The 219,072-nt window shown below is 63.6% G+C and carries 225 protein-coding genes, 6 tRNA genes, 1 pseudogene and 1 CRISPR repeat array (2 of these 233 cut by a window edge); of the genes and pseudogenes, 123 read left to right on the top strand and 109 right to left on the bottom strand.

Annotation, left to right across the window (positions count from 1 at the left end; translation table 11 throughout):
* Positions 1-896, top strand: the 3' portion of a protein-coding gene (gene argR / locus ACI766_RS21760; RefSeq protein WP_003085944.1) for a transcriptional regulator ArgR. 94 nt of this gene lie to the left of the window's left edge; 896 of the gene's 990 nt are visible here — the last part of the coding sequence; its start codon lies beyond the left edge, outside the window; its stop codon occupies positions 894-896.
* Positions 897-916: 20 nt separating this feature from the next.
* On the opposite strand, the gene ACI766_RS21755 is transcribed toward argR, so the two are convergent.
* Positions 917-1,240 (bottom strand): hypothetical protein, encoded by a 324-nt coding sequence (locus ACI766_RS21755; protein WP_003134266.1) that lies wholly within the window; start codon positions 1,238-1,240, stop codon positions 917-919.
* A gap of 166 nt (positions 1,241-1,406) precedes the next feature.
* Here ACI766_RS21755 and aruC point away from each other — a divergent pair, with 166 nt between their 5' ends.
* The 14 genes from aruC (at position 1,407) to ACI766_RS21685 (ending at position 15,229) form a co-directional block, all read left to right on the top strand.
* Positions 1,407-2,627: a bifunctional succinylornithine transaminase/acetylornithine aminotransferase gene (aruC, locus tag ACI766_RS21750; RefSeq protein ID WP_003112608.1), complete on the top strand. Its 1,221-nt coding sequence runs from the start codon at positions 1,407-1,409 to the stop codon at positions 2,625-2,627.
* A gap of 198 nt (positions 2,628-2,825) precedes the next feature.
* Positions 2,826-3,842 carry an arginine/ornithine succinyltransferase subunit alpha gene (aruF, locus tag ACI766_RS21745; protein WP_003085950.1) on the top strand — a complete coding sequence of 339 codons (1,017 nt, stop codon included), beginning with the start codon at positions 2,826-2,828 and terminating at the stop codon, positions 3,840-3,842.
* A gap of 11 nt (positions 3,843-3,853) precedes the next feature.
* Positions 3,854-4,876 carry an arginine N-succinyltransferase gene (gene astA, locus ACI766_RS21740; protein ID WP_003112607.1) on the top strand — a complete coding sequence of 341 codons (1,023 nt, stop codon included), beginning with the start codon at positions 3,854-3,856 and terminating at the stop codon, positions 4,874-4,876.
* 42 nt (positions 4,877-4,918) lie between these two features.
* Positions 4,919-6,385 carry a succinylglutamate-semialdehyde dehydrogenase gene (gene astD / locus ACI766_RS21735; protein ID WP_025982318.1) on the top strand — a complete coding sequence of 489 codons (1,467 nt, stop codon included), beginning with the start codon at positions 4,919-4,921 and terminating at the stop codon, positions 6,383-6,385.
* The gene (astB, locus tag ACI766_RS21730) at positions 6,382-7,728 is read left to right on the top strand and encodes an N-succinylarginine dihydrolase (protein WP_003085956.1); all 1,347 of its coding nucleotides are present in this window, start codon (positions 6,382-6,384) and stop codon (positions 7,726-7,728) included. Before astD ends, astB begins: the two co-directional genes overlap by 4 nt.
* 13 nt (positions 7,729-7,741) lie before the next feature.
* Entirely contained in the window at positions 7,742-8,032 is a 291-nt protein-coding gene (locus ACI766_RS21725) for a hypothetical protein (RefSeq protein WP_003085959.1), read from the top strand.
* Between the two features lie 13 nt (positions 8,033-8,045).
* Positions 8,046-9,044 (top strand): succinylglutamate desuccinylase, encoded by a 999-nt coding sequence (gene astE / locus ACI766_RS21720; RefSeq protein WP_003134260.1) that lies wholly within the window; start codon positions 8,046-8,048, stop codon positions 9,042-9,044.
* Between the two features lie 144 nt (positions 9,045-9,188).
* The gene (gene ltaE / locus ACI766_RS21715) at positions 9,189-10,193 is read left to right on the top strand and encodes a low-specificity L-threonine aldolase (RefSeq protein WP_003112603.1); all 1,005 of its coding nucleotides are present in this window, start codon (positions 9,189-9,191) and stop codon (positions 10,191-10,193) included.
* A 121-nt stretch (positions 10,194-10,314) separates the two neighbouring features.
* Complete coding sequence (gene alaS / locus ACI766_RS21710; protein ID WP_003112602.1) at positions 10,315-12,939, top strand: alanine--tRNA ligase; 2,625 nt, start codon at positions 10,315-10,317, stop codon at positions 12,937-12,939.
* 147 nt (positions 12,940-13,086) lie between these two features.
* On the top strand, positions 13,087-14,325 hold the full coding sequence (locus ACI766_RS21705) for an aspartate kinase (RefSeq protein WP_003085971.1): 1,239 nt from the start codon (positions 13,087-13,089) through the stop codon (positions 14,323-14,325).
* Between the two features lie 184 nt (positions 14,326-14,509).
* The gene (csrA, locus tag ACI766_RS21700; protein ID WP_003085981.1) at positions 14,510-14,695 is read left to right on the top strand and encodes a carbon storage regulator CsrA; all 186 of its coding nucleotides are present in this window, start codon (positions 14,510-14,512) and stop codon (positions 14,693-14,695) included.
* Positions 14,696-14,756: 61 nt separating this feature from the next.
* Positions 14,757-14,847, top strand: a tRNA-Ser gene (locus tag ACI766_RS21695).
* Between the two features lie 117 nt (positions 14,848-14,964).
* Positions 14,965-15,041 (top strand) — tRNA-Arg (locus ACI766_RS21690).
* Between the two features lie 111 nt (positions 15,042-15,152).
* Positions 15,153-15,229, top strand: a tRNA-Arg gene (locus ACI766_RS21685).
* A gap of 97 nt (positions 15,230-15,326) precedes the next feature.
* Here ACI766_RS21685 and alpR read toward each other — a convergent pair.
* On the bottom strand, positions 15,327-16,040 hold the full coding sequence (alpR, locus tag ACI766_RS21680) for a transcriptional regulator AlpR (protein ID WP_003085982.1): 714 nt from the start codon (positions 16,038-16,040) through the stop codon (positions 15,327-15,329).
* Positions 16,041-16,210: 170 nt separating this feature from the next.
* Between alpR and ACI766_RS21675 the strand changes: the two genes are divergently transcribed.
* The 5 genes from ACI766_RS21675 (at position 16,211) to ACI766_RS21655 (ending at position 18,648) form a co-directional block, all read left to right on the top strand.
* Positions 16,211-16,741, top strand: a complete 531-nt coding sequence (locus ACI766_RS21675) for a hypothetical protein (protein ID WP_003085984.1) — start codon at positions 16,211-16,213, stop codon at positions 16,739-16,741.
* 164 nt (positions 16,742-16,905) lie between these two features.
* On the top strand, positions 16,906-17,280 hold the full coding sequence (locus ACI766_RS21670; RefSeq protein WP_003104765.1) for a phage holin family protein: 375 nt from the start codon (positions 16,906-16,908) through the stop codon (positions 17,278-17,280).
* Positions 17,273-17,548 (top strand): phage holin family protein, encoded by a 276-nt coding sequence (locus ACI766_RS21665; protein ID WP_003085989.1) that lies wholly within the window; start codon positions 17,273-17,275, stop codon positions 17,546-17,548. The genes ACI766_RS21670 and ACI766_RS21665 overlap by 8 nt, the downstream gene beginning before the upstream one ends.
* 91 nt (positions 17,549-17,639) lie before the next feature.
* Positions 17,640-18,143, top strand: a complete 504-nt coding sequence (locus tag ACI766_RS21660) for an LIC_12616 family protein (protein WP_003117116.1) — start codon at positions 17,640-17,642, stop codon at positions 18,141-18,143.
* A gap of 52 nt (positions 18,144-18,195) precedes the next feature.
* Positions 18,196-18,648, top strand: coding sequence for a hypothetical protein (locus ACI766_RS21655; RefSeq protein ID WP_004348313.1), 453 nt, complete (start codon positions 18,196-18,198; stop codon positions 18,646-18,648).
* 45 nt (positions 18,649-18,693) lie between these two features.
* On the opposite strand, the gene ACI766_RS21650 is transcribed toward ACI766_RS21655, so the two are convergent.
* Positions 18,694-19,209: a DUF4124 domain-containing protein gene (locus ACI766_RS21650; RefSeq protein ID WP_003117115.1), complete on the bottom strand. Its 516-nt coding sequence runs from the start codon at positions 19,207-19,209 to the stop codon at positions 18,694-18,696.
* A gap of 326 nt (positions 19,210-19,535) precedes the next feature.
* On the opposite strand from ACI766_RS21650, the gene mgtE reads away from it, so the two are divergent.
* Positions 19,536-20,984, top strand: coding sequence for a magnesium transporter (gene mgtE / locus ACI766_RS21645; protein ID WP_003085996.1), 1,449 nt, complete (start codon positions 19,536-19,538; stop codon positions 20,982-20,984).
* Positions 20,985-21,033: 49 nt separating this feature from the next.
* Here the strand turns inward: mgtE and ACI766_RS21640 are convergent, their stop codons facing one another.
* The 3 genes from ACI766_RS21640 to rimO are packed head-to-tail and all read right to left on the bottom strand — an operon-like array spanning position 21,034 to position 23,263.
* Positions 21,034-21,426, bottom strand: coding sequence for a hypothetical protein (locus ACI766_RS21640; RefSeq protein WP_003085997.1), 393 nt, complete (start codon positions 21,424-21,426; stop codon positions 21,034-21,036).
* Entirely contained in the window at positions 21,419-21,880 is a 462-nt protein-coding gene (locus tag ACI766_RS21635; protein WP_003104756.1) for a DUF1456 family protein, read from the bottom strand. The genes ACI766_RS21640 and ACI766_RS21635 overlap by 8 nt, the downstream gene beginning before the upstream one ends.
* Before the next feature lie 60 nt (positions 21,881-21,940).
* Positions 21,941-23,263: a 30S ribosomal protein S12 methylthiotransferase RimO gene (rimO, locus tag ACI766_RS21630; protein WP_003086001.1), complete on the bottom strand. Its 1,323-nt coding sequence runs from the start codon at positions 23,261-23,263 to the stop codon at positions 21,941-21,943.
* A gap of 246 nt (positions 23,264-23,509) precedes the next feature.
* Here rimO and ACI766_RS21625 point away from each other — a divergent pair, with 246 nt between their 5' ends.
* Positions 23,510-25,414 carry a potassium transporter Kup gene (locus tag ACI766_RS21625; RefSeq protein ID WP_003104754.1) on the top strand — a complete coding sequence of 635 codons (1,905 nt, stop codon included), beginning with the start codon at positions 23,510-23,512 and terminating at the stop codon, positions 25,412-25,414.
* A 54-nt stretch (positions 25,415-25,468) separates the two neighbouring features.
* Here the strand turns inward: ACI766_RS21625 and ACI766_RS21620 are convergent, their stop codons facing one another.
* From ACI766_RS21620 to mprF, 3 genes are all read right to left on the bottom strand, one after another.
* On the bottom strand, positions 25,469-26,017 hold the full coding sequence (locus ACI766_RS21620) for a cytochrome b (protein WP_003112597.1): 549 nt from the start codon (positions 26,015-26,017) through the stop codon (positions 25,469-25,471).
* Between the two features lie 160 nt (positions 26,018-26,177).
* Positions 26,178-27,461, bottom strand: a complete 1,284-nt coding sequence (locus ACI766_RS21615) for a virulence factor family protein (protein ID WP_003112596.1) — start codon at positions 27,459-27,461, stop codon at positions 26,178-26,180.
* 1 nt (position 27,462) lies between these two features.
* Complete coding sequence (gene mprF / locus ACI766_RS21610) at positions 27,463-30,108, bottom strand: bifunctional lysylphosphatidylglycerol flippase/synthetase MprF (protein WP_003123231.1); 2,646 nt, start codon at positions 30,106-30,108, stop codon at positions 27,463-27,465.
* A 248-nt stretch (positions 30,109-30,356) separates the two neighbouring features.
* On the opposite strand from mprF, the gene ACI766_RS21605 reads away from it, so the two are divergent.
* Positions 30,357-30,716: a hypothetical protein gene (locus ACI766_RS21605; RefSeq protein ID WP_003104747.1), complete on the top strand. Its 360-nt coding sequence runs from the start codon at positions 30,357-30,359 to the stop codon at positions 30,714-30,716.
* A 14-nt stretch (positions 30,717-30,730) separates the two neighbouring features.
* On the opposite strand, the gene ACI766_RS21600 is transcribed toward ACI766_RS21605, so the two are convergent.
* The gene (locus ACI766_RS21600; protein ID WP_003086015.1) at positions 30,731-31,045 is read right to left on the bottom strand and encodes a hypothetical protein; all 315 of its coding nucleotides are present in this window, start codon (positions 31,043-31,045) and stop codon (positions 30,731-30,733) included.
* Between the two features lie 178 nt (positions 31,046-31,223).
* Positions 31,224-31,300 (bottom strand) — tRNA-Met (locus ACI766_RS21595).
* Between the two features lie 146 nt (positions 31,301-31,446).
* Between ACI766_RS21595 and dinB the strand changes: the two genes are divergently transcribed.
* Positions 31,447-32,496, top strand: a complete 1,050-nt coding sequence (gene dinB, locus ACI766_RS21590; protein WP_003086018.1) for a DNA polymerase IV — start codon at positions 31,447-31,449, stop codon at positions 32,494-32,496.
* Positions 32,497-32,502: 6 nt separating this feature from the next.
* Here dinB and ACI766_RS21585 read toward each other — a convergent pair whose 3' ends face one another.
* The 5 genes from ACI766_RS21585 to gacS all read right to left on the bottom strand — a co-directional run bounded on the left by ACI766_RS21585 (position 32,503) and on the right by gacS (position 39,249).
* Positions 32,503-34,431 carry a sulfatase-like hydrolase/transferase gene (locus ACI766_RS21585; RefSeq protein ID WP_003112594.1) on the bottom strand — a complete coding sequence of 643 codons (1,929 nt, stop codon included), beginning with the start codon at positions 34,429-34,431 and terminating at the stop codon, positions 32,503-32,505.
* A 112-nt stretch (positions 34,432-34,543) separates the two neighbouring features.
* On the bottom strand, positions 34,544-34,951 hold the full coding sequence (locus ACI766_RS21580) for an META domain-containing protein (protein WP_003086021.1): 408 nt from the start codon (positions 34,949-34,951) through the stop codon (positions 34,544-34,546).
* Positions 34,952-35,018: 67 nt separating this feature from the next.
* Complete coding sequence (locus tag ACI766_RS21575) at positions 35,019-35,444, bottom strand: hypothetical protein (RefSeq protein WP_003086023.1); 426 nt, start codon at positions 35,442-35,444, stop codon at positions 35,019-35,021.
* 35 nt (positions 35,445-35,479) lie between these two features.
* Positions 35,480-36,469, bottom strand: a complete 990-nt coding sequence (locus ACI766_RS21570) for a 2-hydroxyacid dehydrogenase (protein ID WP_003086027.1) — start codon at positions 36,467-36,469, stop codon at positions 35,480-35,482.
* A 2-nt stretch (positions 36,470-36,471) separates the two neighbouring features.
* Complete coding sequence (gene gacS / locus ACI766_RS21565; protein WP_003102426.1) at positions 36,472-39,249, bottom strand: two-component system sensor histidine kinase GacS; 2,778 nt, start codon at positions 39,247-39,249, stop codon at positions 36,472-36,474.
* Between the two features lie 185 nt (positions 39,250-39,434).
* On the opposite strand from gacS, the gene pirR reads away from it, so the two are divergent.
* The 7 genes from pirR to mazG all read left to right on the top strand — a co-directional run bounded on the left by pirR (position 39,435) and on the right by mazG (position 49,728).
* On the top strand, positions 39,435-40,154 hold the full coding sequence (gene pirR / locus ACI766_RS21560; protein WP_087823812.1) for a response regulator transcription factor PirR: 720 nt from the start codon (positions 39,435-39,437) through the stop codon (positions 40,152-40,154).
* Complete coding sequence (gene pirS, locus ACI766_RS21555; RefSeq protein WP_010895528.1) at positions 40,154-41,491, top strand: sensor histidine kinase PirS; 1,338 nt, start codon at positions 40,154-40,156, stop codon at positions 41,489-41,491. Before pirR ends, pirS begins: the two co-directional genes overlap by 1 nt.
* A gap of 235 nt (positions 41,492-41,726) precedes the next feature.
* Positions 41,727-43,955, top strand: coding sequence for a TonB-dependent siderophore receptor PirA (gene pirA / locus ACI766_RS21550; RefSeq protein ID WP_412828465.1), 2,229 nt, complete (start codon positions 41,727-41,729; stop codon positions 43,953-43,955).
* 249 nt (positions 43,956-44,204) lie between these two features.
* Positions 44,205-45,104, top strand: coding sequence for a cysteine synthase B (gene cysM / locus ACI766_RS21545; RefSeq protein WP_003102419.1), 900 nt, complete (start codon positions 44,205-44,207; stop codon positions 45,102-45,104).
* An 8-nt stretch (positions 45,105-45,112) separates the two neighbouring features.
* Positions 45,113-46,465, top strand: a complete 1,353-nt coding sequence (gene rlmD / locus ACI766_RS21540; protein ID WP_003102417.1) for a 23S rRNA (uracil(1939)-C(5))-methyltransferase RlmD — start codon at positions 45,113-45,115, stop codon at positions 46,463-46,465.
* An 84-nt stretch (positions 46,466-46,549) separates the two neighbouring features.
* Positions 46,550-48,793, top strand: coding sequence for a GTP diphosphokinase (gene relA / locus ACI766_RS21535; protein WP_003086042.1), 2,244 nt, complete (start codon positions 46,550-46,552; stop codon positions 48,791-48,793).
* Positions 48,794-48,897: 104 nt separating this feature from the next.
* Entirely contained in the window at positions 48,898-49,728 is an 831-nt protein-coding gene (gene mazG, locus ACI766_RS21530; RefSeq protein WP_003086045.1) for a nucleoside triphosphate pyrophosphohydrolase, read from the top strand.
* 42 nt (positions 49,729-49,770) lie between these two features.
* Here the strand turns inward: mazG and lpxO2 are convergent, their stop codons facing one another.
* Positions 49,771-50,709 carry a lipid A hydroxylase LpxO2 gene (gene lpxO2, locus ACI766_RS21525; protein WP_003086047.1) on the bottom strand — a complete coding sequence of 313 codons (939 nt, stop codon included), beginning with the start codon at positions 50,707-50,709 and terminating at the stop codon, positions 49,771-49,773.
* A 232-nt stretch (positions 50,710-50,941) separates the two neighbouring features.
* On the opposite strand from lpxO2, the gene ACI766_RS21520 reads away from it, so the two are divergent.
* Together ACI766_RS21520 and ACI766_RS21515 are read left to right on the top strand one after the other, a co-directional pair.
* Entirely contained in the window at positions 50,942-51,481 is a 540-nt protein-coding gene (locus ACI766_RS21520) for a DUF2058 domain-containing protein (RefSeq protein WP_003086049.1), read from the top strand.
* A 187-nt stretch (positions 51,482-51,668) separates the two neighbouring features.
* On the top strand, positions 51,669-52,997 hold the full coding sequence (locus ACI766_RS21515; protein ID WP_003112588.1) for an LPS O-antigen chain length determinant protein WzzB: 1,329 nt from the start codon (positions 51,669-51,671) through the stop codon (positions 52,995-52,997).
* Between the two features lie 40 nt (positions 52,998-53,037).
* On the opposite strand, the gene ACI766_RS21510 is transcribed toward ACI766_RS21515, so the two are convergent.
* The 4 genes from ACI766_RS21510 to ACI766_RS21495 all read right to left on the bottom strand — a co-directional run bounded on the left by ACI766_RS21510 (position 53,038) and on the right by ACI766_RS21495 (position 54,153).
* Positions 53,038-53,229, bottom strand: coding sequence for a hypothetical protein (locus tag ACI766_RS21510; RefSeq protein ID WP_003112587.1), 192 nt, complete (start codon positions 53,227-53,229; stop codon positions 53,038-53,040).
* 92 nt (positions 53,230-53,321) lie between these two features.
* Complete coding sequence (locus ACI766_RS21505; RefSeq protein ID WP_003112586.1) at positions 53,322-53,648, bottom strand: Rho-binding antiterminator; 327 nt, start codon at positions 53,646-53,648, stop codon at positions 53,322-53,324.
* Between the two features lie 5 nt (positions 53,649-53,653).
* Positions 53,654-53,908, bottom strand: coding sequence for a DUF2024 family protein (locus ACI766_RS21500; protein WP_003086057.1), 255 nt, complete (start codon positions 53,906-53,908; stop codon positions 53,654-53,656).
* 11 nt (positions 53,909-53,919) lie between these two features.
* Complete coding sequence (locus ACI766_RS21495) at positions 53,920-54,153, bottom strand: glutaredoxin family protein (protein WP_003086058.1); 234 nt, start codon at positions 54,151-54,153, stop codon at positions 53,920-53,922.
* A gap of 115 nt (positions 54,154-54,268) precedes the next feature.
* Here ACI766_RS21495 and ACI766_RS21490 point away from each other — a divergent pair, with 115 nt between their 5' ends.
* Positions 54,269-54,829: a MarR family winged helix-turn-helix transcriptional regulator gene (locus ACI766_RS21490; protein WP_003112585.1), complete on the top strand. Its 561-nt coding sequence runs from the start codon at positions 54,269-54,271 to the stop codon at positions 54,827-54,829.
* Positions 54,830-54,882: 53 nt separating this feature from the next.
* Here ACI766_RS21490 and ACI766_RS21485 read toward each other — a convergent pair whose 3' ends face one another.
* From ACI766_RS21485 to purM, 3 genes are read right to left on the bottom strand one after another with little or no spacing between them, the layout of a single operon-like run.
* The gene (locus ACI766_RS21485) at positions 54,883-55,599 is read right to left on the bottom strand and encodes a DUF3108 domain-containing protein (protein ID WP_003086061.1); all 717 of its coding nucleotides are present in this window, start codon (positions 55,597-55,599) and stop codon (positions 54,883-54,885) included.
* Positions 55,592-56,260 (bottom strand): phosphoribosylglycinamide formyltransferase, encoded by a 669-nt coding sequence (gene purN, locus ACI766_RS21480; protein ID WP_003112584.1) that lies wholly within the window; start codon positions 56,258-56,260, stop codon positions 55,592-55,594. Before purN ends, ACI766_RS21485 begins: the two co-directional genes overlap by 8 nt.
* Complete coding sequence (gene purM, locus ACI766_RS21475; protein ID WP_003112583.1) at positions 56,260-57,321, bottom strand: phosphoribosylformylglycinamidine cyclo-ligase; 1,062 nt, start codon at positions 57,319-57,321, stop codon at positions 56,260-56,262. The genes purN and purM overlap by 1 nt, the downstream gene beginning before the upstream one ends.
* A gap of 213 nt (positions 57,322-57,534) precedes the next feature.
* On the opposite strand from purM, the gene ACI766_RS21470 reads away from it, so the two are divergent.
* Positions 57,535-58,572 carry a DUF2066 domain-containing protein gene (locus ACI766_RS21470; protein WP_003112582.1) on the top strand — a complete coding sequence of 346 codons (1,038 nt, stop codon included), beginning with the start codon at positions 57,535-57,537 and terminating at the stop codon, positions 58,570-58,572.
* 201 nt (positions 58,573-58,773) lie between these two features.
* Complete coding sequence (hda, locus tag ACI766_RS21465; RefSeq protein WP_003102398.1) at positions 58,774-59,478, top strand: DnaA regulatory inactivator Hda; 705 nt, start codon at positions 58,774-58,776, stop codon at positions 59,476-59,478.
* A gap of 176 nt (positions 59,479-59,654) precedes the next feature.
* On the opposite strand, the gene ACI766_RS21460 is transcribed toward hda, so the two are convergent.
* Genes ACI766_RS21460 through arsC form a run of 3 tightly spaced genes read right to left on the bottom strand, consistent with a single transcriptional unit; the run spans position 59,655 to position 61,022 of the window.
* On the bottom strand, positions 59,655-60,074 hold the full coding sequence (locus ACI766_RS21460; protein WP_003086072.1) for a DUF2069 domain-containing protein: 420 nt from the start codon (positions 60,072-60,074) through the stop codon (positions 59,655-59,657).
* A gap of 1 nt (position 60,075) precedes the next feature.
* On the bottom strand, positions 60,076-60,672 hold the full coding sequence (gene wrbA, locus ACI766_RS21455; protein WP_003115189.1) for an NAD(P)H:quinone oxidoreductase: 597 nt from the start codon (positions 60,670-60,672) through the stop codon (positions 60,076-60,078).
* Positions 60,669-61,022 carry an arsenate reductase (glutaredoxin) gene (arsC, locus tag ACI766_RS21450; RefSeq protein WP_003112580.1) on the bottom strand — a complete coding sequence of 118 codons (354 nt, stop codon included), beginning with the start codon at positions 61,020-61,022 and terminating at the stop codon, positions 60,669-60,671. The genes wrbA and arsC overlap by 4 nt, the downstream gene beginning before the upstream one ends.
* 124 nt (positions 61,023-61,146) lie before the next feature.
* Between arsC and ACI766_RS21445 the strand changes: the two genes are divergently transcribed.
* Together ACI766_RS21445 and ACI766_RS21440 are read left to right on the top strand one after the other, a co-directional pair.
* Positions 61,147-62,382: a YihY family inner membrane protein gene (locus tag ACI766_RS21445; protein ID WP_003112579.1), complete on the top strand. Its 1,236-nt coding sequence runs from the start codon at positions 61,147-61,149 to the stop codon at positions 62,380-62,382.
* 158 nt (positions 62,383-62,540) lie between these two features.
* On the top strand, positions 62,541-62,726 hold the full coding sequence (locus ACI766_RS21440) for a hypothetical protein (RefSeq protein WP_003112577.1): 186 nt from the start codon (positions 62,541-62,543) through the stop codon (positions 62,724-62,726).
* 10 nt (positions 62,727-62,736) lie between these two features.
* Here ACI766_RS21440 and ACI766_RS21435 read toward each other — a convergent pair whose 3' ends face one another.
* Positions 62,737-63,120 (bottom strand): hypothetical protein, encoded by a 384-nt coding sequence (locus tag ACI766_RS21435; protein WP_003109947.1) that lies wholly within the window; start codon positions 63,118-63,120, stop codon positions 62,737-62,739.
* A gap of 344 nt (positions 63,121-63,464) precedes the next feature.
* On the opposite strand from ACI766_RS21435, the gene ACI766_RS21430 reads away from it, so the two are divergent.
* Both ACI766_RS21430 and ACI766_RS21425 read left to right on the top strand, forming a co-directional pair.
* Positions 63,465-63,929 carry a TlpA disulfide reductase family protein gene (locus ACI766_RS21430; RefSeq protein ID WP_003102387.1) on the top strand — a complete coding sequence of 155 codons (465 nt, stop codon included), beginning with the start codon at positions 63,465-63,467 and terminating at the stop codon, positions 63,927-63,929.
* Positions 63,929-64,204, top strand: coding sequence for an acylphosphatase (locus ACI766_RS21425; RefSeq protein WP_003102385.1), 276 nt, complete (start codon positions 63,929-63,931; stop codon positions 64,202-64,204). The genes ACI766_RS21430 and ACI766_RS21425 overlap by 1 nt, the downstream gene beginning before the upstream one ends.
* 16 nt (positions 64,205-64,220) lie before the next feature.
* Here the strand turns inward: ACI766_RS21425 and ACI766_RS21420 are convergent, their stop codons facing one another.
* Both ACI766_RS21420 and ACI766_RS21415 read right to left on the bottom strand, forming a co-directional pair.
* Positions 64,221-65,177 carry a hypothetical protein gene (locus ACI766_RS21420; RefSeq protein WP_003102379.1) on the bottom strand — a complete coding sequence of 319 codons (957 nt, stop codon included), beginning with the start codon at positions 65,175-65,177 and terminating at the stop codon, positions 64,221-64,223.
* Positions 65,178-65,185: 8 nt separating this feature from the next.
* Positions 65,186-66,901 carry a proline--tRNA ligase gene (locus ACI766_RS21415; protein WP_003102377.1) on the bottom strand — a complete coding sequence of 572 codons (1,716 nt, stop codon included), beginning with the start codon at positions 66,899-66,901 and terminating at the stop codon, positions 65,186-65,188.
* 107 nt (positions 66,902-67,008) lie between these two features.
* Here ACI766_RS21415 and ACI766_RS21410 point away from each other — a divergent pair, with 107 nt between their 5' ends.
* Entirely contained in the window at positions 67,009-67,416 is a 408-nt protein-coding gene (locus ACI766_RS21410) for a PaaI family thioesterase (RefSeq protein ID WP_003086091.1), read from the top strand.
* 63 nt (positions 67,417-67,479) lie between these two features.
* On the opposite strand, the gene oprD is transcribed toward ACI766_RS21410, so the two are convergent.
* Positions 67,480-68,811: an outer membrane porin OprD gene (gene oprD, locus ACI766_RS21405; RefSeq protein ID WP_003112576.1), complete on the bottom strand. Its 1,332-nt coding sequence runs from the start codon at positions 68,809-68,811 to the stop codon at positions 67,480-67,482.
* Positions 68,812-69,529: 718 nt separating this feature from the next.
* Here oprD and ACI766_RS21400 point away from each other — a divergent pair.
* Together ACI766_RS21400 and ACI766_RS21395 are read left to right on the top strand one after the other, a co-directional pair.
* On the top strand, positions 69,530-69,958 hold the full coding sequence (locus ACI766_RS21400) for an HIT family protein (RefSeq protein WP_003107742.1): 429 nt from the start codon (positions 69,530-69,532) through the stop codon (positions 69,956-69,958).
* Positions 69,959-70,168 carry a SlyX family protein gene (locus tag ACI766_RS21395; protein ID WP_003086099.1) on the top strand — a complete coding sequence of 70 codons (210 nt, stop codon included), beginning with the start codon at positions 69,959-69,961 and terminating at the stop codon, positions 70,166-70,168.
* Between the two features lie 48 nt (positions 70,169-70,216).
* Here the strand turns inward: ACI766_RS21395 and ACI766_RS21390 are convergent, their stop codons facing one another.
* A complete protein-coding gene (locus ACI766_RS21390) occupies positions 70,217-70,831 on the bottom strand; it encodes a cold-shock protein (protein ID WP_003106665.1) in 615 nt (204 codons plus the stop codon).
* Positions 70,832-71,045: 214 nt separating this feature from the next.
* Complete coding sequence (locus ACI766_RS21385; protein WP_003086103.1) at positions 71,046-71,516, bottom strand: Dps family protein; 471 nt, start codon at positions 71,514-71,516, stop codon at positions 71,046-71,048.
* Positions 71,517-71,955: 439 nt separating this feature from the next.
* On the opposite strand from ACI766_RS21385, the gene aspS reads away from it, so the two are divergent.
* The 15 genes from aspS (at position 71,956) to ACI766_RS21310 (ending at position 83,929) form a co-directional block, all read left to right on the top strand.
* On the top strand, positions 71,956-73,731 hold the full coding sequence (gene aspS, locus ACI766_RS21380; protein WP_003123218.1) for an aspartate--tRNA ligase: 1,776 nt from the start codon (positions 71,956-71,958) through the stop codon (positions 73,729-73,731).
* Positions 73,732-73,797: 66 nt separating this feature from the next.
* A complete protein-coding gene (locus ACI766_RS21375) occupies positions 73,798-74,544 on the top strand; it encodes a YebC/PmpR family DNA-binding transcriptional regulator (protein WP_003086107.1) in 747 nt (248 codons plus the stop codon).
* A gap of 84 nt (positions 74,545-74,628) precedes the next feature.
* Entirely contained in the window at positions 74,629-75,153 is a 525-nt protein-coding gene (gene ruvC, locus ACI766_RS21370; RefSeq protein ID WP_003112575.1) for a crossover junction endodeoxyribonuclease RuvC, read from the top strand.
* Between the two features lie 16 nt (positions 75,154-75,169).
* Complete coding sequence (gene ruvA, locus ACI766_RS21365) at positions 75,170-75,775, top strand: Holliday junction branch migration protein RuvA (RefSeq protein WP_003086122.1); 606 nt, start codon at positions 75,170-75,172, stop codon at positions 75,773-75,775.
* Positions 75,776-75,785: 10 nt separating this feature from the next.
* Positions 75,786-76,844 (top strand): Holliday junction branch migration DNA helicase RuvB, encoded by a 1,059-nt coding sequence (gene ruvB, locus ACI766_RS21360; RefSeq protein WP_003086123.1) that lies wholly within the window; start codon positions 75,786-75,788, stop codon positions 76,842-76,844.
* Between the two features lie 52 nt (positions 76,845-76,896).
* On the top strand, positions 76,897-77,343 hold the full coding sequence (ybgC, locus tag ACI766_RS21355) for a tol-pal system-associated acyl-CoA thioesterase (RefSeq protein ID WP_003086124.1): 447 nt from the start codon (positions 76,897-76,899) through the stop codon (positions 77,341-77,343).
* Position 77,344: 1 nt separating this feature from the next.
* Positions 77,345-78,040, top strand: coding sequence for a protein TolQ (gene tolQ / locus ACI766_RS21350; protein WP_003086125.1), 696 nt, complete (start codon positions 77,345-77,347; stop codon positions 78,038-78,040).
* A 22-nt stretch (positions 78,041-78,062) separates the two neighbouring features.
* Positions 78,063-78,503 carry a protein TolR gene (tolR, locus tag ACI766_RS21345; RefSeq protein WP_003086126.1) on the top strand — a complete coding sequence of 147 codons (441 nt, stop codon included), beginning with the start codon at positions 78,063-78,065 and terminating at the stop codon, positions 78,501-78,503.
* A 2-nt stretch (positions 78,504-78,505) separates the two neighbouring features.
* Complete coding sequence (tolA, locus tag ACI766_RS21340; protein WP_023105492.1) at positions 78,506-79,549, top strand: cell envelope integrity protein TolA; 1,044 nt, start codon at positions 78,506-78,508, stop codon at positions 79,547-79,549.
* Positions 79,546-80,844 (top strand): Tol-Pal system beta propeller repeat protein TolB, encoded by a 1,299-nt coding sequence (gene tolB / locus ACI766_RS21335; RefSeq protein ID WP_003086128.1) that lies wholly within the window; start codon positions 79,546-79,548, stop codon positions 80,842-80,844. Before tolA ends, tolB begins: the two co-directional genes overlap by 4 nt.
* A 52-nt stretch (positions 80,845-80,896) precedes the next feature.
* Entirely contained in the window at positions 80,897-81,403 is a 507-nt protein-coding gene (gene pal, locus ACI766_RS21330; RefSeq protein WP_003111417.1) for a peptidoglycan-associated lipoprotein Pal, read from the top strand.
* A 9-nt stretch (positions 81,404-81,412) separates the two neighbouring features.
* Entirely contained in the window at positions 81,413-82,237 is an 825-nt protein-coding gene (gene ybgF / locus ACI766_RS21325) for a tol-pal system protein YbgF (RefSeq protein ID WP_003120698.1), read from the top strand.
* Positions 82,238-82,456: 219 nt separating this feature from the next.
* Positions 82,457-83,104: a 7-carboxy-7-deazaguanine synthase QueE gene (queE, locus tag ACI766_RS21320; protein WP_003112571.1), complete on the top strand. Its 648-nt coding sequence runs from the start codon at positions 82,457-82,459 to the stop codon at positions 83,102-83,104.
* Between the two features lie 15 nt (positions 83,105-83,119).
* On the top strand, positions 83,120-83,794 hold the full coding sequence (gene queC, locus ACI766_RS21315; protein WP_003111415.1) for a 7-cyano-7-deazaguanine synthase QueC: 675 nt from the start codon (positions 83,120-83,122) through the stop codon (positions 83,792-83,794).
* A gap of 59 nt (positions 83,795-83,853) precedes the next feature.
* Positions 83,854-83,929 (top strand) — tRNA-Lys (locus tag ACI766_RS21310).
* Between the two features lie 370 nt (positions 83,930-84,299).
* Here ACI766_RS21310 and xerC read toward each other — a convergent pair.
* Entirely contained in the window at positions 84,300-85,580 is a 1,281-nt protein-coding gene (xerC, locus tag ACI766_RS21305) for a tyrosine recombinase XerC (protein ID WP_034070292.1), read from the bottom strand.
* Entirely contained in the window at positions 85,577-87,496 is a 1,920-nt protein-coding gene (mobH, locus tag ACI766_RS21300; RefSeq protein WP_034070291.1) for a MobH family relaxase, read from the bottom strand. The genes xerC and mobH overlap by 4 nt, the downstream gene beginning before the upstream one ends.
* On the opposite strand from mobH, the gene ACI766_RS21295 reads away from it, so the two are divergent.
* Positions 87,495-87,647 carry a hypothetical protein gene (locus ACI766_RS21295; protein WP_153274499.1) on the top strand — a complete coding sequence of 51 codons (153 nt, stop codon included), beginning with the start codon at positions 87,495-87,497 and terminating at the stop codon, positions 87,645-87,647. The two genes, mobH and ACI766_RS21295, sit on opposite strands and share 2 nt — an antisense overlap.
* A gap of 60 nt (positions 87,648-87,707) precedes the next feature.
* On the opposite strand, the gene ACI766_RS21290 is transcribed toward ACI766_RS21295, so the two are convergent.
* Positions 87,708-88,064 (bottom strand): hypothetical protein, encoded by a 357-nt coding sequence (locus tag ACI766_RS21290; RefSeq protein ID WP_015060180.1) that lies wholly within the window; start codon positions 88,062-88,064, stop codon positions 87,708-87,710.
* Between the two features lie 387 nt (positions 88,065-88,451).
* Between ACI766_RS21290 and ACI766_RS21285 the strand changes: the two genes are divergently transcribed.
* Positions 88,452-89,645, top strand: a complete 1,194-nt coding sequence (locus ACI766_RS21285; protein WP_412828464.1) for a fatty acid desaturase — start codon at positions 88,452-88,454, stop codon at positions 89,643-89,645.
* A gap of 155 nt (positions 89,646-89,800) precedes the next feature.
* Here the strand turns inward: ACI766_RS21285 and ACI766_RS21280 are convergent, their stop codons facing one another.
* The 6 genes from ACI766_RS21280 to ACI766_RS21255 all read right to left on the bottom strand — a co-directional run bounded on the left by ACI766_RS21280 (position 89,801) and on the right by ACI766_RS21255 (position 94,394).
* Positions 89,801-91,819, bottom strand: coding sequence for a class I SAM-dependent methyltransferase (locus ACI766_RS21280; RefSeq protein ID WP_003125107.1), 2,019 nt, complete (start codon positions 91,817-91,819; stop codon positions 89,801-89,803).
* Positions 91,820-91,927: 108 nt separating this feature from the next.
* Positions 91,928-92,422, bottom strand: a complete 495-nt coding sequence (locus tag ACI766_RS21275; protein WP_034070290.1) for a hypothetical protein — start codon at positions 92,420-92,422, stop codon at positions 91,928-91,930.
* A gap of 103 nt (positions 92,423-92,525) precedes the next feature.
* The gene (locus tag ACI766_RS21270) at positions 92,526-92,888 is read right to left on the bottom strand and encodes a hypothetical protein (protein ID WP_017002336.1); all 363 of its coding nucleotides are present in this window, start codon (positions 92,886-92,888) and stop codon (positions 92,526-92,528) included.
* Between the two features lie 70 nt (positions 92,889-92,958).
* Positions 92,959-93,678: a Crp/Fnr family transcriptional regulator gene (locus ACI766_RS21265; RefSeq protein WP_009875850.1), complete on the bottom strand. Its 720-nt coding sequence runs from the start codon at positions 93,676-93,678 to the stop codon at positions 92,959-92,961.
* A gap of 214 nt (positions 93,679-93,892) precedes the next feature.
* Positions 93,893-94,117, bottom strand: a complete 225-nt coding sequence (locus tag ACI766_RS21260) for a DUF1652 domain-containing protein (protein ID WP_003456722.1) — start codon at positions 94,115-94,117, stop codon at positions 93,893-93,895.
* Between the two features lie 13 nt (positions 94,118-94,130).
* Positions 94,131-94,394 (bottom strand): hypothetical protein, encoded by a 264-nt coding sequence (locus tag ACI766_RS21255; RefSeq protein WP_003125104.1) that lies wholly within the window; start codon positions 94,392-94,394, stop codon positions 94,131-94,133.
* A 564-nt stretch (positions 94,395-94,958) separates the two neighbouring features.
* On the opposite strand from ACI766_RS21255, the gene ACI766_RS21250 reads away from it, so the two are divergent.
* On the top strand, positions 94,959-103,472 hold the full coding sequence (locus ACI766_RS21250) for a GH36-type glycosyl hydrolase domain-containing protein (protein WP_034070288.1): 8,514 nt from the start codon (positions 94,959-94,961) through the stop codon (positions 103,470-103,472).
* A 65-nt stretch (positions 103,473-103,537) separates the two neighbouring features.
* Here ACI766_RS21250 and ACI766_RS21245 read toward each other — a convergent pair.
* A protein-coding gene (locus tag ACI766_RS21245) for an IS3-like element IS222 family transposase (protein ID WP_086937300.1) occupies positions 103,538-104,700 on the bottom strand; the annotation gives its coding sequence in 2 pieces (ribosomal slippage) (positions 103,538-104,445 and positions 104,445-104,700; 1,164 coding nt in all).
* A 371-nt stretch (positions 104,701-105,071) separates the two neighbouring features.
* Complete coding sequence (locus ACI766_RS21240; protein ID WP_150020360.1) at positions 105,072-105,965, bottom strand: MerR family transcriptional regulator; 894 nt, start codon at positions 105,963-105,965, stop codon at positions 105,072-105,074.
* A 127-nt stretch (positions 105,966-106,092) separates the two neighbouring features.
* On the opposite strand from ACI766_RS21240, the gene ACI766_RS21235 reads away from it, so the two are divergent.
* The 7 genes from ACI766_RS21235 (at position 106,093) to ACI766_RS21205 (ending at position 111,628) form a co-directional block, all read left to right on the top strand.
* Positions 106,093-106,563, top strand: a complete 471-nt coding sequence (locus tag ACI766_RS21235; protein ID WP_033972303.1) for a PAS domain-containing protein — start codon at positions 106,093-106,095, stop codon at positions 106,561-106,563.
* Between the two features lie 96 nt (positions 106,564-106,659).
* Positions 106,660-107,082 (top strand): nuclear transport factor 2 family protein, encoded by a 423-nt coding sequence (locus tag ACI766_RS21230; protein WP_033972300.1) that lies wholly within the window; start codon positions 106,660-106,662, stop codon positions 107,080-107,082.
* Complete coding sequence (locus ACI766_RS21225; protein ID WP_003123384.1) at positions 107,079-107,834, top strand: SDR family NAD(P)-dependent oxidoreductase; 756 nt, start codon at positions 107,079-107,081, stop codon at positions 107,832-107,834. The genes ACI766_RS21230 and ACI766_RS21225 overlap by 4 nt, the downstream gene beginning before the upstream one ends.
* Before the next feature lie 3 nt (positions 107,835-107,837).
* Positions 107,838-109,085, top strand: coding sequence for an NAD(P)/FAD-dependent oxidoreductase (locus tag ACI766_RS21220; RefSeq protein ID WP_033972298.1), 1,248 nt, complete (start codon positions 107,838-107,840; stop codon positions 109,083-109,085).
* The gene (locus tag ACI766_RS21215) at positions 109,082-109,897 is read left to right on the top strand and encodes a DUF1365 domain-containing protein (RefSeq protein ID WP_015503642.1); all 816 of its coding nucleotides are present in this window, start codon (positions 109,082-109,084) and stop codon (positions 109,895-109,897) included. Before ACI766_RS21220 ends, ACI766_RS21215 begins: the two co-directional genes overlap by 4 nt.
* A complete protein-coding gene (locus ACI766_RS21210) occupies positions 109,869-111,137 on the top strand; it encodes an SAM-dependent methyltransferase (RefSeq protein ID WP_015503641.1) in 1,269 nt (422 codons plus the stop codon). The genes ACI766_RS21215 and ACI766_RS21210 overlap by 29 nt, the downstream gene beginning before the upstream one ends.
* Positions 111,137-111,628, top strand: a complete 492-nt coding sequence (locus ACI766_RS21205) for a DUF2878 domain-containing protein (RefSeq protein ID WP_023111836.1) — start codon at positions 111,137-111,139, stop codon at positions 111,626-111,628. Before ACI766_RS21210 ends, ACI766_RS21205 begins: the two co-directional genes overlap by 1 nt.
* Here the strand turns inward: ACI766_RS21205 and ACI766_RS21200 are convergent.
* The 5 genes from ACI766_RS21200 to ACI766_RS21180 are packed head-to-tail and all read right to left on the bottom strand — an operon-like array spanning position 111,593 to position 114,642.
* The gene (locus tag ACI766_RS21200; RefSeq protein ID WP_015503639.1) at positions 111,593-111,748 is read right to left on the bottom strand and encodes a DUF2256 domain-containing protein; all 156 of its coding nucleotides are present in this window, start codon (positions 111,746-111,748) and stop codon (positions 111,593-111,595) included. The two genes, ACI766_RS21205 and ACI766_RS21200, sit on opposite strands and share 36 nt — an antisense overlap.
* Positions 111,745-113,286 (bottom strand): cryptochrome/photolyase family protein, encoded by a 1,542-nt coding sequence (locus ACI766_RS21195; RefSeq protein ID WP_042931136.1) that lies wholly within the window; start codon positions 113,284-113,286, stop codon positions 111,745-111,747. Before ACI766_RS21195 ends, ACI766_RS21200 begins: the two co-directional genes overlap by 4 nt.
* The gene (locus ACI766_RS21190; protein WP_033972295.1) at positions 113,283-113,588 is read right to left on the bottom strand and encodes a DUF6482 family protein; all 306 of its coding nucleotides are present in this window, start codon (positions 113,586-113,588) and stop codon (positions 113,283-113,285) included. Before ACI766_RS21190 ends, ACI766_RS21195 begins: the two co-directional genes overlap by 4 nt.
* Complete coding sequence (locus ACI766_RS21185) at positions 113,585-114,139, bottom strand: DUF3833 domain-containing protein (RefSeq protein WP_015503637.1); 555 nt, start codon at positions 114,137-114,139, stop codon at positions 113,585-113,587. The genes ACI766_RS21190 and ACI766_RS21185 overlap by 4 nt, the downstream gene beginning before the upstream one ends.
* Positions 114,136-114,642 carry a chalcone isomerase family protein gene (locus tag ACI766_RS21180; RefSeq protein WP_003123377.1) on the bottom strand — a complete coding sequence of 169 codons (507 nt, stop codon included), beginning with the start codon at positions 114,640-114,642 and terminating at the stop codon, positions 114,136-114,138. Before ACI766_RS21180 ends, ACI766_RS21185 begins: the two co-directional genes overlap by 4 nt.
* A 713-nt stretch (positions 114,643-115,355) precedes the next feature.
* Between ACI766_RS21180 and ACI766_RS21175 the strand changes: the two genes are divergently transcribed.
* Positions 115,356-116,501: an EstA family serine hydrolase gene (locus ACI766_RS21175; RefSeq protein ID WP_033972292.1), complete on the top strand. Its 1,146-nt coding sequence runs from the start codon at positions 115,356-115,358 to the stop codon at positions 116,499-116,501.
* Positions 116,502-116,917: 416 nt separating this feature from the next.
* On the opposite strand, the gene ACI766_RS21170 is transcribed toward ACI766_RS21175, so the two are convergent.
* Entirely contained in the window at positions 116,918-117,268 is a 351-nt protein-coding gene (locus tag ACI766_RS21170; RefSeq protein ID WP_003123375.1) for a type II toxin-antitoxin system RelE/ParE family toxin, read from the bottom strand.
* A 3-nt stretch (positions 117,269-117,271) separates the two neighbouring features.
* A complete protein-coding gene (locus tag ACI766_RS21165; RefSeq protein WP_003123374.1) occupies positions 117,272-117,544 on the bottom strand; it encodes a type II toxin-antitoxin system ParD family antitoxin in 273 nt (90 codons plus the stop codon).
* Between the two features lie 119 nt (positions 117,545-117,663).
* Between ACI766_RS21165 and ACI766_RS21160 the strand changes: the two genes are divergently transcribed.
* Positions 117,664-118,008 carry a hypothetical protein gene (locus ACI766_RS21160; protein ID WP_071536613.1) on the top strand — a complete coding sequence of 115 codons (345 nt, stop codon included), beginning with the start codon at positions 117,664-117,666 and terminating at the stop codon, positions 118,006-118,008.
* A gap of 24 nt (positions 118,009-118,032) precedes the next feature.
* Here the strand turns inward: ACI766_RS21160 and ACI766_RS21155 are convergent, their stop codons facing one another.
* The 8 genes from ACI766_RS21155 to ACI766_RS21120 form a co-directional block, all read right to left on the bottom strand.
* Positions 118,033-119,544 (bottom strand): conjugal transfer protein TraG N-terminal domain-containing protein, encoded by a 1,512-nt coding sequence (locus ACI766_RS21155; RefSeq protein WP_042931133.1) that lies wholly within the window; start codon positions 119,542-119,544, stop codon positions 118,033-118,035.
* A complete protein-coding gene (locus ACI766_RS21150; RefSeq protein ID WP_033867242.1) occupies positions 119,541-119,888 on the bottom strand; it encodes a hypothetical protein in 348 nt (115 codons plus the stop codon). The genes ACI766_RS21155 and ACI766_RS21150 overlap by 4 nt, the downstream gene beginning before the upstream one ends.
* A complete protein-coding gene (locus ACI766_RS21145) occupies positions 119,888-121,270 on the bottom strand; it encodes an integrating conjugative element protein (RefSeq protein WP_223720518.1) in 1,383 nt (460 codons plus the stop codon). The genes ACI766_RS21150 and ACI766_RS21145 overlap by 1 nt, the downstream gene beginning before the upstream one ends.
* 17 nt (positions 121,271-121,287) lie before the next feature.
* Positions 121,288-122,226: a TIGR03756 family integrating conjugative element protein gene (locus ACI766_RS21140; RefSeq protein WP_062877675.1), complete on the bottom strand. Its 939-nt coding sequence runs from the start codon at positions 122,224-122,226 to the stop codon at positions 121,288-121,290.
* Positions 122,226-122,657, bottom strand: a complete 432-nt coding sequence (locus ACI766_RS21135) for a TIGR03757 family integrating conjugative element protein (RefSeq protein ID WP_079279831.1) — start codon at positions 122,655-122,657, stop codon at positions 122,226-122,228. The genes ACI766_RS21140 and ACI766_RS21135 overlap by 1 nt, the downstream gene beginning before the upstream one ends.
* Positions 122,658-122,794: 137 nt before the next feature.
* Positions 122,795-123,661 carry a methyltransferase domain-containing protein gene (locus tag ACI766_RS21130; protein WP_062877674.1) on the bottom strand — a complete coding sequence of 289 codons (867 nt, stop codon included), beginning with the start codon at positions 123,659-123,661 and terminating at the stop codon, positions 122,795-122,797.
* Positions 123,651-124,073, bottom strand: a complete 423-nt coding sequence (locus tag ACI766_RS21125) for a DUF1641 domain-containing protein (RefSeq protein WP_062877673.1) — start codon at positions 124,071-124,073, stop codon at positions 123,651-123,653. The genes ACI766_RS21130 and ACI766_RS21125 overlap by 11 nt, the downstream gene beginning before the upstream one ends.
* 22 nt (positions 124,074-124,095) lie before the next feature.
* Positions 124,096-125,283 carry an NAD(P)/FAD-dependent oxidoreductase gene (locus ACI766_RS21120; protein WP_062877672.1) on the bottom strand — a complete coding sequence of 396 codons (1,188 nt, stop codon included), beginning with the start codon at positions 125,281-125,283 and terminating at the stop codon, positions 124,096-124,098.
* Between the two features lie 558 nt (positions 125,284-125,841).
* Here ACI766_RS21120 and ACI766_RS21115 point away from each other — a divergent pair.
* Entirely contained in the window at positions 125,842-126,060 is a 219-nt protein-coding gene (locus tag ACI766_RS21115) for a hypothetical protein (protein WP_003158150.1), read from the top strand.
* Here ACI766_RS21115 and ACI766_RS21110 read toward each other — a convergent pair.
* From ACI766_RS21110 to ACI766_RS21010, 21 genes and pseudogenes are all read right to left on the bottom strand, one after another.
* Positions 126,057-126,713, bottom strand: coding sequence for a DsbA family protein (locus tag ACI766_RS21110; protein WP_033972279.1), 657 nt, complete (start codon positions 126,711-126,713; stop codon positions 126,057-126,059). The two genes, ACI766_RS21115 and ACI766_RS21110, sit on opposite strands and share 4 nt — an antisense overlap.
* Positions 126,710-126,994: a hypothetical protein gene (locus tag ACI766_RS21105; protein ID WP_003086159.1), complete on the bottom strand. Its 285-nt coding sequence runs from the start codon at positions 126,992-126,994 to the stop codon at positions 126,710-126,712. Before ACI766_RS21105 ends, ACI766_RS21110 begins: the two co-directional genes overlap by 4 nt.
* Positions 126,991-129,939 (bottom strand): conjugative transfer ATPase, encoded by a 2,949-nt coding sequence (locus ACI766_RS21100; RefSeq protein WP_062877671.1) that lies wholly within the window; start codon positions 129,937-129,939, stop codon positions 126,991-126,993. The genes ACI766_RS21105 and ACI766_RS21100 overlap by 4 nt, the downstream gene beginning before the upstream one ends.
* Positions 129,939-130,382: a TIGR03751 family conjugal transfer lipoprotein gene (locus tag ACI766_RS21095; protein ID WP_057382490.1), complete on the bottom strand. Its 444-nt coding sequence runs from the start codon at positions 130,380-130,382 to the stop codon at positions 129,939-129,941. The genes ACI766_RS21100 and ACI766_RS21095 overlap by 1 nt, the downstream gene beginning before the upstream one ends.
* A complete protein-coding gene (locus tag ACI766_RS21090) occupies positions 130,360-131,865 on the bottom strand; it encodes a TIGR03752 family integrating conjugative element protein (RefSeq protein WP_062877670.1) in 1,506 nt (501 codons plus the stop codon). Before ACI766_RS21090 ends, ACI766_RS21095 begins: the two co-directional genes overlap by 23 nt.
* Positions 131,849-132,733, bottom strand: coding sequence for a TIGR03749 family integrating conjugative element protein (locus ACI766_RS21085; protein ID WP_062877851.1), 885 nt, complete (start codon positions 132,731-132,733; stop codon positions 131,849-131,851). Before ACI766_RS21085 ends, ACI766_RS21090 begins: the two co-directional genes overlap by 17 nt.
* Positions 132,730-133,389, bottom strand: coding sequence for a PFL_4703 family integrating conjugative element protein (locus ACI766_RS21080; protein ID WP_062877669.1), 660 nt, complete (start codon positions 133,387-133,389; stop codon positions 132,730-132,732). Before ACI766_RS21080 ends, ACI766_RS21085 begins: the two co-directional genes overlap by 4 nt.
* Complete coding sequence (locus ACI766_RS21075) at positions 133,386-133,772, bottom strand: TIGR03750 family conjugal transfer protein (protein ID WP_017001410.1); 387 nt, start codon at positions 133,770-133,772, stop codon at positions 133,386-133,388. Before ACI766_RS21075 ends, ACI766_RS21080 begins: the two co-directional genes overlap by 4 nt.
* A gap of 10 nt (positions 133,773-133,782) precedes the next feature.
* Positions 133,783-134,139: a TIGR03745 family integrating conjugative element membrane protein gene (locus ACI766_RS21070; protein WP_062877668.1), complete on the bottom strand. Its 357-nt coding sequence runs from the start codon at positions 134,137-134,139 to the stop codon at positions 133,783-133,785.
* A 17-nt stretch (positions 134,140-134,156) separates the two neighbouring features.
* Positions 134,157-134,396 carry a TIGR03758 family integrating conjugative element protein gene (locus ACI766_RS21065; RefSeq protein WP_003125330.1) on the bottom strand — a complete coding sequence of 80 codons (240 nt, stop codon included), beginning with the start codon at positions 134,394-134,396 and terminating at the stop codon, positions 134,157-134,159.
* Positions 134,393-134,731 carry an RAQPRD family integrative conjugative element protein gene (locus ACI766_RS21060; protein ID WP_016561610.1) on the bottom strand — a complete coding sequence of 113 codons (339 nt, stop codon included), beginning with the start codon at positions 134,729-134,731 and terminating at the stop codon, positions 134,393-134,395. Before ACI766_RS21060 ends, ACI766_RS21065 begins: the two co-directional genes overlap by 4 nt.
* Positions 134,732-134,824: 93 nt before the next feature.
* The gene (locus ACI766_RS21055) at positions 134,825-135,130 is read right to left on the bottom strand and encodes a hypothetical protein (RefSeq protein WP_033972273.1); all 306 of its coding nucleotides are present in this window, start codon (positions 135,128-135,130) and stop codon (positions 134,825-134,827) included.
* A gap of 513 nt (positions 135,131-135,643) precedes the next feature.
* Positions 135,644-136,324: a hypothetical protein gene (locus ACI766_RS21050; RefSeq protein ID WP_153995448.1), complete on the bottom strand. Its 681-nt coding sequence runs from the start codon at positions 136,322-136,324 to the stop codon at positions 135,644-135,646.
* 349 nt (positions 136,325-136,673) lie between these two features.
* A pseudogene (locus tag ACI766_RS21045) lies at positions 136,674-136,949 on the bottom strand (DNA helicase); the annotation flags it as partial.
* Between the two features lie 10 nt (positions 136,950-136,959).
* Complete coding sequence (locus tag ACI766_RS21040) at positions 136,960-137,706, bottom strand: TIGR03747 family integrating conjugative element membrane protein (protein WP_062877667.1); 747 nt, start codon at positions 137,704-137,706, stop codon at positions 136,960-136,962.
* The gene (traD, locus tag ACI766_RS21035; protein WP_062877666.1) at positions 137,706-139,937 is read right to left on the bottom strand and encodes a type IV conjugative transfer system coupling protein TraD; all 2,232 of its coding nucleotides are present in this window, start codon (positions 139,935-139,937) and stop codon (positions 137,706-137,708) included. Before traD ends, ACI766_RS21040 begins: the two co-directional genes overlap by 1 nt.
* Positions 139,938-139,940: 3 nt before the next feature.
* Positions 139,941-140,210: a hypothetical protein gene (locus ACI766_RS21030; protein WP_062877665.1), complete on the bottom strand. Its 270-nt coding sequence runs from the start codon at positions 140,208-140,210 to the stop codon at positions 139,941-139,943.
* 8 nt (positions 140,211-140,218) lie between these two features.
* Positions 140,219-140,719 (bottom strand): integrating conjugative element protein, encoded by a 501-nt coding sequence (locus ACI766_RS21025; RefSeq protein ID WP_031628582.1) that lies wholly within the window; start codon positions 140,717-140,719, stop codon positions 140,219-140,221.
* Positions 140,716-141,297 (bottom strand): hypothetical protein, encoded by a 582-nt coding sequence (locus tag ACI766_RS21020; RefSeq protein ID WP_023104732.1) that lies wholly within the window; start codon positions 141,295-141,297, stop codon positions 140,716-140,718. The genes ACI766_RS21025 and ACI766_RS21020 overlap by 4 nt, the downstream gene beginning before the upstream one ends.
* Positions 141,282-142,037 carry a TIGR03759 family integrating conjugative element protein gene (locus tag ACI766_RS21015; RefSeq protein WP_062877664.1) on the bottom strand — a complete coding sequence of 252 codons (756 nt, stop codon included), beginning with the start codon at positions 142,035-142,037 and terminating at the stop codon, positions 141,282-141,284. The genes ACI766_RS21020 and ACI766_RS21015 overlap by 16 nt, the downstream gene beginning before the upstream one ends.
* Before the next feature lie 10 nt (positions 142,038-142,047).
* Positions 142,048-142,752: a methyl-accepting chemotaxis protein gene (locus ACI766_RS21010; protein ID WP_079767447.1), complete on the bottom strand. Its 705-nt coding sequence runs from the start codon at positions 142,750-142,752 to the stop codon at positions 142,048-142,050.
* Between the two features lie 238 nt (positions 142,753-142,990).
* On the opposite strand from ACI766_RS21010, the gene ACI766_RS21005 reads away from it, so the two are divergent.
* From ACI766_RS21005 to cas2, 7 genes are read left to right on the top strand one after another with little or no spacing between them, the layout of a single operon-like run.
* Entirely contained in the window at positions 142,991-145,225 is a 2,235-nt protein-coding gene (locus ACI766_RS21005) for a CRISPR-associated endonuclease Cas3'' (protein ID WP_176462708.1), read from the top strand.
* A 49-nt stretch (positions 145,226-145,274) separates the two neighbouring features.
* Positions 145,275-145,949: a type I-C CRISPR-associated protein Cas5c gene (gene cas5c / locus ACI766_RS21000; protein ID WP_031631556.1), complete on the top strand. Its 675-nt coding sequence runs from the start codon at positions 145,275-145,277 to the stop codon at positions 145,947-145,949.
* Positions 145,946-147,739, top strand: a complete 1,794-nt coding sequence (gene cas8c, locus ACI766_RS20995) for a type I-C CRISPR-associated protein Cas8c/Csd1 (RefSeq protein ID WP_062877662.1) — start codon at positions 145,946-145,948, stop codon at positions 147,737-147,739. Before cas5c ends, cas8c begins: the two co-directional genes overlap by 4 nt.
* Positions 147,736-148,605: a type I-C CRISPR-associated protein Cas7/Csd2 gene (cas7c, locus tag ACI766_RS20990; protein ID WP_031631550.1), complete on the top strand. Its 870-nt coding sequence runs from the start codon at positions 147,736-147,738 to the stop codon at positions 148,603-148,605. Before cas8c ends, cas7c begins: the two co-directional genes overlap by 4 nt.
* Positions 148,606-148,623: 18 nt before the next feature.
* Positions 148,624-149,256: a CRISPR-associated protein Cas4 gene (gene cas4 / locus ACI766_RS20985; protein WP_031631548.1), complete on the top strand. Its 633-nt coding sequence runs from the start codon at positions 148,624-148,626 to the stop codon at positions 149,254-149,256.
* Positions 149,257-149,259: 3 nt separating this feature from the next.
* Positions 149,260-150,300 carry a type I-C CRISPR-associated endonuclease Cas1c gene (cas1c, locus tag ACI766_RS20980; RefSeq protein WP_031631546.1) on the top strand — a complete coding sequence of 347 codons (1,041 nt, stop codon included), beginning with the start codon at positions 149,260-149,262 and terminating at the stop codon, positions 150,298-150,300.
* Between the two features lie 9 nt (positions 150,301-150,309).
* Positions 150,310-150,600, top strand: coding sequence for a CRISPR-associated endonuclease Cas2 (gene cas2 / locus ACI766_RS20975; RefSeq protein WP_031631544.1), 291 nt, complete (start codon positions 150,310-150,312; stop codon positions 150,598-150,600).
* A 181-nt stretch (positions 150,601-150,781) separates the two neighbouring features.
* A CRISPR array of direct repeats spans positions 150,782-152,331; the repeat unit is 32 nt; unit sequence GTCGCGCCCCGCACGGGCGCGTGGATTGAAAC.
* A 55-nt stretch (positions 152,332-152,386) separates the two neighbouring features.
* Here cas2 and ACI766_RS20970 read toward each other — a convergent pair.
* The 11 genes from ACI766_RS20970 to ACI766_RS20920 form a co-directional block, all read right to left on the bottom strand.
* Complete coding sequence (locus ACI766_RS20970) at positions 152,387-152,533, bottom strand: hypothetical protein (protein ID WP_023103409.1); 147 nt, start codon at positions 152,531-152,533, stop codon at positions 152,387-152,389.
* A 91-nt stretch (positions 152,534-152,624) separates the two neighbouring features.
* Positions 152,625-152,879, bottom strand: coding sequence for a hypothetical protein (locus tag ACI766_RS20965; protein ID WP_003117062.1), 255 nt, complete (start codon positions 152,877-152,879; stop codon positions 152,625-152,627).
* 67 nt (positions 152,880-152,946) lie between these two features.
* Positions 152,947-153,309 carry a hypothetical protein gene (locus ACI766_RS20960; protein ID WP_319061043.1) on the bottom strand — a complete coding sequence of 121 codons (363 nt, stop codon included), beginning with the start codon at positions 153,307-153,309 and terminating at the stop codon, positions 152,947-152,949.
* Between the two features lie 224 nt (positions 153,310-153,533).
* Complete coding sequence (locus ACI766_RS20955) at positions 153,534-154,199, bottom strand: DUF3275 family protein (RefSeq protein ID WP_062877660.1); 666 nt, start codon at positions 154,197-154,199, stop codon at positions 153,534-153,536.
* 56 nt (positions 154,200-154,255) lie between these two features.
* A complete protein-coding gene (locus tag ACI766_RS20950; protein WP_004347949.1) occupies positions 154,256-154,606 on the bottom strand; it encodes a hypothetical protein in 351 nt (116 codons plus the stop codon).
* A 235-nt stretch (positions 154,607-154,841) separates the two neighbouring features.
* Positions 154,842-155,549 (bottom strand): hypothetical protein, encoded by a 708-nt coding sequence (locus ACI766_RS20945; protein WP_034021239.1) that lies wholly within the window; start codon positions 155,547-155,549, stop codon positions 154,842-154,844.
* Between the two features lie 119 nt (positions 155,550-155,668).
* A complete protein-coding gene (locus tag ACI766_RS20940) occupies positions 155,669-155,866 on the bottom strand; it encodes a hypothetical protein (RefSeq protein ID WP_003149542.1) in 198 nt (65 codons plus the stop codon).
* A 73-nt stretch (positions 155,867-155,939) separates the two neighbouring features.
* Complete coding sequence (locus tag ACI766_RS20935; protein WP_023875943.1) at positions 155,940-156,098, bottom strand: hypothetical protein; 159 nt, start codon at positions 156,096-156,098, stop codon at positions 155,940-155,942.
* A 137-nt stretch (positions 156,099-156,235) separates the two neighbouring features.
* Positions 156,236-156,724 (bottom strand): STY4534 family ICE replication protein, encoded by a 489-nt coding sequence (locus ACI766_RS20930; protein WP_023875942.1) that lies wholly within the window; start codon positions 156,722-156,724, stop codon positions 156,236-156,238.
* A 325-nt stretch (positions 156,725-157,049) separates the two neighbouring features.
* Positions 157,050-157,184 (bottom strand): hypothetical protein, encoded by a 135-nt coding sequence (locus tag ACI766_RS20925; RefSeq protein ID WP_003099783.1) that lies wholly within the window; start codon positions 157,182-157,184, stop codon positions 157,050-157,052.
* Position 157,185: 1 nt separating this feature from the next.
* Positions 157,186-157,362, bottom strand: coding sequence for a hypothetical protein (locus ACI766_RS20920; protein WP_003149538.1), 177 nt, complete (start codon positions 157,360-157,362; stop codon positions 157,186-157,188).
* Between the two features lie 249 nt (positions 157,363-157,611).
* Between ACI766_RS20920 and ACI766_RS20915 the strand changes: the two genes are divergently transcribed.
* A protein-coding gene (locus tag ACI766_RS20915) for an IS3-like element IS222 family transposase (protein WP_086937300.1) occupies positions 157,612-158,774 on the top strand; the annotation gives its coding sequence in 2 pieces (ribosomal slippage) (positions 157,612-157,867 and positions 157,867-158,774; 1,164 coding nt in all).
* 409 nt (positions 158,775-159,183) lie between these two features.
* Entirely contained in the window at positions 159,184-159,588 is a 405-nt protein-coding gene (locus tag ACI766_RS20910) for an acyl-CoA thioesterase (protein WP_003112559.1), read from the top strand.
* Between the two features lie 120 nt (positions 159,589-159,708).
* Here the strand turns inward: ACI766_RS20910 and ACI766_RS20905 are convergent, their stop codons facing one another.
* Both ACI766_RS20905 and ACI766_RS20900 read right to left on the bottom strand, forming a co-directional pair.
* Positions 159,709-160,269 (bottom strand): hypothetical protein, encoded by a 561-nt coding sequence (locus tag ACI766_RS20905; protein WP_003120655.1) that lies wholly within the window; start codon positions 160,267-160,269, stop codon positions 159,709-159,711.
* Positions 160,270-160,653: 384 nt separating this feature from the next.
* Complete coding sequence (locus ACI766_RS20900) at positions 160,654-161,292, bottom strand: NUDIX hydrolase (protein ID WP_003120654.1); 639 nt, start codon at positions 161,290-161,292, stop codon at positions 160,654-160,656.
* Between the two features lie 584 nt (positions 161,293-161,876).
* Between ACI766_RS20900 and ACI766_RS20895 the strand changes: the two genes are divergently transcribed.
* The 4 genes from ACI766_RS20895 to ACI766_RS20880 all read left to right on the top strand — a co-directional run bounded on the left by ACI766_RS20895 (position 161,877) and on the right by ACI766_RS20880 (position 166,700).
* Positions 161,877-162,254, top strand: coding sequence for an Hpt domain-containing protein (locus ACI766_RS20895; protein WP_003117019.1), 378 nt, complete (start codon positions 161,877-161,879; stop codon positions 162,252-162,254).
* 443 nt (positions 162,255-162,697) lie between these two features.
* Positions 162,698-163,309 carry a fimbrial protein gene (locus ACI766_RS20890; RefSeq protein WP_004348355.1) on the top strand — a complete coding sequence of 204 codons (612 nt, stop codon included), beginning with the start codon at positions 162,698-162,700 and terminating at the stop codon, positions 163,307-163,309.
* A gap of 57 nt (positions 163,310-163,366) precedes the next feature.
* Positions 163,367-164,080: a molecular chaperone gene (locus tag ACI766_RS20885; protein ID WP_003123215.1), complete on the top strand. Its 714-nt coding sequence runs from the start codon at positions 163,367-163,369 to the stop codon at positions 164,078-164,080.
* Between the two features lie 100 nt (positions 164,081-164,180).
* On the top strand, positions 164,181-166,700 hold the full coding sequence (locus ACI766_RS20880) for a fimbria/pilus outer membrane usher protein (protein WP_003123214.1): 2,520 nt from the start codon (positions 164,181-164,183) through the stop codon (positions 166,698-166,700).
* Positions 166,701-166,779: 79 nt separating this feature from the next.
* Here ACI766_RS20880 and ACI766_RS20875 read toward each other — a convergent pair whose 3' ends face one another.
* On the bottom strand, positions 166,780-167,301 hold the full coding sequence (locus tag ACI766_RS20875) for a methylated-DNA--[protein]-cysteine S-methyltransferase (protein WP_003086236.1): 522 nt from the start codon (positions 167,299-167,301) through the stop codon (positions 166,780-166,782).
* 557 nt (positions 167,302-167,858) lie between these two features.
* On the opposite strand from ACI766_RS20875, the gene pqsA reads away from it, so the two are divergent.
* The 7 genes from pqsA to phnB all read left to right on the top strand — a co-directional run bounded on the left by pqsA (position 167,859) and on the right by phnB (position 175,541).
* Positions 167,859-169,412, top strand: a complete 1,554-nt coding sequence (pqsA, locus tag ACI766_RS20870) for an anthranilate--CoA ligase (protein WP_003112552.1) — start codon at positions 167,859-167,861, stop codon at positions 169,410-169,412.
* Positions 169,406-170,257, top strand: coding sequence for a 2-heptyl-4(1H)-quinolone synthase subunit PqsB (gene pqsB / locus ACI766_RS20865; protein WP_023087690.1), 852 nt, complete (start codon positions 169,406-169,408; stop codon positions 170,255-170,257). The genes pqsA and pqsB overlap by 7 nt, the downstream gene beginning before the upstream one ends.
* Positions 170,250-171,296: a 2-heptyl-4(1H)-quinolone synthase subunit PqsC gene (gene pqsC / locus ACI766_RS20860; protein ID WP_003108612.1), complete on the top strand. Its 1,047-nt coding sequence runs from the start codon at positions 170,250-170,252 to the stop codon at positions 171,294-171,296. Before pqsB ends, pqsC begins: the two co-directional genes overlap by 8 nt.
* 42 nt (positions 171,297-171,338) lie before the next feature.
* Positions 171,339-172,352 carry an anthraniloyl-CoA anthraniloyltransferase gene (gene pqsD / locus ACI766_RS20855; protein ID WP_003117014.1) on the top strand — a complete coding sequence of 338 codons (1,014 nt, stop codon included), beginning with the start codon at positions 171,339-171,341 and terminating at the stop codon, positions 172,350-172,352.
* Positions 172,346-173,251: a 2-aminobenzoylacetyl-CoA thioesterase PqsE gene (gene pqsE, locus ACI766_RS20850; RefSeq protein ID WP_003086247.1), complete on the top strand. Its 906-nt coding sequence runs from the start codon at positions 172,346-172,348 to the stop codon at positions 173,249-173,251. The genes pqsD and pqsE overlap by 7 nt, the downstream gene beginning before the upstream one ends.
* Before the next feature lie 117 nt (positions 173,252-173,368).
* On the top strand, positions 173,369-174,961 hold the full coding sequence (locus tag ACI766_RS20845; RefSeq protein WP_003123211.1) for an anthranilate synthase component 1: 1,593 nt from the start codon (positions 173,369-173,371) through the stop codon (positions 174,959-174,961).
* Positions 174,939-175,541 (top strand): anthranilate synthase component II, encoded by a 603-nt coding sequence (phnB, locus tag ACI766_RS20840; protein WP_023086516.1) that lies wholly within the window; start codon positions 174,939-174,941, stop codon positions 175,539-175,541. Before ACI766_RS20845 ends, phnB begins: the two co-directional genes overlap by 23 nt.
* Here the strand turns inward: phnB and mvfR are convergent.
* A complete protein-coding gene (gene mvfR / locus ACI766_RS20835; RefSeq protein ID WP_003108614.1) occupies positions 175,494-176,492 on the bottom strand; it encodes a multiple virulence factor transcriptional regulator MvfR in 999 nt (332 codons plus the stop codon). The two genes, phnB and mvfR, sit on opposite strands and share 48 nt — an antisense overlap.
* Before the next feature lie 747 nt (positions 176,493-177,239).
* Between mvfR and nadA the strand changes: the two genes are divergently transcribed.
* Positions 177,240-178,298, top strand: a complete 1,059-nt coding sequence (gene nadA / locus ACI766_RS20830) for a quinolinate synthase NadA (protein ID WP_003112547.1) — start codon at positions 177,240-177,242, stop codon at positions 178,296-178,298.
* Positions 178,299-178,406: 108 nt separating this feature from the next.
* Here nadA and ACI766_RS20825 read toward each other — a convergent pair whose 3' ends face one another.
* Entirely contained in the window at positions 178,407-179,840 is a 1,434-nt protein-coding gene (locus ACI766_RS20825; protein ID WP_003112546.1) for a tetratricopeptide repeat protein, read from the bottom strand.
* 162 nt (positions 179,841-180,002) lie between these two features.
* Here ACI766_RS20825 and ACI766_RS20820 point away from each other — a divergent pair, with 162 nt between their 5' ends.
* Together ACI766_RS20820 and ACI766_RS20815 are read left to right on the top strand one after the other, a co-directional pair.
* The gene (locus ACI766_RS20820) at positions 180,003-180,254 is read left to right on the top strand and encodes a sulfurtransferase TusA family protein (protein ID WP_003086258.1); all 252 of its coding nucleotides are present in this window, start codon (positions 180,003-180,005) and stop codon (positions 180,252-180,254) included.
* 33 nt (positions 180,255-180,287) lie between these two features.
* Entirely contained in the window at positions 180,288-181,361 is a 1,074-nt protein-coding gene (locus ACI766_RS20815) for an AI-2E family transporter (protein ID WP_003108615.1), read from the top strand.
* Positions 181,362-181,421: 60 nt separating this feature from the next.
* Here ACI766_RS20815 and ACI766_RS20810 read toward each other — a convergent pair whose 3' ends face one another.
* Together ACI766_RS20810 and ACI766_RS20805 are read right to left on the bottom strand one after the other, a co-directional pair.
* Positions 181,422-181,895 (bottom strand): peroxiredoxin, encoded by a 474-nt coding sequence (locus ACI766_RS20810; RefSeq protein ID WP_003086262.1) that lies wholly within the window; start codon positions 181,893-181,895, stop codon positions 181,422-181,424.
* 11 nt (positions 181,896-181,906) lie between these two features.
* Positions 181,907-182,464, bottom strand: coding sequence for a glycine cleavage system protein R (locus tag ACI766_RS20805; protein WP_003086267.1), 558 nt, complete (start codon positions 182,462-182,464; stop codon positions 181,907-181,909).
* A 183-nt stretch (positions 182,465-182,647) separates the two neighbouring features.
* Between ACI766_RS20805 and dapA the strand changes: the two genes are divergently transcribed.
* From dapA to wapB, 6 genes are all read left to right on the top strand, one after another.
* On the top strand, positions 182,648-183,526 hold the full coding sequence (dapA, locus tag ACI766_RS20800; protein ID WP_003086270.1) for a 4-hydroxy-tetrahydrodipicolinate synthase: 879 nt from the start codon (positions 182,648-182,650) through the stop codon (positions 183,524-183,526).
* Between the two features lie 17 nt (positions 183,527-183,543).
* Positions 183,544-184,734 (top strand): outer membrane protein assembly factor BamC, encoded by a 1,191-nt coding sequence (bamC, locus tag ACI766_RS20795; RefSeq protein WP_003086271.1) that lies wholly within the window; start codon positions 183,544-183,546, stop codon positions 184,732-184,734.
* Positions 184,673-185,431, top strand: a complete 759-nt coding sequence (locus tag ACI766_RS20790; RefSeq protein ID WP_003120645.1) for an MBL fold metallo-hydrolase — start codon at positions 184,673-184,675, stop codon at positions 185,429-185,431. The genes bamC and ACI766_RS20790 overlap by 62 nt, the downstream gene beginning before the upstream one ends.
* Positions 185,432-185,459: 28 nt before the next feature.
* Positions 185,460-186,170 carry a phosphoribosylaminoimidazolesuccinocarboxamide synthase gene (gene purC / locus ACI766_RS20785; RefSeq protein ID WP_003108622.1) on the top strand — a complete coding sequence of 237 codons (711 nt, stop codon included), beginning with the start codon at positions 185,460-185,462 and terminating at the stop codon, positions 186,168-186,170.
* A gap of 93 nt (positions 186,171-186,263) precedes the next feature.
* Positions 186,264-186,353, top strand: a tRNA-Ser gene (locus ACI766_RS20780).
* 350 nt (positions 186,354-186,703) lie between these two features.
* Positions 186,704-187,696 carry a 1,2-glucosyltransferase WapB gene (gene wapB, locus ACI766_RS20775; RefSeq protein ID WP_073647917.1) on the top strand — a complete coding sequence of 331 codons (993 nt, stop codon included), beginning with the start codon at positions 186,704-186,706 and terminating at the stop codon, positions 187,694-187,696.
* A gap of 39 nt (positions 187,697-187,735) precedes the next feature.
* Here wapB and ACI766_RS20770 read toward each other — a convergent pair whose 3' ends face one another.
* Complete coding sequence (locus ACI766_RS20770) at positions 187,736-188,536, bottom strand: IclR family transcriptional regulator (RefSeq protein WP_003120643.1); 801 nt, start codon at positions 188,534-188,536, stop codon at positions 187,736-187,738.
* A 157-nt stretch (positions 188,537-188,693) separates the two neighbouring features.
* On the opposite strand from ACI766_RS20770, the gene ACI766_RS20765 reads away from it, so the two are divergent.
* The 13 genes from ACI766_RS20765 to ACI766_RS20705 all read left to right on the top strand — a co-directional run bounded on the left by ACI766_RS20765 (position 188,694) and on the right by ACI766_RS20705 (position 201,979).
* On the top strand, positions 188,694-189,080 hold the full coding sequence (locus ACI766_RS20765; RefSeq protein WP_003086280.1) for a Zn-ribbon domain-containing OB-fold protein: 387 nt from the start codon (positions 188,694-188,696) through the stop codon (positions 189,078-189,080).
* Positions 189,077-190,228, top strand: coding sequence for a thiolase (locus tag ACI766_RS20760; RefSeq protein ID WP_003448986.1), 1,152 nt, complete (start codon positions 189,077-189,079; stop codon positions 190,226-190,228). Before ACI766_RS20765 ends, ACI766_RS20760 begins: the two co-directional genes overlap by 4 nt.
* 109 nt (positions 190,229-190,337) lie before the next feature.
* Positions 190,338-192,485 carry an acetate--CoA ligase family protein gene (locus ACI766_RS20755; protein WP_023087689.1) on the top strand — a complete coding sequence of 716 codons (2,148 nt, stop codon included), beginning with the start codon at positions 190,338-190,340 and terminating at the stop codon, positions 192,483-192,485.
* Entirely contained in the window at positions 192,469-193,335 is an 867-nt protein-coding gene (locus ACI766_RS20750) for a MaoC/PaaZ C-terminal domain-containing protein (RefSeq protein WP_023084536.1), read from the top strand. The genes ACI766_RS20755 and ACI766_RS20750 overlap by 17 nt, the downstream gene beginning before the upstream one ends.
* Before the next feature lie 81 nt (positions 193,336-193,416).
* Positions 193,417-194,772 carry an MFS transporter gene (locus tag ACI766_RS20745; protein ID WP_003158190.1) on the top strand — a complete coding sequence of 452 codons (1,356 nt, stop codon included), beginning with the start codon at positions 193,417-193,419 and terminating at the stop codon, positions 194,770-194,772.
* Positions 194,773-194,795: 23 nt separating this feature from the next.
* Entirely contained in the window at positions 194,796-195,203 is a 408-nt protein-coding gene (locus tag ACI766_RS20740) for a PaaI family thioesterase (RefSeq protein WP_003158192.1), read from the top strand.
* Between the two features lie 140 nt (positions 195,204-195,343).
* Positions 195,344-196,408, top strand: a complete 1,065-nt coding sequence (locus tag ACI766_RS20735; protein WP_003158193.1) for an acyl-CoA dehydrogenase family protein — start codon at positions 195,344-195,346, stop codon at positions 196,406-196,408.
* On the top strand, positions 196,408-197,169 hold the full coding sequence (locus ACI766_RS20730) for an enoyl-CoA hydratase/isomerase family protein (RefSeq protein ID WP_003086299.1): 762 nt from the start codon (positions 196,408-196,410) through the stop codon (positions 197,167-197,169). The genes ACI766_RS20735 and ACI766_RS20730 overlap by 1 nt, the downstream gene beginning before the upstream one ends.
* 1 nt (position 197,170) lies before the next feature.
* Positions 197,171-198,316: an acyl-CoA dehydrogenase family protein gene (locus tag ACI766_RS20725; RefSeq protein WP_003158194.1), complete on the top strand. Its 1,146-nt coding sequence runs from the start codon at positions 197,171-197,173 to the stop codon at positions 198,314-198,316.
* A 40-nt stretch (positions 198,317-198,356) separates the two neighbouring features.
* Positions 198,357-199,274, top strand: a complete 918-nt coding sequence (locus ACI766_RS20720; RefSeq protein ID WP_003123194.1) for an SDR family NAD(P)-dependent oxidoreductase — start codon at positions 198,357-198,359, stop codon at positions 199,272-199,274.
* 15 nt (positions 199,275-199,289) lie between these two features.
* Complete coding sequence (locus ACI766_RS20715) at positions 199,290-200,276, top strand: NADH:ubiquinone reductase (RefSeq protein WP_023087686.1); 987 nt, start codon at positions 199,290-199,292, stop codon at positions 200,274-200,276.
* 78 nt (positions 200,277-200,354) lie between these two features.
* The gene (locus tag ACI766_RS20710; protein WP_003120635.1) at positions 200,355-201,605 is read left to right on the top strand and encodes an OprD family porin; all 1,251 of its coding nucleotides are present in this window, start codon (positions 200,355-200,357) and stop codon (positions 201,603-201,605) included.
* A gap of 98 nt (positions 201,606-201,703) precedes the next feature.
* Positions 201,704-201,979 carry a zinc ribbon domain-containing protein gene (locus ACI766_RS20705; protein WP_010792073.1) on the top strand — a complete coding sequence of 92 codons (276 nt, stop codon included), beginning with the start codon at positions 201,704-201,706 and terminating at the stop codon, positions 201,977-201,979.
* Positions 201,980-201,981: 2 nt separating this feature from the next.
* On the opposite strand, the gene ACI766_RS20700 is transcribed toward ACI766_RS20705, so the two are convergent.
* Entirely contained in the window at positions 201,982-202,458 is a 477-nt protein-coding gene (locus ACI766_RS20700) for a hypothetical protein (RefSeq protein ID WP_003112531.1), read from the bottom strand.
* A 174-nt stretch (positions 202,459-202,632) separates the two neighbouring features.
* Between ACI766_RS20700 and ACI766_RS20695 the strand changes: the two genes are divergently transcribed.
* The 5 genes from ACI766_RS20695 (at position 202,633) to rmuC (ending at position 208,928) form a co-directional block, all read left to right on the top strand.
* The gene (locus tag ACI766_RS20695; protein ID WP_003086325.1) at positions 202,633-204,126 is read left to right on the top strand and encodes an aldehyde dehydrogenase family protein; all 1,494 of its coding nucleotides are present in this window, start codon (positions 202,633-202,635) and stop codon (positions 204,124-204,126) included.
* Between the two features lie 55 nt (positions 204,127-204,181).
* A complete protein-coding gene (locus tag ACI766_RS20690; protein ID WP_003163134.1) occupies positions 204,182-205,468 on the top strand; it encodes an NAD(P)/FAD-dependent oxidoreductase in 1,287 nt (428 codons plus the stop codon).
* 72 nt (positions 205,469-205,540) lie between these two features.
* Positions 205,541-205,909 (top strand): antitoxin Xre/MbcA/ParS toxin-binding domain-containing protein, encoded by a 369-nt coding sequence (locus ACI766_RS20685; protein WP_003086329.1) that lies wholly within the window; start codon positions 205,541-205,543, stop codon positions 205,907-205,909.
* A 134-nt stretch (positions 205,910-206,043) separates the two neighbouring features.
* Positions 206,044-206,799 carry an RES family NAD+ phosphorylase gene (locus ACI766_RS20680; RefSeq protein ID WP_003112528.1) on the top strand — a complete coding sequence of 252 codons (756 nt, stop codon included), beginning with the start codon at positions 206,044-206,046 and terminating at the stop codon, positions 206,797-206,799.
* A 767-nt stretch (positions 206,800-207,566) separates the two neighbouring features.
* A complete protein-coding gene (gene rmuC, locus ACI766_RS20675) occupies positions 207,567-208,928 on the top strand; it encodes a DNA recombination protein RmuC (RefSeq protein ID WP_073647918.1) in 1,362 nt (453 codons plus the stop codon).
* A 154-nt stretch (positions 208,929-209,082) separates the two neighbouring features.
* On the opposite strand, the gene quiP is transcribed toward rmuC, so the two are convergent.
* The 4 genes from quiP to ACI766_RS20655 all read right to left on the bottom strand — a co-directional run bounded on the left by quiP (position 209,083) and on the right by ACI766_RS20655 (position 213,259).
* Positions 209,083-211,626, bottom strand: a complete 2,544-nt coding sequence (gene quiP, locus ACI766_RS20670; RefSeq protein WP_003112526.1) for an acyl-homoserine-lactone acylase QuiP — start codon at positions 211,624-211,626, stop codon at positions 209,083-209,085.
* Positions 211,627-211,748: 122 nt separating this feature from the next.
* A complete protein-coding gene (locus ACI766_RS20665) occupies positions 211,749-212,390 on the bottom strand; it encodes a glutathione binding-like protein (protein WP_003112525.1) in 642 nt (213 codons plus the stop codon).
* Between the two features lie 166 nt (positions 212,391-212,556).
* A complete protein-coding gene (locus tag ACI766_RS20660) occupies positions 212,557-212,757 on the bottom strand; it encodes an SEC-C metal-binding domain-containing protein (protein ID WP_003081984.1) in 201 nt (66 codons plus the stop codon).
* A gap of 7 nt (positions 212,758-212,764) precedes the next feature.
* Entirely contained in the window at positions 212,765-213,259 is a 495-nt protein-coding gene (locus ACI766_RS20655) for an LEA type 2 family protein (protein WP_023086511.1), read from the bottom strand.
* A gap of 314 nt (positions 213,260-213,573) precedes the next feature.
* Here ACI766_RS20655 and ACI766_RS20650 point away from each other — a divergent pair, with 314 nt between their 5' ends.
* Positions 213,574-214,134 (top strand): hypothetical protein, encoded by a 561-nt coding sequence (locus ACI766_RS20650; protein WP_003081987.1) that lies wholly within the window; start codon positions 213,574-213,576, stop codon positions 214,132-214,134.
* Positions 214,135-214,253: 119 nt separating this feature from the next.
* On the opposite strand, the gene ACI766_RS20645 is transcribed toward ACI766_RS20650, so the two are convergent.
* The 4 genes from ACI766_RS20645 to ACI766_RS20630 all read right to left on the bottom strand — a co-directional run bounded on the left by ACI766_RS20645 (position 214,254) and on the right by ACI766_RS20630 (position 216,247).
* A complete protein-coding gene (locus tag ACI766_RS20645) occupies positions 214,254-214,874 on the bottom strand; it encodes a trimeric intracellular cation channel family protein (protein WP_003081997.1) in 621 nt (206 codons plus the stop codon).
* Positions 214,875-214,956: 82 nt separating this feature from the next.
* Positions 214,957-215,274, bottom strand: a complete 318-nt coding sequence (locus tag ACI766_RS20640; protein WP_003082000.1) for a hypothetical protein — start codon at positions 215,272-215,274, stop codon at positions 214,957-214,959.
* On the bottom strand, positions 215,274-215,747 hold the full coding sequence (locus tag ACI766_RS20635; RefSeq protein ID WP_003082003.1) for a YchJ family protein: 474 nt from the start codon (positions 215,745-215,747) through the stop codon (positions 215,274-215,276). The genes ACI766_RS20640 and ACI766_RS20635 overlap by 1 nt, the downstream gene beginning before the upstream one ends.
* A gap of 2 nt (positions 215,748-215,749) precedes the next feature.
* A complete protein-coding gene (locus tag ACI766_RS20630; RefSeq protein ID WP_003086343.1) occupies positions 215,750-216,247 on the bottom strand; it encodes a DUF6231 family protein in 498 nt (165 codons plus the stop codon).
* A gap of 130 nt (positions 216,248-216,377) precedes the next feature.
* Between ACI766_RS20630 and ACI766_RS20625 the strand changes: the two genes are divergently transcribed.
* From ACI766_RS20625 to ACI766_RS20615, 3 genes are all read left to right on the top strand, one after another.
* Positions 216,378-217,010, top strand: a complete 633-nt coding sequence (locus tag ACI766_RS20625; RefSeq protein ID WP_003082015.1) for an OmpA family protein — start codon at positions 216,378-216,380, stop codon at positions 217,008-217,010.
* Between the two features lie 115 nt (positions 217,011-217,125).
* Positions 217,126-217,425 (top strand): DUF1145 domain-containing protein, encoded by a 300-nt coding sequence (locus ACI766_RS20620; RefSeq protein ID WP_003082018.1) that lies wholly within the window; start codon positions 217,126-217,128, stop codon positions 217,423-217,425.
* Positions 217,418-218,227 (top strand): hypothetical protein, encoded by an 810-nt coding sequence (locus tag ACI766_RS20615; RefSeq protein ID WP_003112523.1) that lies wholly within the window; start codon positions 217,418-217,420, stop codon positions 218,225-218,227. The genes ACI766_RS20620 and ACI766_RS20615 overlap by 8 nt, the downstream gene beginning before the upstream one ends.
* Before the next feature lie 38 nt (positions 218,228-218,265).
* On the opposite strand, the gene ACI766_RS20610 is transcribed toward ACI766_RS20615, so the two are convergent.
* On the bottom strand, positions 218,266-218,730 hold the full coding sequence (locus tag ACI766_RS20610) for a CopD family protein (RefSeq protein WP_003082024.1): 465 nt from the start codon (positions 218,728-218,730) through the stop codon (positions 218,266-218,268).
* A gap of 129 nt (positions 218,731-218,859) precedes the next feature.
* Here ACI766_RS20610 and dinG point away from each other — a divergent pair, with 129 nt between their 5' ends.
* A protein-coding gene (gene dinG / locus ACI766_RS20605; RefSeq protein ID WP_023087684.1) for an ATP-dependent DNA helicase DinG crosses the window boundary here: on the top strand, positions 218,860-219,072 show its start. 1,932 nt of this gene lie beyond the right edge of the window; only the first 213 of its 2,145 coding nucleotides appear in the window; its start codon is at positions 218,860-218,862; the stop codon falls past the right edge of the window.

The raw sequence follows: 219,072 nt of genomic DNA, 5'->3' as shown, positions 1-219,072 counted from the left end.
GGCGGTTGCACCCCGAGGCGCTCTACGAGCCGCTGTTCCTGCTCGCCGAAGCGCCGGCCGAAGAGGAGGGCTGGCGCCTGCCGGGAACGGCCTGGAACGGCAGGCTGGAGCAATGCTCGCGGCTGTTCCTGGTCGCCGACGAGGCGCCGGCGGCGGTGTCGCCAGCGCTGGGCCTGGCGCTCAAGCAACTGGCGCGTTCGGGAGCGGCGATCGGCGCGCTGTCCGCCGGCATTTACCCGCTGGCCCAGCTCGGCCTGCTCGACGGCTATCGCGCCGCGGTGCACTGGCGTTGGCACGATGACTTCACCGAGCGCTTCCCCAAGGTCATCGCCACCAATCACCTGTTCGAGTGGGATCGCGACCGCATGACCGCCTGCGGCGGCATGGCGGTACTCGACCTGCTGCTGGCGCTGCTGTCCCGCGACCATGGCGCTGAACTGGCCGGCGCGGTCTCGGAAGAGCTGGTGGTGGAGCGCATTCGCGAAGGCAACGAGCGCCAGCGCATCCCGCTGAAGAATCGCCTCGGCTCCAGCCATCCGAAGCTGACCCAGGCGGTACTGCTGATGGAAGCCAATATCGAGGAGCCACTGACCACCGACGAAATCGCCCAGCATGTGTGTGTTTCGCGGCGCCAGTTGGAACGGATCTTCAAGCAATACCTGAACCGCGTACCCAGCCAGTACTACTTGGAGCTGCGCCTGAACCGCGCGCGGCAGATGCTGATGCAGACCAGCAAGTCGATCATCCAGATCGGCCTGTCCTGCGGTTTCTCTTCCGGGCCGCATTTCTCCAGCGCCTACCGCAACTTCTTCGGCGTCACTCCGCGCGAGGACCGCAACCAGCGGCGCGGCGGCAGCGCCTTCGAGACGACCTTCACTCCCGTCGAACGCGGCTGATCGCCAACGGCGCGGCGGTTTCAGCCGGGCTTTGCGACGCCCCGGGAGGCGGATCGCCTCGGGAAGTCGCCGAGTTCGCGACGGGCCGTCGGAATGATCGCCTCCAGCAGTTCCAGCGGAACGTCGCTGGCGAACAGGTTGACCACGAAACGCCGGCCGGCGTCGTCGCGAAATACCTCGAACAGCGGCTGTTCGCCGCGCCAGCACTCCAGGCCGAGGCCGTCGCGCGGATTGACGTCGGAGGCGAAGACGAGACGGTAGTCGATTCCCTCGATGGGCATGGCTTGTTTCCCTGCTGTTCCCGCCCGCGGGGCGGCGTAGAAGAAGTATGCACCCGAGTGCATCGCGCGTTTACACTGCGCCTTCCCGATGCTTTCTGTCGCATTTCCGAAAGCCGCGGAAATTCCCGGGTTGGCGCTATAACAAGTTGTCGCATGGCGGCAATGCCGGCCCGGTCCCAATCCCTACAATCCTTTCATCGATAGCCGCCTTCAGGCAGGAGAAACACCGATGTCCGCTCCCCATGCGCAGGTAGAACGTGCCGATTTCGACCGGTATATGGTCCCCAACTACGCCCCCGCCGCCTTCATTCCGGTGCGAGGCGAGGGATCGCGCGTCTGGGACCAGAGCGGCCGCGAACTGATCGATTTCGCCGGCGGCATCGCCGTGACCTCCCTGGGCCACGCGCATCCGGCGCTGGTCAAGGCGCTCACCGAGCAGGCCCAGCGCATCTGGCACGTTTCCAACGTCTTCACTAACGAGCCGGCCCTGCGCCTGGCGCGCAAGCTGGTGGACGCCACCTTCGCCGAGCGGGTGTTCCTCGCCAATTCCGGCGCCGAAGCCAACGAGGCGGCCTTCAAGCTGGCTCGCCGCTACGCCAACGATGTCTACGGCCCGCAGAAGTACGAGATCATCGCCGCCAGCAACAGCTTCCACGGGCGCACCCTGTTCACCGTCAACGTCGGCGGCCAGCCGAAGTATTCCGATGGCTTCGGGCCCAAGTTCGAGGGTATCACCCACGTTCCCTACAACGACCTGGAAGCGCTGAAGGCGGCGATCTCCGACAAGACCTGCGCCGTGGTGCTGGAACCGATCCAGGGCGAGGGCGGCGTGCTGCCGGCGCAGCAGGCCTACCTGGAAGGGGCGCGCAAGCTGTGCGACGAGCACAACGCGCTGCTGGTCTTCGACGAGGTCCAGAGCGGCATGGGCCGGGTCGGCGAGCTGTTCGCCTACATGCACTACGGCGTGGTCCCGGACATCCTCTCCAGCGCCAAGAGCCTGGGCGGCGGCTTCCCTATCGGTGCGATGCTGACCACCGGCGAGATCGCCAAGCACCTGTCGGTCGGCACCCACGGCACCACCTACGGCGGCAACCCGCTGGCGTCGGCGGTGGCCGAGGCGGCGCTGGACGTGATCAATACCCCGGAAGTGCTGGATGGCGTGAAGGCCAAGCATGAGCGCTTCAAGTCCCGCCTGCAGAAGATCGGCCAGGAGTACGGCATCTTCGACGAGATCCGCGGCATGGGCCTGCTGATCGGTGCGGCGCTGACCGACGAGTGGAAGGGCAAGGCCAGGGATGTGCTCAACGCCGCCGAGAAAGAGGCGGTCATGGTGCTTCAGGCCAGCCCGGACGTGGTGCGCTTCGCGCCGAGCCTGGTGATCGACGACGCCGAGATCGACGAAGGCCTGGAGCGCTTCGAGCGCGCCGTGGCCAAGCTGGTCCGCGGCTGAGCGAACCCACGGGGCCCCGGCGCAGGCCGGGGCACCCGATGCGACATCCCGGAGCGGCCCGCGCCGGAGCCGGGAACCGTGCCGCCGTGCGTGGCGCGGGATCTTCCCTGCTGGACGTTCGAAACCGTGGCACAGGAAGGTGCCGCGGTCCCGCGCATGGATGCGGCAATCATCGTTGTCTGAGAAAGGAGTGACGCCATGTTGGTGATGCGCCCCGCCCAAGCGGCCGACCTGCCACAGGTGCAGCGTCTGGCGGCGGACAGCCCGGTAGGCGTCACGTCCTTGCCGGATGACGCCGAACGCCTGCGCGACAAGATCCTCGCTTCCGAGGCCTCGTTCGCCGCGGAGGTGAGCTACAACGGCGAGGAAAGCTATTTCTTCGTCCTCGAGGACAGCGCCAGCGGCGAGCTGGTCGGCTGCTCGGCGATCGTCGCCTCGGCCGGGTTCTCGGAACCGTTCTACAGCTTCCGCAACGAAACCTTCGTGCACGCCTCGCGCTCGCTGTCGATCCACAACAAGATCCATGTCCTCTCGCTGTGCCACGACCTTACCGGCAACAGCCTGCTGACCAGTTTCTACGTACAGCGCGACCTGGTGCAGAGCGTCTACGCCGAACTCAACTCGCGCGGTCGCCTGCTGTTCATGGCCAGCCATCCGGAGCGCTTCGCCGACGCGGTGGTGGTGGAGATCGTCGGCTACAGCGACGAGCAGGGCGAATCGCCGTTCTGGAACGCGGTCGGGCGCAACTTCTTCGACCTGAACTACATCGAGGCGGAAAAGCTCTCCGGGCTGAAGAGCCGCACCTTCCTCGCCGAACTGATGCCGCACTATCCGATCTATGTGCCACTGTTGCCGGATGCCGCCCAGGAGTCCATGGGCCAGGTCCACCCGCGAGCGCAGATCACCTTCGATATCCTGATGCGCGAAGGCTTCGAGACCGACAACTACATCGACATCTTCGATGGCGGCCCGACCCTGCACGCGCGTACCTCGGGGATTCGCTCGATCGCCCAGAGCCGGGTGGTTCCGGTGAAGATCGGCGAGGCGCCGAAGAGCGGGCGTCCATACCTGGTCACCAACGGCCAGTTGCAGGACTTCCGCGCGGTCGTGCTGGACCTGGACTGGGCGCCCGGCAAGCCGGTGGCCCTGAGTGTTGAAGCCGCCGAGGCCCTGGGCGTCGGCGAAGGCGCCAGCGTGCGCCTGGTAGCGGTCTGAAGGAGCCAGTCATGATCGTACGTCCTGTTACCAGCGCCGACCTGCCGGCCCTGATCGAGCTGGCGCGCAGCACCGGCACCGGCCTGACCACCCTGCCGGCCAACGAGCAGCGCCTGCAGCATCGCGTCAGCTGGGCCGAGAAGGCCTTCCGCGGCGAGGCCGAACGCGGCGACGCCGACTACCTGTTCGTCCTCGAGGACGACGCCGGCAAGGTCGTCGGCATCTCCGCCATCGCCGGAGCGGTGGGGCTTCGCGAACCCTGGTACAACTACCGGGTCGGCCTCACCGTGAGCGCCTCGCAGGAACTCAACATCCATCGCGAGATCCCCACGCTGTTCCTGGCCAACGACCTGACCGGCAATTCCGAGCTGTGCTCGCTGTTCCTCCACGCCGACCACCGCAGCGGCCTCAACGGCAAGCTGCTGTCGCGCGCGCGCTTCCTGTTCATCGCCGAATTCCGCCACCTGTTCGGCGACAAGCTGATCGCCGAGATGCGCGGCATGTCCGACGAGGAGGGGCGTTCGCCATTCTGGGAAAGCCTCGGCCGGCACTTCTTCAAGATGGAATTCTCCCAGGCCGACTACCTCACCGGGGTCGGCAACAAGGCCTTCATCGCCGAGCTGATGCCGAAGTTCCCGCTCTATACCTGCTTCCTCTCCGAGGAGGCGCGCGGGGTGATCGGCCGCGTCCATCCGAACACCGAGCCGGCGCTGGCCATGCTCAAGGCCGAGGGCTTCAGCTACCAGGGCTACGTCGACATCTTCGACGCCGGCCCGGCGATCGAGGCCGAGACCGACAAGATCCGCGCCATCGCCGAGAGCCAGAACCTGGTGCTGGCGGTGGGCACTCCCGGCGACGACGCCGAGCCCTACCTGATCCACAACCGCAAGCGCGAAGACTGTCGCATCACCGCCGCGCCGGCGCGGGCCGCCGCCGGCACCCTGGTGGTCGATCCGCTGACTGCCAAGCGCCTGCGCCTGTCGGCCGGCGCCTCGGTACGCGCGGTGCCGCTGTCGGCGCAGAAGCGCGGTTGAAAGCCTGATGGAGGCGTCCCGGCGAGGGCGCCCGAGGAGTCGATGATGAGTACCCATTACATTGCCGGCCAGTGGCTGGCGGGCCAGGGCGAGACCCTGGAGTCCCTCGACCCGGTTGGCCAGGGCGTGGTCTGGTCCGGGCGCGGCGCTGACGCCACCCAGGTCGACGCTGCCGTGCGCGCCGCCCGCGAGGCCTTCCCGGCCTGGGCGCGGCGCCCGCTGGAGCAGCGCATCGAGTTGCTCGAGCGCTTCGCTGCGACCCTCAAGTCCCGCGCCGACGAGCTGGCCCGAGTGATCGGCGAGGAAACCGGCAAGCCGCTGTGGGAGTCGGCCACCGAAGTGACCAGCATGGTCAGCAAGGTGGCGATCTCGGTGCAGGCGTTCCGCGAGCGTACCGGCGAGAAATCCGGTCCGCTGGCCGACGCTACCGCCGTGCTACGGCACAAGCCGCATGGCGTGGTGGCGGTATTCGGTCCCTACAATTTCCCCGGCCACCTGCCCAACGGGCATATCGTCCCGGCGCTGCTGGCCGGTAACTGCGTGGTGTTCAAGCCCAGCGAGCTGACCCCGAAGGTCGCCGAGCTGACGCTCAAGGCCTGGATCCAGGCCGGCCTGCCGGCCGGCGTGCTCAACCTGGTCCAGGGCGGTCGCGAAACCGGCGTCGCGCTGGCCGCCCACCGTGGGCTCGACGGTCTGTTCTTCACCGGGTCCAGTCGCACCGGCAACCTGCTGCACAGCCAGTTTGGCGGCCAGCCGCAGAAAATCCTGGCGCTGGAGATGGGCGGCAACAACCCGCTGGTGGTGGAGGAGGTCGCCGACCTCGACGCCGCCGTCTACACCATCATCCAGTCCGCCTTCATCTCCGCAGGCCAGCGTTGCACCTGCGCCCGCCGCCTGCTGGTGCCGCAGGGCGCCTGGGGCGACGCACTGCTGGCGCGCCTGGTGGCGGTCAGCGCTACCCTGCGGGTCGGTCGCTTCGACGAACAGCCGGCGCCGTTCATGGGCGCGGTGATTTCGCTGAGCGCCGCCGAGCACCTGCTCAAGGCCCAGGAGCATTTGATCGGCAAGGGCGCACAGCCGCTGCTGGCGATGACCCAGCCGATCGACGGCGCCGCCCTGCTGACCCCGGGCATCCTCGACGTCAGCGCGGTGGCCGAGCGACCGGACGAAGAGTTCTTCGGGCCGCTGTTGCAAGTGATCCGCTACTCCGATTTCGCTGCGGCGATCCGTGAAGCCAACGCCACCCAGTACGGCCTGGCCGCCGGGTTGCTGTCGGATTCCCGCGAGCGTTTCGAGCAGTTCCTCGTGGAAAGCCGCGCCGGCATCGTCAACTGGAACAAGCAGCTCACCGGCGCCGCCAGCAGCGCGCCGTTCGGCGGTATCGGCGCGTCCGGCAACCACCGGCCGAGCGCCTACTACGCCGCCGATTACTGCGCCTATCCGGTCGCCTCGCTGGAAAGCCCCAGCGTGTCCCTTCCTGCCACCCTGACTCCCGGGATCAGCCTATGAATGCCCATGAAGTGAATTTCGACGGCCTGGTCGGCCCGACCCACAACTACGGCGGCCTGTCCTACGGCAATGTCGCTTCGCAAAGCAACAGCCAGGCGGTGTCCAACCCGAAGGAAGCGGCGAAGCAGGGCCTGGCGAAGATGAAGGCGCTGATGGAGATGGGTTTCAAGCAGGGGGTACTCGCTCCGCAAGCCCGCCCGGATACCGCTGCGCTGCGTAGCCTGGGCTTCTCCGGCAGCGACGAGGAGGTGATCCGCCGTGCGGCGAAGGAAGCGATGCCTCTCCTCGCCGCCTGCAGCTCGGCGTCGAGCATGTGGACCGCCAATGCCGCCACGGTCAGCCCGAGTGCCGACACCGCCGACGGCCGCGTGCATTTCACCGCGGCCAACCTGAACTGCAAGTTCCACCGATCCATCGAGCATCCCACCACCAGCCGCGTGCTGGCGGCGATGTTCAACGACGAGCGGCATTTCGCCCATCACGCGGCGCTGCCGGCAGTGAGCCAGTTCGGCGACGAAGGCGCGGCCAACCACACGCGCTTCTGCAAGGACTATGGCGATGCCGGCGTGGAGTTCTTCGTCTTCGGTCGCAGCGCCTTCGACAGTCGCTTCCCGGCGCCGCAACGCTATCCGGCGCGCCAGACCCTGGAAGCCTGCCAGGCCGTCGCGCGTCTGCACGGGCTGAGCGAGGCCGGAGTGGTCTACGCTCAACAGAACCCGGCGGTGATCGACCAGGGCGTGTTCCACAACGATGTGATCTCGGTGGGCAATGGCGAGGTGCTGTTCCATCACGAGGACGCCTTCCTCGATACCGAGAAGGTCCTTGCCGAACTGCACGACAAGCTGGGCCGCCGCGGCGGCCGCTTCCGCGCCATCTGCGTGCCGCGCGACCAGGTCGCGGTGGAGGACGCGGTGAAGTCCTACCTGTTCAACAGCCAACTGCTGTCGAAGGCCGACGGTTCGATGCTGCTGGTGGTACCGGAGGAGTGCCGGAACAACCCGCGGGTCTGGAACTACCTGGACCAGCTCACCGGCGACGACGGTCCGATCCGCGAAGTGAAGGTCTTCGACCTCAAGCAGAGCATGCAGAACGGCGGCGGTCCGGCTTGCCTGCGCTTGCGCGTGGCGCTGCAGGAACGGGAGCTGGCGGCGGTGAATCCGGGGGTGATCATGAGCGCCGGCCTGTACGACACGCTGGTAGCCTGGGTCGACCGGCACTACCGCGACCGCCTGAGCGAGACCGACCTGGCCGACCCCCAACTGCTGCTGGAGTGCCGGACGGCATTGGATGAACTGACGCAGATCCTTAAACTGGGCTCGGTTTATTCCTTCCAACTCGATTGAGAGCCTCGCCACCATGTCCGATAGCCTGCAACTGATCCTCGAAGATACCGACGGCACCCAGCTGGAAACTTCCTGCACCCGTTTCGCCGTGGTCTGGCAGGGCAAGGAAGTGTGGGTCCAGCAAGCCGGCAACGGCCAGTTGCTGATCGGCGTCGACGTCGAAGACGGCGATACCGAATACACCAACCTGCTGCTGCGGCCGATGGCGACCAACCTGGTCAGCCTGCAACTGGAGATGGAGCCGATCGAAGAGGGCGACGACCACGAGCACGGCCCCGACTGCGGCTGCGACCACACCCACTGACTGAGGACATCCCATGCTCGCCCTCGGCAAACTGCTCGACTTGACCCTGGCCGGCCGCGAGCCGACCGAGAAGATCCAGCTCACCGCCGACGGCACCCGCCTGCACTGGCTGGCCGAGGGCGCGCTGGAAGTCACGCCGATCGGCGCCCGCGATAACGGCGTCGACCTGTTGCTCTCGGCCGGTATCCACGGCAACGAGACCGCGCCCATCGAACTGCTCGAACGGCTGATCCGCAAGGTCGCCGCTGGCACCCTCAAGCCTGCCGCCAGGGTCCTCTTCCTGTTCGGCAACCCCGAAGCCATCCGCCGCGGCGAGCGCTACGTCGAACAGGACATGAACCGCCTGTTCAACGGTCGCCACGAGGAGGGCAGCGGCAACGAGGCCTTCCGTGCCGCCGAGCTGGAGCGCCTGGCCCAGGTGTTCTTCAGCAAGACCGAGCGAGTCCACCTGCACTACGACCTGCATACCGCGATCCGCGGCTCGAAGATCGAGCAGTTCGCCCTCTACCCCTGGGCCGAAGGCCGCGAGCATTCCCGCAGCGAACTGGCCCGCCTGCGCGACGCCGGCATCGAGGCGGTGCTGTTGCAGAACAAGCCGGGCATCACCTTCAGCGCCTACACCTACGGCCAGCTCGGCGCGGAGGCCTTTACCCTGGAACTGGGCAAGGCACGTCCGTTCGGAGAGAACCAGGAGGTCAACCTGGAGCGCCTGGAGCGGAGCCTGGAGCTGCTGATCGACGGCAGCGAGGAACAGCCGGACGGCTCCCGGCTCGACGGCCTCAAGCTGTTCAGCGTGTCGCGCGAGGTGATCAAGCACAGCGACCACTTCCGCCTGCACCTCGACGACGACGTGGCCAACTTCACCGAACTCTCGCCGGGCTACCTGCTGGCCGAGGATATCGGCGGTACGCGCTGGGTGGTGGACGAGGTCGGCGCGCGCATCATCTTCCCCAATCCACGGGTGAAGAACGGCCTGCGTGCCGGAATCCTGGTGGTGCCGGCCAAGCTCTGAGGCGTATCGGCCTTCCCTCTCGATCATGACGGAGCGCTTCGGCGCTCCGTTTCCGTTGCGGCCGGGAAGATTTCCCGACTTCCCTTGTGGCTGTCGGTAGAGCGCCGTAGGATCGGGCTTTTCCGCCGAACCGAGGAGCCCTCCGTGCCTGTCATCGACCTGCGCAGCGACACCGTCACCCAGCCCACCGCCGGCATGCGCGAAGCCATGGCCGCGGCCGAACTGGGCGACGACGTCTATGGCGAGGACCCCACGGTCAACCGCCTGGAGGCCGAACTGGCGGCGCGCCTGGGCTTCGCCGCGGCGCTCTTCGTACCGACCGGGACCATGAGCAACCTGCTCGGATTGATGGCCCACTGCGAGCGCGGCGACGAATACATCGTCGGCCAGCAGGCGCATACCTACAAATACGAGGGCGGCGGTGCCGCGGTGCTGGGCTCGATCCAGCCGCAGCCGATCGACGGCGAGGCCGACGGATCGCTCCACCTGGACAAGGTCGCGGCGGCGATCAAGGCCGACGATTTCCACTTCGCCAGGACCCGCCTGCTGGCCCTGGAAAACACCATGCAGGGCAAGGTGCTGCCGCTCGACTACCTGGCCGCGGCGCGCGCCTTCACTCGCGCGCGTGGCCTGGCCCTGCACCTGGATGGCGCGCGCCTGTACAACGCGGCGGTGAAGCTGGGCGTAGACGCCAGCGAGATCACCCGACACTTCGACTCGGTGTCGGTGTGCCTGTCCAAGGGCCTCGGTGCGCCGGTGGGCTCGGTGCTTTGCGGCAGCGTAGAACTGATCGGCAAGGCCCGCCGCTGGCGCAAGATGGTCGGCGGCGGGATGCGCCAGGCCGGCCTGTTGGCGGCTGCCGGACTGTACGCCCTCGACCACCAGGTGGCACGCCTGGCCGACGACCACGCCAACGCCGCGCGCCTGGGCGACGGGCTGCGCGAACTGGGCTATGCGGTGGAGCCGGTGCAGACCAACATGGTCTATGTCGATGTCGGCGAGCGGGCGGTCGCGCTGCGCGACTTCCTCGCCGAGCGCGGGGTGCGGATCAGCGCGGCGGCGCGTTTGCGCCTGGTCACCCACCTGGACGTTTCCGCCGAGTCCATAGGACAAGTACTGGATGCCTTCGCGGCCTTTCGTCGCTCATAAGCGAAAAGGTCGGCAATAGGCAATAACTATCGCGCAAATACACTACAACCTTGCCCAAGGGCCGATATAATGCGGCCCTTTGCCGGCGATTCGTGGCCGCCAATTTTCCGTGGAAGAACCTATGAAAAGCGCTGAAATCCGTGAAGCCTTCCTCCGCTTCTTCGAAGAGAAGGGACACACCCGTGTCGCTTCCAGTTCGCTGATCCCGGCGAACGATCCGACCCTGCTGTTCACCAACGCGGGCATGAACCAGTTCAAGGACTGCTTCCTCGGCCTGGAAAAGCGCGCCTACACCCGTGCGACCACCAGCCAGAAATGCGTGCGCGCCGGCGGCAAGCACAACGACCTGGAAAACGTCGGCTACACCGCGCGGCACCACACCTTCTTCGAAATGCTGGGTAACTTCAGCTTCGGCGACTATTTCAAGCGCGACGCCATCCATTACGCCTGGGAGTTCCTCACCGGCGAGAAATGGCTGAACCTGCCCAAGGAAAAGCTCTGGGTCACCGTCTACGCCACCGACGACGAGGCCTACGACATCTGGACCAAGGAAGTCGGCGTGCCCGCCGAGCGTATGGTGCGGATCGGCGACAACAAGGGCGCGCCCTATGCGTCCGACAACTTCTGGGCGATGGGCGATACCGGACCCTGCGGTCCCTGCACCGAGATCTTCTTCGACCATGGGCCGGAGATCTGGGGCGGCCCGCCCGGTTCGCCGGAAGAGGACGGCGACCGCTACATCGAGATCTGGAACAACGTGTTCATGCAGTTCAACCGCACCGCGGACGGCGTCATGCACCCGCTGCCGGCGCCGAGCGTGGACACCGGCATGGGCCTGGAGCGCGTCAGCGCGGTACTCCAGCACGTGCACTCGAACTATGAGATCGACCTGTTCCAGAACCTGCTGAAAGCCTCCGCCGAGGCCATCGGCTGCGCCAACGACGACGCGCCGTCGCTGAAGGTGGTAGCCGACCACATCCGTTCCTGCAGCTTCCTGATCGCCGACGGCGTACTGCCGTCCAACGAGGGTCGCGGCTACGTCTTGCGGCGGATCATCCGCCGCGCCTGCCGCCACGGCAACAAGCTGGGCGCCAGGGGCACCTTCTTCCACAAGATCGTCGCAGCGCTGGTCGCCGAGATGGGCGATGCCTTCCCCGAGCTGAAGCAACAGCAGGCACACATCGAGCGCGTGCTGAAGACCGAGGAAGAACAGTTCGCCAAGACCCTGGAGCAAGGCCTGAAGATCCTCGAACAGGACCTCGCCGAACTGCAGGGCAGCGTGATTCCCGGCAACGTGGTGTTCAAGCTGTACGACACCTATGGCTTCCCGGTCGACCTGACCAATGACATCGCCCGCGAGCGCGAGCTGACCATCGACGAGGACGGCTTCGAGCGCGAGATGGAGGCCCAGCGCGAGCGCGCCCGCGCTTCCAGCGCCTTCGGCATGGACTACAACAGCCTGGTCAAGGTCGACGGCGAGACCCGCTTCCTCGGCTATCAGGGCGTCTCCGGCGCCGGGCAGATCGTCGCGCTGTTCAGGGACGGCCAGGCCGTCGAGCGCCTGGAGGAGGGCGAGGAGGGCGTCGTGGTCCTCGACCAGACGCCGTTCTACGCCGAGTCCGGCGGCCAGGTCGGCGACAGTGGCTACCTCGAGGCGGCTGGCGTGCGCTTCGACGTGCGCGATACCACCAAGGCTGGCGGCGCGCACCTGCACCATGGCGTGGTCGCCCGGGGCAACCTGAGCGTCGGCGGCGCGGTCAAGGCCGAGGTCGACGCCTCGGTACGCCAGGCCACCGCGCTCAACCACTCCGCGACCCACCTGCTGCATGCCGCGCTGCGCCAGGTACTGGGCGACCACGTACAACAGAAGGGCTCGCTGGTGGACAGCCAGCGCCTGCGTTTCGACTTCAGCCACTTCGAGGCGATCAAGGCGGAACAACTGAAGGCCCTGGAGGATATCGTCAACGCCGAAATCCGTCGCAACACCGAGGTCGAGACCGAGGAAACCGATATCGACACCGCCAAGGCCAAGGGCGCCATGGCGCTGTTCGGCGAGAAGTACGGCGACCAGGTGCGCGTACTGAGCATGGGCGGCGATTTCTCCGTCGAGCTGTGCGGTGGCACCCACGTATCCCGCACCGGCGACATCGGCCTGTTCAAGATCACCAGCGAGGGTGGCGTGGCTGCTGGCGTACGCCGTATCGAGGCGGTCACCGGCGCGGCGGCGCTGGCCTACCTGAACGGTGCCGAGGAGCAGCTCAAGGAAGCCGCCAGCCTGGTCAAGGGCAGCCGCGACAACCTGCTGGACAAGCTCGGCGCCCTGCTGGAGCGCAACCGCTCGCTGGAGAAGGAGCTGGAACAGCTCAAGGCCAAGGCTGCCAGCGCGGCCGGCGACGACCTTTCGGCGGCGGCGGTGGAAATCAAGGGCGCGAAGGTACTCGCCGCGCGCCTCGATGGTCTGGACGGCAAGGCGCTGCTGGCGCTGGTCGACCAGTTGAAGAACAAGCTCGGCCGCGCAGTGATCCTGCTCGGCGGCGAGCTGGACGGGAAGGTCGTACTGGTCGCAGGCGTGACCCAGGACCTGACCGGCCAACTGAAGGCCGGCGAGCTTATGAAGCAAGCCGCGGCGGCAGTTGGTGGCAAAGGTGGCGGACGCCCGGATATGGCCCAGGGCGGCGGCACCGATGCAGCGAAATTGGACGAGGCCCTGGCCCTGGCCCAGCGCTTCGTCGAGCAAGGGCTCTGATGCCATGCCGGCCCCGCGCCAGAGCGACGCGGGGCCGGGCGGCCAGCGCCCCTTGATGCCCGGCCGGCGGTGCGCCCCGCCAGTCCGGGTAGCGAAAGAATGTGGCAGGTTCAAAAGGGCGCCCTTCACGGAATCAGGCGGTTTGAAATGGCTTTGATCGTACAGAAGTTTGGAGGGACCTCCGTCGGCACCGTCGAGCGTATCGAGCAGGTGGCCGAGAAGGTGAAGAAATTCCGCGAAGCGGGCGATGACGTCGTCGTGGTGGTATCCGCCATGAGCGGGGAGACCAACCGTCTGATCGGCCTGGCCAACCAGATCATGGAGCAGCCGGTTCCGCGCGAACTGGACGTCATGGTCTCGACCGGAGAGCAGGTGACCATCGCCCTGCTCAGCATGGCCCTGATCAAGCGCGGCGTGCCGGCGGTCTCCTATACCGGCAACCAGGTGCGTATCCTCACCGACAGCGCGCACACCAAGGCGCGCATCCTGCACATCGACGACACCCACATCCGCGCCGACCTCAAGGCCGGCAGGGTAGTGGTGGTCGCCGGTTTCCAGGGCGTCGACGGCAACGGCAACATCACCACGCTGGGCCGCGGCGGTTCCGATACCACCGGGGTGGCCCTGGCGGCGGCGTTGAAGGCCGACGAATGCCAGATCTACACCGACGTCGACGGCGTCTACACCACCGATCCGCGCGTAGTGCCGCAGGCCCGTCGGCTGGACAAGATCACCTTCGAGGAAATGCTGGAAATGGCCAGCCTCGGTTCCAAGGTGCTGCAGATCCGGGCGGTCGAGTTCGCCGGCAAGTACAACGTTCCGCTGCGCGTGCTGCACAGCTTCCAGGAGGGTCCGGGCACCCTCATTACTATCGATGATGAAGAGGAATCCATGGAACAGCCGATCATCTCCGGCATCGCCTTCAACCGCGACGAAGCCAAGCTGACCATCCGTGGCGTACCCGATACCCCCGGCGTGGCCTTCAAGATCCTCGGGCCGATCAGTGCCGCCAATGTGGAAGTCGACATGATCGTGCAGAACGTGGCGCACGATAACACCACCGACTTCACCTTCACGGTGCATCGCAACGATTACCTGAACGCCCTGGAAATCCTCAAGCAGACCGCCGCCAACATCGGCGCGCGCGAAGCCATCGGCGACACCAACATCGCCAAGGTTTCCATCGTCGGCGTCGGCATGCGTTCGCACGCCGGCGTGGCCAGCCGCATGTTCGAAGCGCTGGCCAAGGAAAGCATCAACATCCAGATGATCTCCACCTCGGAAATCAAGGTTTCCGTGGTGATCGAAGAGAAGTACCTGGAACTGGCGGTACGTGCTCTGCACACGGCGTTCGAGCTCGACGCGCCGGCGCGACAGGGTGAGTGACGCTGACAGGCGAAAGGCGCGGCAACCCCGCGCCTTTTGTCGTTTTTGACCGTTTGGCAGGAACTTTCATTCCGGCGGGACTGGTCAATACTGGGTGAAGGATCGCGCTCTTGATTTCTGCGGATCCGCCGCCATTTCTTTTTTGCAGACTGTTGTCCTGAAATATTCGCGTGAGGAGAAAGGAATGCTGATTCTGACTCGTCGGGTCGGAGAGACCCTGATGGTAGGTGACGACGTCACCGTGACGGTACTGGGTGTCAAAGGGAACCAGGTGCGCATCGGCGTCAACGCGCCGAAGGAAGTCGCCGTACACCGGGAGGAAATTTACCAGCGCATCCAGAAAGAGAAAGATCAAGAGCCAAACCATTAATTTTTATCTAATTTTCCCTTTGCAAACGGGGTAAAGATGGGTATCATGCGCCCCGTGTTGCGGAGAGGTGGCCGAGTGGCCGAAGGCGCTCCCCTGCTAAGGGAGTACACCTCAAAAGGGTGTCGGGGGTTCGAATCCCCCCCTCTCCGCCATTCAAGTGTTAGAGGTTGATTCAGGCGGCGAAAGCCATCTTGGTAACTAAGTTACTGATTTGATTGAAAAAATCGCTTGACGGATAAAATCCACAATCTATAATGCGCCCCCACGACGCACTCATAGCTCAGCTGGATAGAGTACTCGGCTACGAACCGAGCGGTCGGAGGTTCGAATCCTCCTGAGTGCGCCATATTTCGAAGGGTTCCTCTCGTCAGGGGCTCGGCGAGCGAAGGATCGACAGTTGCGGTCTTTCACGGTAAAACAAGCGTTACCGGCAGGTGGCCGGAAAAAGCACCGACACGCACTCATAGCTCAGCTGGATAGAGTACTCGGCTACGAACCGAGCGGTCGGAGGTTCGAATCCTCCTGAGTGCGCCATACCGAAAGGGCCTGCAGCAATGCAGGCCCTTTTTCTTTGCCCGGGATTTTTCTTCCGCCGGAACGCGGCCCCGTCGTCAGGCGGGGCGGGAAGGGGTCAGACCAGCACCGAGTACCAGAACACCCGGCCGATCACGTTGATGTGCTCGGCGGCTTCCTGGGGCTCGTAGCGCTCGTCCGGATGCTCGTCACTGTTGAAGCTGCGAATGCGCAGGCCGCCGCCTGGAAGGCGGTAAAGCAGTTTCACGCGCAGTTGGCCGTCGTGGTCGAAGGCGTACATGTCGCCGTCCTTGATCGTCCGCGCGCTAGTGTCCACGCCTACCGTGCTGCCGTCCGGCAGCACCGGCTCCATGCTGTTGCCGCTGACCGTGACGCAGGCTGCACTGGCCGGATCGATGTTCTTCTTGCGCAGGGTGTACTTGCCGAAGCGCAGCTTGCGCCCGCCGGTCTGCAGGATCACCGTGCTGCCCTTGCCGCCGGACAGCTCGATCTCCTTGTAGAAGGGCAGTTCGATCTCGTCGGCATCCAGGGGCGTTTCGTCGTCCCATGACTCTACTGCGCCAAGCCAACTGGCATTGGGGCCTGCATTCGCCTGGCCGCGCTCGGCGAGCATCTCGCCACGACCTTCCGCCAGCCACAGGGGGTTGACGCCGCAGGCGCCGGCGATCTGCGCGACGAAGCTGGTGGCGCGGGACTTGCCGCGCTCCAGATCGGAAATGGAGGTCTGGGTCATGCCTACCGCCTGGGCAAGCTGGACCTGGCTGAGATGGGCGTGCTTGCGCGCCGCCTTGATGCGATCTTTGAGTTCCATAGGTGGAAAGACTAAGGGTGTGCCTGTGGCATTGCAAGCGTCCGTATATGGGTATTACCATAATTTCAGCGCTTTCCTACTCGCGTCGGGTAGGACGGCGGCCCAACACAGCCACTGCGGGTGGCTAATGCGAGCGGCCAGCCAGGTGGGCCGGCCAAGGAGGGAATACCATGTTTCAAAGTACCGAGCAGGCGCTGGCCGTGGCCTACTGGATGTTCGAGCACCAGCCGGGACCGAAGTCGTCGACGGCGATGGTGATCGATGGCCTGCGCGAGCGCTTCGATCGCAGCTTCATCGAACACCTGCCCAGCGGTTTGAGTCCGCACGAATGGCAGGCCCAGGCGGTGATGACCGTGCGTTTCGCCCAGCGCCAGCTGGCTGCGCACCCACTGGAGCTGGCGGTGGTGCGGGCCGAGTTCGCCCGCGGGCGGGATTTCGTCCTTGGCCTGGCGGCTTTGCGCGACTGGCTGAAGCCCGGGGCCGACCCGATCGAGCAGCGGGCAACCCTGGCCTTGCTGATGCGCATGTTCCGTCGTCCGCCGTCGAGCATCCGCGAGATCGAGCGACTCAGCGGGCTGTCGAAGAGCACCCTGCATCGCTGGGACAAGGAATGGCGCGAGCGGGTCGTCGCTTTGCTGCGCCAGGCCTTGCAGCGGCTGGAGGAGCCGATGGCGGAGGTGGGGATCGTGGGCGAGCGCTAAAAAAATTTCTGTATGAAAACGGGTTTTCCCATATTGACGCTATGGGACGATAAAGGTATAAATTCTCCACGATTGAAATTCCTCTGGCCGAAGCCCGCCGATGCGGGCTTCGGCCGTTCCGGGCCCGCCTTTTCGGCGGGCCTTTGCATTTCCGGGAGTCATCCATGTCCGAGCCAAGCTCTGCGGCCTCCGCCGCCAGCGCAATGGCTGGCGTCGGCCTGGCCATGTACCTGCCGGGTATCGATGGCAACGCCTTGCTGGGAGGCTTCGGCGGCGCCATCTTCTTTGTCGTGTTCGCCCGTGACTACAACGCCCTGACCCGCCTCGGCTACCTGCTGGTGTCCTGGGTCGGCGGCTATTACGCCGGAATCGAGGCGCTCGGCCGCGGGTTGACCCAGACCAGCGGCATGGCCGCCTTCGTCGCCGCGACCCTCTGCGTGACCGGCGGCATCGGCATGCTCGAGTGGATGCGTGGCGGCGAACTGCCCAGCTGGATGCGCGGGCTGTTGCGCCGCCGGGGAGGCAAGTCCGATGGTTGATCCGCTGTCCACCCTGACCGTGCTGGTCTGCTCGGCGATCTGCATGCGCCTGATCACCTATCGCCGCGCCGGCGCGCGTTTCCGCCCCGGCGTTTCCCTGTGCGCCTACCTGCTGGCGTTGTGCACCGGCTGCCAGGCGCTGGGAATAGTGGCCGGGTTGTATCGTGCCGAGCACCTCTCGCCGTGGATGCTCGGGGTACTGCTGGTGCTGCTGGTCCTGCTGTTGCAGGCGCGCGGCAACCTGGCGCGGGTCCTGCGCCTGCATTGAACGAACGTACTTCGCTCCGGCCTGGCCGGCGGTTGTATCCGCCGCGTCGGTGCCTGTCCGTCATCCATCCATCCTGAAAAAGGAGTTCGCCATGTCCAGTGCAACCGTGCGCCTGGATCACGCCGCCCTGCGCGAAACGTTGCGGCAGTTGTTCGGCCTGCCCGCCGGCAGCGTCATCGATGCCGATCAACTGCTGGCCCCGCCGGCCATCCCCTTCATGACCTTGCGCCTGGAGTCCTCGAGCCTGCTTGGCAAGGTGCGGCGGGAGTTTTCCGCCAGTGGCGAGCAGGAGTCCCTGCTGGCCAGTTGCGAGAGCATCTTTCGCCTGACCTGGCATGGTCCTGAGGCGCACCAGTACCTGCAGGATGCCCGCTGCCTGCTGCAGTCAGGCAATGCCGGCGAGCGCCTGCGCGTGCTGAAGGCCAGCCTGCTGCGCCTGACACCCATCGAAAACCTGTCCGTCGTGCAGGATGGCCAGGCGCTGGGGCAGGCTCGTTTCGACCTTGTTCTCGCTCACGAACACGTGCTGCTCGTCGACCTCGAGCGCACCGCTCCCGGGCAGGCCTCCGGGGGGACGGGTGGAACGGCTTCCTAGAGGTCGTTGCGATGCATCGTAGCGATGCCATCCATACATAGAGGAGAGATCCATGGTCATGTTGATCAATCGTCACGTCGGCATCGTTCGCCTGGATGCGGTGATTTCCGAAAACCTCGCGCAGGCTGCCGTCAGCGCGCGCGGCGACCAGCTCATCACCATCGTCGGCAGCATTGTCGACCATGCGCCCGCTGGCGAGCCGTTGCCCTCCTTGCTGCCGATGGAGGGAGGCAGCCGCGCGTTGAACGAGTGCCGTGTGCGCAAGGGCATCGCTGCCTTGACTTCACTGCAAGGCGCTTCCGAAACGGTGGACGTGCAAACGGGATTCCACCTGTATCGCGGTCTGTTCATCACGCGCGTTGTTGCCCGGCGAACCGCAGAAAGAGGATTGAGCCTGACCATAACCGCCAGCCAGAGGCGTGCGCGGCGGGCAGGCGGTAGGTTGCTGAAGACTGTCGTCCGTCTTTTCCATGCAGGCAGGGCGACACCCTGCCCGGCACGCTAAGGGCGATGCCGGTCCTGCTTTCATCGGTATGAGGACGGCCCGGCCTTAGCTCCCGGGATCGACTCGCTCCACCCGGTACCTTCCCTTTCCCTTCACACATCCCTCCTGATCGAAGCTCACGCTTCTCGCTCCCCGTCGCTTGTCGGCCTTGTACTGATAACGCACCTCCGCATTGTTCCCGCTGACCCGGTCCGGCTTTCCCAGCGCCCGCTCCACATCGGAGCGGGTCATTCCCGCCATGATCCGCTGCTCCACGATCGCCTTGCGGCGTTCCTTCTCGTCCAGGCGTCTGCCGCAGCGATCTTCTCTTTCTCCGATCACCGCGAGCGGCACGCTTTTCCGGCCGATGGACGCCTTTTTCGTCTTCGTCTCGGCCATCGGCGTGACGCTCCTGCCTCCCGGCGGCGGGTTGTCCGCCACGACGGTCTCGCCGGCCTGCCCGGCGGGGCAACCGAGTTGGGTGAAGCTGACATGGCCGCTGGCGTCTTCGCAGCGGAATACCGCAGCGGCCTCGCAGGTGGACGCCAGCGAGAGGAGGAGAAGGAGGGACAGGGAACGCATGGGCGGCACTCCGGGTCGGATAAGGGTGAGTGCAGGCTAACGCGTTGCCTTTTTCCGCGGGGCCGAGTGTCCTGAGTGAAATTTCCGGCGTCGCAGTCAGGCGTCGAGTGACGATGAACTTTGTGCCGCAAGCGCTTGTTCTTGCCGCCATTTTGTAACGCGCAAAACGCAAGCGGAGTGTTATCATTATCCGTATCTGCCCCGAGAGGGCCCTTGGAACACCCCCATGGACTTACCCAGTAGAAACTCGAACAGTTTCCCGTTTGACCAATCACGTTTCTGATTGACCCCTTTGGCGTGCTCCGCTACTGGGGGTGGAGCGCGCTATGACCGAAGTAGAAGCCAAGAAGCCGCAGGAAAGCCTGCAGGACCGCCTAGCGCAGGTGGTCGAACTGCTGCATCGCCACAAGGTGGTGGAAGACCTGACCCATCGTCAGGAAGGCCAGCACCATGACCGGGTGGAAAACCTCGTCCACCGGCAGAATCTCGTAGAACTCCAGCGCAAGCTGGAGGAACTGCACCCCGCCGACATCGCCCACATCCTCGAATCGCTGCCGCTGGACGACCGCCTGACGGTCTGGCAACTGGTCAAGTCCGAGGACGACGGCGACATCCTCCTCGAAGTCTCCGACGCGGTCCGGGAAACCCTGATCGCGGACATGGACGACCACGAGATCATCGCCGCGACCAAGGACCTGGACGCCGACGAACTCGCCGACCTGGCACCGGAACTGCCGCGCGACGTGGTCCATGAACTGATGGAAAGCCTCGACGCGCAGCAGCGCGAGCGAGTGCGTTCGGCGCTGTCCTACGAGGAGGACCAGGTCGGCGCGCTGATGGACTTCGAGATGGTCACCATCCGCGAGGACGTCAGCCTGGAAGTGGTGCTGCGCTACCTGCGCCGCCTGAAGGAACTGCCCGGGCATACCGACAAACTGTTCGTGGTCGACTACGACGGCGTGCTCAAGGGCGTGCTGCCGATCAAGCGCCTGCTGGTCAACGATCCGGACAAGCAAGTGCTGGAAGTCATGGCCACCGACCCGGTGACCTTCCACCCGGACGAGGACGGCTACGACGCCGCCCAGGCATTCGAGCGTTACGACCTGATTTCCGCGCCGGTGGTGGACAAGGGCGGCAAGCTGATCGGTCGTCTGACCATCGACGAGATGGTCGACCTGATCCGTGAGGAAAGCGAAAGCGAAGTCCTCAACATGGCCGGTCTGCGTGAAGAAGAAGACATCTTCGCCTCGGTCTGGAAGTCGGTGCGCAACCGCTGGGCCTGGCTGGCCACCAACCTGATCACCGCCTTCGTCGCCTCGCGGGTGATCGGTCTGTTCGAAGGCTCCATCGAGAAACTGGTGGCGCTGGCCGCGCTGATGCCGATCGTTGCCGGCATCGGTGGCAATTCCGGCAACCAGACCATCACCATGATCGTCCGCGCCATCGCGCTCGACCAGGTACAGCCGACCAGCAACAGTCGCAACCGCCTGCTGCGCAAGGAGCTTGGCGTCGCGCTGGTCAACGGCCTGGCGTGGGGCGGAGTGATCGGCGTGGTGGCCTTCTATCTTTACGGCAACTGGGAACTGGGCGTGGTGATGACCGCCGCGATGACCCTGAACCTGCTGCTGGCGGCGATGATGGGAGTGCTGATCCCGATGACCCTGCATCGTTTCGGACGCGATCCGGCGATGGGCTCCAGCGTGATGATCACTGCGATGACCGACAGCGGCGGTTTCTTCATCTTCCTCGGCCTGGCGACGATCTTCCTGATGTAGCCGGAGCGCCACGCGAGAAGCCGCCCACGGGCGGCTTTTTTCATGGCGGTCAGATCAGCGGGGAAACCTTCGGTGGCGACCAGGACAGCACGCTCAGGCAGCGATCGCCGCCATTGACGAAATACTCGTCGACGGCCTTGGTCTCGCGGGCGACGAAGCCCTCGCGACGGCATTCCTGGTCCAGCCAGCCGCCTTGCTCGACCCGGTACAGCCAACCCTCGGATGCCGCACAGGCTGGCCAGAATTCCAGCAGGTCGGCAGCGTCGAGCTGGCGCAGGCCTTCGACTTCGACGAACTCGACGCGCCAGGTGCGCTGGTTGGCGAGGTCGCGGACGAGGATGGTCAGGCCGGCGCGATCCTGGCGGCACTCCAGGAACCAGGGGTCGACGCAGGGCGGCGCCTGGAGCAGAACCGCCAGCAGCGGCTCCGCGCGTTCAGCCACGGACGCGCAGGGTCAGGCCCTTGAGGAAGTTGCGCAGCAACTGGTCGCCGCAGGTCCGGTAGTTGCTGTGGCCGGGCTTGCGAAACAGGGCGCTCAGCTCGGGTTTGGAGACCGGGAAGTCGACGCTGTCGAGGATGGCATGGAGGTCTTCCTCCTTGAGTTCGAAGGCGACCCGCAGCTTCTTCAGGATCATGTTGTTGCTCAACGGCAGCTCCAGCGGCGGTAGCGGACGCGACTCGTCGCGACCGCGGCGCTGGATGATCAGTCCGTCCAGGCAGCGCGCCAGGTAGCGGTCGGGGCAGGCCTGGAAGCCGTCTTCGTCTTCCTTCTTCAGGTAAGCCTCGAGCAGGTCCGCTTCGACTTGCTCGCCGAACGGGGCGGCCAGTTCGGCCAGATGTGCATCGGGAAGATCCAGCAGGTAGCGCAGGCTGCGTAGTACGTCGTTGTTGAGCATCGTGCTCTCCGGAACGGTTGGCGATGAAAAGCCCCGCGGGGCGGGGCTCTTCAGGGAGGCTCAGACCAGCTCGGCCCAGAGGTCGTACTCGTCGGCATCGGTGATGCGCACGCGGACCTTGTCGCCCGGCTTCAGCTCGTCGCTGTCGACGAACACGTTGCCGTCGATTTCCGGAGCGTCGGCCCAGGAGCGGCCGACCGCGCCCTGTTCGTCGACTTCGTCGATCAGCACTTCGATTTCCTTGCCCACCTTGAGCTGCAGGCGAGCGGCGGAAATCGCCTGCTGGTGGGCCATGAAGCGTTCCCAGCGGTCCTGCTTGACCTCGTCCGGCACCGGCTCCAGGCCCAGCTCGTTGGCCGGAGCGCCTTCGACGGGGGAGTACTGGAAGCAGCCGACGCGGTCGAGCTGGGCTTCCGTCAGCCAGTCGAGCAGGTACTGGAAGTCTTCTTCGGTTTCGCCCGGGAAGCCGACGATGAAGGTCGAGCGGATGGTCAGTTCCGGGCAGATCTCGCGCCACTGCTTGATCCGGGCCAGGGTCTTGTCCTCGAAGGCCGGGCGCTTCATGGCCTTGAGCACCTTCGGGCTGGCGTGCTGGAAGGGGATGTCGAGGTACGGCAGGAGCTTGCCGGCGGCCATCAGCGGGATCACGTCGTCGACGTTGGGGTACGGGTAGACGTAGTGCAGGCGAACCCACACGCCCATGCTGCTCAGCGCCTCGCAGAGTTCCTTCATGCGGGTCTTGACCGGCTGGCCGTTCCAGAAGTCGGTCTTGTACTTCAGGTCCACGCCGTAGGCGCTGGTGTCCTGGGAAATCACCAGGAGTTCCTTGACCCCGGCCTTGACCAGGCGCTCGGCCTCGCTCAGCACGTCGCCGACCGGCCGGCTGACCAGCTTGCCGCGCATGGACGGGATGATGCAGAAGCTGCAACTGTGGTTGCAGCCTTCGGAAATCTTCAGGTAGGCGTAGTGGCGCGGGGTCAGCTTGACGCCTTGCGGCGGGACCAGGTCGACCAGCGGGTTGTGTTCGGTCTTCGGCGGCACCACTTCGTGCACCGCGGTAACCACCTGCTCGTACTGTTGCGGGCCGGTGACCGCCAGCACGCTTGGATGCACGTCGCGGATCGCGTGCTCTTCCACGCCCATGCAGCCGGTGACGATGACCTTGCCGTTCTCGGCGATGGCTTCGCCGATCACTTCCAGGGACTCGGCCTTGGCGCTGTCGATGAAACCGCAGGTGTTGACCACCACGACGTCGGCGTCTTCGTAGGTCGGAACGACCTCATAGCCTTCCATGCGCAGCTGGGTGAGGATGCGCTCGGAGTCGACCAGCGCCTTGGGGCATCCAAGACTGACGAAGCCGACTTTGGGAGTGGGGGTGGACATGGCTAACCTCGGTAGGCGGGCGCGCTTGCTGGCGCCTCTGATCAAAAAGTGCGCAATTCTAGCGGCAGCGCCGCGGCTTTTCCAGTCTCCCGTGCAGCTCTTTTCCGGCCCTGGAAAAACTCACCGCGGGCGCTCGGCAATCGGCTCCCCGGCCTTCTATAGTCATAGCAGTCCGTGGCCTCGGCGCTTGCATCGCGGACGGCATGGGCGCAGCATTTGCCGAATTTTTCCGGGGGAAAGCGTTTCATGAGTGATGCAGCGACGCGTGCCGAGGAGACGTCGGAGGGGCATTCCAGCTCTGCCATCGGCCTGATGGTCGGGGCGGTTGGAGTCTGCTATGGGGATATCGGCACCAGTCCCTTGTATACCCTGAAAGAGGTCTTCATCGGCGGCTACGGGGTGCAGGCCAACCACGATGGCGTCCTTGGCGTGCTGTCGCTGATCTTCTGGTCGCTGGTCTGGGTCGTTTCCATCAAGTACGTGATCTTCGTCCTGCGTGCCGACAACCAGGGCGAGGGCGGGGTGATGGCGCTGTCGGCCCTGGCGCGCCGGGCGGCGGCGCCGTTCGGCAGGCTGCAGACTTTCGTGGTGGTTGCCGGCCTGATCGGCGCGGCGCTGTTCTACGGCGACAGCATGATCACCCCGGCGATCTCGGTACTGTCGGCGGTAGAAGGGCTGGAGATCGCCTTCGACGGCCTGGAGCACTGGACGGTACCGCTGGCGCTTATCGTGCTGATCGGCCTGTTCCTGATCCAGAAGCACGGCACCGCGCGGATCGGCATCCTGTTCGGCCCGGTCATGGTGCTCTGGTTCGGCGCCCTGGCGGCGCTGGGCGTCTACGGGGTGATCCAGCAGCCGGAAGTGCTGCAGGCGATGAACCCTGTATGGGCCGTGCGTTTCTTCAGCTCGCATCCCGGCATCGGTGTCGCCATCCTCGGCGCCACCGTACTGGCGCTGACCGGCGCCGAGGCGCTGTACGCCGACATGGGCCACTTCGGTCGCAAGCCGATCGCCCGTGCCTGGTTCCTGCTGGTGCTGCCGGCGCTGGTGCTGAACTACTTCGGCCAGGGCGCGACCATCCTTTCCAACGCCGAGGCGGCGCGCAACCCCTTCTACCTGCTGGCGCCGGGCTGGGCGCTGCTGCCGATGGTGGCGCTGTCCACCCTGGCCACGGTGATCGCCTCCCAGGCGGTGATCTCCGGCGCCTTCTCCCTGACCCGCCAGGCGATCCAGCTCGGCTACGTGCCGCGGATGACCATCCAGCACACTTCCAGCCACGAGCAGGGGCAGATCTACATCGGCGGGGTGAATTGGGCGCTGATGGTCGGCGTGGTCCTGCTGGTGCTCGGCTTCGAGTCCTCGGCGTCGCTGGCGGCTGCCTACGGCGTGGCGGTGACCGGAACCATGCTGATCACCACCCTGCTGATGGGCGTGGTGATCTGGCGCCTGTGGAAATGGCCGCTGTGGCTGGGCGTCCCGTTCTTCTGCGTGATGCTCGCGGTAGACAGCCTGTTCTTCGCCGCCAACCTGCCCAAGGTGATCCAGGGCGGCGCCTTCCCGGTCATCGCGGGTATCGTCATCTTCATCCTGATGTCCACCTGGAAGCGTGGCCGCCAACTGCTGGTGGAGCGTCTCGACGAGGGCTCGCTGCCGCTCTCGGTGTTCATTTCCAGCATGCGCGTGCAGCCGCCGCACCGGGTCCAGGGGACCGCGGTGTTCCTTACCGCGCGTACCGACGCGGTGCCTCACGCGCTGCTGCACAACCTGTTGCACAACCAGGTGCTGCACGAGCAGGTGGTGCTGCTCACCGTGGTCAACGAAGACAGCCCACGGGTTTCGCCGGATCGCCGTTTCGAGGTCGAGGCCTATGGCGACGGATTCTTTCGGGTGATCCTGCACTTCGGCTTCATGGAAGAGCCAGACATCCCGGCTGCCTTGCGCCTGTGCCATCTCAACGAACTGGACTTCAGCCCGATGCGCACCACCTACTTCCTCAGCCGGGAGACGGTGATTCCATCCAAGCGCATCGGCATGGCGCGCTGGCGCGAGGGGTTGTTCGCCTTCCTGCTGAAGAACGCCAACGGCAACCTGCGCTATTTCAACCTGCCGCTCAACCGGGTGATCGAGTTGGGAACCCAGGTCGAGATCTGATCCGCTCCGCTGCAAAAAAGCGCGCCCGATTGGGCGCGTTTTTTTGCGCGTTTCTCAGCGCCGTTGCGGCAGCATCCGTACCAGGGTGTTGTCGCGGCTGACGAAGTGATGGAAGAGCGCCGCGGCGGCGTGCAGGCCGATCAGGAAATAACCGGCGTTGCCGATGGTTTCGTGCCATTCCTTGATTTGCCCGGCGAGGTCGGGGTTCTTGTCGACCAGCGGCGGTAGCTCCAGGCCGAAGAACGGTATCGGCTTGCCGGCGGCGCTGAGGATCAGCCAGCCGGCGAAGGGCAGGCCGATCATCATCAGGTAGAGGGCGTAGTGCATCAGCCTGGCCAGCGTCGCCTGCCAGGCGGGGATGGCGGGCTCTATGCGCGGGGTAGGGGTGGCCAGGCGCACCAGCAGGCGCAACCAGACCAGCAGGAAAACGCTCAGGCCAAGCATGAAGTGCCATTGCTTGAGCAGTTCGCGGGTTTCGCTGCCCTTGGGGAAATTGCCCTTCAGTTCGATACAGGCGTAGACCCCGGCGATCAGCAGCAGGGTCAGCCAGTGCAGGGCAATGGTCAGGCTCCCATAACGGGATTCGGTGTTTTTCCAGCTCATCACGGTTCCTTCTCTTCGGCTCTCGGGAGCCCGCTCTGAGGCGGGTCGGCCGGTATTCTCGGCGGCTCCGCTGAAGCCAGCCTGAATGCCCCCGGCAGGCTCAGTCTAGCTGGCGCCGACCGGGGACAAGAAGGGCGGAGCGGGGAGAGCTTGATCGCGATCAGGCGTCGGGAGCGTTCTCGCGGTCGCGGATGGCCTGGAGCATCTTCTTCGCCAGGGACAGGTAGTCCTCGTCGAAGTGGTGGCCGCCCGGCAGTTCGAGCTTCTCGCCGACGGCCTGGGATTGGGTACAGCCGCTTTCGTCCTTTTCTTCGGCGCCATAGATGCAGAACACCTTGGCTGCCGGCAATCTGGCCATTTCCGGGCCGGTGGCGGCTTCCTCGCCGGCCTTGCCCAGCCAGCCTTCCACTTCGATCTCGAAGCTGCCGGTCCGCGCCAGCGCCAGCAGCAGCATGGCTTTCACTTGCTGCTGGTCCTTTCCGGGCAGGCGGTTGTAGATCGCCGGCAGGATGTCGGCGCCGAACGAGTAGCCGGCCAGGACGAAACGTTTCGCGCCCCACTTCTCGCGGTAGTGTTGCATCAGCTTGGAGAGGTCGGCGGCGCTCTGTTCCGGGCTCTTGTGTTGCCAGTAGTAGCGCAGGGTGTCGATGCCGACCACCGGGTAGCCCATGCTGGCCATATGCTCGGCAGAGTCCTTGTCCAGGTCGCGCCAGCCGCCGTCGCCGGAATAGAACAGGGTGACGATGTCCGAGGGTTGCGCCGCGGGGACCTCGAGTACCGGCAGGGCCTCGGCGTTGCCTTGCAGTTGCAGGCGCAACTGATGGGCGAGCACGTCGGACAGCGGGGTGTCGTAGTCGCTGATGCTGGTTTCCGCGCTCGACTGCTTGCGGACGAAGACTGCGGTGTCGTCGTCCGGGTTGTCGTTCCAGGCCAGCAGCCACTGGCCGTGCGACGCCTGGTGCGGCAGCGGGGCGTCGCAGTCGCGCTCGGCCAGGGCAATGTCGAAGCCGACCGAGAGCGCCTTGGCCTTGTCGTCGTCCTGGCTGGCGAGCCAGCGCCAGGCGGTGGTCGAGCCCGGGCCGATGCCGGCGACCAGGTTCGGCTTGCCGCCGAGGCGGGCAATGACCGCTTCGAGCCGGGACTGCTGCGCCCTGCAATCGCCGTTTTCCGGAGGGAAGTACTGGATCACCCGGGCGGCGCTGTCGTGAGCCAGGTTCAGCATCTGGGCGTCGTTCAATTGCTGTTCGGGGGCGGCGATCACCACCACCCGCGAGCGCGGCTTCTCGCCGGGTTCGGCAAGGGTGGCGTGGCCGCCGTCGTCGAGGTCCAGGGCTTCCAGTTTCGCCTGGGCCGCCGGTCGGCTCCAGAGCAGCAGGGCGGCACCGACGATCAGCACCAGGGCGGCGACCAGAAAACGGCGCCAGTGACGTTTCACGACAGACATATCAGCGTTTCACCAATCCAGTCAGGCCGCCGGCGATCAGCGCGGCGGTATCGGCCAGGGCCACCAGCGGGTCGAGCCCGGCTGGCACGGCCAGGTAGCGGGGTTCCCAGTCGGGCTGGAACTTGTCCTTGAAGCGTCGCAGCCCCTGGAAATTGTAGAACTGTTCGCCCCGCCGGAAGACCAGCGCGCCCAGGCGCTGGGTCAACGGTGCGCCGCGCCTTGGCTGGAGCCCGGCCAGCGGCACCATGCCGAGGCTGAAGCGCGCGTGGCCCTGGGCCTTGTAGTGGAGGATGAGGCCGAGCATGAGGAACTCCATGGTCAGCTTCGGCGCGTCCGGGTGCACGCGCATCAGGTCGAGGCTCGCCAGTTCGCGGCTGTCGGTCTCCAGCAGGTTGGCGAAGGCCACCGGCTTGCCTTGGTGGCGGACCATGGCGATGCGGAAGAAGTTCAGGTACGTCGGGGTGAAGCGGCCCAAGGAGAAGCCTTTCTCGCGCACCTGCTTGCCGCCCAGCCAGGCGTCCGATATCGCCTTCAGCTCGTCCAGCGGAGCCTGGCCCGGTTCATGGAACTCCAGGGCCAGGCCGTCGCGCTGGCCGCGGTTCCAGGTGTAGCGCAGGTCTTTCATTTCCTTGCCCTTGTTCTCCAGGTCGAAGCGCAGCAGGTCGACTCGCGCTTCTTCGCCGAGCTTGAGGGCGGTCAGGCCAATGTCCATGTAGAACGGCAGGTTCTCGGCACGCACCTGGTAGAACACCGGGCGGGCATGGTGCAGGTCGCAGAGGTCGCGGAACTGCCAGATCAGTTCGGCGCGCTGCATGGCCGGGCCGATCGGGTCGTACAGGGCGATCATGCTGCGACCGCGGCGGGCGTACATGAGGAAAGCGTCGTCGCTCTCATGGAAGAGCAGGGCCTTGTCGCCGGTCAGGGCCAGGCCGCCATCCGGCTGGTCCGAGTGGCGGATGATCCGCGCCGCGCGCTGCAGCTCTTCCGCGTTCGGCTCGCGGATCGCCGGCGGTGCCGCGCGCAGCAGCCAGCCAAGGGCCAGGGCCAGGAGCAGCAGGCAACTGCCGAGGGCGGCGCGCAGGGCGCGCGGGGCGTCGGCGTCCAGGGCGAACTGCCACCAGAGCTGGTTGCTGTAATGCACGTCCTGGTTGGCGAACAGCAGCAGCCAGACCGAGGCGCCGACCACGCAGATGCTGGCGCCTACGTAAAGCGGCGAGAAGGGTACTTCCATCAGCCGGCTGGGACGGTAGAAGGAGCGGCGGAACATGGCGAGCAGCGCGGCGGTCAGGCTCAGCAGGCTGGCTTCCTCCCAGTCGAAGCCTTTCAGCAGCGAAAGCAGGGCGCCCACCAGCAACAGCACCAGGGTCAGGGCCCAGGCGGCCGACAGCCGTCGGCGCAAACCCTGCGCGAGCAGGAGGCAGAGCACGCCGATCAGGCTGGCGACCAGGTGCGAGGCATCGATCAGGCGATGTGGAATGAGGAAACCGAGGTGTTCCAGGCGGGTGTCGATCGCCGGTGTGGCGCCGGAAAACAGCAGCACGACACCGGAGAGGAAGACCAGGATCGCCAGGATCGGTGCGGCGAAACCCGAGGCGACGCGGATCGCCTGGCGCGTCACCCACAACCGGCGCGCTTCGAGGAACAGCAACAAAAGGCAGGCCAGCAGCAGTGGCAGTACCACATAAATCAAGCGGTACAAGAGCAGGGCCGCGGCCAGCGGCGCGGCGCCCAGTTGGCCGGCGAACGCGGCCAGCAGCACCGCCTCGAACACCCCGACTCCGCCCGGTACGTGGCTGAGCACGCCGGCGGCCAGGGCGAGCAGGTAGACCAGCAGGAACGCCGCGAAGGGTGGGGTTTCCGGCAGCAACAGATAAAGGACGGTAGCGGCGGCGGCGACGTCGAGGGCGGTGATCAGCAGTTGCAGCAGCGATAGGCGCAGGCCTGGCAGGCGCAGGCTGCGGCGGCCGAGGCGGACCAGCAGGCTGTCGGGGGACGGCCGTTCTCCCGGCAGACGGTGCCGGGCCAGGAACGCCACCAGGCCGACAGCCAGCGACAGGACGGCGATCGCGATGACGGCGACCAGGGCGCGGGGCAGGTGCAGCGCCGACGCCGCATCGTCGAGGTCGCAGAGTGCGGCGAGTGCCGCCAGCACCGGCAGTGCGCAGCCCAGGGAAAGGCTGGCAAATAGCGTCATCCGGGCTATTTCGGCAGCGCCGATGCCATGCCGGGAATACAGTCGGTAGCGTACGGAGCCGCCGGAAAGCAGCGACAGGCCTACCGCATTGCCGATGGCGAAGGCGCTGAAGCCGCCGGTGGCCAGGCTGCGCATGGGCAGCGTGACGCCAGCGAAGCGGCTGGCCGACCACTCGTAGCCGAGCAGGATGACGAAGCCGAGGGCGGTCGCGCTCAGGGCGCCGAGCAGCGCCGGCCTGGGCACGTCGGCGATGGCATCGTGGAGGGCGCCGGGATCGATCTCCCGTAGCAGGTGGTAGCAGGCCACCAGCGCCAGGCCGAACAGCAGCAAGGTGAAGACCAGGCCGATGGGCTGGCGGTAGGCGGTAATCCGATCGATCAGCCGGATGCGTTGTGGGGACGCGGGAGAGCTGGGTGGAGCGGGATGTTCTGGAACGGGAGCGTCGGTGCGCATCAGCCACCTCATGGGAATTTGCGCGACAGAGTATGGCCTCTCGGGCGAGTTCCCAAGTGGTCGCAGCAGATTTTTTCTGTGCGGGGCGGCGTCCTGTCACAGGGAGAAGACCGCCGGGTTTTGCAGGAGTTGCGTCGGCGAAGTGGCCGAAGGCCATTTGCTGGTATTCGTTCAGCGATGGTTCAGCTTGCCGTGGGCATAGTGGCGGCTTGCACTGTCCGACCATTTCCGAGGGGGGAAGGGTGACGATGATCCAGGCGGGCATTCATGTCGGCGCCGGAGTCGTGCTGGGCGTGGCCGCTGGATGGTGGCTGGGGGATTGGGAACAGTCGTTGCAGGTCAAGGACTCGGTGGCGCGGGTCGATTGCCTGTTGTACGGCGCCCTGCTGGTGGTGTTGCTCCGCCACGACGGTTGGTTGCGCCGCCTGGGCCTGCTGGGCCTGGGGCTGTTCTGCGGTTCCCTGCTGGTCTATTCGGTGAATCCGGCAAGCCTGTTCGCTGCGAAAGAGTCCTGGAGCCTTGCGCGGATCTCCATGCGGGCCTTCGGTCCGCTGGTGATGCTGGTCGTGGGGATGGCCTGCGCGCGCCTGGCACACGAGTTGCGCTGACGCAGGCATTGCGCTCACGCCGGAGTCAGGTGACGCGATTCCTCGCGGTATTCCTTCAACCAGCGCAGCACTTCCACGGCCTCCCAGCGAGAGGGGTCGTACAACGCATAGATCTCGCCCTGGTAGCCGACCACATCGAGCGGCCGGTGGAAGCCGGCGCGCTGGAACAGCGCCTCGATCTCGGCGAAGCAGGTGTTGAAGTGCACGCGGGTGAACGGCGTCTTGCCGTCGGTGACCAGGCCGTCCATCTGCAGTTCGTCCACTGCCTGGCGGATGTCGTCGAGTTCCATCCGGTTCACGCTGCGCTTCAATTGTTCGACGTTCAGCATCTGTCTGTCCTTTCCGTATCCGTTACCGAGCATTCATCGAAGGCTGAGCTGGCTGTACGAATATACAGTTAAATGTGCGATGATGCGAGCGAACGGAGGGCGAGGCGATGCAGTGGAACAGGAGGGGCGGAATGCAAAAAGCCCCGGCGCTATCGCTAGTGCCGGGGCTTTTCGAATGTGGTTGCGGGAGCTGGATTTGAACCAACGACCTTCGGGTTATGAGCCCGACGAGCTACCAGACTGCTCCATCCCGCGTCTGTGTGGGCGCATTCTACGGACTCTCGTCGGGCTGTCAATCGATTTTTCGAAAAAAGTGTTTTTTCTTCAAATGCTTAGCGCTTGCCCAATGTTAGAATTCAGCGCTCCGGGGCAGGCCCGGCGGGGCTTGTAGCGAGATTCCGGTGCGGAAAATCATCCATATAGACTGCGACTGTTTCTATGCCGCCCTCGAGATGCGCGACGACCCCAGCCTGCGCGGCAAGGCGCTGGCGGTTGGCGGTTCGCCGGACAAGCGCGGAGTGGTCGCCACTTGCAGCTACGAGGCGCGAGCCTATGGCGTGCGCTCGGCGATGGCCATGCGCACGGCGCTCAAGCTGTGTCCCGATCTGCTGGTGGTGCGCCCGCGTTTCGATGTCTACCGGGCGGTGTCGAAGCAGATCCATGCGATCTTCCGCGATTATACCGATCTGATCGAGCCGCTTTCGCTGGACGAGGCCTACCTGGACGTCAGCGCTTCGCCGCATTTCGCCGGTAGCGCCACGCGGATTGCCCAGGACATCCGCCGCCGGGTGGCCGAGGAGCTGCACATCACCGTTTCGGCGGGCGTCGCGCCGAACAAGTTCCTGGCCAAGATCGCCAGCGACTGGCGCAAGCCGGACGGGCTGTTCGTGATTACCCCGGAGCAGGTCGACGGGTTCGTCGCCGAGTTGCCGGTGGCCAAGTTGCATGGCGTCGGCAAGGTCACGGCGGAGCGCCTGGCGCGGATGGGCATCCGCACCTGCGCCGACCTGCGCCAGGGCAGCAAGCTGAGCCTGGTGCGCGAGTTCGGCAGCTTCGGCGAACGCCTGTGGGGACTGGCCCATGGTATCGACGAGCGACCGGTGGAAGTCGACAGCCGGCGCCAGTCGGTGAGCGTCGAATGTACCTTCGATCGCGACCTGCCGGACCTGGCGGCTTGCCTGGAGGAACTGCCGACCCTGCTCGAGGAGCTGGACGGACGCCTGCAACGCCTGGATGGCAGTTATCGGCCGGACAAGCCGTTCGTTAAACTGAAGTTTCACGATTTCACCCAGACCACGGTGGAACAGTCCGGCGCCGGGCGCGACCTGGAGAGCTACCGGCAATTGCTCGGCCAGGCCTTTGCCCGTGGCAATCGTCCGGTGCGCCTGATCGGCGTCGGCGTGCGCCTGCTCGACCTGCAGGGCGCCCACGAACAACTCAGGTTGTTCTGATGCTCCTCATGGCGTCAACGAAGTCGCGAGGTTCCGCGGCGACGGCTCTTCCCCTACCGGCAAGGCGCTGAAGCGGCCGAGATCCTGCAGCAGTTCCAGGCGTGCTGCACGGAGTGGGCCGCGTATGGCTTCCTGTTGTTCCACGTCGAGCGGGCGGTCGTCGCCATCGCTCACCGGACCGTGGTGACGGTCCGCGCCACGCAGTGGGAAGCTCACCTTGAAGCCTTCGCCCAGGTAGGCGATGCGCGTGGTATCGGCGCTCACCGCATAGTCGCGATGGTAGTCCGCTGCGAGCAGGTCCTGTCCCAGCGAGTAGTCGCGGGGCGGATTGCGTACGCCCAGCAGCGGCAGGAGCGTTGCGGGCAGGTCGATGTGGCTGGTGATGCCGCGGACGGCACGGGGCGCCTGTCCGGGAATGCTCAGCACGGCGACGGTGCCGGTCTGGTAGCGATTGAACTCGGTATTGTGGCCCCAGCGCGAGCGTTCCATGAACTCTTCCCCATGGTCGCCGAGCACCACTACCGCGGTGTTTTCCAGCAGGTGCTGGTTTTCCAGGTGCTGCAGCAGGCGGCCGATCTGTGTATCGACTTCGCGCACGGCATTCAGGTAGCGGTTCTTGATCAGCGGCATCTGCGCCTGGAAATCGGTGGTCAGGTAGTTGAAGTTGACCAGATAGGGGCGGATTTTCGCGGTCTCGTCGCGGAAGCTGTAGTTGGCGTGGCTCGACTCGAGGAACAGGCAGGCGAAGAACGGCCGGTCGGGTAGTCGGCGATCGACGAAGCGCAGCAGGTCGTCGGTGTTCCGGGCGTCGCGCTGCCAGGCAGGCTCCGGGCTATCCAGCACGTGCAGGTCTTGGGGGCGCAGGTTGACGAACACGCTGCGGTCGAAGGGCGGATAGCTGAAACGTTGCGCGGCATTGATCCGGAACTGGTAGTTCTGCTGCCTGAGTACCTCCATGAGCACCGGCGGCTGGCCGGCCTTCAGCACGGCGTCCCAGTAGCCGCCGTGCAGCCCGTAGAACATGCCGAAGACGCCCATCTGGGTCAGGTTGCCGCTGCTGTAGTGGTTGTCCAGGCGGATCGCCCGGTTGGAGAAGTCCCACAGCCTGGGCATGTAGCGCGGATCGAGCATGTCCCCGCGGAGCGACTCGGCGACGATCCAGACGATGTTCAATGGGTGCGCCGGGGCGCTGATCTCCAGCGGCCGGAGAGGATAGTGCAGGTCGCTCTGCTGCTGGAGCAGCTCGCGCTGGGTGGGCGTCGGCTGGATGCCCAGGCTTCGCGCCAGGCTGCGGACGGTCAATGGCAGGTAAAGCGGATAGCGTTCGCTGGCCAGCAGGATCGGCCGGTAGTCGCGCAGGGAGCTGAACGCATAGACCAGGCGTTCGCCCAGGGCCAGGCAGAGGAAGGCCGCCAACAGGTAGCGCCAGGCGCGCCGAGGGAGCGCGGGAAGGCGTTCGCGGCTGACCTGGCAGGCGCTGTACAGCAGCACCTGCAGGCAGAGCAGGGCCAGGGCCGCCAGGCTTGCGCTGAGCAGGGTGCCGTCGCCGCTGCCGAGGCTGGAGAGGCCGCCGGGCGAGACCAGCAGGCCGATGCTGAAACCGTTGAGGTGGAATCCGTACAGGTCGTAGAGGGTGCGGTCGGCGTAGAGCAGTATCTGTACCGCCGCGCTGCCGACGATGGCCAGCACGCCTGCCAGCCACGGACTGAGGCGCACGGGAAGGCGATCATGGAAATGCAGGAGCAGTCGGCAGGCGAGGTACACCGGGACTATATAAAGGAAGGCGTAGCTCAGGCTGGCAGCGACGCTCCAGAGCGGCAGCCAGGCGTCGTCGAAGACGATCCCGTCCTGCAGGCGCAGCACCTGCCAGAGCACCACCAGCCACGACAACAGAAAGAAGCGGTTGAGTGTCTCGGTGCTGGGTGGGGCGAACATCAAGCGTCTCCGGGCGAGGATGCGGAAGCCTAGGGACGTGGTGGTCAAGCGGGAATGAAATGGATGTCAAAAAAATGTAAACGGGCGGCGCCGGGTAGCGCCGCTTCAGGCTTCAGTCGTGCTCGGGGACCAGGCGCAGCGGCTTGCCTTCGGCCGGCCACAGGCGCAGCTCGTCGGACGGCGAAATGTCCCAGTGCTGGACGCTCTGCAGCAGGGCCAGGAAGCGCCGTTCCTGCTCCATGATCTCCGCCGCGCACAGGCGGCGGGTGCTGCCGATGGCGCCGAACTGAAGGAGGTCGTCCTGCAGGGTGTAGCTGGCGAACCAGTGGTTGCAGCCGCCGTTGCCGAAGGCACGGCCCTGGCCGTCGAAGGTCAGGCTGATGTGGCTGTAGTCCATCGTCGGTTGTGCCCCGACCCAGTCGACCTGGTAGGCCTGCTCGGTTTCCAGGGTGGTCTCCTGGCTGGCGCAACCGCCCAGTACCAGGGCGGTGGAGGCGAAGAGGGCGAGAGAGGGTTTCATGGCGTTTCCTTTGCGCATTTCGTACGGGCGATAGTTCACAGACCGTCGGTCGGACGGAGCGTTCGCCCTACTGGCATTTCGGGCACAGGTGCTTGCCTTCGCGGCTGCTCCAGCCCAGTTCGTGAATGCGCTCTTCGGCGGCCGGCGCCAGGGCCTTGCGACCGAGACTGGCGTCCACGGCGAACTCGAAGTCGAGACGAGCCTGGCACTGGTCGCAGTCGACCTGCCAGGTATGGATCGCCAGTTCGCGGAATGCCGGGCCGCGGGCGACAGCCAGCCACTGGCCGGGCGGGTTGATCAGGTGGCGGACCTTTTCCACGGTCAGGCGCATGCTCAGGGTCTTGCTGCCCTTGAGGCTGACCAGCAGCACGTCGTCGGCCTTGATCGAGCCGCCGGTGCCGGTGACCTGGTAGCGCCCCGGGGAGAGCGCGCGGCATTCGTTGAGGGTGTATTGCGGGTTGAGCAGGGTGTAACGGAAATCGTGTTCAGCCATGGAGCCTCCAATCAGCCGCGCATGCTAACACGCCATCAGGCCCGGACCCGATTGCGTGGCGTCCCGTCCTGCCAGGCGGCGATGTTGTCCAGGGTGGTGTCGGCGATCGCCGCCAGCGCCTCGCGGGTAAGGAAGGCCTGGTGGGCAGTCACCACCACGTTGGGGAAGCTCAGCAGGCGTGCCAGCACGTCATCCTGCAGGGGCTGGTCGGAGCGATCCTCGAAGAAGATATCCGCTTCCTCTTCATAGACGTCCAGGCCGAGGTAGCCCAGTTGTCCGCTCTTCAGCGCCTCGATCAGCGCCGCTGCGTTCACCAGGGCGCCACGGCCGGTATTGATCAGCATCGCGCCGGGTTTCATCGTCGCCAAGCGCTGCGCGTCGATGAGGTGGCGGGTGTCGGCGGTCAGCGGGCAATGCAGGCTGACGATGTCGGACTCGGCGAGCAGGGCGTCGAGCGCCAGGTAGCGGCCGCCGAGCGCTTGGATGCGCGGATTGGGATAGGGATCGTAGGCCAGCAGCTCGCAGCCGAAGCCGGCCATGATGCGGGCGAAGGTCTCGCCGATCTGTCCGGTGCCGATCACTCCGACGCGTTTGCCGTGGAGGTCGAAGCCGGTCAGCCCATGCAGCGAGAAATCGCCCTCGCGGGTCCGGTTGTAGGCGCGGTGCAGGCGCCGGTTGAGCGTCAGGATCAGGCCGACCGCGTGCTCGGCGACAGCGTGCGGCGAATAGGCCGGGACGTGCACCACCGGCAGGCCGAGCGCTTCGGCGGCGGCCAGGTCGACGTGGTTGTAGCCGGCCGAGCGCAGGGCGACCAGGCGCGTGCCGCCGGCGGCCAGGCGTTCCAGTACCGGCCGCGAGAGGTCGTCGTTGACGAAGGCGCAGACTACTTCGAAGCCCTGGGCGAGGACCGCCGTGTCCGCCTGCAGGTGGGCCTGCTGGAAGTGCAGTTCGAAGCCGTGCCGGTGGTTGCTGGCCTGGAAGCTCTCGCTGTCGTAGGCCTGGGTGCTGAAGAACAGGATGCGCATGGTCAGAGTTCGCTGGAGTCGAGGCTGGTGGAGGACAGGTGGGTGGTGGCCGAGGCAGTGTCGGCCAGGGCCTCGATGGCCTTGTCCAGCTCGTCCAGGGCCGCGGCCGCCGCCGGATCGTTCTGCTTGAGCAGGGTTTCGCTGGTCTGGCAGGCCGCGCGCAACTGCGGCACGCCACAGTAGCGGGTGGCGCCATGCAGCCGGTGGACCCTCTCGAGCAAAGCGGTGCGGTCGTCGTTGTCGCGGGCCTGGCGAATCGCCTGGCGGTCCGCCGCCAGCGAGGCCAGCAGCATCGCCAGCATGTCGGCGGCGAGGTCGGCCTTGCCGGCGGCCAGGCGCAGCCCTTCCTCGGGATCGAGCACGCTCAACTGGCCGAGCTGCGGCGCACGGCTCATGCTGGCCAGCGACTGGCCCAGGCTCAGTCCGGTCCACTTCAGCACTACCTGGGCCAATTGCTGCTCGTCGATCGGCTTGGTCAGGTAGTCGTCCATGCCGGCCTGCAGCAATGCGCGCTTCTCGTTGGAAAGCGCATGTGCGGTGAGCGCGATCACCGGCACCGGGCTGACTTCCCGCTCGGCCTCCCAGCGGCGGATCGCCTCGGTGGCCTGGCGGCCGTCCATGCCGGGCATCTGCACGTCCATGAAGACCAGGTCGAAGCGCTCGCGCTGCACCACCTCGAGGGCCGCGTAGCCGCTGTCCACCGCGGTGACCTGGGCGCCGAGGTCGCTGAGCAGGGTCTGCACCAGCAGCAGGTTGGCCGGGTTGTCGTCGACGCAGAGCAGCCGTGGCGGCCGTCCGGAAACCATGGCGTGGGGCTTGTCGCTGCGCGTCGGGCGGACTTGAAGCAACTCCTGCAGCTTGCGTTGCAGCTTGCGGGTGCAGGCGGGCTTGGCCTCGACCTGTTCGTCGGGCAGGGTCGCGTGGTATTGCGCCTGCTCGGTGGTCGGGCAGAGCACCAGGGTCTTGCAGCCGAGCCGTTCGAATTCCCAGAACGACTGGCTCAGCTCTTCCGGCGGATGGATCGCGGCCGAGACGCCGAGCACCGCCAGGCTGATCGGCAACTGGCCGGGCGGCGGGTTGCGCAGGCTTTCCTGGAGGCTGTCGAGGTCGGCGAATTCGCTCACTTCCAGGCCGAAGTCGGTGAGCTGGTGGTGCAGCGAGCGGCGCGTCAGTTCCTGCGGTTCGAGCAGCGCCACGCGTTGGCCCGCGGCCCAGGAGGCGCCCGGCTCCTCGTTGTCGTCGCGACTTTTCGGCAGACTCAGGCTGATCCAGAACTCGGCGCCTTCCCCAGGCGTACTGTCGACGCCGATCTCGCCGCCCATCTGCTCAATCAGGCGCTTGGAGATCACCAGGCCCAGGCCGGTGCCACCGGCTTGCCGCGACAGTGAGTTGTCGGCCTGGCTGAAGGCCTTGAACAAGGCTTGCTGGTCTTCCTCGGAGAGGCCGATACCGGTGTCCTGGACGCTGATCCGCAGCTGCGCGCGGTCGTCGCTTTCGTCCTCGAGCATGGCGCGTACGGCGACGGTGCCGCCCTGGGTGAACTTGATGGCGTTGCCGACCAGGTTGGTGAGGATCTGCTTCAGCCGCTGCGGGTCGCCCTGCAATTGGATCGGGGTATCCCGGTAGACCAGGCTGACCAGTTCCAGTTGCTTCTCGTGGGCGGCCGGAGCCAGCATGGTCAGGGCGTCCTGGATCAGGTCGCGGAGATTGAAAGGGAGGTTTTCCAGAACCAGCTTGCCGGCCTCGATCTTCGAGAAATCGAGGATCTCGTTGATGATCCCCAGCAGGCTTTCCGCCGATTTCTGGATGGTCGTGAGGTAGTCCTGCTGGCGCGGGCTGAGCTCGCTCTTCTGCAGCAGGTTGGTGAAACCGAGGATGCCGTTGAGCGGGGTGCGGATCTCGTGGCTCATGTTGGCGAGGAACTCGGACTTGATCCTGCTCGCCTCCAGGGCCTCCTTGCGCGCCAGGTCCAGCTCGATGTTCTGGATCTCGATGGTTTCCAGGTTCTGCCGTACGTCCTCGGTGGCCTGGTCGATGTTGTGCTGCATTTCCTCCTGGGCGCTCTGCAGCGTTTCCGCCATGCGGTTGATGCCAGAGGCCAGTTCGTCCAGCTCGTTGCTGCCCATCGGTGGCAGGCGGGTTTCCATGCGGCCTTCCTTGAGCTGGGCGACGCCCTGGCTGATCAGTTCCAGCGGCGCGTTGATCGCGCGGCTCATGCGCAGGGCGAGGAGGGCGGTGACGCCGAGGCCGGCGGCGATCAGCAAGAGGCTGGTGAACAGGCTGCGATATCCGCGCAGCAGAGTCCCGTGGTGCGACAGTTCCAGTTCGACCCAGCCGAGTACGCGCTCGTCGTCAGGCTCGGTGGCGCCGGACAGGCTGTGGTGGCGGCCAAGAACCGGTAGCAGGAAGTGCGTGGTGTCCAGTTCGGTGGACATGCTCAGATGGCTGGCGTCGCCGGCCGGGGCGACGGTGAGCATGCTTGGCCCGGCATGGGCGAGGCGTTCCTGGCGGGCGTCGAGGAAGGTCACCGCGCGCACGTCCGGTTGGTCCAGCGCCTCGTTGGCGATGCGGTTGAGCACGGCGGTATCCTTTCGCGCCAGCGCGGTGGCGGCCAGCGGCGCCAGTTGTTCGGCGATCAGTTGCCCGCGCTCGATCAACTGGGCGCGCATGTCGGACAGCTGGACCCAGGTGAAGTAACCGCCAAGCACCATCGCCAGCAGGCTGGTGGGGAGCAGGGTGAGCAGCAGTACGCGCCCCTTGATGCCGAGATCCTTGAACACACGTCTCTCCGTCGAGCCAGATCGGGATGGCCGACGCTCCCCGGCCATACGTTTACCCCGCGCAGTTTAGCGGGTCGCGGAAGGGGAATCTGCACCGATGTGCGCAGCCCGGCGGATTCGGCTTGCGACGAAGCGGAAAGATCGTGAATACTGGCACGATTGCTAATCAATCTTATTTGGCTGCCATGTTCCCATCCCTGACGCCCGACCCCCGACTGCTGGCCATCGAGGACGATCCGACACTGGGCGCACATCTGTTCCAGCACCTCAATGGCAGCGGTTTCGAGGTGACCTGGTGCCGAGACGGGGAAGAGGGGTTGGCGGCTGCGCGCAGCGGCGGCTATGACCTGATCCTGATGGACATCATGCTGCCCGGGCGCGATGGCCTCGAGATTCTTCGCCAACTCCGCCAGGAGCAGGCGCTGCCGGTGATCCTGATGTCAGCCCTGGGCGCCGAGCAGGACCGCATCGCCGGGTTCAGCCTGGGCGCCGACGATTATCTGCCGAAGCCTTTCAGCCTGGCCGAGCTGCGGGTACGCATCGATGCCATCCTGCGTCGGATCGCCCTGGAGCGGGGGGGCGCGCCGGGCCGCTGCGCCGAACCGCTGGCGCGGCCCTCGCTGCAATTCTCTGCCGATGTCTGCGATGTCAGCCTTGGCGAGCGGTTCGCCGGCCTGACGCCGACCGAATACCGCCTGCTGGAAACCTTCCTCGCCGCGGAAGGCGAGACCCTGACCAAGGCCTTCCTTTACCAGCATGTCCTGCACCGCGGTCATACCCAGCATGATCGCAGCCTGGACATGCACGTCAGTCACCTGCGGCGCAAGCTGCAACGCCTCGGTTACGCCGGTCACCAGTTGCATACCGTCTGGGGCAAGGGTTACGTCCTGACACCGGCGCCATGATGCCCAACCGTCATTCGCTGTTCTGGCGCCTGGCCCTGGTGCTGGTGGCGTTCTTCCTGCTATCGGTATGGCTGTCCTGGACCTGGGGACGCAGTGCCGAACTGAAGGGTTACTACCTGTCCGCCGAAGCCCGCTCCGCCTTGGCGGATTATGCGCGGCGAGCCGAACGTGCCTGGCTCGACGATGGCCGCGAGGGCATCGACCGTTGGCTGGCCGAGCCGCGCCAGCGGGCGCTGGACTGGGTGGTCGTGCTCGACGGACGGCTGCAATCGCTGGGCAGTCGTCCGCTCACCACGGAGGAAGCCGAGCGCCTGACTTTCCTGCGGGGCGTCGACTGGCCGATGAGCTCCCGCTCGTTGTCGCGGCCGTTCATCAGCCTGCGCTTCCCCGAACATCCGGAGCAAGGCCGGGTGGTCCTGCGTCTTCCCGCCGAGTTCGTCCCTCCCGGCTTGTCGCCGGCCAAGCGCCTGGTCACCCATGGCCTGGTGCCGGCCGGGCTGGCCCTGCTGCTGGGAGTGTTGCTGTATCGGCGCTGGATAGTGCCGCTGGGACGCCTGCGAGCGCAGGCCAATGCCCTGCGCGGCAACGACCTGACGGCGCGTACGCAGGCAGAGATCAGCCGGCGCAGCGACGAGTTGGGCGATCTGGGGCGGGCGTTCGACCATATGGCCGAGCGACTCGACGAGCACATGGTGTTGCAGCGCCAACTGCTCCGCGATCTCTCCCACGAGCTGCGCACGCCGCTGGCGCGCCTGCAGGTGGCGGCAGAGGGCACGCTGTCCGCGCAGCTCCTGCGCGAGCGCCTGGAGCAGGAGGTACAGGGCATGCAGCAACTGGTGGACAACACCCTGGAGCTGGCCTGGATGGACACCGAACGCCCGGTATTGGCGCTGGAGGACATTTCCATCCCGGCGTTATGGGACCTGCTGGTGGAGAACGCACGCTTCGAAAGCGGCTGGGCCGCCGAGCGGTTCCGCAGCGCTCTGCCCGAGGATTGTGTCGTGCGTGGCAACCTCAATGCACTTGCCCAGGCCCTGGAGAACCTGCTGCGCAACGCCATCCGGCATTCGCCGGAAGGCGGCGTGATCCGCCTGCATGGTCGGCGCGAAGGAAGTTGCTGGTGGCTTTGCCTGGAAGACCAGGGCGAGGGTGTGGCCGAGCACCAGTTGGAGACCATCTTCCGCCCGTTCACCCGGCTGTCTTCGGCACGTACCGGCAAGGGCTTCGGCCTGGGACTGAGCATTGCCCGTCGCGCCGTGGTGCTCCAGGGCGGCCGCCTATGGGCGGAAGCCGCCGATCCGGGGCTGCGCCTGTGCCTGGTGCTGCCTTCTGCCTAGCGAGGCGCAGGTGCCTTTACATTTGGCCTGGATGTAAATGATCTTTACTCTCTTTTGTTAATGATTATCATCCGTGCCGATCTCCTCGGCCGGCCTTGTTCCGGGTCTGCGCCCTGTCCTACCCGTGCCGAGACGTCACCCGCGCAACGCCGGCGACCCAGGCTTCAGAAAAAACGTCAACGTATCCCTCGTGGCTCGCCTGCTACCCGTTTTCCCTCGACAGGAGTAGTCACGCATGTACCCCCAATTCCGTCGCGGCCATCTCGCCGCTGCCGTCCTTTTCGCTTCATCGAGCCTGCTGGGCGGGCAGGCCCTGGCCGAGGACGAGCGCCTGGAAGAACTGGACGAACGCGCCGAATCGGTGGTCCAGCTGGGTGACGAGGTGGTGCTGGGCACCGCCGAACAGGAGCTCAAGCAGGCACCGGGGGTATCCATCATCACCGCCGAGGACATCAGGAAGCGCCCGCCGGTGAACGATCTCTCCGAGATCATCCGCACCATGCCCGGGGTCAACCTCACCGGCAACAGTTCCAGCGGCCAGCGCGGCAACAACCGGCAGATCGACATCCGCGGCATGGGGCCGGAGAACACCCTGATCCTGGTCGACGGCAAACCGGTCAGCTCGCGCAACTCGGTGCGCTACGGCTGGCGCGGCGAACGCGACACCCGCGGCGACAGCAACTGGGTGCCGCCGGAGGAGGTCGAGCGCATCGAGGTCCTCCGTGGGCCCGCGGCGGCACGCTACGGTTCCGGCGCGGCGGGCGGGGTAGTCAACATCATCACCAAGCGCCCGACCGATCGTTTGCGTGGTTCCATGACGGTGTTCACCAACATTCCGGAAAGCTCCAAGGATGGCGCCACGCGCCGCGCCAACTTCAGCCTTAGCGGGCCGCTGACCGAAGCCTTGAGCTTCCGCGCGTACGGCAGCGCGAACAAGACCGATTCGGACGATACCGACATCAACCTCGGACATACCGTCAACCCGAGCCGTACCGTGGCCGGACGCGAAGGGGTACGCAATCGCGATCTCAGCGGGATGCTGTCGTGGCAGGTGACCCCCGACCAGGTCGTCGATTTCGAAGCGGGCTTCAGCCGACAGGGCAACATCTATGCCGGCGATACCCAGAACAACAACGGCACCGCCAATACCCAGGGACTCGCCGACGACGGTGCGGAGACCAACCGCATGTATCGCGAGAACTACGCCATCACCCACAACGGGACCTGGTCGTTCGGTACTTCCAGGTTCGTCGCCCAGTACGACTCCACCCGCAACAACCGTCTGGAGGAGGGGCTGGCCGGTTCCGTCGAGGGGCAGATCGGCGCCGACCGTTCGTTCAGCACCAGCAAGCTGGAGAGCTATCGCCTCAGCGGCGAACTCAACCTTCCGTTGCATGCGTTGTTCGAGCAGGTGCTGACGGTGGGCGCGGAGTGGAACAAGGAAACCCTCAACGACCCGTCCTCGCTCAAGCAGGGCTTCGTGGGAAGCGATAGCTTGCCGGGGACCCCCGCGGCCGGCTCGCGAAGCCCGAAAAGCAAGGCGGAGATCCGCGCGCTGTACGTGGAAGACAATATCGAACTGCGCCCCGGCACCATGCTCACCCCCGGGCTGCGCCTGGACGATCACAGCGACTTCGGCCTGAACTGGAGCCCGAGCCTGAACGCTTCCCAAACGCTCGGCGAATACTTCACGGTCAAGGCCGGTATCGCACGGGCCTTCAAGGCGCCCAACCTGTACCAGAGCAACCCGAACTACCTGCTCTATACCCGTGGCAACGGTTGCCCGATCCAGACTAGCAGCGGCGGCTGCTACCTGGTCGGCAACGAGAACCTGGACGCCGAGACCAGCGTAAACAAGGAACTGGGCATCGAGTTCCGGCGCGATGGCTGGGTCGCCGGGCTCACCTACTTCCGCAACGACTACAAGAACAAGATCGTCGCGCCGCTGGATGTCATGGGACAGACCGGGACCGGCAACAACATCCTGCAATGGAGCAACGCGAAGAAAGCAGTGGTCGAGGGCCTGGAAGGCAACCTGCTGGTCCCCCTGCACGAGGACCTGAGCTGGAGCACCAACCTGACCTATATGCTGCAATCCAAGGACAAGGACACCGGCAACCCGCTTTCGGTGATCCCCGAGTACACCCTGAACTCGACCCTGGACTGGCAGGCCAGCGAGCGTCTTTCCACCCAACTGACCAGCACCATCTACGGCCGCCAGGAGCCGCCGAAGCATGGCACCAGCCGCAACACGCCGGTGGTCTCGCGAAAAGAGGTGGGTACCTATGGCATCTGGGGCGTCAGCGCCGGCTACACCTTCAGCGAGAACCTGAGCGTACGGGGCGGGGTAAGCAACCTCTTCGACAAGCGCCTGTACCGCCAGGGCAACTCCTTCGACGCCGGCGCGGCAACCTACAACGAGCCGGGTCGCGCCTACTACGTTTCGATGACCACCTCGTTCTGATCGCCGCGGCCAACGCGCTTTCACCGGCAGGCGCAACGCCTGTCGGACCTTTCTTTGGCGTTGGTCAGGCATCGGCTGTCCAACGCCAGGTTTTCTCTTCGGACGCCTCTGGTCATCGCATCGCATGCCGTTTCGGGCGGTCTTTCGGCTGAATCGGCATGCATGACCGGATATTGCGGTGCTAGGGTCCGGCCCCAGTTTCCCGGTATCATGCTCAGCCTTTACCGTCAGTGCCGAACGAGTGCCTCCATGACCGTGCAGTACCCGACTATCGCCGACTGCGTTGGCAATACCCCTCTGGTGCGTCTGCAGCGCCTTCCCGGGGAAACCTCCAATACCCTGCTGGTGAAGCTCGAAGGCAACAACCCGGCGGGATCGGTGAAGGACCGCCCGGCCCTGTCGATGATCACCCGTGCCGAACTGCGCGGCGACATCCGCCCCGGCGATACGCTGATCGAGGCTACTTCCGGCAACACCGGCATCGCCCTGGCCATGGCGGCGGCGATCAAGGGTTACAAGATGATCCTGATCATGCCGGACAACTCCACGGCCGAACGCAAGGCGGCGATGACCGCCTATGGCGCCGAGCTCATTCTGGTCAGCAAGGAAGAGGGCATGGAGGGCGCGCGCGATCTGGCCGACAAGCTGCAGCGCGAAGGCCGCGGCAAGGTCCTCGACCAGTTCGCCAATGGCGACAACCCGGAAGCCCATTACCACAGCACCGGCCCGGAAATCTGGCAGCAGACCGGCGGCAGCATCACCCATTTCGTCAGCTCCATGGGCACCACCGGGACCATCATGGGCGTCTCGCGCTACCTCAAGGAGCAGAACCCGGCGGTGCAGATCGTCGGCCTGCAACCCATGGAGGGCTCGGCCATCCCGGGAATCCGACGCTGGCCGCAGGAATACCTGCCGAAGATCTATGACGCCAGTCGCGTCGACCGGGTCGTCGACATGCACCAGGACGAAGCCGAGGACATCATGCGCCGGCTGGCCCGCGAGGAAGGCATCTTCTGCGGCGTGTCCTCCGGTGGGGCGGTGGCGGCGATGCTGCGCCTGTCCCGCGAACTGGAGAATGCCGTGCTGGTGGCGATCATCTGCGACCGCGGCGACCGCTACCTGTCTTCCGGCGTCTATGACCCGCGCTGAGCATGTCCATGGCCAGAAATAAGGGCGGGCTGCGCTTCCAGCCCAGCGGTGGTGCGCGCGGTCCCGCGATACCGGTAGGCAAGAAGCAGCGCCTGACCATCGAGCGCCTGGCCCATGACGGCCGAGGTATCGCCCACGAGGCGGGGATGACCTGGTTCGTCAGCGGAGGGCTGCCTGGCGAGGAACTTGAGGCCCGGGTGCTGGGCGCACGAAGCAAGGTGGTCGACGCGCGCAGCGAGCGCCTGTTCAGCAGTAGCGACCTGCGTCGCCGCGAGCCCTGCACTGTAGCGGGTCGCTGCGGCGGCTGCACCCTGCAGCACCTGGAACACGGCGAGCAGTTGGCCCTGAAGCAGCGTACCTTGCAGGAGCAGTTGCAGCGTTTCGCCGGGATCGAGCCGGAAGAATGGGCCGCCCCTCTGGTCGGGCCCGAATTCGGCTATCGGCGCCGCGCTCGGATCGCCGTGCGCTGGGATGCCAGGGCGCGGCGTCTGGATGTCGGCTTCCGTGCCTCGGCCAGCCAGGAGATCGTCGCCTTCGATGAGTGCCTGGTCCTGGTGCCGCCTTTGCAAACGATTGCCCGTGCCCTGCCTGCTCTTCTGCAGGACTTCCGCAAGCCGGAAAGCATCGGCCACGTGGAGCTCTTCCATGGCACGGCCAGTGCATTGCTGTTGCGGCATACGACTGCCCTGGTCGACGAGGATCGCCAGCGCCTGGCCGCTTTCTGCTCCGCACACCAGGCCCAGCTCTGGCTGCAAGGTGCGGAACAGCCCTTGCCGGTGGAGCCGGCCGCCGAACTGGGCTACTCCTTGGGTGACTGGCAACTGACTCTGGCATACCGACCCGGAGACTTCGTCCAGGTCAATGCGCCGGTGAACGAGTCGATGATCCGCCAGGCCCTTGACTGGCTGGCGCCGACCGCCGACGAGCGGGTCCTCGACCTGTTCTGCGGGCTGGGCAATTTCTCCCTGCCGCTGGCGCGCCGGGTGGCGCGGGTAGTCGGGGTGGAGGGCGTGGCGGCGATGGTCGAGCGGGCAGGCGCCAACGCGCTGGCCAATGGCCTTGGCAACGCGCACTTTTTCCAGGCCGACCTGTCCAAAGCGCTTGCCGAAGCGCCCTGGGCGGAGCAAGGTTTTACCGCTGTGCTGCTCGATCCGCCGCGCGACGGCGCGTTCGAGGCGGTACGCGAAATGAGTTCTCTGGGTGCCCGGAGGGTAGTCTATGTATCCTGCAATCCGGCGACCCTGGCGCGCGATGCTGGCGAAATGGCCAGGCAGGGCTATCGTCTGAAGCGCGCCGGAATCCTCGATATGTTTCCGCAGACCGCACATGTCGAGGCCATGGCTTTGTTCGAGGCAGGCTAGGATGCCTGCGTAATCCGACCAGCCCGTTCGAAGGCTGGCGCAGTCATCGGTGGGCTACGCGCACCGTGGTAAAGGGTAGGCAAGATGGTACAGGTGAGAGCGCACCAGCCGGTCAACACCGACGGCAGTATCAACCTCGAGGCCTGGCTGGACCACGTCCAGAACCTCGTCCCCGGGCTCGATCGTCAGGGCTTGCTGGAGGCTTGCGAGTTCGCTCGCGAATCCGAGCAGCGAGCGATCGCCGCACAGAACTCCTGGGCGGAAGGCACGTCCAGCTTCCAGACCGGACTGGAAATCGCCGAGATCCTCGCGGATCTCAAGCTGGATCAGGAGTCCCTGGTCGCCGCGGTCATCTATCGAGGCGTGCGGGAAGGCAAGATCACCCTGGAAGCGGTCAACAAGCATTTCGGGCCGGTGGTGGCCAAGCTGATCGAGGGCGTGCTGCGCATGGCCGCGATCAGCGCCAGCCTCAATCCGCGCCATTCCATGGTGCTGGGTACCCAGGCGCAGGTGGAGAACCTGCGCAAGATGCTGGTGGCGATGGTCGACGACGTTCGCGTCGCCCTGATCAAGCTGGCCGAGCGCACCTGCGCCATTCGCGCGGTGAAGAACGCCGACGAGGAAAAGCGCCACCGCGTCGCCCGGGAAGTCTTCGATATCTACGCGCCGCTGGCCCACCGCCTGGGCATCGGGCATATCAAGTGGGAGCTGGAGGACCTGTCCTTCCGTTACCTCGAGCCCGACCAGTACAAGCAGATCGCCAAGCTGCTGCACGAGCGCCGGCTGGATCGTGAGCAGTACATCGCCAACGTGATGAGCCAGTTGAAGGAAGCTCTCGCGGCCACCGGCGTACAGGCCGATCTCAGCGGACGGGCGAAACACATCTATTCGATCTGGCGCAAGATGCAGCGCAAGGGCCTGGACTTCAGCCAGATCTACGACGTTCGCGCCGTGCGCGTGCTCGTTCCGGAGATGCGCGACTGCTACACCGCGCTGGGCATCGTGCATACCCTCTGGCGGCACATTCCCAAGGAGTTCGACGACTACATCGCCAACCCCAAGGAAAACGGCTATCGCTCGCTGCATACCGCAGTGATCGGCCCCGAGGGGAAGGTGCTGGAAGTACAGATCCGTACCCACTCCATGCACGAAGAGGCGGAGCTCGGAGTCTGCGCGCACTGGCGCTACAAGGGGACCGACGTCAAGGCCAGCTCCAACCATTACGAGGAAAAGATCTCCTGGCTGCGCCAGGTGCTCGAATGGCACGAGGAACTGGGCGACATCGGTGGCCTGGCGGAGCAACTGCGGGTCGATATCGAGCCGGACAGGGTCTACGTCTTCACTCCCGACGGCCATGCCATCGACCTGCCCAAGGGCGCGACCCCGCTGGATTTCGCCTATCGGGTCCACACTGAAGTCGGGCACAACTGCCGCGGGGCGAAGATCAACGGACGCATCGTGCCGCTGAACTACAGCCTGCAGACCGGCGAGCAGGTCGAGATCATAACCGGCAAGCACAGCGGTCCGAGCCGCGACTGGCTGAACAGCAACCTGGGCTACGTCACCACCTCCCGGGCGCGGGCGAAGATCGTCCACTGGTTCAAGCTGCAGGCGCGGGACCAGAACGTCGCTGCCGGCAAGGCCCTGATCGAACGCGAGCTGTCGCGCCTGGCGCTGCCGCCGGTGGATTTCGACCGGCTGGCGGAGAAGGCCAACGTGCGTACCGCCGAGGATATGTTCGCCGCTCTCGGCGCCGGCGACCTGCGCTTGGCGCACCTGGTCAACTATGCCCAGCAACTGGTCGAGCCGGACCGCGACAGCGAGCAACTCGAACTGATCCCGCGCAAGCCGAGCAAGATCGGCCACGGCAAGCGCGGCGACGTGCAGATCCAGGGTGTCGGCAACCTCCTGACGCAGATGGCCGGCTGCTGCCAGCCGCTGCCGGGAGATCCCATCGTCGGCTACATCACGCTGGGCCGTGGGGTCACCATCCACCGCCAGGATTGCGCCACCGCGCTGCAACTGGCGGGACGCGAACCGGAGCGGATGATCCAGGTCAGCTGGGGGCCGGAGCCGGTTCGCACCTATCCGGTGGATATCGCGATCCGTGCCTATGATCGTTCCGGCCTGTTGCGCGACGTGTCCCAGGTGCTGCTCAACGAGCGGATCAACGTTCTGGCGGTGAATACCCGTTCGAACAAGGAAGACAACACCGCGACCATGCAACTGACCATCGAGATTCCCGGTCTGGACGCTCTTGGACGCCTGCTGGCGCGCGTCTCGCAACTGCCCAACATCATCGAGGCGCGGCGCAACCGTACGCCTTGAGGCGAGGCGGAAACAGGCCACGGGCGCTCGCAGGCTGCCCGTGGCCTTTTCGTTTCCGGAAAGGGCAGAATGCCCGGACCGTTCACTGAAGACCCGAGATACCCATGTACCGACTCGACGACCTGCTCCACCTCATGGCGCGCCTGCGCGATCCCGAATTCGGCTGCCCCTGGGATCTCCAGCAGAGCTACGCGACCATCGTCCCGCACACCCTGGAAGAAGCCTACGAAGTAGCGGACGCCATAGAGCAGGGGGATTTCCCGCAATTGCGCGAGGAACTGGGCGACCTGCTGTTCCAGGTGGTCTATTACAGCCAGTTGGCTCGCGAAGAGGATCGCTTCGCTTTCGACGAGGTGGTGGACGGCATCACCCGCAAGCTGATCCGTCGACATCCCCACGTATTCCTCGATGGCGATCTCTATGGCAAGCCCGATGCGGCGAAGCTGGCCGAAGCGGCGGTCAAGCAGCGCTGGGAAGAACTGAAGGCCGAGGAGCGTGCCGCCAAGGCCAAGGAGCCGCAGCAGTTGTCGCTGCTGGATGACGTTCCTGTCGCCCTGCCGGCGTTGTCACGGGCGGCGAAGCTGCAGAAGCGCGCGGCGCAGGTCGGCTTCGACTGGCCGGAAGCGCTGCCGGTGGTGGACAAGGTTCGCGAGGAGCTGGACGAAGTCCTCGAGGCGATGGCAGAGGGTGACGAGGGTGCCGTGGGCGAGGAGGTTGGCGACCTGCTGTTCGTCGTGGTCAACCTGGCCCGGCATCTCAAGGTCGATCCGGAGGCTGCTCTGCGCCAGGCCAACGGCAAGTTCGAGCGGCGATTCCGGTTCATCGAGCGGAACCTGCGCGAAGCCGGCCGGAAAGCCGAAGAGTGTTCGCTGGAGGAACTGGACAGCCTCTGGGGCGAGGCTAAGAAAGCGGAGAGGAGCGCGCCCGGCTGTTAATGGGAAAATTACCGTGGCAGCCGGGCTGCCACGGCATCTGAATCAGCCGAAGATCCAACGATAGAGGATGACCAGCAGGATCACCGCCAGCACCGGGCGGAGGATTCGGTAGGCCTTCGGGTAGGCGCGTTTGAAGCGCTTCACCTGGGCGCCGATGGCATTGCCGCCGCGAATGGCGACCGAGTAGGCCTGGTTGATGCTGCCGACGCGTTCGCCTTCGACGTTCTGCGGTGCGGTCGCACGCCCGAGAATGCCGCTGATCCAGCGATTGAGGCGGGTCAGCAGGCGGGAGCGGAGCGGCCGCTCGATATCGCAGAAGAGAATCACCCGGGTCTGCTCGGTCTCGTTCTTCACCCAGTGGACGAAGGTTTCGTCGAACATCACGTCTTCGCCATCACGCCACGCGTAGGGCTGGCCGTCGACGTAGATGCGGCAGTTGTCCGAATTCGGCGTGGACAGGCCGAGGTGATAGCGCAGCGAGCCGCCGAAGGGGTCGCGGTGCGGATTCAGGTGGCTGCCGCCGGGAAGCAGGGTGAACATCGCGCCCTTGACGTTGGGGATGCGGCTCACCAGCTCTACGGTCTTCGGGCAGAGCTGCTGGGCGGAGGGCAGCGGGCCGTCGTACCAGGTCAGGTAGAAGCGCTTCCAGCCTTTCTTGAAGAACGAGCCGAAGCCGGCTTCGTTATTGTTCAGGGCAGCCCGGATATAACCCTCGTCGAACAGGTTGAGGGCTTCTTCGCGGATGGTTTGCCAATTGTTCTTCAGTTCGTCCAGCTCCGGAAAACGGCTGCGATCCAGATAGGGCTTCGAGGGAACGCTGGAGAACAGGTACATCAGCGAGTTGTAGGGGGCGAACCAGGCGGAGTGGTTGACCAGTTGGCGCAGGAAGGGCAAGCGCGCGCGCCCACGGAAATGGACGAACAGGACGCTGGCGACGAACAGGCCCACCAGAGTGACTTTTACCAGGAGAGAAACGCTCATGCCTTGCTTTCCATGCCTTCGATATCAGGGGCCGGGAGGAGTGCCTGCGGGTGCTCGGGACGGTAGGGAGGGGTCTCCAGGGCATGCGTGGCAGTTTGCGAGCCGCCGAGACTTGCGTTGAGGCGGCTGAGGCTGGAGGATTATACCCCCTGCGAGGGCCGGCTGAACCCCAGTCGGCTGGAAGATTATGCCGCACCCCACCGGGCGTGCCACGCGAGCGAGTCGTTGACGAATGAGCATGTCATTGCGTGACCAGTTGCTGAAAGCCGGGCTGGTCAATGAGAAACAGGCCAAGCAGGCCACCAAGCAGAAACAGAAACAGCAGCGCCTGGAGCACAAGAACCAGGTCGACAAGGACGACTCCCAGCGCCAGGCGGCGGAGCAGGCCAAGGCGGAAAAGCTGGCGCGCGACCAGGAGTTGAACCGCCAGCAGCAGGAAAAAGCCGAGAAGAAGGCCAAGGCCGCGCAGATCAAGCAACTTATCGAAGGGACGCGCCTGCCCAAGCTGGAAAGCGACGACTACTACAATTTCGTCGACGCCAAGAAGGTCAAGCGGATCGCGGTCAACGACCTGATCCGCGACAAGCTGAGCCGAGGCAGCCTGGCTATCGTCAGCTATGACGGACGCTACGAGATCGTGCCCCGGGATGCGGCGGTGAAGATCCAGGAGCGCGATCCGCGGCGGGTGGTGCTGCTCAACGTACAGAGCCAGGAGCCGGACGAAGACGATCCCTACAAGGACTATGTGGTGCCCGACGATCTCATGTGGTGAGGCCCGCATCCGGAGTGTCGCTTGACCGGTACGGATGCCGGTCAACTACCAATTCTGGAATGCGAAGCAGTTCTAAAATAACTACCGATGATTTCGTTTCGATAGCATAATGCCTTTCCTCAGAAATATCCTACGGTTGCCTTTGCGTGCATCTGTGGGCTAGCCGCCTATCGAAAAGGACGTTGGTATGCCTTCCTCACAGCTTCCGGGGGCTTCGCCCTCGGAGATCGATCTCGTTCAGCTGTTCCAGCAATTGTGGGCGTCGAAATGGCTGATAGCGCTGATCGCGGCCTTGGCGACCGCCGCTGCGCTCGCCTACGCGCTGTTGGCTGTTCCAACCTACCAGGTGGATGTCCTGTTGCGGCCAATCCAGACCAAGGCCCTGGAGGCTGTCAATGTCAACGGGCTGTATGCCCTGACTCCGCGGGAAGCGCTGGATCGCGTCGGCAACGAGCTGGCAGCCTACTCCGGCAGGCTGGAGTATTTCGAAGCCCATCCAGAGCTATTCCAGCAATTGAACGCCGAGGGCTTGTCCCCCGAGCAGGCTTTCTGGAAGTTCAACCAGGATGCCTTCAGCATGCAGCAGGCGGACTTGAAGAAGGACCCCCAGGCGGCGCCTTTCTTCCGCTTGTCCATGCAGTATCCCCAGGGCATGGATGGTGCCGCCATTCTCAACGGCATGCTCGCGTCGACCATCGAGAACGAGCGTCAGCGAATCCTGGACGACCTCCAGGCGCGTATCGACGGTCGCCTGCAATTCCTCGAGCAGGATATCGAAGGCAAGCGTGCCAGTTACCAGGCTACCAAGGAGGGCAAGATCGCCCGGTTGCTGGAAGCGGACAGCATCCGGCGGGCCGGCCTGGAGGATGAGCTCAAGGCGTTGCGCGGGCGGCTGAAGATGGTGCGCGATTCGCGTATCCAGCAGCTCAACGAGGCTATCCAGATCGCCACCCGGCTGGGGATCGTCAAGCCGACGACCCCGGGCGCACTGGGAGAGGTCGGGCAGGATGGCTCGCGCAGCGTTTTCCGCACCGAGGTGAATAACCAGCAGATACCCCTGTATTTCATGGGTGTCGATGCCTTGACCGCCGAGCGCGATACCTTGCTCAAACGCAAGGGCGATGACTTCACCGAGCCCCGCGTGGCGAAGATCCAGCAGGAGCTGAAGCAGCTGGAGAACAACCGTGAAGTGCAATACCTGCAGGCTCGAAAGGGCGAGGAGCGTTTCTTCGAAAACATCGACAAGCTGCGTGGAGAGCAGGCGCGCCTCAAGACTCTGAAGGCGAGCGAGCTGAAGATCGAACTGGTGCGGATCGACCAGAAGGCTTCGACCCCTCTGAAACCGATCAAGCCGCGCAAGGCCTTGGTGGTGGCCTTGGGCCTCCTGGGCGGGTTGGTGTTCGGCGTGCTGGTGGCTCTGGTTCGGGCGATGTTGCGTACCCCTCGGCAACGGGTACAGGAAGATAGCCTGCCGCCGGGAGTCGTCAGCCTCGACCGGAGCCTTTCAGGGACCTGAGATCAAAGGTGCGCCCCCGAAGTACGCGGGGGCGCATGGTTCAGGCCGATTCACCTATCTGCCGCAGTTCTTCTTCTTTCTCCAGCTTGATCCGATAGGCGTGGGCGTCATCCTCGTTATGGAAGACGCCAACCAGCAGTCCCTGCTGATGCACGTCCCAGCAGCGGCGGCCAAGCGCACGCAGCTCGCGGGATTTGTGGTCATCGTCACGCTCGGTCACTGTCACACTCATCTTTCTGCTCCAGGGTTGATCTGCATCAAGGCAAATCCAGCCTATTTCAATAGCAGGCTAATCAAATAGCCCTGGAATTGAGAAAAACCTTTTCAGTTTCCAAGGTGTGAAGATGGCATGCCGGATGCTCTGGAACAGGCCTCTTCCCTCAGGCGTATGCGGCCGAACAAGGCCGCTTCCGTGAGGGCGGTAATCGCCAACAGGCGATCCAGGCGCAGCAGCAGAGTCGCTCCTTCGACGGCCACCTCAAGGTATTCCTCCTTGCCGCCGCCTGGCCGAACGGCCCGGGTATGCGTCGTGCGCGCCTCGGCTTCGAAGCGAACACCGTCCTCGAGTTCGAGGAGCAACCGGTAGCGGTAGAGGCAGGCGATCTCCAGGTAGTCATGGAGATCGCAGGCGATCGGGCGGTAGCTGTCCATTGGCCTCAACAGCCTTCCAGGGGAAGGATGTAATGGCCATGGAGCCGAATGGCTTCGGCAACCTCTGCTGTCGCAATCTCGCTGTGGCAGTAGCTGCAATGCCCCTGGCTGATATCGGCCTCGTCTATGCCTCTTCCGGCGAGCCAGCGTCGAGCGAACTCGCCGGCGCGAGCCCCCAGCTCCTCCGTGACCAGGACATCGAAGTGCAGGTAGCGGCCGTCGCGGGTTCGCACATGGGTGTCGAAAATCTTCACCTCCATGGCCGTTCTCCTTATTTCAGATCGCTGAGCGCCGCACCGAAGTTAAGGTGCAGTACCTGTCCGTCGACAACCAGGGCAGGAACCGACTTGACCCCGGCCTTTTCCGCCTCGGCGATGCGTGCCGATTGTTCGGCGAGATGGACCACTTCGATGTCCACCTGCTTGCGATCGAGCAATGGCAGCAAGGAACGTTCGGCTTCGACACAGATTGCGCAGCCGGCGTGGTAGTAGATGGCTTTGGTCATGCTGATTCTCCTGTGGGAAGTTAGTATCGATACGATACGTTTTCAGCCTAAACAAGGCGCGACCTCTTTGTCAAACATGTTTTTAGTCGATACTATATTGGCAAGGAGGTATCCCATGTCCGCCATCGCCCTTTACGATTATCTGGAAAGGCTGACCAGCCTGATGCGTGCCTGGTCCCGCGAGCAGCCGCTGGTGGCTGAGCTGCAGCCGGTGCAGTTGAGCGCCTTGCATTACCTGGCGCGTTGTAATCGCTATTCGGATACTCCGCTGGGCGTGACCGAATACCTCGGCTTGACCAAGGGCACAGTGTCGCAATCGCTCAAGGTGCTGGAAGGGCGGGGGCTGATCAGCAAGCTGCCGGATGCGCGGGATCGGCGCAGCGTTCATCTGCGGCTGACCGATGCGGGGCGCGCGCTGATCGAGGCGGTGATTCCGCCGCAGTTCCTCGAGCAGGCCGTCACGGCACTGGGCGAGAAGGGCGAACACTTGCAAGGCTTGTTGCGTGATCTTCTGGTCGTCATCCAGCGTCAGGAGGATGTGCCTGGTTTCGGCCTTTGTCGGTCCTGCCGGTTCCATCAACGGCGTGCGGGTTCGCCCTTCTGCGGTCTAACCGGGGAGCCGTTGAGCGATGCCGATGCCGAACTGATCTGCCGCGAGCACCAGGCCTGCGGCTGATCCGCGGGCAATAAAAAACCGGGCAATGGCCCGGCTTTTCGTGGGAGGGGGGATCAGCTCTTTTCGCCAGTGACGGTCTTGCCGTCGATGGTGCCTTCCTTGAGCATGATCTGGTATTCCTTGCCGTCGGTTTCCATCTGGTACAGGCGGACCAGCAGGTAGTCCCAGTCCTTGGCGAACCAGAGGATGGTCTTGCGGTTGCTCTTGCCCGGATCACGCACGCGCTCGACCTTGATCGCGTTGATCAGGCCGGCCTGGGTGCGTACCTTTTCCTCGCCGAGAACCCGGAAGTCGTAGGTATCGACATCCTCGCCCTCGATGATCTGGTAGCTCATGCTCTTCTTGCCGTCGGCAACGTCATGCTGCAGGACCAGTTGATAGGTGGACTTGTCCAGTTGACCGCGATTCAGGGGTTGCCGCACCGCATCGCCGCGGTCGCTGCCGAGCACCTGCTTCTGCGACCAGTCGAAGTCCAGCTCGATCTGCTTACCTTTGCCCAGACCCTGGCGGGCGAAGCGGTAGGTCTGCGGCAGGAAGGTGTCGTTCTCGACCTTGAAGGTGCTGACTTCGTTGAGACTGGCCAGCAGCATGGAGGCCTCGAAGTCCAGTTGCCAGCGGCCGTCGCCGAGAGCCTTCAGGCTGCGGGAGGCATTGCCGCTGATGGGCATCTGTTTCCAGTCGGCGGTATAGCTGGCGGTGAACGGCTTCAGCTCGAAGGCATAGGCCGGCAGGGTCAGCAGCGTCAGCAGGAACAGCATGGCTTTACGCATTGCGAATCTCCTTGGTGCGAATCTGATGGCCGGTGGCAGGCAGGGCCTGGCCATCCAGCAGGGCGCCCTGTTCGCCCAGGCGCAAGCGGCCCTCGGCGAACCAGCGCATGGCCAGCGGGTAGATCCGGTGTTCTTCCTCGTGAACCCGTCTGGCCAGGCGTTCCGGCGTATCTTGCGACTCTACCGGGATTACTGCCTGTACGACCAGTGGCCCCCCATCGAGTTCCTCCGTCACGAAGTGCACGCTGCAACCGTGCTCGCGGTCGCCGGCTTCGAGGGCGCGTTGATGGGTATGCAGCCCTTTGTGGCGCGGCAGCAACGAGGGATGGATATTCAGCAGACGCCCCTGGTAATGGCGAACGAAATCGGCGCTGAGGATGCGCATGAACCCGGCAAGGATCACCAGGTGCGGTTCATGGGCATCGATCCGTTGTGCCAGGGCCTCGTCGAAGCTTTCGCGATCGGCATAGGCCTTGTGATCGAGCACCTCGGTCTGGATGCCGGCCTGGCGTGCGCGTTCCAGGCCATAGGCGTCCGCGCGGTTGGAGATCACCGCGCGGATCCGGGCCGGCGTGGCGCCGTCCCGGAGGCTGTCGATCAGCGCCTGCAGGTTGCTGCCGGAGCCGGAAATCAGCACCACGACATTGCAGAGTTTCGGCATCAGTGGTTTTTCAGATTGTTCAGGACCACGCGCTCGGCGTCCGCGCCGCAGGTTTCGATGCGACCGATCTGCCAGGGTTGCTCGCCGGCGGCACGCAGGACTTCCAGGGCTTTCTCGGCGTCGCTCTGGGCCACGCAGATGACCATGCCGACGCCGCAGTTGAGTACGCGATGCATCTCGGTCTCGTCGACGTTGCCCTGTTCCTGCAGCCAGTCGAATACCGCCGGACGGTTCCAGCTGGCGACATCGATCACGGCCTGGGCGTTGTCCGGCAGGACGCGCGGGATGTTGTCCAGCAGGCCGCCGCCGGTAATGTGAGCCATGGCCTTGACCGCGCCGGTCTGCTTGATCAGTTGCAGCAGCGGCTTGACGTAGATGCGGGTCGGCGCCATCAGCAGGTCGGCCAGCGGCTTGCCGTCGAGTTGGACCTGCGCGATGTCGGCGCCGGAAACCTCGATGATCTTGCGGATCAGGGAGTAGCCGTTGGAGTGCGGGCCGGAGGAGGGCAGGGCGATAAGCGCGTCGCCGGCCTGGACCCTGGAGCCGTCGATGATCTCGGCCTTTTCCACGACGCCGACGCAGAAGCCGGCCAGGTCATAGTCTTCGCCTTCGTACATGCCGGGCATTTCGGCGGTCTCGCCGCCGACCAGGGAACAGCCCGCCAGTTCGCAACCGGCACCGATGCCGGTGACTACGGTGGCGGCGACGTCGACGTTGAGCTTGCCGGTGGCGTAGTAGTCGAGAAAGAACAGCGGCTCGGCGCCGCAGACCACCAGGTCGTTGACGCACATCGCCACCAGGTCCTGGCCGATGCTGTCGTGCTTGTTCAGGTTGAGCGCCAGGCGCAGCTTGGTGCCCACCCCGTCGGTGCCGGATACCAGCACCGGCTGCTTGTAGCCGGCCGGGATTTCGCAGAGGGCGCCGAAGCCGCCGAGGCCGCCCATCACTTCCGGGCGTGCGGTGCGCTTGGCCACGCCTTTGATGCGTTCCACCAGGGCTTCGCCGGCGTCGATGTCCACACCAGCGTCCTTGTAGCTCAACGAGGGTTGCTTGCTGCTCATAAATCCAGGCCTATAGGGGTAATTCGGAGATCGGCCGGCCGCCCAGGCGTGCAACGCTGTTTGCCGGTTTTGAAGGCGCGCGATTTTATCAGGCTTGCCACGCAGCGGCCATCTCGGTTGCCGCTGGACGGACTGCTGTTTAAGGTATAGGTCCACTTGCGCGGCCTTCACAGCTCGTCGCCGCCGTTCCCATCCGTTCGTCGAGAGCCCTCCATGCGCATAGCCCGACTCTTCGTTCTCTGTTTTTCCCTGCTAGGCTTGCCCGTCTTCGCGGCAACGGTCCCCAATCTCTACCAGGTCCACGAGCCGGTTTCGTCGCAGCAGCCCGGGGAGCGCGATGCCGGACTGGTGCGAGCCCTGCAGACCCTGCTGGTGCGCCTGACCGGCAATCCGCAGGCGCCGCAGAACCCGGCATTGGCGGGGTACCTGAAGGATCCGCAGCAACTGATCAGCCAGTACGCCTTCGAAAATGGTCCGCCGCTGGCGCTGGTGGTCGATTTCGATCCGACCGCCACCGGTAATGCGCTGCGGGCCGCCGGCCTGCCGAGCTGGGGCGCCAACCGGCCGGCGGTGCTGGCCTGGTGGCTGAACGAAAGCGCCGATGGCAGCTCCCTGGTCGGTGACAACCAGGCCTCGGCCGAACCGCTCAAGCGTGCGGCGCAGAACCGCGGCTTGCCGTTGCGCCTGCCTCTGGCGGATCTCGACGAACAGATCGTCGGTACCCCGGAAAACCTCACCGCCGCCCAACCCGATGCCCTGCGCGCAGCCTCCGAGCGTTATGCCGCCGATGCCTTGCTGGCAGTGGACGCCAAGGAGGCGGACGGCAAATGGCAGGCGCAATGGCGGCTGTGGATGGGCGATTCGCGAGAGCAAGGCCAGGCTGAAGGCGCTACGCCCGACGCGTTGGCAGACAGCGTGATGCTGGCCGTCGGCAACCGCCTGTCCACTCGTTTCGTTGCCACGCCGGAAGCGGCGACCGGCCTGACCCTCCAGGTCCAGGGCGCGACACTGGCACGCTATGCCGAGTTGCAACGCCTGCTCGATCCGTTCGGCGCGCGTCTGGTAGGCGTGCGGGGCGATCGCCTCGACTATTCCGTGAAGGCCAGTCCCGAGCAATTGCGTGCCCAACTGGGCCTGGCGCAGTTGCAGGAAATCCCGGCCGACAGCGTACCGCTGGATGCCTCCGGCCAGCCCGCAGCGCCCAGCGCGGCGGTGCCGTCGTCGACCCAACTGAATTTCCGCTGGCAGTGAGTCGGCGCGCCGATCCGCTTCTATGCAACGGAGCGGGCCGGCGCGCGACCGGCCGATGCTCTGGGCAAGGAGCCTCGGCTATCGGCAAACCTTTGATTTTGCTTGCCTAGTTGCTCATTGTGCGGCCTTGCCGAGGCGTATAAACTTTGCAGCCTTTACGGTGACTCCTGCGGCGTTTTCGGATTGTCCGCCCAGCCTGGCATGAAACCTATTCAGCTTCCCCTCAGTGTGCGTCTGCGCGACGACGCCACCTTCGCCAACTACTATCCCGGTGCCAATGCCGCGGCACTGGGATATGTCGAGCGTTTGTGCGAAGCCGAGGCTGGCTGGGCGGAAAGCCTCATCTACCTCTGGGGACACGACGGCGTCGGCCGCAGCCACCTGTTGCAGGCGGCCTGCTTGCGTTTCGAGCAGTTCGAAGAGCGAACCATCTACCTGCCGATGGCCGATCTGGTGCAGTACGGCCCGGAAATCTTCGACGATCTCGAGCAGTGCGAGCTGGTCTGCATCGACGACCTGGATGTGCTGGTTGGCAAGCGAGAATGGGAAGAGGGGCTGTTCCACCTGTTCAATCGACTGCGTGATACCGGTCGGCGCCTGCTGCTGGCGGCATCGAAGTCGCCCCGGGAGCTGCAGGTCAAGCTGCCGGACCTGAAGTCCCGCCTCACCATGGCGCTGATCTTCCAGTTGCACGGTCTTTCCGACGAGGACAAGCTTCGTGCCCTGCAACTGCGGGCATCCCGTCGTGGCCTGCATCTGACCGATGAAGTCGGTCGTTTCATCCTCAACCGCGGTTCGCGCAGCATGAACTCTCTGTTCGATCTGCTGGAGCAACTGGATCGCGCTTCGCTCCAGGCTCAGCGCAAGCTGACCATTCCTTTCCTCAAGGAAACCCTCGGCTGGTAAGCGTCGACAGTCCGTCGGCGAACTCCCGCATGGCCGTGCCGCAGTCCTTGGGTTTCGCTTGCGGCAGGAAGTGACCGCCTTCTATCCGTCTCTCCATCCATGCGCCGGCAATACTGGAGCGCTGTCCGCAGGCTTCCCGGCGGTCGGCAGGGCAGGAGGGGGCTCCTGCCTTACCATCAGCGTTCCCCGGCGACCCTTCGGTCGTACTGGAATCGCCAGCGCGTATAGAGCAGCGCGGCGCAGAACAAGGTCACGCTGAGTAGCACTTCGGCCCAGCCGAACAGGCGCTGCGTGGGATCGAAGGCGGCGAGTACGCCGAGGATGAAATACAGGTTGACCACGTAGCAGGCCCAGGCATGCCCGCGCGCGCTGCCCATGAGCAGTCCGGGGGCCACCACCAGCAGCGGCAGCAGCTTGAAGGCGAGGACCAGCCAGGGCACCCAGCTCGCCGCACCATGGGCGTCCGCGTAGATCAGGTCGCGAATGAGGATGAGCAGGACCAGGCCGACGAAGCTTCCCAGGCTGATGGCGCGGCTGAGCGCCAGGCGCGGCTGCAGCCACGCTACTTCGGGCAGCGGTTTGTTCTTGCGGGCCATTTCAACTCCCCAGCTTGCCGGCGGTTTCCGCCAGGCGTTTGCCCAGCGCGCGACACAGGGTCAGTTCGTGCTCATCGAGGCTGCGCTTGCCATCGGCGCCGGCGAAGTGGCTGGCGCCGTAAGGCGTGCCGCCGCCGCGGGTTTCCAGCAGGGCGGGTTCGCTGTAGGGAATGCCCAGGACCAGCATGCCGTGGTGCAGCAATGGCAACAGCATCGATAACTGAGTGGTCTCCTGGCCGCCGTGCAGGCTGGCGGTGGAGGTGAAGACCGCTGCCGGCTTGCCGACCAGGCTGCCGGTCAGCCACAGGCTGCTGGTACCGTCGAGGAAGTATTTCAGCGGGGAAGCCATGTTGCCGAAGCGGGTCGGGCTGCCGAGGGCCAGGCCCGCGCAGTTCTTCAGGTCCTCCAGGGTTGCGTACAGCGCCCCCTCCGCGGGGATGTCGGGGGCGACCGCTTCGCATTCGGTGGATACCGCGGGAACCGTGCGTACACGCGCCTCGAAGCCGCCCTGTTCGACGCCACGGGCGATCTGCCGGGCCATTTCCGCGGTAGCGCCATGGCGACTGTAGTACAGCACCAGGATGTAGGGACTGCTCAAGCGAGGATCTCCAGGACTCTTTCCGGAGGCCGGCCAACCACCGCCTTGTCACCCGCGACCAGCACCGGGCGCTCGATCAGCTTCGGATGCCTGGCCATTGCCTCGATGATGGCCTCTTCGCCAAGACTGGGCTCATCCAGGCCGAGGGCCTTGTATTCGTCCTCCCCGGTCCGCAGCAACTGGCGGGCGGGAATGCCGAGCTTGGCCAGGATCGCTTTCAGCTCGGCGGCGCTCGGCGGGGTTTCCAGATAGCGCACCACCTGCGGTTGCAGGCCGCGGGCTTCGAGCAGTTCGAGCGCTGCGCGGGATTTCGAGCAGCGCGGATTGTGCAACAGGATCAGTTCGCTCATGTCAGGGGTCGCATGGCCGGTGAAGTGACGGCTATTCTAACCGCCTCGTCGACCAGGACTGAACCCGTCGGCGCGAAGTACCGCCCCGAGAGGCGAAGAACCGGCGCGACTTCAAGGAGAGGGCATGCGCGAACATTTCAACGATGGGGTCGAGTTCGCTCGCTTCCTCGCTCATCGCTTCGTCACCGACAAGGCTCCCAACAGCGCGGCGGCGCTGACCTACACCACGTTGTTCGCGGTAGTGCCGATGATGACGGTGATGTTTTCCATGCTTTCGCTGATTCCGGCATTCCATGGCATGGGCGAGTCGATCCAGACTTTCATCTTTCGCAATTTCGTGCCTTCCGCTGGAGAAGCGGTGGAAACCTACCTGAAGAGTTTCACCACCCAGGCCCGGCACCTGACCTGGGTCGGGGTGGTCTTTCTGGCAGTCACCGCCTTCACCATGCTGGTGACCATCGAGAAAGCCTTCAACGAGATCTGGCGGGTTCGCCAGCCACGCCGCGGTGTCGGGCGGTTCCTCCTCTACTGGGCGATCCTCAGCCTGGGCCCATTGTTGCTGGGGGCCGGCTTCGCCGTGACCACCTACATCACTTCGCTGTCGCTGCTCCATGGCCCGGACGCGTTGCCGGGCGCGGAGACGCTGCTGGGGCTGATGCCGCTGGCGTTCAGCGTGGCGGCCTTCACCCTGCTCTATTCGGCGGTCCCGAACGCCCGGGTCCCGGTGCGCCATGCCCTGATGGGCGGCGTGTTCACCGCGGTACTGTTCGAAGCCGCGAAAACCCTGTTCGGGCTGTACGTAAGCCTGTTTCCCGGCTACCAGTTGATCTACGGTGCCTTCGCCACCGTGCCTATCTTCCTGCTGTGGATCTATCTTTCCTGGATGATCGTTCTGTTCGGCGCGGTGCTGGTCTGCAATCTCTCTTCTTCCCGTCTCTGGCGGCGGCGCTCGCTGCCCAAGCTGATCGTCCTGCTCGGCGTGCTGAGGGTGTTCCTCCAGCGCCAGCAGCTTGGACAGTCGCTGCGCCTGACCCACTTGCATCGTGCGGGTTGGCTGTTGCCCGAGGATGAGTGGGAGGAACTGCTGGACTTTCTCGAGAAGGAGCAGTTCGTCTGTCGCGCCGGCGGAGGCGAGTGGGTGCTGTGCCGGGATCTTGGCGCCTACAGTCTGCATCGCTTGCTGAATCGCTGCCCCTGGCCCATGCCTAGCCGAGAGCGCATGCCTGCGAGTCTGGACGAGGCGTGGTATCCGCCGTTCCAGCAGGCCATGGAGCGCTTGCAGGTGGAGCAGGAGGCGCTGTTCGGAGAAAGCCTGGCCCACTGGCTGGCGGACGGAACCTCGGGAGCGAAGGTGACGTAAAGTGTCAGTTTGCGGCGAACGATGTGCATGAGGCGCTGCATGCTGCCGGAGGAACCCCAGCAAGCGCAGGGAAAGCGCTGTTGGCACGCTTCTGGCAAACCCTCGTGTGACAGTCGTTTCACTCCGTAGTTCCGCCGAGGTTCCCGTTCATGCTCCCAATGTCGAACAAGGTCGTCCATTTGCATCACAAGGATGAGCAGGCAGCGCTTGAGCGTTTGAACCGGATTACCGGGCTGCAGTTCAGCAGTTGGCCGGAGTCGCTGGTGCCGGCGCGCAGCGTCAGCGAACCGTCGCCTGAGAAAGCGCGGGACGAACCCCTGCTCGATCAGGTGCGCCAGGGCTGAGCGATCCGGCTCAAGCTTCGGACACCTGCTGGGACCTGTTTTCCTGCTCCACCGCTTGTACGAAGAACTCCTCCACGACCAGTCGGGAAAAGGCCGTCGCCGACTTCAGGCGTACCTGCATGTTTTCCACTTTCTGCCGTACGGGCAGGCGGGCAATGCCGGAAAGCAGGATGCGTTGCTGGCGGTCGATTCGTCCGTGATCCACCGCCACTTCGCGCTGGCGCCCGCCATCCAGATAGCTGACCACCAGTGACACCAGCAGGTCGCAGGCATCCGGAAGATGTAGCCAGGCGGCAATGTTGTAGTCCGCGACCAGGCCCTCGTGGGCTGTCAGGGTCGGGCGTGCGGCATCCACCAGGTGTGCGGGGACGCTTCCGATCAGATGGTCTTTCATAAGCAGCAGTGTGTCCGTTTAAAAGGGCTTCGGACTCGTCGCTCTCGACTTCTCCCCAAGTCGATCCTGCCGATGCCTGGGCATACGGCCGGTTGAGTCGTCGTGTCGTGTGTGGCACGCGGATTATAGGGGTGGTCCTTTGCGTCAAACTGTGCGGTTCGACGGCGATCGTCGTGACTCTTCTCGCACTTTGTGCCTTGTAGGAAGTATCGGGGCTTCTTCTTCCCATATTCGTCTCCACTCGGTTTTGCAGAGGTGGATGGCTTCCAGTAAGGTCTCGCCATAGTGCCGCGCCGGGTTGCCCTGGTCCGGCCGAAGTTTTCCTGACTCGAGAGGTTCCTGACATGGGGAGTTGGCTACGCCCGCTGGGCGCTGCTGCGGTGTTGTTTCTCGCGGGCTGTTCGGCGGATTACGGAGTCGACCAGGACGGGCGTCCTGTCGCTGCGGAGCAGTTGGACGGGCATTGGCTGGTGGTCAATTACTGGGCTGACTGGTGCGCGCCCTGCCGGACCGAGATTCCGGAGATGAATCGCCTTGCGCAGGTGCTGGAAGGGCAGGGCGGGCGCGTCATTGGCGTGAATTTCGATGGCCTGCGCGATGCCGAGTTGAAGAAGTCGGCCGATGGCATGGGGATTCGCTTCACCGTGCTGGCCGATGATCCGGCGCCTCGCTTCAAGCTCCCTCGCAGCGAAGCGTTGCCCGTCACCTATATCGTCGATGCTCGGGGGGAAATGCGTCAGCGTCTGCTGGGCGAGCAGACGGCCGATGGCATATTGAAACAGCTCGAGGCTTTGCGGGAGGGACGCTGATGGCGAGGATCTGCTTGCATGCCTATGTCGGCGGCCGGGTACAGGGCGTCGGTTTCCGTCAGGCGACCCGGGAAGAGGCTGATCGCCTCGAACTCGACGGTTGGGTGCGAAACCTGGATGACGGGCGTGTCGAAGTCGTCTGGGAGGGTGAGGAGGACCGGGCGAAAGCCCTGGAGCGATGGCTGGGGCGGGGCCCGCGGCACGCGGAGGTCTCTGCGGTCGAGGTCGAGCAAATGCCGCTGCAGGGGATCGCTGGCTTCGTCGTCCGTCGCTGACGAGGCGAGTTCGCCGTCAGGGCGTCTCGCCAGGGTCCGCGGCCAGGCGACCGGCATCCCGGAGCAGGGCATGCATGAACTGCTGCTGCAGTTCGGGGTCGTTGCGCGTGAGCTCGATCAGGCTCTGTTCCAGTTCGCTGGCTTCTTCTTCCAGGCCCAGCTCCGCGAGGCGTTTCACCCGATGGACCCAGTGGTGGACGTCATCGCCTTCCAGGTCGTCATAGATCAGGGCGTGAGCTTCCAGGAGCTTGCCGCGCAGGCTGCGGCTGACGCGGAGGCTGGCATCGGCGCGGGTACCATCCTGTGGGTCGCTCACCGAAAGGTGTATCTGCGAGATGCGGCTGATGTCCTGTTCGGCGAAGGGGCTGTCGAGCAGGTTGAGGCGCAGCACGCCATGACGGTCGGTAAGCAGTTCGTTGAGTTCCTTGCCGGAACTGACCAGGACCGGACGCTCCGCCCAGGGCAGGCTGGAGTATTCCAGGCGCTTGTCGCGCTGTTTCTCGTCGATGCTCGCGAGATTCTGTTCGGCGCGACCGTTGGATTCCACGTTCATGAACGGATTCACCCCGGCCAGTCCGTAGTTGATCCAGCCGTGGGTGATGTTGTCCGGTACGCTGCCGAAGGTCACCACGTTGACGATGTTCGCTCCGACGCCGGCCACCAGCGCCACCGCGCCCAACGGGATCTCGTAGATCTCCCGCCAGGCCTGGTACGGCGTATAGCGGTCGTAACGGCGCGTCACCTCGAACTCGGTGACCTCGAAGGACTTCTGGTCGTTGATCCGGACCCGGCGCTGCGGCAGTTCGAGCACATCGGGCTGGCCGACATCGACTTGCAGGGTGTGTTCGAGCAGCTTCCGCTCGACGCGCTCCTCATGCTCGCTACGCTGCGGCAACTGGTTGGCGCAGCCGCTCAGCAGAAGGCCGCCGCACAGGGCGGCGGCGAATAGGCGCAGGGGTCTTCCGGTGGGCATCGTTACGCTCAGCGGCTGAGTTTTTCGGTGATGAACGACATCAGTTCGCCGATCGGCAGGTTCTGCGACTCGCTGTCGCGGCGGCCCTTGTATTCCAGGACGCCTTCGCTGAGGCCGCGGTCGCTGATCACGATGCGGTGGGGAATGCCGATCAGCTCCATGTCGGCGAACTTCACCCCGGGGCTGGTCTTCTTGTCGCGATCGTCCAGCAGCACTTCGAAACCGGCTGCGGTCAGCTCGGCATAGAGCTTGTCGGTCGCCTGCTTGACGCTCTCGGTTTCGTACTTCAGCGGTACCAGGGCGATCTGGAACGGCGCCAATGCGCTTGGCCAGAGAATGCCGCGCTCGTCATGGTTCTGCTCGATGGCGGCGGCGACCACGCGGGATACGCCGATGCCGTAGCAGCCCATGATCAGGTTGACCGGCTTGCCCTGTTCGCTCAGGACGCTCAGCTTCATCGCTTCGCTGTACTTGGTGCCAAGCTGGAAGATATGACCGACCTCGATGCCGCGCTTGATCACCAGGGTGCCCTTGCCGTCCGGGCTGGGGTCGCCTTCGACGACATTGCGCAGGTCGGCGACCTCGGGCAGCGGCAGGTCGCGCTCCCAGTTCACGCCGAAGTAGTGCTTGTCCTCGATGTTGGCGCCAGCGGCGAAATCGCTCATCAGGGCGACGGAGCGGTCGACGATGCAGGCGATCGGCAGGTTGACCGGGCCCAGCGAGCCGGGGCCGGCACCGATGGCGGCACGGATCTCGGCCTCCGAAGCGAATACCAGCGGGCTGGCGACCAGCGGCTGGTTGGCGGCCTTGATTTCGTTGAGCTCGTGATCACCGCGGACGATCAGGGCGACCAGGGTGCCTTCTTCGGCGCCATGCACCACCAGGGTCTTGATGGTTTTCTCGATCGGTAGCTGGAAGCCGTCCACCAGGGCCGCGATGGTCTTGGTGTTGGGCGTGTCGACCAGGCGCATGTCCTCGGTGGCGCTGCCGCGGGCGCTCTCGCGCGGCACGGCTTCGGCCTTCTCGATGTTCGCGGCGTAGTCGGAGCTGTCGCTGAAGACGATATCGTCCTCGCCGGAGTTGGCCAGCACGTGGAACTCATGGGAGCCGCTGCCGCCGATGGAGCCGTTGTCGGCTTGCACGGGACGGAAATCCAGGCCGAGGCGGGAGAAGATCTTGCTGTACGCCTGGTACATCCCGTCGTAGGTCTGCTGCAGCGAGTCCTGGCTCAGGTGGAAGGAATAGGCGTCCTTCATGATGAATTCGCGTCCGCGCATCAGGCCGAAGCGCGGGCGGATCTCATCGCGGAACTTGGTCTGGATCTGATAGAAGTTGATCGGCAGTTGCTTGTAGCTGTTCAGCTCGTTGCGCGCGAGGTCGGTGATCACTTCTTCGTGGGTCGGGCCTACGCAGAATTCGCGCTCGTGGCGGTCCTTCAGGCGCAGCAGCTCAGGGCCGTATTGCTCCCAGCGCCCCGACTCCTGCCACAGCTCGGCCGGCTGCACCGCCGGCATCAGCACTTCCAGGGCGCCGGCAGCGTTCATTTCCTCGCGGACGATGGTCTCGACCTTGCGCAGTACCCGCAGGCCCATTGGCAGCCAGGTGTAGAGACCCGAGGCCAGGCGACGGATCATGCCGGCGCGAAGCAGCAGTTGATGGCTGATTACCACCGCGTCGGCGGGGGTTTCTTTGAGCGTGGAAAGCAGATACTGACTGGTACGCATCTTTGGCCGTTATGTCGGTTGTATCGGGAGGAATGGCTGGGCATTGTACGGTGCCGGTCTGGCTGCGTACAGGGCGCCGGCCATCGATGATGAGGAGTCAGCAGGCAATGAACGCGGCGCAGGTACAGGCGTTGATCCGCATGGGGCTACCCATGGCCGAGGACATCGATTTTCGTGTCGAGCGTCTCGACGAACGACATGCGCTGGCGCGCATACCTTTTCACGGCAAGCTGGTGCGTCCCGGTGGAACGCTGTCCGGCCCGACCATCATGGCGCTGGCCGACGCGGCGATGTACGCGGTCATTCTCGGGCGTCTCGGGGCGGTCGAGATGGCCGTGACCTCGAACCTGAACATCAACTTCCTCAGCAAGCCCAGGCCCGAGGACCTGTTGGCCGAGGCGAGCATCCTCAAGCTGGGGCGGCGCCAGGTCGTCTGCGAGGTCGGGGTGTTTTCGCAGAGTAATGAGGAAGACCTGGTGGCCCATGTCACCGGTACCTACGCCCTTCCTTTATAGGCGCGTTGCCGCCAAGAAGAAAAAACCCGGCGATGCCGGGTTTTTTCGTTGCCTGTCGGTCGATTACAGGATCGACAGCGGATAGTCGACGATCAGGCGGAACTCGTTCTGGTCGCCTTCGCCCTGGTCGGCGTTGGCACGGTGCCAGGCCTGGCGGATGCGGAACGACAGGTCCTTGGCCGGACCGGACTGGACCACGTACTTGGCTTCGAGGTTGGTTTCGTGGTGCTTGCCATCCTCGCCGTAGCCGTAGTTCTTATAGCCGACGTTGTTGTCAGACATCTTGGTGCCATCGATGTCCTTGCCATTGATATAGCGGACCATGAAAGTCAGGCCGGGAACGCCATAGGAGGCTAGGTTCAGGTCGTAGCGAGCCTGCCAGGATTTCTCGCCAGGGCCGTTGAAGTCGGAGTACTGGACAGAGTTGGCGAGGAAAATCGAGTCGCCACCTGCGCCAGAGCCGTTGCGGCCGAAGCCGATATAATCAAACGGCTGATCGCCATGGACCTTCTGGTAGGCCAAGGTGAAAGTGTGCGCATCCAGAGTGTAGGCTGCCGCCAGGGACCAAGTGGTGTTGCTGATGTCGCCGGCCTTGGCCTTGCCTTCATCGTTTGTGCGGTAGATGTTGAAATCGAAGCCCAGCGATTGGTCGGATGCCAGTGGGATGGTGTAGTTGCTGTTCAGGTAATACTGGCGATAGATGTCTTCGAGTTCGGCGCCGTACAGGGAGGCGCTGAGGTTATCGGTGATTGCGTAGCGGCCCCCAATGAAATCGGCGCTCTTGGCGGTCTCGCCTGCGTAGGTGGCATAGAGTTCGCCACGCGATTTGACGGTGGTCGGCTCCTTGCCCTCGGTGAAGTGGCCTGCCTCGAGGTCGAGCCCTTCGAATTCGCTGCTCTGCAGCTGGAAGCCGGTCGCGGTCTGCGGGAACAGGCGGCTGCCGCCAGCGGCGAAGACCGGGGCGGTCGGTTGCATCTCGCCCCACTTCAGCATGGTCTTGGAGATGCGCACCTTCACGGCGCCGCCGGCGCGGCTGTAGTCATCGCGCGGCTTGCCGTCGTTCATCACCGGCAGGTTGCCGGTGCCGGTCTTGTCGGAGGTGCCGTCGAGCTTCAGGCCCAGGTAGCCGAAGGCATCGACGCCGAAGCCCACAGTGCCTTGGGTGAAGCCGGATTCATAGGTGGTGAGGAAGCCTTGGGTCCAGTCGACGCGGTCCCCGCTGCCGCTCTTGCCGTCACGGTTGAAATAGTAGTTGCGGAGCAGCAGGTCGAGGCTGCTGTCTTCGATGAACCCCTTCGCTTCGGCCTGATCGCTGACGAATGCGTCGGCCACGGCGAACTGAGTGCTACCTGCGGAAACCGCCAGTGCAATGGCGCTCCACTTCATCACTTTCATTGTGATTGCTCCTTTGGTTTTGAAATTATCTCTGCCATCACAGTGCCGCAGTGACGGCTAGTTCTTCTTGTCGGCGCTAACTTATAGCACGCAGTGTTTCTTGGCGATAGTTGAGGTTCCGAAGCGACGGATTCTTTACCGTGCTGTCGCAAAATTGCATGACGCATGTCGCATCTGCGTAGGTGCGCAGTTGAAAAAATGACGTATGTCGCGGGGTTGGTCACTCTTGTTGAGGTCGCTTCTCAAGTCGCTTTTCCCGATTGGCGGGGCCTTGTAATAAAAATGTCATGTTCCGTACGGCCCCTCTTACTGTGATGAAAGAGGTATAAGCAAACTCCGTGCACAAATTGGAAAATGGCTTCGCCTATGTATTCCAGTTGGTCTCTTCGAGAGCGAGGCTATTCTGTTTGAAAGCAAACGAATTATGCTTTGAAACCTGATTGTAATCCGTCTGCTTCAAGGGTTGGTTGCCATCGAGTTGTCTGTGGCGAATGCGTTTGTATCCACGGCATGTCTTATGTTCGGCGTCGCGCTGTATTCATTTGGCCGGCATCTTATGGGGCGTTCGGCTGGAGAGGCGCGCCAAGCTGGGGCGGGCGGATGTGTGGGCTTGCTTTGGCCGGGCGGCGAAGTATCCTGCGCGGCAGTTACGGCGGGGCCCTTCCCGGAGGGAGGGGCTAAGCTGTCCATGAACGACGGTCGAACAGGAGAGGTCAGTATGTTCGCTTTGGATCCCCGGCTGGAGCAGGACACCCTGTTGCTCGGCGACTTTCCCCTCAGCCGCCTGCTGCTGATGAACGATGCCCGCTATCCGTGGTTCATCCTGGTGCCGAGGCGGGAGGATGTCACCGAGCTGTTCCAGCTCGATGTCGATGACCGGCAGGCGCTGTGGCGCGAGGCCACGCTGCTGGCAGAGGTCCTCAAGGACACCTTCCGTGCGGACAAGATGAATGTCGCTAACCTGGGCAATGTGGTCAGCCAGCTTCACATGCACGTGATCGTCCGGCGACGTGGTGACGACGCCTGGCCCGGCCCTGTCTGGGGGCGCCATCCGGCTCGGCCTTATTCTTCCGAGCAGGTCGAGGCGATCCGCGGCAAGTTGCGGATGGTGCTGACCGACGGCTTCCGTTTTGCCGGGGAGGCCTAGATGGAGCTGGACGCGCGCATGGATGACCTGGAATGCCGCCAGGCTTTCCAGGATGACACTTTGCAGGCTCTCAACGATGTGGTGGTCGAGCAGCAGCGCAGCATCGAGCGACTGCAGCTTCAGGTCGCGGCATTGATCAAGCGTCTGGAAGACGTCCAGGGGCTGGTGGGCGAGGCGGGGGAAGACGAAGCGCCTCCTCCCCATTATTGAATGCACAAAAAACCCGCCGTTCGGCGGGTTTTCTGTTTTTCGCGGCGGTCAGCGGCGGGAGGCGATCACGTCTTCCGCCTGCAGGCCCTTGTCCCGTTGTACCACCGAGAACTCCACGCGCTGGCCTTCGATGAGGATGCGGTGGCCTTCGCCGCGAATCGCTCGGAAGTGGACGAAGATGTCCTCGCCCGAATCGCGGGAAATGAAGCCGAAACCTTTTGAGGTGTTGAACCACTTCACGGTACCGGTCTCCCGGTTGCCGCTGTCCTGGCTGCCGCCGAGGGCTGCCGGGGCGCTGGCGCTGCGCGAGACCGGCTTGCCGGGTTTCAGGCTGCCCGCCAGTTGCAGGGCCGTGGCCAGCACCAGGCTTAGCAGGGGCAGGACGATCGCCGGCTGGTCGGCGATGGTCGGCAGCGGCGCCAGCAGGATCAGTGCCTGCAGGACGACGCCCAGGACCAGCAGGGCGGCTGCGCCGGCCTGCAGCGGGCGGGTTGGATGTGACGATTGCAGTACGGGAGCGAAGAGCAGGTTGATCAGGCCCAGAATGGCCAGGTAGATGGCATCGGGATGTTGCAGGAAGGGTGTGGCTTCGGTTCTTAGGCTGGGAATGAAGGACAGCAATAGGGCGGCGACGCCCGTGACCAGAAGGACGATTTTCAACATGTCAATGAGTTCACCTTGATGGGGTAACGATCAAGTAGCCGGACAGCGCTTCGGTGCATGAAACGAAAGGTGCGGAAGGAAGGCCGGCCTATGCGCGTGACGCACGGCGGCTATTTAACAGGAAAGCAGGAGGCTACTCAAATCAAGCGGTTGGCGCCGGAGGGGGAGGGCGGGACCCTGAGGCGGGCCCCGCTTTCTATCGAGCGATCGACGATCAGCTGGCAAGAAGGCTGCGCAACATCCAGGCGGTCTTTTCATGCACCTGCATACGTTGGGTGAGCAGGTCGGCGGTGGGTTCGTCGCTGACCTTGTCCAGCAGCGGGAAGATGCTGCGGGCGGTGCGCACCACGGCTTCCTGGCCCTGGACCAGTTGCCGGATCATCTCCTCGGCTTCCGGAACGCCTTCCTCCTCCTTGATGGACGACAGGCGGGCGTAGGCGGCGTAGGTGCCGGGCGCCGGGAAGCCCAGGGCCCGGATGCGCTCGGCGATGTCGTCCACGGCAACGGCCAGTTCGGTGTACTGGCCTTCGAACATCAGGTGCAACGTGTTGAACATCGGGCCGGTGACGTTCCAGTGGAAGTTGTGGGTTTTCAGGTAGAGGGTGTAGGTGTCGGCCAGTAGCCGCGACAGGCCCTCGGCAATGGCTGCGCGATCCTGTTCGCCGATTCCGATATTGATTTCCATGGCGTTCTCCTTTCAGTCGGCCTTGTGAATGGGGCACTCCGAAACAGTTGGAGTGAGGCTAACACAGGGTTTTTCCCAGCGCTCTTGGTCTATGTCAAAGGCGGCGATAGGGAGAATCTATTCCGACTGCCCGGTCAAGCGAATGGTTCGCAGGGGGAGGCGAAATGCTTCCGTTCAACGGCCTGGCTTCCCGCGTGACAGGCCGGCGGGGCTGGCTGCAAGCCATGGATTTTTCAGGCTATAATCCCCGCCTTCAATGCGAAGTGGGCCCGGATGCGGGTGCTTCGCCGTTGCCGTTCACCGGGCAGCGCGGGAGATGTCCTTCCGGGGGCGTACCGATGGTTCCGGTGCTCGGTCAGGGCCGGCGAGAGCCCGGCAATGGTCGCCAGGCAGCCGGCGGCTCCACAGAATCCAAGACTTACGAGAAGCGAACCACACCATGATGCGCAGCCACTATTGCGGCCAACTGAACGAGAGCCTGGACGGCCAGGAAGTCACCCTTTGCGGTTGGGTTCACCGCCGCCGCGACCATGGTGGAGTGATCTTCCTCGATGTGCGCGATCGCGAGGGGCTGGCCCAGGTGGTGTTCGATCCGGACCGTGCGGAAACCTTCGCCAAGGCCGACCGGGTGCGCAGCGAGTTCGTGGTGAAGATCACCGGCAAGGTGCGCCTGCGCCCTGAAGGCGCGCGCAACCCGAACATGGCGTCTGGCTCCATCGAGGTACTGGGCTACGAACTGGAAGTGCTGAACCAGGCCGAGACTCCGCCGTTCCCGTTGGATGAATATTCCGATGTGGGCGAGGAAACGCGCCTGCGCTACCGCTTCATCGACCTGCGTCGTCCGGAGATGGCCGCCAAGCTGAAGCTGCGTGCGCGCATCACCAGCAGCATTCGCCGCTACCTGGACGACAACGGCTTCCTCGACGTCGAGACCCCGATCCTCGGCCGGCCGACGCCGGAAGGCGCGCGCGATTACCTGGTGCCGAGCCGTACCTACCCGGGCCACTTCTTCGCCCTGCCGCAGTCGCCACAGCTGTTCAAGCAACTGCTGATGGTCGCCGGCTTCGATCGCTACTACCAGATCGCCAAGTGCTTCCGTGACGAGGACCTGCGTGCCGACCGCCAGCCGGAATTCACCCAGATCGACATCGAGACCAGCTTCCTCGACGAGAGCGACATCATCGGCATCACCGAGAAGATGGTGCGCCAGCTGTTCAAGGAAGTGCTGGATGTCGAGTTCGACGAGTTCCCGCACATGCCGTTCGAAGAGGCCATGCGCCGCTACGGTTCGGACAAGCCCGACCTGCGCATCCCGCTGGAGTTGGTGGACGTCGCCGACCAGTTGAAGGAAGTGGAGTTCAAGGTCTTCTCCGGTCCGGCCAACGATCCGAAGGGGCGTGTCGCCGCCCTGCGTGTACCGGGCGCCGCCTCCATGCCGCGCAGCCAGATCGACGACTACACCAAGTTCGTCGGCATCTATGGTGCCAAGGGCCTGGCCTACATCAAGGTCAACGAGCGCGCCAAGGGCGTGGAAGGCCTGCAGTCGCCGATCGTGAAGTTCATCCCCGAGGCCAACCTGAACGTGATCCTCGATCGCGTTGGCGCGGTCGACGGCGACATCGTGTTCTTTGGCGCCGACAAGGCCAAGATCGTTTGCGATGCCCTGGGCGCGCTGCGTATCAAGGTCGGCCATGACCTCAAGCTGCTCACCCGGGAGTGGGCGCCCATGTGGGTCGTGGACTTCCCGATGTTCGAGGAGAACGACGACGGCTCGCTGTCCGCGCTGCACCACCCGTTCACCTCGCCCAAGTGCACCCCGGCTGAGCTTGAGGCCAATCCGGGCGCGGCACTTTCCCGCGCCTACGACATGGTGCTCAACGGTACCGAGCTGGGTGGCGGTTCCATCCGTATCCATGACAAGTCCATGCAGCAGGCGGTGTTCCGTGTGCTGGGCATCGACGAGGCGGAACAGGAAGAGAAATTCGGCTTCCTGCTCGACGCGCTCAAGTACGGTGCGCCGCCGCATGGCGGCCTGGCCTTCGGCCTGGATCGCCTGGTCATGCTGATGACCGGTGCATCGTCTATCCGCGAAGTGATCGCCTTCCCGAAGACCCAGAGCGCTGGCGACGTCATGACCCAGGCACCGGGTTCCGTGGACGGCAAGGCCCTGCGCGAGCTGCACATTCGCCTGCGCGAGCAGCCGAAGGCCGAGTGATTCGAATCAACCCGCGGAGGCGCCGCTTGCGGCGCCTCCTGCCGAGAGAGCAATACGGAGTGAGTTATGGCTGGTCATTCTAAATGGGCCAACATCAAGCACCGCAAAGAGCGGCAAGATGCCAAGAAAGGCAAGATCTTTACCAAGCTGATCCGTGAGCTGACCGTCGCTGCAAGGCAGGGCGGCGGCGTCCCGGCGGACAACCCGCGTCTGCGCCTGGCCGTGGACAAGGCGCTGACCGCCAACATGACCCGCGATACCATCGATCGTGCCATTGCGCGCGGCGTCGGCTCCAACGATGCCGACAACATGGTCGAGCTTTCCTATGAAGGTTATGCGCCGAGCGGCGTAGCGATCATCGTCGAGGCGATGACCGACAACCGCAACCGTACCGCTGCCGAAGTGCGTCATGCCTTCAGCAAGTGTGGCGGCAACCTGGGCACCGATGGTTCGGTCGCCTACATGTTCGAGCGCAAGGGACAGATCAGCTTCGCTCCCGGCGTGGACGAGGAAGCGCTGATGGACGCGGCCCTGGAGGCTGGCGCCGATGACGTGGTAGTCAACGACGATGGCTCCATCGACGTGTTCACCACCTTCGCCGACTTCATTTCGGTGAACGAGGCGCTGGCCGCCGCCGGATTCAAGGGCGACGAAGCCGAAGTCACCATGATCCCTTCGACCACCGCGACCCTGGACCTGGAAACCGCGCAGAAGGTGCTCAAGCTGATCGACATGCTCGAGGACCTGGACGACGTGCAGAACGTCTATTCCAATGCCGATATCCCGGACGACGTGATGGCGCAGCTCGGCTGAGCCGATCGGAGCGATAACGCGAAGCCGGAAGTGGGGTACGCTTGATGCGTTCGAACCCCGCTTCCGGCTTTTAGTATCCAGCTTATGACTTTGATTCTAGGGATTGACCCGGGCTCGCGCATCACCGGCTTCGGCGTGGTGCGGGAAACGGCGCGCGGTTGCGAATACGTGGCGTCCGGATGTATACGGACCGGTAATGGCCCCTTGCACGAGCGTCTACACGTGGTGTTTCGCAGCGTCCGCGAGGTGATCCGCACCCATGGCCCGACGGCCCTGAGCATCGAGCAGGTGTTCATGGCGCGCAACGCCGATTCGGCCCTGAAGCTGGGGCAGGCGCGGGGGGCGGCCATCGTCGCGGCAATGGAGGAGGGGTTGAGCGTGGCGGAGTACACCGCCTCGCAGGTCAAGCAGGCAGTCGTGGGGACCGGCGGTGCAGACAAGCAGCAGGTGCAGATGATGGTCATGCATCTGTTGAAGCTGACCCAGAAACCGCAGATAGATGCTTCCGACGCCCTGGCCATCGCCCTGTGTCATGCCCATACCCAACAGAGTCTGGTCCCCCATGGCCTGGTGGGCGCACGCCGACGTGGCGGGCGCCTGCGTCTTTGAATAAGGAAAGCTCTTCGTGATCGGACGCTTGCGTGGCACCCTGGCGGAGAAACAGCCGCCACACCTGATCCTCGATGTGAATGGCGTCGGCTATGAAGTGGAAGTGCCGATGACGACCCTCTATCGGTTGCCTTCGGTGGGCGAGCCGGTGACCTTGCATACCCATCTGGTTGTGCGTGAGGATGCGCACTTGCTCTATGGCTTCGCCGAAAAGCGCGAGCGAGAGCTGTTCCGTGAGCTGATCCGGCTCAACGGCGTGGGTCCGAAACTGGCCCTGGCGCTGATGTCGGGCCTGGAAGTGGACGAACTGGTGCGTTGCGTCCAGGCACAGGACACCTCCACCCTGGTGAAGATCCCCGGTGTTGGCAAGAAGACCGCCGAGCGCCTGCTGGTGGAGTTGAAGGACCGCTTCAAGGCTTGGGAAAACATGCCCACGATTGCACCGTTGGTGATGGAACCCCGTGCCAGCGCTACAGTCTCAAGCGCCGAGGCCGATGCAGTCAGCGCGCTGATCGCCCTCGGCTTCAAGCCACAGGAAGCCAGTCGTGCCGTCGCAGCCGTACCGGGAGAGGATTTGTCCAGCGAAGAAATGATCCGCCAGGCCCTGAAGGGCATGGTCTAGGTGGCGCCCGATGATCGAGCCTGATCGCCTCATATCCGCCGTTTCCGGTCGCGAACGCGATGAGCAGCTGGACCGCGCCATTCGCCCGCTGAAGCTGGCCGACTACATCGGCCAGCCCAGCGTGCGCGAGCAGATGGAGCTGTTCATCCATGCCGCGCGCGGCCGCCAGGAGGCGCTCGACCATACGCTGATCTTCGGTCCGCCGGGGCTGGGCAAGACGACCCTGGCGAATATCATCGCCCAGGAAATGGGCGTTTCCATCAAGAGTACTTCCGGGCCGGTGCTCGAGCGTCCCGGCGATCTCGCCGCGTTGCTGACCAACCTGGAGGCCGGCGACGTCCTGTTCGTCGACGAGATCCACCGTCTTTCGCCCATCGTCGAAGAAGTGCTGTATCCGGCCATGGAAGATTTCCAGCTGGACATCATGATCGGCGAAGGGCCCGCGGCCCGCTCCATCAAGCTGGACCTGCCGCCGTTCACCCTGGTCGGCGCGACCACCCGTGCCGGCATGCTGACCAATCCACTGCGCGATCGCTTCGGTATCGTCCAGCGCCTGGAGTTCTACAACGTCGAGGACCTGGCGACCATCGTCAGTCGGTCGGCCGGCATTCTCGGCCTGGAGATCGAGCCGCAGGGCGCGGCGGAAATCGCCAAGCGCGCCCGCGGTACGCCGCGAATCGCCAATCGCCTGCTGCGCCGGGTACGCGACTTCGCCGAGGTCCGGGGGCAGGGCGACATTACCCGGGTGATCGCCGACAAGGCATTGAACCTGCTCGATGTGGACGAGCGTGGCTTCGACCACCTCGACCGTCGTCTGTTGCTGACCATGATCGACAAGTTCGATGGCGGGCCTGTAGGAATCGACAACTTGGCTGCGGCGTTGAGCGAGGAGCGGCACACGATCGAAGATGTACTGGAGCCCTATCTGATCCAGCAGGGCTACATCATGCGGACACCGCGGGGGCGCGTGGTAACACGCCATGCGTACCTGCACTTTGGCCTGAATATTCCGAAAAGGTTGGGGCCGGGGGTGACGACGGATCTGTTCACGTCTGAAGATGGTAATTAATTGCATTTGTGGGCGATTGCCGATTGGCAAAGCCGGGACTTGGTTCTAGAGTATGCGCGCGCAACACGGGGGAAAGCCGTTCCAGCAGCGTTTCCGGGTCTATTACGAGGACACGGATGCCGGCGGCATCGTCTATTACGTCAACTATCTCAAGTTCATGGAACGGGCTCGGACCGAGCGGCTGCGAGCTTTGGGGTTCGCCCAATCGCAACTGGTCGGCGACAATCTGCTGTTCGTCGTGCACTCCGCCGAGGCGCGTTACCACGCCCCGGCCAAGCTCGATGATGAACTGCTTGTCAGCGCCGAGGTCGAGGAGTTGAACCGGGCGAGCCTGAAGTTTCGTCAACAGGTTCGTCGAGCGTCGGACTCCGTCCTGCTCTGCGAGGGGCGGTTCCTGGTGGCGTGCGTGCGAGCGGACACCCTGAAGCCACGTGCTATCCCCGAAACGTTGCGTGCGGCTTTTGCCGGAAGCCCGGATTCTTTTTCAGCAGGAGATTAAAGTGGAACCGAACGTCGTCGACCATACCTCCATGTGGAGCCTGATCAGCAACGCCAGTATCGTGGTGCAGCTGGTCATGCTGACCCTCGTGGCCGCCTCGGTCACATCCTGGATCATGATTTTCCAGCGCGGCAATGCCATGCGCGCCGCCAAGAAGGCACTGGATGCTTTCGAAGAACGCTTCTGGTCGGGCATCGACCTGTCCAAGCTGTACCGCCAGGCCGGTAGCAATCCGGACCCGGACTCCGGCGTCGAGCAGATCTTCCGTGCCGGCTTCAAGGAGTTTTCCCGTCTGCGCCAGCAGCCCGGCGTCGATCCCGATGCGGTGATGGAGGGCGTGGCGCGCGCCATGCGTGTGGCCATCTCCCGTGAGGAGGAGAAACTCGAAGCCAGCCTGCCATTCCTGGCAACCGTCGGTTCCACCAGCCCGTACGTCGGCCTGTTCGGTACCGTCTGGGGTATCATGAACTCCTTCCGTGGCCTGGCCACCGTGCAGCAGGCAACCCTGGCCACCGTCGCCCCGGGTATCGCCGAAGCGCTGATCGCTACCGCCATCGGCCTGTTCGCCGCGATCCCGGCGGTCATCGCCTACAACCGCTTCTCCGCACGTTCTGAGATGCTGATCGGTCGTTACTACACCTTCGCCGACGAGTTCCAGGCCATCCTGCACCGCAAGGTGCACACCAGCGACGACTAAGACGACTGAGAGGTAAGCCGATATGGCAAGGGTTCGTCACAAGCGCAAGCCGGTCGCGGAAATGAACGTGGTGCCTTACATCGACGTGATGCTGGTACTGCTGGTGATTTTCATGGTGACCGCACCGATGCTTAACCAGGGGGTCAAGGTCGACCTGCCGAAGGTGTCCAGCGAGGCGTTGCCTCAGGACAACAACAAGCAGGTCCTGACCCTTTCGGTGAAGGCCGACGGTTCCTATTACTGGAACGTCGGCAGCGAAGTGGATACTGAAAAACAGACCGATAGTGCCGTGTCGTTGGAACAGATGACCGATGCAGTCACCAAGATCATGAGTGCCCGTCCGGACACCCAGGTATTCATCCGCGGCGACAAGGCGGTGAACTATGGTGCGGTGGTTGGCGCCATGGGTGCCTTGCAGCAGGCCGGTGTGCCCAACGTCGGGTTGATTACCGAGGCCCCCTGATCTTGAAGCAACAGTTCGAACGCTCGCCTTCCGAGAGTTATTTCTGGCCCGTCGTCCTGGCGGTGGTCCTGCACGTTCTGATCTTCGCCATGCTGTTCGTCAGCTGGGCGTTTGCTCCGGAGCTTCCTCCCTCCAAGCCGATCGTGCAGGCCACGCTCTACCAGCTCAAGTCGAAGAGCCAGGCGACGACACAGACCAACCAGAAGATCGCTGGCGAGGCGAAGAAGACCGCCTCCAAGCAATACGAAGTCGAGCAGCTCGAACAGAAGAAGCTCGAGCAGCAGAAACTCGAGCAACAAAAGCTGGAACAGCAGCAGGTCGCTGCTGCGAAAGCGGCGGAACAAAAGAAGGCTGACGAGGCTCGAAAGGCCGAGGCCCAGAAAGCCGCCGAGGCGAAAAAGGCCGATGAAGCCAAGAAAGCTGCCGAGGCCAAGGCCGCCGAACAGAAGAAGCAGGTTGACATAGCCAAGAAGCGCGCCGAGGACGAGGCCAAGAAAAAGGCCGCTGAGGACGCCAAGAAAAAGGCAGCCGAGGACGCGAAGAAGAAAGCGGCCGAGGAGGCCAAGAAGAAGGCTGCTGCGGAAGCGGCGAAGAAGAAAGCTGCCGTCGAGGCCGCCAAGAAAAAGGCCGCCGCCGCTGCCGCGGCAGCCCGCAAGGCTGCCGAGGACAAGAAGGCGCAGGCATTGGCCGAGTTGCTTTCGGATACGACCGAGCGCCAGCAGGCCCTGGCCGACGAGGTGGGCAGCGAGGTCACCGGCAGTCTCGACGACCTGATCGTCAACCTGGTGAGCCAGCAGTGGCGGCGTCCTCCATCGGCGCGTAATGGAATGAGCGTAGAAGTACTGATCGAAATGCTGCCGGACGGTACCATCACCAATGCCAGCGTCAGCCGTTCGAGTGGCGACAAGCCTTTCGACAGTTCGGCGGTGGCGGCGGTGCGCAACGTCGGCCGTATTCCCGAGATGCAGCAATTGCCGCGGGCTACCTTCGACAGCCTGTATCGTCAGCGCCGCATCATCTTTAAACCGGAGGATTTGAGTCTGTGAGTACCCTGATTCGCATTGCGCTGTTCGCCCTGGCCCTGGTGGCAGGTGCTGCGCAGGCTGCCGACCCGCTGGTGATCTCCAGCGGTAACGACCGTGCCATTCCCATCGCCGTGGTGCCGTTCGGCTTCCAGGGGGGCAACGTGTTGCCGGAAGACATGTCCAATATCATCGGCAACGACCTGCGCAACTCCGGCTACTTCGAGCCGCTGCCCCGGCAGAACATGATCAGCCAGCCGGCGCAGGCCAGCGAAGTGATCTTCCGTGACTGGAAGGCAGTTGGCGTCAACTACGTGATGGTCGGCAACATCGTGCCTGCCGGCGGACGCCTGCAGGTGCAGTACGCATTGTTCGATGTCGGCACCGAGCAGCAGGTCCTGACCGGCAGCGTGACCGGCAGCACCGATCAGCTCCGCGACATGTCGCACTACATCGCCGACCAGTCGTTCGAGAAGCTCACCGGTATCAAGGGCGCGTTCTCCACCAAGATGCTCTATGTCACCGCCGAGCGTTTCTCGGTCGACAACACCCGCTACACCTTGCAGCGCTCCGACTACGACGGCGCCCGCCCGGTGACCCTGCTGCAGTCGCGCGAGCCCATCGTGTCGCCGCGCTTCTCGCCCGATGGCCGCCGTATCGCCTATGTCTCCTTCGAACAGAAGCGCCCGCGTATCTTCATCCAGTACGTCGATACTGGCCGTCGTGAGCAGATCACCAATTTCGAGGGCCTGAATGGCGCTCCGGCATTCTCCCCTGACGGCAACCGCCTGGCCTTCGTCCTGTCGCGCGACGGCAACCCGGAAATCTACGTCATGGACCTTGGCAGCCGCGCACTGCGCCGCCTGACCAACAACCTGGCGATCGATACCGAACCCTTCTGGGGCAAGGACGGCTCTACCCTGTACTTCACCTCGGACCGTGGCGGCAAGCCGCAGATCTACAAGATGAACGTGAACAGCGGTGCCGTGGACCGGGTAACCTTCATCGGCAACTACAACGCCAACCCGAAACTCTCGGCCGACGAGAAGACCCTGGTAATGGTCCACCGCCAGCAGGGCTACACCAACTTCCAGATCGCCGCCCAGGACCTCCAGCGCGGCAATCTGCGGGTGCTGTCGAACACCACTCTGGACGATTCGCCCACTGTTGCGCCCAATGGCACCATGCTAATCTACGCCACCCGCCAGCAGGACCGGGGCGTGCTGATGCTCGTATCCATCAACGGACGCGTACGGATACCTCTCCCTACCGCTCAGGGCGATGTGCGCGAGCCTTCCTGGTCCCCTTACCTGAACTGACGGTCGCCAACGGTTACAAACTTATACACTGGGGTTCATTAGGAGTTACATGATGGAAATGCTGAAATTCGGCAAATTTGCTGCGCTGGCTCTGGCCATGGCTGTGGCTGTGGGTTGCTCCTCCAAGGGCGGCGATGCTTCCGGTGAAGGTGCCAATGGCGGCGTCGACCCGAACGCAGGCTATGGCGCCAACAGCGGTGCCGTTGACGGCAGCCTGAGCGACGAAGCCGCTCTGCGTGCGATCACCACCTTCTACTTCGAGTACGACAGCTCCGACCTGAAGCCGGAAGCCATGCGCGCTCTGGACGTACACGCGAAAGACCTGAAAGGCAGCGGTCAGCGCGTAGTGCTGGAAGGCCACACCGACGAACGCGGCACCCGCGAGTACAACATGGCTCTGGGCGAGCGTCGTGCCAAGGCCGTTCAGCGCTACCTGGTGCTGCAGGGTGTTTCGCCGGCCCAGCTGGAACTGGTTTCCTATGGTAAAGAGCGTCCGGTCGCTACCGGCCACGACGAGCAGTCCTGGGCTCAGAACCGTCGCGTCGAGCTGAAGAAGTAAGAAGTCGTTATGCCCAAGCACCTGCGTGTCCTGACGTTCCTCGCGCTCAGCCTGCCATTAGCGGCCTGGGCGGAAGTTCCTGTGTATGACGGCGTTGCCGCCAACAATGGCGGCAACGTTCCTCCTTCCGGGTATGGCACGGCAGGTGCCGGCGGCGCCTTTGCCGGAGGTGGGGTGACAACCCCCACCTCCGTGCAGGGCGAACTGTTCATGCAGCTCCAGCAGATGCAGGACGAGTTGGCTCGCCTGCGTGGCACGCTCGAGGAGCAGCAGAACCAGATCCAGCAGCTCAAGCAGGAAAGCCTGGAACGCTACCAGGACCTCGACCGTCGGATTTCCGGTGGTGGCGCTCCCGCTGCACAGAATTCCGCACCCGCTGGCGCCATCAACGCCAATGGGGCGCCTGCGGCTCCCGCAGGCAACAACGCACCGGCGCCGAGCAGCGAGCCGGGCGACCCGGCGAAGGAGAAGCTCTACTACGATGCGGCCTTCGACCTGATAAAGAGCAAGGATTTCGACAAGGCGAGCCAGGCGTTCAATGCCTTCTTGCGCAAGTACCCGAACAGCCAGTACTCCGGCAACGCCCAGTACTGGCTCGGCGAGGTGAACCTGGCCAAGGGCGACCTGCAAGGTGCCGGCCAGGCCTTCGCGCGGGTCAGCCAGAGCTACCCCAGCAGCCAGAAGGTGCCCGACTCTCTGTACAAGCTGGCGGACGTCGAGCGTCGCCTGGGTAACAACGACAAGGCCAAGGGTATCCTCCAGCAGGTCATTTCCCAGTACCCAGGCACTTCGGCCGCTCAACTGGCGCAGCGCGATCTCAAGAACCTTCGCTGATCCCGTTCCCGATGAACAAACCCGCGCCTGTCGCGGGTTTTTTCGTTAGAATCGGCGCCCCCGTGAAGCTGCATGGTTTCAGCTCGGCTGATCTTCGTGCCTCTCCACGCGAGACCTTCCGGGATTTCGAGCGCCACGACAGGATACGTCCCGTGGCGTTCCTTCATTTACCGCAACGGAGGCGGACGACCTGTTCAGTCGTCACGCCCGTGGCTGAATATGCAACAGACCCTGCGCATCACCGAGATTTTCTACTCGTTGCAGGGGGAAACACGTACCGCCGGCTTGCCGACGGTCTTCGTGCGCCTGACCGGCTGCCCCTTGCGCTGTCACTATTGCGATACCGCCTATGCCTTCAGCGGCGGCGACGTCGTTAGCCTGGACGCCATTTTCGAGCGGGTTGCCGCCTACAAGCCCCGCTACATCTGCGTGACCGGCGGGGAGCCGCTGGCCCAGCCGAATTGCATCTCTCTGCTGGAACGGCTCTGCGACGCCGGCTACGAGGTTTCCCTGGAAACCAGCGGGGCTCTCGACGTGTCACGGGTCGACCCGCGCGTAAGCAAGGTTCTCGACCTCAAGACGCCGGGATCTGGCGAGGTCGGACGCAACCGATACGAAAATATCCCGTTGCTGACCGACAACGATCAGGTGAAGTTCGTCGTCTGTTCGCGAGAGGACTACGACTGGGCGGTATCCAAGCTGATCGAGTACCGCCTCGACCAGCGTGCCGGTGAAGTCCTGTTCTCGCCGAGCCACCATCAGGTCAGCGCGCGAGAACTGGCCGATTGGATCGTGGCCGACAACCTGCCGGTCCGCCTGCAATTGCAACTGCACAAGATTCTCTGGAACGACGAACCGGGCCATTGAGACGAGGAATTCATCATGAACCAGAAGAAAGCGGTCATCCTGCTCTCCGGCGGCCTCGACTCCGCCACCGTTGTCGCCATGGCCAAGGCCGACGGCTACGCCTGCTACACCATGAGTTTCGACTACGGCCAGCGCCATCGCGCCGAGCTGCAGGCCGCCGAGCGCGTGGCCCGGCAGTTGGGCGTGATCGAGCACAAGGTGATAGGGCTCGACCTCAATGGCATGGGCGGCTCGGCATTGACCGACGAGAGCATCGCGGTGCCCGAGTCGCCTAGCGAAGGTATACCGGTGACTTACGTGCCGGCGCGCAATACGGTGTTCCTCTCGCTCGCCCTGGGCTGGGCCGAGGTCCTGGATGCCCGTGACATCTTCATCGGTGTGAATGCGGTGGATTACTCTGGTTATCCGGATTGTCGCCCTGAGTTCGTCGAGGCTTTCGAACGCATGGCGAACCTGGCAACCAAGGCGGGCGTGGAAGGCAATGGCTTTCGCATCCAGGCGCCGCTGCAGTATCTGTCCAAGGCGCAGATCATCCAGGCGGGCGTGGCGCGTGGGGTGGATTACGGCCTGACGGTGTCCTGTTATCAAGCCGATGAGCAGGGACGTGCGTGCGGCAAATGCGATAGCTGCCGGCTGCGTGCGGATGGCTTCGCGGCGGCTGGTATTTCCGACCCGACGCCATATTTCTGAAAAAAATTCACGAGGGGTGTTGTTTTTACGTTAGAAATCAGTATTATACGCCTCGCGTTGGGTCGTTAGCTCAGTCGGTAGAGCAGTTGGCTTTTAACCAATTGGTCGTAGGTTCGAATCCTACACGACCCACCATTTTCGAAGGGGCGAGTTGCACAGGCCTAGGAAGGGGTGTTGCACCTTTTACTTGTCCAGCAGCCGTCTGGGCCGAACATTAGGCCCGCATTGACGTGATGTCAATATGGAATAGCCCGCCTATTTAGGTGGGTTTTTCTGTTTCTAAGGCCCTGAAACCACTCTGCAGGCGTAGCAATGCGCCCTCGACGTAATCAGCGATTACAGCGGGTACTGCGGTGTTGGCCTTGAAATTGCGCGGCTCTGCCAGCACGCCGGCGCTGGAACCCAGGCGCTCTCGGTAATTCCAGATTTTTCCTACAGGCCTAGCGATCTGCTGGGAGGCGCGGCTACCTTTCGTCCGGTAGCCGGCCTCTCAGTACCGGTATCGCTAGGCGAGACTGCATCGGGCGGCAGATCCACATCCACCAGATCCGCTTATTGCAGCGGGAGCCGCGGATGCCGAGGCGGCACGGTTCGATAAGTGTTGAGCCATCAGAGTGAACAGCACGCTTTGCTCGAAGGTGTCAGGTGGCTGTGGTAGCGCTTCTTCCCACACGGTTGGACCTCCCTGAATGCCTGTCCCTGGTGTGTGCTCCCTTGGTTCTGCAGGCGCTGTCCTGGCCTCCGGCGGCGGTACTTCACCCATTCGAGCGAGAGGTTGCCTGCATGGCTTCGGTTTGGCAGAGGCCTGCGGGGAGCCGCTGTAATCCACCTTTCTGACGTTCTCTAGCGCGCCTTGGGCCAGGCTCCTAGCATGCAGCACGGCACGCATGTGGTCGTAGTCGGCCTCGATGTAGCTCATCGTGGTCTGGATATTCGAGTGGTTGAGTAGGCACTTCGTCAGGTGGATGTTCCGCTCGGGTGCCTTCATCAAGTCGGTGGCCAGGGTGTGCCGGAAACGGTGCGGGGTCATCCGCACCCCAACCTGTTCGGTCAGCTTCCGGTACATGGCTTCGACCTGGTCGGAGTTCATCACCTTGCTCTTGTAGTGCGGTGAGAACCGGTTGACGTTGAACAACTGATCATCATCGGCGAACCCGGCTTTATCGGCCTCCTTCAGGAGCCGCGATAGGTGAGGCACAAGCCCCTCCGTTATTGGCACTACGAACTCTTTATGAGTTTTCTCTGTTTCGCCGCGGATGAGGATCAGTTGATTATCCCAGTCGATGTCGCGCTTGCGGATGCACAGCAGCGCGTTCAACCGGATGCCGGTGTAGTAGAAGACCTCAAACGTGCAAAGCCAGAACCAGGCGGGAGTGATGCGTGCGCGATCGCCGGTGCAGCGCTCTGCGCCGACCTGCATGTTGAGCCAATTGCGGGCGCGCAGGATGGCTTCGGCTGCGACGGTTTTGCTTGCTCGCCTGGGGGGGATGACGGTGGTCTTTCTGAACGGGTTGACTTGGGAGTGCGTCACCAGCTCGTGCTCGATGGCATAGCCCCAGATCGTTCGCAGATGATTCGAATACGTGTTCCAGCTCCGCTTGGACAGGCCTTGTTCCAGTACCTTGCGCCGCCATCCCAGGACAGCCCTGTGGTCCACGTCCTGTACGGTTGCCGTAGGACCGAAGTGCTTGAGCAGCGCCTTGGTCGCGGCGCGGTAGATCTTCGCGCTGGCTTCCCGGAGATCGTGCGCGAAGATGTACTCCTCGGTGAGCTGCTGCGGCGTCATTCCACACCTCCTTCGGCATCGGTGATGACCGTGAGGCTTGGGTTGCCCAGAGGCTGCTCAGGGAACAGCAATTTGGGGTCCTGGAGCAGGTAAGCCTTGAGCTCTTTCGTCTTGCGAGGACCAGAAACCTTGATGGTCCAGATGTTCAGGTTTTTACTGGTCTTCCGGTGTAGACCCTGTTTCTCGAACGCGCGCTGCACCAGCTTCCAGCCGGTCGTATCCTTGGCCTGGGCCAGCTTTTCGAGCTCTGGATGCTCCTGGACATAACGCTTGAAGATTCCTGGCGTGACCAGCATGGCGGTCCCGTCGACGGTATGCACCAAGGCTTTGGTGTCGTTGATGAACAGGCGACGGGTCGCGATACCAGATTTCATCCAGCCAACGAATCCCTGTCCCAGATCAGTGCTTCTGCTAGGCATAAATACATCTTCAACTGCTTCAGGAGCGCAATCTGTTGGCTCCTTGTTCCCTAGTGGCTGCTGTAGGTTCTCCTCCCCGCGAGTGTTCGTAGAAGAAGCAGCCGGTGAGTCGTGGCTAGTGTCTAGCTCTTCTGATGGCGAATTGATATTACCAAGAAGTGCGTACAAATCGTCTGTTTCTTCTTGATCATCAGTTGAGGGCTTCGCAATCGCCCGCATTTCGTTTGACGGCTTCGCAACGCTCGGTGCAGGTTGACGGAGCGTCATCTTGGCTTCTGGTACCTCTGGCTGTTCAACCGGTTCGTTGGGGGTTTCGCAGGTCGTTTCCGACTTTTCCGTGGAGGTGGTTCCATCTTCAACGACGAGTGATCCGCCGTAGGGCGCGGGACGCTCGGCAGGGTCTGTCCAGACCAAGGCTGGAGCGACCTTGAGCAACGTGAGCTTGTTTCTCCACCCGGCGCCATTGTCTATCGTGGCCGTCCAGATGGCCTTGTCCTCGGCGTTCGTCTGGATGACGGCCTGGTCCTGGAGCATGTTGAAGAATGACGCGTTGGAGGAGGGGACCCCTTCGATTCCCTGAGCCAGCAGGTAGGCCCTCAACTGATCGGCCGCGGGCTTGCTCACCAGCCAGAGTGCGTCCTGAGTCAGCCACCCGTCGGACGGGCCGCCCGGCTGATTCAGCTTGAATTTGTCCTTCACCAGGAAGCGTAGCCCGTCTGCCAACTGCCGCTGCAGCGACTGCTTCGGTGCAGCCAGCGCTCGATCCGGATTACCTCCCAACTCCTGCGCGACGGAGGCCTGGTCTGCTTTCACGATGATCTCGCCCAGGATCCCGGCGTGCTCGTACTGCCCTGCGAACAAGTAGATCAATTGAGCCCACAGCTCTGGAAAACGACTGAGCCAGTCGAGTGCAGTGCGCGGTAGCAGTTGGTGGATGAGGAGTGCTGAGGCAGCGCCGTGGAGCTGGTATTCGCGGGACTTCACGTACTTGAAGCGGTAGGGCTGGTTGATCGGTCCGTTCCAAGGGTGCCAGGTACTGCCGTCCTGCAGCTCCACCTGCAGGTCTACGACGATCTTGCCTAGGTCGTGAGCCAGGGCGCCATACGCTGCGGCGGCCGACCAGGCTTCAGTCTGGGCTGACTGTGACTCCGGCGCTGCGCCGATCGGGAGCAGGTAGGTCTGCCGTACCTTCAGTGCGTAGGCCACGATCTCCAGGCCGTGATCAATCATCCCGCCTGGATGGGCATGGTGATGGTTTTCTGAAGCCGGGAGCTGCTGGACCAGCTCGGCATAGTTGGCCAGTGGCCGCCGGTAGATCTCCTCGAATTGCTGCTTGGATAGCGAGGCGCGCTGCCAGATGTTCTCCAGTAGCTGGCGGCGGCGAGGCGTGTCGAGCAGTTCCGTACTGCTTAGAGGAAGGAGGAATACCCCTGGGGCAGCTTTGGTTGGTGGGGTGGGGGACGGCTTCCTGGATATCCAGGAAAGGAGTTGAAACATGGGAGGCTCCATCGTGATTCATGGAGCGGGCTTTTCCCTTATTCCAGGGAAGAGGAACAACAGAAAATCCTCACCTCAAGTAGTTGGTATTTTTTATGGCAAAGTGCTACTTCTGGCGCTTGTTTTTTCGTTTTTTATTCGTCGCCTTTAGTTTAAGGTATCTGAATGCTGCTTAAGCTTAGTAAGTCAATTTTGATAATTTTCCATCGCTTCAACGGGGATGAATTGGATACACTTTTTCAATAGTTACCGCGCTGGTGTAGATCAGGCTGCCGTCGCTTATTCGATACCCGGTCAAGTTAAAGCGACCCCGTTTAGTATTTGAGTCGAGATAAACTCGTAGTCGACAGTCACGTATAGGCCCGCATTCGTGTGGTAACACAAGCTTAAGTCTGGCTTGGTCAATAGGGATATGAACCTCTTTTTCACCAGTGATTTGCAGATGCACTTCCGCTTGGGCAAGGAGCTTTTCATCGCCATCGTTGAGGTGAAATCGAATGTTCTTTAGTGAAATAGCTTGGGCTTCATCCGAGAGCTTGCACCAGCCGTCAAGATTGAAAATGCTCATGATGATATCTTCCGCTGCCTTGAGAAGGTGATGATCTTAATCCTTGGGCGTGCAGAGCGTTCTCTCTGCCTTCCGCTCTTCTTGGATAAGTTAGAGCGTTGAACGGGCATGTGTCGAGGGCTAGTGCTAAATTGACGGGTTTCCGTTCGATTACTATTCATGATTATTTCTCTGATTGTTCCTGTTTACACTATATTGGTCGTTTCTTAATGCGTGCTCTGTGCGTTGTCGAACTCTTTTGGTCGTTTTGTCTCGTGGGTTTGTGCGAGGTGAATATGTACGCTGGTGCACCGACACCGTATTCTAAGTTCACCAATATGGAGGGAGGTCTATTGATCCGTCGGTGCCCAGAAGGGACCGGCATATGGCTATAGAGAGGTGTTCAACATGTGGTATCACGGCATCTTACAGCCAACGCTGTGGCAACTGATTGTCGCGACTTTGGCGCTGACCCATGTCAGTATCATCAGTGTGACGCTATATCTGCATCGCCATTCAGCTCATCGCTCGGTGCAATTGCACCCTGCGCTAAAGCACTTCTTCCGTTTCTGGCTGTGGCTGACGACGGGAATGAACACCCGTGCGTGGACGGCCGTTCATCGCCGGCATCATGCCTGCTGCGAAACGCCCGACGATCCGCACAGCCCGAGGTTCAAGGGGCTGCTCACGGTGTTGCTGCGAGGTGCCGAGCTGTATAGAGCCGAGGCTCGCAATCCGGAAACCTTGCAGACCTATGGCCGAGGCTGCCCGGACGACTGGCTGGAGCGTCGCCTCTACAGTAGGTTTCCGAACGCCGGGCTGGGCCTCATGCTCGGTGTGGACTTGGTTTTATTCGGCGTCGCGGGGCTGACAGTCTGGGCGCTGCAGATGATCTGGATCGCCTTCTGGGCTGCCGGTGTGATCAACGGTCTGGGCCATGCTTTCGGCTATCGCACCTTCGAATGCCCGGACGATTCGAGCAATCTGCTGCCGTGGGGAGTCCTCGTCGGCGGCGAGGAGTTGCATAACAACCATCATGCCTACCCGGGCTCGGCCAAGCTTTCCGTGCAGGCCTGGGAGTTTGATCTGGGCTGGGCGTGGATATGTCTGCTGAGAGCACTCGGACTGGCTCAGGTCAACCGTGGGCTGCCCACCATCCAGTGGGACTGTGACAAGCGAGCGCTGGATCTGGAAGCCAGCGGAGTCATCCTGCGCAATCGTCTGCTGGTCATGGCCCAATACGGGAAACGGGTAATGCGGCCGCTGGCACGCGAAGAAAGCGCTCGCTGTGATGCGGCGACCTGGCATTTGCTGCGGCGCGCCAGCCGTTTGCTGGTGCGGGACCCAGACAGGCTGAGCGATCTGCAGCAGAGCCTGTTCCATTCAGCTGTCGGCAGGAGCCAGGTGATGCAGCTAGCCTGCGCGCATCGCCTGGCGTTACAGCGCACATGGAGCGATGCGGGGGCTGACCTGGGCGAAGTACATGCGGCGTTGAAACGCTGGGTAACCGAGGCGGAAGCCAGCGGGATACGTCCGTTGAGGGAGTTTGCCGGGCTACTGTGCAGCTACAGCCTGTACGCTCCGCGGCAGATCGTGCCGTAGATTCGCCGTTGAAGCGGGCACGAGAAGTCGTGGAAGAGGGGACGTACCGGTCTGGGGATCGACTTCAAGAGGAGATCCATGTTTCATGATCGCCTGCTAGATTTGCAACGTTGCGTACGCCACTTACCGTGAACGCCAGCCTGTGGATACCGAGACTATTTTCGTGGTACCGAGCAGGGTCGACTGCGACCGGGCCTGTCGGCGTTTGCGCGAGGCGGGTGAGCGGATGGCGTTGCGTCCACTGCCTCGCTGAGCCTCTGAATGGAGCAGTCGTCGCGATACAAGGGGCGGCGGGTCAGGGGCAGAGAGCTGGGGGCTCCGTTGTGTCGGCTCGTTACGATTTGGAAGACGCCCAGTTCCCCGGCCTCGAACACCAGCGCGCTGGCGGCCATTAACAGGCGCCAGGCCCGGTAGGTGGGTTCGCCGACATATTCGACGGCAAGCCCCTGCCGCTGCTCTAGGCGAGAGACCCAAAGGCGCAGGGTCAGGCCGTAGTGACGGCGCAGTGATTCGACATCGGTGACTTCCAACTGCGCCTGTTCCATCCTGCGCACAAGGCTGCCCAGGGTATCCGGCTGGCCGTCGGTGAAGAGATAGCGATTGATCAGGCGGGCTGACGCGGTCCGTTGCCCCCCGTCCGGGCACTGAGTGATGCCCTGGTTGAGAAACAGCCCAGAATCCTTGAGAAGGCGGTGTACCGTGTCGAAGAATAGCGGCAGGTTGTCCGGGCCAAGGTGCTCGGACAGTCCGACACTGGCGATCTTGTCGTATACCTGCTGACCTTTTAGGTCGCGGTAGTCGCAGCATTCCACCGTCACTAGCGCCTGGAGCCCCGCCGCGTCTATTCGTTCGCGGGCCAGGGCCAGCTGTTCCCGGCTTAGGGTGATGCCATGGGCGTGTACCCTGTGGTATTGCGCTGCATGGAGGATCAACGCGCCCCAGCCACAACCGATATCGAGCAGGTGCTCGCCGGGATGCAGCTGGAGTTTCCGGCAGATCAGCTCAAGCTTGGCCCGTTGAGCCTGTTCGAGGCTATCGTCGATTTGCTCGAAGTAGCCGCAGGAGTAGACCATCGCCGGATCCAGCCAGAGTCCGTAGAACGCATTGGACAGGTCGTAGCGGAAGGTGGTGGCGTCGGGTTTTTCTGCGTCCGAGTGCATCCCCGTCGTAATCTGTTGGCGCAAGAACCCTTTCTGTCTGTCGGATTCCGTAGTGACCGAGCTCGGCAGCATGATGGCGCCGAACAACAGGCGTGCGCGTCGGTGCCAGACCTTGCGCTGGGTTTGCATGTGCTCCCTGAGCGCCAGGGCAGCGAAGAGGTCGCCCTCGATGTCGAAGTCGTCGCGGAAATAGGCTTCGGCCAGGCGCTGTGGGTCGCTATTGCTTAGGATCATCTTCTGTACGCCGTCCGCATGCCTGTAGACCAAGGTGAATGGGGCCTGAGTACCGGCAGTGGGCCCCAGTTGCAGGAGTGTGCCGTCCCACAGCCGAGCGTTCATACGGCTACTTGTGCCACGGAACAACTGGCCGAGCAATTTTGACGACTTGCGCGCGCTGAGGCTGCGGGCGTGGCGGGTGGTGATCTCGGCGACGTTGCGCCACTTGCCGGAGGCTGTTCGGGGGGGCAGGCGATCGCTGGCGAATAGGCGATCCCAGAACGCCGAGGTAACCCCGAAGTGCCCGGCTTGCCAGAGTGCGCTGTGATGCAGATGGTGGCATAGCTGGCGGCGAGCCAGCCAGGCGTTGCCAGAGTGATCGAAGTGATGCACGGCGTGATGGGTCAGGATGTACGCTAGGTAGCCTGACATGATGCCCAAAGCCAGCGAGGAGCCTCTCCAGGGGCCGAGTGCGAGCAGCGCTGGTAGGTAGACCAGGCCGATGAACAGGGCCGCACTGGACAGGGTGGATAGCCCTATCAGCGCGCCGGGCCGTTGGTGATGGGACTGGTGCCATTGGCGAAAGGGTGATAGTCCGTGGAGGACAAAGCGATGCAGGAGGTATTCCAGCAGCGACCATGCCACCAGACCTAACGCGGCCAGCAGCAGGCATTCCAGACGCAGTTCTGCGGGGCAGAAAAGGCCGAGCCAAACGGCCAGCACCAGTACCCCGACAACGTAGAAGGCGATATCGGTCCGGTGTACGAGCTTACTGTGTTCGAGCTTGAAGAGTGGCATGTCGACCTCGGTTCATCCGGAGCGGAGTGTCCTGTATGGTCCTGGCCCAGGTCTGTCTGATATCGAACTTACATCGCGAGTAACCGAGTCGAGGTGCCCGGAGCGAGGTCAGATCAGACTGATGTCCATGTGCACGCCGACCCCCACGGAACTCTCGATGACATCACGCACGAGCAGGGACTCGATTTCCGAACGGGTATTCGCCAGCAGAACGACATGGCCCTGGGCGATAGCCTGTCTGAAGGGACCGCTGACTTGGCTGACATCCACCGATGCGCCGACCGCTCCTCCGAACAGCGCTCCCAGGGCGCTGCTCCAACCCAGCAAGGCCAACGGTGCATCACCGAACAGGCTGGCCTCGGTTCGCGTCAGAGCGAATGTGACCAGCGTGCTGACGAGGAGCCCCGCTAGCGCGCCGGCTGCGCCACTTGACAGCACCTGGATGAACGAACGCCGGCGCGTTGTTGGAAGTGGAACGTCTTCAGCGCCGAGGATGCTCAACTGTTCGAGGCCGAGGCCTCGGTCGACCAGACGTTTGCGAACGCTTTCGGCCTGCGCCCGGAGGTTGAAAACGGCCGATACCTGGTGGCTGTAGCCAACCATGGCAGATCTCCCGGAAGGTATGGATTCCCAGTCTACGGGCGGGGGCCAGCGACGTCTGTGCGCAAGCGAACCCAGGGCGGCCGACCTGCGCATCGCTGCCAGGTCAGGTCGGAGTCTTTTTACCCGCAGTGGCGGCGCGCCGCGCTTCGAGAATGGCGTCGGCCCAGGCCAATGGCCACTGGACATAGCGCTGTTTGTCGAACTCCCTTTTCCAGTTTTCGGTTTCCTCCACGTTCAGTTGCGTGAAACTGTTTGAGCCTGCCTCCTTGGCTTCCCGGAACGTGGAGTACTCGACGCCGTTGTCGCCGCCGAACTTCTTCAGCGGTTCTTCCGGCATCCGCGGCTGGAACCACTCCTGGGGTTCCGCCGGTGCGTGGGCGATGAAGTAGTCGCGCAGGGTCCGTCCTTCGGGTAGATGACCTTCGGCAAGTAGCCGGGGTACGTAGATATCGTCGTCGATGTTCATGGTGTCGCCTCCGGAAGATGAAGAGGGTGAGCGGCCTGGCGCGCCGTCTCGTTGCCGTGCGACGAAATCCTCATCGGGCGGGCAGATAGGGAAGCAGGCGATCAGTCTCGCGCTTGACCACCGCGTAGCATTCGCAACAGAGCGCTTCCAATTGCGGACGGTCGAGAACGGTGATGTGCCCTCGGCTGTACTTGATCACGCCGAGTTTCTGCAGCTTGCCGGCCGCTTCGGTGACGCCTTCGCGGCGGACCCCCAGCATGTTGGCGATGAGTTCCTGGGTCATGCTCAACTGGTTGCTGGGTAGCCGGTCGAGCGACAGCAGCAGCCAGCGGCAGAGTTGCTGGTCGATCGAGTGATGGCGGTTGCACACCGCGGTCTGAGCCATCTGGGTGATCAACGCCTGGGTGTAGCGGAGCATCAACTGCAGCATCTCGCCATGCCGATTGAACTCGTCCTTCAGCTTCTGTCCGGGCAATCGGTAGGCATGCCCAGCGCTTTGCACAATGGCGCGGCTCGGAGTGCTTTCCCCACCCATGAACACCGCCACGCCGATGAGTCCTTCGTTGCCGACGACGGATATCTCCGCGGAGGCGCCGTCCTCCATGACATACAGCAGCGAAACGATGGCGTCGGTGGGGAAGTAGACATGTCGGAGGGCATCGCCCGATTCATAGAGGACCTTGCCGAGCGGCAGTGTAACTCGCTCCAGGTGCGGGATCAGACGCTCTTGTATCTCCTGGGTAAGCGCGGCGAGCAGATGGTTCTGCAGGGGAGAAACGTCATTGGTCATGTCGGCCACCAGTGGGTTCCCTGTGGTGGTTAGGCGTGATTGCGCTTGACATTGCCAGTGGAGTGGGCGCAGGGGAAACGCAGGGCGCTGAGATATTTTCGAGGATCAGCTCTGACAGTGTAGCCGCAATGGCCAGGAAAAGCGTGGCTAGCGATGAGAGGCGGAACGGAAGGGCGAATCCCCCTTGGGAGGGATTCGCTTAGAAGTGATGTGGCTAGGGGGCGATGTCCAGGCGCAGATCACGGATGAGCTGGGTCACCGCTTCGGGTGTACGCCACTGTTCGGTGCCTATGCCGGTGCTGAATGCCTCGATGGTGCCCGTCAAGGCATTACCCAGCAGGATGCTCATCGCTCCGTCCCGGTCTCGTGTGCAACTGCACGTGAACGGTGAGAAGGAGGGTTCGATGAGCTGCCGGGCCTGCTCAAAGGTCAGTCTCATGTGCCAGGCTCGCTCATTTCTGTTGTGAAGACGGCCCCTGGTGCCCGGCTTCCTGGCTCATCAGGTCGTCGTCACCGCGGGCGGCCTGCGGTTGTTGCCCATTCTTCACGGGATCGCGAGTTGCCTTGGCGTCTGACTCCGGCTTCTGTTCAGAGGGCTTGCGCTCGGAGTAGCGTTCCGCCTTGCTGGGGCTGGCAGGGGGCTGGCCGGACTGGTGCTCGGGGGGGCTGTTGGCGCCATTACCATTGCGCGGCGCTTGCTTGGTGTGCTTGTCCATGATGTTGCCTCGGATCGTGTCCCGCGCTCGGCGAAAGTGTCGAACGCTGGGACAGGCATTGTGGTGAGCCGCGGTCTTGCTGTCGGTGCGTTGCCGCACCCAGGCGCAACCCGGCGCTTCGACTCAGTAGGGGAGCGGCGCTAAGTGTGGCAGCGCACCGACCCGGCCACCTGAGACGGTGCAGGCTGGAAAAGCCAGGGGTCGGCAATCGTGCCGGTGCCGGTTTGCAGTGGAGTTCATCATGAATACCCCTACGGAGCCCTCGTCAGCCACGTCCGGACCCATTTGGGACGCACATCGTGCCGAAGGATCGACGGAGCCTGGCACCGACGATGCCCATACTCTGTTGCCGCCGTATCCTCCGGCTGCACTGCCGGTCTGGCTTGCCAGCGAATGGGCGTGGCTGGGCGAACGCGGACGGGCGGTCGCGTGTCTTTCTCGGCAGTGCTATGCCGGGACCCGTGCATGGGTCTTGAAGCTCCTGCCAAAACATTCCCGTTGAGCCGTCATTCAGAACAGGTGCCTGGCGCACCTGGAGTGGGCTTCGCGAGGACCTCGTCGAGGGTGGCAGATCTGCTTGGCCGACTCTGCTGGCGGCGCACCTCCCCGCCGTGGAACGACCGGGCCCCGGTACGCGAGGAACTGTTCGGCGTCGAACGCCTCGAGCAGCACGGAGAAAGCCTGGCCGCAGCCCAGCCGGTCACTGCGTGTCCTCCCATCGTCCGCCCCCTGCGCAGGCGTCTTGCTGACAACGCGGCGGCGCTGCTGACGGCATACCGGGCCAGCGCCAGCGAACTGGAGCGAGGACGCAGGGTGGTGCCCGCCGCTGAATGGCTGCTGGATAATTACCACGTGGTGGAAGAGCAGATCCGCGAGATCCGCGACGACCTGCCTCCCGGCTATTACCGGCAGTTGCCCAAGCTCGCGTCGGGCCCCTTTGCTGGCTACCCGAGGGTCTTCGGGTTGGCATGGGCTTTCGTCGCGCATACCGACAGCCATCTCGATCTTGAGTTGTTGCGGTGTTTCATCGCCGCCTACCAGCGTGTCCAACCGCTGAGCATCGGGGAACTATGGGCGGTGGCGATCACCTTGCGCATCGTCCTTGTCGAGAACCTGCGGCGCCTGGTGGACCAAATCGGCCAGGGAAGGGCCGAGCGGGCCGAAGCCGATGCCCTGGCAGATGCCCTTCTGACGCCCGGCTGCGCCGCCTCGGCACTGGCAACGGACATCGCCCGACGCTCGCCGGCAGCCTTATCGGAGATCTTCGCCGCCCAGTTGGCCAGGCGCCTGCGCGATCAGGACCCGAAGACAAATCCAGCGCTCAACTGGTTGGACGAGCGGCTCCAACAGCAAGGCAGTTCGGTGGAGCAGGCGGTGCAGCACGCGCAGCAGCGGCAGGGCGCCTCGAACGTCAGCGTGCGTAACGTCATTACCAGCATGCGCCTGATCTCTGCCATCGACTGGGCGAAACTGTTCGAAAGCGTGAGCCTGGTTGATGCCCGCTTGGATGCGGACGGCTCCTTCGGCAGGATGGACTTCCCCACCCGGAACCTCTATCGCAGCGCCATCGAGCAACTGGCCCGCAGCGCTCCGCTCAGCGAACTGGCTATCGCCGAACAGGCGCTGGCGAAGGCACGCTCCACCGCGGCGCCCGGCATACTGGGCGAACATTGGAGCGAGCCGGGCTACCACTTGATCGGCGGCGGACGTCGCGCGTTCGAAGCCCATATCGGCTTCCGGTCGCCGCCGTCATTGTGGCTCGGTCGTCTCGGCGGACGTCTGGGGATCCTCGGCTATGTCGGCGCAACGCTGCTGCTCAGCGGGCTTCTGCTCGGCGTGACCGTCTACGTCCTGCAGGTGCCGGGGCTGGGAGACGGTGGGTGGCAGTGGCTGGCGCTGGTAGGTGCCCTGTTCGTTCCGTTCAGCGAGGCCGCGGTGGCGTTGGTCAACCGTGCGGTAACCGGTGGAGTGAGAGCTGCCATCCTACCGGGACTGGAACTGGCCGATGGAATACCGGAGGAGCTTCGGACCCTGGTCGTGGTGCCGACCCTGCTGGGCGGCGAAGCGGAGCTGCTGGAGCAGATCGAGCAACTGGAGGTGCATTATCTAACCGGCACTCGCGGCGATCTCAGCTTCGCCCTCCTGGCCGATGGCATTGATGCGCGACAGTCCGTGCTCGAGCGCGACGTTCGGCTGCTGAAACTGGGCGCCGCAGCGATCGAACGGCTCAACCGGCGCCATGCTCCGGCCCCCGGCGGGCCGCGTTTCCTATTGCTGTACCGGCAGCGCCGGTTCAATCCGCAAGAACGGTGCTGGATAGGCTGGGAGCGCAAGCGTGGCAAGCTACATGAGCTGAACCGCCTCTTGCGGGGCGCGACCGACACCAGCTTCGCCAGCCTCGGCGAGTCAGGACCGACGGTGCCTTCCGGGGTGCGGTTCGTCATTACCCTGGATGCTGACACACGTCTGCCACGCGAGACGTTGCGGCGTCTGATCGGCAAGATGGCCCACCCTTTGAACCAGCCGCTGTTCGAGGCGGAGACTCAGCGCGTAGTTAGTGGCTACGCTATCCTCCAGCCCCGGGTTACGCCGGCACTGCCGCTTGGCCGAGAAGGCTCGCTTTATCAGCGGGTGTTCTCCGGGCCGGGTGGAATGGATCCATATGCAGCCGCGGTTTCGGATGTCTACCAGGACCTGTTCGGCGAAGGCTCTTACACCGGCAAGGGTATCTACGATGTAGATGCCTTTGAAGCCGCCATGGCCGGCCGCATCGGTGAAAACAGCGTTCTCAGTCATGATTTGTTCGAGGGCATATTCGCCCGTGCAGGACTGGCTTCCGATGTGGAGGTGGTTGAGGAAGCGCCGGCGCGCTTCGATGTTGTCGCTCAACGCTTGCATCGCTGGACACGCGGTGACTGGCAACTGCTGCCATGGATCATCGGTCATTGGCGCGGTGAATGGGCAGTGCCGTGGGTCGGCCGCAGCAAGATGCTCGACAACCTGCGCCGTTCGCTGCTTGCGCCTTCCGCCGCGCTCGCGCTGCTGTTTTCCTGGTTGCTGCCGATGCCTCAGGCGTTGTTCGGCAGCCTGCTACTGGTTGGGAGCCTGGCACTCCCGGCCTGTTTGCCGGTGTGCCTGGGACTGTGGCCACGGCGTCGCGGTATCGGCCTGCGTCATCACTTCAGCGCCTGGGCCGCCGAACTTCGGCGCGCTCTGTTACAGACGCTGCTGTCCCTGGCTTTTCTGGCCGATCAGGCTTGGCGCATGGGCGATGCGATCGTGCGGACGTTGCTGCGGATGTTCGTCACTCGTCGCCATCTGCTCGAGTGGACCACCTCCGCGCAGTCGGTGGGGAAACCGCGTCCCGGGTTGTCTATCAGCTATCTACAGATGGTTGGCGGTACCTCCCTGATACTTGGCGCGGCGGCACTGGTGCTGTATTTGCAGCCGTCCTCCCTGGCTCTGGGCGTACCCTTCATGCTGCTCTGGGCACTGGCGCCGGCCTTGGCGGTATACAGCAGTCGAGTGCCGCGGCCGTCGAAGCGCAAGGTCCTGGCGCCGGAGGAGGCAATGGGGCTGCGTTTGATCGCGCGACAGACTTGGCGATTCTTCGAAACCTTTGTCGGCGCCGAGGACAACCGGCTACCGCCGGACAATTTCCAGGACCAGCCAAGGCCCGTGGTGGCACACCGTACCTCGCCGACCAACATCGGCCTCTATCTGCTTTCCGCGGTCGCCGCTCGCGACTTCGGCTGGGCGGGCACGCAGGAAACCCTTGAGCGCCTGGAGGCGACCCTGGCGGCCATGCAGCGCCTATCGCGCCATCGGGGGCATTTCTTCAACTGGTACGCCACGCTCGACCTGCATGTGCTTGAGCCGGCCTATGTGTCCTCGGTCGACAGCGGCAACCTGGCCGGTCATCTGATCGCCTTGGCCAATGCATGCGAAGAGTGGCTCGACGAGCCGCTGTCGCCGGCTTGGCGCAACGGGTTGGGCGATACGCTGGCGCTGGTGCGGCAAGGGCTCGATGGGCTTCCCCGTGGCGCCGGACATTGGCGGCGACTACGTACGACCGTGGAAGAGATCCAGGCGCAGATCGATGGTCCGCAGTCCGCCGAGACGGGCTTGGCAGGATTGCGGCGGCTCGCGGAGAAAGCCGTGAGAGATGCCGTGGCATCGGCCCCCCGGGGAATGGACGTAGTTTCTGATGAGCTTCTGTTCTGGCTCGACGCACTGAGGAACTCCGTGGTCGAACACCAGCGTGACCGCCTGCTTTCCGCTGCGCCGTTGCTGGAGGCTCGCGTGCGGAGCGTGGCGAAGCAGGCCCGGGCCTTCGTCGCCGGGATGGATTTCGCGTTCCTCTTCAATACCGAGCGTGACCTGTTTTCTATCGGTTATTCCCTGGCCGACAACAGCCTGGACAGCAGTTGCTACGACCTGTTGGCCTCGGAGGCGCGCTTGGCCAGCCTGATAGCCATCGCCAAAGGCGATGTCCCTACCCGCCACTGGTTCCGCCTGGGTCGTACGGCGACACCGGTGGGGACGGCATCGGCGCTGATATCTTGGTCTGGCTCGATGTTCGAATATCTCATGCCATCGCTGGTCATGCGGGCGCCCGTCGGCAGCCTGCTGGAACAGAGCAATCACCTGGTGGTGGAGGTGCAGCAGGCCTACGGGCGGAAGAAAGGTGTTCCCTGGGGCATCTCGGAGTCGGCCTTCAACGCGCGGGACCTGGAGTTCACCTACCAGTACTCGAACTTCGGTGTGCCGGGGCTGGGGCTTAAGCGCGGTCTGGCCGAGAACCTGGTGGTGGCGCCGTATGCCACGGGGTTGGCGGCGATGATCAAGCCGCGTGCGGCGTTGTTTAACTACGCGCGCCTGGCCGAACTGGGTGCGCGCGGGCGCTACGGCTTCTACGAAGCGCTGGACTTCACGCCGTCGCGGCTGCCCGACGCGACGGCGGTGGCGCTCGTCCACAGCTATATGGCCCATCACCAGGGCATGAGCATCGTGGCGATCGCCAACGCCCTCGATGAGGGGCGGATGCGCACTCGCTTCCATCGCGAGCCGATGATCCGTGCGGTTGAGCTGCTGCTCCAGGAGCGCATTCCCTCCGATGTCTTCCTGGCCCATCCGCGCGCTGAGGAAGTGCGCGTCTCGTCATACGAAGCCGGAATCGAGGCCTCGACGCTTCGGCGCGTAGCATTGACGCCGGGCGAGTCACCAGTTACCCACCTGCTTTCCAACGGTCGCTATTCAGTAATGCTGTCCGCTTCGGGAGCTGGCTACAGTCGCTGGCGTGACATCGCCGTGACCCGGTGGCGAGAAGATCCGACGCGCGACGACTGGGGCTACTATGTCCTCCTGCGCGACGTTCATGACGGCCGCACGTGGGCGGCCACCACCCAGCCGAGCGGGCAGGTACCGGTCAGCGGAGAGATCCTCTTCGACGAAGACCGGGCGGAATTCAGCCGCCACGACGGTAGTCTGAGCAGCGTGCTAGAAGTCTTGGTCTCGGGCGAGGACGACGGCGAGGTGCGGCGCATTACCCTGGTCAACAACGGTCGTCGTTCACAGGAGATCGAACTGACTTCCTACGCCGAGTTGGTCCTCGCGCCGGCTGCCGCTGACGATGCCCATCCGGCGTTCTCCAAGCTCTTCGTGCAGACCGAATACGTCGCCGAGTACGCCGCCCTAGTGGCTACCCGGCGTTTGCGCTCCGGCACCGAGACGCCGGTTTGGGCCGCGCATTTCGCGGTGGTGGAGGGCGCCCTGACCGCACCTGTCGAATACGAGTCCGACCGTGCCCGCTTCCTTGGCCGCGGAAGGACCTTGCGCGATGTCTTGGCGGACCTGCGGCGGCCGTTATCCGGCAGCGCCGGCACGGTGCTCGACCCGGTTTTCTCTCTGCGCCGGCGATTGCGTATCGCGCCTGGGGAAATGGCGAGGGTGTCCTTCTGGATCGTGGTCGCTGAGACCCGCGAGGCGCTCTTCGACCTGATCGACAAACACCACGAGCGCAGCGGCTTCGACCGCGCCAGGACGCTGGCCTGGACCCAGGCGCAGGTACAATTGCGTGATCTCGATATCGCCGCCGGAGAGGCCGCCGATTTCCAGCGCCTGGCGGCGCCGCTGCTGTATGCCGACGCACGTTACCGTGCTCCGCCCGAGTCGATCCGGCACGGTTCAGGGCCTCAGTCCGGGCTCTGGCCCCTGGGGATATCCGGAGACCTGCCGATCCTGCTTCTGCGACTTGACGACAGCGACGACCTTGAACAATTGCGGCAGATCCTGAGGGCTCACCAATACTGGCGGACGAAAGGCCTGGAGGTGGACCTGGCAGTCGTCAATGAGCGCGCTTCGTCCTACATCCAGGATCTCCAGGTGGCGATCGAGACCGCCGTGCGCAGCAGCCCGTCGCGTACCCGTGAGGGCGAAGACGCGGCGCGGCGCGGTCAGGTGCACACCTTGCGCGCCGATCTCATGAGCCAGGAGGGCAGGGCGCTGTTGCTGGCGGTCGCACGCGTGGTACTGCTCGCCCGGCGAGGGCCGATCGCCAGTCAACTGGCCGCCCTGTGCTCCTCCAGGCCTATACCGACTCCGGCTGCGACTGCTGGTACGGCGCGACTGGTGGCCAGCGACGAGGGGGGGGCGGATAAGACGAGTCTGGGTGAGGCTCTCGAGTTCTTCAATGGGCTAGGTGGCTTCGGCAGTCGCGGCCAGGAGTACGTGATTCTTCTGGAAAAGGGTGAAAGCACACCAGCGCCATGGATCAATGTCATCGCCAATCCCCGGTTCGGCTTCCAGGTCTCGGCGGAGGGCAGTGGCTATACTTGGGCGGAGAACAGTCGCGAAAATCAACTGACGCCCTGGTCCAACGATCCGCTCGGCGATCCCTGCGTAGAAGCGTTCTACCTCCGCGACGAGGACAGCCGGGCGCTGTGGAGCGTCACTGCGCGGCCGATTCGCGACGATGGGCTCTACAGCGCACGCCACGGATTCGGCTACAGCCGTTTCGGCCATCGCTGCCAGGGCATCGACATGGATCTGGTGCAATTCGTCGCGCTGGCGGACCCGATCAAGATTTCCCGACTGGTGCTGCGCAACCTCTCCGGCAAGTCACGACGGCTGTCGTTCACCAGCTATGCGGAACCGGTACTCGGCAACGCCCGGGCGACATCGGCGGCCTTCATCGAGACCTGCCAGGATGTCGAAAGCGGTGCGCTGCTTGCGCGCAACCCCTGGAACGCAGCCTTTCCCGGGCGTGTCCTTTTCGCCGACCTGTGTGGCCGCCAAAGCAGCTGGAGCGGTGATCGTCGCGAATTCCTCGGGCCGCTCGGTGACCCCTCGGCGCCTGCGGCGCTGCTCGGCGAGCCGGGACTTTCCGGATGCACGAGGGCCGGGCTCGACCCGTGCATGGCGCAGCAGTGTTCGATCGAGCTGGCACCGGGGGAGGTGGTGGAAATCGTCGCATTATTCGGCCAGGCGGACTCCCTGGCTCATGCCCGTGATCTGGTCACGCGATACCGTCGGACTGATCCGGAAGAGACGCTGGCGGCTGTTGGTAGGCACTGGCGGACCTTGCTTGGAGCCGTTCAGGTGAGCAGTCCCGAGCGTTCGCTGGATATCCTGCTCAACGGCTGGCTGCTGTACCAGACCCTGGCCTGTCGCGTCTGGGCGCGCTCGGCGTTCTACCAAGCCAGCGGCGCCTATGGTTTCCGTGATCAACTGCAGGATGGCATGGCTCTGACCCTGGCCGCTCCGGCGCTGACCCGCGAACATCTTTTGCGCGCCGCCGGTCGGCAGTTCCGCGAGGGCGATGTGCAGCACTGGTGGCTGCCGCACTCGGGACAGGGGGTGAGGACGCGGATTTCCGACGACCGGGTCTGGCTGGCGTATGCTGCCTCGCTGTATCTCGAGGCGACGGCCGACATCGGGATTCTCGACGAAGTCCTGCCGTTCATCGAAGGGCCGCCGTTGCAAGAGGGCGAGCAGGACACCTTCTTCCAGCCGATGCCGTCGGAGCAGTCCGCGTCGCTATTCGAGCACTGTGCACGAGGCCTGGACCAGTGTCTGACGCTGACCGGTAAGTTGGGCTTGCCGCTGATTGGTTCCGGCGACTGGAACGACGGCATGAATCGCGTCGGTGCCGGCGGCACAGGAGAGAGCGTCTGGCTCGGCTGGTTGCTGCTGGAGACTCTCGCGCGCTTCGATGGCTATGCCCGTTCGCGTGACCCTGAGCGAGCCCGTCACTGGCGCGAACATGCCGGGCGGTTGCGTCTGGCCATGGAGCTCGAGGCCTGGGACGGCCACTGGTATCGCCGAGCGACCTTCGATGACGGAACCTGGCTGGGTTCGAAGGATGGTGAAGCCTGCCGCATCGATTCGATCGCACAGTCCTGGGCCGTCCTGGCGGGCGCCGACCCACTGCGGGCGGGAATGGCAATGACCGCACTGGAGAGGTACCTGCTACGTCCAGTCGATCGCTTGGCGCTGCTGTTTACGCCCCCTTTCGACGAGAGGGGCACGGATCCCGGCTATATCCGCGGCTACCCACCGGGCCTGCGGGAGAATGGCGGGCAATACAGCCACGCGGCCATGTGGGCGGTCCTGGCATTTGTCCGCCAGGGCAAAGGGGACAAGGCGGGGACATTGCTTTCCTTGCTCAATCCAATCAACCACGCGCTCACACCGGAACAGGTGGAACGCTATCGAGTGGAACCCTATGTGGTGGCCGCCGATATCTACTCCGAGGCGCCGCATGTCGGCCGTGGTGGCTGGACCTGGTATACCGGCTCTGCCGCCTGGATGTACCGCGCCGGACTCGAAGGTTTACTGGGAATTCGCCGGCAGGGTGCCTGGTTGCTGATTGATCCGTGCATTCCGGTGACATGGTCGGGCTTCGAGGTAAGCCTGGAGGTGGAGGGGGGGCACTACGAGATTCAGGTGGAGTCCGGAGAAGGGCGAAGCCACGGCGTGCGCGAGGCTTTCCTCGACGGCGTCGAAGTGGAGTGTATCGATGGCCAAGTGCGGGTGCCTCTCGATTGTCAGCGACACCGCTTGCGACTGAGCCTTTAGTGCAGTAACCGAAGAGGGTTAGGCTCCGGAAAATGCACATAGGCGACATGGTCTTATTGTAGTGGTCAACCCATCCCGGACAGTGGGTTGAGTTTTTCTTCGGCCACCGCAGGTGGTAACCCGTCGTTGAATTGATGCGGCCTGATCCAGTTGTAGCGGTGCATCAAGTAATGACTGATGTCCCGTTGGGCCTCCTGCGCCGTCAGGTAACCCGTTGACGGGACCCACTCCGACTTCAGACTGCGGAACAGGCGCTCCATCGGCGAGTTATCCCAGCAATTCCCTCGGCGACTCATGCTCTGCTGCATCCGATAGCGCCAGAGCCGTTGCCGAAACAGGCGGCTGGCGTACTGGCTGCCCTGGTCTGAATGGAACAGCACCTGCTGTGGCTTGCCGCGCTGTTCGTAGGCCATGTCCAGGGCCTTGATCACCAGTTCGGCATCCGGCTTGGCCGAGAACGCCCAGCCGATCACCCGCCGGGTATGCAGATCCAGCACCGCGGCCAGGTAGTGCCAACGGCCTTGCGCCCAGACGTAGGTGATGTCGCCACACCACACCTGATTGGGATGCTCGGTCGCGAATTCGCGGTTCAGCCGATTCGGGATATCCGGCCGCTCAACCGTGGCCTGTTTGTAGGCGTGCGAGCCCGGTTGCTTGCTGACCAGGCCCAGCTCACGCATCAACCTACGCACTCGGAAACGGCCGATGGTCACGCCCTCTTCGCGCAGCATGCCCAGAATGCTGCGGCTGCCGGCCGAGCCCCGACTCTGGCTGAACAACTGGTTGACCTGGCTGCGTAGCGCCACGCGGCGAGCATCGACACGCCGCCGTCGAAGACGGTGGACGTAGTAGCAAGACCGCGCCACATCGAAAGCTGAACAGACCACTTCCACCGACTCCTGCTCACTCAACTGGTCTATCAGCGCGTACGATCGAGTTCGTCCGACATCAAGAGAGCGGTAGCCTTTTTTAATATCGCTTTCTCCCGCTCCAACCGGTTGATCCGGGCTTCCAGCTCCTGGATCTTTTGCTGCTCAGGCGTCAACGCCTTGCTCTTCGGGGTCACACCCTGGCGCTCCGCCTCGAGCTGCTTCACCCAACGGCGCAAGGCCGAATCCACCACCCCCAGCGAACGGCAGGCGTCGATATGGCTGTAGCCTTGGTCCAACACCAGGGCCGCGGCCTCTCGTTTGAACTCGGCGGAAAACGTACGTCGTTGCTTGCTCATCAGGCACCTCTCTCACGGCAAGGATTTTCGCCTAAATCGGTGTCCGGGATCAGTAGACCACTACAGGCATTGCTTACAGCAGTGTTCAGCTAGCTGTCTCGGTGATTGATGTGTGCATCGAGCGTCTGATAGGGAGGTTTGTGATCGCCTGTTAACAGACAGGTGGCGTAACCTACCTCGGCATATTTGAGCTCTTCAGTACCGATTAAGGGGCGACAGCTGTAGGTTCTGATCTGTGCAACAGGCCGCTTTTGGCCGATAGCTGCTCTCAGCCAGCGGCAGCATGCACCTCATAGAGAAGGTCCGAAGACGCAGGAGGGGGCGGCCTCCTCTCGATTCGTCGGCGGTTCCCGCGATTCAGAAGTGGCGACTCAGAGCTGCAATTTTCCCTGCACTAAAGCGCGCAGGCGACGCCGAGCGTCTGTCGGGCTGTTGCCGAGATCGGTGAGAGGGACGCCGCGTAGCTCGCTCGCTATGTCCTGCGCCGCCTCTCCGGTCACTGCCAGCGGGCAGTCAATAGCCAGTTGCAGGCGCTCCAGGCGTTTGAACCCTTCGCCGGCCAGCGCGACATGGGCCAAAAGCACCAGGGCGGCTGGCTGCATCGCTTGGCAGAGCAATGGCAATTCCTCCAGTGGCGCGCCTGGTGAAAGGGGCCGGACCTGGACTCCATCGTTGCTGAGCATAAGTGCCATCGCCAGCAATTCGAACTCCCGGAGATTTCCTGTGGCGTCCGACAGCAAGACGTAGGCTTCGCTCGTGCGGCTCATCTGCAGGTGCATGAGGACACGGGAGCGCAGGAAGGCATCGAGAAATAGCCACTGGCTGCGGGAGCCAAAGGTATTGAGCGTCAGAAGGGAGCGCCACAGTGGCTGGAGGATGTCCTCTAGCAGGGTGAGGATCGGGTAGAGGCTGTAGGCCTGGCCGTAAAGACGATCGAGTGTATCTAGGTCGAACGCTGCACTGGCCCGCTCGAACGCTTCGCGCCATTGCAGCAGTTCGTCGTCGGCCTGCTCCGGTTCTGGGCGCCTGGATTTGGCGAGGAGTTCGCCGATCTTGCCGACCGCAATGCCCCGGCTGGACCAGAGCAGGATGTCCAGGATGATCTGCAGATCGCCTCGGGTATACATGCGGTGGCCTCCCTCGGTGCGTATCGGGTTCACCAGACCATAGCGTCGCTCCCAGGCGCGCAGGGTTACCGGATTGACGCCGGTGAGGCGCACGATCTCACGCATGGGCAGCAGGTCAGTGTCGATAATGTCGTTCATGGCGCGGCCAGGGGAGGCGAAGGTACGGGGATTGTAAACCAGCGCCTACGCCCATGAGCGCGCTGGGCATCGCGAAGCTAGCCGACTACCCTAGGCAGATGATTAAAAACCGGACGGGAACGCCGCGATGATCAACGCCAAGCTGCTGCAATTGATGGTCGAAGCCTCCAACGACGGTGTCGTGGTGGCTGAGCAGGAGGGTGATGACAGCATCCTTATCTACGCAAATCGCGCCTTTGAGCACCTGACCGGCTATGCCGTGGATGACATTCTCTACCGCGATTGCCGGTTTCTCCAGGGAGCTGAGCGGCAGCAACCAGGGCTGGCGGCTATCCGCGAAGCAATAAGCAGTGGCCAACCCTGCCGCGAGGTGCTGCGCAACTTCCGCAAGGATGGCACGCCGTTCTGGAACGAACTCTCCATCACGCCGGTACGCAACGAGGCGGATCACCTCACCTATTTCATCGGCATCCAGCGCGATGTCAGTACTGAGGTCGCGGCGCTGGAGCGGGTCAGGCAACTGGAGGCGGAAGTGGCCGAGCTCAAGCGTCAATTGGCTACCGCCGAGCAGGGAAGGAACAGTTTTGTACCAAAATAATTGTACAAAATCTCTTGATTTGTACAATTTTTGCCGTAGGCTTCGATCATGCCTGTACAGAAATTTTAATCTGTACAGAAATTATCGGAGCTTCCCATGTCTTCGTTCCTGCAGCCCTTCGCCGAACGTTTTGCCACGCTGGATGCCACGAGCCTTCATCGGTTGGATGAGCTGTATAGCCAGGATGTGCACTTCCAGGACCCGCTGCACCGGGTGGAAGGGCTAGCCGAGCTGCGCCGCTATTTCGAATCGATCTACCTCAATGTTCGCGAACTGCGCTACGACTTCCATGGTTTTGACGAAGTCGCGCAGGGCAGCGGATACCTGCGCTGGACCTTGAACTTTCGCCACGCGAGGCTGGCTGGCGGCGGACTGATCTCATTGGATGGCTGCAGCTTTCTGCGATGGAGCGAGCGGGTCGATTACCACCGGGATTATTTCGACGCTGGAGCGCTGCTTTACGAGCATCTGCCGGTAATGGGCGGCGTCATCGGCTGGCTCAAGCGGAGGCTGGCATGACCCGCGTCTGGCTGACCGGGGCCAGCAGCGGCATGGGCGCTGCCATGGCCGAACGGCTGCTCGCGGACGGTCACCACCTGGCGCTGACGGCGCGCCGGGCGGAATCGCTCGAGACCTTGGCGCAGCGCTATCCGGGGCAGGTGCTGATAGTCGCCGCGGATATCGCGGACGCGGACCAAGTCGCCGTGGCTGCCCGCTCCATTGGGCAGGCGTGGGGCGGTCTGGATCGTGTCATCTTCAATGCCGGAACCTGCGAATACCTGGAGCCTGGGCTCTTCAACGCCGCCCTGGTGCGGCGCGTTGTCACGACCAATCTCATCGGGACGGCGAATTGCATCGAGGCCGCGTTGCCCTTGCTGCGCCACTGCCAGCGCCCGCATCTGGTGATCATCGGCAGTGCGGTGACCTGGCTGGCCCTACCGCGTGCCGGTGCCTACGGTGCCTCCAAGGCGGGCTTGCGGTACTTGGTGGAGTCGTTGCGGATCGATCTGGCGGAGGAGGGTGTCGACCTCACCCTAGTCAGTCCTGGCTTCGTCGACACACCGCTGACACGGCGCAATGACTTTCCCATGCCGATGCTGTGGCCAGCCCGGCGCGCCGCCGAACATATCGTCGCGAGGCTGGATTCCCGCCCTTTAGAGATCGCCTTCCCGTTTGCCTTCGTTCTGGCGCTGAAGCTGCTGGGCCGGCTGCCGGCGCGCTGGCGCCTGGGCCTGGGGCGGCGCCTGGCGCGTCCGCCGGCGGAGGCCTGAGCCATGCGCATCGCGATCATTGGCAGCGGCATCTCCGGGCTGACCTGCGCCTACCTGCTGGCTCGTCAGCACGAGCTGACCGTCTTCGAGGCTGCCGACTGGATTGGCGGGCATACCCACACCGTCGACATCGATTGGCAGGGGCGGCGTTACGCCGTGGATACCGGTTTCATTGTCTACAACGACTGGACCTATCCGCGTTTCATCCAACTGATGGAACACCTGGGCGTCGCGTCGCGGCCCACGCAGATGAGCTTCTCAGTGCACGATCCGGCCAGCGGGCTGGAGTACAACGGCCATGACCTAAACACGCTGTTCGCCCAGCGGCGCAATCTGCTGTCTCCGGGCTTCTGGGGAATGCTGCGGGACATTCTCCGATTCAATCGCACGGCCCTCGAGGATCTGGCCGAACAACGCATTCCAGCGTCGTTGACGCTGGGCGACTATCTGCGAGCCGATGGCTATGGCGCCCGCTTCATCGATCATTACATCGTGCCCATGGGCGCCGCCATCTGGTCGATGTCGCCGGAGCGCATGCTGGATTTCCCGCTGCAGTTCTTCGTGCGCTTCTTCGCCAATCACGGTTTGCTTTCCGTCAGCGAGCGGCCTCAGTGGCGGGTGGTGGAAGGTGGGTCACGGAGTTACGTAGCCCCCTTGAGCGCGAGCTTTCGCCAGAGCATTCGGCTGTCTTGCCCGGTGCAACGGGTCAAGCGGGACGGGCAGGGGGTGGAGATTCTCAGTGCCGCCGGCTGCGAACGTTTCGACAAGGTGGTGTTCGCCTGTCACAGCGACCAGGTCCTGGGCCTGCTGGACTCCCCTACGCCGCAAGAGCGCGATGTGCTCGGCGCGCTGACATACGCCAGCAACGAGGTCGTCCTGCACACCGACACGCGTCTGCTGCCCAGACGACGTCTTGCCTGGGCGAGCTGGAACTACCGGCTCGGTGGGCCGACGCAGGCGCCGGCCGCGCTGACCTACGACATGAACATTCTGCAAGGCATCGAGGCGCCGGTGACCTTCTGTGTCAGTCTCAACCAGAGCGAGCAGATCGATCCGACCCAGGTGCTGGCGCGCTTCGACTATGCGCATCCCCAGTTCAGCCTGGCGGGCGTGGCGGCACAAGCGCGCCGCGCCGAGTTGCAGGGGCATCACCACAGCTACTTCTGCGGTGCCTACTGGGGCAACGGTTTCCACGAGGACGGCGTGGTCAGTGCACTGGAAGTGGCCGATCACTTCGGAGAGCAGCTGTGAACAGCTGCCTGTGCCGCGGTTGGGTCAGCCACCGGCGGGTCCTGCCGCGGTTGCACGCCTTTCGCTATCCGGTCGGCATGATCCTGCTGGACCTTGCAGAACAGCCGCAGCTACTGCAGCTCTCTCCGTTGCTGCGGGCTAACCGGTTCGCGCCGCTGAGCTGGGATGAACGCGATTATCTGCCGGCATGGACGAGCCAGGGGCTGCCGCTGGCGGAGGCGGTACGTTGTCTGTTGCGCGAGGCCCTGGGCGAAGCGCCCACGGGGCGAATCGAGTTGCTGACCCAACTGCGCAGTTGGGGGCTGTGGTTCAACCCGGTCAGCTTCTATTTCTGTCATGACGCCGATGGCCGTCTGGCCGCCATTCTTTGCGAGGTGCGCAACACGCCCTGGCGGGAGCGCTTTCACTACGTGTTTGCCGTTGCGTCTGGCGCACCGCAGGAGTTTGCGGTGGCGAAGGCGTTTCACGTATCCCCCTTCCTACCACGGCACATGCAATACCGCATGCGCTTCCTGATCGGGGAGTCGCGCGTGCACGTGCACATGGAGAACTGGCATGAGGAGCAATTGATGTTCCAGGCCAGCCTCGACCTGCAACGCCAGACGCTCGACGCCGCTGCGCTGCGCCGTCATCTGCTGGCTTTCCCCTGGATGAGCCTGCGCACCGTCACCGCCATCTACTGGCAGGCCCTGCGCCTGCTGCTCAAACGCATTCCCGTGCATGACCACCAGGCAAGCGTTGACTGCCTGAGTGTCGGGCACATCGTACAGAAGGAGTCCGACCATGACCGACCCCACCCTGAGCGCCGGTAAGGCCCTAATCACTGCCCCGCTGGCGGGAAGCCTGCTGCGGCAGGCAGTCATGGGGCGCCTGCGCCTGTTGCGCCAGGGCTGGTTGCAGGTGCGTCATGGGGAAACCGTGCTGGATTTCGGTGACCGGCTCAGTCCGTTGCGAGCGGTGATCGACGTGCGGAACGAGGCGTTGTGGGGCATGGTTGCCTGCAACGGTTCGATCGGTGCTGGCGAGGCCTACATCCAGGGCTACTGGAGCAGTCCGGACCTGGCGGCGGTGACCCGCTTGTTCGTCGCCAACCTGGACGCACTCGATGCGCTGGAGGGTGGACTGGCCAGGCTGGGGCGCCCGGCGCTCAGGCTGCTGCACTGGCTGAACCGCAACAGCCGGCGCGGTTCGCAGCGCAACATCATGGCCCATTACGACCTGGGCAATGACCTGTTCGAGCGCCTGCTCGACCCCACCCTGATGTACTCCTCGGCGATCTTCTCCAGCCCTGAGCAGGGCCTCGAACAGGCGCAACTGCAAAAACTCGATGTCATCTGCCGCAAGCTGGACCTGCGACCGGAGGACCACCTGCTGGAAATCGGCACCGGCTGGGGCAGCCTGGCGCTCCACGCCGCGACGCATTATGGCTGTCGGGTGACGACGACGACGCTCTCGCGGGAGCAGTATGCCTGTGTCGAGCGACGAATCCGTCATTACGGCCTGGAGGATCGCGTCACGCTGCTGCTGCAGGACTATCGCGACCTGCGCGGGCGCTTCGAAAAGCTGGTCTCCATCGAAATGATCGAGGCCGTCGGCCATCGCTACCTGCCCGAGTACTTTCGTTGCTGTGCGGCGCTGCTCAAGGATGACGGACTGATGCTGCTGCAGGCCATCACCATCCGCGACCAGCGCTACGAGCAGGCTCGTCGCTCGGTAGACTTCATCCAGCGCTACATCTTTCCCGGCGGTGCGCTGCCATCGATCACCGTACTGTTGCAGACCGCCACGAACCACACGCAGCTCAACCTCGTGCAGCTCGAAGACTTCGCCGCCGACTACGCCCGTACGTTGCGGCATTGGCGCGAGAACCTGCGCCAGTCGCGTGCCGAGTTGCTGGAACTGGGTTATGACGAGCACTTTCAGCGCCTGTGGGAGTTCTACCTGTGCTACTGCCAGGGCGGCTTCGAGGAGCGCGCCATCGGCGTGGCGCACCTGCTATGGGCGGGGCCGGCCGCGCGCAAGGCGGCCCTGGTGGATCATCTGGAAGCCTGATGTCTAGCCGCGGCTGGCTGATTGGCAATGCCCTGTGGCTGCAGCTGGGGTGGTGGGGGTGCGTGCTGGGGGCGCAACATGTCGCCTTGCTTGCGGCGGTGGCGGCCGGGCTGATTGCGCATCTCTGGCTGTGTCGGCAAAGGGCAGGGGAGTGCCTGGCAATCCTCACGGTTGGCGTGGCGGGTTGTGTGCTGGATGTGCTGTTGGGTGTGCTCGGCCTGTTCGATTTTCATGGCGAAATCCTACCGGTATGGCTGGCGTTGCTCTGGTTGGTGTTCGCCAGCGGTCTGCGGCACTGTCTTGCATGGGCCGCGAGCCCCGCGTGGTGGGGAGGCCTGTTGGGCGCGGCGGGTGGGCCGTTGGCCTACTGGGGCGGCGCATCGCTGGCCGGTGTCGGTTTGCCCTGGGGCAATGGCGCCTCAGCCGTGGTATTGGCGCTGGTCTGGGCCGTCTGGCTACCCCTGATGCTGAAGCTGGCGCTTCGCTGGTGAGCGCCGGCAGCGCTCGGAGCAATAGCGAACGTCATTCCAGCATCTTGCCCAGCGTCGCCGCCAGGTGAAGGGGTGGCCGCAGACAGCACAGGTCTTTTCCGGCAGATGGGCTTTCTTCATAGCGGCAACTCCGCGTCCAGACGTCTCAGCAGCGCTTCGCCGCGTTGCCAGAGGGCGAGGCAGCGCTCATCGCCCATGCGCTGCAGGTTACGGTAGGGCATGGCCAGGCGAGGGTTGTGCCCGAGACGGTCGCGGTGCCGCATGAGGAAATGCCAGTAGAGCGCGTTGAACGGGCAAGCGTCGTCTTCCGTGGCTTTGTCCACTCGGTAGCGGCAGGCGCCACAGTGATCGGACATCCGCTGGATGTAGCGGCCGCTTGCGCAGTAGGGTTTCGACCCGAGGTAGCCCCCGTCGGCGTGCATCACCATGCCCAGCGTGTTGGGCAACTCGACCCAATCGAAGGCGTCCAGGTAGACCGCCAGGTACCAGTCGCAGATGGCCGCCGGCGCGATGCCAGCCAGCAGGGCGAAATTGCCGGTGACCATCAGCCGCTGGATGTGGTGCGCGTAACCCAGCTCCAGGGTCTGGCCGATCGCCTGGGCCATGCAGCGCATGTCCGTTTGGCCGGTCCAGTAGAATGCGGGCAACGGCCGGCGATTCCCGAAACCGTTGAGCTCCGCGTAATCCGGCATGCGCAGCCAGTAGATGCCGCGGACGTATTCGCGCCAGCCGATCAGTTGGCGGATGAATCCCTCCGCCGCGTTGAGCGGGGCCTGCCCTTGGCGATAGGCCTCTTCGACGTCCGCCGCCAGTTGGCGAACGTCGAGCAATCCGATGTTCAGCGCAGCGCTGATGCGCGCATGGAAGAGATAAGGCTCACCCTCGGCCATGGCGTCCTGATAGTCGCCGAACGCCGGCAGAGCGAACTCCAGGAAGTGCCGCCAGAGTTCCCGGGCTTGCTCGTGAGTCACCGGATAGTCGAAGCTGTCGAGGCGACCGTAATGGTTGCTGAAATATTCGGCCACCAGCGTCATCACTTCGCGGGTGATGGAGTCCTGGCCGAAGCGTGCCGCGAACGGCCCTGCCGTTCCTCGGGGCAAGGGCTTGCGGTTGTCGGCGTCAAGGTTCCAGTGCCCGCCGACAGGTTGGCCACTGGGCTCCATCAGCAGGCCGGTGCGCCGGCGCATCACGCGGTAGAAATGCTCCATGCGCAGCGTCTGGCGATTGCCCGCCCAGTGGACGAACTCGGCTCGGGAGCAGAGAAAGCGGCGATCTTCATGCCAGGCCAGCGGTATCCCGCACTGGCGCAGCGCCTGCTCCAGTCGCCACTCGCCGCATTCGGTGAAATGCACGGCCGGTTCACCCAGGGTGGCATGCCAGCGAAGCACCTCGCCGGCAATGCTGCCGCTGTTGTCGGCATCGTCCAGCCTGGTGTAGATCACTCGCCAGCCGCGTTCCCGCAACGCCTGGGCGAAGTGGCGCATGGCGCTGAAGATGAGCACGATCTTCTGCGGATGGTGGGGCACGTAGCGCGCCTCTTCATTCACCTCCGCCATGAGTATCGTGTCCTGGGCCGGATCCAGTGCATCGAACAGCGACAGATCGAAGCTGAGCTGGTCGCCCAGTAGCAGCCCCAGCCGCCGTGCCTTGTGCGTCACGACGATGGCCTCAGGGCGATCGGGATGCGCAGAGGCTGCACGTTTGTTTCACGGGCGGCGCCCATCTCGTCGTGGACGCAGTGCTGGATCAGTTCACAGGGGAGCGGTCCAAGCTCGGCCAGCAAGGTGCGGACCTGGGTGGTGGAGCGCAGGTGCTGTACCTGTCCGCTTTCGTCGCAGAGTCGTTTCAGGCCGTTGGCCTGGCGCACCTGGACGATGTAAAAGCCGCCTTCCAGGGAGACGACGTCGAGGCCTTCGACCCGACCGGCCGCCGCGGCCTCATGGAGTTCCTGCAACGTCATTTGATGCTCCCCGGTGCGCCAGCCTGGCGGCGGAAGAACAGCGTCACCTGGCCAAGCTCGAAGCCCAGCTTGCTCATGCTCGAGCGATTGATCAGGGTGTCTTCGTCCATGAGGTACATCCAGTCGTCGAAGCTCACTTCCCAGGTCCGGCCATCCACCTCCAGGTTCAGACGATAGCGCCAGCGCAGGGCATTGCCGGCGATTTCCCCGGACGCCTCGCCGACGACATCGGCGGCGCGCCCAAGCCAGCGCCCGTGCCCCTCTGGCGTCAAGGTCCAGACCCGCTGCTGGCGGGTGCCATCGCTATACAGGAAGCGCTCGTCGAGGATTAGCCGCTCGCCCTCGCGGCGGCTGGTGATGTCCACCTTGAAACGCTTGACCACTTCGCCGGACGGCTTCTGGAAAATGCCCCAGGCCTGCACTGGGCCGGAGAAGAATGCCGGCAGGTCCAGCGAGGGACGCTGCGCGGTATATCTCTCGACCCCGACGTTGCCGCAACTGCCCAGCAGGAGACAGCACGAGAGGAGAAGTAAGCGGAAGTTCAGGTTCATGATTCGTCCACTCCGTTCAGGCCCAGCAACTCCCGGCGCAGTTCGGGATTGCGTGTACGCCGGTCCAGCCAGATCGAAAAGAACGCCCGGGCGAATCCGCTATCCGCCACCGCGTGCCGAAACGCTCCATCGACGTAGAACCGGCAGCCTTGTTCAGGCAGGTAGACACCGGTGATCCTTTGTCCGGCGCGCACATCGACGAAGGCCTTGCGCATTTCGGCGGCCCAGCGTGTCAGTAAGCGCTCGTCGTTGGCACCCAGACGCTGCATTTCGTTAACACTGCTTTGCACCAGCGTTTCCAGCGACAGGTCTCGCCGATAGACCAGTTCCAGCGCGAAGGGGTGTTCCCATCCGGCCGGCTTGGCCGCGCTCCATAGGCTCGCGTGGTAGATCGGAACACCGTACCAGGTGAACTGCCCTTGCCCGATCTGCACGGCATCCGGCAGATCCCGCTGCCATTCCGCACATCCAGGCGCGCTCCAGATGCCACACCACAGCGCCATGCTCAGGCCGATTGCACGCAGGAGAAATGACTGACGCATGGGGGCATCTCGTCGTTTGTTTTGCTAATAATTGTACATAAATTTTCAAATGTACAGATTTTGGCGAGGGATGATTCTTCGCAGGCTACTGAGCCACCCTGCGTGGGGCTTGGCATTGGGGACATTCGGCTGCGGGGCTCATCTGGATCGCTGCATTTGAGGCGAACCGGTATCAGAAGGCGAAATCGAACTTGGTTTTTTGCTTGAGTGGTGTTAGCAGTGCCCTGACAACGCCTGCTTTTCTAGCTTGGTCCGAGGCGCTCGCCTCTGGCTGGTAGCAGCCCTTTGCGAGTGGCTACTAGAAGGTCTTTAGCGGTGTGTTACGAGTATCCGCGACCCACCAGAACATTCACTGGGTCAGTCGACCGCAATACGTTTTCGCTCTTATGAAAGGGCGAATCGTGGTGCAATGGCTGCAGTGGTAATTGCAGATGCCAAGCCTCGCCACAAACAGCAGCCTGAACTGCACAGATTTCCAACAGCAGCCCCCTGGCCCACTGACGGAATATCCTAGGCTGCCCGTCGAGACCACGCCCCACAGACTGTAGGCAACTGCTAGTTCAGGCAGGGAGTTGAGCGCGCTTACGCCGAGCCTCGGTTGACCTGGGTCAGCTCTCCCCAGCGCTTCGCCGATAGAGTTTCAAGGCATTGCGGCTTGATGGGAGTGGCCATCGATGGAAGCGAAAGGACACTGCGCAAGTGGCTTCGAGGAGGTCCGCCAGGTGTTCGAGGCGATCTTCGACAATCCAGCCGAGCGCGGCGCCGGTCTGTGCGTACAGGTCGAAGGGGGGACGGTCGTCGATCTGTGGGCGGGTGTCGCCGACCTCCATGGGCAGGTTCCCTGGCAGCGCGATACCTTGGTTAACGCCTATTGCGTGATCAAGCCAGTTACCGCCGTGGCCGCGCTCATGCTGGTAGAGGAGGGCCGGCTGGGGCTGGACGTGCCAGTGTGCGCCTACTGGCCGGCGTTCGCGCAGAACGGCAAGGAGCGAATTACTCTGCGTCAGGTTCTCTGCCATACCAGCGGCCTGCCCGCGTTGCGTCCTCCAGATCGAACCCCAATAATGTATGACTGGGAGGCGATGGTGGAGGCGGTGGCCGCCGAGCCCGCATGGTGGGCTCCGGGGATGGAATTGGGGTACGGCGCGACGACTTACGGGTGGATCCTCGGTGAGCTGATCAGGCGGGTCGACGGTAGGGATTCGCAGGCCTTCATCCAGGAGCGGATCACCCGATCGCTGGGGCTGGAAGTGCATGCGGGCGTGGCGGCGGAGGATTTCCAGCGGATCGCTCACTTCGAGTACGCCGCGGGTCGCCAGGGTGAACACTACGCCCGGGAGCTGCGCGAAATCATTGTCAATCGACCTGGGGATGTCGCTACCCTAGCGTTCACCAATCCAAGCATGTCTTCGAAGAATACCAGCGACCCCCGCTGGTGGGCCTACCACCAACCTGGTGCCTGCAGCCATGCTACTGCCCATGGCCTTGCGGGCTTCTACAGCGCTCTGCTGGGTGGACGCCTCATCGGCACCGAACTGCTGCGCGACTTTCACCAGGAGCAAAGCTGTGGCATCGACCGGACGTTGTGCCGGCCGATGCGCTACGGTTTGGGCTGCATGTTGGAAAACGCTGCCGATCCGGTGGCCTCGTACTGTATGGGGCAGAAGGCGTTCGGCCATGTCGGTCTCGGCGGTCCGGTCGCCTTTGCCGACCCGGAACGTAACCTGAGCTTCGCCTTCGTTACCACCACCATGGGCGGCCATGTACTGATGGATCCACGTCCCAGGGCATTGGCGGAGCGCTGCTATGCTGCGCTGTGAAATAGATAAATGTATGGAAGAGTGGTGGTCGTCAGCGCCGGGTGTGGTTGGCGTTGTAGAAGGGCTCAGTTATGGGGAGGATTGGCCCGCCAAAACACCTCCTTCTCCTGAGTAGCTGAGAGGGGTGAGGCTTGGCTCTCTGTTCCAATCGACATCGCACCTTCAGATCGGAATTGTGAAGTTTGCAAATGGCAGTAAACGGCCGATTGCCACCGCTCTATCAAGCTAGCGCATTGTAATGAGAGAACCTGTTGCTAGGCGTGAACCGGTGGCCCTTTCTTGCCGTTCGCCGGTGCGAACGTAGCCATTTCTGCCTTCCGGCAGGCCCTTTCGGGTAGGGCTTTTACCCTTGTGAACCATTCCCTTCACCTTTCAAGCCATTTCCCCTTTGGGCCATTTGCTCCTGCTACGGCTGCTCATTGAGGAGGCAGGTGTTGATCCAAATCCATGGAGTCGTGTAGCACGCGAACCACCTCGAGCACATGGTCTGTCGCAACCCGGTAGAAGACGAGGTGCCTGGGCCGAACAACCTTACCGACGTTGGGCATCGAGCGGCAGTAAACGAGATGGATACTGCGCAGCCCAGCTCCCAGTTCTTCACGGCTGATGCTGCCTACCTGTTGTGGGTCTGTCGCAACTGCTTCCAGCACCGCCCCTATGAGTGCCTGGTAACGTCGGCGCGCGGCATCGCCGAAGCGGTTGTGGGTGAAGCGCAGGATATCGACGATGTCCGCTTGGGCTCCATGGGAGATGCGGTACTTGGCCATGCTTCAGTGGCTCGCCTGGTTGCCGAGCTCGTCGAGGTATTGGGCCAGGTCGTCGCTGGTGATCTCGTCGTACTCGCCGCGTTCCAGTTGCATCAGCCCACTGGATGTTGCGTTGCGGAGGGCTTCGAGCTTGGCGCTATTCTGGGCTTCCTGTTGCAGCAGCAGGCGCAAGCCTGCCCGGATGACTTCGCTGCGGTTTTGATAGCGGCCGGTCTCCACTAGTTCGTTGATGTCCTGCTCCATCGGATCAGGAAGGACGACGTTTCGAGTTGCCATGGGATGCTCCAGTCCACAGATAGCTAGTGGCATAATATGCCACAGGGCTTGCCATTTCACTCATTTCATCGTATAGCTGGATAGCAGGATGCCTTCCTTTTGGATCCAGGAGATTGATCATGAACGCACACGCAAGCAAAGGTTTCGCCTCCCGGGCCGGTTTCGGTCTGGGCACGTTTGTGCGCTTCTGCCTGCATGATCGCCGTCCAGCTCTACGTTGGGTTAAGCGAGTTAGCCTATTCTTGTTAGCAGCTCTTGTAGTGTCACAGAACTTTATGTGGCTTGCTGGGGTATCAATGACTCTACTGTGTGTCTTTCTGGTGGGGGTTGCCTTAGTTAAAGGGGATATCACCGTCTCCAAAGATTCTCCAAGTCGAGATGTCACAACAATGACTTCTCAAGCTGAAACTGAATCTGTAGCAGAGCTGTTTGACTATCAGGCAGCTCACCACTACCGGGACTAGCCCCGGTAATGGCTTTATACTTTTTCAAACCGCGTTTTTAACTCTATTTCCTGCTTCCTTGCCGGCGGCTTGAACACCTTCGGTCCCTCTGCTCAATCCGTTCAGTACAGACCCTGCTTGAATTCCGGACCAGCCGATCGCTGTCATCCACAGCAGAGGTAAAACAATGAACATAGAACCCATCACGAAGTTCAAGATTGCATCTTGAGTCGCCGTATTGAGCCCCATGACTGGGTCGAACGAAAGATGCGGTGACCCCGAACCATAGAAGGCATCAAGTATCGTGCTGTCGATATATCTGGCTAACTGAAACCAGAAGTCGACGAACATCATCGCAAAGAAGACGACCGTCATCGTCATGGCAACTTTCAGTTGATAGGTGCCAATGACCAGGACCATCGGAATGCAGATGATCATGGCCATCTTCAGGAACGACATCACCATCGGCAGCGCCTGGCGGACCATATCCATCGCTGGGAAGTAGGCCAGGCTGCCCATTGCCACTCCGAGGGTGCCTCCGGCACGAGCCAGTCCATTCCAGACGGTTCCGCCTACCTGCCCGCCGTAATCGGTGTAGACGTTGCCCTTGACCTGGCTGGAGGGTGAGATCACCTGGCGAATGACAGCCTCGGTCACCTCGTCCTGGTTCAACCATTTCGCCCACTTGAGGAAGCTGGTCATCAGGTCCGGATCCACCTGGCCCTTGATCCGATCACGCAAGCCGATCCCTGAGTCAGCCCACCACTGCTTGCAGGTTGGGTAGCCGCCACCACCGCCCACCTGAGGCAGGCCGGCATCGCGGGTGGCGTTGTAGGGCCACGACTGACGGGGACTCTTCGAGTAGTCGGTGTCGTAGTACCCCGGGGTGTTCAACAGGAATCGGGAGCCGATCCAGTTCAGGTCTTGCAACGCCTTGTTGTCCTCGGCGACGGAGCCCAGGTCGGGTTGCCGCATGAACAGCCGCGCACGGGAAGGCCCGTAGCAGTCCCTGGAAAAATCAGCGATTTCTTGTGCCAGCAGCGGATTGTTCACGCGCGTGTTGTCCACTTCCATTCGCATCTGCCGCAGATCCGTGCCGCACGGAATGGCCGCGATGGCGCCGCTGGTGAAGCCCTTGGACAGGGCGTGCATCATCGCCCACCAGAGCGGCATCTGCGCACTCTTGCCGGCCAGGCTGCTGAAGGAGCTCGACCAGCCGGTGTCCGCCGGTGCCGGCAGATTGTATTGGCACTGCTGGGCGCGAGTCTGGTCGAACTCAATGGTGTCGAAGCTCACGTTGACGACCGGGATCCCCGCCAGGGCGACCACGATGTAGCCGACGTAGATGTGCGTCTCGATGCGGGCCAGAGACAGCACGCCCTTGTTGCCCTCGTCGGCGCCTTCCCCGCGAACTTTCAGCCATTCGCGCATTACGATGGCCGCGAACGGCACCGCAAACAGGCCCGTGTCCGAGATCATGTTCCAGATCCCGTTGTTGATGATCCAGCCGAGGAGGGTGAGGTAATACTCCAGGTAGTCATTGGTCATGAAGGTCATGCTGCGCCTCCCGTGCGGAAGTAGGCTTTGCTGAATTCGATGAGCAGGACCAGCAACAGCACCAGGATCTCGATCCGCCGAATGCGCTGCCGCTCATGCGCGCTCAGTTCCTTGCGCTGCTTGAGCCGGAACCAGGCGATGGCCAGGGCGCAGTACAGCAGCGCCCGCCAGGCGAACAAGCTCCAGTAGTTGCTTTGCCGCCAGGCCTCCAGGCCCTGGATGCCACCGAAGTGGTTCAGGGCGAAGAGGCTGAGCAGCGTACCGACCACTGCCAGTCCGATGACGATCAGCACTCCGACCAGTAGCTGGCCGATAAGCTTTCGGGTGGTGAGCGTATCTGCCATCACGGTCTCCCTCCCGACTTGCCGCCGGCGGCAGAGGGGGCCTGCAGGCGATCGAGGCGATCAGCATCGGGCGCCGACTCGAACACGCCACTGGACCCTGAGGTGCGTTGTTGCCCGCGCTCGATGACCCGCATGGGGGAATTGCTGGCCAACTCGCGACGGAGTTCCAGTTCGGTCTTGAGATTGGAGATCTCCTGCTGCAGGAGGCTGGTCTGCTGATCGACGGCTTGGGTGGCCAGGCCGTTGGCGGCGACGTTGGGCTCCTTGGCGCCGGCGAACATCAGGCGCTGCAGTAGCAGTGCCTTGCTGAGCACGTCCATCAGGGAGACATCGGACGCCAGGCGGCGCGCCAGGACGTCCTGGTCACGCTCGTCGCGCAGCGCCTCGATGACGCCGCGGGTAATTGGCAGAGCATCGGTGCCGGCCGCAGCCAGATTCTCTGCAGTCAGTGGTTTGCTCTTCGACAGCAGTTCCTGCAGCGACTGGAGTTTCTTGTCGTAGGTCTCCTGGATCAACGGGGTAAGGCCGACACCTGCCGCCGTCACCGTCTTCTGGCAGCCTTCGCAGGTCTGTTGCTGTTGCTCCCCCAGTACCCGGGTGGCGAATGCGGCGGCTTCCTGGGGGGAGGACCAGGTGTTGCAGACCAGGCCGTTGTTACAACTGGTGGAAGGCACGCTCGACGAGTCATTCACCGAGCGGCTGGTCAACAGGTTGTAGCCCGCCCGGGTCACGTCGTTGACGATGCGAATGGGCTTCTGGCCGGAGCCGCCGGCCTTGTCTCCACCGACCCAGGTTACGCCATCGTTGCCGCCCTTCTTCTCCACTGCTTCGAGGGCGGATACGGCGTCTTTCCCGCCAGAGGCCAGCGTGGCTCCCAGGGCCTGGCCTTCGGCGATTTTCCCCCAGCCGGTCTGCTCGCCAGCGATGTCAGCCATCTTCTCGGCGATCGCTCTGCAAGTCCCTTTCGAGCGGTCGTAGTCGATCCGCGCCTGCAGGATGCCATTGGTGATCAGGTTGTAGAGCTGAGGGTTCGCGCGCTGGATGATCAACGCCGGCAGCGACATGACCGCGCCGGTCGCGTTCTGGATGACTGAGCCCATGATGTTCTGGAAACCCTGTGTGGCACCGTTGAGCTGGTTCTCCAGGGTGGTGCTCAGGTTCATGTTTCCGCACATCATGTCGTTGTTCCAGCCGAAGCCGACGCCGATCGAGTCCATCTGGCCGGCGCTGCCCATGCTCACCGCACTGCCGCCGCCAATGCTGTAGAGGACCTCGTCGCTGAGCACCGTGCCGGTCTTGGACACGTTGATCGGGTCGTCGGCCTGGGCAAGTTGCGCTGCGAGCAGCCACGTCAGTGCGACCGAGGTGATGTTCATTCGCATGATTCGTCTCCGTGTCCTTATTGGAAGTCGGTACTGCCGAGGAAGATCTGCCCCTTGCGCTGGCAGCAGGAGTAGGGTCGCCAGAGCGCCCAGACGTAATCGCCGTCGACGGCTTGCGTCTTCGGCCCTGAGTTGGGAAACACCGCGCAGTTGAGGCTCAGGGTCGGGGTCAGCTCCTGCCATTTCCCGGTCGAGGCATCGCCCTCTCTCAGATCGCCCGCCGGCCAGTAACCGTCCTTTGGAGCTGCGCGCATGGGGAGGTAGACGTGGAGCTGGCCGATTCGCGTGGTGATGTCGCCGGCGCGCTGGGCGATGACGGCCGCCGTCTTGTAGTCGTCGGTCTGGTGCAGGAATCCGCTGCGCGGATAGAGGTTCCCCCACATGTCTGCGGAGAAGATTCCACCCACCTCGCGCAGCCCTGGGACCAACGCTTCGGGGTACACCTGCTCGGGAATTCCATGCCGCCAGCCAATGGCGTCCAGTGTGCTGAGGAAGTACGGCACCAGCGGGAAGGTGGCGCCAGGGCAAACGTACCCAGAGGTGCTGGCGAACCGGCTGAACGTGGCCCCGCCAGGATGGCCGATCACATCCGCTTCCTTGAAGCGGCCGATGCTGTTCTCGGCCTTGTAGTTGGTGGTCGCGTCATTGCCGGCCTGGGCGAGTGGATTCGGTGTGCCCAGCGCCGACACCTCGGTCCAGGGGTTGCTCCCGGTATTCGCGTAGCTGGAGACGACTGCGTCAGGCACGTAGTGGCGGACCTTGACCGACGTCTTCACTTTGCAGCCATGCGGGCCGCAGAGCAGCCAGTAACAGATCCCGACGACCTTGTATTCGAGGCACTGAGGGGAAAGGGTGGAGGAGACGATGGCAGCGCTGTTGATCGCGGCCGAGGCCGTGAACGAGAGGCTGAAGGTAGCGGCCGCAGCTGCCAGGCGGCGGAGGTTGAGGCTGGTCATCAGCGCGACCTCCTGGCCTTGGCGATCAGCTCAAGAGCGCGCGAAACATCCGGTTCGCCGTAGACCACGTACTGCCTATCGACTACTACGGCAGGGATCTTCTCGACACCGAGACTCCACGCATCGGCGACGTCTTGTTGTGCCTTGACCAGCTCTGCCTGCAGGCGGCGCCCATCGGGGCTTTGTAGCAATCGCTTAAACGCCGCTTGAGCATGCTGTGGATCCTGGGGCAAGGCGGCAGTCAGTTGCTCTTCGAGGTGTTCCTGGGCATCCAGAAACAGAACGCGCGACGATCCGGTGGCAGAGACCGGATGAGCCTTGTCGGTGATGACCCAGGTTTCGGCCTGGCTCGCGCCGCTCAGCAGTACCAGTAGTAAGCCAACGGCCAGCGTTTGTGGCCGCCAGCCAGGGGGAGAGTGATGAAGGGGCATGGGTCTGTACCGGTTCGAGGAAGGTACAGACAGGAGACAGGATCGCTTCCGATGGGGCAGCAGGAAATCATCAGTGCGACGACGGAGTATTTTTCTAGCGGATTTTCGGTTGTTTGCTTAGTTCTGTACGCCAGGGGTTAAGCTTCATCCTTAGGGCGGAAGTTTGCCCGAGTCTTCAGTGGCGCAAGGCTGGCGACGATGAACACGCGACGAAACGGGAACAGCGTTCGTCCATCTAGCTCCCGTGGGTAGTAACGGTGCAGCAGTTCCAGGTAACGGTCGAGGAAACGCCGCCGGGCCTCCTCGTCCAACTCGCCGAGCACCGGACGCAGGGCTGACACCTTCACCCAGTCGAAGATCGGGTCGTTACCATCCACCACCTGCAGGTGCTCGGTCTCCCAGATATCTACCTCTGCGCAGAGCGGTGCCAGCAGGCGGTAGTAGTTGTCTAAGGACAGCACATTGCGTTGTTGCATCAGGTAGCGCAGCGCTGGGCTGCCTAGTGGAGAGCCAGCGGGACCGGCGCTGTCCAGCGCGTCGAGCATCAGGCGATACCAGGATGCATCGCGCCAGTTCGGCATGTGCGCCGCCAGGCAGCCGCTGGGGCTCAACTGCCCGAGCAGGCGCGGAAGCAGGCTTCCGTGGCGCTCAATGAAATGTAGCACCGCCGCTGCGAATATCAGGCTGCCCGGACGCTCGGCACACCAGTGCTGCAGGTTGGAACGTTCCCAGGATGCCTTGATCGGCAAGCGCGCCGCCTCTGCGAGCATCTCCGCGGAACTGTCCACGCCGTGCAACTCGGCATCCGGCCAGCGGCGGGCGAGCAATTCGGTGGCAATGCCGGTGCCGCAGCCGAGGTCATAAATCCGCTGGGGGGCGTGCATCTCGATATGATCGAGCAGCTCGACCACCGGCCGCTGGCGTAGCCGGGCAAACTGCATGTAGGCGGAAGGATCCCAGTGTGTCTCGGTGTTCGCACGGCTGAGCTGGTCGTCACGCACCATGGGTGATCTCCCGCTCGGCGGCAAGCTGGCGCCCCAGGCTGCGCAAGGTCCTCAGGGCTAGCGCCAGGCCGCGTCGGGTATCGGCATCGCGCAACAGCCGCAATAGGTCCTTAAGGTTCGGCGCTTGCTCACGCAGCACCTCGGCCTTGGCCACGCGCACTGCGTTGCCGACGGACCAGCCGACATTGGTGGCCTGCTCGAAGAGCGATGCCAGCCTGTCCACCATGGCCGGGTCGAGCAGGTCGATGAGATCCGAAAGTAGCGAGAGCAGGTCGACCAGGTTGTCCAGGCGGTGCCCCTCGATCAGTGGCTGCAGCTTGTCGAGCAGGGCCTGCAGGCCCTCCCGGGTCTGCTGGGGGAACAGGGGAATATCGGCCTGCGCCGCGGCGCGAGGCTGCTGATGGCTATCCATGTCGGCTCCTCCCCGTGTGGGGTCAAAGCATTCCGCGAGCGACCGCCCAGTACAGCCCGCGATTGAAACCCTGGCGCAACAGACCTCCAAGCTTGGTTGGCGGGGTCGGCTGGACCTCGTGCCTGTAGTCGTACCATAGCGGCATGCCGGTGTTCAGGCCCATCTGTGCGACGGCCTGAACCCGTCCGTCGTAGGTTGCGCAAGGGCTGCCGAGGCGGATCTCAGCGGCGATGTTGTTGGCGATCACCGGCGCCTGGTTGTGGCAGGCGCCTCCGGCCTTGCTCACCGGTAGATCGACGGTATCGCCCAGGGTATACACCCGCTCGGTACCATACACCTGCAAGGTTTCATGGTTCGTCGGCAACCAGCCTTCGTCGGCGGCGGATTGCGACAGGCCACACTCCCTGACGACATCCACTGCGCGAATCGGCGGCGTCGCCATGAGCAGGTCGAAGGGCTGCTCATCGCCCTCTTCGGAATAGGCGATGCGCCGCTCGGGGTCGACCCTGGCCAAGGTGAAACCACGCTGGAAACGAATGCCACGCTGCTCGAATAGACTCGGCAGGATCTCGCAGGTTGGCCGTTGCAGGAACAGGCAGTTGCGTAGCAGCTGGGCAGTGGTGGGATAGGTGTAGACGATCTCCACACGTTCGCGGACGCCCCGACGGCGCAGATAGTCATCGAGCATCAGGGTGGTCTCCACAGGCGCGATCCCGCACTGGTGGGGCACGTTCGGTGTTTTCGGGAAACTCACCGTGATGAAAATCCGGCCCGATTCCAGGTTGGCAAGGCGCTCCGCCAGCCGGCGCGCCGGCTGGTACTGGTAGAAGTGCTCGCCGGCTTCCTTCAGGCCTTCAATCCGCTCGGGAGCCGGCACGCAGCCAGTGGCAATGACCAGATAGTCATAGCCGTGCCGCTTGCCACTGCGGGTATGCAGTTCTTGGCGAGCGAAATCGAAGCGGACCACCTGGTCGACTCGGAACTCCACTTCTGGGCGCAACAGCGAACGTTCCGGTCGCTTCAGATCTTCTAGGAAGAACTGCTGAAAGGCGACGTACATGAACGCCGGCTTGTAGTAGTGATCGGGCGAATCCGATAGCAGCATCACCTGCACTCTGCCGCTGAGGACCTCAGCGTAGAGCCTGGCCACGAGAAGGTTGGCGAGCATGGTGCCACCTACTCCGCCGCCGACGATGATAACTCGGTCCATGATCCCCTGCTCTTGTGTGATTACTGCAAATACCTATAGCCCAGAGCCAGGAGTTGATGAGGAGGATTTACTGTGAAACTTAGTAGGTATGGCGGAAAAATCTGCGCTGTGTTGGAAGGTTACCGCTGAAATGCCGGGGATCCTGGGACAAGGCCGCAGTCAGTTGTTTCTCGAGGTGTTCCAGGGGCGTCCCGAAGCGGAACGCGCGATGATCCGGTAGCAGTGACCGGATGAGTCGTGTCGGTGATGATCCAGGTTTCGGCCTGACTCGCGCCGCTCAGCAGTATCAGTAGTAAGCCAACGACCAGCATTTGTGGCCGCCAGCCAGGGGGAGAGTGATGGAGAAGCATGGGTCTGTACCGATTCGAGGAAGGTACAGACAGGAGACAGGATCGCTTCCGATGGAGCTGCAGGAAATCATCAACTCGTAGGTGGTGTATTTTTTCGAGCCGTGATCGAGCGCTGCTGCGTACATAAGTAGGGGTGACGCCTTCATGTCCTGGGTAGCATAATTCCTGTATGTAGCTGGCTAATTGATGTTAAGGAGTGGTCGAAGTCATGGAGCGCTTGCTCGAGAGCATTTACATCAATGCCCGGCCGGCGATGGAGTTGAGGCTTAGCCTCACCAGCTCCGGCCGCAAGAGAATTGTGAAGATGGTGGATGGGGAGGAGGTCGAGGTTCTGCCAGGTGAAGTGCAGGGCATCTTGGAGGCCCAAAAGAGGGATGTTGGGATCCTCGCCGATTTCTTAGCCAAGAGTCTCTTGGCGCGACGCTAGAGATCCTTGGCTAGCCAGTCTATCGCCGACAGCAACGTGGTTTCGTCGGCCATTCCCTCCAGCTTCACGCTTCGTCCCGTCTGGTTGTCCCGTATGACCAGGGTCGGGGTCGCTGTAATGCCGTTCGACCGTGCAGTGTCGATGTCCGTCTTGATCAACTGGTCCACCAGGTCCATGTCTTTCGCACATTTCTCCAGTCGAGACTGGTCCAGTTCAGGAAAGTCCAATGTGCCGCCAGCCAGCCCGCCCCCGTTGCCGACCGACTGAGCGAAGATCGCATCGATAGCGCTCCAGAAGGCTCTGGCGCCGCCTTGGATCCCCGCGCACTCCACCAGGCGAGCCTGATGGCGGGCCGCCTCGCCATGCATCTGCAGGGGAAGATGCCGCCAAACCAGGCTCACGTCCGGATGGCTGTCTACCCAGCGCTTAAGCCGCGGGGTGTAGACCTTGCAGAAGGGGCACTCCAGGTCGGCGTATTCATTGATCGTCCAGCGCGCTTTCGCATCGCCGTAGAGGCTGTGGTTGGCTGGCAGCCCCTTCACCAGAAGCTCTACCCCTACGGCGGATGCAGCCAGCAAGACCAGCAGCCCCGCCCAGGGCAGGGCGGGACCTTGAAATCGTTTTGCTGCCCAGCCGCCCTTCAACAGTCTCACGCTTGCCTCCGCTGTAGGATTTCCGCACGGTCCACGGCCTCGATGAGCGCCTGTTGGGCTGTATCAGGCTGTGGATGCTGTTGCAGCCATTCATCCAGGAGCTGCTTTATCTGCGGGACTATGTCCCGGCGATCGACCGCCCTCAGTTGAATCTGCTGCAGCTCCTCGATCAGTACAGGAGCGCATATCCTGAGCGTCTGCAGGGCATCTTCTTCGGGGTTCTGCAGGATCTGGGTCAGGTTGTCGATCAGGTTCTGGGTCAGCGAATTCAGAGCTCTCATTCGTCCTGGCACTCCACTGCCGGTTGGTCTGGGAAAACAATGGGGAAGGGTGGCAGGCCGCGCGCCTGGTCGAGATCCGCTGCGACCTGCAAGGCCGCCTCGAGCTCGTCGCAGCCGGTGGCTTGCATGATGTTGTAGCGCTGGTTCTTTTCTTCGTTTTCGGTCATGGCCAGAGCCAGGTAGAGACTCGGGGGAACCACGCGGAAGAGGAACTCCTTGTCCTTGCCCTTGGCCAGGAGCACGCCCTCGGTGAACTTGCCGCTTTCCTTGCGGGCCGAGAGCATCATCGACTTCTGCGCCGGCGACAGCTCGCGGAACCTGGAGATCTTCTCTACCTCGTCGGGGGGCATGTTCAGGCACAACCACCACTCGATCATGTTCAGCATCGGAGCCCCGGAGGCCGGGATGTCGTCGATGTTCTGGGTGGCGAGCCAGAACCAGGCGCCCAGTTTCCGCCACATCTTGGTGATCTTCATGGCATAGGGCAGCAGCAGCGGGTGCTTGGTGATGATGTGCCCCTCATCGGTGATCTTGACGATGGGCCGGCCCTTGAACTGGTCGCGTTCGGCGATGTTGTTCACGGTGTTCAGGAGCGAGATGTAGGCGATCCCGAGCTGGGCGGCGTAGCCTTCGCGTGCGTAGGTCGCGAAATCCACCACGGTAAGGTCGGCCTCAGGCCAGGGCGTGCCTTCGCGATTGAACATCTCGCCGTCGGCGCCCATGCAGAACATCTGCATGGCTTCCGCCATTTCGGCCAGCCGCGCGCGCCGTTCTGGCGCGGTGCCATCGCTCCTGGAGGCCTCGTAGAGCGCATCGCGCACGTCCTGGGTCAGCACCGTGCGGTTCGCGGCGGCGCAGGTCTTGGCCGCCGCCAGGATCGCCTGGCGGACGGCGCTGCGATCGGCACGGGTCAGGCGCGCGTCTTCCTTCTCTTCGCCGCCGGTAATCATCAGGCGGGCGACGATCTCCATCTCGCCCAGGATGTCTCGCTGGTCGTCCTCGAGGTCGGCCTTGCTGCCCTGGACCGAGTCCGAGGCCTCGATGTCTTCGGCGTCCAGGACCTTCACTTGGTCGGGGCTCTCGACCAGCTTGATGGCGTCCGCGAACGGTGCCAGGCTGACGCCGGAGCCCGGGGCGAGGCGGACCCGGTGGACCGAGAGGCCAAACCGCTTGGCGAAGTCGGCCAGCAGGCCGAAGCTGTTGCCCGCTTCCGCGACGAACATCCGCGGCAGGTACATGGCGAGCATCTGGCAGATGAGGTTGGTCAGGGACGCCGACTTGCCGGAGCCAGTTGGCCCGAAGATGAAGCCGTGGGCATTCATCTGCCGGTCCAGCTTGTTGAACGGGTCGAAGGTCAACGGCGCGCCGCCACGGTTGAACAGCGTGAAGCCAGGGTGTCCTGTACCGGTGGTACGCCCCCAGATGGGTGACAGGTTGGCGATGTGCTGTGCGAACATCATCTGGGTGTACCACTCCAGGGCTCGCTTCTCGTTTGGATCGAAGTTCGAGGGCAACCAGCGCAGGTAGCTGTTCAGCGGTCCGACTTCGTTCTGCGGTTCGACCGGCACCAGGCCGGCGCCGAGCAGTACGTTGCTCAGGGTGATGCAGCGTTCCTCCAACTGGGTGTGGTCGCGGCCGCGCACGAACAGAGCGATCGCTCCGCGATAGAGCTTGTGCTCCCGGCCGATCAGGCGTCGAACGGTGGCCACGTCCTCGCGGGTGTGGATCGAGGCCTGGGTGTCACCAACGGCCTTTTTCGAGAGCTGCTGCAGATGCCCTTCCAGCATGTCCTGCGGCGTCACGACCATGGTGATGCACAGCAGCGTGTCCTCGGGCATTCGATCGAACAGGGCGTTGAGGCCATCGCCTTTGAGCGTCTCGCCGGTGACGTGGCCTGTCAGCGGCGCTTTGTTCAACTGGTCGACCACGATCACACGGTGCGGCATAGCATCGAAGAGCCATACGCCGTGGGTGGCATCGGAAACAGGCTGCCGATAGAACAGGTTCTGGGAGAAGTCGGTGCCGTCGGCCAGCGGCAACTCGTCCTGCAGGATCGGTTCGTCCGGCCGGCAGACCAGTTCGTAGAAGCGACGTAGATCCGCATCGGTCTTGCCGAGGTGATCCGGATGCGGGTTGAACCAGCGGATCAACCAGTTCCTGATCTCCTGTCCGCCCATGCGCGAAGCGACGATGCCGGCGTTCGCCAGGCCGCCTTGGATACGCTCGCAGATGGATTTCAGATACGCCGCCGGGTCCTGTCCGCGAATCTGCGCATCTGCCTTGCGGATCCGGCGGTAGACGACCATCCGCACGCGCCGCTGTTGTCCTCGCCAGGGCAGCTTGCTGACGGCGGTGTCGACGAACAGTCCGCCCGGCTTCGAAATGCCCTCCAGGTGATGCTTCATGAGCGCCAGGTACATCTCGCTGAAGGCCGATCCTCGCGCTCGAGGATGGACGTACTGCCTCAACTGCTCCTGGAAATTGTCCCAGCTGATCTCGTCCTGGGCGTAGAACTGGACGATCCAGGGCGAGGTTTCGTGCTCGTCGAAGGAGTTCTGCAGGGCTTCTTTCAATGCGTCCCGGGCGTTCTGCATCCAATTGGGATCGCGGCCTTCGGTGCCCAAGGGCACCAGCTCGAAGAACGCGGCGCGCGAACGCCCATCTTCCAGGAGCATCACCTGCTCGTCGGGCAGGTACTCAGCCCAGGGCAGCAGGTCTACGAACGATGGGTCGTGATCGTAGAGGCGTGACGCTTCAGCCTGCGTGGCGCCATTCTTGCTCCCGGTGTTGGGCAGAGGAATACCCATGGCGGCCAGTCGCGCCAGATAGCGTTCAGTCGCTTCTTCCGCAGCCGCTACGTCCAGCGCTCCTGAATCTTCGGGAGCGTCTGCCGGTACCGACTGAGGCTGTGTGCGACCGCGCAGAAGGGTTTGAAAAAGGCCCATCAGTAGTCCTCCGTGCGCTCGCCCGGCATGGCGTACTGGACTCGCTGGTAGAAGGGGAACACGGTGGTATAGCCCGGTACCGGGGCGGGATCGCTGCCGGCCAGGTGCGGGAACACATACATGACCAGGTCGGGATTGGGCAGTCGTTTGAACTGGCTGTGGATCTCGTTGCTGGCCGTGCGGGTGTAGTCGGCCTGGTCGTTCGCGGAGGCAACCTGCTGCGGATCGATCGGGCGCCGCAGCGTTTGCCTGGCATCGAGGAGCAGCCGGCCACGGCTGTTACCTATCGAGCTGGTTGCACCTTGCTGCCAGACGTCGAGCATGTTGGCCTCGCCGTGGGGCAGCATCTCCTCCTTGCTGGTGGAGCACGCTGCCAGAGTCAGCGCGAAGGCCAGGCCGGCGCAGAGACGAAGAAGGGGGTTAGTCCAGGTCTGCTGTTGCATGAGCGGCTCCAGAGCTGTAGTCGACCTTGCGGCCCTTGAGTTCGTAGTCGATCGCCAGTTGCTGATCGAGATGCACGGCGACGCGCGCGCCCGGTTGCACGTAGACGGCGGCGAAGGCCTCGCCGTACAGCTTGTTCATCCACTGCCGGATATCGCTGACGCCGCCGGAGAGGATGCTGTTGAGGGCCGAGTTGCTGTTGGTTCCGGTCGTCCCGAAGCTGGTGCCGTTGCCGCTGAAGACGGTGCTGGTGTTGTTCTCGTCGGCGTCCAGGAGCTTGGCGATGCCGGCCCCGGCAGCCGTGAGTAGGCTCTGGTTGCCCAGGTACTCCTTGGCATTGGATCGGCGATCACCGGCGATGCATGGGATGCCGTAGGGGTCGCTGATCCAGCCGAAGCCGCCCTGGATGGTTTTCTGGTCGGCGCTGGCGGTCTGGTTGTTGTTGCTCTGGTTGTCATTCACCTCCTCGGTCGGCGCCGGGAAGGTGCGCACGGTCCCGTCGTTGAACACGAACGTGAGGCTGCGGATCTGCCCACGCACGCAGGAGAGTGTCCAGTCGCCCGAGGCGGTCCCGCTGGCTACCGCGCCGGCGACGTCCGGCAGCTCGATGCCGTTGGCGGTGAGGTTGTCCGGGCCTATGAGGATTTTGAACGGGTAAGGATCATTGACCGTCCCGTCGACCGGCACACGACCGATCAGCGCAGACATGGCCACCGAGCCCATGAGCGTCGAGTTCTGCGGCAGCGTGTAGGTCTTGCGGACGAGCTTGCGGTTCTCGAGGTCGGATCGCTGTTGGCCGACGGGGTGCAGCCCGTCATCGATCCGCTCCAGCGCGTTCTGGCCGCGATCGACCGCATTGCCGAAGGAGGTCGGGAAGCTGAATCCGCTCGGTTGGGTGGTGGAGCCGGCGGCCAGCGGCTGGCCATTGGCATCGACTGCGCGGGCGTCCTGGGGCTCGATCCAGACGATGTCCGATGAAGACGAGCCCGCTCCCTGAAAGTGCTGGCCATCCTCTGGTCGCACGCCGAATCCTACGGGCAGGTCGGTGTCGCCGGCCTCGGGAACGTGGGTTAGGTTCTCGAGCCGTTTCTGTACTTGGTCCAGGATCGTCTGGCTACGGTTCTCCTGCTGTTGCTGCAGCTCCTGGGCGGTGTTGTTGAGCTTCTGCTCGATGTTCTGATCGATGTTGCGCAGGCGGCCCTGCAGGTTCTCATTGGCAGCTTTGAGCGAGTCATTCTCCTGGATGACCTTGCTGATCTGGTCCTTGAGCTGCCGGCTTTCCGCCACGATGGTGCGTAGTGTGTCGGCGGGTGTGTCGCCGTCGATGCCCAAGGTTGCCGCTTCTTCCGACGTTACCGTCGGGGTTGCGGCGCCTTGTGATTGCGCGCTGTCCTTCTTGCCCATCATGCTCACGCCGATCAGGATGGCGCCGATCACGACGGGGATGACCAGCAGCTTCAGGAGGGGATTACCGGTCAGCGCCACGACGGCCTCCTTTGGGATCGATCTGGCTGATGGCGGAGGGCAGGAGCGCGTCGGCAAGGCCGCGGCCGCGCGTCACCAGATACACGGTGGTGGTGTCGGAAGCGTCGCCCCGGGGTCCCAAGTACGGGTGCTGGAAGGTTGCGGCGATGAAATTGCCCATCAGGTCCCTGGGATCCAGGGCCAGGTGCTGGGCGCTGGCGTTCTGCAGCTTCACCGCCGTGACGTAGTAGTCGTCCAGCCGCCAGGCGCCCAAGGCGGTAGCCGTGATGGGCAGACTGGGGAGCAGGGTATTCAGGTCGAGCTGTCGCTTGACGCGCACCTGACCGACTCCATCCACCGGTTCCACCGTGCGAAGTGGGGCATAGAGCATCTGCGCCGCATAGCGCGTCAGAACCACGGGGACGGGCGTTTCGCGCGGCACGGCCTTCGGTGCATCTACCTGCTCGGTCTGTTTCGCTGCTGCCGATGGCTGGGCTTCCCGGGGCTGGCCATAGTGCGGAGCCACGGGCTCGCCGGCGACGATCCTGACCGGCTCGCGCGGCTGTTGATCGGCCGCTGCCTCGGTGGCGGCGATATCGATGAGCATCTGCTCGCCATTGGTCGCGTCCTGCAGGCGCAGGCGCGCTGGAGGAATCGGCTCGTTGGCGAGCAGGTAGAGTGCGCCGCCGGTACTCTGGACGCGCAGCTTGCCCTGCAGATCCCGAGGAACGCCAACTCGCACGTTTCTGTCGACAAAGACAATGCGTTCCTGGCCGACCGTCAATGGAATGGCCAACGGAATGCGCTCCCAGCGCAGAATCTCCACCGCGTGGGCCAGTGTGGGTAGGGCAAGCATTAGCAAGAGCGAGCCTGTCGACTTCCGGATCATAGACCTCCCTCCTGCTTGGTGGGGGCGGCCGGCTCCTCGAGTTCGATACGTTGAGGCGTGTCGGAGTAGCAGTCCCATTGCAGGCCGAAGGGATTGGTCTCCGGCTCGACGTCGGCGCGGATGACATGCAACGGGTAGCGGGCCAGCGCCCGCTTGATCTTCTCGCCGGCGTAGTACTCCGTGCTGTCCATGTCCAGGTTGACGGTCCAGTCATTGATCGAGTGCTGGATCACGCGGCCATTGCTCTCGCCAATGCCTCGACCGGGGATTTCCGAGGTGGTGCGCTCGCGTCCTCTGAGCTCGCCGGCGTTACGACGAAACTCGAAGTCTTTCTCCAGGAAGACTTTGCAGGAGGGAGTGAGGTAGGCGGCGTAGCGGAACAGGTTTCCCTTGTAGTCCACCTCGCCGTCCTTGGGCCAACGCTGCACCTGCTGAAAGATGTAGAGGCCGAACGCATAGACGCTCTCTGGCGGAATGTCCCACCACAACCGGGTGCTTCCTGAGCGCAAGTCGGGCGGAATGTGGATCCAGAGGTCCTTGCGGGCTTCCCAGACGCAGTAGGCCAGCACCACGATGACCATGCACAGGAAGCCGGTGATGAACCGGAACGTGTTGATGTGAGCCTGCTGTTGCGCGGTGTGTTTTCTGAAGCTCATGGGGACTCCGTGCGTCGACTGGTCCAGGCGCCGGAGCGCGTCACCAGGCGACGGTTGCCGAAGACGGGAAAGCGCAGCGAGAGGGCCAGCTCCACCTGGCGGTAGAACCAGGTATCGGGCCGCCCCCGCTTCATCCGCCGCAGGACGCGGCTGCCGATACCCAGGCCGAGGGCGCCGACCAGCAGCGCGCCCAGTGGAATGCAGGCAGCGTTACCTGCGACCAAGGCAGCCGGGATGCCAAGAACGAACCCGGCTGCTCCGCTGGTGAAGACCGTGATCCACATTTCGTCTGCGGTCAGGCCGCCGATGACCACCGGTTGCCGGTTCAAACGGGTCGGCAGGAAGCTGAGGGTCCCATCCTGAAACAGATGTTCTTCGGGCATGGGAAGGCCCTTACATGATGGTGGAGGCTTTGGTGACGAGATAAATGATCAAGATCAGCAGGCCTACACCTACGGCCACGCCCGCTCCGAGATCCGACCACTTCTTCTTCCCGTCATGGATGGCGTGATAGGTGCCGTAGGTATGCCAAGCGACCCCCAAAAAGACAGCCACGCAGATGAGTGCCGCGAGGAACATCGCTCCGTCATAGCCGAAGTTCTGGATGGTTTGCATGATCCCCGAGCCCTCCCCACGGGTAGGTGCCTCAGGTTTGGGGAGTGCAGCCAAGGCGAAACCGGGGAGCGCCAAATTGATGGCGGCCAGGCGCCGGCAGAGGGTGGACAGTTTCTGGATGGTGAATTTCAGCATGAGTGTCTCCGTATGGGTCAGCTGAGGAGGAAGAAAGAGGTGATGCCGAGGAGGACCAAGATCCGTATGGCGGAAGCGCCGGCAGTGGCGCTGTCGAGGTTGTTGGTGGCCCAGCCGCGCCAGGTGCTGTACATCGCCCAGGCGGACCACAGCAGAAGGAAGGTCATCGCTGCTCCAATGAACAGCCCCTCGCCGGCCGATGGAGGAAAGCCAGCGGCGGCCTGGAACGCTGATGTCTGGGCTCCGCTCATGCTCACGGCATCGGCCCTCCGCGCAGGGTGTAATTCCCAGATAGGTCTGAAGGGTCACGCGGTTGGGCGCGGCTGGGGGTCATGTAGTCCTGCAGGCCTTGGCGGATGCGCTGCAGGTCAGCGGCCAGGCGTGAGTAGTCGAAGTAGAAGCGCTGTCCGGGCTCATCGGCGCCCTGGGCACTGCGGCGGGCGGTGTCCTCGAGGGCGTTGAGCTGCCGGATCATCACCTCCAGGTTCGCCTGCTCGGAGGCGCTCGCTGCGAAAGCTCCCTGTGCGACCAGCGCACTGCAGGCCAAGACGGCCAGGCAGCTTCGGCGAAGGGATGGATGTGGAGTGTTCACGGCGAATCTCTTGCAGATCAGGGTGCGATCAGCTTGCCGATCGCCCTGATTCCATTCCGCAAGAAATACTCGGCGCGGGTCCGGGGTATTTTTTTATGAGGTTGCGCGTTTGAAAAACAGCAGGTAGCTGACGGGCAGAGCGACGCCCCAGGCCCAGCCTTGGGCGTTTTGATTGCCGATCTCGGTTACGCCCCGCATGAGTGGCTGAACGCTCACCAACTCCCAGCCTTCCCGGCCCAGACGCACGACCTCGGCCCAGCGCAGAGGGTTGAGCAAGGCGTGGTCGTCGGGTTCCAAGGTGTCTTCTTTGTGTTTGAACATCGCGACGCCCTTGGTGAGGGTTTTGTAGGGAATGTCGATGTTCTCGACATGGTATTCGAAGGACTGTCTTGTGCTCATGGTGTGCTCCTAGATGAGTCCGAACGGAGCAGCACGGTTTCAGGAATAGGAGGAGGGTTTCAACCGAAAATACTCGGACTGGGCGCTGTTGATTTCTTGATGTTGGTATCGGTTGTATCAATGCTGTTTAATGTGGCTCGGAAGAAAATCATAGTTAAATAATATAAAATTATTATGCGCGTAATTTGGTCGGGCTTGAACGTTTAGAAAGGTTTGAGTAAATGTGGCGCTGGACTATGAAGTATGGGCCGGTTTCGTTGTTGCTGATTTGGGTAGAGGGAACCTACATCTGGGCGAAAAAGGCCACTGAAAAATGAGACCTAAGGAAGTGTGCAATTTCAGAAGGTTCAGAGATACTGAGTATAGTAGAAAAGCACAGTATCTTAGCCTAGTGGCTTCTCCTAAAGATCATAGCTAAAAATGGTATTGTTTGCCGAGTAGCAAGAATTTGGCTGATGTTTAGAAAGCAGCTTCGCGTAGTTGGTTTCCTAAAGGAGGTTAGTTTGGGGAGAGTCATCTGTTACGGAAGGCTGACTCTGAACACAGATCTTTAGAAAGCATATCGTTATCGCGACAGGCAACCCGGATGGCTTCGTAGGGCGATGGAGAGCGGGTCGGGATCCAATAGTTATCGATAACTAAATATCGGATGGTTTCACTTCCATTTCGTAGCCCTATGAGCTTGAGAGTCTTGTCTATGAAGCTAAGTGTTTTGCTTTTTGGTGTTATTTTATACTCAATCTCAAAAATAGCGGCCTCCAGTTGGAGATAGTCCCGGCTGTTTAATGGGGGGAGTCTAAATTTATGGATGTCATGAGAGGGTATGGTCTCTCCATCCAATTCATGGAACTCCGTGATAGGTACCGTGCTGACGTTTCCACCTGGCATAACTAGGCTCCCGTCACGTGACTCTGCATAAATATCTCGGGTGGTTTTCGCGATCACTGGCTGGTTAGGGGAGGTAACTCTGAACCTCTCCACTCGTATATCAGCGGGGGTATCGTTGCTAAACGAGAAAATATATGACCTCCCATATGGTCTTTCGAAAGTAAGCCGAACATCATTCATAAAAAAGCTATAGAAGGTCGCAATCAAGAAGCTGAATGCGCCGAGGCTAGATAGGATTTGAATAATTCGAGTTAAAATAATTTTATGCTTATTGCGATGTTTTCGCTTAAGTTTATCGTATTTCATTTATTTCCAAGCATTAGTTTTACGCCAAGTATGCATCTATGTGAGAATCTAATCCATTTTAACCACGTCATCAAGAATCTGCTTCAATTGGGCTTCTGTCTAGCTAGCGCTATACACGCGCATCACACCTGAATCGACTCTGGTTTCATAGGTGTTTCTAAGCCATCGGGAAGCTTGGAGGCTAGAAAACGTGAGGTGGTTCAGAGAGTTGATTCAGAGCGGCTTTCTGTTTAGTGCAAGCAAGAGTCCGACCGCTCGACGGCCTTAGTGATGTTTTGGCTGGTAGCGAGTGCTCGTAACAGAGGCAGTCTTGTTGGCTGGCATGGCTGGTGACGCCGCGGTTTCGCTTCATCTTCCAATTCATCGTCATCTTGTGGGTGTACTGAGTGCTGTATATCGCATGAGCCAGATTATGGACGGTCTTGCACATTACGTTGCGGGGGAACTTGCCCTTCGCGGCCTTTTCCACCGAGCTGTTGTAGCAGAGGTAGAGGATTCTCAGGGTAGGGTTCGCCTTGGCAAAGCCCACCAGGGTGGTGGTCTTGCCAGTGCCGGCGAAGGCTCGCACCAGGATCTTCGATGCCTTCGACTGGATGATCGGTGACTGTTCGTGAGTCCACTGCACGGCGGGTCTCCTACAGGTACTTTTTGAAGGTGGATGCTGTGATGCATACCGCTACGCCGAGCAGCGCGGCGCAGGGCAGCAGGATGAGCAGGGGATTGATGCTGATGGGGATTGCCAGGTAGAGCGTCCAAGGGACGACCGTTAGCGGAATGATGCTGCCGCGCGCCTTGTGGTAGAGGTAGCTGGACTCCCGGCCGGCGCCGAACTTGCGCAGGTCCCGGCGCACCAGGCCGTCCACCAGGCCGGTGAACGCGGCCATCAGGAACAACGGGATCGTCATGACCAGAATCACCAGGCGCACGATGAATGTCAGCACCGTGTACAGCGCGGCCAGGCCGTAGTTCTGCAGCGTGGAGACACCCTGGGCGGTGAGATAGCGAACGTCCAGAGGGCTCCGTGGCCCTGCCTGCGCGATGGTGGTCATGTTGGTCATCCAGTCGACTATCCCGGTCTTCACGAACAACCAGTCATAGGCCAACTGGGCCAGCCAGGTGGCGGTTCGACCTGGCTCCTGCACGACGACGCTGTGTAGCAGCCCCTGCGACAGCCAACTGAGTTCGTGCTCGAACATAGCCTGGGCATGCTTCCAGCCCGCGTCAGGCCAGAAGAAATACAGGCAAACCCACTCCACGATGATTGCGCCGATCAGCGACCCGAACATCACGCCGAGAAATTGGAAGGGCGTACTGATGATGGTGCCGAGAAGGGTCTTCTGGCTCTCTTGTTGCTGCTCTGCACGTTGAGTGACTTCAGCCATCAGGCGGCATCCTCATCGGCGCCGAGGTGACGGAAATCGTCGACCAGGTCCTGGGGCAGACCATCCTGCAGGGCGGAGTATCCCGGCGCCTCCCACCACTCGCTGTTGGCGGCCTGGCCCTTGCGCATACCGGCAGCCAGCTCCTGCAGGCTTTTCGGCATCACCTCGTCGGGATCGACCGCCGGCAGCGGCATTCGGATCTTCCAGAGATTGCCGCCCTCGAGGAGCGCGAACGCCTGTCCTTTGGGCAGCCCCACGATGTGGGCTGGCTCGAGCATCGGCACGCTGGTCATCTGCACCTGGTCGTGCGAGCTGGAGGTGAAGGCTGCCTTCTTGTTGTTGATCGCGTCGTTGGCGCCGCTCGCCGGCGTGCTGGTGTAGATCTGGACCTTGGGGAGCTGGTTGGTCAGGAGTTCGGCCGTGGCGGTCTCTCGTACCCGCAGCATGAAGAGGTTGTTGAAGTTGCCGATGATCTGACCGGCCTTCGCGCGGGAGCCGATCTTGGCCTCGATGTCGCTCATGGTCTGGGTGTAGGCCGTCACCTGCACGCCGGCGCCGCCCGCTTTGTTGACCATGGGGATGAACTCGTCGCCAATCAGCTCGTTGAACTCGTCGGCATGCAGGTTGATGCGGACCTTGCCGCCAGCGAGCGAGCCGGGCAGGCCGTCATCGACACCATGCTTGTAGATGTGACCCGCCACCGAGACCAGGTCGCTGAACATGGAGTTGCCCACCGCGGCGGCGACCTCGGTATCCGATAGTGCGTCGAGGCCGACGTAGACCACGGCGCGCTTGCGGATGACCTGCATCCAGTCGAAGATCGGTCGCGGATCGTTGAGGTCCGCGTAGTTGGGCGAAAGCAGCTCCGAGATCCGCCCAGTGGTGAGTTTCTCCAGCAGCGGCAGCAGCGAGGCCACGATCTTGTCGAAGTAGGTCTTGTCGTAGCGCACTGCGCTCTTCAGGCCTTCCATGACCGGGTCGGCGATGCGTTTCTGTGTCAGGTACTGGTCGATGGCCACGACCCGCAGGGGCCGTCCTTTCATGTTGAACGGGATGTTCTTGTCGTTGAGCTTGCCCTCGATCTGGATGATCGTGTCCCAGGCCCTGGGATCGTGCTCGCTGATGTATTTCTGGGCATATTCGACGAACAACGCATCGATGTTCACGACGTGGCGGAGGATCTGCTGGTAGTCAGGGCGGATACCCAGCGCGTGCAGCGCGCGGGCGATGATGTTGACGAACCGCCAGGCGAACTCACGGAACGCCGCGCTGTTGCCTTCGCCGGAGAGCTGGCCGGCGACGCGGGTGGCGACCTCGGAGATCCGGCCGAACCGGCCGACGGCGTTGTAGCGTGCCGACAGGTCAGGATGACCGAGGTGGAACACGTAGAACTCGTCCAGGCGGCCGGCACGTTCGCATTCCACGTACATACGCTTGAGCAGGTCAGCGTCGCCTTTCGGGTCGAAGACGATCACCACCTCGTAGTCCGGCTGCTCCTCTGCGCGCCGGCGCCGGTGGCCGTGGTGAACCGTCTGGGTCCGCCGGCCCATCTTCACCCGCCGGCGTCGGCCCCGGCAGTGGGTGCGGCGAATATCCTGGGTGATGAACAGCTCCGCGAGGCGCGTCTTACCCACCCGCGTGGTGCCGAGTACCAGTGTGTGGCCGACGCGCTCGCCCAGTTGCAGGCCTACGTCCTGTTCGCGCGGCTCGATGCCATGGAGCCGAGGCAAACCGCCCACGGGTGGCAACGGCCGAGCGGGGTTCCAGGCCACGTCCCAGGCAGTGGCTTTGGCGACCAGCTTCAGGGGGAAGGGGGCGAACTCGAGCTGCTTCTCCAACCGGCGCGCGCGCTCGTAGAGCGGCGAGGGCTCGACGTAGGAGGCGAACTGGGGTAGGTAGGTATCTGCCAGGCGCTGCGTATGCTTCTGCGTCCAGCGAAATCCTTTACCGATGAACAAGTGTTCGTTGCTGACCGGCATTTCGGCACTGGTCATCGTGTACTTCGGCAGTCGGCGGATGTTCCGCCGGTAGCGGAGCACCACGCCGGCCTGCTTCAGCCGCACGATACCCAGCCAGGCGAAGCCCAGCGCGGCCACGATGCCGAACAGCGGAGTGAGGGCGAACGTCCACGGCGCGACGATGCAGAGCGCGGCCGCGGTGAAGCACACGGTGGTGGTGTAGAGCTCCACGGCAGGCCGCAAGAGCGCTTCCAACGGGTACTGGCCAGCCATGGCTTACACCTTCAGGCTTGCCGGCGCCTGCAGGCGGCCCGGTCGGCGGCCCTTGGCATGAAGTTCGAGCACCTGTTTCCTGGCTTGCTCTACCTCATGATCAGGCAGCATCTGCTCCAGCAGCTCGCAGAGGGTCGACTCGTCCTCTAAGGCCTTGGACGCCACCTCACCGCCGTAGCGTGAGACCAGGTCGAGCAACCCCTGGTACATGAGTTGGCGTGCCTGAGCGTCGCTCGGCTGCTTGATGACTAGGGTGATCAGATGAGTAGTCATGAGGACTCCTACTGCTGGATGGCGGTGGATGTGATGAGGGCGGGGTAGTGCCGCAGTCCGAGCCGGTCGACCAGGTCGTCCGCCGGCGCCGGCAATATCTGAAGTCCTTCCCCCCAAGCCCGGATTTCCGTCAGGCGCGCTTCGCTGGCCACGTTCACTGCCAGGCCCACGGCTTGGAGGCCTCGGAGCTCGTCGCCTCGCTCTTTCAGCCAGGTTCGAGACAGAGTGTCGTCGCCGACCAGGAACAGCGGTTGCAGGCCTGGAGCGTTGATGGCGCGTCCCTGGACTTGGCCTGGCGAAAGGCGTGCCGAGCGAACTGGAAATGCACCTGAGCCACGGACACCCAGGTCGCCAGGTCCTGGTGCGGCTGCGGATGGCTGGGGATCCAGACCCTGGTAGTAGGGGAGCGCTGAGGCTCCGCCCAGGTCTTCGACAACGATCAGCCCGGCGGCCCAGGCTTGAGTCGCGAGTGCTGTGCAAAATGCCAGCGTGGCGAGGATCTTCTTCATGGATTGGTCACCAGTAGGTTGACGCCGAGGACTTGGCTAAGGTGGCGGGAAACCGTCCTACGGTATTTGGCGGCAGGCGCGCCGCCGGCGGGGCGGTGGTAGCGGCCGGCAACTTGGATCCAGTCCACCGGTCTTCCCGGGGCGGATGCATACAGGGCGTCCCGCTGCTCGATCAGGATGTCGGAGGTGGCGTCCAGGTTCTTGTACGGATCCAGGGACTCGCAGGGGCTGGAGAAACGATGTCCGTTCCAGCCGATGTTGACCTGGCCGAGGCCGGAATCGACGCTCTTGGCCCCGTAGAGGTTGATCGCCGCGAGTAGCGCTGTGCAGGCGGCGGTGCGGGTCGCGTAGTAGTAAGATTTCCCAGCGATGTTCAATGTCCAGGGCCAGGGAACGTATTCGCCGCGCAGCAGGACCTTGCTCTCGGTCAGTGCGACCGAGTAGAGCACCTCGGCCGGAACCCCTTTGGGCAGGGCGATCTGCTTGTACGCCGGCGGTGGATCCACGGCGGCCTGAGCGATGTTGGCCAGGACCAGCAGAGCGGCCAGCTGGAGGGCGCGAATTACAGACGTTGCCATCGGCCGTTCACCTCCTGTACCAGGGCGGGAAGGACCCCGCCCAGTCCCAGGGCCATCCAGCGGCCCTCGTCATGATTGAGCGTGATCTGCTTGCTGCGAACCTTCTTCGGGTCGACGCCGGCGAGGATTGCCCAGTGCCGCACTCGCTCTGCGTCGTTCTGGCTACCGACGAAGTAGAGATCGAACTCCTTGTTCTGCTGCTGCAGGTCGCGGACCCGCTGGATGCAGGCGGTGCAGTTGTCCTGGACGAACAGGGCCAGGCGCCCGCTGCTCTGCAACGCAGGGCTCATGTTCGGCGCGCCCGACGGGTTGGCCGCGCTGCTTTCGGCGAGGCGGATGACCCCCTCGCCTGGATAGGCGCGGGCGAAGGCTTCGTCGTATGCGCGCTGGTAGGCGAGTTCCTTCTCGACCCGGCGCCGTTCGGCCTGGACCTGTAGATCGGCATACCGCCGCCGTTCCTCTGCCGATCGTGCCTCGATGCCCAGCGCAGTCAGCGGGTCAATGCCAGGCGAGTACACGCCCCTGGGGCCTTGCATGAGCGTCTGGTAGCGGATCCATTCCTGTTGGTTCAGTCCCCACTCCTGGGCCAGGTCGCCCTGAGATGTCTGTTGTTTCAGCGTGCCGAGTTGGCTACCGGACAGCTGGCTGCTGGTCTCTCGGCTTGCCGCAGCCTCCTGACCGACTGCGGGATAACTCAGCAGCAGCACCAGGCCGGACAGGAGCGATACGGTTCTGTTCATGTGCGGGGTCCTATGGTTGGATGCGGACGCTGCGCGAGGCGCCGGCGACGTCGAAGTGCGCGGTACGATCGTCAAGGTCGGTCAGGCGCCAGGTCGTGCCGGCGACGGCATCGCCCTGGCGAATGAGGTAGATCTGGCTGAGCTGGGTGGATCCCGGAGGTGCAACCGACAGAAACCGTTCGCCCCCGCGATACTCCACGCCGAGGATTGAGAAGGGCGGAGGCTCGATCGGCTTGGGTTTCGGCTTGGGTTTCGGCTTGGGCTTGACAGGGAAGGCACCGCGCTTCGGTGGAGGCACGATCAGCGGCGGAGCCTTGGCTTGCTTCTCTTGCAGCGTGCGGACAGAACCGTCCAGCGTCTCCACTGTTGCCTTGAGCACCAGGAGATCGCCGGCCGAGGCGGTGGTTTGAGCCAGGTTCTCGACGGCATCGGAGGCCTGCTTGGCGAAGGCCTGCGCGGCGTCAATGCGGTTGGACAGTGCCTGCTGGCCTGAGCGGAAGTCCTCGTTGCTGACCAGGTGCTGTCCATCCACGGCGTCGAGGCGCTCGTCGACTCGATTCAAGCGCGCCAGGATCGCCTCTAGCGAGGTCTTTTCCGCGGCACTGTCCACGCCTGATCGGAGCTGAATGAGTTGGTACTGCTGGTAGCCCAGCAGGCCGGCCATTGCCGTCAAGCAGAGGCCAAGAATCATTGATGCAGGGGATGGGTGTTTCATGGGTGTCCTCGCGCGAAGCCAAGGACAACCTCTCAGATGGACCATGCCCGATGCAGTAGAAAATACTCGGTAGGAGAGGGAGGGATTTTTTTCGGGTGAGGTTGCGGGCTGTTCGGTAGGTTTATAAACAGTGCTATCCAAAGCTATGGACACGCTCGGCTACGAGAACAGTTGGCGTGATGGCCTCTAGCAATTAGATTGTTATGCGACATCCGCAGACTTGGCAGGGAGCGCACCTATGGACGCGGAGGCTAGCGATACTCACTTTTTTGCTCACTCCACCTTAAAGGCAGATCGCAGCGACTGGCAGCCTCTGGTCGAGCATCTACAGGCTGTTGCCCGTCTGGCAGGAGAGAAGGCTGCCTTCTTCGGCGGCGGTGAATTAGCTGCTCTTGCTGGTCTGTTGCATGACTTGGGTAAATACACTGACGAGTTTCAGCGGCGTATTGCGGGTGATGCCATCCGTGTCGATCACACTAGTCGCGGGGCCATACTGGCGGTAGAACGCTATGGCGCGCTAGGCCAATTGCTGGCCTACGGCATCGCCGGCCACCATGCCGGGTTGGCCAATGGACGCGAGGCTGGCGAGCGAACTGCTTTGGCCGACCGCCTTAAGGGTGTCGATCTGCCACGGCTATTGGAGACTTGGCACGCGGAAATCGAGCTACCCGACCGCCTTCAGCCACCGCCGCTCAAACCGCGCCCTGGAAGAGGTTTCTTTCAGTTGGCCTTTCTTGGCCGGATGCTGTTTTCCTGCTTGGTTGATGCGGACTACCTGGATACCGAGGCGTTCTATGACCGCACCGAAGGGCGACGCTCTTTGCGCGAACAAGCGCGGCCGTCCTTGGCCGAGCTACGCGCAGCCCTTGATGGGCACCTGGCGGAGTTCAAGGGAGATACGCTGGTCAACCTCCTGCGCGGGGAGATACTGGCCGGCGTGCGCGGCAAGGCGAACGAGCAACCTGGGCTGTTTTCCCTCACGGTGCCCACAGGAGGCGGTAAGACCCTGGCCTCCCTCGCTTTCGCTTTGGATCACGCGCTGGCCCACGGTCTGCGCCGCGTAATCTACGTGATTCCCTTCACCAGCATCGTCGAGCAGAACGCGGCGGTGTTTCGCCGCGCGCTCGGGGCATTGGGCGAACAGGCGGTGCTGGAGCATCACAGCGCCTTCGTCGATGAGCGTCGGCAGAGCCTGGAGGCCCGGAAGAAGCTGAACCTCGCAATGGAGAACTGGGACGCGCCTATCGTGGTGACCACTGCAGTGCAGTTCTTCGAAAGCCTGTTCGCGGACCGTCCAGCCCGGTGTCGCAAACTGCACAACATCGCCGGCAGCGTGGTGATTCTCGACGAGGCACAGACCCTGCCGCTCAAGCTGTTGCGGCCTTGTGTTGCCGCCCTTGATGAGCTGGCTCTCAACTACCGTTGCAGTCCGGTGCTCTGTACGGCCACCCAACCGGCCCTGCAGTCACCGGATTTCGTCGGCGGGTTGCAGGACGTGCGTGAACTGGCGCCCGAGCCGGGGCGCTTGTTCCGGGAGCTGGAGCGGGTACGGGTGCAAGCACTGGGCTCACTCGAAGATGCGGCCTTGACCGAGCAGATATCCAGGCGTGATCAGGTGCTGTGCATTGTCAACAACAGACGCCATGCCCGTGCGCTCTACGAGTCCCTTGCCGAGTTGCCCGGTGCTCGCCATCTCACCACCCTGATGTGCGCCAAGCACCGTAGCCAGGTGCTGGCCGAGGTGCGCCAGTTGCTGATAACGGGTGAGCCCTGTCGTCTGGTGGCTACCTCGCTGATCGAGGCCGGAGTGGATGTGGATTTTCCCGTGGTATTGCGCGCCGAGGCCGGGTTGGACTCCATCGCTCAGGCCGCGGGTCGCTGCAACCGCGAAGGCAGGCGGCCGCTCGCCGAAAGTGAGGTGCTAGTGTTCTCCACGGCCAATTCCGACTGGGCGCCACCCGAGGAACTCAAGCAATTCGCCCAGGCCGCCCGCGAAGTGATGCGCCTGCACCCGGACGATTGCCTGTCCATGGCGGCCATCGAACGTTATTTTCGCCTGCTCTACTGGCAGAAGGGCGCGGAGGAGTTGGATGCGGGCAACCTGCTCGGCCTGATCGAGAGAGGCCGGCTCGACAGCCTGCCCTACGAGACCCTGGCCAGCAAGTTCCGCATGATCGACAGCCTGCAACTGCCAGTGATCATCCCCTTCGATGACGAGGCCAGGGCTGCCCTGCGCGAGCTGGAGTTCGTCGACGGCTGCGCCACCATCGCCCGCCGCCTGCAACCTTACCTGGTGCAGATGCCACGCAAGGGCTATCAGGCATTGCAGGATGCCGGGGCGATCCAGTCGGTGGCTAGCGAGCGTTATGGCGAGCAGTTTATGGCGTTGGTCAACCCTGATCTGTATCACCACCAATTCGGGTTGCACTGGGATAATCCGGCCTTTGTTAGCAGCGAGCGGCTATTTTGGTAGTCGAGGCGCGCAACAGCGGCCTGGCTTGGATGATGGGAAGGGAGGGCCGATGGCCTACGGAGTTCGCTTAATGGTCTGGGGTGAGCGTGCCTGCTTCACCCGCCCCGAAATGAAGGTGGAGCGCGTCTCCTACGATGCGATCACTCCGTCCGCCGCGCGCGGCATACTCGAGGCTATCCACTGGAAACCGGCGATTCGCTGGGTAGTGGATCGCATCCAGGTGCTCAAGCCGATCCGCTTCGAATCGATCCGGCGCAATGAGGTCGGCGGCAAGCTGTCCGCCGCCAGCGTCGGCAAGGCGATGAAGGCCGGGCGCACCGATGGTCTAATGAATCTGGTCGAGGAGGATCGCCAGCAGCGCGCCACTACTCTGCTGCGCGATGTCGCCTATGTCATCGAGGCGCATTTCGAGATGACCGACAGGGCCGGCGCCGACGACACGGTGGGCAAGCACCTGGATATCTTCAACCGCCGCGCGCGGAAGGGGCAGTGCTTCCATGCACCCTGCCTGGGAGTGCGTGAATTTCCGGCCAGTTTTCGGTTGTTGGAAGAGGACAGTGCCGAACCTGCAGTCGATATTGCCCTGTGCGGTGAGCGTGATCTGGGCTGGATGTTGCATGACATTGACTTCTCCGATGGCATGACCCCGCACTTCTTCCGCGCCCTGATGCGCGATGGGCTGATCGAGGTGCCAGCGTTCAGGGCGACGGAGGTCAAGACATGATCCTTTCGGCCCTCAGTGACTATTACCAGCGCCTGCTGGAGCGGGATGAGTCGGATATCTCACCCTTCGGCTACAGCCAAGAAAAGATTAGCTACGCCCTGCTGCTGTCCGCGCAAGGAGAGTTGCTGGACGTGCAGGACATTCGCTTGCTCTCTGGCAAGAAGCCTCAACCCAGGCTTATGAGTGTGCCGCAGCCGGAGAAGCGCACCTCGGGCATCAAGTCCAACGTACTGTGGGACAAGACCAGCTATGTGCTGGGCGTGAGTGCCAAGGGCGGAGAGCGCACCCAGCAGGAACACGAAGCATTCAAGACGCTGCACCGGCAGATCCTGATCGGGGAACGCGACCCCGGTCTGCAGGCCTTGCTCCAGTTCCTCGAGCGCTGGCAGCCGGAGCAGTTCCAGCCGCCGCAGTTCAGCGAAGAAATGCTCGACTGCAACTTGGTGTTCCGCCTGGACGGCCAACAGCGCTATTTGCACGAGACACCAGCGGCACAGGCGGTGCGTGCCCGGCTGTTGGCCGACGCCGATTGCTGCGAGGGGCTGTGCCTGGTCAGCGGCCAGCGTCAGCCGTTGGCGCGCCTGCATCCAGCGGTCAAGGGCGTCAATGGTGCCCAGAGTTCGGGGGCTTCCATCGTCTCCTTCAACCTCGACGCTTTTTCCTCCTACGGCAAGAGCCAGGGGGAAAATGCGCCGGTCTCCGAACAGGCCGCCTTTGCCTATACCACGGTGCTCAACCATTTGTTGCGTCGCGACGAGCACAACCGCCAGCGCCTGCAGATCGGCGATGCGAGTGTGGTGTTCTGGGCGCAGGCCGCCACCCCTCCGCAGGCGGCCGCCGCCGAGTCGACCTTCTGGAGCCTGCTGGAGCCACCCGCCGACGATGGTCAGGAAGCGGAAAAGCTGCGTGGCGTGCTGGATTCCGTGACCAAGGGGCGGCCCTTGCACAAACTCGACCCGCAACTGCAGGAAGGCACCCGCATTTTTGTGTTAGGGCTGGCGCCCAATGCCTCGCGGCTGTCTATCCGCTTCTGGGCAGTCGACAGTTTGGAGGTTTTCTCCCGGCGTCTGGCCGAGCATTTCCGGGATCTGCGCCTCGAACCGCTGCCCTGGAAGACGGAACCCGCCATCTGGCGCTTGCTCTATGCCACCGCGCCCAGCCGTGACGGCAGAGCCAAGGCCGAAGACGTACCTCCGCAACTGGCCGGTGAAATAACGCGCGCCATCCTGACCGGCAGCCGCTATCCGCGCAGCCTGCTAGCCAATTTGATCATGCGCATGCGTGCCGACGGCGACGTCTCCGGCATACGCGTCGCGTTGTGCAAGGCCGTGCTCGCCCGCGAGGCGCGCCTGAGCGGCAAGCCCCACCAAGAGGAGTTACCCATGAGTCTCGACAAGGACGCCAGCAACCTCGGCTATCGCCTGGGGCGGCTGTTCGCCGTACTGGAAGGCGCCCAGCGCGCTGCCCTGGGCGACAAGGTTAATGCCACCATCCGCGACCGCTACTATGGCGCCGCTTCCGCGACACCGGCCACGGTCTTCCCGATGCTGCTGCGCAATACCCAGAACCACTTGGCCAAGCTCCGCAAGGACAAGCCCGGATTGGCGGTGAACCTGGAGCGCGATATCGGCGAAATCATCGACGGTATGCAGAGCCAATTCCCGCGCAGTCTCCGCCTGGAAGACCAGGGACGCTTCGCCATTGGTTACTACCAACAAGCCCAGGCCCGTTTCAATCGTGACCCCGCCCTCACCGAAATCGACCCCGTCGAGCAAGGAAGACAAGAATGACCGCCATCGCCAACCGCTACGAGTTCGTTTACTTGTTTGATGTCAGCAACGGCAATCCCAACGGCGACCCGGATGCCGGCAACATGCCGCGCCTCGACCCAGAAACCAACCAGGGGTTGGTCACCGACGTTTGCCTCAAGCGTAAGATCCGAAACTATGTCAGCCTGGAGCAGGAAGGTGTCCCCGGCTATGCCATCTATATGCGGGAAAAATCCGTGCTGAATAACCAGCACAAACAGGCCTACGAGGCGCTCGGCATCGAGTCAGAGGCGAAGAAACTGCCCAAGGACGAAGCCAAGGCGCGCGAGCTGACCTCTTGGATGTGCAAGAACTTCTTCGATGTGCGTGCTTTCGGGGCGGTGATGACCACCGAGATTAATGCCGGCCAGGTGCGTGGACCGATCCAACTGGCATTCGCCACGTCTATCGACCCGGTATTGCCTATGGAGGTATCCATCACCCGCATGGCGGTGACTAACGAAAAGGATTTGGAGAAGGAACGCACCATGGGACGCAAGCACATCGTGCCTTACGGCTTGTACCGCGCCCATGGTTTCATCTCTGCCAAGTTGGCCGAGCGAACCGGCTTTTCCGACGACGACTTGGAACTGCTATGGCGCGCGTTGGCCAATATGTTCGAACACGACCGCTCGGCGGCACGTGGCGAGATGGCAGCGCGCAAGTTGATCGTCTTCAAGCATGAGCATGCCATGGGCAATGCACCCGCCCATGTGCTGTTCGGCAGCGTTAAGGTCGAGCGAGTCGAGGGGGACGCAGATACACCAGCACGCGGTTTCCAGGATTACCGTGTCAGCATCGATGCGGAAGCTCTGCCTCAGGGCGTGAGCGTGCGCGAGTACCTCTAGTTTCAGGAGTTGGCAGCCATGGAAGACGATGATCTCATCCCCCTGTCTGCCCTGCAGCACTATCTCTACTGCCCTCGCCAATGCGCACTGATCCATGTCGAGCGACTGTGGGCGGAGAATCGGCAGACCGCCGAAGGGCGCTTGTTACACGAGCGCGCTGATCAGCATCACGTTGAGCGACGTCATGGCGTACGCGCCGTTACTGCCATGCCACTGCTTAATCTGGAATTGGGTGTTACGGGCGTGGCAGACGTGGTCGAGTTCCGTACCACTACTGACGATGAGGAACGCGCCTATCCAGTGGAATACAAGCGCGGTCGGCCCAAGGCCCATCGCGCCGACGAAGTGCAGCTCTGTGCTCAGGCCCTCTGCCTGGAGGCGATGCTCGGCAAGTCGCTAGCGGAAGGCGCGCTGTTTTATGGAAAAACCCGGCGGCGCAAGGTCGTGATGTTTGACGATGCGCTGCGCCGGTTGACCCAGCAGGTCATTCATGCGACGCGAGAATTGCTGGCCGTGAGGCGCACGCCCTTGGCCGAGTACCAGGCCAAGCGTTGCGACCCCTGTTCGCTGATCGATCTGTGCCAGCCCAAGTTGCTCAAACGTAGCACCAGCGTTGAAGGCTGGCTGTGTCTGCAGCTTAAGGAGAAGTGAGACATGCGGCGACAGCTCAATACCCTATATGTCACCACCGAGGGCGCCTGGCTGAAGAAGGACGGAGCTAATGTCGTCATGGAGGTGGCGGGCGAGATACGTGGACGCTTGCCAGCTCATATGCTCGAAAGCCTGGTTTGCATGGGCCGCGTATTGGTGTCACCGCCCCTGCTGGGGTACTGCGCGGAGCAGGGCATTAGTGTCTGCTACTTATCGCCCAACGGCAAGTTCCTGGCTCGGGTGGAAGGGCCTGTGTCTGGCAATGTCCTGCTGCGTCGAGAACAGTACCGTCGAAGCGATGACCAGGCCGGCTGTGCGGCACTGGTGCGCAACCTACTGCTAGGCAAGGTGCACAATCAACGGGCGGTGCTGGGGCGGGCTCTGCGTGACCATGGCGAGGTCTTGGCGGAAGAGGCGCGAGTCTCTCTGTCACATAGCCACAAGCGTTTGCGGCGAATCACCGACAGGTTGCTTGAGGCACCTGGGGTGGAACTGCTCAGAGGGCTGGAGGGCGAGGCCGCCCAGGCCTATTTCGGCGTATTCGATCATCTGATCCGTATCGACAACCCGACGCTACGTTTCGCCGGGCGCAGCCGCCGACCGCCTCTGGATGCGGTCAATGCACTCCTGTCCTTTCTCTACACCTTGCTGACACATGATTGTCGTTCGGCGTTGGAAACCGTAGGACTGGATCCAGCCGTAGGCTTCCTACATCGCGACCGTCCCGGCAGACCTAGCTTGGCGCTGGATCTACTTGAGGAGTTCCGTCCTGTGCTGGCCGATCGCTTGGCGCTTTCCCTGATCAACCGCAAACAATTGGGCGAACGCGATTTCCGTACCTTGGACAATGGCGCCGTGCTCCTCAAGGACGAGGCGCGCAAGACGTTATTGACTGCTTATCAGGAGCGCAAGCGTGAGGAAGTACAGCATGGTTTCCTCGGCGAGAAGGCACCACTTGGTTTGTTCCCTTACATTCAGGCGCAATTGCTCGCTCGCCATTTGCGCGGCGATCTGGAGGCTTATCCGCCATTTCTGTGGAAGTGAGGTGGCGACATGATGGTTCTGGTCAGCTATGACGTGAGCACTCAAGATGCTGCAGGTGGCAAGCGCTTGCGCCGCCTGGCCAAGGCCTGCCGCGATTATGGTCAGCGAGTGCAATACTCGGTGTTCGAGATCGAGGTAGATAGCGCGCAGTGGACACTCCTTAAGCATCGTCTGTGCGACCTAATCAATCCGGAACAAGACAGCCTACGTTTCTACTACTTGGGCACGAACTGGCAACATCGTATGGAGCATGTTGGGGCCAAGGTTGTACTCGACCTAAATGGCCCGCTGATTCTTTAGCGTCGGCGCGAACCTAAAGCGACCGACCCAACCCTGAGGGGTTCGCAGCTCTCTAGCTGATTGATTTATATACTCTTTTTTTGACGTTAGCAGTTTGATGGCGCGCGCCTTGCCTAAATAAGGCATGTTTCGCTGAAGTAAAAGGTTTTTTTCATGCTGATCAGTAAGTTATAAGTGGGCGGTCGCGCCCCGCACGGGCGCGTGGATTGAAACTCGACAAGTCGCAGACCGCGCTCCAGGCTGGTGTCGCGCCCCGCACGGGCGCGTGGATTGAAACGTCTTCATCGCGGTGGAGAAAAAACCGCCGTATGTCGCGCCCCGCACGGGCGCGTGGATTGAAACGGTACGCCTGGCGAGTGGGCGGAAGGCTACCTGACGTCGCGCCCCGCACGGGCGCGTGGATTGAAACACGTTCCTGAAGGGCGGCGCCCTGCAGGTCGCTGGTCGCGCCCCGCACGGGCGCGTGGATTGAAACATCTTGATGCCCCAGTCACGGCGCGCCTCGCTGTCGCGCCCCGCACGGGCGCGTGGATTGAAACCATAGATTTTTGATCGATAACCACATTATCCAGTCGTCGCGCCCCGCACGGGCGCGTGGATTGAAACAATGGCTCGACGCTATGCTAGGTCTGTTCGGAACGTCGCGCCCCGCACGGGCGCGTGGATTGAAACCGTTTCACCTGCAAATGATTTTGGTTTGGAGAAGTCGCGCCCCGCACGGGCGCGTGGATTGAAACACTATGCGAGGCGAACTATGGGCGCAGCATTAGCGGTCGCGCCCCGCACGGGCGCGTGGATTGAAACCTGGGCGGCAGGATGTAGTCGGGAAAGATCAAGGTCGCGCCCCGCACGGGCGCGTGGATTGAAACTCCGTCAAGGAGCGATGGGTAGATTTCGATCACGTCGCGCCCCGCACGGGCGCGTGGATTGAAACATGTCAGGCAGTTGCGGTTTCGGAAGGCAGTCCCACGTCGCGCCCCGCACGGGCGCGTGGATTGAAACGTGACCAACGGCGCGGGTGTGGTGGTGGCCTATGTCGCGCCCCGCACGGGCGCGTGGATTGAAACCCGGTCAGCTGGATCAGGCCGCGCCCGCGATACTGTCGCGCCCCGCACGGGCGCGTGGATTGAAACGCCGGGATATCGACGACCTTGCGCGGGAACCAGGCGTCGCGCCCCGCACGGGCGCGTGGATTGAAACTTACCCAGGGCGAAATGGATGTCAAAAAAGTATTGTCGCGCCCCGCACGGGCGCGTGGATTGAAACTGGAAGTCCCCGACTATCCGGAAGATGCCGAAGGTCGCGCCCCGCACGGGCGCGTGGATTGAAACATCTGCGACGCGCGCATGCCGCAGGATGAGTGGCGGTCGCGCCCCGCACGGGCGCGTGGATTGAAACTTCTTGAGGGTGGAGAGGCGGGCTACTTTTGCCGGTGTCGCGCCCCGCACGGGCGCGTGGATTGAAACACGGGTGCGCCAGTGGAAAGGGAAATCACATGGAAGGTCGCGCCCCGCATGGGCGCGTGGATTGAAACCATTGCTCCGAGAGCACGTTCGTGCCTGGCATGTCGCGCCCTGCACGGGCGCGTGGATTGAAACAGCCCTGGCCAGGTCGTAATGACCGCAGCCGGTGAGGTCGCGCCCCGCATGGGCGCGTGGATTGAACAACTGCCGTTGTCGCGTGACGGCTATCAGGGAATGTCGCGCCCTACGCGGGCGCGTGGAGTGAAAGATGGATTTTTGGGAGTTTGTCCTGAAAAATTTTGTCTCGCCACTCTCTTCCCGGCTCAGAGCCTGGCCAGGAACTCTTGTGTCACAGTGTCGCGGCCCCAAGCCGAAAGAAAGACCAGGTTGCGCTGCTCGTCGCACACGCAGGCGTCGACGTACAGGTCTGGGCACTCTTCGATCTGGTAGAGCGGGGTGGGACTGGGCATAGGAACCTCCTGGAAGGAGGAGCCACGCCGCCCTCGAGGAGCGGTGAAGCCCCTCGGGGTGTGGTCCAACTGGTGCAGGGGAGCGTGGTGGTTACCGAACGCTCTTGGTGTGAGGGTCGAAGCTGAGCCCATCGTCTTGGTGCAGCGGCCCTTGGCCGTTCAGGAAGACCTGGCAGAGGTACTGATCGCGTAGCGCGACAGCCGCTTCCGCCTGCTCCAAGGTCAGCGACAGCTCCTCGATGAACAGGTCGATGAGCTCGTCGTCGCCGGCGACGTCGTTGTTGGACAGTTGGTCCTCGAGGTAGGCGAGGGTTTCCTGGGTGAGGTTGGTGAACAGTGGGTTCATGGTGTGCTTCTGGTGGTAGACGAGGAGCGCCCTTGAGGGAGCCCCTCAAGGGAAGTGGTTGGTGCGGTCAGGCTTGGTGTTCTTGAGTCAAACGGTCTCGCCACTCCTTGTTGGTCTCATCGTGAGCCAGGTCCAGAAACTCCAGCGGACAGCCGTAGTAGAACGGGCCTGCTTTCTCCGGAATGGTCTTGTAGCCCCATTGCCCGGCCGAGCAGTCCAGCAAGTGCAGCTCGATCATGGTGATCGAGTGACCGGCCGGCTTGCCGAAATAGAATCCGGCAAGGTGGAAGGTTCGTTTTACGACAGTCCAAAGTTCGTTGCCGGAGACTGCGTGTGCCAGCACCTCGGTGCTGCCTGCGAAGGTACTGGTTGGGGCCAGCAGCTCACGCAGCAGGTCTTCCTTCGTCTGATGTGAGAAAAGCCATCTCATAGGTGTGCTCCTGTGGTTGGCCAGGTCTCCCTGACGGGAGAGCCCGGCAGGGGTTGGAAGGGTGTTGCTTCAGCGTGTTGCGCGCTCAAGGCGCTGGAGGAGTCAGTTGGTTGACAGAGCAACGCCAATAGCAGCAGCGCTTACAGTCATTGCGCTGATAGCCTGGTGGGTGGAACAGGTTGTAGTAGCACTCCGGGCTGCCGTGCGGCGCTCGTAGTCATCGTCTAGCGACTGATTGACCCCGGCGTTGGCTCTAACAGAGGGCACGCTTTGCGGGTCCACACTTGTTGTTTGAAGTCGAGCTCATAGCCCAGCGCGCCGAGTCGCACACACTGTTGGCGTAGTCGCTTGCGGTCGACCGTGGTGTCCAGCTTGACGATTTCGCCTAGCGGCCAGACCGTCCCGAACAGTTCTGCATCTGCGTCTGTGTCCAGAGTGGCGGCCTGCTCTGCAGGAGCCGGAGGGTCCATACCGAAAGGCGCGTCGTCCCCGGTTGCAGCGGGGCGCAGAGGCTTCGGTTTCTGGGGCGACTTCGGCGGTGCCGCCGGTGCGGCAGTGGGTTGCTGGATCGCGGGCACTTCGTCGAGCGGATCCACCTCATTGCCAGAGAGACGCTCTGCCTCCTCGTCGCTGAGGTTGTCCACGTCGTCCAGAGTCATGCTGTCGAGCTTCGCGCGGATCTCGACGACCAGCCGGCCGCCGGTGGTGTAGTAGGAGGGACGGATCTCTGTGATGGCGAAATCACCGCGGTACTTGCCTTCGATGTGCTGGTCCAGGAGAGCGTCCTTGATGACGAACTCCCCGATCGAGGTCGAGAGCTTTCCCACGTTGAACTCGCCATTGCGACCGTTGATGGTTCGAATGGCCAACTGGCCGGGTATGTTGATCATGGCGTGACCTGCGAAAAGGATGATCCCGCCGAAGCGGGATCGTGGTGAGGGGAGAACTACTCGGTATCCGGGTTGCCCTGGAGGCTTTCTTCCTGCAGCTCGATGCGCAGGTAGGAAGGCTCATCGGACGGCTCGACTATCGAGAGGACCAGCAGCGCGAGCGCGCGGTCCTGCCCCTCTTCCTCCTTGTGGTACAGGTGGAATTGGATGTGCTTCGCGGTCGGCTGGAGCGAAAGCTCCTGCCAGGCGGTTTGAACGACACTGGCCAGCCGGGTGCCCATCTCGTCGACCCTGGCAGGGTTGGCGAGATAGACCAGGCGCAGCCAGGCCGCGTTGGTGAGAACGATCGGGAGTTTGAGGTACGCAGCAGTGTGACCTGCGCTGGAGTGGTTGTTGAGAGAGGTCATGAGAGGTCTCCGAATACGCAGGCCTCTCCCGCGGGGATGAGGTCCCCGCGTGGGTGGGTAGGATGCACTCCATCACTTGCGTGATGCGACCGCGCTGCCGAGTGCTGTGGCGGTCTTGGGTGGGTTAGCGCTTGCGCGCCGGAGCCTTAAACTCTGGCTCCTTGGGAGGCGCTGTCAACGACAGCGAGCCAATTCGAATTCGGGGGCTGGCGGGATTTCCCGCCGGCCGGATTGCTCAATCGTCATAAAGCGGCAGGCCCTTGAGCGTGGGCGCGAATGGATCAAGTACCAGGAGCCGAATGTCTGCTTGTCCCGCGAGGTGAAGCAGATCGACCAGGTGTTCGTCGAGGCCGAAGGCAAGCTGTTCTTGTCGAAGAGCGGCTGCGGTCATCTCCAGGATCTCCAGACACTCATCCGTCCAAGGGGTGTTGTGCAAGCGAAAGCCCACGGCACCGTGCTCGTTACACCAGAAGAGCGATACCAACACCGAGGGCAAGCGGATTGGCATCTTGGTCGAGAACCTTTCGTAGAGGCTATTCCACGCGCTGATGGGTAGATGTGTTTTTCTGATCTCCCAGCAGCGGTTATAACCGCCGCCGAACGAAAGGTATCGAACGACACTCTCGGCTTCGGTCAGTGAGTATTGATCTCCGATAAGCTTTTTTCTGCCGTCCTGCTCACCGTAGATGCTGTAAAGTACGTTTCTCACTATTCCTTGGTGAGGGCATTTTTCAACTCTTTCATCGTCTAAGTCTTGGGTTACCACGGCGAAATCGCCATTGAAGTAGCACAGCTCGCACTGAAAATATTCGTCTGGGAGGTGCTGCTGGGTTTCATGCAGTGCGCGGTAGCACGGTAGATTGTCGCCTTCGTCAGTGATCTGTAGGTTTCGCTCGATGCGGAAACTCTCATAGCCGCGAATAAACGGATTGAGTTGAGTCATGGGATATCTCCGGTTGCCGGGAAGCCCATGCCCTTGGAGGCTATGGACCTCCAGGTGAGTAAGGGGCGCCGAAGCGCCCTGGTGATGTCGAGTTGTTGCAGTTAACGCGATAGGTCTTCTTAATATTCCCGTTGCGTCCAAGTGCCGTTGTCTAATGCCTGTTGGGCAAGTTCGCGTGAGGGGTAATATTCAACCGACTCGCGCGAGGCTGGTCCTTCTTCATCAAGGGTGCCGATATAAAAGCCGGCGTTGGACATTAGAACCTGCAGCGGCAGTTCGAGACGAAGATGGGCGAGTGCCCGCTTTCCGTAGTGCATGGTGATTCTCCTTTCGGTAGAAAACACCAGTCCCATGGGGACTGAGGTCCCCTAAATGGGAAATGTTTGGCGATTATGCCAGGGCAGATACCTGGGCATTGTTGCTGGCCAGGAGCAGCCAGGCGAAGTTGCAGAAATGACTGCTAAGCAGCAACTCGTCCTCGACTTCGGAGAGGCAAACTTCCTCTACTTCCGGCAGGGCGGGCAGATCTACGATTTGGATATTGCTCATGATGATCTCCAGATAATGGAGAACACCACGCCCTGGGGGAGATGGTGCCCCCCGGATGGGTATGCGATGAAGAGTGGCGCATAGCGTAGGTAGTGAAAGGCCCTCGGGATGAGGGCCGGTATTCGATCAAGCCGTGCTCAAGCAGCGGCTTGTTCAGCGTGCTCAGCAGGAGCTGCGGGCTCACCTTGCGGTTCGCCTTGGCTTTGCTGGGCTTTTTCAGCTTCTTCCTTCGCATCGTAGACGGTGGTGCCATCCACTTTGATCCAGGAGATGAAGAGCAGCCGGCCTTTGAGGCTTGCGCCGGACTGGCCTTTTTTCTCACCTTTCTCGTAGGTGAAGGAATCCGCCCAGATGTCGCCGATACGGAAGGAAATCAGAACCTTCTTCTCGGCATCGACTGCTTCCATGCAACGGCGGACAAGCTTTTCAGCCTGGGCGCCGACCACTTTGCAGTCGATGTAGGAGTACTCCACGCTGTCAGTCGAGCCATGGAGGGCTGCGACGGTTACGGCGAGGAACGGATCACCTTTGCGGACTTTCACTTCGCGAATGCGATTGAGGTAGCCGATACCGGTGGTGTGCAGGTCGAAATATTTGGCTTCTTGGGCTTGGGTGTTGTTGCTCATGATGATTCTCCAGTTTCGTAAGCGAAAGCGGAGAAACACCTTGCCCGTCAGGGAAAAGTATTCCCCGCATGGGTCGGTATTGGGAGGTAAATCAGAGGGAGAGGGCTTCCATCAACCTGTGGGTTGATTGATCGCGCTACCGGAAGCTGGTGCGACCTTGGGTTCGATCTACACGGAAGTCCGTGTCGTAGTCTTTCAGATCATGACTACTGGGGGAGGGTTGCCGACAACGTCAGCAGCTCACGGGGTAAAGGATGGGCAGGGGAAAAATGAATGTCAATACCCATGAAATGAAAAAAGCGCCCAGTGTTGGGCGCTTTCATGGTCAATGATGACGGGGAAGAATCCGATGTTTTTGGCACCAGGTCTTGACCTGAGGCCAACTGAACCAGAGGGCTATGCCGGAGCAGATAACCACCAGGCTGGTCATGATGATCATGCCGAACTCGGTCTGGGACATTTCACTCCTCCTCCTCGGTGAGAGCGATACCTATGAGCCAGATTACCATACCCATGACGAAAGCATATGCCGTCAGCAAGCGGTGCTCGCTGAGGAAGATGCCCACCAGGCTCGCCGCAACGGCAGTGGTACCGATTTTTCGGAGATCGTCTGCGAATGCAGAACGTTTCGATTTCATGGTTTTCCTCGAAAAATACCGGAAAACCACCCTGCGGGATGGTTTCCCGGCAGGGTTGGTGGGAGGTGTGGATCAGCAGGTCAGCGGATCAACCGGGGCGATCAGTTGATCGAGGGAACCCAGCTTGAGCTCCTTCCTGACTGGCGTTTCAGCTTGGGCGGTCGCCTTGGCCGGCTTGGGTTTGTGTAGTGGTCTACTGATCCCGGACACCGATTTAGGCGAAAATCCTTGCCGTGAGAGAGGTGCCTGATGAGCAAGCAACGACGTACGTTTTCCGCCGAGTTCAAACGAGAGGCCGCGGCCCTGGTGTTGGACCAAGGCTACAGCCATATCGACGCCTGCCGTTCGCTGGGGGTGGTGGATTCGGCCTTGCGCCGTTGGGTGAAGCAGCTCGAGGCGGAGCGCCAGGGTGTGACCCCGAAGAGCAAGGCGTTGACGCCTGAGCAGCAAAAGATCCAGGAGCTGGAAGCCCGGATCAACCGGTTGGAGCGGGAGAAAGCGATATTAAAAAAGGCTACCGCTCTCTTGATGTCGGACGAACTCGATCGTACGCGCTGATAGACCAGTTGAGTGAGCAGGAGTCGGTGGAAGTGGTCTGTTCAGCTTTCGATGTGGCGCGGTCTTGCTACTACGTCCACCGTCTTCGACGGCGGCGTGTCGATGCTCGCCGCGTGGCGCTACGCAGCCAGGTCAACCAGTTGTTCAGCCAGAGTCGGGGCTCGGCCGGCAGCCGCAGCATTCTGGGCATGCTGCGCGAAGAGGGCGTGACCATCGGCCGTTTCCGAGTGCGTAGGTTGATGCGTGAGCTGGGCCTGGTCAGCAAGCAACCGGGCTCGCACGCCTACAAACAGGCCACGGTTGAGCGGCCGGATATCCCGAATCGGCTGAACCGCGAATTCGCGACCGAGCATCCCAATCAGGTGTGGTGTGGCGACATCACCTACGTCTGGGCGCAAGGCCGTTGGCACTACCTGGCCGCGGTGCTGGATCTGCATACCCGGCGGGTGATCGGCTGGGCGTTCTCGGCCAAGCCGGATGCCGAACTGGTGATCAAGGCCCTGGACATGGCCTACGAACAGCGCGGCAAGCCACAGCAGGTGCTGTTCCATTCAGACCAGGGCAGCCAGTACGCCAGCCGCCTGTTTCGGCAACGGCTCTGGCGCTATCGGATGCAGCAGAGCATGAGTCGCCGAGGGAATTGCTGGGATAACTCGCCGATGGAGCGCCTGTTCCGCAGTCTGAAGTCGGAGTGGGTCCCGTCAACGGGTTACCTGACGGCGCAGGAGGCCCAACGGGACATCAGTCATTACTTGATGCACCGCTACAACTGGATCAGGCCGCATCAATTCAACGACGGGTTACCACCTGCGGTGGCCGAAGAAAAACTCAACCCACTGTCCGGGATGGGTTGACCACTACATACACGACCCACCATATTAGAAAGGAGTTTCTGTAGATCTCCGTAGAGCTCACAACTTTAGCTTCGGAGCTGCAGTATGCCTTGGCCAGGAAACTGGCCAGAATCGACCGAGTCGATATGAAAAGCCCGCCCGACAAGGCGGGCTTTTCTGTTTCCGCAGTCCGGATATCTCATCCCCAGCGCACCGCAACTCTTATCCTTATCGACATCGGGAAGAAGGCCGGTTTCGCGCTTCCGCCAGTCATATCGGTACTGGCAGCCGCTTTCCCGTTCGTTCTGGCGTGTTCCTGTCAGACCCCGCGCAGCCTGGTGAACTGGTGCACGGCTATCCGAGGATTTGTCAGCGGACCGGGACTCCCATAGAGTGAGGTTCCTTTCCTGGCGACCGGATGAGTGACCCGATGCCGACCCCGGTTTTCATAAAGAGAACGGTACTGTTTGGCGACTGTGATCCCGAAGGGATCGTCTATACGCCACGTTTTTCATACTTTGTGCTGGAAGCGGTGCAGGAGGCGCTCGGGGTCTGGCTGGGCGGCCCGGGGCTCAGAACCCTCCTGGGGTTCAGGATTCTTCCCCCGGCGAGAGCGTTCTCCCTGGAATTCCTGCATCCGGTCACCTGGGACGACGAGCTCACGATGCAGGTGGGCGTGTCGAACGTGGGGACGCATTCTTTCTCGTTTTCAGTCGAAGGACGTCTTTCGCCGGACGTGGTGGCGTTCACTGCGAGCCTGACGCAGGTCTGTGTCTCCCCGGATACCCGCGAAGTCATGGAGGTCCCCGCGCAGCTCCGCGCGCTCCTCGCATAGAGAAACATTCTGGCTATTCGTCGCGGCGCTGGCTACGGCCGGCAGGACGCTGCGAGCGGCATGCCGCTGACCTGCTCCGTGGGGCTCCGGAGGAGGGCGGCAAGCCGCCTTCCTTCATTTCTACTCGTTGCCGAGCATCGCATCCAGATCGCGCATGGTCTGTTTCTTGGCCTGGACGCCCTGCAGTTCGACGAACATTGCCTGGACGGTCTGCACCATGCGCGCAATGGGCATCTTGCCCAGCGGCAACATCTGGTTGTTGTCGCGGATGGCCGGGGCGCAGACGAAAGCGAACGAGCGTTGCAGCCAGTAATCGTATTTCCCCGGGTCGATCCAGCCGTCGACGGTTTTCACGTTGGTGATGACGTTGTCGATGCGGCGCATGGCGCGTGCGTTGTCGAAGCGGACCCTGCGCTCCTTGCACTTGAACTGGACCTCGTAGGCCGTCAGCGTCGGCATCGACTGGTCTTCGAATAGCTGGATGATCTGCGCCGACTGGATACCTTTGGGTTGCTGCAAGATGCCGGTGGCGTTGGCGACGAATACCTCGTTGTTGTAGCGTTCGCCCTTGCCGTAGACGATCCAGTAGTCGCCGGTGCTTTCGGCGACCGCAGTCGTTGCCGTGCAGATGAAGGTGAGCGGCAGCAGCCAGCGCCGAGCGTGAAGGAATGGTTTGCCCATGAGTTCGTCCTTGAATGTCTTGTTCCCGACCGCGGAGGGTCATCCAAGGGACGAATCATAGGTGCAGCCCAAGGTGAGGGTCGACTAGCACGGATGAGCTATGGACGAAGCGGGGGAACTCGCTCGGAGTTCGCTCCATCGGCACGTTCGGGATGATCGATGGCTGGCGCCTCGGGTGCGCTCCGCCATGCATTCGAACGAGAACGACGGGCCGGCTTTACTGCTCGGAAGGCACGCTGCGCCGCTGTTGGCGGCATCAAGCTGCCGGCGATGGGGGAGGGCGGCAGGCGCTCGTCGACTGGCCGGTCGATCTGCCGGGTACGCCTGCTGGACGTCGTTAGGGTCAGGCCGTCTGCCGCGCGATGACTCCATGAGGTCGGGGGGCTAGTCGAAAAGCGCCTCTGGCGTTTCCGCGTGGATTCGCTGCCATAACGTCTGGATCTGCGAGGCCAGTACCCGGTGCTCGGAAAGCGGCGGCAAGGCGTCCACCGGGAAGTACTCGGCCGCCGACGTTTCGTCCGTTTGTTGTTGAAGACTGCCTCCGGTGACGTGGCAGAAGAAGAAGGCTTTCAACGCATGCGGCAGTTGGGGAGGGTGGGGATGCTTGTGCTTGTCCAGCAATGCCAACAGGCGTATCGCTCGAACTTCCAGTCCGCTTTCTTCCTGGGTTTCGCGAACTACCGCATCTGCCGGCGACTCGTTTACGTCGCACCAGCCGCCTGGTAGGGTCCAGCGACTATCCGAGGCCTCCCGAACCAGCAGAACCCGCTGTTGCGAGTCGAGGATCAACGCACGGACGTCCAGTTTCGGGGTCGGGTAGTGGCTGTCCAGAGCGATCCAGTTCTCGACCCGTTCGTACGCTACCCCCTGGTCGCTGGCGATGAATTCGGCAACGGCATGCTGGAGCGCGCGAAAGCGTCCGATGTCGAAGCGGTCCTTGGAGAAGGCGAGACCGGCCTGGGCGGTGGACAGTATCAATTCCAGAAGACGGGCAAGCGCCCTGGGATCGCTGACCGATGGCATCCTTCCTTCCGTTTTTTCGGCCTTCGCGTGGTCCGCGTCGTGCAAGCCGTCCAATGGATTTGCCATAGATAGAACCCTCGCCGCTCGATGATCTGTAGAGCTGGTTTTCAACCAGGTGTTCCCTGCGTCTTCCTCGTATGCCTGTGTGCGCCAATAGTGGCTTATGCCGCTGTTTCATCGCGACCTGCGCGTAACCCAGACTCGCCTGTCGCAGCGATGGCTCCTCCGCCAGGTTCGCTTCGAACCGTCAGGCGGTCGCAACCGATGACGCCTCTTCGCACAGACTTACCGTAGGAGTTTCCCTCCCCGAAACGAGCGGTCGGGCCGGCTGCGGTCGGCTGGCAAAGGTAGACTCCGTGCCGGCCATGAGCGTTTCCAGGGCCGTTTGGGTCCGTTCGAGGAGACGCAACAAGCGATGCTCCCCTGTTTGGACGGCAGAGGCGGAGGCAATTCCCTTATGCTGCTTGCGGATAACTGGCCCGGACGGCATGTACGGCCTTGTCGTTCTACGGATGCCTGGAGTCCCGCAGGCGGGACAGCGCAACGCGCAGTGACCTTCCTTTAAGCATATCGATGGAGTCTGTATGAAAGAGCTTGGTTCGGAATCGCCGATGGAAAGTCTTTTCGACATTCGTTCACTGGAGGCCATTACCGGCGGCGAGCCGGCTGCATTGCAGCGGTTGCTGGAAACTTTATTGGCCAGCAGTCGGGATGATCGTACTCGGTTGGCGGAATTGCTTGAACTCGCAGACCTGCAAGGAGTGGCCGAACTTGCGCACAGGATAAAAGGGGCTGCGAGGGTGGTGGGCAGCAGCCTATTGGTCGAGTCTTGTTCCTGCCTTGAAAAGGCTTGCCAGAACCCATCGGAGTCTTCCGAGCGGATAGCCAATCTGGCCTCTTCATTGGAAGGCAAACTAAGTGCGTTCGAAATCAGTATCTCAACCGAATTGGCAAAGCTCTAGAGATCGGACCAGATAGAGGTTTCAGAAGCTGTTCAGGTTTCTCCATAACCTGAATCGCATCTATTCACCAGCATGGATTTCCCGTTCCCGTAAGCTCCGCGCCTGCTGCTGGGGTAATGGGATAATTGGGAGCCTGCTGGGTTTGCTTTGGTTTGTCTTGGTTTTTCATTTTTCTATATAAGAGGCGCTATCGAAGCTGATGCGCTTCTTTCGGATCGTTCATTTTGTTTGGCTATTAGTGGTAGCGGGCTTATGGTGTCGGAGGGTTTTTAACTACGAGGTTTTTTCCGCTTGTAGGAAACTTCATACAAGCACTGGGGAGATTTCACACGATTGCCTGGGAAGTGCTTCGTTGTCGTTCTATTCGGCTTTTCGGAGAATGTTGCTGGCTCTTATAGAGTTCAAAAATCGCAACACTTTCACTGTCAAAAGGAAGCTCAATCGTGTCCATTTCCATGAAAAGCATTCTGGCTGCCGCAGTAGCCAGCCTGGTCGTCGGCAATGCCATGGCGGCAGACGGCACCATCAATTTCAAAGGTGAAATCACCGCGGCCGCTTGCAGCATCACTGGTGGTGCCGGCACCACCGTTGGCGGTGCTGCGGGCAACCAGACCATCGACGTAAACCTTGGCAAGATCAGCATCGACTCGCTGGGCGGCACCGCGGGCGGCAGCATCGCTGGTGGTACCAGCCTGAACCTGAACCTGGACTGTGGCAAGACCGGTACCGGCCTGACCACCGTCAAGCTGAAGTTCAACCCGATGTCTGGGAGCACTATTGACCCGAACAATGAGAGCCTGCTGAAAACCGTCGGCACCGCCACCGGTGTCGGCATCGGTATCTATGGATCCGATGGCAAGCTGCTGAACCTGTCGGCGAACGAGACCATCGATGCTCCCCTGGATTCCAAGGTACAAAAAGATGGCGAAGGCAATGACATCACTGTCTACAGTGCCAAGCTGAATCTGCGTGCCGCTTATGTCAAATCCGGCTCCGTAGCTCCTACGGCTGGTAGTGCCGACGGCTCCCTGCCGTTCACCCTGGAATACAACTAAGTTCTGCTACGTGGGCGGGGTATGTATATACCCCGTTCCATGAGGTGCGAGTTCATCATGAAATATCCATTTTCTTCCAGAGTTATCTGGGGTGGCATCCTTTTGCTTTTTTCCACCCTGGCCAATGCGGGAATCACACTGGGAGGAACCCGGGTCGTTCTGCAGGCGCCTGCCAAGGAGGCTGCGATCCTGGTCAGGAACCAGGCTTCCAAGGACGTGATGATTCAATCCTGGGTAGAGGCTGATAATGGGGCAGATAAACGTGAGGTTCCGTTTGTCATCACGCCTGCCCTCAGTCGTTTGGGAGGCAACAAGCAGCAAACCCTGCGTATCCTGTTTCAAGGGGAGGGCTTGCCGAGCGACAGGGAATCCGTATTCCGCCTGAACGTCCAGGAAATTCCGCAAAAATCTGCCTCGGCTAATACGTTGCAGATAGCTTTGCGCCAGCGTATCAAGGTCTTCTACCGCCCCGATAACTTGTCGGGAACTTCCGCCGAAGCGCCTGGAAAGTTGAGCTGGCGTCTTGTCCGTCAGGGTGGAAAGTCGGTTGTCGAAGTTTCCAACGATACTGCGTTTCATGTCTCTTTGGCCAGCGTGAAATTAAAAGCTGGCAATGCCTACTATGTTGTTGATGCCGACATGGTCGCGCCGAAGTCGAGTCGCCGATTCGAAATCAAGGGAACTCCATCCGGCGTTTCTGGAAATGTCGAGTTCCAGAGCGTAAATGACTATGGCGGACTCGATAAACATTCCAGCTCCTTATCCGACTGAAGCTCAGAAGAGCAGAGTAGAAGAGCAGAAGAACTGCTCTTAACTTCCCCTATGGATGGGTGTTTCCGTTTTGTCGGAAATTAGTCCAAGGAATATTCGCGTGGCCATATTTAGGAAAAAGTTCGACTTCGAGTTGTCCGTCTATTCCAGGTCTTCCTGTCTCATGGCCTTGGGATTGGCTTTGCCTGCCGTAACTTTCGCGGTGGAATTCAACGCCGAGTTCCTGAACAACGAGGGCGGGGCGCCCGTTGAACTGAAGTATTTCGAGAACGGCAACTCGGTGTCGCCCGGCACTTACAGCGTCGACATTCATTTGAACCAGATCATGATCCGGCGCGAAGATGTCGTGTTCAGTGCCGATCCCGAAACCGGAAGCGTTCGTCCGGTCGTCCGGGTAGGGCTGCTCAAGGAGATCGGGGTCGATATAGCCCGGCTGACGCGAGACAAACTCATTCCGGATAATCTGGAAAACAATACGCCCCTGAATGTCGCCGAACTCATCCCCGGTGCATCCATCGAGTTCGACGTCAACAGCCTTTCCCTGCTGGTCAGCATTCCACAGCTGTATGTACAGCGGCACTCGCGTGGCTATGTGGATCCCTCTCTTTGGGATGACGGTGTCACCGCGTTGTTTTCCAACTACCAGGCCAACTTCACGCGCAACACCAACTTTGGCCAGAACAGCGATTATCGCTACCTGGGCCTGCGCAACGGCTTCAACCTGTTTGGCTGGCGTCTGCGCAACGACTCCTCCCTGAGCGGAGGTACCGGCATGCGCAACAAGTTCAGTAGCAACCGTACCTATGTGGAACGTGACATTCGTGCCCTGAAGGGGACCTTGTCCCTCGGCGAGTTGTATACCTCCGCTCAGGGGGATGCTTTCGAGAGCGTGCGTATGCGCGGCGTGCAACTGCAATCCGATATCGGCATGCTGCCCGACAACGAGATCAGCTATACCCCGGTGGTGCGCGGTATCGCTGAAACCAATGCGACGGTCGAGGTGAGCCAGAATGGCTTCGTGATCTATTCCACCAACGTACCGCCCGGTGCGTTCGAGATCACCGACATCTATCCCAGCGGCTCCAATGGCGACCTGGAGGTCAAGATCATCGAGGCGGACGGACGCCAGCGGTCCTTCAAGCAGTCCTATTCCTACCTGCCGGTCATGACCCGCAAGGGGAACCTGCGCTATGGCCTGGCCGCCGGTGAGTACCATAATGATGGCCAGCCGTCGGTCAACCTGCTCCAGGGGTCGGCTGTGTATGGCTTGTCCGACAGGGTTACCGGCTTTGGCGGCCTGCTCGCTGCGGAGAAGTACAATGCCACCAACCTGGGCCTCGGCTTCAACACGCCCCTGGGCGGTTTTTCTGCGGACGTGACCCATAGCCAGTCCCGCACGCGGCGGGGTGGGCGCAACCAGGGACAGAGTCTGCGGCTTCTCTATTCCAAGACCATCAACGCCACCGAAACCAGCTTTACCGTGGTGGGCTATCGCTATTCCACGGAAGGCTACCGTACTCTCAGCCAGCATATCGACGACATGTCCGAAGAGAGCTACCTCTATGGCTCAAGTTCCAGTCGGCAGAAGAGCCGCATAGACCTGACGGTGAACCAGACGCTGTTCCGACGCAGTTCGCTCTATCTCACGGCGGGCGAAACCACATATTGGAATCGCCCCGGCAGCAGCCGTCGCGTGCAGTTCGGCTTCAGCAGCGGCATCAAGCGCGCGAGCTATAGCCTGGCGGTTTCCCGTACCCAGGAGACGGGTTCGTTCGGGCGCTCCGATACCCAGTTCACGGCCTCCGTCAGCATCCCCTTGGGCGGTAGCGCACGCTCCAGTCAGGTATATGCCAATGCCGTGAGTTCACAGCATGGTGATTCGAGCCTGAACACCGGTATCTCCGGATACCTGGATGAAGCCAATGCGTTCAACTACAGCGCACAGGCCAACTACAGCAAGGACGGCGGCAACTCCGGCAGCGTCGGCCTGGGTTGGGACACGTCCAAGGCCAAGTTGTCCGCCAATTACAGCCAGGGGCGCGACAACAAGCAGATCAACCTGGGAGCAAGCGGTTCGGTAGTGGTGCATTCGGGGGGAGTGACCTTCGGCCAGCCGGTGGGGGAAACGTTCGGCCTGGTGGAGGTTCCGGAGGTCGGCGGCGTCGGCCTCGACGGCTACTCTTCGGTTCGCACCGACGGCCGTGGCTATGCCGTGCTCCCTTACATGCAACCCTATCGTTACAACTGGGTGAACCTGGATACCAATACCCTTGGAAGCGATACCGAGATCAGCGACAGCACGCAAATGGCCGTGCCGACCCGGGGCGCCGTGATCGCCAAGCGTTTCTCCGCGGAGTCCGGTCGGCGGGTGCAGTTCGACCTGAGCATGGACTCTGGAGGAAAGATTCCCTTCGGTGCACAGGCATACGACAAGGAAGAGCGGGTCGTGGGAATGGTCGACAACCTGTCCCGTTTGCTGGTGTTCGGTATCGAGGACCAGGGGCGCCTGTCCATTCGCTGGAGCGATGGCTCCTGTTCCGTCGACTATCAGTTGCCGCCCAGGAACAAGGACCTGACTTACGAACGAGTTGCGCTCAGTTGCCGTCGGTCCTCGATCTGAAATGTCCCCGCTGCAGTCGGGTCAAGTCAAAAGGCGAGGATTTTTCCGGTGAACACCGGGCGCGAGGGCAAGCGGCAGCTCACTCGTCCTCGATCATGCTCAACAGGTCTGGTGTCCTGCCTCGGGTTTCCAAACGCAGCAACCACTGCTTGGCGGCCAACCCACCGGCGAAACCGGTGAGGCCGCCAGAGGCTCCGATCACCCTATGGCAAGGTGCAACAATGGACAGTGGGTTCCGTCCGTTGGCGGCTCCAACCGCCCGTACTGCGTTGGGGCTGCCGATCTGCACGGCTATTTCCGTATAGCTGCGGGTCTCGCCGAATGGAATGGTGAGCAGGGCGGACCAGACCTTTTTCTGAAATTCGGTACCTTGGAAGTCGAGCGGGAGTTCGAACCGGGAACGTTTGCCGGAAAAATATTCCCGCAACTGGCGTTCGGTTTCCGCCAGGAGGGAGCTGTCCTCGGAGAGCCGCATCTCGTCCAGCGGTACTCGGTTGGGACGCTCATGCTGCCAAAGAATCGCGACCAGAAAGGCATCGTCCCTGGCTACCAGGGTCAGTGTCCCGACCGGCGATTCCATTTTCCTGTAGCTATGGGGCATGTAGGTGTCCTCTTCGGCAGGCTCGCCCAGTGTACTACGCAATGGGATTTCAACAGGGAAGCCTGCAAATGGCAGGCGAGGCGGGGCGGAGCGCTATCGGCCCGATGGATGGCCGCCTGCTTCCAGGCATGCCGTCGCCCCCTTGGAGCCCAGGCCGAGCGCCTCGAACTGTGAGATCTGGGAGGCGATTTGCCGAGCAAAGTGGGTTGTCATTGGTTTGCCATCTCATGGGTTCGGACGAGGCCTCGAGCAAGGGTTGTAACGGTTTTTGTCTGGCCAATGGGCTCTTGCGTAAAAAGGCTGCCGCCCTTCTTGCTTGGTTGCCGTTCTCGGATCCCGCGCAGCCCGGTGGGTGTGCCAAATTTCTCGCGGTTTGGATCGCGCCGATTGCCGCGGCCTACGAAGCCCTTGGTTCTTCTCCCCGAAACTTTTTCGTTCGGACTCCGAATATCGCGCTTCGCCCAGCGCCGCTAGTTTCCCGTTCCTGACAAAGCAAGCGCTCTGGCTCAGGCATCTCCTGATCCGGATGCATATCGCTGAAGAGGGAACGTTCTGTCATGTCCACATTGGCCAACCTGACCGAGGTTCTGTTCCGCCTCGATTTCGATCCCGATACCGCCGTTTATCACTATCGGGGCCAGACTCTCAGCCGGCTGCAATGCCGGACCTACATTCTCTCCCAGGCCAGCCAACTGGCCCGCCTGCTCAAGCCCGGCGATCGCGTGGTGCTGGCGTTGAACGACTCGCCTTCGCTGGCCTGCCTGTTCCTGGCCTGCATCGCGGTCGGCGCCATTCCCGCCGTGATCAATCCCAAGTCCCGCGAGCAGGCCCTGGCCGATATCGCTGCCGACTGCCAGGCCAGCCTGGTGGTGCGTGAAGCCGATGCACCGTCGCTGAGCGGTCCTTTGGCGCCGTTGACCCTGCGTGCGGCCGCCGGTCGCCCTTTGCTCGACGATTTCTCGCTGGACGCGCTGGTCGGCCCTGCGGACCTCGATTGGAGTGCCTTCCATCGCCAGGACCCGGCGGCAGCCTGTTTCCTGCAATACACCTCGGGTTCCACCGGGGCGCCCAAGGGGGTGATGCACAGCCTGCGCAACACGCTCGGTTTCTGCCGGGCGTTCGCTACGGAGTTGCTGGCATTGCAGGCGGGAGACCGGCTGTATTCGATTCCCAAGATGTTCTTCGGCTATGGCATGGGCAACAGCCTGTTCTTTCCCTGGTTCAGCGGAGCCTCGGCGCTGCTCGACGATACCTGGCCGAGCCCGGAGCGGGTTCTGGAGAACCTGGTCGCCTTCCGCCCCCGGGTCCTGTTTGGGGTGCCGGCCATCTATGCCTCGCTGCGTCCGCAGGCCAGGGAGCTGTTGAGCAGCGTGCGCCTGGCGTTTTCCGCCGGCTCGCCGCTGCCGCGCGGCGAGTTCGAATTCTGGGCCGCGCACGGGCTGGAGATCTGCGACGGCATCGGGGCTACCGAGGTCGGCCATGTGTTCCTCGCCAACCGCCCGGGCCAGGCGCGTGCCGACAGCACCGGGCTGCCGTTGCCTGGCTATGAGTGCCGGCTGGTGGACCGCGAAGGACACACTATCGAGGAAGCGGGCCGGCAAGGCGTGCTGTTGGTGCGTGGCCCTGGGCTGAGTCCGGGTTACTGGCGGGCCAGCGAAGAGCAGCAGGCGCGCTTCGCAGGTGGCTGGTACCGCACCGGCGACCTGTTCGAGCGCGACGAGTCGGGTGCCTACCGTCACTGTGGGCGGGAAGACGATCTGTTCAAGGTGAATGGCCGCTGGGTGGTGCCGACCCAGGTCGAGCAGGCGATCTGCCGTCATCTGCCGGAAGTGAGCGAGGCGGTTCTGGTTCCTACCTGCCGGCTGCACGACGGCTTGCGTCCGACCCTGTTCGTCACCCTGGCCACTCCGCTGGACGACAACCAGATCCTGCTGGCGCAGCGCATCGACCAGCATCTCGCCGAACAGATTCCCTCGCACATGCTGCCCAGCCAATTGCATGTGCTGCCGGCCTTGCCGCGCAACGACAACGGCAAGTTGGCGCGCGCCGAGCTGCGCCACCTGGCCGACACCCTTTATCACGACAACCTTCCGGAGGAACGGGCATGTTGATTCAGGCTGTGGGGGTGAACCTGCCCCCATCCTATGTGTGTCTGGAGGGGCCGCTGGGAGGCGAACGCCCTCGCGCCCAGGGCGACGAGATGCTGATGCAGCGCTTGCTGCCGGCGGTTCGCGAAGCCCTGAACGAGGCGGCGGTCAAGCCCGAGGAGATCGACCTGATCGTCGGCCTCGCCCTGTCTCCCGACCATCTGATCGAGAACCGCGACATCATGGCGCCGAAGATTGGCCATCCGTTGCAGAAGGTCCTCGGCGCGAATCGCGCGCATGTCTTCGACCTCACCGACTCGAGCCTGGCCCGCGCCCTCTACGTGGTCGATACCCTCGCCAGCGACCAGGGCTATCGCAACGTCCTGGTCGTGCGCGGCGAATCCAGCCAGGGATTGGAAGTGGACAGCGAGTCCGGCTTCGCCCTTGCCGACGGCGCCCTGGCGCTGCTCTGCCGGCCGACCGGCAAGGCCGCGTTCCGTCGCGGTGCGCTGGGCGGTGATCCGGCGCAGGAATGGCTGCCGCTGAGCATTCCGCTGAATACCGATATTCGCCAGGTAGGCGACGTCAAGGGACACCTCAACCTGCCGGCCCAACCTGGATTGCCCGAAGCGGTACGCGCCGGATTCACCCGTCTGGCCGGGGACTTCCCGCAACTGAACTGGGTGCGCGAGGAATGGTTCGGCCAGGGACGGCCCGATGGTCGTTGCCTGGGGCCGTTCGAACTGGCGTCGCAACTGCGCGCGGCACAGCGCGACCGTCTGGATGAACTGCTGCTGATCAGCTTCGATCCGTTCGGCATGGTGGTGGAGGGCGTGACCCTGGAACTGGCGGGAGAAGCTCATGCATAAGGTCAAACTGGCAGCGATCACCTGTGAACTTCCGGCTCGCAGCTACGAAAACGACGATCCGGTGTTCGCTGCGGTACCGGACCTCAGCGAGTCCTGGTGGCAATTCTGGGGCGTCAATCGGCGGGGCTATTTCGACCCGCGGAACGGCGAGAACGAGTTCAGCCTGGTGGTCCGGGCCGCCGAGCGCCTGCTGCGTAGCAGCGATACCGCGCCGGATAGCGTGGACATGCTGATCTGTTCGGCTTCCTCGCCGATCATGACCGACGCCGGCGATGTCCTGCCGGACCTGCGCGGACGTCTCTACCCGCGCATGGCCAACGTGCTGTCCAAGCAGCTCGGCCTGAGTCGGGCGCTGCCATTGGATTCGCAGATGGAGTGCGCCAGCTTCCTGCTCAACCTGCGCCTGGCAGCGAGCATGATCCGCCAGGGCAAGGCCGAGAAAGTGCTGGTGGTGTGCAGCGAGTACATCTCCAACCTGCTCGACTTCACCTCGCGTACCTCGACCCTGTTCGCCGATGGCTGCGCGGTGGCCCTGCTGACCCGCGGCGACGATGACAGCTGCGACCTGCTGGCTTCGGCCGAACACAGCGACGCTACGTTCTATGAAGTGGCCACCGGTCGCTGGCGCCTGCCGGAAAACCCGACCGGCGAGGCCAAGCCGCGGCTTTATTTCTCGTTGTTCAGCGACGGCCAGAACAAGATGGCCAGCTTCGTCCCGACCAACGTGCCGATCGCGATGCGCCGGGCGTTGGAAAAGGCCGGCCTGGGCAGCGATGACATCGATTATTTCGTCTTCCACCAGCCAGCGCCGTTCCTGGTCAAGGCCTGGGCCGAGGGCATCGGTGCCCGTCCTGAGCAGTACCAACTGACGATGGGCGATACCGGCGTGATGATCTCCGTTTCCATCCCGTACACCCTGATGACCGGCCTGCGCGAGGGCAAGATCCGCCCCGGCGATCGTATCGTCATGGCCGGCGCAGCCACTGGCTGGGGGTTCGCCGCCCAGGTCTGGCAATTGGGCGAGGTGCTGGTGTGCTGAGGCATCGCCATGTTGAACCACGGTGTCCGAGGAGGGCTGCACATGGGTAATCCGATCCTGGCCGGGCTGGGTTTCAGCCTGCCGAAACGCCAGGTCAGCAATCATGACCTGGTAGGGCGCATCAATACGTCGGACGAGTTCATCGTCGAACGTACCGGCGTGCGCACCCGCTATCACGTCGAGCCGGAACAGGCGGTCAGCGCGCTGATGGTGCCGGCGGCGCGCCAGGCCATCGAGGCTGCCGGGCTGCTGCCGGAGGACATCGACCTGTTGCTGGTGAACACCCTGTCGCCGGACCACCACGACCCGTCCCAGGCCTGCCTGATCCAGCCGCTGCTGGGCCTGCGGCACATCCCGGTACTGGATATCCGGGCACAGTGCAGCGGGTTGCTGTACGGCTTGCAGATGGCTCGCGGGCAGATCCTCGCCGGGCTGGCACGGCATGTCCTGGTGGTCTGCGGCGAGGTGCTGTCCAAGCGCATGGACTGTTCGGACCGCGGCCGCAACCTGTCGATCCTGCTCGGCGACGGTGCCGGCGCAGTGGTGGTCAGCGCCGGCGAGAGCCTCGACGACGGCCTGCTGGACTTGCGCCTGGGCGCCGACGGCAACTACTTCGACCTGCTGATGACTGCGGCGCCGGGCAGTGCCTCGCCGACCTTCCTCGACGAGAATGTCCTGCGCGAGGGCGGGGGCGAGTTCCTCATGCGCGGCCGGCCGATGTTCGAGCATGCCAGCCAGACCCTGGTACGGATCGCCGGCGAAATGCTCGCGGCCCATGAGCTGACCCTGGACGACATCGACCATGTGATCTGCCATCAACCGAACCTGCGCATCCTCGATGCGGTGCAGGAGCAACTGGGCATTCCCCAGCACAAGTTCGCGGTGACCGTGGATCGTCTGGGCAACATGGCTTCGGCCTCGACCCCGGTCACGCTGGCGATGTTCTGGCCGGACATCCAGCCGGGACAGCGGGTGCTGGTCCTGACCTACGGCTCCGGCGCGACCTGGGGCGCGGCGCTGTACCGCAAACCTGAGGAGGTGAACCGGCCATGTTGAGGCTTTCGGCTCCCGGTCAACTGGATGATGACCTGTGCCTGTTGGGGGACGTCCAGGTGCCGGTGTTCCTGCTGCGTCTCGGTGAGGCGAGCTGGGCGCTGGTTGAAGGAGGGATCAGCCGGGATGCCGAATTGGTTTGGGCGGACCTGTGCCGCTGGGTCGCCGACCCGTCCCAGGTGCACTACTGGCTGATCACCCACAAGCACTACGACCACTGCGGCCTGCTGCCCTACCTGTGTCCGCGGCTGCCGAACGTACAGGTCCTGGCGTCCGAGCGGACCTGCCAGGCCTGGAAGTCGGAAAGCGCGGTGCGGGTGGTCGAGCGCTTGAACCGGCAACTGTTGCGTGCGGAGCAGCGGTTGCCCGAGGCCTGTGCCTGGGACGCTCTGCCGGTTCGCGCGGTGGCCGACGGCGAGTGGCTGGAGCTGGGACCGCGGCATCGCCTGCAGGTCATAGAGGCCCACGGCCACAGCGACGATCACGTGGTTTTCTACGACGTGCGACGCCGACGCCTGTTCTGCGGCGATGCCCTGGGCGAGTTCGACGAGGCAGAGGGGGTGTGGCGGCCGCTGGTGTTCGACGACATGGAGGCTTACCTGGAGTCCCTGGAACGTCTGCAGCGTCTGCCGACCCTGCTGCAACTGATCCCGGGACACGGCGGCCTGCTGCGGGGGCGGCTGGCCGCGGATGGGGCCGAGTCGGCCTATACCGAGTGTCTGCGCCTGTGCCGGCGGTTGCTCTGGCGCCAGTCCATGGGCGAATCCCTCGACGAACTGAGCGAGGAGCTGCACCGCGCCTGGGGTGGGCAGAGCGTCGACTTCCTGCCCGGCGAACTGCACCTGGGGAGCATGCGCCGGATGCTGGAGATTCTCTCCCGCCAGGCGCTGCCTCTGGACTGAGACGGGACATCCATTGCGGCGATCGCCGCCGACGGCAGCGGTCGCAATTGGGGGAAAAGGGGGGTTACCGATGATGAACATGCCGTTGCGCGCTAGCGTCGCGCAGGCCAGTCGCCCATGGGCGCGAGGAGGTGGCTCGTGAGCGGGGTTGGCTATCGACTGGAAGAAAGTCTGGAGTACCGCACGCTGGTGCCGGAGGCGCTGTCGATCTGGCGCATGGCCGGCGCCAACCGGATGCTGTTCGACTGCTTCGACGTGGACAGCAAGGCTGCGCGGCGTAGCGTGGCGATCCTTTCCAGCTGCCTGCGCATCGAGTGCTGGGGGCGCGATGTGGTGCTGCGGGCGTTGAACTCCAACGGACGCGCCTTGCTGGCGCCGTTGAGCGAGGCCTGTCCGGCCCAGGTCACCTGCTTGCGTGACGGCGACACCCTGCACTGGCGCTTCCCCCAGGAAGAGTCGCATGCGGACGAGTGGCGACGCCTGCATGGCCTGTCCAGCCTGGAGGCGCTGCGCCGCGTGCTCGGAACGCTGGGCGACGCGGAGGGGCCCGCGCTGCTGGGCGGCCTGTTCAGCTTCGACCTGGCCGAGCAGTTCGAACCCTTGCCGGCGCCGGCCGAACCTGCGCGGCATTGCCCGGACTACCTGTTCCTGGTGCCGGAGTTGCTGCTGGACATCGATCACCTGGCGCGCCGGACTTCGCTGCAGGCGTTCGTCCACGATCCGGCCGGGCACGACCGGTTGGCCGCCAGCCTGCGCCAGTGTGCCGACGAATTCCATGGCGCCGTGGAGGAGGCTTCCGAGTCGCCGGTGGCAGGCGTACGGGCCGGCAACTACCAGGTCGACCTGGACGATGCGAGCTTTGCCCGCCAGGTAGAGCGCCTGCAGGCCCACGTGAGGGCCGGCGACGTGTTCCAGATCGTACCGTCGCGCAGCTTCAGCATGCCGTGTGCGGACCCCTGGCGGGCCTATCGCCAGTTGTGCCTGCGCAACCCCAGCCCGTACCGCTTCTTCCTCGATGCGGGGGACTTCTGCCTGTTCGGCGCTTCGCCGGAGTCGGCATTGAAGTACGACGCGGAGAGTCGCGAGGTGGAACTCTATCCCATCGCCGGCACCCGCCCGCGCGGACGCGATGCCCGGGGCGCCATCGATGCGGAACTGGACAATCGCCTGGAAGCGGAGTTGCGCCTGGACGCCAAGGAGATCGCCGAGCACATGATGCTGGTCGACCTGGCGCGCAACGATCTGGCGCGGGTCTGCCGCAGCGGTACGCGGCAGGTGCGCGACATGCTCAAGGTCGATCGCTACAGCCACGTGATGCACCTGGTCTCGCGCGTGGCTGGCGAACTGCATGGCGAACTGGATGCGCTGCATGCCTACCGTGCCTGCCTGAACATGGGCACCCTGGTCGGTGCGCCGAAGGTCCGTGCCATGCAGTTGCTGCGGCAGTACGAGGATGGCTATCGCGGCAGCTACGGTGGCGCGATCGGCATTCTCGACAGCGCCGGCAACCTCGATACCAGCATCGTCATCCGCTCCGCCGAGGTCCGCGAAGGTATCGCCCGGGTCCGGGCAGGCGCCGGCGTGGTGCTGGATTCGGATCCACGGCTGGAGGCCGAGGAAACCCGCAACAAGGCGCTGGCGGTGCTGACCGCCGTGGCCGCTGCCGAACGCGAAAGGGGAGAGCGCGATGCGCATCACGCTGTTGGATAACTTCGATTCCTTCACCTACAACCTGGTCGAGCAGTTCTGCCTGCTCGGCGCGGAGGTCCGGGTGATGCGCAACGATACGCCGTTGCCGACGATCCAGGCGGCATTGCTGGCCGACGGTTGCGAACTGCTGGTGCTGTCGCCGGGGCCCGGTCGGCCGGAAGACGCCGGCTGCATGCTGGAATTGCTCGCCTGGGCCCGCGGGCGCTTGCCGGTGCTCGGCGTCTGCCTCGGCCACCAGGCGCTGGCGCTGGCCGCCGGTGGCGCGGTGGGCGAGGCGAGGAAGCCGCTGCACGGCAAGAGCACGTCCCTGCGTTTCGATCAGCGTCACCCGCTGTTCGACGGCATCGCTGACCTGCGCGTCGCGCGCTACCACTCGCTGGTGGTCAGTCGCCTGCCGGAAGGTTCCGACTGCCTGGCCGATGCCGATGGCGAGATCATGGCGATGGCCGATCCGCGCAATCGACAGCTGGGCTTGCAGTTCCATCCCGAGTCGATTCTCACCACCCACGGCCAGCGTCTGCTGGAGAACGCTCTACTCTGGTGCGGCGCGCTGGCGGTACGCGAGCGCCTTCGGGCCTGAGCGGCGCTGCGCCGTTTCGACGATGCTCGGTTGCCAGGCCGGCGCATCGTCGAAACGCTGGCGGCCGAGTTCGCGCAGGCGCTGGCGGGCGCTTTCGAGAAAGCGCAGGAAGCTGCGCTCGGATTCCAGCGCGGTGTTGTAGTAGCAATACACCTTGGTGTCGATGCCGCCCGGTTCGTAGAGTTCGCTGAGGACTGCCAGGGTACCGTTGCGCAGGCGTTCCTCGACGAAATAATGCGGCGCGATGCCCCATCCGACGCCGGCTTCCACCAGACGCAGCATGTCGTCGAAGTTTTCCACGAAGAGCACCTTGTCGCTGACCGGCCGCAGCAGGTTCGAATGCTGCCCGGAGCGGCTGCCGAGGCTGATCTGCCGGTAATTGGCCAGGCTCGCGATGCTGTGCAGGGAGGCATTGCACAACGGGTGCTGCGGATGGGCGACGACGAACGCCTTGGTGTAGCCGAGCACGCACTGGTTGAAGCGGGAGATCTTCAGTTCCTCGTCGATGGTGATGGCGATATCGATTTCCGCGTTGTCCTGCTTGATCGTCGCCAGGCTATCGGCGGGCGAGGTGCGTATCAGGCTGACCATGTTGAAATCGTCGAGCAGTACGCTGCTCACCGTATCGCAGAACGACGGCGGGATGGCGGTGTCCAGCAACACCCGGAGATTGCGCGGACCCTTGTTGAGATTGAAGGCGATGTCGCCGATCAGCTGCTGGTAGTTCAGCAGGCTGCGCATGTAAGGGATCAGGCGAAGCGCCTGCTCGGTGGGTTCGACCTTGTAGCCGTCCCGACGGACCAGCTCCACGCACAGGTCGATTTCCAGGTTGCTGACCGCCGAGCTGACCGCGGTGTGCGACTTGCGCAGGATCCGCGCAGCGGAGGAAATCGAACCGGAGGCGATGACCTGGAGGAACATGTTCACGTGATTCAGGTTATGAATAGGCATCCCTTATTCCTTTTATTGGGTGGCGCGTGCCGCTTCCCTTGATCGGGTCAGGTTGCCGCTACTGTGGAAGAAGCGTCGAGGACTCGATAGATAGCGCCCGAGTGTTTCAACTTGTCTTCTGGATGACGTTTTCATCGGGGAAACCTCCCGTCGGTCAGTGAAGCGCAAGGGCTGGCGTGCGAGGGTGGAATCGGCCGCCGGCTCGCTTTCTGCGCGGCGGGCGCACGGCACGGGGAGTCGTCGTTTTGGAGGTGAGGGATGACGGCTCTGTTTCAGGATATTTTTATAATTATGTGAAAGAAGAGCTTATTTCAACGAAATATGTTTCATATTGCTCGTAAATTCGACGAAAAGAAAATCCGGATATTTACCGGTTATTTAACGTTAATACCAAGGGCCTAATACCAAAGTATTAACGCTGGCATGCCGGCATGTCGTGTTCGGTCGTGGAGCGAGCCGAGCCAGGGACGGTTCTAAGAAACGAAAAAATTATGTCGCGTAGGTCTAACGACCGAAACCTATGTCTTTTGTTAGCGTAGCCACCGGCCAGGCCGGTACGGATGCCGGGATGGCCCTGGCGCGACCTATGCGGTTAGAATCCGCGGCCTTGCAGGCGGATCCCCGGGGTTTGCTCAAGGGGACACGGGTGCCGTGCCCGAAACCTGCAATCGTCAGTTCCCTGCGGTCCAGCCTGCCGCCGGGTATAAAATCGAGAGACGCGCTGTTGCGCCTTCAGGTGTAGCGACTATGACGCACATTTCCGAACGACTCCTGGTACAGGCCCACCTGGCCGCCAAGCAACCCCGTGTGTTGAGCGAGCAGGAGAGCGCCGAGCATCGCGCGGCGATCGCGGCCGAACTGAAGGCGCAAAATGCTGTACTGGTGGCGCATTACTACTGCGACCCGGTGATCCAGGCGTTGGCCGAGGAGACCGGCGGTTGCGTATCCGATTCGCTGGAGATGGCCCGTTTCGGCAACCAGCATCCGGCGCAGACGGTGGTCGTGGCCGGGGTGCGCTTCATGGGCGAGACGGCGAAGATCCTCAACCCTGAGAAGCGTGTGCTGATGCCGACCCTCGAAGCGACCTGCTCGCTCGACCTGGGCTGCCCGGTGGATGAATTCTCGGCATTCTGCGACCAGCACCCGGAACGGACCGTGGTGGTCTATGCGAACACCTCCGCGGCGGTGAAGGCACGCGCAGACTGGGTCGTGACCTCCAGTTGCGCGGTGGAGATCGTCGAACACCTGATGGACAACGGCGAGCCCATCCTCTGGGCGCCGGACCAGCACCTGGGACGCTACATCCAGCGCGAGACGGGGGCCGACATGCTGCTCTGGGATGGCGCCTGCATCGTCCACGAGGAGTTCAAGGCCAAGCAGCTGGAAGACATGAAGGCGCTCTACCCGGACGCCGCCATCCTGGTCCACCCCGAATCGCCGGAAAGCGTGGTCGCGCTGGCCGATGCCGTGGGCTCGACCAGCCAGTTGATCAAGGCCGCGCAGACCCTGCCGAACAAGACCTTCATCGTCGCCACCGATCGCGGCATCTTCTACAAGATGCAGCAGTTGTGCCCGGACAAGGATTTCATCGAGGCCCCCACCGCCGGCAACGGCGCCGCCTGCCGCAGCTGCGCGCACTGCCCGTGGATGGCGATGAACACGCTCGAGCGGACCCTGGCCTGCCTGCGCGAGGGCAGCGGGGAAATCTTCGTCGACCCGGCGTTGATCCCGAGGGCGGTCCGTCCGCTGAAGCGCATGCTCGACTTCACCCAGGCCGCGCGCCTGCGCCAGGCCGGGAACGCCTGATCCTGGCGAGGGCGTGCCGCTGCGTAGGGCGAGTAAGCGCGGTGCGGTTGTTCGCCCAACCCCCTGTTTCGATGAGCTTCGCCGGGTGTTTTTCCTCGGATATGCCGCTCAGCGGAACATTTCCTTGACCATCTTTTCCTGCTGGCGAATTTCCTGCTGGCGAGCGTCGAGTCGCGCAGCCAGTTGGAAGTTGCCGCCAGCGCGGCGCTTGGCGAAATCGAGCTGCTCGATGGCGGCCTGGTAGTCGCCGGTCAGAGACAGGTACTCGGCACGGGCCTGGTGCACGCCGATGGCGTTGTTGGTCAGGCTGCGCACCTCGGCCAGACGGTTCCAGACATCCGGGTCCAGCGGCCGCGCCTTGCTCAGGTCGTCGAGGATCTTCTCCGATTCCTGCGGCTTGCCCATCTTCAGCATCAGGTCGGCGCGCACCTGTTTCAGCGGGTAGCTGCTGGGGAACTGGGCGAGCATCTTCTTCAACCGCTGATCGGCATCCGGAAGGCGGTTGGCGGTGATGTCCAGCTCGACCTGGGCCAGGTTGTAGGCCACGTCGTTGGGTGCCTTCGCCAGCAATTGCCTGAGGTTGTCACGGGCATCGTTGAGCTGGCCGATGCGCGTCTGCGAGATGGCCAGTCCGTAGCGCGCGGCATCCAGCTTGGGATTGTCGTTGAGCATGGCGCGGAAGCGCTTGCCGGCCATCCCCGGGGTTTCCTCGAAGAGCAACTGGGTGCGCGCGCGCATCTGCTGGTAGCGCAGGCTGTCTTCCTTGCCGCCCTGGGGATACTGTTCGGCGCGGTTGCGGGTGTCGGCGATACGCGATTCGGTGACCGGGTGGGTGAGGAGGAACTCCGGCGGCTTGCCGTCGTAGCGGTACTGCCGCGCCAGGCGCTCGAACATGTTCGGCATCGAGCGCGGATCGTAACCGGCGCGAACCATGTTGGTGACGCCGACGCGGTCGGCTTCCTGCTCGTTCTGCCGGGAAAAGCGCAACTGGTTCTGGATCGCCGCCGCCTGGGTCCCGGCGATCGCCGCGATACCCGCATCCCCTGCGCCGGCGGCCGCGGCGACGATGCCGGCGAGCATCGCTGCCATCACCGGCAGTTGCATGCGCTGCTGTGCCTCGATGCCGCGGGCGAAGTGGCGCTGGATCAGGTGGCCGAGTTCGTGGGCCAGCACCGCGGCATACTCGCCTTCGGTCTGGGCGTTGAGCAGTAGCCCGCCGTTGACCCCGATCACGCCGCCGGGCGCGGCGAAGGCGTTGATCTGTGCGTCGCGGATGAGGATGAAGGCCAGCCGGTGGTCCTGCAGGTCGCTGGTTTCGGCCAGCCGGTAGACGCTGCTTTCGACGAAGTCCTTGAGCTGCGGGTCGGAGATCGCATCGACCTGGTTGCGCAGCATGCTCAGCCAGGCGCGGCCCAGCTGGAACTCCTGCTCCGGCGAAACGATCGAGGAAGATGCGTCGCCCAGGGAGGGCAGATCGTCCGACATGACCGGCGAAGCGAGCATGCAGGCGAGCGTCAACAGGGCAGGGCGCAGTACATTCATGCAGGAGGCTCAGGTTGGCAAAGGCCTTACTTTAGCCGTTGGTTATCGGCACTGCCTAGGTATCTGCCCGAGACCCGAAGCTGTTGGACTTCGAGCGCCGTTTCAACTGGCCAGCGGCGGATAGGCTTGGGTATGCTTGTCGGCCCTTCGGGAGAGGCTGTCATGACGGATAACGATTCATCCCCCCTGGTATGTGACGCGGAGCTGGATGCCAGTGGTCTCAATTGTCCGCTGCCCCTGCTAAAGGCCAAGCTGGAGCTGAACCGCCTGCCCAGCGGCGGGGTGCTCAAGGTGATCGCCACCGATGCCGGGTCGCAGCGAGACTTCCGGGCCTTCGCCCAGCTCGCCGGCCATGAACTGCTGCGCGAAGAGGCCGCCGAAGGCGTCTATCGATACTGGCTGCGCAAGCGTTAGCGGAGCCTTCGCCGTTCCGATTCAGGATTTCCGATGATCAAGGTGTTACGCGACTGGATGCAGCGCTACTTCTCCGACGAGGAGGCAGTGGTGCTGGCGATCATGCTGGTGCTCGGCTTCAGCGTCATCCTCGCCTTCGGCGGGATGCTCGCGCCGGTACTGGCGGCGATGGTGATCGCCTTCCTGATCCAGGGCGTGGTCGGCATGCTGGAACGCTTCCGGGTGCCGCACCTGTTCGCCGTGTGGCTGGTCTACAGCCTGTTCCTCGGCTTGCTGGCGCTGTTCCTGGTGGTCCTGCTGCCGCTGCTCTGGCAGCAATTGTTCACCCTGTTCAACGAACTGCCGCGGATGCTCGGCGAATGGCAGAGCGTGCTGCTGATGCTGCCCGAGCGCTATCCCAGCCTGATCAGCGAGGAGCAGGTGCTCAAGGCCATCGAGACCGCGCGCGGCGAATTCGGCCAGATCGGCCAGTGGGCGCTGACCTCGTCGCTGGCCAGCCTGCCGGTGGTGGTGAACGTCATGATCTACCTGGTGCTGGTGCCGATCCTGGTGTTCTTCTTCCTCAAGGACAAGAAGCGCTTCCATACCTGGTTCCACCGCTACCTGCCGCGCGAGCGCGGGCTGATGAAACAGGTCTGGGCCGAGATGAACCAGCAGATCGCCAATTACATTCGCGGCAAGGTCATCGAGATCGTTATTACCGGCGCGGTGACCTACATCGCCTTCGCCTACCTGGGGCTCAACTACGCAGCGCTGCTGGCCCTGCTGGTCGGCCTGTCGGTGGTGGTGCCGTACATCGGCGCGGTGGTGGTGAGCGTACCGGTGGCGATGATCGCCTTCTTCCAGTGGGGCTGGAGCGACCAGTTCATCTACCTGATGGTGGCCCACGCGATCATCCAGGCGCTGGATGGCAACGTGCTGGTGCCGCTGCTGTTCTCCGAGGCGGTGAACCTGCACCCGGTGGCGATCATCTGCGCGGTGTTGCTGTTCGGCGGGCTCTGGGGCTTCTGGGGCGTGTTCTTCGCGATCCCCCTGGCGACCCTGGTGAAAGCGGTGCTGGATGCCTGGCCCAAGGACCTTCCCGAGACTCCGGCAGCCACGCGATAGCATCGGCCGCATGAAAAATGCAAAAGGCCGCGGATGCGGCCTTTTTTTTCGGGGCGGGGCTCAGGCGCCGTTGAGCGCCTGGGCGGCGGCGAGAACCGCGTCGACATGCCCGGGCACCTTCACGCCGCGCCACTCCTGGCGCAGTACGCCGTCCCTGTCGATCAGGAAGGTGCTGCGGTCGACGCCCATGTATTCCTTGCCGTAGAGCTTCTTCAGCTTGATCACGTCGAACAGCTGGCAGACCGCTTCATCCTTGTCGCTGATCAGCTCGAAGGGGAATTCCTGTTTGCACTTGAAGTTCTCGTGGGACTTCAGGCCGTCGCGGGAGATGCCGAAGACCTCGGTATTGGCCTTCTGGAACGCCGCGTACTGGTCGCGGAAGCCCTGGCCCTCGGTGGTGCAACCGGGGGTGCTGTCCTTCGGGTAGAAGTACAGGACGACCTGCTTGCCCTTCAGCGCGGACAGGGTCACCTCCTTGCCGCTGGTTGCGGGGGCGGTGAAGTCGGGTACGGGTTTGTCGATTGCGACCGGCATGGCTCGGCTCCTCAGGGGTGTTGGGGGCGCCAGGGTTCGATCAGGGCATCCAGGTTCAGGGCGTCGGCGAAGTCCAGGAACTGGTCGCGCAGCCAACTGATCTGGGTGCCGGCGGGCAGCGTCACGGTAATCGTGGCGTTGAGCATGGTGGTGTTGGTGTGCGGCGCCTGGTAGGTGTCGCAGGTCAGGTTCTCCAGCTCGATGTTGTGGTCGATGAAGAACTGGCAGAGTTCGTTGAGGATGTCCGGGCGATACACCGCGCTGACATAGGCCACGTAAGGCAACGCCTGGGCGCGGGTCACGTGGGCGTTGCTGCGGGTCATGCTGAGGGTGATGTCGCCGCGCTTGGTGAGGGCCGGCAGGCTGCCCTCGAGGCGGGCGAGGGCATCCCAGCTTCCGGAGATCTGCAGCACCAGGGCGCTGAACTCTCCGTGGCGGGTCAGGCGGCTGCTGACCACGGCGCAGCGGCTCTCGACGCAGGCGCGGCAGAGCAGGGTGGTCAGCTCCATCGGATTGGGGCCGAGGGCGCTGATCAGAAGGAATTGTTCGCGGGGTTGGCTGGTGGACATTCAACTTTCCTGGAATACGCTGGCGGCACGGGCCGTACCTAAAGCGGGAAGGGTAGCGAAAAGCGCCGCCGAGGGAAACGTCTGCCGCCTGTCAGCGGCTTCCGACGAGGTGGCGCTCGTCTTGTGCAAGGCCTGCCGCCGACAGTACCATTACCGCTTTAATTTCGCGGCAGGAGCGGTTGCATGATTGCGGGCAGTATGGTGGCACTGGTCACCCCCTTCGATGCTCAGGGTCGACTGGACTGGGACAGCCTCGCCAAGCTGGTGGACTTCCACTTGCAGGAAGGCACCAACGCCATCGTCGCCGTCGGCACCACCGGTGAATCGGCCACGCTGGACGTGGAAGAGCACATCCAGGTGATCCGTCGCGTGGTCGACCAGGTCAAGGGCCGCATCCCGGTGATCGCCGGCACCGGCGCCAACTCCACCCGCGAGGCGGTGGCGCTGACCGAGGCCGCGAAAAGCGGCGGCGCCGACGCCTGCCTGCTGGTGACGCCGTACTACAACAAGCCGACCCAGGAAGGCATGTACCAGCACTTCCGCCATATCGCCGAAGCCGTTGCGATCCCGCAGATCCTCTACAACGTACCGGGCCGCACCTCCTGCGACATGCTTCCGGAGACCGTCGAGCGCCTGTCCAAGGTGCCGAACATCATCGGCATCAAGGAGGCCACCGGCGACCTGCAACGCGCCAAGGAAGTCATCGAGCGCGTCGGCAAGGACTTCCTCGTCTATTCCGGCGACGACGCCACGGCCGTCGAGCTGATGCTGCTGGGTGGCAAGGGCAACATCTCCGTGACCGCCAACGTCGCGCCGCGCGCCATGAGCGACCTGTGCGCCGCCGCCATGCGCGGCGACGCCGCAGCCGCGCGCGCCATCAACGATCGCCTGATGCCGCTGCACAAGGCGCTGTTCATCGAATCCAACCCCATTCCGGTGAAGTGGGCCCTGCATGAGATGGGTCTGATCCCCGAGGGCATCCGCCTGCCCCTGACCTGGCTCAGCCCGCGTTGCCACGAGCCGCTGCGTCAGGCCATGCGCCAGACCGGCGTATTGGCTTGATCAAGGAGCTCCACGCAATGAAGCGACTGGCTGGACTGACCGCCCTCGCCCTGGTTATCGGCAACACTTCCGGCTGCGGCTGGCTGTGGGGGCCGGAGGGCTATTTCCGCGACCGCGGTGACGACTACCTCGGCGCCCGCGAAACGCCTCCCATGCAATTGCCCGAAGGGGTGCACAGCAAGCCGCTCGATCCGCTGCTGCCGATTCCGCTGAACGTCGCCACCACCCACGAAAAAGAGGGTGAGTACGAGGTTCCGCGTCCGCAGCCGCTGGCCAACGCCGGCGACATCAGCGACTACAGCCTGCAGCGCAGCGGTGATAGCCGCTGGGTCGTGGCCCAGCGTCCGCCGGCGGAAGTCTGGCCGGTGGCCCGGCAGTTCTTCGAGGAGAACGGTTTCCGCATCGCCGACGAGCGCCCGCAGACCGGCGAGTTCAGTTCCGACTGGCAATCGCTGTCGCAGCTTTCCGCGCCGCTGGCACGCCGCCTTAGCAGCCGCGTGAGCGGTGTCGAGCCGGACGGCCAGGCACGGGTTCGGGTGCGTATCGAGCCCGGCGTGCAAAGCAATACCAGCGAGGTCTACGTGCTCAGCCAGACCCGCGCCGCCGGTGACACCAGCAGCCCGAGCTGGCCGAGCAAGTCGGTGGCGCCGAGCCTCGACGCGGCGCTGCTCGACGAGATGGTCGCGAGCATGGCGCGCAGCGCCGAGCAGGGCGGCTCGGTCTCCCTGCTGGCAGCCAACTCGATCTACGACACGCCCGGCACCTTCGAGTTGAGCAAGGACGGCAGCGGCAACCCGGTGCTGACCTTGCAATCCGACTTCGACCGCTCCTGGGTCAGTGTCGGGCGTGCCCTGGATAACGCCGATATCCGCGTCGACGACCTCAACCGCAGCCTTGGCGTGTACTACGTGAACATCGCCGAAGGGGCGAAGAAGCCCGACGAAGACAAGCCCGGGTTCTTCAGTCGCCTGTTCGGCGGCGGCGAGAAGACCAAGGAAGAGGAAGACGCCAAGGCGCAGCGCTACCAGGTCCGCCTGACCACCGTCAGCGACGCCGTGCAGGTCACCGTCGACAAGGACATCAACACCTCTGCGCCGGCCGATGTCGCGCAAAACGTACTGGAAAAACTCCAGGAGAGCATGCGCAATGCGGTTCGCGGTTCTGGGCAGCGGAAGCCGGGGCAATTCGGCCTTGGTGAGCAGTTCTGACACCCGGATACTGATCGATTGCGGCTTCCCGCTGCGTGAAATCATCAAGCGTCTGGCGCGCCTGGGGCTGAGCCCCGCGCAGCTGGACGCGATCCTGGTCACGCACGAACACGCCGATCACATCCATGGCGTCGAACTGCTGGCGCGGCATTACCAAATCCCGGTCTATCTCAGTGCGGGTACCCTGAGCGGCATGCGCCGCCCGGTGCACCCCGCCGAGCTGTTGAGGGCCGGCCAGCGCCTGGCGATCCGCGGGCTGGAAGTGCAGGTGGTTGGCGTCTCGCACGACGCCCGCGAGCCTACCCAGTTCGTGCTGTCCGATGGGCAGCGGCGCTTCGGCATGCTCACCGATCTGGGAATGGCCACGGCCGAGGTGCTGGAGTGCTATCGTGCGGTGGATGCTCTGGTGGTCGAGGCCAACCACGACAGCACGATGCTTGCCGGTGGCCCGTATCCCTATTTTCTCAAGGCCCGCGTAGGCGGTTCGCGAGGGCACTTGAACAACCATCAGTCCGCAGAACTGGTGAAGCAGCTGGATTGGGGCCGCATGCAGCACCTGGTGCTGGCCCATCTCAGCGAAAAGAACAACTCGCCGCAGCTGGCCCGGCAAACCTTCGTCGACACCCTCGGGTGCGATCCGGACTGGCTGCAGGTGGCCGATCAGCATTCAGGCCTGGATTGGCGCGAGATCGCCTAGGCCCTATTACCCGTAAGCGGAGCCCATCATGGAAAAACGCGAAGAACTCTACCGCGGCAAAGCCAAGTCGGTTTACCAGACCGACGATGCCGATCGTCTCATCCTGCTGTTCCGCAACGACACCTCCGCCTTCGACGGCAAGCGCATCGAACAGCTCGATCGCAAGGGCGCGGTGAACAACAAGTTCAACGCCTTCATCATGCAGAAGCTGGAAGCTGCCGGCATTCCGACCCAGTTCGACAAGCTGCTGTCGGATACCGAGTGCCTGGTGAAGAAGCTCGACATGATCCCGGTCGAGTGCGTGGTGCGCAATTTCGCCGCCGGCAGCCTGGTGCGTCGCCTCGGCGTGGAAGAGGGCATCGCCCTGACTCCTCCCACCTTCGAGTTGTTCCTGAAGAACGACGCCCTGGGCGATCCGTTCATCAATGAATCCCACGTCCAGGCCTTCGGCTGGGCCACTCCCGAGCAACTGGCGCAGATGAAGACCTATTCCTTCAAGGTCAATGAAGTGCTGAACAAGCTGTTCGACGACGCCGGCCTGCTGCTGGTGGACTTCAAGCTGGAGTTCGGCCTGTTCCATGGCCAGATCGTCCTCGGCGACGAGTTCAGCCCGGACGGCTGTCGTCTGTGGGACAAGGAAACCCGCAAGAAGATGGACAAGGACCGCTTCCGCCAGGGCCTCGGCGATGTGATCGAAGCCTACGAAGAGGTAGCCAAGCGCCTGGGCGTGCCGCTTTAACCTCTAAATGCGCGCAACCATCTGAAAGAACGCGAAAAAATCTTCAAGAAAGCTTCGCGTTCTTCGTACAAGCTGGTATCATGCGCGCCGCACGGAGAGATGCCGGAGTGGTCGAACGGGACGGATTCGAAATCCGTTGAGTCAGCAATGGCTCCTAGGGTTCAAATCCCTATCTCTCCGCCATTACATATGAGCAAAGCCCCTGGAATGCCTGGCGTTCCAGGGGCTTTGTCTTTTCTGGCGAGCGTTCGGGCGTCCCCTCTGCGGGGCGGGCGAGAAAGCCGTGCCATGGTTTCGGGTATTGGCCAGGTCGTGCAGTTCTCCTAGGAATGCTGCGGGCCCTTCCTTCGTTCTGTCCTTCCTTCTCCTCTGGGTGGTCGTCCCGCTCTGTCTGGGTTTCGTGGGTGCGCTGAGCGCGCATTTCTCCATTGCTTCCGATTTTCTGTCCTTCGAGCGCCGGGTCGGGCGACCTGCCGGTTTCGATGGTCGGGGCGGTTCTTCTTAGTATCCCGGCGCTTGAAGGCGCCGCGGATGTGTGGCCGAGCTGCATGGCACGGTTTCCTTCCAGCGGACAGCCAGGTTATCGGTTTGTGCCGAGTCCCGGAGCCGGGGCTGGGGAGGAAGAAATGCGACCGCTCGTTTCCGTCGTTTGCGCCTGTTTCAATATCTCGAAGTATCTGGACGAGGCGATTGCCAGCATCTACGCGCAGGGCTATCCCAATCTCGAGTTGATCGTGGTGGATGACGGATCCACGGACGACACCTATGAGCGTCTCGCCATGCTCCGCGAGCGTCACGGTTTCCAGCTCTACCGCCAGGCTAACCGAGGGGTGAGCGATGCGCTCAATCACGGTTTGCGTCATGCGCGGGGGGAGTTCGTGATGACTCCCGACCTCGACGACATTGTCCTGCCTGGAGTGCTCGACACGCGCGTCGACTACTTGCTTGCGCACCCCGAGGTCGGGTGCGTGGGCGGTTTCAATATCTGTATCGACAGTGCCGGTAACGAAGTGGCGCGAGACGGTTTCAGCGAGGGTTGTGTGGAGCGTTGGGGGTTCGATGCAGCATTGGCCGAGACCCTGGTGGTCATGCCGCTTACGGCGCTCTACCGCATGGACGCGATGAAGCGGGCGGATTTCTTCGACCCGTCGATTCGCGTGCAGGATTTCCAGATCACCCTCAGGATCGCGGCGCAGGGCTATGAAATTCATCGACTACCGGCCTACATGGGGCGTTATCGTCGGCATGGAAGCGGTCTGTCCGGCAGGTACAAGCTCAATTACGAGGCGGATATGCAAGCCATCGAGCCTTATCGGGCTCACCCGAATTATCGCCGGGCCCGGCAACTGATCCTGAACAAGGCGCTGAAGAAGGCTGTTGTCCAGGATGGGCGATATGCCTGGCAGCTGTTCCGCTCGGTGCCGCTGCGGGCGTGGGACCGGGTGACGCTGAAGCGATTCTGGCGCTTCCTCCGTTATCTGCCGGTCCTCGGGTTGAAAGGTGGTACCGACGTCGCGGGTCGATAACGGCGGGCCGGCTAATCTTTCAGTGGGTTGAATATCATTTCAGGATTTCCCCTTCAGTGCCTCGCCCTGGGGAAATAGCGCGCGGCTCACGAAGCGCGCGGTATCCCGCAGGCTGGTGCCGATCCGTTCCAGGTCGTCGGGCTGGTGCTGGGCGCTGATGCCGATCGCGGAGATGGCGAAGCGCGGTTGTCCGTCGCGGTCGGTGATGGCGCTGGCGACCATGCTCACGCCGCGGTAAAGGTGTTCCTGGTCGATAGCCCAGCCGCGCTCGACGGCCTCGGTCGCTTCGGCCTGGTAGCGCTCGAAGCTCGGCGGATTTTCCCAGCGCACGCGGGTCAGTCGGCGGCGCAGTTCGTCCTCCGGCAGTTCGCGCAGGCCGGCAATGCAACGCCCGGCGGCGCCGACCAGTTCCGGCAGGCGCGTGCCGACGGCGACGTTGACGTGGGCGACGGGCGGCGCGGCAAGGGCGATGACGCGGATGTGCGCATCGTCGGTGACTTGCCACAGGGCGATGAGGATGTGGTGGGCAAGGCTTAGTCGCTCCAGCTCTGGCTGGATCAGGTCGGCATAGCTGCGTCCGACGAATCCTACGGCCAGTTCCGACAGGCCAAGGCCCAGTTGGTAGGTCTTGCCCGCATCGTCGAAGGAGGTCAGTCGTTCGTTGCTCAGGGTGCGCAGGATATTGAAGGCGCTGCTCGGGCTGATACCGGTGGCGCGAGCGATGGCGGCCACGCCTTGCGGTCCGTCGGCGTGGGCCAGGTGGCGAAGTATCTGAATGGCGTTCACTACCGCGCCGACATCTTTGCTGCTGGTGCCTTTGGTTGTGGCGTCCTTGGTCATTTTTCCTCTTTTCATTCAGTATTGTGATTGACATTCACGATAGTGAATATATTCTGGCCTTCCGGAACGTACAACCGGGGGCGGAAGCAGTATCCGGTTCGGCGTCCAGCGCGATGCACTTTGCAGCAAAGGTCGACAAGAACAAAGGAGAAACCTCGTGGCAGATCTTCCCGATGGCAGTACTCCGGGACCTGAGGCGCAGTACCTTGCGTTTCTCGCCCAGGGCCGTTTCATGTTGCAGCGCAGCCGTTCCAGCGGTCGCCATGTGTTCTACCCGCGCCAGTTGGTGCCGGGTAGCGGCGAGACTGATCTCGAGTGGGTTCCCGCCAGCGGCCTGGGTACGCTCTACGCGATCACTGTCAATCGCTCCCGCGGCGGCAATCACAATGTCGCGCTGGTCGACCTGGACGAGGGCGTGCGCATGATGTCGCGGATCGACGGGCACCAGAGCCTGCCGATCGGCACCCGTGTGCAGGCGCGCATCGTCGAGCAGGATGGTGCCAATGTCGTGGTGTTCGTTCCCCACCAGGAGGGACGACCATGAGCGCAGCCATCCGTGGCAAGACCGCCATCGTCGGCATCGGTAGCGCCGGCGTCGGCGAGGCGCCGGGCTACAGCGCCATCGAACTGCTCGGCCAGGCGTCGCTCAGGGCCATTGCCGATGCCGGCCTGAAGCTTTCCGACATCGACGCGATCTTCGCAGCCACCAGCTCCCATGCCTTTCCCACCTTGTCGGTCGCCGAATACCTCGGCATCCGCCCGAAATTCGTGGATGGCACCAATATCGGCGGCTCCAGTTTCGAGCTGCACCTGCTGCAGGCCACTTTGGCACTGGAGGCCGGTCTCTGCGACGCTGCGCTGATCTGCTACGGCTCCAACCAGCGAACCGCCGGCGGCCGCCTGGTATCGATGAGCGAGCCACAATGGCACGAGACGCCCTACAAGCCGCGCCACCCGATCACCGCCTATGCCCTGGCGGCCAGCCGGCACATGCACCAGTACGGCACCACACGCGAGCAGCTCGCCGAGGTGGCGGTCTCTGCCCGGCAATGGGCCAACCTGAATCCCGAGGCGTTCGCCCGCGGACCGTTGAGCGTCGATGACGTCCTTGCCGCGCGGATGGTCAGCGACCCGCTGAGCGCCGCCGACTGCTGCCTGGTCACCGACGGCGGCGGCGCCTGCGTGGTAGTGCGCGCCGAGCGCGCCCGCGACTTGCCCAATGCGCCGGTGTACTTCCTTGGCGCGGCCGGAGCGCAGTGGCATCGCTCGATCGTGTCGATGCCCGACCTCACCGTGACGGCGGCCTCGGAAAGCGCTCCGCGAGCCATGCAGATGGCCGGTGTGCGGCACGCCGACATCGACCTGGTGATGCTCTACGACGCCTTTACCATCAACACCCTGCTGTTCCTCGAGGACCTGGGATTCTGCGCCAAGGGCGAGGGCGGCCCATTCGTCCAGGGCGGACGCATCGCGCCCGGCGGCGAGTTGGCGGTGAACACCAACGGTGGCGGGCTGTCCTGCGTGCATCCGGGGATGTACGGGATGTTCCTGATCATCGAGGCGGTGACCCAGCTCCGCCGCCAGGGCGGCGAGCGGCAGTTGGCCAAGGCCGACGTGGCGTTGCTGCACGGCAACGGCGGCACGCTGTCCAGCCAGGTAACCGCGTTGCTCGGTACCGGCGACACGCTCTAGACCCCTGGCCGACAGGCCTTCCGGGCGCTGCCGTGGCGGCGTCCCGCGGGCGCGCTCGCCCGCGAGAAGGTTGTCGTGCCGGCCACAGACAAACGGATCAGGTGAACCCATGTCAGCGAACCACTCGCAACAGCTCATCGACGCTCCCCGTTTCGCCAGTCTTACTCCATTGATCGAACCACGCTCGGTCGCGGTGATCGGCGCTTCCAGCGACCCGACCCGCATCGGTGGCCGACCCATCGCCTACATGCTGCGCCATGGCTATGCCGGGCAAATCCTCCCGGTCAATCCGAACCGTGCTGAAATCCAGGGGCTACCGGCCTTCGCCAGCGTCGCGGAGCTGCCGCAGGCACCGGACGCGGCCATTGTCGCGGTGCCTGCGCCTCAGGTGCTGGAGACCGTCCGGGCACTGGGCCGCCAGGGGGCGCGCAGTGCCATCGTGTTCTCTTCCGGATTCAGCGAGGTCGGCGAGGCCGGCGCGGCGATGCAGGATGCGGTGGTAGCCGCTGCCCGCGAGTACGGTATGCGTCTGCTCGGTCCGAATGCGCTGGGCGCGTTCAACAGTAACCTCGGTTACTACGCGTTCTTCTCCACCAGCCTGGAACGTGGCGTACCGCTGCCCGGCCGGGTAGGCATCGCCACCCAGTCCGGCGCATACGGCGCGCACCTGCTCGGCATGGCGCGCGAGCGCCGCCTGGGAACCCCTATCTGCGTGGCCACCGGTAACGAGGCCGACGTCACCCTGGGCGACAGCATCGGCTGGCTGGTGGAGTCGCCGGAGATCGACGTGGTGATGGCCTACGCCGAATCCATCCGCAACGTCGACAGCTTCCTCGCCGCCCTGGAGGCCGCGCATCGCGCCGGCAAGCCGGTGATCCTGCACAAGGTCGGGCGCAGCGCCCTGGGTAGCCGCGCGGCGCTGTCCCACACCGCTTCGCTGGCCGGCGACGACAAGGTGCTGGACGCCGTGCTGGGCGACTATGCGGTGATCCGCGCCAGGACCACCGAGGAACTGATGGACATCGCCTACCTCGCCACCCGGCGTATCTATCCGGTGGGCAACAGCCTCGGCATGATCACCGTCAGCGGCGGCGCCGGGATCATCGTCAGCGATGTCGCCGAGGAAGTCGGCCTGCCGATGCCGCCGATGCCGGACATGGCCCAGGAGCGGCTGAAGGCACGGCTGTCCTTCGCTTCGCCGATCAACCCGGTGGACTGCACCGCGCAGGCCCTGAACGACCTGACGCTGGTGCGCGACTTTACCGAGTCGATGGTGGTCGACGGTGGCTACCGTTCGCTGCTCGCCTTCTTCACCCAGGCCGGCACCGCCGCCTCCATCGGCGCGCGTCTGGCCGAGCAGTTCCGGCGGATCAAGGAGGCTCATCCCGAGCGTCTGTTCGTGGTCTCGGTGATGGGCGAGGGGGAGGAGCTGGCACCCTACGAGGAGGCCGGCTTCGCACTGTTCGAAGACCCCACCCGGGCGGTAGTGGCGATCCAGGCCATGGGGCGGTTCGGCGAAGCCTTCGCCCGGCCGTTGCGCCTGCGCCGGCCTGCCGGCGGGCTACAGTTGCCCGCCTCCACGCCCGGCGAAGCCGAGGCCAAGCGCCTGCTGGCGCGCGCCGGTATCGAGTCCGCCGCCGAGGCGGTGCTGGGCAGTGCCGAAGAGGCGGTTGCCTTCGCCGAGGGCATCGGATACCCGGTGGTGCTGAAGCTCGCCTCGGCGGACATCCAGCACAAGTCGGAAATCGGCGGCGTGCTGCTTGGCGTAAGCGATGCGGACGCGGTACGCGCCGGTTTCCAACTGCTCCTGCGCCGGGCCGCCGAGAAGGCGCCGCAGGCGCGTCTCAATGGCGTCCTGGTGGCGCGCCAACTGCAGGGCGGGGTGGAGTGCTTCATGGGGATCCAGCGCGATCCGCTGTTCGGCCCGGTGGCGCTGTTCGGCCTGGGCGGGATCTTCGTCGAAGTGCTGCAGGACGTGGTGTTCCGCCGCTGCCCGTTCGAGGTCGACGAAGCCGAGGCGATGATCCGTAGCATCAGAGGCGCGCCGCTCCTGTTCGGCGCGCGTGGCCGGCCGCGGGCCGACGTCGCGGCGCTGGCACGGCTGCTGTCGAATCTCTCGCGGTTCGCCTGGGAGGCGGGAGAGCGCTTGCGCTCGGTGGACCTCAACCCGGTCATCGCCTTGCCGGAGGGCCAGGGCGCCTGGGCGGTGGATGCGGTGTTGGAAGTCGAGGAGGTGGCCGATGGCGCTCGATCCTGAGGTGCTCCTGAACTACCCGATCCCCGAAGTACGCCAGCGCTACAGCCGGCGCGACAGCGCCTTCTACGCATTGAGCCTCGGTCTGGGCGGCGACCCGCTGGACGAGCGCCAACTGGCCTACGTCGATCCGTGCCGCGATCTCCAGGCATTGCCGTGCATGGCCCTGGTGCTCGGTCATCCGGGCTTCTGGCTGGGCAATCCGGCGACTGGCGTGGACGCGCTGCGCCTGGTTCACGGCGAGCAGCGCCTGGAGTGGCGGCGGCCGTTGCCGGCGGAAGGCGAGGTGATCGGCCGGACCCGGGTCACCGGTCTGGTAGACAAGGGCGCCGACAAGGGCGCGCTGCTCTACAGCGAGAAGGTGCTCAGCGACGCGCTCAGCGGCGAGGTGCTGGCTGTCGCCCGCAGCACCACCTTCCTTCGCGGCGACGGCGGCTTCGGTGGTTCCCGGCAGGTGCCGGAAACGCCGCATCGCTTGCCTGAACGGACACCCGACCTGCGACTCGACCTGCCGACCCGTCCGGAGCAGGCCCTGTACTACCGCCTCAACGGCGACGACAACCCGCTCCACGCGGAGCCCGCGGCAGCGCTGCGGGCCGGCTTCCCGCGGCCGATCCTGCATGGCCTGTGCACCCTCGGCGTGGCATTCCACGCGGTGTTGCGCGGGCTCGCCGACTACCGCGCGGAGCAACTGGGACATCTGCAGGTGCGTTTCTCGGCTCCGGTGTTTCCCGGCGAGACCTTGCGTACCGAGATGTGGAGCGACGGCTCGTTCCGCACTCGCGTCGTCGAGCGCGATGTGGTGGTGCTGGACAACGGCCGGGTAGGTCCGCCGCCAGAGCGGCCGGACTGAAGCGAAGGGCGGCGGCGCGAGGGAACGACCGTCGGGCTGCCGTGAAGATCAACCGAAATCCTGCTTGCGAGAACAAGAATAATGAATGCAACCGCGCTTTCCCCGAACCCGGCGCCGGCCATTTCCCGGCGCACCATGCTGATCGCCTTCGTCTTCTGCTTCCTCGGCCTGCTCGCCGACGGCGTCGACCTGATGTTCCTGGCCTACAGCCTCAACAGCCTGAAGGCCGAATTCGGCCTGAGCAACTTCGAAGCCGGCTCCCTCGGCAGCCTGACTCTCGCCGGCATGGCCGTCGGTGGTATCTATGGCGGCTGGTGCTGCGACCGCTTCGGCCGGGTGCGAGTGGTGACCTGGACCATCGTGCTGTTCTCCATCGGTACCGCGTTGCTGGGGCTGACCCAGAACTACTGGCAGTTCGCGCTGATCCGCTTCGTCGCCTCGCTCGGCCTCGGCTCGCTGTTCGTCGCCTGCAACATCCTGATGTCCGAGTGCGTCGGAACCAGGTACCGCACCACCATCCTCGCCGCCATGCAGGCCGGCTGGACCGTGGGCTACCTGGTGGCGACCCTGCTGGCGGGGCAGATCATCCCCGAGTTCGGCTGGCGCGCCTTGTTCTTCACCGCCGTGGCGCCGGCGCTGGTCTGCCTGGCCCTGCGGCCCTGGGTGCCGGAGTCGCCGTCCTGGCTCGCGGCCCAGGCCGGGCGCCAGCGTCCCGGCGCGGCTCCGCAGAGCCACGCCGAGGCTGGCGGCGCCGGCCCGCTGGGACGGATGCTGGGCGATCCGGAAACGCGCGGCATGTTCCTGCTCTGGAGCCTCACCTCCTGCTTCCTGCTGTTCGGCTACTACGGCACCAACAACTGGATGCCGTCCTACCTGGAGAGCGAGTTGGGGATGAACTTCAAGTCGATGACCGGCTACATGGTCGGCACCTACAGTGCGATGATCCTCGGCAAGGTCGCCGCCGGCGTCTGCGCCGATCTCTTCGGCCGGCGCCTGACCTTCGCCGCCGGGGCCATCGGCAGCGCCGCCTTCATGCCGTTGATCGTGTTCTACCACTCGCCTTCCAACATCCTCTGGATCCTCATCACCTTCGGCTTCATCTATGGCGTTCCGGTCGGGGTGCTGGCCACCTACATGACCGAGAGCTTCTCCACCCGCGTCCGCGGCTCGGCGGTGGGCACCGCCTACAACCTGGGTCGTATCGGCGCGGCGGTGGCGCCCGCCGGCATCGGCCTGCTGGCCACCCACGTGTCGATCGGCGCGGGTTTCCTGGTGATGGGCATCACCTACGTGCTCACCGGGTTGATCCCGGCGCTGTTCATTGCGGACCGGCTCTACGACCCGAACCGCGAGTCCCGCGATGCCGAGAGCGCTTCCCGACGGCAAGCGCCGGGCAGTGCCGGGGATACCGCCGAGCGGCGCGCGGCCAAGGCCTGATCCTGCGGAAGGAGTGCACATCCATGAGTTCTTTTCCACGACAGCCAGCGGCGGAGCAGCGGCCCGCCAGCTTCCAGGAGTTCATCGGCCTCGAGCGCTGGACCGATGCCGACGGGGTGGCGCGGGTGCGCCTGGGGCATCGCCCGGAACTGATGAACTACCTGCAACAGTTCCACGGCGGGGTGTTGATGTCGGTGCTGGACGCCGCCATGGCCCAGGCGATCCGTGCCTGCCTGCCGGACTGCTCGATGGTGACCATCGACATGGCTACCCACTTCATGGGTAGCGCCCGCGGCGAGCTTCGTGCGGTTGGCAGGGTGGTGCGACGGACCCGCACGATCTGCTTCTGCACGGCGGAAATCTGCAACGAGGACGGCGAGGTCATCGCCATGGCCTCGGGCAGCTTCAGGTACCGCGCGGCTAAGCCGTAGCGGAGTTCCGGCGGCGCGGCAGCGGAGCCATCCGTCGCGCGTCCGGACCACGGCCTGCGCGGTCGCTCCGCGCGGACAAGCCGGCGCCTCCCGTGCAGATGACGGACGGGCGGACGGCGTATCGACAGGAGGGCGAACAGATGAGTGAGCAAGACGAGTGGGCCGGCGAGCGCGAGCAGCGTCTGCGGATGATCCGCGACAGCGCGGCTTCGCTGGTGCCACGCGACGGCGACCTGACCCGCGTGCGCCGCGGTCGTTTCACCGGTAGCGGGGTGGACCGCCAGGCCTGGCGCGAGGTCTGCGCCATGGGCTGGCCGGCGCTGCGCCTGGATGAAGCGTTGGGCGGCAGCGGCCTGGGCATGAGCGAATACGCGGCGTTGCTGGAGGCGCTGGGGCGCGGCCTGCTGCCCGAGCCGCTGATCGAGGCCGGGCTGGTGGCGCCGCTGCTGCCGGAAGACGAGCGCGTTGCGTTGCTGGCCGCTGAGCGGCTGGTCCTGCCGGCGGGCATCGCCTACCGCGATGGGCGGCGACGCCCTCGTATGCAGCAAGGGCGGTTGCACGGCGAAGTCGCTCACGTACATCTGGCTGGTGCCGCCGATGCCTGGCTGGTGGCCTGCGAGCAGGGCCTGGCGCTGGTCGAGCGCGATGCCGATGGCGTGGAACTGCTCTGCGAGGCGACCCAGGATGGCGCTCACCTGGCGCGCCTGCGTTTCCGCGATGCGCCGGCACGGTGGTTGTCCGGCGAGGTAACGGAACAGGTTCTGGACGAGGCAGCGCTGGCCTGCGCGGCCTATCTGGTCGGACTGATGGATGGCGCCTTCGAGCGAACCCTGGAGTACCTCAAGGTACGTCGCCAGTTCGGCCGCGAGATCGGTAGTTTCCAGGCGCTGCAGCACCGCATGGTCGACCTGAGGATCCAGATCGAACTGTCGCGCGCCATGGTCGAGCAGGCCGCCGCCGCGATCGATGCCGGGGCGTCGGAAAGCGAGCGCCAGCGGCAGGTTTCCAGCGCACGGGTACGGGCCTCGGAAGCGGCTCTGCTGGTGACCCGCCAGGCCATCCAGTTGCACGGCGGCATCGGCTACACCGACGAGGCGGACATCGGCCTGTTCCTGCGCCGCGCCATGGTACTGCTCAATGCCCACGGCTCGCTGGCGTTCCACAAGGCGCGCTACGCCGCGCTGCTACAGCGGGAGGTGGCCTGATGAGCGGTTTGTTGCAGGAAACGCGCGGCACGGTGCGCCTGTTGCGCTTCGACAACCCGGCCCGGCGCAACGCACTGTCGCCGGCGCTGCGCATGGAATTGCTGCGGGCCCTGGAGGCGGCCGAATGCGACCCATCGATCCGCAGCGTGCTGCTGACCGGTGGCGAAGAGGTGTTCTGCGCCGGCGGCGACCTGGGCGACATGCGGGTGACCGAGTTGGCCGCCGGCAGGGCGCGAATGCAGGACAACGCGCGGCTGGTGCGGCAGATGGTGCGCATGGGCAAGCCGCTGATCGCCGCGGTCGAGGGCTGGGCGGTGGGGGCCGGGCTGTCCGTGGCGCTGGCCTGCGACAGCATCGTTTGCGGCGCCGGCGCCCGCTTCGCCGCCGGCTTCGGCAAGGTCGGGCTGCTCGCCGACCTCGGCCAGTTGCATACCTTGCCGGCGCGCATCGGTTGGGGGCGGGCACGGCAGATCCTGATGTTCGGCCAGGTGGTAGAGGCCGAGGAGGCACTGCGCATCGGCCTGGCCGACCGCCTCTGCGCCGCTGGCGGCGCCTTGGCGATGGCGCTGGAGCTGGCCGGGCGGGTGGAGCAGCAGGCGCCGTTGCCCCTGGCGATGACCAAGGCGTTGCTCGCCGAGGGCCTTGACCTATTGCTGGAGCGGGAGGGCGAGTTGCAGAGCCAGTTGTTTCTCAGCGCCGACCACGCCGAGGGCAAGGCGGCCTTTCTCGCCAAGCGTCCCCCCGTATTCAGAGGAAACTGAGATGACCGACTACGACAGTCTCGACGACAACGCCTTTCGCCTGATGGTCCGTGAGTGGATCGCCGCCAACTATCCGCAGCGCATCCGCAATCCGCCCCGTCGCCTGGGGCGCGAGGAAACCCGCGAGTGGTACCTGCTGTTGTCGCGCCAGGGCTGGCTGTGTCCCGGCTGGCCCAGGGAGTACGGCGGCATGGGGCTGAGCGCCGGCAAGCAACTGATCATGATGGAGGAAATGGAGGAGTACGGCTGCGCGCGCCTGCCCGACAGCGGCGTGACCATGCTCGGCCCATTGTTGATCCGCTATGGCGACGAGGCGCAACGGGCGCGCTTCCTGCCGCGCATTCTCAGCGGCGAAGACATCTGGTGCCAGGGCTACAGCGAGCCCAACGCCGGCTCCGACCTGGCCAGCCTGCGCACCGAGGCGCGCCTGGAAAACGGCGAGTGGGTGATCAACGGACAGAAGACCTGGACCACCATGGGCTCTGAGGCCAACTGGATCTTCCTGCTGGTCCGCACCGAGCGCAGCGCCAAGGCGCAGCACGGCATCAGCTTCCTGCTGGTGCCGATGGACAGCCCGGGCATCGAGGTGCGGCCGATCCTCAACCTGGAGCTGCACGGCGAGTTCTGCGAAGTGTTTTTCAACGACGTGCGGGTGCCCTACGACAGCCTGGTCGGCGGAATCAACCAGGGTTGGAGCATGGCCAAGGCGCTGCTCGGTTTCGAGCGGATCTTCCTCGGTTCGCCCAAGCAGTCCACCTTCGCTCTCCAGCGCCTGGAGCGCCTGGCCCGGCACCTGGGACTGTGGCACGACCCTCTGTTCGTGCGCCGCTTCGCCGCGCTGAGCATGGACCTGGACAGCCACAAGGCGCTCTACGAGCGTTTCGCCGAACGCCTGCGGCGTGGGGAGAGCCTCGGCCCGGAGGTATCCATGCTGAAGATCTTCCAGTCCGAACTGTTCCAGCGCATCAGCGAGCTGGGCCTGGAGGTCGCCGGGGAGGACTCGGCCCTGCTGCAGCCCTTCGCCGAAGACCCCGAGCTGCATCCGGCGGGGATCTTCATCCAGTCGCGGCCGACCACCATCTACGGCGGCAGCAACGAAATCCAGCGCAACATCCTGGCCAAGAGCGTCCTCGGCCTGCCGGGCTGAGCGCAACCGAACGACATCCACGGGACGAAGAGGATTACCCATGAGCAGCAGACTCAATGAAGGCAAGGTCGCGATCGTTACCGGCGCGGGCGGCGGCATCGGCCGCGAGATCGCCCTGGCCCTGGCCGATTCCGGGGCACGGGTGGTGATCAACGATATCGGCGTATCGCTACAGGGCGAGGGCGGGTCGGCCTCGCCGGCCGAAGAGACCCTTGGCCTGATCCGCCAGCGAGGCGGCGAAGGTCTGATCAACACCGACAGCGTCGCCGACTGGGACAGCGCGCGGCGTATCGTCGAATGCGCCATGGACGGTTTCGGGCGTCTGGATATCGTGGTGAACAACGCTGGCATCCTGCGCGATGCGATCTTCCACAAGATGAGCGCCGACGACTGGCTGTCGGTGATCAATGTCCATCTCAACGGCAGCTTCTTCGTCAGCCGGGCCGCCGCCGAACGCTTCCGTACCCAGCAGGCCGGCGCCTTCGTACACATGACCAGCACTTCCGGGCTGATCGGCAACTTCGGCCAGGCCAATTATTCCGCGGCCAAGCTGGGCATCGTCGCCTTGAGCAAATCCATCGCCCTCGACATGCAGCGCTACAACGTGCGTTCGAATTGCATCGCGCCGTTCGCCTGGAGCCGGATGACCGACTCGATCCCGGCCGCAACCCCGGAGCAGAAGGCCCGCGTCGACAAGCTGCAGCGCATGACCCCCGAGAAGAACGCGCCGCTGGCCGTCTACCTGGCGTCCGACGCCGCCCGCGAGGTCACCGGCCAGGTGTTCGCCGCGCGTCACCACGAACTCTTCCTGATGAGCCAGAGCCGGCCGCTGCGCAGTGTGCATAGCGAGCACGGCTGGACCCCGCAGAGCATCGCCGAGCACGGCATGCCGGCGTTGCGCGGCAGCTTCATGGACCTGGCGCGCAGCCCGGACGTGTTCTCCTGGGACCCGATCTGACCGAGGAGGCAATCCATGGGCGTGTTCAGGACCCGTTTCACCGAGACCTTCGGCGTCGAACACCCGATCATGCAGGGCGGCATGCAGTGGGTCGGCCGTGCCGAGATGGCTGCGGCGGTGGCCAACGCCGGTGGCCTGGCGACGCTGTCGGCGTTGACCCAGCCGAGCCCGGAGGCACTGGCTGCGGAGATTGCCCGCTGCCGCGAGCTGACCGATCGGCCGTTCGGGGTCAACCTGACCTTGCTGCCGACGCAGAAGCCGGTGCCCTATGCCGAATATCGCGCAGCCATCATCGAGACGGGAATCCGCGTCGTCGAAACCGCCGGCAACGACCCCGGCGAGCACATCGCCGAATTCCGTCGACACGGCGTCAAGGTGATCCACAAGTGCACCGCCGTGCGCCATGCGCTCAAGGCCGAGCGACTGGGCGTGGACGCCGTCTCCATCGACGGCTTCGAGTGTGCCGGCCACCCGGGCGAGGACGACATCCCCGGCCTGGTGTTGCTGCCGGCCGCGGCCAACCGGCTACGCGTGCCGATCATCGCCTCCGGCGGTTTCGCCGATGGACGTGGCCTGGTCGCGGCGCTGGCGCTGGGCGCCGACGCGATCAACATGGGCACGCGCTTCCTGGCCACTCGCGAATGTCCGATACACCCTGCGGTGAAGGCGGCGATCCGTGCGGCCGACGAGCGTTCCACCGACCTGATCATGCGTTCCCTGCGCAATACCGCGCGGGTGGCGCGCAACGCGATCAGCCAGGAAGTACTGGCGATCGAGGCACGCGGCGGCGGCGGCTACGCCGATATCGCCGCGCTGGTCAGCGGCCAGCGCGGTCGCCAGGTGTACCAGCAGGGCGATGCCGACCTGGGGATCTGGTCGGCCGGCATGGTCCAGGGCCTGATCGACGACGAACCGGCCTGCGCCGAGTTGCTCAGGGACATCGTCGAGCAGGCGCGCCAACTGGTGCGTCAACGCCTGGAGGGCATGCTCGCCGGGGTCTGATCCGCTCCGCCACGGCGGTCGCGGCAGGGAGTGGTCGCGGCGCCGTGTCTATCCACTGACGACGAAGAGACAACAACAATGAAAATTCTTCCCGTTCCGATGCTGGCCGCGGGGCTGGCGTTGCTGCCGTCGTTCGCCCAGGCGGAGTTTTTCGCCGACGGCAAGGCCGGCCTCGAACTGCGCAATTTCTATTTCAATCGCGACTATCGCCAGCCCGGCGCCAGCCAGTCCTATTCGGAGGAGTGGGCGCAGGGTTTCCTGTTGCGCTACGAGTCCGGCTACACCGAGGGGCTCTTCGGCCTGGGCGTCGATGCGCTGGGCCTGCTGGGCGTCAGGCTGGACTCCTCGCCAGAGCGATCCGGTAGTGGTCTGTTGCCGTATTCGACGAGCGACCGGCGCGCCGCCCACGACTATTCCAGCCTGGGCCTGACCGCCAAGCTACGGGTCTCGCACAGTACGCTGAAGATCGGCAGCCTGATGCCCAGGCTGCCGGTGGTGCAGTTCAACGACACGCGCCTGCACCCGCAAACCTTCCAGGGTGGACTGCTGGAAGTGAACGAGATCGACGGGCTGGCGCTGCAGTTTGGCCAGTTGCGCCAGGTCAAGCAGCGCGACTCGACCAACGCCGAAGACCTCGGCATCACCCGCGGCAACAAGCGCAACGTACTGGCGGGCCGGCACCCCGGCAGCGACCGCTTCGACTTCGCCGGCGGTACCTACCGCTGGAGCGAGCGACTGAGCAGCAGCTACCACTACGCCAACCTGGAGGATTTCTACCGCCAGCATTATCTCGGCGTGCAGCACCTCTTGCCGCTCACCGATGACCAGTCGCTGAAGTCCGACATCCGCTGGGCGCGTTCCACCGACGAGGGCGGCAGCCGCGTCGACAATCGCGCGCTGAATGCGCTGTTCACCTATCGCCTGGGTGGCCACGCCTTCGGCCTCGGCTACCAGCGCATGTCCGGCGACAGCGGCTTCGCCTACCTGGCCGGGACCGATCCGTATCTGGTCAACTTCGTGCAGATCGGCGATTTCGCCAACAAGGACGAGCGCTCCTGGCAGTTGCGCTACGACTACGACTTCGCCGCCATCGGCCTGCCCGGCCTGACATTCATGAGCCGCTACCTGCGTGGCGAACACATCGACCTTCTGGACGGCGGTGGGCGCGGCAAGGAATGGGAGCGGGACACCGATATCGCCTACCTGGTGCAATCGGGGCCGCTGAAGAACCTGGGGATCAAGTTGCGCAACGGCACCTTCCGCAGCGATTTCGGCAACGACATCGACGAGACCCGGCTGATCGTCAGCTACGCGTTGCCGCTGTGGTGAAGCGGACTTGAGTTTCCCGATGTTTCCGCGCCATTGACCCTGTAGTGGCTACAGCCTTTTCACTGGAAGCCGTCAGATCCAGACGAGAGGGTTGTGCCATGGGGTTCTTCGAACGGTTGTTGATGGGTGGGCGTCATCATGGACAGGGCGGTGGTCATCACGGCGGCGGTCATCACCGCGGTCAGGGCGGCTATCCGCCGGCGCCAGTCGCGGCGGGAATGGCCTGTCGCGCCTGCCGCACCGCGAATGCGGCGACGGCACGATTCTGCCAGGGCTGCGGCGGCGCCCTGGCGCCGCTGCGCTGTATCGCCTGCAGCGCCGATCTCGCGGCGGGCGCGAAGTTCTGCGGCGCCTGCGGTGCGCCGCAGCAGTAGCCTCAGTCGACGGCGAGGATTTCCACCGCAAGGGGGGAGTCCTTCGCCCCGGTCTCGTCGCCCGGGTGCCTGCCGATCAGGCTCTGGCCCAGTGGCGAGCGAGGCGTGATGACCAACACCTCGCGACCTTCGCAATCGATCTTCAGCCCGGCCGCCTCGGGGCCGAGGAACACTGTTCGCCGGCTGCCGTCGGCGTTCAGCAGGGTGACCAGCGCGGTGAGCTGGATGCCCTGTTCCTCGTCGAAATCGCGCAGCACCAGGTTGCGGTACAGGCCCAGCGCCTGGCGGATCTCCTCGACCCGGCGCGACTGCCCGGCGGCCAGGTAGGCCGCTTCCAGGCCGAGGGTGTCGTACTTGTTCTCGGCGACGTTCTCTTCGTGGGTTGCCGTCTCATGGGCGGTCTGCGCGGCGCGGACGGCGACTTCCAGGTCCGCGGCGAGCTTTTCCGTGATCAGGCGCAACAGCTTTTTCTTGTCCATGTCGGGTAGGCGGGGGCTGGCCGGCGAAGGCGTGCATGGTACGGGAAAGACGGCGGATCGCGACAGCTCGGAGCCAGTATGAAAACTCGGAATGACGTGGCGAATAAAGGTCGTTTGTCGCTACCGGGCAAACCGACTAAAACGAGCGGAAACGAACAGCCAGGAGAACCTCACATGATCGACGGATTGCTGCGCAGTCTCGGCCTCGACCCCAATGCTTTTCGCGATGGCGAGCTTGCCGTGCATACCCCCATCGACGGCAGTCGCCTGGCTGCGGTGCGACTGGAGGGGCGCGCCGCCGTTGCCGCCAAGGTCGAGCGCGCCGAACAGGCGTTCCGCGCCTGGCGCCAGGTGCCGGCGCCGCGCCGTGGTGAACTGGTGCGGCTGTTCGGCGAGGAATTGCGTCGGCACAAGGCCGAACTCGGCGAACTGGTGTCCTGGGAGGCGGGCAAGATCACCCAGGAAGGCCTCGGCGAAGTCCAGGAAATGATCGATATCTGCGACTTCGCGGTGGGCCTCTCGCGCCAGTTGTACGGTCTTACCATCGCATCCGAGCGTCCCGGCCACCACATGCGCGAGACCTGGCACCCGCTGGGCGTGGTAGGCGTGATCAGCGCGTTCAACTTCCCAGTCGCGGTGTGGTCGTGGAATACCGCGCTGGCGCTGGTCTGCGGTAATTCCGTGGTCTGGAAGCCTTCGGAGAAGACCCCCCTCACCGCACTGGCCTGCCAGGCACTGTTCGAGCGTGCCGCGCGGGCCTTCGGCGGCGATGCGCCGGCGCACCTGAGCCAATTGCTGATCGGCGACCGCGAGGCCGGCGAAGCGCTGGTGGACGACCGTCGCGTCGCCCTGGTCAGCGCCACCGGCAGCACTCGCATGGGGCGCGAAGTGGCGCCGCGGGTGGCGGCGCGTTTCGCTCGCTGCATCCTCGAACTGGGCGGCAACAACGCGATGATCCTGGCGCCAAGCGCCGACCTCGACCTGGCGGTGCGCGGCATCCTGTTCGGCGCGGTGGGCACCGCCGGGCAGCGCTGCACCACCTTGCGCCGGTTGATTGCCCATGAGTCGGTGAAGGACGAGATAGTCGAGCGCCTCAAGGCAGCCTATTCCAGGGTCCGTATCGGTCATCCGCTGGAGGGCAACCTGGTCGGGCCGCTGATCGACGAACGCAGCTACCTGGCCATGCAGGACGCCCTGGCGCGAGCCCGCGAGCAGGGGGGGCGGGTGTTCGGCGGCGAGCGGCAATTGCAGGAGCGCTATCCGGATGCCTACTACGTGTCGCCGGCCATCGTCGAGATGCCGGGACAGACCGAAGTGGTGCGCACGGAGACCTTCGCACCGATCCTGTACGTGGTCGGCTACCGCGATTTCGACGAGGCCCTGCGCCTGAACAACGAGGTTCCCCAGGGACTGTCGTCGTGCATCTTCACCACCGACCTGCGCGAGGCGGAACTGTTCCAGGGCGCGGCGGGCAGTGACTGCGGGATCGCCAACGTCAACATCGGCACCAGCGGGGCGGAAATCGGCGGGGCGTTCGGCGGCGAGAAAGAGACCGGCGGCGGCCGCGAGTCCGGCTCGGACGCCTGGAAGGCCTACATGCGACGGCAGACCAACACCGTCAACTATTCCCGCGAGCTGCCGCTGGCACAGGGCATCACCTTCGATTGAACGGGGCGCGGCGGGCTCCCGCCGCATGGCAATGAGGCTGGCAGCGGAGTCGCGCATGGGCGGTTTGCAGCAACGGTGTCTGTGGGAAGTGGTTACGCCTCGCCTGTCCGGAGCGGCGAGCCTGAACGGCGAGCAGCGCGCCGACGTATGTGTGATCGGCGCCGGTTTCACCGGGCTTTCGGCGGCGCTCCACCTGCTGGAGGCCGGCCGTTCGGTGTGCGTGCTGGAAGCGTACGAGGTCGGCCACGGCGGGTCGGGACGTAATGTCGGATTGATCAACGCCGGCACCTGGATTCCCCCGGACGAGGTGGTCGCCACCCTCGGCGCCGAGCAGGGAGAAAAGCTCAACGCCGTGCTGGGGCGGGCGCCGGCGCTGGTGATGGAGACCATCGAACGCCTCGGCATCGATTGCCAGTTGCGCCGCGAGGGCACCCTGCACATGTCGCACAACGCCAGCGGCGTGGCCGATCTGCAACGCCGTCACGCGCAGTGGACGCGCCGCGGCGCTCCGCTGGAGTTGCTGACCGGCGCGGCTTGCCACGAGGCCTGCGGCACCCGGCGAATCAGCGCGGCGTTGCTCGACCGACGCGCCGGCACTCTCAATCCCATGGCCTATTCGCGTGGACTGGCTACCGCCGTCGTACAGCGGGGTGGGCAACTGTACCAGCGCTCGCCGGTGCTCGCCCTGGAGCGGCAGGGCGCGCTGTGGGCGGTGCGCAGCGCCGCGGGGGCGGTACTGGCGGAACAGGTGGTGATCGCCTCCAACGCCTATACCGAGGGCGAGTGGACCAACCTGAGGCGGCACTTCTTTCCCGGCTACTACTACCAGGTGGCTTCGGCGCCGCTGCACGGCGCCGCGGCCGAGCGCATCCTGCCTCACGGCCAGGGTTCCTGGGATACCAGGACGGTGCTCAGCAGCATTCGTCGCGATGCCCAGGGTCGCCTGTTGCTGGGAAGCCTCGGCAATGGCGCGAACAAGCCCGCCTGGTTCCTGCGGCAATGGGCCGATCGAATCCAGAGCCATTACTTTCCCGACCTGGGCCAGGTCAACTGGGAGTACAGCTGGACGGGTTGCATCGCCTTCACCCCCGATCATCTGATGCGCCTGTTCGAGCCTGCGGAAGGCTTGCTGGCGGTGACCGGCTACAACGGACGCGGCGTGACCACCGGTACGGTAGTGGGCAAGGCGTTCGCCGACTACTTGCTGAGCGGCGAGCGAGCGACATTGCCGTTGCCGTTCAGTGACATGAAGCCCGTCCCCGCGGCCAGGCTGCGCAGTTGCGCCTACGAGATGGGTTTTTCTCTCTATCACGCCGGTCAATGCTTGCGCGTGGTTCTCTAGGCTCGACCGAATCAAGGTGTGTTTTCAGCAAAATAATGATAGTTTGTTGTAAACACACATGAGGAGGTCGTCATGAGCGCTCTCATCAAGGAACGTCCCAGCGCCGATGCCGTCCTGGCCAAGGCCGTCCTGGCCGCGCGCGAGCAATTGGGGCTGACGCAGCTCGAACTGGCCGGCATCGTCGGCGTCGATCGCAGCGCCATCAGCCGCTGGAAGACCCAGGGCCTGCGGGTGGACAGCAAGACCGGCGAGCTGGCTCTGCTGCTGGTGCGAGTCTATCGCGCACTGTATGCCCTGTTCGGCGGGCAGCAGGAGGACATGCGCCACTTCCTGCGCACTCCCAACCATCACCTGGCGGGCGAGCCGCTGGCACTGATGGGACAGGTGCAGGGCCTGGTTCATGTGCTGGAATACCTCGATGCGATCCGCGGCAAGGTCTGATACCCGGCGCGCCTGTACGGGGGCCTACGCCTGTCACGGAAAAGGCTGGCAGCCAGAGGCGACAAGCCTGGCTGAATGGAGACTGCGGTGCCGCTACGCTGGCATCCGACACCACAGGAAGCGAGGGGCGGAAGGTGAGCGAGATCTGGCGACAGTGCAAGGGTGAGCGGCATATCCGACCGCTCCAGGGGCGCCTGGTGCGGTTGGTGGAGAGCCAGGAGCAGGTGGCGACCCTGCAATTGGTCGACACCCTGGAAGAACAGGCGTTGCTCGAGGAACTGCTCGAGTCGAGCAAGCCGCCGGTGCCGGCGGATGCCGAGCCATTGCATTACCTGTTGAAGACCCCGTTCCGTTATCCGCCCTTGCGCTGGGGGTCGCGGTTTGGCCGTCGCCACGAGCCAAGCCTGTTCTACGCCGCGCTGAAGCTGGAAACGGCCATGGCCGAAAGCGCGTATTACCGTTGCGTCCTGTGGAGTGGCATGGTGGTGCCGCCACCGAGCGGGAGGATTCTGTCCGAGCACGCTTCGTTCGAGGCGGGCTGGAAGGTGGAGCGGGGAATCCGTCTGCAGGCGCCGCCTTTCTCCGATCACGAGGCTGCGCTGACCGACATCGCCGACTACCGCGCTCCCCAGGAACTGGGAAGTGCCATGCGCAGCGCCGGGGTGCAGGCATTCGAATACCGTTCGGCGCGTTGCCCGGAGCGCGGCTGCAATGTCGCCCTGTTCACGCCCGCGGCCTTCACCGAAAAGCGTCCTCGCAACCTGACGCCCTGGCTGTGCGAAACCACGGCCGGTTACGTGGCCTTCAAGCCGGCGCATGTGCCGGGGTCGCCGAAAATCTTCTCCTGGGAGCTGTTCCTGGTGGACGGAAAGTTGCCGCATCCGGCGTGAGTGGAGGGGGCTCGGTTGCCAGCGATCCGGGGGCACCGTCTGAAGGCCGCCACCTGCCTGTTGGGCAGGGCTGGCCTGCATGCCCCGAGGGAAAGAGCGGCTGAGGATTTCGAACGGCATTGCCCTGCAATGGGGCGGCAAGAGGCTTCGGCGAAAATTTGTGCACAAATGGAAAGCAGCTTGTCAAGGGTTGAGAGCGTTAGGCTCTAAACGCTTGATTTTTCATGTTTGAAACGTAACTTATTGAAAAATAACGATAAAAATAGTTGGTGAAAAAATCGTCAATCTGTCCCATAGCCCCACTCCATCGGGGGTTCGGCAGTTTTTTAGGGGCTTTTCCACTGGGTTATCCACAGGATCTGTGGATTTCCCAAGCGCTTGCTCGACAGCACATCGCACGCTCCAAGGCAAGCCCTGTAGCCGCGACAAAAATGCCGTGGAAGCAGAAATGTCCTGGCGGCGAAGGGCGCAGGGCGATGGCTTCCGTTACGGAAGTATCTGAGATGTCCTGCGCATGGGGTACGCACAGCTCGGAAGCGGAGTGCTCGTTCGGCGCGGCGCTATTCGCTCGACGGTCTTTTCCCAAGAACCTAGAATCCGCTGCACGCGCGCCTGCCAGGCGGGTGTTGCGTCGTTTTCCGCTGGAGTGCCCCATGCCCGTCGATCTACCGAACCTGTTGCTTGGCCTGCTGGCTGCCGCGATTCCCCTGGCCGGCCTGGCATGGCAGCTACAGAGAAGGGCCAGCCTGGCGGAGCGCGAGATAGCCTTGCTCGGCGAGCGACTGGCGACCGCGCAACTGGCCCAGGACGGGCTGAATGCGCAGTTGGAGACCAGCAGGGAGGCTTACCAGCAACTCGGCGAGCGCCATGCCAGGCTCGCCGGTGAGGTCGCCGCGCTGCGTCGGGAAGCCGAGTTGATGGGGGAGGAGCGGCAACGGGCGTCCCAGGCGGAGGCACGTTGGGCCAGCGAGCGCCAGGGCCGGGAAGAGGAATTGCGTCGCCTGGCTTCCGAACGGGCTGCGCTGGCTGCGGAACTGCGCGAGCAGCAGGAAAGCCACCAGCAGCGCCTGACCGACCTGCAGTCGGCCCGCGACGAGTTGCGGGCACAGTTCGCCGAACTGGCGGGAAAGATCTTCGACGAGCGCGAACAGCGTTTCGCCGAGACCAGCCAGCAGCGCCTGGGGCAGATGCTCGATCCACTGAAGGAGCGCATCCAGGCGTTCGAGAAGCGGGTGGAGGAAAGCTACCAGCAGGAAGCGCGCGAGCGTTTCTCCCTGAGCAAGGAACTGGAGCGTCTGCAGCAGCTCAACCTGCGCCTGGGCGAGGAAGCGACCAACCTGACCCGCGCGCTCAAGGGCCAGAAGACCCAGGGCAACTGGGGCGAACTGGTGCTGGAGCGGGTGCTCGAGCATGCAGGCCTGGAAAAAGGCCGGGAATACGAGACCCAGGTCAGCCTGAAGGGTGCCGAGGGCGAACGCTTCCAGCCGGACGTGCTGATCCGCCTGCCCGGCGACAAGCAGGTGGTGGTGGATGCCAAGGTCAGTCTCACGGCCTACCAGCAGTACATCGCCGCTGACGACGATCTGCTGCGCCAGCAGGCGCTGAAGCAGCACGTAACGTCGTTGCGCAACCATGTGAAAGGCCTCTCCGGCAAGGACTATCGACGCCTGGAAGGATTGCACAGCCTCGACTTCGTCCTGCTGTTCATGCCGATCGAGGCGGCTTTCTCGACGGCCCTGCAGGCCGAGCCGAACCTGTTCCAGGACGCCTTCGCGCAGAATATCGTGATCGTCAGCCCGACCACCCTGCTGGCCACCCTGCGGGTAATCGACAGCCTCTGGCGCCAGGAGCGGCAGAACCAGAATGCGCGGGAAATCGCCGAACGTGCCGGTTCGCTGTATGACAAGTTCGTGCTCTTCGTCCAGGACCTCGATGAGGTCGGTTCGCGCCTGCAGCAACTGGACAAGGCCTATGCCGCGGCGCGCAACAAGCTCACCGAGGGACGTGGCAACCTGATCAGTCGCAGCGAGCAACTCAAGCTGCTCGGTGCCCGCGCCAGCAAGAGCCTGCCGACGGACTGGCTGGACCGGGCGCTGGTGGCGCCCGTGGAAGAGGCCGGAGAGGAGTGAGATCGGTTCGATCCCGTGCCCGGGCTTTCGAGAAAACGGAGGCTTTCCGGGAGGGGGATAAAAGAAGGGCGTCCGGAAGGACGCCCTGAAGATGATCATGGAGTAAGTCGGCTGTTCAGAGCCACGGCGCGGAGGAAAGTTCCGCGCCGTCCGTTCAGCGAGCGGGAGTGAGCGTCAGCCGCTTGTTGCCGTAAACGCGATCGAGGTTCTGTGGCTGGAACGGGAAGCTGACGTAGCGCCCCTTGAGCCAGGCGTCGATACCGTCGGCGTAGTGCGGGCTGGCCGGATTGCCGGATTGGCCGCTGCTGTTCACGCCGATCATCGGTTCGCTCTGGCCGAAGTCGACGATCAGCCGCATCGCCGGGATCAGCCAAGTGTCGAAGTCCTGGCCCCAGCCGTAGGCCGATACGTCCAGCGTGGTGTGGTCGCCGCCGGCCGGATAGGGCCCGCGATCGAGATAGCCCTTGATCGCGCCGAGTCCGGCGCGCTCGCCGGCCCCCAGGTAGGGGGCCATTTTCGAGCTGTCGCTCTGCCATTCGTAGGTGTGCAGCTTGCCCCATTGCCAGGCCTTGCGCTCGCTCCCCAGTCGCTGTTCGCAGAACTCCACGGCGGCGGCGAGGCTGCGCGCGAGGATTGCCGGCTTGTCCTCCTTCTGCGGAGTGCGGGTATCGTCCCAGAACGGACTGTCGTCGCGCCCGAGCAGGTGGTCGGCTTGCGCCGAGTAGGAGAGGTTGGCGGTCTCGACGAAGGCTTTCCAGGCAGGGCCGTCCTCCGGTCCTAGCTCGTCGAGGAATATCTGCCTGGCGCTCTCGTGGAGGAAGGCGCCGTACAGCGCGGCGTCGCTGGAGCTGGCTGTCAGCTTGCCGTCGAACGCCATCAGCCGGTCGTAGGCCTCCCGCGCCCGGCTGCGTTGCGCCTCCGGCAAGGCGTCGATGGCCTGGCGCAGCGGCAGCGCCATGCCGGGATTGTCGAACATGGCTTGCAGCTTGGCGACGAACAGTGAGGTCTGGTCGTACTGCATGCGGATCATGCTCTGGGTGTCGTGGCTCTTGCTGGCACCGGCGAGCTGGGCGATGCGCTCGGCGCGCTCCGGGTAGTACCAGGAGTTGGACAACTGGGCGCCGTAGCCGGGTTGCACGGTGCGGTGGTTGGCGGTACCCAGCCAGCCCTGCTGCGGGTCCTGGTCGGAGGGGTGGAGGATCGGGTCGGCATAGCCATCCCAGTCGTAGCGGCCGTCCCAGCCAGGGGAGGGCAGCAGGCCGCGACCCTCCTTGCGGTTCGGATAGCGTCCGGTGACCTGCCAGCCGATGTGCTTTTCGTCGGCGAACACGATGTTCAGCGGCATCGCGCGAATCTCGCGGGTGGCGTCGAAGGCCTGCTCGATGGTCTTGGCCCGCGACAGGTCGAAGAAGCCGTCCAGGGTCTTGTCGGCTTCCTGCTGGATGCTCCGGTAGGCCAGTCCGTAGCCGCTCTTCAGCGGCAGCGGCTGGAGGATGTTCTTGCGCTCGCCCAGGGCGCTGTTGAGCAGCGGGCCATGGCGGGTTTCGTGGATGACCTCGCGGATCGGCCGCTGGCCCTTGATGAAGAAGGTTTCCTGGCGTTCGCGGGTTGGCTGCCACTTGCCGTCGGCCAGGTAATAGAGCCGGTTGCCCTGGCGTCGCAACTGTTCCAGGTAGAGATCCTGATTGTCGCCCAGGACCATGGTCATGCCCCAGGCCAGCTTGCCGTTGAAGCCCGCCACCACGCCCGGCAGACCGGCAATGGAAACGCCCGCGGCCTGGTACTTGGGCGAGCGGATCTGCACGTAGTTCCACACCGACGGCATGCTCAGCGGCAGGTGGGTGTCGTTGGCCATCAGGCTCTTGCCGCTGCGGCTGCGTTGCGGCGCGATAGCCCAGTTGTTCGAGGCGGCGACCCCGAGCATGCTCAGCGCTGCGACCTGCCGCGCCGCGCCCTCGACGCCCGCGAGGCCGGGAACCTGCCCGTCCAGGCGCAGGCCCTTGAGCTTTTCCGCCTCGTCGAACGGCAGGTTTTCGTCGGGATAGGTCGGCGTCAGCCAGGCCAGCTTGTCGCTGCCGACCTTCTGCGCGAGCGTCAGCGAGGCGATTTCTTCCTGCAGGTTCACCGCCAGGCCGAAGTTGAGCAGGGCGAAGACCAGCGCCGAGTCCTCGGGCTTCCAGTATTCCGGACGGTAGCCGGACTGGGCCAGGTCCATCGGCAGCTTGTCGCGATAGCGATACAGGTAGGCGTTGACCCCGCGCGCGTAGACCTCGAAGAAGCGTTGCAGGCGCGGCGAGGCGTTCCTGTACTGGATCTCCGCAGCCTGGCGCAGGTTCACGGTACGCATGAAACGGTCGATCTCCAGCGCGCCGGGGCCGACCATCTCGGCCAGCCGTCCCTGGGCCAGCAGGCGCAGGCTGACCATCTGGCTCAGGCGGTCGGAGGCGTGTACGTAGCCCAGGGCGAACAGCGCGTCATGGAAGGTGCCGGTTTCGATCAGTGGCATGCCCAGCGCGTTGCGCCGGATCGATACGTTTTGCGCCAGGCCCTTGATCGGTTGTACGCCGGAGGTCGGCGGCAGGCTGTCGGCGTAGCGATCGTCGAGCCAGGACTGGCAACCGGCCAGGCCCAGGAGGGTGCCGAAGGCCGCGGCGGCGCCGCAACGGGGAAGAAAACGCATGAAGGCTGGCGAGGCCATGGGGTGGGGGCTCCTGCGGGAGTGGTCGCGTCGAGAGGCGCTACGTTAGTGAGGAGCGCAGGGCTGCGCAAGCTCCGCCTGCGGTCGTCCGCGAGGACGTCCGCAGGCCGGCTCGGGACTCGCTACTTCGGCGGATTGATGCGCTCCACCAAAGCATAGGCGCGTTGCGTCGCCGGACGCTGGCGAATGCTCTCGAACCAGCGCTGCAGGTGCGGGAAGTCGGCGAGATCCTGCTCCTGCCACTGGTGCGGGACGATCCACGGATAGATGGCCATGTCGGCGATGCTGTAGTCGTCGCCGGCGACGAAGGCGCGGTCCGCCAGGCGCTGGTCGAGAACGCCGTACAGGCGCGCGGTTTCCTTGACGTACCGGTCGATGGCGTAGGGAATCTTCTCCGGGGCGAAGCGGTTGAAATGGTGGTTCTGCCCGGCCATCGGCCCCAGCCCGCCCATCTGCCAGAACAGCCACTGCAGGGTTTCCTGGCGCGCGCGCAGGTCCTTGGCGAGGAAGCGTCCGGTCTTTTCCGCGAGATAGAGCAGGATGGCGCCGGACTCGAACAGCGACAGGGGAGCGCCGCCGTCGGCCGGTTGGCGATCGACGATGGCGGGAATCTTGTTGTTCGGCGACACCTTCAGGAAATCCGCCTGGAACTGGTCGCCCTGGCTGATGTTGATCGGATGGATGGCGTAGGGCAGGCCGGTTTCTTCCAGGAAAAGAGTAATCTTGTGGCCGTTCGGGGTGGTCCAGTAGTACAGGTCGATCATCGGTGCGTCTCCGGCTCGTCGATGGGCTACGAACGGAAGACTCTACGCCAGGAACGTAGGTTCGATGCAAACCGCTGTCGCGCATGACGCCCCGGCGGGGCTGGTGGCGCGCCAACGAAAAGGCCCGCTGCTCAGCGGGCCTTCGGATGCCGGCGCGTGCGAAGGGTCAGGCGCCGTGGCACTTCTTGAATTTCTTCTCGCTGCCGCAGGGGCAGGGATCGTTGCGGCCTACGGCCTTGAGCGGATTGCGCACCGGCTCGTGGCTGTGGTTGCAGTGCGGACCATGGACATGACCATGGCCATGATCGTGATGATGATCGTGGTCGTGGTTGCAGTTCGGGCCGTGTACGTGGGGTTCCTGACTCATGGTGGACCTATTCTGGGATGAAATCGCCGGGAATTATCTCGCCATTTCGTCTCAGGTGCACGCTGCGGCCGAACATCAGTCCGGTCTTCACTTCGCCCTGCAGGCGGTAGCGGATCGGCTCCTCGGGACGCTCAAGGAGCTTGACGATGTATTTCATGTGGCGCCAGAGATTGGTTCGCACCGGCACGTCGAATACCTCGTGGCCGTGGGCGGGAACCGTGAACCACTGGCCGGACTCGCCTTCTGCGAGCTGGATGTCGTTCAGTTGCACGGTGTACTGCAGGCCGCGTACCGGCAGGCTGAAATCGTTGGGGTTGTCGATGCGGAAGCGCATCACGAACTCCTGTTCCAGCAAGCGTGCCTTGACCACTTCCACCTTCAGCAGCTTGACGTCGGGGTCTTCGAAGCTGCCGGTCATCCAGCTGCAGCCCGAGAGATGGGAGAGAACTCCCCACGCCATTATTAGGCTGATAATTCTTATCATTTGCGCCTGGTAATTCATGCTATTCCCCCCGAGACGCCCCAGTTTAACAAGCAGTGATTGTGCTGCAACTTATTGTTGTATAGAGGAAAGATGTTTCAGGTACAGGCCTGTGTCCATATGTTTCCCATAGCGCAGTCGGGGGAGCATGGAGAAGCGCGTACGCCCGTGCAAGTCTTCCCGTCGGCTGGCGTGACCGGCTCGGCTAACCTGAACGGACCCGCCGGCCGATTTGCCGGACCCAGTCACTCCACGCGTGGCTGTCGATGGGTACAATCGCTCGACGAAACGCCAGGGCCGCCATGCCGAGCGGCCCTTCACTCGGAGAGATGCCAATGAGCCGCTTTGAAATCGCCTTTTCCGGCCAGTTGGTCGCCGGCGCCCGTCCCGAGGTGGTCAAGGCCAACCTGGCCAAGCTGTTCCAGGCCGACGCGCAGCGTATCGAACTGCTGTTCTCCGGCCGCCGGGTGGTGATCAAGAACAACCTCGATGCCGCCTCCGCGGAAAAATACCGCAGCGTGCTGGAGCGAGCGGGAGCGATCGCCGTGGTCGCCGAGATGGAGGTCGAGGAGGTGGTCATGGCGCCGCCGCCTGCGCAGACGACTCCCGTGGAGGCCCCGCAGACCCGCGCCGCTACTGGTACCAGCGCGCCCGCCGGACGCTTGCAGGTAGCGCCGCGGGACGGCTACATGGCGGCGTTCGCCGAGGTCGATGCGCCGGATTTCGGCCTGGCTCCGGTAGGCGCCGACCTACAGGACGCCAAGGCCGAAGCCGAGGCGCCGAAACTCGACCTGAGCCGCTTCAGCGTCGCCCCGGTCGGTAGCGACATGGGCCAGGCACGCTCCGAGCCAGCGGCTCCGGCTCCGGACACCAGCCACCTGCGCCTGCAGGACTGAGGCGGGCAGCGGCCTGCGACAAGCCAGGGCGTGGGGCGGATAACCGCGTCGCGAGGCCGTGGCATCGGGGACAGGCGAGGGGTTGGAGGAACGCGTCGGCCAGGGGGCAGGCGCTTGCTTCAGTGGTCGAAATCGTCCTGGTAGACGAACTTGGGCATTTCCCAGTGGAAGCGGATGGCCAGCAGGCGGAACAGGAAGCCGCTGAACAGGGTGATCAGCATCGCCTGCTCGGAAGGCAGTTCCAGCTCCACGCAGATCAGGTAGCACCAGGCGCTGGCGAAGGACACGCTGGCATAGAGTTCGCGGCGGAATATCAAGGGTACGTCGTTGCACAGGATGTCGCGGAGAATGCCGCCGAACACCCCGGTGATCACCCCGCTGATCGCCGCGATCAGCAGGCTGTGGCCCATTTCCAGGCTGACCTGGCAGCCGATCAGGGTGAAGGCCACCAGGCCAACCGCGTCGAGTACCAGGAACAGCGAGCGCAGGTGGCGCATCAGCGGCGCGATGAACACTGTCACCAGCGCGGCGACTGCGGTCAGCGCCAGGTATTCCGGGTGACGGACCCAGGTCAGCGGGTAATGGCCCAGCAGCATGTCGCGTACCGAGCCGCCGCCCAGGGCGGTGACGCAGGCGATCAGCACCACGCCGAACAGGTCCATGCTGCGCCGGCCGGCCGACAGCGCGCCGGTCATGGCTTCGGCGGTGATGGCGATGATGTAGAGCACGGTCAGCAGCATGGGGATGGGGCCCGGATGAAAAGGCTGCGCATTCTACCCGAGCGCTCGTCAACGCCCAAACCGCGCAGCCTGGCGCAGCATCTCAGGCGTGCATGCGCAACCAGAAGCGTTCCTGGCAGGCGTTGACGAAGTGCTTGTAGCGTGGGCTGATTTCCTGCCCGGCGGAATCCAGCACTTCGTAGCCGATCCAGCATTCCTCGCAGGCCCCGCTGCTCGGCAGGAGGTCGCGCTCGCAGTGCTGGCGCAGGCGCACGCCGTTGTCGAAACGGTAGAGCGCTTCGCAGCTGTGGATCTCGACGCCGTCCTCGCAGCGCTGTTGCTCTTCGACCTGCGCATCGCTTATCGAGACCGGCGAGGGCAGGGCATGGATGGCGCGGATATAGCTGGCGAGCGAATGCATCAGGTGATCCACGGACCGCAGCATTTCTTCAGCTTGCCGCCGGCGCCGCAGGGGCAGGGATCGTTGCGGCCGAGTTTCAGGGCCACGGTCGGATCGAGGAAGTACCAGCGACCGTTGCGCTGGACGAAGCCGGAACATTCGCGATGGGCATGTTCCCCGTCGGCGTCGTGCCAGCGCGCGACGAAGGTGACTCGCGCATGCTCCGGCTGGCCGCCGAGCACCTCGTGGTTTTCCACCTCCAGACCGAGCCAGGTGCTGCCGTGGCTCCAGGCGCGGATGCCGTCGAGATCGAGGCCGGCCTGTTGCGCCGGCAGCGTGGTGTCGCGCAGATAGTCCACCAGTCCGAGGGCGTAGGCGCTGTAGCGCGAGCGCATCAGGGCTTCCGCGGTAGGCGCGGGATGTCCCTGGTGATAGCGGCCGCAGCAATCGTCGAGCGGGTCGCCGCTGCCGCAGGGGCAGGAGGGTTGGGTCATGGTTACCACCAGTACTTGCCGAAGTTTTCCGGGTTGGCCCAGAACTTGGCGTTCAGCCAATCGGGGACCTGCTTGTATTCGTACAGGTCGTAGGTGTACAGGGTCAGCGTCTGGCCTTCGCGCTGGAAGCGTTCGCTGTTCTGCATGGCGAGGGCGAAGAAGTCGGTTTCCTGCCAGTCGCTGGCCTCGAGGTCGACCAGTACGGCGACCCGGCTGGCGTTCAGGTTGCGCACGCCCGCGAGCAACTGCAGACCGGTGCGCTGCGGCAGGTGTTCCAGGCAATCGACGAACAGCGCCAGGTCGAAGCGCTGGCCGGCCAGTTCGGCGGGCAATGCCGCCGCCGGGCTGTGCGCCAGTTGGCACTGGGGATGGTTGTGGATGAAGGCCTCCACCGCCGGCAGCCGGCTGGCGCCGACCAGCAGCAAGCGCTTCGGCGCGTAGCGGGCGAGCAACGCGGCCAGGGCCTGCTGCGGGGTGCGGGGAGAAATCGGTTCGCTCATGGGAAAACACTCTCCTGGGATTCGCCAAGACTAGCCTGAAGCGCCTGCATGGCCTAGTGCTGGCGCTTTTTTCGGCTGGGGTCTTTACTCCCTATTTGTCGGTTACAACCGATCCACGAGGAGAGTTCCAATGAGCATCACGAGGACCGCTTTACCCCTGATTCTGGTCAGCGGCTTGCTGACCGGTTGCGCAGGGTTGCAGAAAAGCGACTGGCCGACCTGTGCGGCGGTCGGTGGTGTTACCGGCGCCGGCCTGGGCGCGATCGAAAGCAGCAGCTGGGCCGGCTGGGGCGCCCTGATCGGCGGTGGCGTCGGTGCCGCCTATTGCTGGGTGCACGGTGCCGGCGAACAGGTCGCGCCGCCGCCTCCGCAGCCGGTCGAGGAAGTCGCGCCGCCGCCTCCCGTCGTCAAGGAAGAAACCATTGTCGTGCGCGACCTGCACTTCGCCTTCGATTCGTCGAAGGTGGACGCCGCCGACAGCGAGAAGCTCAACGGCATCGCCGAACGCCTGAAAGGCGAGGCGGCCAGTACGCGCCTGAGTATCACCGGGCATACCGACAGCGTCGGTTCCGATGCCTACAACCAGAAGCTGTCGGAACGGCGCGCGAATGCCGTTGCGAACTATCTGATCGATGCCGGGGTGCCTTCGAGCATCATCGTCGGCGTGCAGGGATTGGGCGAAAGCCAGCCGGTCGCCGACAACAAGACTCGCGAAGGGCGGGCCGAGAATCGCCGGGTGGAAATCCTCATCAAGCGCGAATGACGCAGGCGGCGCGGAGCAGAACGGGGGCGTCGAAGCCCCCGTTTTCGTTCATGGCTGGCGCCGCGGCGGGCTGGCGAGTATGTTCCCCCGCACACGATGTCTTGGGGGGAGTTCCATGAAAGCGTTTCTCGGGCTGGGCAAGCTCGTGACCCTGGTGTTCTGGGGCGCGGTGCTGGTCAATCTGCTGCATCCGTTCGCCTATCCGCTGAACTGGCTGTTGTCGATAGCCGGCGGCCTGATCCTGTTGATCCACCTGATCGAGATTCTCGTCCTCGGAGGACGCCTGAAAGCGCGCGCGCATCCCTGGCTGGATCGTCTCCAGGTCTTGCTGTTCGGGGTCTTCCACATGCTTGCGTTGCCGGCGTTGAGCCCGGCCAGCGAGTTACCGCAGGACAAGGAGGACGATCATGCGTAAGGCCATGCTCGGATTGTTCCTGGTCGTTCCCCTGGCCTGGGCTGGCGCCGTGTTTTCGGCCGAGGCGCCGCCGGCACGCCAGCAGGGTATCGGCGGAACCGTGAAGGTGCAGGCGAACTCGGTGATGCGCCTGCCCAAGCGGGCCCAGGAGCTGCGCCTGCGCAGAGTGGAGATCGGCGAGGATGCCGCCCTGCTGATTCCGCTGGAGGTCAGCGTCCTGCGCATCGAGGAACTGCACATGGCGAAGAACGCCCGGATCGGCGTGGCGCCAGGCGAGGAGCGAATCAGCATCGAAGTCGTCAGCGGCCGCCTGGCCGATGGCAGCATCATTTCCGCGCCCGGCGCGACCGGCACCTTCCGGCAAAGCGCCGGTAACGGCCGCGACCTGACCTTGCGCCTGCAGGCGGTGGAGGTGGAAAGCCTGCTGCTGGACGCCCGCGGTGGCGTCGGCGCTCCAGGCTACGATGGCCTGGACGGGGCTTCCGGCAAGGCCTCCGGCTGCCTCTGGGGCAGCGCGCTGAAAGGTGGCGACGGCCAATCCGGAAGCGACGGCGGTCCGGGCGGGGCGGGCGGTCGGATTCGTCTGGAAGTGCCGGGCGATTTTCCTCTGGAGCGCTTGCAAACCCGTCTGCAAGGCGGCGTCGGCGGCGCTGGAGGCAAGGCCGGCAAACCGGGTGCGGCGGATAACGCCACCGGTTGCTGGATCTACTCGGTGGATGCCGGTCGTGCGGGGCGCAGCGGAGAGGACGGCGCGAACGGCACCAACGGCAGCGACGGCAGCCTGGACGTCGTGCGCTTCTGAGGAGAGGCCGGCAGCACGGCTTCCGGCGCATCGCCGGTTCAGAGGCTCGGGCGTGCCGCTACCAGGGCTATCAGCAACAGGCCGAGGAGCAGGTTGAAGCCGACGGTGCGGCGGATCTTCCCCAGCGCCTGCCCGCCTGCCGGCCAGTCCTGGGCCTGCACCGCGCGGCGCAGTTCCGGCACTTGCAGCGCCTGCACCCGCAGGAACAGTGCCAGCATGGCGACGTAGAGCCCCATCATTACCTGTACGTAGCGCGGCGCGCCGGCGAAACCGTTGAAGCTCAGGTGCAGCATGCCGACGCCGCTGATCGGCAGCAGGATCACCGCCGCCCAGACCCAATGGAAGAAACGGCGGAACACCTCCAGCCACAGGCCCAGGCGGGCTGGGGCCTCCAGCGCGGCGACGGCCGCCGGACGAAGTATCGTCCAGGCGAAGAACATGCCTCCGACCCAGACCAGGGCGGCCAGGACATGCAGGGCGTAGACGAGGGCGTAGGGGGTCATTCGGCGATCTCCGCTGGCGGTTGTGACGAAGCGCGTTATCATAGCCGCCCTGTCGAACCACTGAAAATTTATCCAGCTATGGCGCGCCGGCGGATTCGCCTTCCGCTGCGCGCCGGGCCCAGGAATTCCATGCTCAGCGCCGAACTCAAGTCCCAGATCCAGGGTGCCTACACCCGCTTTCTCGAAGCCAAGGAGCTGAAGCCTCGCTATGGCCAGCGCCTGATGATCGCCGAAGTGGCCAAGGCCCTCGGCGTGATCAAGGAGGACGAGGAGGGGCACCGCGAGGGCGAGCCGGCGGTGGTCGCGGTGGAGGCCGGAACCGGTACCGGCAAGACCGTGGCC

This window comes from Pseudomonas sp. DL, from assembly GCF_047199225.1.
Taxonomy (GTDB): Bacteria; Pseudomonadota; Gammaproteobacteria; order Pseudomonadales; family Pseudomonadaceae; genus Pseudomonas; species Pseudomonas aeruginosa.
The sequence above is the reverse complement of the archived record's forward strand: the minus strand, read 5'-3'. Positions and strand labels throughout refer to the sequence as shown.

What these genes read in the sequence shown, in the direction of transcription:
- ACI766_RS21285 (WP_412828464.1), top strand. Translation starts at nt 88,452, where the DNA reads ATGTGGTATCACGGCATCTTACAGCCAACGCTGTGGCAACTGATTGTC.
- ACI766_RS20625 (WP_003082015.1), top strand. Translation starts at nt 216,378, where the DNA reads ATGAGCATCACGAGGACCGCTTTACCCCTGATTCTGGTCAGCGGCTTG.
- ACI766_RS21005 (WP_176462708.1), top strand. Translation starts at nt 142,991, where the DNA reads ATGGACGCGGAGGCTAGCGATACTCACTTTTTTGCTCACTCCACCTTA.
- ACI766_RS21570 (WP_003086027.1), bottom strand. Translation starts at nt 36,469, where the DNA reads ATGCGCATCCTGTTCTTCAGCACCCAGGCCTACGACAGCGAGAGCTTC.
- ACI766_RS21580 (WP_003086021.1), bottom strand. Translation starts at nt 34,951, where the DNA reads ATGAAACCCTCTCTCGCCCTCTTCGCCTCCACCGCCCTGGTACTGGGC.
- ACI766_RS21255 (WP_003125104.1), bottom strand. Translation starts at nt 94,394, where the DNA reads ATGGACAAGCACACCAAGCAAGCGCCGCGCAATGGTAATGGCGCCAAC.
- ACI766_RS21385 (WP_003086103.1), bottom strand. Translation starts at nt 71,516, where the DNA reads ATGGAAATCAATATCGGAATCGGCGAACAGGATCGCGCAGCCATTGCC.
- ybgF (WP_003120698.1), top strand. Translation starts at nt 81,413, where the DNA reads ATGCCCAAGCACCTGCGTGTCCTGACGTTCCTCGCGCTCAGCCTGCCA.
- ruvC (WP_003112575.1), top strand. Translation starts at nt 74,629, where the DNA reads ATGACTTTGATTCTAGGGATTGACCCGGGCTCGCGCATCACCGGCTTC.
- ACI766_RS21495 (WP_003086058.1), bottom strand. Translation starts at nt 54,153, where the DNA reads ATGACCAAAGCCATCTACTACCACGCCGGCTGCGCAATCTGTGTCGAA.
- ACI766_RS21230 (WP_033972300.1), top strand. Translation starts at nt 106,660, where the DNA reads ATGTCTTCGTTCCTGCAGCCCTTCGCCGAACGTTTTGCCACGCTGGAT.
- ACI766_RS20905 (WP_003120655.1), bottom strand. Translation starts at nt 160,269, where the DNA reads ATGGGCAAACCATTCCTTCACGCTCGGCGCTGGCTGCTGCCGCTCACC.
- ACI766_RS21435 (WP_003109947.1), bottom strand. Translation starts at nt 63,120, where the DNA reads ATGAAAGACCATCTGATCGGAAGCGTCCCCGCACACCTGGTGGATGCC.
- relA (WP_003086042.1), top strand. Translation starts at nt 46,550, where the DNA reads ATGGTACAGGTGAGAGCGCACCAGCCGGTCAACACCGACGGCAGTATC.
- ACI766_RS20685 (WP_003086329.1), top strand. Translation starts at nt 205,541, where the DNA reads ATGAGCGCTCTCATCAAGGAACGTCCCAGCGCCGATGCCGTCCTGGCC.
- ACI766_RS21040 (WP_062877667.1), bottom strand. Translation starts at nt 137,706, where the DNA reads ATGGCTGAAGTCACTCAACGTGCAGAGCAGCAACAAGAGAGCCAGAAG.
- ACI766_RS21100 (WP_062877671.1), bottom strand. Translation starts at nt 129,939, where the DNA reads ATGGGCCTTTTTCAAACCCTTCTGCGCGGTCGCACACAGCCTCAGTCG.
- ACI766_RS21165 (WP_003123374.1), bottom strand. Translation starts at nt 117,544, where the DNA reads ATGGCAACTCGAAACGTCGTCCTTCCTGATCCGATGGAGCAGGACATC.
- ACI766_RS20745 (WP_003158190.1), top strand. Translation starts at nt 193,417, where the DNA reads ATGAATGCAACCGCGCTTTCCCCGAACCCGGCGCCGGCCATTTCCCGG.
- ACI766_RS21270 (WP_017002336.1), bottom strand. Translation starts at nt 92,888, where the DNA reads ATGAACATCGACGACGATATCTACGTACCCCGGCTACTTGCCGAAGGT.
- ACI766_RS20940 (WP_003149542.1), bottom strand. Translation starts at nt 155,866, where the DNA reads ATGCACTACGGAAAGCGGGCACTCGCCCATCTTCGTCTCGAACTGCCG.
- pqsA (WP_003112552.1), top strand. Translation starts at nt 167,859, where the DNA reads ATGTCCACATTGGCCAACCTGACCGAGGTTCTGTTCCGCCTCGATTTC.
- ACI766_RS21445 (WP_003112579.1), top strand. Translation starts at nt 61,147, where the DNA reads ATGCGCGAACATTTCAACGATGGGGTCGAGTTCGCTCGCTTCCTCGCT.
- ACI766_RS20770 (WP_003120643.1), bottom strand. Translation starts at nt 188,536, where the DNA reads ATGACCAAGGACGCCACAACCAAAGGCACCAGCAGCAAAGATGTCGGC.
- ACI766_RS21395 (WP_003086099.1), top strand. Translation starts at nt 69,959, where the DNA reads ATGGAGCTGGACGCGCGCATGGATGACCTGGAATGCCGCCAGGCTTTC.
- ACI766_RS20690 (WP_003163134.1), top strand. Translation starts at nt 204,182, where the DNA reads ATGGGCGGTTTGCAGCAACGGTGTCTGTGGGAAGTGGTTACGCCTCGC.
- ACI766_RS21125 (WP_062877673.1), bottom strand. Translation starts at nt 124,073, where the DNA reads ATGGATAGCCATCAGCAGCCTCGCGCCGCGGCGCAGGCCGATATTCCC.
- quiP (WP_003112526.1), bottom strand. Translation starts at nt 211,626, where the DNA reads ATGGCCTCGCCAGCCTTCATGCGTTTTCTTCCCCGTTGCGGCGCCGCC.
- ACI766_RS21470 (WP_003112582.1), top strand. Translation starts at nt 57,535, where the DNA reads ATGCGCATAGCCCGACTCTTCGTTCTCTGTTTTTCCCTGCTAGGCTTG.
- alpR (WP_003085982.1), bottom strand. Translation starts at nt 16,040, where the DNA reads ATGGAACTCAAAGATCGCATCAAGGCGGCGCGCAAGCACGCCCATCTC.
- ACI766_RS21025 (WP_031628582.1), bottom strand. Translation starts at nt 140,719, where the DNA reads ATGAAGAAGATCCTCGCCACGCTGGCATTTTGCACAGCACTCGCGACT.
- ACI766_RS20925 (WP_003099783.1), bottom strand. Translation starts at nt 157,184, where the DNA reads ATGTCCCAGACCGAGTTCGGCATGATCATCATGACCAGCCTGGTGGTT.
- ACI766_RS21575 (WP_003086023.1), bottom strand. Translation starts at nt 35,444, where the DNA reads ATGGCTGAACACGATTTCCGTTACACCCTGCTCAACCCGCAATACACC.
- ACI766_RS20615 (WP_003112523.1), top strand. Translation starts at nt 217,418, where the DNA reads ATGCGTAAGGCCATGCTCGGATTGTTCCTGGTCGTTCCCCTGGCCTGG.
- dapA (WP_003086270.1), top strand. Translation starts at nt 182,648, where the DNA reads ATGATTGCGGGCAGTATGGTGGCACTGGTCACCCCCTTCGATGCTCAG.
- ACI766_RS20900 (WP_003120654.1), bottom strand. Translation starts at nt 161,292, where the DNA reads ATGCCATCGGTCAGCGATCCCAGGGCGCTTGCCCGTCTTCTGGAATTG.
- ACI766_RS20910 (WP_003112559.1), top strand. Translation starts at nt 159,184, where the DNA reads ATGCCGACCCCGGTTTTCATAAAGAGAACGGTACTGTTTGGCGACTGT.
- ACI766_RS20955 (WP_062877660.1), bottom strand. Translation starts at nt 154,199, where the DNA reads ATGATCAACATACCCGGCCAGTTGGCCATTCGAACCATCAACGGTCGC.
- ACI766_RS21440 (WP_003112577.1), top strand. Translation starts at nt 62,541, where the DNA reads ATGTCGAACAAGGTCGTCCATTTGCATCACAAGGATGAGCAGGCAGCG.
- traD (WP_062877666.1), bottom strand. Translation starts at nt 139,937, where the DNA reads ATGGCTGGCCAGTACCCGTTGGAAGCGCTCTTGCGGCCTGCCGTGGAG.
- ACI766_RS20725 (WP_003158194.1), top strand. Translation starts at nt 197,171, where the DNA reads ATGACCGACTACGACAGTCTCGACGACAACGCCTTTCGCCTGATGGTC.
- ACI766_RS21505 (WP_003112586.1), bottom strand. Translation starts at nt 53,648, where the DNA reads ATGGACAGCTACCGCCCGATCGCCTGCGATCTCCATGACTACCTGGAG.
- ACI766_RS21085 (WP_062877851.1), bottom strand. Translation starts at nt 132,733, where the DNA reads ATGATCCGGAAGTCGACAGGCTCGCTCTTGCTAATGCTTGCCCTACCC.
- ACI766_RS20845 (WP_003123211.1), top strand. Translation starts at nt 173,369, where the DNA reads ATGGGCGCGAGGAGGTGGCTCGTGAGCGGGGTTGGCTATCGACTGGAA.
- ACI766_RS21010 (WP_079767447.1), bottom strand. Translation starts at nt 142,752, where the DNA reads ATGAAACACCCATCCCCTGCATCAATGATTCTTGGCCTCTGCTTGACG.
- ACI766_RS20805 (WP_003086267.1), bottom strand. Translation starts at nt 182,464, where the DNA reads ATGTCCACCAGCCAACCCCGCGAACAATTCCTTCTGATCAGCGCCCTC.
- cas5c (WP_031631556.1), top strand. Translation starts at nt 145,275, where the DNA reads ATGGCCTACGGAGTTCGCTTAATGGTCTGGGGTGAGCGTGCCTGCTTC.
- ACI766_RS21095 (WP_057382490.1), bottom strand. Translation starts at nt 130,382, where the DNA reads ATGCAACAGCAGACCTGGACTAACCCCCTTCTTCGTCTCTGCGCCGGC.
- pqsE (WP_003086247.1), top strand. Translation starts at nt 172,346, where the DNA reads ATGTTGAGGCTTTCGGCTCCCGGTCAACTGGATGATGACCTGTGCCTG.
- ACI766_RS20660 (WP_003081984.1), bottom strand. Translation starts at nt 212,757, where the DNA reads ATGAGTCAGGAACCCCACGTACACGGCCCGAACTGCAACCACGACCAC.
- ACI766_RS21755 (WP_003134266.1), bottom strand. Translation starts at nt 1,240, where the DNA reads ATGCACTCGGGTGCATACTTCTTCTACGCCGCCCCGCGGGCGGGAACA.
- ACI766_RS21160 (WP_071536613.1), top strand. Translation starts at nt 117,664, where the DNA reads ATGAACGCACACGCAAGCAAAGGTTTCGCCTCCCGGGCCGGTTTCGGT.
- ACI766_RS21425 (WP_003102385.1), top strand. Translation starts at nt 63,929, where the DNA reads ATGGCGAGGATCTGCTTGCATGCCTATGTCGGCGGCCGGGTACAGGGC.
- pirR (WP_087823812.1), top strand. Translation starts at nt 39,435, where the DNA reads ATGTTCCCATCCCTGACGCCCGACCCCCGACTGCTGGCCATCGAGGAC.
- ACI766_RS20750 (WP_023084536.1), top strand. Translation starts at nt 192,469, where the DNA reads ATGGCGCTCGATCCTGAGGTGCTCCTGAACTACCCGATCCCCGAAGTA.
- ACI766_RS20740 (WP_003158192.1), top strand. Translation starts at nt 194,796, where the DNA reads ATGAGTTCTTTTCCACGACAGCCAGCGGCGGAGCAGCGGCCCGCCAGC.
- ACI766_RS21280 (WP_003125107.1), bottom strand. Translation starts at nt 91,819, where the DNA reads ATGCCACTCTTCAAGCTCGAACACAGTAAGCTCGTACACCGGACCGAT.
- ACI766_RS21725 (WP_003085959.1), top strand. Translation starts at nt 7,742, where the DNA reads ATGTCCGATAGCCTGCAACTGATCCTCGAAGATACCGACGGCACCCAG.
- ACI766_RS20755 (WP_023087689.1), top strand. Translation starts at nt 190,338, where the DNA reads ATGTCAGCGAACCACTCGCAACAGCTCATCGACGCTCCCCGTTTCGCC.
- ACI766_RS21290 (WP_015060180.1), bottom strand. Translation starts at nt 88,064, where the DNA reads ATGAGCATTTTCAATCTTGACGGCTGGTGCAAGCTCTCGGATGAAGCC.
- cas7c (WP_031631550.1), top strand. Translation starts at nt 147,736, where the DNA reads ATGACCGCCATCGCCAACCGCTACGAGTTCGTTTACTTGTTTGATGTC.
- ACI766_RS21515 (WP_003112588.1), top strand. Translation starts at nt 51,669, where the DNA reads ATGCCTTCCTCACAGCTTCCGGGGGCTTCGCCCTCGGAGATCGATCTC.
- ACI766_RS21670 (WP_003104765.1), top strand. Translation starts at nt 16,906, where the DNA reads ATGTCCGAGCCAAGCTCTGCGGCCTCCGCCGCCAGCGCAATGGCTGGC.
- ACI766_RS20730 (WP_003086299.1), top strand. Translation starts at nt 196,408, where the DNA reads ATGAGCGGTTTGTTGCAGGAAACGCGCGGCACGGTGCGCCTGTTGCGC.
- ACI766_RS21210 (WP_015503641.1), top strand. Translation starts at nt 109,869, where the DNA reads ATGACCGACCCCACCCTGAGCGCCGGTAAGGCCCTAATCACTGCCCCG.
- cas2 (WP_031631544.1), top strand. Translation starts at nt 150,310, where the DNA reads ATGATGGTTCTGGTCAGCTATGACGTGAGCACTCAAGATGCTGCAGGT.
- ACI766_RS20700 (WP_003112531.1), bottom strand. Translation starts at nt 202,458, where the DNA reads ATGGACAAGAAAAAGCTGTTGCGCCTGATCACGGAAAAGCTCGCCGCG.
- ACI766_RS21615 (WP_003112596.1), bottom strand. Translation starts at nt 27,461, where the DNA reads ATGTCTGTCGTGAAACGTCACTGGCGCCGTTTTCTGGTCGCCGCCCTG.
- ACI766_RS20935 (WP_023875943.1), bottom strand. Translation starts at nt 156,098, where the DNA reads ATGAGCAATATCCAAATCGTAGATCTGCCCGCCCTGCCGGAAGTAGAG.
- ACI766_RS20620 (WP_003082018.1), top strand. Translation starts at nt 217,126, where the DNA reads ATGAAAGCGTTTCTCGGGCTGGGCAAGCTCGTGACCCTGGTGTTCTGG.
- ACI766_RS21620 (WP_003112597.1), bottom strand. Translation starts at nt 26,017, where the DNA reads ATGAGCTGGAAAAACACCGAATCCCGTTATGGGAGCCTGACCATTGCC.
- ACI766_RS21500 (WP_003086057.1), bottom strand. Translation starts at nt 53,908, where the DNA reads ATGGAGGTGAAGATTTTCGACACCCATGTGCGAACCCGCGACGGCCGC.
- ACI766_RS20810 (WP_003086262.1), bottom strand. Translation starts at nt 181,895, where the DNA reads ATGCCGGTCGCAATCGACAAACCCGTACCCGACTTCACCGCCCCCGCA.
- ACI766_RS20920 (WP_003149538.1), bottom strand. Translation starts at nt 157,362, where the DNA reads ATGAAATCGAAACGTTCTGCATTCGCAGACGATCTCCGAAAAATCGGT.
- ACI766_RS21130 (WP_062877674.1), bottom strand. Translation starts at nt 123,661, where the DNA reads ATGGTGCGTGACGACCAGCTCAGCCGTGCGAACACCGAGACACACTGG.
- ACI766_RS21235 (WP_033972303.1), top strand. Translation starts at nt 106,093, where the DNA reads ATGATCAACGCCAAGCTGCTGCAATTGATGGTCGAAGCCTCCAACGAC.
- ACI766_RS20650 (WP_003081987.1), top strand. Translation starts at nt 213,574, where the DNA reads ATGAGCCGCTTTGAAATCGCCTTTTCCGGCCAGTTGGTCGCCGGCGCC.
- ACI766_RS20950 (WP_004347949.1), bottom strand. Translation starts at nt 154,606, where the DNA reads ATGACCTCTCTCAACAACCACTCCAGCGCAGGTCACACTGCTGCGTAC.
- aruC (WP_003112608.1), top strand. Translation starts at nt 1,407, where the DNA reads ATGTCCGCTCCCCATGCGCAGGTAGAACGTGCCGATTTCGACCGGTAT.
- astD (WP_025982318.1), top strand. Translation starts at nt 4,919, where the DNA reads ATGATGAGTACCCATTACATTGCCGGCCAGTGGCTGGCGGGCCAGGGC.
- alaS (WP_003112602.1), top strand. Translation starts at nt 10,315, where the DNA reads ATGAAAAGCGCTGAAATCCGTGAAGCCTTCCTCCGCTTCTTCGAAGAG.
- rimO (WP_003086001.1), bottom strand. Translation starts at nt 23,263, where the DNA reads ATGTCCACCCCCACTCCCAAAGTCGGCTTCGTCAGTCTTGGATGCCCC.
- mprF (WP_003123231.1), bottom strand. Translation starts at nt 30,108, where the DNA reads ATGCGCACCGACGCTCCCGTTCCAGAACATCCCGCTCCACCCAGCTCT.
- ACI766_RS21055 (WP_033972273.1), bottom strand. Translation starts at nt 135,130, where the DNA reads ATGAGCACAAGACAGTCCTTCGAATACCATGTCGAGAACATCGACATT.
- ACI766_RS20665 (WP_003112525.1), bottom strand. Translation starts at nt 212,390, where the DNA reads ATGATCGACCTGTACTACTGGACCACCCCGAACGGCCACAAGATTACT.
- ACI766_RS21655 (WP_004348313.1), top strand. Translation starts at nt 18,196, where the DNA reads ATGGTCATGTTGATCAATCGTCACGTCGGCATCGTTCGCCTGGATGCG.
- aspS (WP_003123218.1), top strand. Translation starts at nt 71,956, where the DNA reads ATGATGCGCAGCCACTATTGCGGCCAACTGAACGAGAGCCTGGACGGC.
- ACI766_RS20645 (WP_003081997.1), bottom strand. Translation starts at nt 214,874, where the DNA reads ATGCTGCTGACCGTGCTCTACATCATCGCCATCACCGCCGAAGCCATG.
- ACI766_RS21170 (WP_003123375.1), bottom strand. Translation starts at nt 117,268, where the DNA reads ATGGCCAAGTACCGCATCTCCCATGGAGCCCAAGCGGACATCGTCGAT.
- ACI766_RS21115 (WP_003158150.1), top strand. Translation starts at nt 125,842, where the DNA reads ATGGAGCGCTTGCTCGAGAGCATTTACATCAATGCCCGGCCGGCGATG.
- ACI766_RS20720 (WP_003123194.1), top strand. Translation starts at nt 198,357, where the DNA reads ATGAGCAGCAGACTCAATGAAGGCAAGGTCGCGATCGTTACCGGCGCG.
- ACI766_RS21190 (WP_033972295.1), bottom strand. Translation starts at nt 113,588, where the DNA reads ATGACGTTGCAGGAACTCCATGAGGCCGCGGCGGCCGGTCGGGTCGAA.
- hda (WP_003102398.1), top strand. Translation starts at nt 58,774, where the DNA reads ATGAAACCTATTCAGCTTCCCCTCAGTGTGCGTCTGCGCGACGACGCC.
- ACI766_RS21205 (WP_023111836.1), top strand. Translation starts at nt 111,137, where the DNA reads ATGTCTAGCCGCGGCTGGCTGATTGGCAATGCCCTGTGGCTGCAGCTG.
- ACI766_RS21240 (WP_150020360.1), bottom strand. Translation starts at nt 105,965, where the DNA reads ATGAACGACATTATCGACACTGACCTGCTGCCCATGCGTGAGATCGTG.
- pqsD (WP_003117014.1), top strand. Translation starts at nt 171,339, where the DNA reads ATGGGTAATCCGATCCTGGCCGGGCTGGGTTTCAGCCTGCCGAAACGC.
- mazG (WP_003086045.1), top strand. Translation starts at nt 48,898, where the DNA reads ATGTACCGACTCGACGACCTGCTCCACCTCATGGCGCGCCTGCGCGAT.
- ACI766_RS20630 (WP_003086343.1), bottom strand. Translation starts at nt 216,247, where the DNA reads ATGAGCGAACCGATTTCTCCCCGCACCCCGCAGCAGGCCCTGGCCGCG.
- ACI766_RS20930 (WP_023875942.1), bottom strand. Translation starts at nt 156,724, where the DNA reads ATGAGCAACAACACCCAAGCCCAAGAAGCCAAATATTTCGACCTGCAC.
- bamC (WP_003086271.1), top strand. Translation starts at nt 183,544, where the DNA reads ATGAAGCGACTGGCTGGACTGACCGCCCTCGCCCTGGTTATCGGCAAC.
- ACI766_RS21030 (WP_062877665.1), bottom strand. Translation starts at nt 140,210, where the DNA reads ATGACTACTCATCTGATCACCCTAGTCATCAAGCAGCCGAGCGACGCT.
- astA (WP_003112607.1), top strand. Translation starts at nt 3,854, where the DNA reads ATGATCGTACGTCCTGTTACCAGCGCCGACCTGCCGGCCCTGATCGAG.
- ACI766_RS20965 (WP_003117062.1), bottom strand. Translation starts at nt 152,879, where the DNA reads ATGAACCCACTGTTCACCAACCTCACCCAGGAAACCCTCGCCTACCTC.
- ACI766_RS21705 (WP_003085971.1), top strand. Translation starts at nt 13,087, where the DNA reads ATGGCTTTGATCGTACAGAAGTTTGGAGGGACCTCCGTCGGCACCGTC.
- rlmD (WP_003102417.1), top strand. Translation starts at nt 45,113, where the DNA reads ATGGCCAGAAATAAGGGCGGGCTGCGCTTCCAGCCCAGCGGTGGTGCG.
- purM (WP_003112583.1), bottom strand. Translation starts at nt 57,321, where the DNA reads ATGAGCAGCAAGCAACCCTCGTTGAGCTACAAGGACGCTGGTGTGGAC.
- ACI766_RS21200 (WP_015503639.1), bottom strand. Translation starts at nt 111,748, where the DNA reads ATGAAGAAAGCCCATCTGCCGGAAAAGACCTGTGCTGTCTGCGGCCAC.
- pqsC (WP_003108612.1), top strand. Translation starts at nt 170,250, where the DNA reads ATGCATAAGGTCAAACTGGCAGCGATCACCTGTGAACTTCCGGCTCGC.
- ACI766_RS20705 (WP_010792073.1), top strand. Translation starts at nt 201,704, where the DNA reads ATGGGGTTCTTCGAACGGTTGTTGATGGGTGGGCGTCATCATGGACAG.
- ACI766_RS21650 (WP_003117115.1), bottom strand. Translation starts at nt 19,209, where the DNA reads ATGCGTTCCCTGTCCCTCCTTCTCCTCCTCTCGCTGGCGTCCACCTGC.
- ACI766_RS21070 (WP_062877668.1), bottom strand. Translation starts at nt 134,139, where the DNA reads ATGCTGAAATTCACCATCCAGAAACTGTCCACCCTCTGCCGGCGCCTG.
- ACI766_RS20960 (WP_319061043.1), bottom strand. Translation starts at nt 153,309, where the DNA reads ATGAGATGGCTTTTCTCACATCAGACGAAGGAAGACCTGCTGCGTGAG.
- cas1c (WP_031631546.1), top strand. Translation starts at nt 149,260, where the DNA reads ATGCGGCGACAGCTCAATACCCTATATGTCACCACCGAGGGCGCCTGG.
- tolR (WP_003086126.1), top strand. Translation starts at nt 78,063, where the DNA reads ATGGCAAGGGTTCGTCACAAGCGCAAGCCGGTCGCGGAAATGAACGTG.
- cas8c (WP_062877662.1), top strand. Translation starts at nt 145,946, where the DNA reads ATGATCCTTTCGGCCCTCAGTGACTATTACCAGCGCCTGCTGGAGCGG.
- purN (WP_003112584.1), bottom strand. Translation starts at nt 56,260, where the DNA reads ATGCCGAAACTCTGCAATGTCGTGGTGCTGATTTCCGGCTCCGGCAGC.
- ruvB (WP_003086123.1), top strand. Translation starts at nt 75,786, where the DNA reads ATGATCGAGCCTGATCGCCTCATATCCGCCGTTTCCGGTCGCGAACGC.
- ACI766_RS20970 (WP_023103409.1), bottom strand. Translation starts at nt 152,533, where the DNA reads ATGCCCAGTCCCACCCCGCTCTACCAGATCGAAGAGTGCCCAGACCTG.
- ACI766_RS21490 (WP_003112585.1), top strand. Translation starts at nt 54,269, where the DNA reads ATGTCCGCCATCGCCCTTTACGATTATCTGGAAAGGCTGACCAGCCTG.
- xerC (WP_034070292.1), bottom strand. Translation starts at nt 85,580, where the DNA reads ATGACGCCGCAGCAGCTCACCGAGGAGTACATCTTCGCGCACGATCTC.
- ACI766_RS20790 (WP_003120645.1), top strand. Translation starts at nt 184,673, where the DNA reads ATGCGGTTCGCGGTTCTGGGCAGCGGAAGCCGGGGCAATTCGGCCTTG.
- nadA (WP_003112547.1), top strand. Translation starts at nt 177,240, where the DNA reads ATGACGCACATTTCCGAACGACTCCTGGTACAGGCCCACCTGGCCGCC.
- ACI766_RS21265 (WP_009875850.1), bottom strand. Translation starts at nt 93,678, where the DNA reads ATGACCAATGACGTTTCTCCCCTGCAGAACCATCTGCTCGCCGCGCTT.
- ACI766_RS21600 (WP_003086015.1), bottom strand. Translation starts at nt 31,045, where the DNA reads ATGCTGAACGTCGAACAATTGAAGCGCAGCGTGAACCGGATGGAACTC.
- mgtE (WP_003085996.1), top strand. Translation starts at nt 19,536, where the DNA reads ATGACCGAAGTAGAAGCCAAGAAGCCGCAGGAAAGCCTGCAGGACCGC.
- mvfR (WP_003108614.1), bottom strand. Translation starts at nt 176,492, where the DNA reads ATGCCTATTCATAACCTGAATCACGTGAACATGTTCCTCCAGGTCATC.
- ACI766_RS20945 (WP_034021239.1), bottom strand. Translation starts at nt 155,549, where the DNA reads ATGACTCAACTCAATCCGTTTATTCGCGGCTATGAGAGTTTCCGCATC.
- ACI766_RS21605 (WP_003104747.1), top strand. Translation starts at nt 30,357, where the DNA reads ATGATCCAGGCGGGCATTCATGTCGGCGCCGGAGTCGTGCTGGGCGTG.
- ACI766_RS20825 (WP_003112546.1), bottom strand. Translation starts at nt 179,840, where the DNA reads ATGAATGTACTGCGCCCTGCCCTGTTGACGCTCGCCTGCATGCTCGCT.
- csrA (WP_003085981.1), top strand. Translation starts at nt 14,510, where the DNA reads ATGCTGATTCTGACTCGTCGGGTCGGAGAGACCCTGATGGTAGGTGAC.
- pirS (WP_010895528.1), top strand. Translation starts at nt 40,154, where the DNA reads ATGCCCAACCGTCATTCGCTGTTCTGGCGCCTGGCCCTGGTGCTGGTG.
- ACI766_RS21420 (WP_003102379.1), bottom strand. Translation starts at nt 65,177, where the DNA reads ATGCCCACCGGAAGACCCCTGCGCCTATTCGCCGCCGCCCTGTGCGGC.
- ACI766_RS21295 (WP_153274499.1), top strand. Translation starts at nt 87,495, where the DNA reads ATGGGAGGCTCCATCGTGATTCATGGAGCGGGCTTTTCCCTTATTCCA.
- ACI766_RS20640 (WP_003082000.1), bottom strand. Translation starts at nt 215,274, where the DNA reads ATGCATTCGCTCGCCAGCTATATCCGCGCCATCCATGCCCTGCCCTCG.
- ACI766_RS20820 (WP_003086258.1), top strand. Translation starts at nt 180,003, where the DNA reads ATGACGGATAACGATTCATCCCCCCTGGTATGTGACGCGGAGCTGGAT.
- ACI766_RS21135 (WP_079279831.1), bottom strand. Translation starts at nt 122,657, where the DNA reads ATGCCCCTTCATCACTCTCCCCCTGGCTGGCGGCCACAAACGCTGGCC.
- ACI766_RS21400 (WP_003107742.1), top strand. Translation starts at nt 69,530, where the DNA reads ATGTTCGCTTTGGATCCCCGGCTGGAGCAGGACACCCTGTTGCTCGGC.
- pqsB (WP_023087690.1), top strand. Translation starts at nt 169,406, where the DNA reads ATGTTGATTCAGGCTGTGGGGGTGAACCTGCCCCCATCCTATGTGTGT.
- ACI766_RS21155 (WP_042931133.1), bottom strand. Translation starts at nt 119,544, where the DNA reads ATGACCTTCATGACCAATGACTACCTGGAGTATTACCTCACCCTCCTC.
- cysM (WP_003102419.1), top strand. Translation starts at nt 44,205, where the DNA reads ATGACCGTGCAGTACCCGACTATCGCCGACTGCGTTGGCAATACCCCT.
- aruF (WP_003085950.1), top strand. Translation starts at nt 2,826, where the DNA reads ATGTTGGTGATGCGCCCCGCCCAAGCGGCCGACCTGCCACAGGTGCAG.
- ACI766_RS21015 (WP_062877664.1), bottom strand. Translation starts at nt 142,037, where the DNA reads ATGAACAGAACCGTATCGCTCCTGTCCGGCCTGGTGCTGCTGCTGAGT.
- ACI766_RS21220 (WP_033972298.1), top strand. Translation starts at nt 107,838, where the DNA reads ATGCGCATCGCGATCATTGGCAGCGGCATCTCCGGGCTGACCTGCGCC.
- ACI766_RS21260 (WP_003456722.1), bottom strand. Translation starts at nt 94,117, where the DNA reads ATGAGACTGACCTTTGAGCAGGCCCGGCAGCTCATCGAACCCTCCTTC.
- mobH (WP_034070291.1), bottom strand. Translation starts at nt 87,496, where the DNA reads ATGTTTCAACTCCTTTCCTGGATATCCAGGAAGCCGTCCCCCACCCCA.
- ACI766_RS21665 (WP_003085989.1), top strand. Translation starts at nt 17,273, where the DNA reads ATGGTTGATCCGCTGTCCACCCTGACCGTGCTGGTCTGCTCGGCGATC.
- ACI766_RS20760 (WP_003448986.1), top strand. Translation starts at nt 189,077, where the DNA reads ATGAGCGCAGCCATCCGTGGCAAGACCGCCATCGTCGGCATCGGTAGC.
- ACI766_RS21635 (WP_003104756.1), bottom strand. Translation starts at nt 21,880, where the DNA reads ATGCTCAACAACGACGTACTACGCAGCCTGCGCTACCTGCTGGATCTT.
- queC (WP_003111415.1), top strand. Translation starts at nt 83,120, where the DNA reads ATGAACCAGAAGAAAGCGGTCATCCTGCTCTCCGGCGGCCTCGACTCC.
- ACI766_RS21050 (WP_153995448.1), bottom strand. Translation starts at nt 136,324, where the DNA reads ATGAAATACGATAAACTTAAGCGAAAACATCGCAATAAGCATAAAATT.
- ACI766_RS21410 (WP_003086091.1), top strand. Translation starts at nt 67,009, where the DNA reads ATGAACGCGGCGCAGGTACAGGCGTTGATCCGCATGGGGCTACCCATG.
- lpxO2 (WP_003086047.1), bottom strand. Translation starts at nt 50,709, where the DNA reads ATGAGCGTTTCTCTCCTGGTAAAAGTCACTCTGGTGGGCCTGTTCGTC.
- ACI766_RS21460 (WP_003086072.1), bottom strand. Translation starts at nt 60,074, where the DNA reads ATGGCCCGCAAGAACAAACCGCTGCCCGAAGTAGCGTGGCTGCAGCCG.
- ACI766_RS20735 (WP_003158193.1), top strand. Translation starts at nt 195,344, where the DNA reads ATGAGTGAGCAAGACGAGTGGGCCGGCGAGCGCGAGCAGCGTCTGCGG.
- ACI766_RS21660 (WP_003117116.1), top strand. Translation starts at nt 17,640, where the DNA reads ATGTCCAGTGCAACCGTGCGCCTGGATCACGCCGCCCTGCGCGAAACG.
- astE (WP_003134260.1), top strand. Translation starts at nt 8,046, where the DNA reads ATGCTCGCCCTCGGCAAACTGCTCGACTTGACCCTGGCCGGCCGCGAG.
- ACI766_RS20815 (WP_003108615.1), top strand. Translation starts at nt 180,288, where the DNA reads ATGATCAAGGTGTTACGCGACTGGATGCAGCGCTACTTCTCCGACGAG.
- ACI766_RS21675 (WP_003085984.1), top strand. Translation starts at nt 16,211, where the DNA reads ATGTTTCAAAGTACCGAGCAGGCGCTGGCCGTGGCCTACTGGATGTTC.
- ACI766_RS21075 (WP_017001410.1), bottom strand. Translation starts at nt 133,772, where the DNA reads ATGCCCGAAGAACATCTGTTTCAGGATGGGACCCTCAGCTTCCTGCCG.
- ACI766_RS21225 (WP_003123384.1), top strand. Translation starts at nt 107,079, where the DNA reads ATGACCCGCGTCTGGCTGACCGGGGCCAGCAGCGGCATGGGCGCTGCC.
- ACI766_RS21390 (WP_003106665.1), bottom strand. Translation starts at nt 70,831, where the DNA reads ATGTTGAAAATCGTCCTTCTGGTCACGGGCGTCGCCGCCCTATTGCTG.
- ACI766_RS21625 (WP_003104754.1), top strand. Translation starts at nt 23,510, where the DNA reads ATGAGTGATGCAGCGACGCGTGCCGAGGAGACGTCGGAGGGGCATTCC.
- phnB (WP_023086516.1), top strand. Translation starts at nt 174,939, where the DNA reads ATGCGCATCACGCTGTTGGATAACTTCGATTCCTTCACCTACAACCTG.
- ACI766_RS21375 (WP_003086107.1), top strand. Translation starts at nt 73,798, where the DNA reads ATGGCTGGTCATTCTAAATGGGCCAACATCAAGCACCGCAAAGAGCGG.
- oprD (WP_003112576.1), bottom strand. Translation starts at nt 68,811, where the DNA reads ATGAAAGTGATGAAGTGGAGCGCCATTGCACTGGCGGTTTCCGCAGGT.
- ACI766_RS21145 (WP_223720518.1), bottom strand. Translation starts at nt 121,270, where the DNA reads ATGCGAATGAACATCACCTCGGTCGCACTGACGTGGCTGCTCGCAGCG.
- ACI766_RS20715 (WP_023087686.1), top strand. Translation starts at nt 199,290, where the DNA reads ATGGGCGTGTTCAGGACCCGTTTCACCGAGACCTTCGGCGTCGAACAC.
- cas4 (WP_031631548.1), top strand. Translation starts at nt 148,624, where the DNA reads ATGGAAGACGATGATCTCATCCCCCTGTCTGCCCTGCAGCACTATCTC.
- ACI766_RS21185 (WP_015503637.1), bottom strand. Translation starts at nt 114,139, where the DNA reads ATGAACCTGAACTTCCGCTTACTTCTCCTCTCGTGCTGTCTCCTGCTG.
- queE (WP_003112571.1), top strand. Translation starts at nt 82,457, where the DNA reads ATGCAACAGACCCTGCGCATCACCGAGATTTTCTACTCGTTGCAGGGG.
- ACI766_RS20885 (WP_003123215.1), top strand. Translation starts at nt 163,367, where the DNA reads ATGAAATATCCATTTTCTTCCAGAGTTATCTGGGGTGGCATCCTTTTG.
- ybgC (WP_003086124.1), top strand. Translation starts at nt 76,897, where the DNA reads ATGCGCGCGCAACACGGGGGAAAGCCGTTCCAGCAGCGTTTCCGGGTC.
- ACI766_RS21510 (WP_003112587.1), bottom strand. Translation starts at nt 53,229, where the DNA reads ATGAGTGTGACAGTGACCGAGCGTGACGATGACCACAAATCCCGCGAG.
- ACI766_RS20635 (WP_003082003.1), bottom strand. Translation starts at nt 215,747, where the DNA reads ATGACCCAACCCTCCTGCCCCTGCGGCAGCGGCGACCCGCTCGACGAT.
- ACI766_RS21020 (WP_023104732.1), bottom strand. Translation starts at nt 141,297, where the DNA reads ATGGCAACGTCTGTAATTCGCGCCCTCCAGCTGGCCGCTCTGCTGGTC.
- ACI766_RS21180 (WP_003123377.1), bottom strand. Translation starts at nt 114,642, where the DNA reads ATGGCGCTGTGGTGTGGCATCTGGAGCGCGCCTGGATGTGCGGAATGG.
- pal (WP_003111417.1), top strand. Translation starts at nt 80,897, where the DNA reads ATGGAAATGCTGAAATTCGGCAAATTTGCTGCGCTGGCTCTGGCCATG.
- arsC (WP_003112580.1), bottom strand. Translation starts at nt 61,022, where the DNA reads ATGAGCGAACTGATCCTGTTGCACAATCCGCGCTGCTCGAAATCCCGC.
- ACI766_RS21520 (WP_003086049.1), top strand. Translation starts at nt 50,942, where the DNA reads ATGAGCATGTCATTGCGTGACCAGTTGCTGAAAGCCGGGCTGGTCAAT.
- pirA (WP_412828465.1), top strand. Translation starts at nt 41,727, where the DNA reads ATGTACCCCCAATTCCGTCGCGGCCATCTCGCCGCTGCCGTCCTTTTC.
- ACI766_RS21415 (WP_003102377.1), bottom strand. Translation starts at nt 66,901, where the DNA reads ATGCGTACCAGTCAGTATCTGCTTTCCACGCTCAAAGAAACCCCCGCC.
- ACI766_RS21105 (WP_003086159.1), bottom strand. Translation starts at nt 126,994, where the DNA reads ATGAGAGCTCTGAATTCGCTGACCCAGAACCTGATCGACAACCTGACC.
- ACI766_RS21430 (WP_003102387.1), top strand. Translation starts at nt 63,465, where the DNA reads ATGGGGAGTTGGCTACGCCCGCTGGGCGCTGCTGCGGTGTTGTTTCTC.
- ACI766_RS21585 (WP_003112594.1), bottom strand. Translation starts at nt 34,431, where the DNA reads ATGTTCGCCCCACCCAGCACCGAGACACTCAACCGCTTCTTTCTGTTG.
- ACI766_RS20895 (WP_003117019.1), top strand. Translation starts at nt 161,877, where the DNA reads ATGAAAGAGCTTGGTTCGGAATCGCCGATGGAAAGTCTTTTCGACATT.
- ACI766_RS21175 (WP_033972292.1), top strand. Translation starts at nt 115,356, where the DNA reads ATGGAAGCGAAAGGACACTGCGCAAGTGGCTTCGAGGAGGTCCGCCAG.
- ACI766_RS20695 (WP_003086325.1), top strand. Translation starts at nt 202,633, where the DNA reads ATGATCGACGGATTGCTGCGCAGTCTCGGCCTCGACCCCAATGCTTTT.
- purC (WP_003108622.1), top strand. Translation starts at nt 185,460, where the DNA reads ATGGAAAAACGCGAAGAACTCTACCGCGGCAAAGCCAAGTCGGTTTAC.
- ACI766_RS21150 (WP_033867242.1), bottom strand. Translation starts at nt 119,888, where the DNA reads ATGGCAGATACGCTCACCACCCGAAAGCTTATCGGCCAGCTACTGGTC.
- ACI766_RS21120 (WP_062877672.1), bottom strand. Translation starts at nt 125,283, where the DNA reads ATGGACCGAGTTATCATCGTCGGCGGCGGAGTAGGTGGCACCATGCTC.
- ACI766_RS21140 (WP_062877675.1), bottom strand. Translation starts at nt 122,226, where the DNA reads ATGACCAGCCTCAACCTCCGCCGCCTGGCAGCTGCGGCCGCTACCTTC.
- astB (WP_003085956.1), top strand. Translation starts at nt 6,382, where the DNA reads ATGAATGCCCATGAAGTGAATTTCGACGGCCTGGTCGGCCCGACCCAC.
- ACI766_RS20610 (WP_003082024.1), bottom strand. Translation starts at nt 218,730, where the DNA reads ATGACCCCCTACGCCCTCGTCTACGCCCTGCATGTCCTGGCCGCCCTG.
- ACI766_RS21485 (WP_003086061.1), bottom strand. Translation starts at nt 55,599, where the DNA reads ATGCGTAAAGCCATGCTGTTCCTGCTGACGCTGCTGACCCTGCCGGCC.
- ACI766_RS21275 (WP_034070290.1), bottom strand. Translation starts at nt 92,422, where the DNA reads ATGGTTGGCTACAGCCACCAGGTATCGGCCGTTTTCAACCTCCGGGCG.
- ACI766_RS20710 (WP_003120635.1), top strand. Translation starts at nt 200,355, where the DNA reads ATGAAAATTCTTCCCGTTCCGATGCTGGCCGCGGGGCTGGCGTTGCTG.
- ACI766_RS20875 (WP_003086236.1), bottom strand. Translation starts at nt 167,301, where the DNA reads ATGCCCCATAGCTACAGGAAAATGGAATCGCCGGTCGGGACACTGACC.
- ACI766_RS20655 (WP_023086511.1), bottom strand. Translation starts at nt 213,259, where the DNA reads ATGAATTACCAGGCGCAAATGATAAGAATTATCAGCCTAATAATGGCG.
- ACI766_RS21080 (WP_062877669.1), bottom strand. Translation starts at nt 133,389, where the DNA reads ATGAGCTTCAGAAAACACACCGCGCAACAGCAGGCTCACATCAACACG.